At 61.7% G+C, this 225366-nt stretch carries 222 protein-coding genes, 1 other RNA gene and 1 pseudogene (2 of these 224 running past the window's edge); 101 read left to right on the forward strand and 123 right to left on the reverse strand.

The features are described 5' to 3' along the window. Nucleotides 1-519, reverse strand: partial view of a methionyl-tRNA formyltransferase gene (fmt, locus tag HB675_RS09780; protein WP_213878102.1) — the 5' portion only. It extends 414 nt beyond the left edge of the window; 519 of the gene's 933 nt are visible here — the first part of the coding sequence; the start codon lies at nt 517-519; its stop codon lies off the left edge, out of view. Nucleotides 520-591: 72 nt separating this feature from the next. After that, complete coding sequence (def, locus tag HB675_RS09785; protein ID WP_213878103.1) at nt 592-1095, reverse strand: peptide deformylase; 504 nt, start codon at nt 1093-1095, stop codon at nt 592-594. A 141-nt stretch (nt 1096-1236) separates the two neighbouring features. Between def and HB675_RS09790 the strand changes: the two genes are divergently transcribed. The 3 genes from HB675_RS09790 (at nt 1237) to HB675_RS09800 (ending at nt 4058) form a co-directional block, all read left to right on the forward strand. Continuing rightward, nucleotides 1237-2265 (forward strand): LysM peptidoglycan-binding domain-containing protein, encoded by a 1029-nt coding sequence (locus HB675_RS09790; protein ID WP_213878104.1) that lies wholly within the window; start codon nt 1237-1239, stop codon nt 2263-2265. Nucleotides 2266-2356: 91 nt separating this feature from the next. Then, a complete protein-coding gene (gene dprA, locus HB675_RS09795; protein WP_213878105.1) occupies nt 2357-3481 on the forward strand; it encodes a DNA-processing protein DprA in 1125 nt (374 codons plus the stop codon). A 22-nt stretch (nt 3482-3503) separates the two neighbouring features. After that, entirely contained in the window at nt 3504-4058 is a 555-nt protein-coding gene (locus HB675_RS09800; protein ID WP_213878106.1) for a Sua5/YciO/YrdC/YwlC family protein, read from the forward strand. 28 nt (nt 4059-4086) lie between these two features. Here the strand turns inward: HB675_RS09800 and HB675_RS09805 are convergent, their stop codons facing one another. Then, on the reverse strand, nt 4087-5061 hold the full coding sequence (locus tag HB675_RS09805) for an NADPH:quinone reductase (protein ID WP_213878107.1): 975 nt from the start codon (nt 5059-5061) through the stop codon (nt 4087-4089). 169 nt (nt 5062-5230) lie between these two features. Between HB675_RS09805 and hemF the strand changes: the two genes are divergently transcribed. Continuing rightward, a complete protein-coding gene (hemF, locus tag HB675_RS09810) occupies nt 5231-6154 on the forward strand; it encodes an oxygen-dependent coproporphyrinogen oxidase (protein WP_213878108.1) in 924 nt (307 codons plus the stop codon). 35 nt (nt 6155-6189) lie between these two features. Further along, nucleotides 6190-7014 (forward strand): shikimate dehydrogenase, encoded by an 825-nt coding sequence (gene aroE / locus HB675_RS09815; protein WP_213878109.1) that lies wholly within the window; start codon nt 6190-6192, stop codon nt 7012-7014. Here aroE and HB675_RS09820 read toward each other — a convergent pair. From HB675_RS09820 to betC, 3 genes are all read right to left on the reverse strand, one after another. Further along, the gene (locus HB675_RS09820) at nt 7011-8579 is read right to left on the reverse strand and encodes a SulP family inorganic anion transporter (protein ID WP_213878110.1); all 1569 of its coding nucleotides are present in this window, start codon (nt 8577-8579) and stop codon (nt 7011-7013) included. The genes aroE and HB675_RS09820 overlap by 4 nt on opposite strands. Nucleotides 8580-8735: 156 nt before the next feature. Then, on the reverse strand, nt 8736-9605 hold the full coding sequence (choX, locus tag HB675_RS09825) for a choline ABC transporter substrate-binding protein (RefSeq protein ID WP_213878313.1): 870 nt from the start codon (nt 9603-9605) through the stop codon (nt 8736-8738). A gap of 74 nt (nt 9606-9679) precedes the next feature. Continuing rightward, nucleotides 9680-11191: a choline-sulfatase gene (gene betC, locus HB675_RS09830; protein ID WP_213878111.1), complete on the reverse strand. Its 1512-nt coding sequence runs from the start codon at nt 11189-11191 to the stop codon at nt 9680-9682. A gap of 114 nt (nt 11192-11305) precedes the next feature. Here betC and HB675_RS09835 point away from each other — a divergent pair, with 114 nt between their 5' ends. Both HB675_RS09835 and HB675_RS09840 read left to right on the forward strand, forming a co-directional pair. Continuing rightward, nucleotides 11306-12247, forward strand: a complete 942-nt coding sequence (locus tag HB675_RS09835; RefSeq protein ID WP_213878112.1) for a LysR family transcriptional regulator — start codon at nt 11306-11308, stop codon at nt 12245-12247. Between the two features lie 4 nt (nt 12248-12251). After that, a complete protein-coding gene (locus tag HB675_RS09840; protein WP_213878113.1) occupies nt 12252-12581 on the forward strand; it encodes a DOPA 4,5-dioxygenase family protein in 330 nt (109 codons plus the stop codon). Nucleotides 12582-12625: 44 nt separating this feature from the next. Here the strand turns inward: HB675_RS09840 and HB675_RS09845 are convergent, their stop codons facing one another. The 3 genes from HB675_RS09845 to trpB form a co-directional block, all read right to left on the reverse strand. Then, nucleotides 12626-13132, reverse strand: a complete 507-nt coding sequence (locus tag HB675_RS09845; RefSeq protein ID WP_213878114.1) for an anti-virulence regulator CigR family protein — start codon at nt 13130-13132, stop codon at nt 12626-12628. Nucleotides 13133-13250: 118 nt separating this feature from the next. Further along, complete coding sequence (trpA, locus tag HB675_RS09850; protein ID WP_213878115.1) at nt 13251-14069, reverse strand: tryptophan synthase subunit alpha; 819 nt, start codon at nt 14067-14069, stop codon at nt 13251-13253. Continuing rightward, nucleotides 14066-15298, reverse strand: a complete 1233-nt coding sequence (trpB, locus tag HB675_RS09855; protein ID WP_213878116.1) for a tryptophan synthase subunit beta — start codon at nt 15296-15298, stop codon at nt 14066-14068. Before trpB ends, trpA begins: the two co-directional genes overlap by 4 nt. A 134-nt stretch (nt 15299-15432) precedes the next feature. Here trpB and HB675_RS09860 point away from each other — a divergent pair, with 134 nt between their 5' ends. After that, entirely contained in the window at nt 15433-16332 is a 900-nt protein-coding gene (locus HB675_RS09860; RefSeq protein WP_213878117.1) for a LysR family transcriptional regulator, read from the forward strand. Nucleotides 16333-16334: 2 nt separating this feature from the next. On the opposite strand, the gene HB675_RS09865 is transcribed toward HB675_RS09860, so the two are convergent. Then, nucleotides 16335-16658 (reverse strand): DUF883 family protein, encoded by a 324-nt coding sequence (locus HB675_RS09865; protein WP_213878118.1) that lies wholly within the window; start codon nt 16656-16658, stop codon nt 16335-16337. A 143-nt stretch (nt 16659-16801) separates the two neighbouring features. Between HB675_RS09865 and HB675_RS09870 the strand changes: the two genes are divergently transcribed. After that, on the forward strand, nt 16802-17017 hold the full coding sequence (locus tag HB675_RS09870; RefSeq protein WP_213878119.1) for a dodecin: 216 nt from the start codon (nt 16802-16804) through the stop codon (nt 17015-17017). A gap of 123 nt (nt 17018-17140) precedes the next feature. After that, complete coding sequence (locus tag HB675_RS09875) at nt 17141-17365, forward strand: DUF1161 domain-containing protein (protein ID WP_213878120.1); 225 nt, start codon at nt 17141-17143, stop codon at nt 17363-17365. 59 nt (nt 17366-17424) lie between these two features. Here HB675_RS09875 and HB675_RS09880 read toward each other — a convergent pair whose 3' ends face one another. Further along, nucleotides 17425-18438 carry an LLM class flavin-dependent oxidoreductase gene (locus HB675_RS09880; RefSeq protein WP_213878121.1) on the reverse strand — a complete coding sequence of 338 codons (1014 nt, stop codon included), beginning with the start codon at nt 18436-18438 and terminating at the stop codon, nt 17425-17427. A gap of 231 nt (nt 18439-18669) precedes the next feature. Here HB675_RS09880 and HB675_RS09885 point away from each other — a divergent pair, with 231 nt between their 5' ends. Beyond that, a complete protein-coding gene (locus HB675_RS09885) occupies nt 18670-19098 on the forward strand; it encodes an OsmC family protein (protein WP_213878122.1) in 429 nt (142 codons plus the stop codon). A gap of 54 nt (nt 19099-19152) precedes the next feature. Next, the gene (locus tag HB675_RS09890; RefSeq protein WP_213878123.1) at nt 19153-19386 is read left to right on the forward strand and encodes a DUF1161 domain-containing protein; all 234 of its coding nucleotides are present in this window, start codon (nt 19153-19155) and stop codon (nt 19384-19386) included. Here the strand turns inward: HB675_RS09890 and HB675_RS09895 are convergent. Both HB675_RS09895 and HB675_RS09900 read right to left on the reverse strand, forming a co-directional pair. Continuing rightward, complete coding sequence (locus HB675_RS09895) at nt 19383-19808, reverse strand: hypothetical protein (RefSeq protein ID WP_213878124.1); 426 nt, start codon at nt 19806-19808, stop codon at nt 19383-19385. The genes HB675_RS09890 and HB675_RS09895 overlap by 4 nt on opposite strands. Before the next feature lie 46 nt (nt 19809-19854). Beyond that, the gene (locus tag HB675_RS09900) at nt 19855-20286 is read right to left on the reverse strand and encodes a hypothetical protein (RefSeq protein ID WP_256737509.1); all 432 of its coding nucleotides are present in this window, start codon (nt 20284-20286) and stop codon (nt 19855-19857) included. 28 nt (nt 20287-20314) lie between these two features. Here HB675_RS09900 and HB675_RS09905 point away from each other — a divergent pair, with 28 nt between their 5' ends. After that, nucleotides 20315-21394: an aminopeptidase gene (locus HB675_RS09905; RefSeq protein WP_345945761.1), complete on the forward strand. Its 1080-nt coding sequence runs from the start codon at nt 20315-20317 to the stop codon at nt 21392-21394. A gap of 9 nt (nt 21395-21403) precedes the next feature. On the opposite strand, the gene HB675_RS09910 is transcribed toward HB675_RS09905, so the two are convergent. Next, complete coding sequence (locus tag HB675_RS09910) at nt 21404-22057, reverse strand: HAD hydrolase-like protein (protein ID WP_213878126.1); 654 nt, start codon at nt 22055-22057, stop codon at nt 21404-21406. A gap of 3 nt (nt 22058-22060) precedes the next feature. Then, nucleotides 22061-22612, reverse strand: coding sequence for a gamma carbonic anhydrase family protein (locus HB675_RS09915; protein WP_213878127.1), 552 nt, complete (start codon nt 22610-22612; stop codon nt 22061-22063). An 89-nt stretch (nt 22613-22701) separates the two neighbouring features. Here HB675_RS09915 and prlC point away from each other — a divergent pair, with 89 nt between their 5' ends. From prlC to HB675_RS09940, 5 genes are all read left to right on the forward strand, one after another. Further along, the gene (gene prlC / locus HB675_RS09920) at nt 22702-24753 is read left to right on the forward strand and encodes an oligopeptidase A (protein ID WP_213878128.1); all 2052 of its coding nucleotides are present in this window, start codon (nt 22702-22704) and stop codon (nt 24751-24753) included. Then, nucleotides 24750-25016 (forward strand): YheV family putative zinc ribbon protein, encoded by a 267-nt coding sequence (locus HB675_RS09925; RefSeq protein WP_213878129.1) that lies wholly within the window; start codon nt 24750-24752, stop codon nt 25014-25016. Before prlC ends, HB675_RS09925 begins: the two co-directional genes overlap by 4 nt. A gap of 201 nt (nt 25017-25217) precedes the next feature. Further along, nucleotides 25218-26246: an alcohol dehydrogenase AdhP gene (adhP, locus tag HB675_RS09930; RefSeq protein ID WP_213878130.1), complete on the forward strand. Its 1029-nt coding sequence runs from the start codon at nt 25218-25220 to the stop codon at nt 26244-26246. A 67-nt stretch (nt 26247-26313) separates the two neighbouring features. Further along, a complete protein-coding gene (locus HB675_RS09935) occupies nt 26314-27372 on the forward strand; it encodes a PA0069 family radical SAM protein (protein WP_213878131.1) in 1059 nt (352 codons plus the stop codon). Between the two features lie 81 nt (nt 27373-27453). Continuing rightward, nucleotides 27454-28173 carry a carbonic anhydrase gene (locus HB675_RS09940; RefSeq protein ID WP_213878132.1) on the forward strand — a complete coding sequence of 240 codons (720 nt, stop codon included), beginning with the start codon at nt 27454-27456 and terminating at the stop codon, nt 28171-28173. Between the two features lie 98 nt (nt 28174-28271). On the opposite strand, the gene HB675_RS09945 is transcribed toward HB675_RS09940, so the two are convergent. After that, nucleotides 28272-28916, reverse strand: a complete 645-nt coding sequence (locus tag HB675_RS09945) for a hypothetical protein (RefSeq protein WP_213878133.1) — start codon at nt 28914-28916, stop codon at nt 28272-28274. Between the two features lie 258 nt (nt 28917-29174). On the opposite strand from HB675_RS09945, the gene HB675_RS09950 reads away from it, so the two are divergent. Beyond that, the gene (locus tag HB675_RS09950; protein WP_213878134.1) at nt 29175-29807 is read left to right on the forward strand and encodes an SCO family protein; all 633 of its coding nucleotides are present in this window, start codon (nt 29175-29177) and stop codon (nt 29805-29807) included. 71 nt (nt 29808-29878) lie between these two features. Here HB675_RS09950 and HB675_RS09955 read toward each other — a convergent pair whose 3' ends face one another. The 3 genes from HB675_RS09955 to HB675_RS09965 are packed head-to-tail and all read right to left on the reverse strand — an operon-like array spanning nt 29879 to nt 32390. After that, nucleotides 29879-30652, reverse strand: a complete 774-nt coding sequence (locus tag HB675_RS09955; protein ID WP_213878135.1) for a MetQ/NlpA family ABC transporter substrate-binding protein — start codon at nt 30650-30652, stop codon at nt 29879-29881. Between the two features lie 59 nt (nt 30653-30711). Beyond that, nucleotides 30712-31383: a methionine ABC transporter permease gene (locus tag HB675_RS09960; protein WP_213878136.1), complete on the reverse strand. Its 672-nt coding sequence runs from the start codon at nt 31381-31383 to the stop codon at nt 30712-30714. Then, a complete protein-coding gene (locus HB675_RS09965) occupies nt 31383-32390 on the reverse strand; it encodes an ATP-binding cassette domain-containing protein (protein WP_213878137.1) in 1008 nt (335 codons plus the stop codon). The genes HB675_RS09960 and HB675_RS09965 overlap by 1 nt, the downstream gene beginning before the upstream one ends. Nucleotides 32391-32633: 243 nt before the next feature. On the opposite strand from HB675_RS09965, the gene katE reads away from it, so the two are divergent. Further along, nucleotides 32634-34787, forward strand: a complete 2154-nt coding sequence (gene katE, locus HB675_RS09970) for a catalase HPII (protein ID WP_213878138.1) — start codon at nt 32634-32636, stop codon at nt 34785-34787. A 116-nt stretch (nt 34788-34903) separates the two neighbouring features. On the opposite strand, the gene HB675_RS09975 is transcribed toward katE, so the two are convergent. The 4 genes from HB675_RS09975 to HB675_RS09990 all read right to left on the reverse strand — a co-directional run bounded on the left by HB675_RS09975 (nt 34904) and on the right by HB675_RS09990 (nt 37743). Further along, nucleotides 34904-35614, reverse strand: coding sequence for a PA5502 family lipoprotein (locus HB675_RS09975; RefSeq protein ID WP_213878139.1), 711 nt, complete (start codon nt 35612-35614; stop codon nt 34904-34906). Nucleotides 35615-35688: 74 nt separating this feature from the next. Beyond that, nucleotides 35689-36471, reverse strand: a complete 783-nt coding sequence (gene znuB, locus HB675_RS09980) for a zinc ABC transporter permease subunit ZnuB (RefSeq protein WP_213878140.1) — start codon at nt 36469-36471, stop codon at nt 35689-35691. Continuing rightward, nucleotides 36464-37261: a zinc ABC transporter ATP-binding protein ZnuC gene (znuC, locus tag HB675_RS09985; RefSeq protein WP_213878141.1), complete on the reverse strand. Its 798-nt coding sequence runs from the start codon at nt 37259-37261 to the stop codon at nt 36464-36466. The genes znuB and znuC overlap by 8 nt, the downstream gene beginning before the upstream one ends. Continuing rightward, on the reverse strand, nt 37258-37743 hold the full coding sequence (locus tag HB675_RS09990) for a Fur family transcriptional regulator (protein ID WP_213878142.1): 486 nt from the start codon (nt 37741-37743) through the stop codon (nt 37258-37260). The genes znuC and HB675_RS09990 overlap by 4 nt, the downstream gene beginning before the upstream one ends. 67 nt (nt 37744-37810) lie before the next feature. Between HB675_RS09990 and HB675_RS09995 the strand changes: the two genes are divergently transcribed. Next, on the forward strand, nt 37811-38731 hold the full coding sequence (locus HB675_RS09995; RefSeq protein WP_213878143.1) for a zinc ABC transporter substrate-binding protein: 921 nt from the start codon (nt 37811-37813) through the stop codon (nt 38729-38731). Between the two features lie 59 nt (nt 38732-38790). Here the strand turns inward: HB675_RS09995 and HB675_RS10000 are convergent, their stop codons facing one another. Then, nucleotides 38791-39741, reverse strand: a complete 951-nt coding sequence (locus HB675_RS10000) for a homoserine kinase (protein ID WP_213878144.1) — start codon at nt 39739-39741, stop codon at nt 38791-38793. Nucleotides 39742-39973: 232 nt separating this feature from the next. Between HB675_RS10000 and polA the strand changes: the two genes are divergently transcribed. Beyond that, nucleotides 39974-42736: a DNA polymerase I gene (polA, locus tag HB675_RS10005; RefSeq protein ID WP_213878145.1), complete on the forward strand. Its 2763-nt coding sequence runs from the start codon at nt 39974-39976 to the stop codon at nt 42734-42736. Nucleotides 42737-43026: 290 nt separating this feature from the next. Here the strand turns inward: polA and yihA are convergent, their stop codons facing one another. After that, nucleotides 43027-43659: a ribosome biogenesis GTP-binding protein YihA/YsxC gene (gene yihA, locus HB675_RS10010; protein WP_213878146.1), complete on the reverse strand. Its 633-nt coding sequence runs from the start codon at nt 43657-43659 to the stop codon at nt 43027-43029. A 249-nt stretch (nt 43660-43908) separates the two neighbouring features. Here yihA and HB675_RS10015 point away from each other — a divergent pair, with 249 nt between their 5' ends. The 5 genes from HB675_RS10015 to HB675_RS10035 all read left to right on the forward strand — a co-directional run bounded on the left by HB675_RS10015 (nt 43909) and on the right by HB675_RS10035 (nt 50115). Further along, on the forward strand, nt 43909-44565 hold the full coding sequence (locus HB675_RS10015; protein WP_213878147.1) for a thiol:disulfide interchange protein DsbA/DsbL: 657 nt from the start codon (nt 43909-43911) through the stop codon (nt 44563-44565). Between the two features lie 13 nt (nt 44566-44578). Next, the gene (locus tag HB675_RS10020) at nt 44579-45454 is read left to right on the forward strand and encodes an endonuclease/exonuclease/phosphatase family protein (protein WP_213878148.1); all 876 of its coding nucleotides are present in this window, start codon (nt 44579-44581) and stop codon (nt 45452-45454) included. Then, a complete protein-coding gene (locus tag HB675_RS10025) occupies nt 45451-47562 on the forward strand; it encodes a GGDEF domain-containing protein (protein ID WP_213878149.1) in 2112 nt (703 codons plus the stop codon). The genes HB675_RS10020 and HB675_RS10025 overlap by 4 nt, the downstream gene beginning before the upstream one ends. A gap of 70 nt (nt 47563-47632) precedes the next feature. Next, nucleotides 47633-48412, forward strand: a complete 780-nt coding sequence (locus HB675_RS10030) for an N-acetylmuramoyl-L-alanine amidase (RefSeq protein WP_213878150.1) — start codon at nt 47633-47635, stop codon at nt 48410-48412. 83 nt (nt 48413-48495) lie between these two features. Further along, complete coding sequence (locus tag HB675_RS10035) at nt 48496-50115, forward strand: EAL domain-containing protein (RefSeq protein ID WP_213878151.1); 1620 nt, start codon at nt 48496-48498, stop codon at nt 50113-50115. A gap of 4 nt (nt 50116-50119) precedes the next feature. Here the strand turns inward: HB675_RS10035 and HB675_RS10040 are convergent, their stop codons facing one another. Then, entirely contained in the window at nt 50120-51907 is a 1788-nt protein-coding gene (locus HB675_RS10040; protein ID WP_213878152.1) for a KinB sensor domain-containing domain, read from the reverse strand. After that, complete coding sequence (algB, locus tag HB675_RS10045) at nt 51904-53250, reverse strand: sigma-54 dependent transcriptional regulator (RefSeq protein WP_213878153.1); 1347 nt, start codon at nt 53248-53250, stop codon at nt 51904-51906. Before algB ends, HB675_RS10040 begins: the two co-directional genes overlap by 4 nt. A 211-nt stretch (nt 53251-53461) precedes the next feature. On the opposite strand from algB, the gene HB675_RS10050 reads away from it, so the two are divergent. The 5 genes from HB675_RS10050 to HB675_RS10070 all read left to right on the forward strand — a co-directional run bounded on the left by HB675_RS10050 (nt 53462) and on the right by HB675_RS10070 (nt 57170). After that, on the forward strand, nt 53462-54310 hold the full coding sequence (locus HB675_RS10050) for a BON domain-containing protein (RefSeq protein WP_213878154.1): 849 nt from the start codon (nt 53462-53464) through the stop codon (nt 54308-54310). 193 nt (nt 54311-54503) lie between these two features. Next, entirely contained in the window at nt 54504-54788 is a 285-nt protein-coding gene (locus tag HB675_RS10055) for a hypothetical protein (protein WP_213878155.1), read from the forward strand. A 96-nt stretch (nt 54789-54884) separates the two neighbouring features. Beyond that, nucleotides 54885-55049: a DUF1328 domain-containing protein gene (locus HB675_RS10060; protein ID WP_213878156.1), complete on the forward strand. Its 165-nt coding sequence runs from the start codon at nt 54885-54887 to the stop codon at nt 55047-55049. A 1-nt stretch (nt 55050) separates the two neighbouring features. After that, a complete protein-coding gene (locus tag HB675_RS10065; protein ID WP_213878157.1) occupies nt 55051-55533 on the forward strand; it encodes an inhibitor of vertebrate lysozyme family protein in 483 nt (160 codons plus the stop codon). 407 nt (nt 55534-55940) lie between these two features. After that, nucleotides 55941-57170 (forward strand): spore maturation protein, encoded by a 1230-nt coding sequence (locus tag HB675_RS10070; protein WP_213878158.1) that lies wholly within the window; start codon nt 55941-55943, stop codon nt 57168-57170. Here HB675_RS10070 and HB675_RS10075 read toward each other — a convergent pair. From HB675_RS10075 to exbB, 9 genes are all read right to left on the reverse strand, one after another. Continuing rightward, nucleotides 57152-58180, reverse strand: a complete 1029-nt coding sequence (locus tag HB675_RS10075) for a DUF5924 family protein (RefSeq protein WP_213878159.1) — start codon at nt 58178-58180, stop codon at nt 57152-57154. The genes HB675_RS10070 and HB675_RS10075 overlap by 19 nt on opposite strands. A 64-nt stretch (nt 58181-58244) precedes the next feature. Next, nucleotides 58245-59624 carry a pitrilysin family protein gene (locus tag HB675_RS10080; RefSeq protein WP_213878315.1) on the reverse strand — a complete coding sequence of 460 codons (1380 nt, stop codon included), beginning with the start codon at nt 59622-59624 and terminating at the stop codon, nt 58245-58247. A 133-nt stretch (nt 59625-59757) separates the two neighbouring features. Then, a complete protein-coding gene (locus HB675_RS10085) occupies nt 59758-61416 on the reverse strand; it encodes a Na/Pi cotransporter family protein (protein WP_213878160.1) in 1659 nt (552 codons plus the stop codon). Between the two features lie 255 nt (nt 61417-61671). Beyond that, entirely contained in the window at nt 61672-63072 is a 1401-nt protein-coding gene (locus tag HB675_RS10090; RefSeq protein WP_213878161.1) for an aminoacyl-tRNA deacylase and HDOD domain-containing protein, read from the reverse strand. Nucleotides 63073-63149: 77 nt separating this feature from the next. Further along, a complete protein-coding gene (gene recG, locus HB675_RS10095; protein WP_213878162.1) occupies nt 63150-65225 on the reverse strand; it encodes an ATP-dependent DNA helicase RecG in 2076 nt (691 codons plus the stop codon). After that, nucleotides 65222-66157, reverse strand: coding sequence for a hydrogen peroxide-inducible genes activator (locus tag HB675_RS10100; RefSeq protein WP_213878163.1), 936 nt, complete (start codon nt 66155-66157; stop codon nt 65222-65224). Before HB675_RS10100 ends, recG begins: the two co-directional genes overlap by 4 nt. Before the next feature lie 101 nt (nt 66158-66258). Then, nucleotides 66259-67005 carry an energy transducer TonB gene (locus tag HB675_RS10105; RefSeq protein ID WP_213878164.1) on the reverse strand — a complete coding sequence of 249 codons (747 nt, stop codon included), beginning with the start codon at nt 67003-67005 and terminating at the stop codon, nt 66259-66261. After that, nucleotides 67002-67427, reverse strand: a complete 426-nt coding sequence (gene exbD, locus HB675_RS10110; protein ID WP_213878165.1) for a TonB system transport protein ExbD — start codon at nt 67425-67427, stop codon at nt 67002-67004. Before exbD ends, HB675_RS10105 begins: the two co-directional genes overlap by 4 nt. Before the next feature lie 3 nt (nt 67428-67430). Then, the gene (gene exbB / locus HB675_RS10115) at nt 67431-68336 is read right to left on the reverse strand and encodes a tonB-system energizer ExbB (RefSeq protein ID WP_213878166.1); all 906 of its coding nucleotides are present in this window, start codon (nt 68334-68336) and stop codon (nt 67431-67433) included. A 185-nt stretch (nt 68337-68521) separates the two neighbouring features. On the opposite strand from exbB, the gene HB675_RS10120 reads away from it, so the two are divergent. Next, nucleotides 68522-69376: an NAD-dependent epimerase/dehydratase family protein gene (locus HB675_RS10120; RefSeq protein ID WP_213878167.1), complete on the forward strand. Its 855-nt coding sequence runs from the start codon at nt 68522-68524 to the stop codon at nt 69374-69376. A gap of 88 nt (nt 69377-69464) precedes the next feature. Here HB675_RS10120 and HB675_RS10125 read toward each other — a convergent pair whose 3' ends face one another. The 6 genes from HB675_RS10125 to HB675_RS10150 all read right to left on the reverse strand — a co-directional run bounded on the left by HB675_RS10125 (nt 69465) and on the right by HB675_RS10150 (nt 74730). Further along, the gene (locus HB675_RS10125) at nt 69465-70199 is read right to left on the reverse strand and encodes a hypothetical protein (protein ID WP_213878168.1); all 735 of its coding nucleotides are present in this window, start codon (nt 70197-70199) and stop codon (nt 69465-69467) included. A gap of 58 nt (nt 70200-70257) precedes the next feature. After that, nucleotides 70258-70638, reverse strand: coding sequence for a RidA family protein (locus tag HB675_RS10130; protein WP_213878169.1), 381 nt, complete (start codon nt 70636-70638; stop codon nt 70258-70260). A 28-nt stretch (nt 70639-70666) separates the two neighbouring features. Continuing rightward, a complete protein-coding gene (spoT, locus tag HB675_RS10135; protein ID WP_213878170.1) occupies nt 70667-72775 on the reverse strand; it encodes a bifunctional GTP diphosphokinase/guanosine-3',5'-bis pyrophosphate 3'-pyrophosphohydrolase in 2109 nt (702 codons plus the stop codon). 60 nt (nt 72776-72835) lie between these two features. Further along, nucleotides 72836-73099 carry a DNA-directed RNA polymerase subunit omega gene (gene rpoZ, locus HB675_RS10140; RefSeq protein ID WP_010447888.1) on the reverse strand — a complete coding sequence of 88 codons (264 nt, stop codon included), beginning with the start codon at nt 73097-73099 and terminating at the stop codon, nt 72836-72838. Between the two features lie 133 nt (nt 73100-73232). Then, on the reverse strand, nt 73233-73853 hold the full coding sequence (gene gmk, locus HB675_RS10145) for a guanylate kinase (protein WP_213878171.1): 621 nt from the start codon (nt 73851-73853) through the stop codon (nt 73233-73235). A gap of 13 nt (nt 73854-73866) precedes the next feature. Continuing rightward, nucleotides 73867-74730 (reverse strand): YicC/YloC family endoribonuclease, encoded by an 864-nt coding sequence (locus HB675_RS10150; RefSeq protein WP_213878172.1) that lies wholly within the window; start codon nt 74728-74730, stop codon nt 73867-73869. A 191-nt stretch (nt 74731-74921) separates the two neighbouring features. On the opposite strand from HB675_RS10150, the gene rph reads away from it, so the two are divergent. After that, entirely contained in the window at nt 74922-75644 is a 723-nt protein-coding gene (rph, locus tag HB675_RS10155; protein ID WP_213878173.1) for a ribonuclease PH, read from the forward strand. Between the two features lie 61 nt (nt 75645-75705). On the opposite strand, the gene HB675_RS10160 is transcribed toward rph, so the two are convergent. Continuing rightward, the gene (locus HB675_RS10160; RefSeq protein WP_213878174.1) at nt 75706-76485 is read right to left on the reverse strand and encodes an exodeoxyribonuclease III; all 780 of its coding nucleotides are present in this window, start codon (nt 76483-76485) and stop codon (nt 75706-75708) included. An 83-nt stretch (nt 76486-76568) separates the two neighbouring features. Here HB675_RS10160 and pyrE point away from each other — a divergent pair, with 83 nt between their 5' ends. Then, the gene (gene pyrE / locus HB675_RS10165; protein WP_213878175.1) at nt 76569-77210 is read left to right on the forward strand and encodes an orotate phosphoribosyltransferase; all 642 of its coding nucleotides are present in this window, start codon (nt 76569-76571) and stop codon (nt 77208-77210) included. A gap of 15 nt (nt 77211-77225) precedes the next feature. Beyond that, entirely contained in the window at nt 77226-77828 is a 603-nt protein-coding gene (locus HB675_RS10170) for a DUF4124 domain-containing protein (RefSeq protein WP_213878316.1), read from the forward strand. A gap of 40 nt (nt 77829-77868) precedes the next feature. Here HB675_RS10170 and argB read toward each other — a convergent pair whose 3' ends face one another. The 4 genes from argB to coaBC form a co-directional block, all read right to left on the reverse strand. After that, nucleotides 77869-78774, reverse strand: a complete 906-nt coding sequence (gene argB, locus HB675_RS10175) for an acetylglutamate kinase (RefSeq protein ID WP_213878176.1) — start codon at nt 78772-78774, stop codon at nt 77869-77871. A 15-nt stretch (nt 78775-78789) separates the two neighbouring features. Then, complete coding sequence (locus HB675_RS10180) at nt 78790-80157, reverse strand: phosphomannomutase/phosphoglucomutase (RefSeq protein ID WP_345945762.1); 1368 nt, start codon at nt 80155-80157, stop codon at nt 78790-78792. A 1294-nt stretch (nt 80158-81451) separates the two neighbouring features. Then, entirely contained in the window at nt 81452-81907 is a 456-nt protein-coding gene (dut, locus tag HB675_RS10185; RefSeq protein ID WP_213878177.1) for a dUTP diphosphatase, read from the reverse strand. Nucleotides 81908-81915: 8 nt separating this feature from the next. Next, nucleotides 81916-83124 carry a bifunctional phosphopantothenoylcysteine decarboxylase/phosphopantothenate--cysteine ligase CoaBC gene (coaBC, locus tag HB675_RS10190; protein ID WP_213878178.1) on the reverse strand — a complete coding sequence of 403 codons (1209 nt, stop codon included), beginning with the start codon at nt 83122-83124 and terminating at the stop codon, nt 81916-81918. Nucleotides 83125-83258: 134 nt separating this feature from the next. Between coaBC and radC the strand changes: the two genes are divergently transcribed. Further along, the gene (gene radC / locus HB675_RS10195) at nt 83259-83933 is read left to right on the forward strand and encodes a DNA repair protein RadC (RefSeq protein WP_213878179.1); all 675 of its coding nucleotides are present in this window, start codon (nt 83259-83261) and stop codon (nt 83931-83933) included. A gap of 9 nt (nt 83934-83942) precedes the next feature. Here radC and HB675_RS10200 read toward each other — a convergent pair whose 3' ends face one another. Further along, nucleotides 83943-85532 (reverse strand): ABC transporter substrate-binding protein, encoded by a 1590-nt coding sequence (locus HB675_RS10200; protein WP_213878180.1) that lies wholly within the window; start codon nt 85530-85532, stop codon nt 83943-83945. Nucleotides 85533-85905: 373 nt separating this feature from the next. Here HB675_RS10200 and rpmB point away from each other — a divergent pair, with 373 nt between their 5' ends. Together rpmB and rpmG are read left to right on the forward strand one after the other, a co-directional pair. Then, complete coding sequence (gene rpmB, locus HB675_RS10205; RefSeq protein WP_011064219.1) at nt 85906-86142, forward strand: 50S ribosomal protein L28; 237 nt, start codon at nt 85906-85908, stop codon at nt 86140-86142. An 11-nt stretch (nt 86143-86153) separates the two neighbouring features. After that, nucleotides 86154-86309 (forward strand): 50S ribosomal protein L33, encoded by a 156-nt coding sequence (gene rpmG / locus HB675_RS10210; protein ID WP_003177274.1) that lies wholly within the window; start codon nt 86154-86156, stop codon nt 86307-86309. A gap of 61 nt (nt 86310-86370) precedes the next feature. On the opposite strand, the gene HB675_RS10215 is transcribed toward rpmG, so the two are convergent. Together HB675_RS10215 and HB675_RS10220 are read right to left on the reverse strand one after the other, a co-directional pair. Next, nucleotides 86371-86574, reverse strand: a complete 204-nt coding sequence (locus HB675_RS10215; RefSeq protein WP_213878181.1) for an I78 family peptidase inhibitor — start codon at nt 86572-86574, stop codon at nt 86371-86373. An 82-nt stretch (nt 86575-86656) separates the two neighbouring features. After that, nucleotides 86657-87019: a cupin domain-containing protein gene (locus HB675_RS10220; RefSeq protein WP_213878182.1), complete on the reverse strand. Its 363-nt coding sequence runs from the start codon at nt 87017-87019 to the stop codon at nt 86657-86659. Between the two features lie 184 nt (nt 87020-87203). Between HB675_RS10220 and HB675_RS10225 the strand changes: the two genes are divergently transcribed. Continuing rightward, nucleotides 87204-88697, forward strand: a complete 1494-nt coding sequence (locus HB675_RS10225; RefSeq protein WP_213878183.1) for an aldehyde dehydrogenase — start codon at nt 87204-87206, stop codon at nt 88695-88697. 99 nt (nt 88698-88796) lie between these two features. Continuing rightward, complete coding sequence (locus tag HB675_RS10230; protein WP_213878184.1) at nt 88797-89942, forward strand: MFS transporter; 1146 nt, start codon at nt 88797-88799, stop codon at nt 89940-89942. Nucleotides 89943-89965: 23 nt separating this feature from the next. Here the strand turns inward: HB675_RS10230 and HB675_RS10235 are convergent, their stop codons facing one another. Together HB675_RS10235 and HB675_RS10240 are read right to left on the reverse strand one after the other, a co-directional pair. Beyond that, complete coding sequence (locus HB675_RS10235; RefSeq protein WP_256737510.1) at nt 89966-91519, reverse strand: phospholipase D family protein; 1554 nt, start codon at nt 91517-91519, stop codon at nt 89966-89968. Nucleotides 91520-91524: 5 nt separating this feature from the next. Beyond that, the gene (locus HB675_RS10240) at nt 91525-92967 is read right to left on the reverse strand and encodes a PLP-dependent aminotransferase family protein (RefSeq protein WP_213878186.1); all 1443 of its coding nucleotides are present in this window, start codon (nt 92965-92967) and stop codon (nt 91525-91527) included. A 169-nt stretch (nt 92968-93136) separates the two neighbouring features. Here HB675_RS10240 and HB675_RS10245 point away from each other — a divergent pair, with 169 nt between their 5' ends. After that, nucleotides 93137-93373, forward strand: coding sequence for a DUF1127 domain-containing protein (locus HB675_RS10245; RefSeq protein ID WP_213878187.1), 237 nt, complete (start codon nt 93137-93139; stop codon nt 93371-93373). Between the two features lie 11 nt (nt 93374-93384). On the opposite strand, the gene HB675_RS10250 is transcribed toward HB675_RS10245, so the two are convergent. After that, the gene (locus tag HB675_RS10250; RefSeq protein WP_213878188.1) at nt 93385-94695 is read right to left on the reverse strand and encodes an FAD-binding oxidoreductase; all 1311 of its coding nucleotides are present in this window, start codon (nt 94693-94695) and stop codon (nt 93385-93387) included. A 109-nt stretch (nt 94696-94804) separates the two neighbouring features. Between HB675_RS10250 and HB675_RS10255 the strand changes: the two genes are divergently transcribed. Next, nucleotides 94805-95158, forward strand: a complete 354-nt coding sequence (locus tag HB675_RS10255; protein ID WP_213878189.1) for a YkgJ family cysteine cluster protein — start codon at nt 94805-94807, stop codon at nt 95156-95158. Between the two features lie 9 nt (nt 95159-95167). On the opposite strand, the gene dadR is transcribed toward HB675_RS10255, so the two are convergent. Further along, nucleotides 95168-95656 (reverse strand): transcriptional regulator DadR, encoded by a 489-nt coding sequence (gene dadR / locus HB675_RS10260; protein ID WP_008366790.1) that lies wholly within the window; start codon nt 95654-95656, stop codon nt 95168-95170. 154 nt (nt 95657-95810) lie between these two features. On the opposite strand from dadR, the gene dadA reads away from it, so the two are divergent. The 4 genes from dadA to HB675_RS10280 all read left to right on the forward strand — a co-directional run bounded on the left by dadA (nt 95811) and on the right by HB675_RS10280 (nt 100944). After that, complete coding sequence (gene dadA / locus HB675_RS10265; RefSeq protein ID WP_213878190.1) at nt 95811-97109, forward strand: D-amino acid dehydrogenase; 1299 nt, start codon at nt 95811-95813, stop codon at nt 97107-97109. A 53-nt stretch (nt 97110-97162) separates the two neighbouring features. Continuing rightward, nucleotides 97163-98230 carry an alanine racemase gene (gene alr / locus HB675_RS10270; RefSeq protein ID WP_213878191.1) on the forward strand — a complete coding sequence of 356 codons (1068 nt, stop codon included), beginning with the start codon at nt 97163-97165 and terminating at the stop codon, nt 98228-98230. A 120-nt stretch (nt 98231-98350) separates the two neighbouring features. After that, nucleotides 98351-98899, forward strand: coding sequence for a cupin domain-containing protein (locus tag HB675_RS10275; protein WP_213878192.1), 549 nt, complete (start codon nt 98351-98353; stop codon nt 98897-98899). A gap of 119 nt (nt 98900-99018) precedes the next feature. After that, nucleotides 99019-100944: an acetyl-CoA hydrolase/transferase C-terminal domain-containing protein gene (locus HB675_RS10280; protein WP_213878193.1), complete on the forward strand. Its 1926-nt coding sequence runs from the start codon at nt 99019-99021 to the stop codon at nt 100942-100944. A 23-nt stretch (nt 100945-100967) separates the two neighbouring features. Here HB675_RS10280 and HB675_RS10285 read toward each other — a convergent pair whose 3' ends face one another. Further along, nucleotides 100968-101540 (reverse strand): xanthine phosphoribosyltransferase, encoded by a 573-nt coding sequence (locus tag HB675_RS10285; protein ID WP_213878194.1) that lies wholly within the window; start codon nt 101538-101540, stop codon nt 100968-100970. 54 nt (nt 101541-101594) lie between these two features. Next, complete coding sequence (rep, locus tag HB675_RS10290; RefSeq protein WP_213878318.1) at nt 101595-103604, reverse strand: DNA helicase Rep; 2010 nt, start codon at nt 103602-103604, stop codon at nt 101595-101597. Nucleotides 103605-103853: 249 nt separating this feature from the next. On the opposite strand from rep, the gene HB675_RS10295 reads away from it, so the two are divergent. Then, the gene (locus tag HB675_RS10295) at nt 103854-105518 is read left to right on the forward strand and encodes an EAL domain-containing protein (protein ID WP_213878195.1); all 1665 of its coding nucleotides are present in this window, start codon (nt 103854-103856) and stop codon (nt 105516-105518) included. On the opposite strand, the gene HB675_RS10300 is transcribed toward HB675_RS10295, so the two are convergent. Continuing rightward, the gene (locus tag HB675_RS10300; RefSeq protein ID WP_213878196.1) at nt 105442-106878 is read right to left on the reverse strand and encodes a NorM family multidrug efflux MATE transporter; all 1437 of its coding nucleotides are present in this window, start codon (nt 106876-106878) and stop codon (nt 105442-105444) included. The two genes, HB675_RS10295 and HB675_RS10300, sit on opposite strands and share 77 nt — an antisense overlap. A gap of 128 nt (nt 106879-107006) precedes the next feature. On the opposite strand from HB675_RS10300, the gene HB675_RS10305 reads away from it, so the two are divergent. Together HB675_RS10305 and HB675_RS10310 are read left to right on the forward strand one after the other, a co-directional pair. After that, nucleotides 107007-107927, forward strand: coding sequence for a LysR substrate-binding domain-containing protein (locus HB675_RS10305; protein ID WP_213878197.1), 921 nt, complete (start codon nt 107007-107009; stop codon nt 107925-107927). 161 nt (nt 107928-108088) lie between these two features. Further along, nucleotides 108089-110077 carry a methyl-accepting chemotaxis protein gene (locus HB675_RS10310; protein ID WP_213878198.1) on the forward strand — a complete coding sequence of 663 codons (1989 nt, stop codon included), beginning with the start codon at nt 108089-108091 and terminating at the stop codon, nt 110075-110077. A gap of 103 nt (nt 110078-110180) precedes the next feature. Here HB675_RS10310 and HB675_RS10315 read toward each other — a convergent pair whose 3' ends face one another. Both HB675_RS10315 and HB675_RS10320 read right to left on the reverse strand, forming a co-directional pair. After that, nucleotides 110181-111554 carry a VOC family protein gene (locus HB675_RS10315; RefSeq protein WP_213878199.1) on the reverse strand — a complete coding sequence of 458 codons (1374 nt, stop codon included), beginning with the start codon at nt 111552-111554 and terminating at the stop codon, nt 110181-110183. A gap of 106 nt (nt 111555-111660) precedes the next feature. Next, nucleotides 111661-112569 (reverse strand): LysR substrate-binding domain-containing protein, encoded by a 909-nt coding sequence (locus HB675_RS10320; RefSeq protein ID WP_213878200.1) that lies wholly within the window; start codon nt 112567-112569, stop codon nt 111661-111663. Nucleotides 112570-112712: 143 nt separating this feature from the next. Between HB675_RS10320 and HB675_RS10325 the strand changes: the two genes are divergently transcribed. After that, nucleotides 112713-114203, forward strand: coding sequence for an aldehyde dehydrogenase family protein (locus HB675_RS10325; protein WP_213878201.1), 1491 nt, complete (start codon nt 112713-112715; stop codon nt 114201-114203). Between the two features lie 79 nt (nt 114204-114282). Next, nucleotides 114283-115569: an FAD-binding oxidoreductase gene (locus HB675_RS10330; RefSeq protein WP_213878202.1), complete on the forward strand. Its 1287-nt coding sequence runs from the start codon at nt 114283-114285 to the stop codon at nt 115567-115569. On the opposite strand, the gene HB675_RS10335 is transcribed toward HB675_RS10330, so the two are convergent. After that, entirely contained in the window at nt 115570-117000 is a 1431-nt protein-coding gene (locus tag HB675_RS10335) for a mechanosensitive ion channel domain-containing protein (RefSeq protein ID WP_213878203.1), read from the reverse strand. A gap of 154 nt (nt 117001-117154) precedes the next feature. Between HB675_RS10335 and HB675_RS10340 the strand changes: the two genes are divergently transcribed. Beyond that, nucleotides 117155-117373, forward strand: a complete 219-nt coding sequence (locus HB675_RS10340; protein ID WP_213878204.1) for a plasmid stabilization protein — start codon at nt 117155-117157, stop codon at nt 117371-117373. Between the two features lie 121 nt (nt 117374-117494). On the opposite strand, the gene HB675_RS10345 is transcribed toward HB675_RS10340, so the two are convergent. The 3 genes from HB675_RS10345 to HB675_RS10355 form a co-directional block, all read right to left on the reverse strand. Then, on the reverse strand, nt 117495-118988 hold the full coding sequence (locus HB675_RS10345) for a YifB family Mg chelatase-like AAA ATPase (RefSeq protein ID WP_213878205.1): 1494 nt from the start codon (nt 118986-118988) through the stop codon (nt 117495-117497). Nucleotides 118989-119125: 137 nt separating this feature from the next. After that, nucleotides 119126-120049, reverse strand: a complete 924-nt coding sequence (locus HB675_RS10350) for a LysR substrate-binding domain-containing protein (RefSeq protein WP_213878206.1) — start codon at nt 120047-120049, stop codon at nt 119126-119128. A gap of 71 nt (nt 120050-120120) precedes the next feature. After that, nucleotides 120121-120381, reverse strand: a complete 261-nt coding sequence (locus HB675_RS10355) for an accessory factor UbiK family protein (protein ID WP_213878207.1) — start codon at nt 120379-120381, stop codon at nt 120121-120123. A 428-nt stretch (nt 120382-120809) separates the two neighbouring features. Here HB675_RS10355 and glnK point away from each other — a divergent pair, with 428 nt between their 5' ends. The 4 genes from glnK (at nt 120810) to sutA (ending at nt 123549) form a co-directional block, all read left to right on the forward strand. Beyond that, entirely contained in the window at nt 120810-121148 is a 339-nt protein-coding gene (glnK, locus tag HB675_RS10360; protein WP_002555808.1) for a P-II family nitrogen regulator, read from the forward strand. A 40-nt stretch (nt 121149-121188) separates the two neighbouring features. Next, nucleotides 121189-122556 carry an ammonium transporter gene (locus HB675_RS10365; protein ID WP_213878208.1) on the forward strand — a complete coding sequence of 456 codons (1368 nt, stop codon included), beginning with the start codon at nt 121189-121191 and terminating at the stop codon, nt 122554-122556. A gap of 141 nt (nt 122557-122697) precedes the next feature. Beyond that, nucleotides 122698-123123: a secondary thiamine-phosphate synthase enzyme YjbQ gene (locus HB675_RS10370; protein ID WP_213878209.1), complete on the forward strand. Its 426-nt coding sequence runs from the start codon at nt 122698-122700 to the stop codon at nt 123121-123123. Nucleotides 123124-123222: 99 nt separating this feature from the next. Further along, nucleotides 123223-123549: a transcriptional regulator SutA gene (gene sutA / locus HB675_RS10375; protein ID WP_213878210.1), complete on the forward strand. Its 327-nt coding sequence runs from the start codon at nt 123223-123225 to the stop codon at nt 123547-123549. Nucleotides 123550-123605: 56 nt separating this feature from the next. Here sutA and HB675_RS10380 read toward each other — a convergent pair whose 3' ends face one another. The 6 genes from HB675_RS10380 to HB675_RS10405 are packed head-to-tail and all read right to left on the reverse strand — an operon-like array spanning nt 123606 to nt 128198. Then, nucleotides 123606-124310 carry an HAD family hydrolase gene (locus HB675_RS10380; protein ID WP_213878211.1) on the reverse strand — a complete coding sequence of 235 codons (705 nt, stop codon included), beginning with the start codon at nt 124308-124310 and terminating at the stop codon, nt 123606-123608. Beyond that, on the reverse strand, nt 124310-125206 hold the full coding sequence (gene xerC / locus HB675_RS10385; RefSeq protein ID WP_213878212.1) for a tyrosine recombinase XerC: 897 nt from the start codon (nt 125204-125206) through the stop codon (nt 124310-124312). The genes HB675_RS10380 and xerC overlap by 1 nt, the downstream gene beginning before the upstream one ends. Nucleotides 125207-125208: 2 nt before the next feature. Further along, a complete protein-coding gene (locus tag HB675_RS10390; RefSeq protein WP_213878213.1) occupies nt 125209-125946 on the reverse strand; it encodes a DUF484 family protein in 738 nt (245 codons plus the stop codon). A 13-nt stretch (nt 125947-125959) separates the two neighbouring features. After that, nucleotides 125960-126790, reverse strand: a complete 831-nt coding sequence (gene dapF / locus HB675_RS10395) for a diaminopimelate epimerase (protein WP_213878214.1) — start codon at nt 126788-126790, stop codon at nt 125960-125962. A 4-nt stretch (nt 126791-126794) separates the two neighbouring features. Next, on the reverse strand, nt 126795-128042 hold the full coding sequence (lysA, locus tag HB675_RS10400) for a diaminopimelate decarboxylase (protein WP_213878215.1): 1248 nt from the start codon (nt 128040-128042) through the stop codon (nt 126795-126797). A gap of 9 nt (nt 128043-128051) precedes the next feature. Continuing rightward, nucleotides 128052-128198, reverse strand: a complete 147-nt coding sequence (locus HB675_RS10405; protein ID WP_213878216.1) for a lipoprotein — start codon at nt 128196-128198, stop codon at nt 128052-128054. 202 nt (nt 128199-128400) lie between these two features. Between HB675_RS10405 and cyaY the strand changes: the two genes are divergently transcribed. Both cyaY and HB675_RS10415 read left to right on the forward strand, forming a co-directional pair. Continuing rightward, nucleotides 128401-128733, forward strand: coding sequence for an iron donor protein CyaY (gene cyaY, locus HB675_RS10410; RefSeq protein WP_213878217.1), 333 nt, complete (start codon nt 128401-128403; stop codon nt 128731-128733). Further along, the gene (locus HB675_RS10415) at nt 128733-128951 is read left to right on the forward strand and encodes a DUF1289 domain-containing protein (protein WP_213878218.1); all 219 of its coding nucleotides are present in this window, start codon (nt 128733-128735) and stop codon (nt 128949-128951) included. The genes cyaY and HB675_RS10415 overlap by 1 nt, the downstream gene beginning before the upstream one ends. Nucleotides 128952-128974: 23 nt before the next feature. On the opposite strand, the gene HB675_RS10420 is transcribed toward HB675_RS10415, so the two are convergent. The 4 genes from HB675_RS10420 to argH form a co-directional block, all read right to left on the reverse strand. Further along, a complete protein-coding gene (locus HB675_RS10420; RefSeq protein ID WP_213878219.1) occupies nt 128975-131827 on the reverse strand; it encodes a class I adenylate cyclase in 2853 nt (950 codons plus the stop codon). 137 nt (nt 131828-131964) lie between these two features. Then, nucleotides 131965-132210, reverse strand: a complete 246-nt coding sequence (locus tag HB675_RS10425; RefSeq protein WP_213878220.1) for a TIGR02647 family protein — start codon at nt 132208-132210, stop codon at nt 131965-131967. Nucleotides 132211-132311: 101 nt separating this feature from the next. After that, complete coding sequence (locus tag HB675_RS10430; RefSeq protein ID WP_213878221.1) at nt 132312-132605, reverse strand: hypothetical protein; 294 nt, start codon at nt 132603-132605, stop codon at nt 132312-132314. 147 nt (nt 132606-132752) lie between these two features. Next, entirely contained in the window at nt 132753-134147 is a 1395-nt protein-coding gene (argH, locus tag HB675_RS10435) for an argininosuccinate lyase (protein WP_213878222.1), read from the reverse strand. A 137-nt stretch (nt 134148-134284) separates the two neighbouring features. Between argH and HB675_RS10440 the strand changes: the two genes are divergently transcribed. The 8 genes from HB675_RS10440 (at nt 134285) to rsd (ending at nt 141598) form a co-directional block, all read left to right on the forward strand. Further along, nucleotides 134285-135349 carry a sensor histidine kinase gene (locus HB675_RS10440; RefSeq protein WP_213878319.1) on the forward strand — a complete coding sequence of 355 codons (1065 nt, stop codon included), beginning with the start codon at nt 134285-134287 and terminating at the stop codon, nt 135347-135349. Continuing rightward, nucleotides 135346-136092 carry a LytTR family DNA-binding domain-containing protein gene (locus HB675_RS10445; protein ID WP_213878223.1) on the forward strand — a complete coding sequence of 249 codons (747 nt, stop codon included), beginning with the start codon at nt 135346-135348 and terminating at the stop codon, nt 136090-136092. Before HB675_RS10440 ends, HB675_RS10445 begins: the two co-directional genes overlap by 4 nt. Nucleotides 136093-136163: 71 nt before the next feature. Continuing rightward, nucleotides 136164-137114 carry a hydroxymethylbilane synthase gene (hemC, locus tag HB675_RS10450; RefSeq protein ID WP_213878224.1) on the forward strand — a complete coding sequence of 317 codons (951 nt, stop codon included), beginning with the start codon at nt 136164-136166 and terminating at the stop codon, nt 137112-137114. Further along, nucleotides 137111-137881, forward strand: a complete 771-nt coding sequence (locus HB675_RS10455) for a uroporphyrinogen-III synthase (protein ID WP_213878225.1) — start codon at nt 137111-137113, stop codon at nt 137879-137881. Before hemC ends, HB675_RS10455 begins: the two co-directional genes overlap by 4 nt. Before the next feature lie 11 nt (nt 137882-137892). Further along, nucleotides 137893-139020: a uroporphyrinogen-III C-methyltransferase gene (locus tag HB675_RS10460; protein ID WP_213878226.1), complete on the forward strand. Its 1128-nt coding sequence runs from the start codon at nt 137893-137895 to the stop codon at nt 139018-139020. Continuing rightward, a complete protein-coding gene (locus HB675_RS10465) occupies nt 139017-140246 on the forward strand; it encodes a heme biosynthesis HemY N-terminal domain-containing protein (protein WP_213878227.1) in 1230 nt (409 codons plus the stop codon). Before HB675_RS10460 ends, HB675_RS10465 begins: the two co-directional genes overlap by 4 nt. 177 nt (nt 140247-140423) lie before the next feature. After that, on the forward strand, nt 140424-140936 hold the full coding sequence (locus HB675_RS10470) for a disulfide bond formation protein B (RefSeq protein ID WP_213878228.1): 513 nt from the start codon (nt 140424-140426) through the stop codon (nt 140934-140936). Between the two features lie 185 nt (nt 140937-141121). After that, on the forward strand, nt 141122-141598 hold the full coding sequence (gene rsd, locus HB675_RS10475) for a sigma D regulator (protein ID WP_213878229.1): 477 nt from the start codon (nt 141122-141124) through the stop codon (nt 141596-141598). Between the two features lie 27 nt (nt 141599-141625). Here the strand turns inward: rsd and HB675_RS10480 are convergent, their stop codons facing one another. Next, a complete protein-coding gene (locus tag HB675_RS10480; protein ID WP_213878230.1) occupies nt 141626-142291 on the reverse strand; it encodes an FKBP-type peptidyl-prolyl cis-trans isomerase in 666 nt (221 codons plus the stop codon). A 161-nt stretch (nt 142292-142452) separates the two neighbouring features. Between HB675_RS10480 and HB675_RS10485 the strand changes: the two genes are divergently transcribed. Further along, complete coding sequence (locus HB675_RS10485; protein ID WP_213878231.1) at nt 142453-143313, forward strand: AlgP family protein; 861 nt, start codon at nt 142453-142455, stop codon at nt 143311-143313. Here the strand turns inward: HB675_RS10485 and HB675_RS10490 are convergent. Further along, nucleotides 143310-143774, reverse strand: a complete 465-nt coding sequence (locus tag HB675_RS10490) for a TIGR02444 family protein (protein WP_213878232.1) — start codon at nt 143772-143774, stop codon at nt 143310-143312. The two genes, HB675_RS10485 and HB675_RS10490, sit on opposite strands and share 4 nt — an antisense overlap. 62 nt (nt 143775-143836) lie before the next feature. Here HB675_RS10490 and abc-f point away from each other — a divergent pair, with 62 nt between their 5' ends. From abc-f to HB675_RS10510, 4 genes are read left to right on the forward strand one after another with little or no spacing between them, the layout of a single operon-like run. Further along, nucleotides 143837-145753 (forward strand): ribosomal protection-like ABC-F family protein, encoded by a 1917-nt coding sequence (abc-f, locus tag HB675_RS10495; protein WP_213878233.1) that lies wholly within the window; start codon nt 143837-143839, stop codon nt 145751-145753. Then, entirely contained in the window at nt 145753-146313 is a 561-nt protein-coding gene (locus tag HB675_RS10500; protein WP_213878234.1) for a mechanosensitive ion channel family protein, read from the forward strand. Before abc-f ends, HB675_RS10500 begins: the two co-directional genes overlap by 1 nt. 32 nt (nt 146314-146345) lie before the next feature. Further along, entirely contained in the window at nt 146346-146978 is a 633-nt protein-coding gene (locus HB675_RS10505) for a LysE family transporter (RefSeq protein WP_213878235.1), read from the forward strand. Then, complete coding sequence (locus tag HB675_RS10510; RefSeq protein WP_213878236.1) at nt 146978-147433, forward strand: YaiI/YqxD family protein; 456 nt, start codon at nt 146978-146980, stop codon at nt 147431-147433. Before HB675_RS10505 ends, HB675_RS10510 begins: the two co-directional genes overlap by 1 nt. A gap of 136 nt (nt 147434-147569) precedes the next feature. Here the strand turns inward: HB675_RS10510 and HB675_RS10515 are convergent. Further along, nucleotides 147570-148141, reverse strand: a pseudogene (locus tag HB675_RS10515) (DedA family protein); the annotation flags it as partial. 372 nt (nt 148142-148513) lie between these two features. Here HB675_RS10515 and ppk1 point away from each other — a divergent pair. After that, nucleotides 148514-150739, forward strand: a complete 2226-nt coding sequence (ppk1, locus tag HB675_RS10520; protein WP_213878238.1) for a polyphosphate kinase 1 — start codon at nt 148514-148516, stop codon at nt 150737-150739. Between the two features lie 120 nt (nt 150740-150859). On the opposite strand, the gene ppx is transcribed toward ppk1, so the two are convergent. The 4 genes from ppx to HB675_RS10540 all read right to left on the reverse strand — a co-directional run bounded on the left by ppx (nt 150860) and on the right by HB675_RS10540 (nt 154465). Beyond that, on the reverse strand, nt 150860-152362 hold the full coding sequence (gene ppx, locus HB675_RS10525; protein WP_213878239.1) for an exopolyphosphatase: 1503 nt from the start codon (nt 152360-152362) through the stop codon (nt 150860-150862). Between the two features lie 72 nt (nt 152363-152434). Continuing rightward, the gene (locus tag HB675_RS10530) at nt 152435-153166 is read right to left on the reverse strand and encodes an amino acid ABC transporter ATP-binding protein (RefSeq protein ID WP_213878240.1); all 732 of its coding nucleotides are present in this window, start codon (nt 153164-153166) and stop codon (nt 152435-152437) included. Then, nucleotides 153153-153803: an amino acid ABC transporter permease gene (locus HB675_RS10535; RefSeq protein ID WP_213878320.1), complete on the reverse strand. Its 651-nt coding sequence runs from the start codon at nt 153801-153803 to the stop codon at nt 153153-153155. The genes HB675_RS10530 and HB675_RS10535 overlap by 14 nt, the downstream gene beginning before the upstream one ends. Then, nucleotides 153800-154465, reverse strand: coding sequence for an amino acid ABC transporter permease (locus tag HB675_RS10540; RefSeq protein ID WP_213878241.1), 666 nt, complete (start codon nt 154463-154465; stop codon nt 153800-153802). The genes HB675_RS10535 and HB675_RS10540 overlap by 4 nt, the downstream gene beginning before the upstream one ends. 383 nt (nt 154466-154848) lie before the next feature. Here HB675_RS10540 and trxA point away from each other — a divergent pair, with 383 nt between their 5' ends. Beyond that, nucleotides 154849-155178 (forward strand): thioredoxin TrxA, encoded by a 330-nt coding sequence (gene trxA, locus HB675_RS10545; RefSeq protein WP_213878242.1) that lies wholly within the window; start codon nt 154849-154851, stop codon nt 155176-155178. Nucleotides 155179-155412: 234 nt separating this feature from the next. Next, nucleotides 155413-156672: a transcription termination factor Rho gene (gene rho / locus HB675_RS10550; protein ID WP_213878243.1), complete on the forward strand. Its 1260-nt coding sequence runs from the start codon at nt 155413-155415 to the stop codon at nt 156670-156672. A gap of 84 nt (nt 156673-156756) precedes the next feature. On the opposite strand, the gene HB675_RS10555 is transcribed toward rho, so the two are convergent. The 5 genes from HB675_RS10555 to HB675_RS10575 form a co-directional block, all read right to left on the reverse strand. Then, nucleotides 156757-157314: a fimbrial protein gene (locus HB675_RS10555; RefSeq protein WP_213878244.1), complete on the reverse strand. Its 558-nt coding sequence runs from the start codon at nt 157312-157314 to the stop codon at nt 156757-156759. After that, nucleotides 157314-159758: a fimbria/pilus outer membrane usher protein gene (locus HB675_RS10560; RefSeq protein WP_213878245.1), complete on the reverse strand. Its 2445-nt coding sequence runs from the start codon at nt 159756-159758 to the stop codon at nt 157314-157316. The genes HB675_RS10555 and HB675_RS10560 overlap by 1 nt, the downstream gene beginning before the upstream one ends. Before the next feature lie 11 nt (nt 159759-159769). After that, nucleotides 159770-160465 carry a fimbria/pilus chaperone family protein gene (locus tag HB675_RS10565; protein WP_213878246.1) on the reverse strand — a complete coding sequence of 232 codons (696 nt, stop codon included), beginning with the start codon at nt 160463-160465 and terminating at the stop codon, nt 159770-159772. 111 nt (nt 160466-160576) lie between these two features. Next, entirely contained in the window at nt 160577-161284 is a 708-nt protein-coding gene (locus HB675_RS10570) for a DUF1120 domain-containing protein (protein WP_213878247.1), read from the reverse strand. 112 nt (nt 161285-161396) lie between these two features. After that, complete coding sequence (locus HB675_RS10575; RefSeq protein WP_213878248.1) at nt 161397-161726, reverse strand: hypothetical protein; 330 nt, start codon at nt 161724-161726, stop codon at nt 161397-161399. A 108-nt stretch (nt 161727-161834) separates the two neighbouring features. On the opposite strand from HB675_RS10575, the gene ubiD reads away from it, so the two are divergent. Continuing rightward, on the forward strand, nt 161835-163301 hold the full coding sequence (gene ubiD / locus HB675_RS10580; protein WP_213878249.1) for a 4-hydroxy-3-polyprenylbenzoate decarboxylase: 1467 nt from the start codon (nt 161835-161837) through the stop codon (nt 163299-163301). After that, nucleotides 163301-164269, forward strand: a complete 969-nt coding sequence (locus HB675_RS10585; protein ID WP_213878250.1) for a CDP-6-deoxy-delta-3,4-glucoseen reductase — start codon at nt 163301-163303, stop codon at nt 164267-164269. The genes ubiD and HB675_RS10585 overlap by 1 nt, the downstream gene beginning before the upstream one ends. Here the strand turns inward: HB675_RS10585 and HB675_RS10590 are convergent, their stop codons facing one another. Next, complete coding sequence (locus tag HB675_RS10590; protein WP_213878251.1) at nt 164270-164746, reverse strand: sn-glycerol-3-phosphate transporter; 477 nt, start codon at nt 164744-164746, stop codon at nt 164270-164272. Nucleotides 164747-165103: 357 nt separating this feature from the next. On the opposite strand from HB675_RS10590, the gene HB675_RS10595 reads away from it, so the two are divergent. Continuing rightward, nucleotides 165104-165751 carry a gamma-glutamylcyclotransferase gene (locus HB675_RS10595; protein ID WP_213878252.1) on the forward strand — a complete coding sequence of 216 codons (648 nt, stop codon included), beginning with the start codon at nt 165104-165106 and terminating at the stop codon, nt 165749-165751. 172 nt (nt 165752-165923) lie between these two features. Next, a complete protein-coding gene (locus HB675_RS10600) occupies nt 165924-166067 on the forward strand; it encodes a hypothetical protein (protein ID WP_213878253.1) in 144 nt (47 codons plus the stop codon). Nucleotides 166068-166128: 61 nt separating this feature from the next. Here the strand turns inward: HB675_RS10600 and HB675_RS10605 are convergent, their stop codons facing one another. Further along, entirely contained in the window at nt 166129-167109 is a 981-nt protein-coding gene (locus HB675_RS10605; RefSeq protein WP_213878254.1) for an NADPH:quinone oxidoreductase family protein, read from the reverse strand. Between the two features lie 148 nt (nt 167110-167257). On the opposite strand from HB675_RS10605, the gene HB675_RS10610 reads away from it, so the two are divergent. Further along, complete coding sequence (locus tag HB675_RS10610) at nt 167258-167671, forward strand: flagellar basal body-associated FliL family protein (protein WP_213878255.1); 414 nt, start codon at nt 167258-167260, stop codon at nt 167669-167671. Here HB675_RS10610 and HB675_RS10615 read toward each other — a convergent pair. Further along, complete coding sequence (locus HB675_RS10615) at nt 167658-168113, reverse strand: EVE domain-containing protein (protein ID WP_213878256.1); 456 nt, start codon at nt 168111-168113, stop codon at nt 167658-167660. The two genes, HB675_RS10610 and HB675_RS10615, sit on opposite strands and share 14 nt — an antisense overlap. Before the next feature lie 196 nt (nt 168114-168309). On the opposite strand from HB675_RS10615, the gene HB675_RS10620 reads away from it, so the two are divergent. Further along, complete coding sequence (locus HB675_RS10620; RefSeq protein ID WP_213878257.1) at nt 168310-168453, forward strand: hypothetical protein; 144 nt, start codon at nt 168310-168312, stop codon at nt 168451-168453. Between the two features lies 1 nt (nt 168454). Here HB675_RS10620 and HB675_RS10625 read toward each other — a convergent pair whose 3' ends face one another. The 4 genes from HB675_RS10625 to HB675_RS10640 form a co-directional block, all read right to left on the reverse strand. Next, on the reverse strand, nt 168455-169075 hold the full coding sequence (locus HB675_RS10625) for a 5-formyltetrahydrofolate cyclo-ligase (protein WP_213878258.1): 621 nt from the start codon (nt 169073-169075) through the stop codon (nt 168455-168457). A gap of 106 nt (nt 169076-169181) precedes the next feature. Beyond that, a non-coding RNA gene (gene ssrS / locus HB675_RS10630) (6S RNA) lies at nt 169182-169360 on the reverse strand. Between the two features lie 31 nt (nt 169361-169391). Next, nucleotides 169392-169709, reverse strand: coding sequence for a cell division protein ZapA (locus HB675_RS10635; protein WP_213878259.1), 318 nt, complete (start codon nt 169707-169709; stop codon nt 169392-169394). Further along, nucleotides 169706-169915 (reverse strand): TIGR02449 family protein, encoded by a 210-nt coding sequence (locus tag HB675_RS10640; RefSeq protein ID WP_213878260.1) that lies wholly within the window; start codon nt 169913-169915, stop codon nt 169706-169708. Before HB675_RS10640 ends, HB675_RS10635 begins: the two co-directional genes overlap by 4 nt. Nucleotides 169916-170047: 132 nt before the next feature. On the opposite strand from HB675_RS10640, the gene HB675_RS10645 reads away from it, so the two are divergent. From HB675_RS10645 to gcvH, 6 genes are all read left to right on the forward strand, one after another. Further along, the gene (locus HB675_RS10645) at nt 170048-170602 is read left to right on the forward strand and encodes a YecA family protein (protein ID WP_213878261.1); all 555 of its coding nucleotides are present in this window, start codon (nt 170048-170050) and stop codon (nt 170600-170602) included. A gap of 25 nt (nt 170603-170627) precedes the next feature. Then, complete coding sequence (gene pepP / locus HB675_RS10650; RefSeq protein ID WP_213878262.1) at nt 170628-171962, forward strand: Xaa-Pro aminopeptidase; 1335 nt, start codon at nt 170628-170630, stop codon at nt 171960-171962. Then, nucleotides 171959-173146, forward strand: a complete 1188-nt coding sequence (ubiH, locus tag HB675_RS10655) for a 2-octaprenyl-6-methoxyphenyl hydroxylase (RefSeq protein ID WP_213878263.1) — start codon at nt 171959-171961, stop codon at nt 173144-173146. The genes pepP and ubiH overlap by 4 nt, the downstream gene beginning before the upstream one ends. Before the next feature lie 56 nt (nt 173147-173202). After that, nucleotides 173203-174420, forward strand: coding sequence for a 2-octaprenyl-3-methyl-6-methoxy-1,4-benzoquinol hydroxylase (locus HB675_RS10660; protein ID WP_213878264.1), 1218 nt, complete (start codon nt 173203-173205; stop codon nt 174418-174420). A 212-nt stretch (nt 174421-174632) separates the two neighbouring features. Beyond that, on the forward strand, nt 174633-175715 hold the full coding sequence (gcvT, locus tag HB675_RS10665) for a glycine cleavage system aminomethyltransferase GcvT (protein ID WP_213878265.1): 1083 nt from the start codon (nt 174633-174635) through the stop codon (nt 175713-175715). A 62-nt stretch (nt 175716-175777) separates the two neighbouring features. Continuing rightward, nucleotides 175778-176161, forward strand: a complete 384-nt coding sequence (gene gcvH, locus HB675_RS10670) for a glycine cleavage system protein GcvH (protein WP_213878266.1) — start codon at nt 175778-175780, stop codon at nt 176159-176161. A 49-nt stretch (nt 176162-176210) separates the two neighbouring features. Here gcvH and HB675_RS10675 read toward each other — a convergent pair whose 3' ends face one another. The 5 genes from HB675_RS10675 to HB675_RS10695 all read right to left on the reverse strand — a co-directional run bounded on the left by HB675_RS10675 (nt 176211) and on the right by HB675_RS10695 (nt 181425). Next, entirely contained in the window at nt 176211-176528 is a 318-nt protein-coding gene (locus tag HB675_RS10675; RefSeq protein ID WP_213878267.1) for a DUF2388 domain-containing protein, read from the reverse strand. Nucleotides 176529-176592: 64 nt separating this feature from the next. Continuing rightward, complete coding sequence (locus HB675_RS10680) at nt 176593-177054, reverse strand: NfeD family protein (RefSeq protein ID WP_213878268.1); 462 nt, start codon at nt 177052-177054, stop codon at nt 176593-176595. 8 nt (nt 177055-177062) lie between these two features. Next, the gene (locus HB675_RS10685) at nt 177063-177983 is read right to left on the reverse strand and encodes an SPFH domain-containing protein (protein ID WP_213878269.1); all 921 of its coding nucleotides are present in this window, start codon (nt 177981-177983) and stop codon (nt 177063-177065) included. A gap of 67 nt (nt 177984-178050) precedes the next feature. Further along, complete coding sequence (locus HB675_RS10690) at nt 178051-179826, reverse strand: ATPase, T2SS/T4P/T4SS family (RefSeq protein ID WP_213878270.1); 1776 nt, start codon at nt 179824-179826, stop codon at nt 178051-178053. 231 nt (nt 179827-180057) lie between these two features. Further along, the gene (locus tag HB675_RS10695; protein WP_213878271.1) at nt 180058-181425 is read right to left on the reverse strand and encodes a CYTH domain-containing protein; all 1368 of its coding nucleotides are present in this window, start codon (nt 181423-181425) and stop codon (nt 180058-180060) included. Nucleotides 181426-181552: 127 nt separating this feature from the next. Here HB675_RS10695 and argE point away from each other — a divergent pair, with 127 nt between their 5' ends. Further along, nucleotides 181553-182707, forward strand: a complete 1155-nt coding sequence (gene argE, locus HB675_RS10700; protein WP_213878272.1) for an acetylornithine deacetylase — start codon at nt 181553-181555, stop codon at nt 182705-182707. 131 nt (nt 182708-182838) lie between these two features. Beyond that, complete coding sequence (argA, locus tag HB675_RS10705; RefSeq protein WP_213878273.1) at nt 182839-184137, forward strand: amino-acid N-acetyltransferase; 1299 nt, start codon at nt 182839-182841, stop codon at nt 184135-184137. 71 nt (nt 184138-184208) lie between these two features. On the opposite strand, the gene gshA is transcribed toward argA, so the two are convergent. The 3 genes from gshA to HB675_RS10720 form a co-directional block, all read right to left on the reverse strand. Continuing rightward, entirely contained in the window at nt 184209-185792 is a 1584-nt protein-coding gene (gshA, locus tag HB675_RS10710) for a glutamate--cysteine ligase (RefSeq protein ID WP_213878274.1), read from the reverse strand. 181 nt (nt 185793-185973) lie between these two features. Beyond that, on the reverse strand, nt 185974-186360 hold the full coding sequence (locus HB675_RS10715; RefSeq protein WP_213878275.1) for a PaaI family thioesterase: 387 nt from the start codon (nt 186358-186360) through the stop codon (nt 185974-185976). Then, on the reverse strand, nt 186360-188678 hold the full coding sequence (locus HB675_RS10720) for a Tex family protein (RefSeq protein WP_213878276.1): 2319 nt from the start codon (nt 188676-188678) through the stop codon (nt 186360-186362). The genes HB675_RS10715 and HB675_RS10720 overlap by 1 nt, the downstream gene beginning before the upstream one ends. A 236-nt stretch (nt 188679-188914) precedes the next feature. On the opposite strand from HB675_RS10720, the gene ompR reads away from it, so the two are divergent. Together ompR and HB675_RS10730 are read left to right on the forward strand one after the other, a co-directional pair. Then, nucleotides 188915-189655: a two-component system response regulator OmpR gene (ompR, locus tag HB675_RS10725; RefSeq protein WP_213878277.1), complete on the forward strand. Its 741-nt coding sequence runs from the start codon at nt 188915-188917 to the stop codon at nt 189653-189655. A 129-nt stretch (nt 189656-189784) separates the two neighbouring features. After that, entirely contained in the window at nt 189785-191098 is a 1314-nt protein-coding gene (locus HB675_RS10730; protein WP_213878278.1) for an ATP-binding protein, read from the forward strand. A 12-nt stretch (nt 191099-191110) separates the two neighbouring features. Here the strand turns inward: HB675_RS10730 and rimK are convergent, their stop codons facing one another. Together rimK and HB675_RS10740 are read right to left on the reverse strand one after the other, a co-directional pair. After that, entirely contained in the window at nt 191111-192016 is a 906-nt protein-coding gene (gene rimK / locus HB675_RS10735) for a 30S ribosomal protein S6--L-glutamate ligase (protein WP_213878279.1), read from the reverse strand. After that, nucleotides 192013-192495: an ATP-dependent zinc protease gene (locus tag HB675_RS10740; protein WP_213878321.1), complete on the reverse strand. Its 483-nt coding sequence runs from the start codon at nt 192493-192495 to the stop codon at nt 192013-192015. The genes rimK and HB675_RS10740 overlap by 4 nt, the downstream gene beginning before the upstream one ends. Before the next feature lie 138 nt (nt 192496-192633). Here HB675_RS10740 and HB675_RS10745 point away from each other — a divergent pair, with 138 nt between their 5' ends. Beyond that, nucleotides 192634-193041 (forward strand): S4 domain-containing protein, encoded by a 408-nt coding sequence (locus HB675_RS10745; protein ID WP_213878280.1) that lies wholly within the window; start codon nt 192634-192636, stop codon nt 193039-193041. Between the two features lie 13 nt (nt 193042-193054). On the opposite strand, the gene HB675_RS10750 is transcribed toward HB675_RS10745, so the two are convergent. Then, nucleotides 193055-193852, reverse strand: a complete 798-nt coding sequence (locus tag HB675_RS10750; RefSeq protein WP_213878281.1) for a phosphatase PAP2 family protein — start codon at nt 193850-193852, stop codon at nt 193055-193057. Between the two features lie 124 nt (nt 193853-193976). Here HB675_RS10750 and hslO point away from each other — a divergent pair, with 124 nt between their 5' ends. Both hslO and HB675_RS10760 read left to right on the forward strand, forming a co-directional pair. After that, entirely contained in the window at nt 193977-194879 is a 903-nt protein-coding gene (hslO, locus tag HB675_RS10755) for an Hsp33 family molecular chaperone HslO (protein ID WP_213878282.1), read from the forward strand. Between the two features lie 179 nt (nt 194880-195058). Continuing rightward, nucleotides 195059-196603: a phosphoenolpyruvate carboxykinase gene (locus HB675_RS10760; RefSeq protein WP_213878283.1), complete on the forward strand. Its 1545-nt coding sequence runs from the start codon at nt 195059-195061 to the stop codon at nt 196601-196603. A 54-nt stretch (nt 196604-196657) separates the two neighbouring features. Here the strand turns inward: HB675_RS10760 and HB675_RS10765 are convergent, their stop codons facing one another. Beyond that, complete coding sequence (locus HB675_RS10765; protein WP_213878284.1) at nt 196658-197461, reverse strand: hypothetical protein; 804 nt, start codon at nt 197459-197461, stop codon at nt 196658-196660. Nucleotides 197462-197592: 131 nt separating this feature from the next. Between HB675_RS10765 and HB675_RS10770 the strand changes: the two genes are divergently transcribed. Next, nucleotides 197593-198021, forward strand: a complete 429-nt coding sequence (locus tag HB675_RS10770) for a thioesterase family protein (RefSeq protein ID WP_213878285.1) — start codon at nt 197593-197595, stop codon at nt 198019-198021. A gap of 22 nt (nt 198022-198043) precedes the next feature. Here the strand turns inward: HB675_RS10770 and HB675_RS10775 are convergent, their stop codons facing one another. The 4 genes from HB675_RS10775 to yrfG form a co-directional block, all read right to left on the reverse strand. Continuing rightward, nucleotides 198044-200380, reverse strand: a complete 2337-nt coding sequence (locus tag HB675_RS10775; RefSeq protein ID WP_345945759.1) for an FdhF/YdeP family oxidoreductase — start codon at nt 200378-200380, stop codon at nt 198044-198046. Then, nucleotides 200377-201225 carry a formate dehydrogenase accessory sulfurtransferase FdhD gene (gene fdhD / locus HB675_RS10780; protein WP_213878287.1) on the reverse strand — a complete coding sequence of 283 codons (849 nt, stop codon included), beginning with the start codon at nt 201223-201225 and terminating at the stop codon, nt 200377-200379. The genes HB675_RS10775 and fdhD overlap by 4 nt, the downstream gene beginning before the upstream one ends. A 94-nt stretch (nt 201226-201319) precedes the next feature. Continuing rightward, nucleotides 201320-202204, reverse strand: coding sequence for a LysR family transcriptional regulator (locus tag HB675_RS10785; RefSeq protein ID WP_213878288.1), 885 nt, complete (start codon nt 202202-202204; stop codon nt 201320-201322). 27 nt (nt 202205-202231) lie between these two features. Further along, the gene (yrfG, locus tag HB675_RS10790; RefSeq protein ID WP_213878289.1) at nt 202232-202894 is read right to left on the reverse strand and encodes a GMP/IMP nucleotidase; all 663 of its coding nucleotides are present in this window, start codon (nt 202892-202894) and stop codon (nt 202232-202234) included. 90 nt (nt 202895-202984) lie between these two features. Between yrfG and nudE the strand changes: the two genes are divergently transcribed. Continuing rightward, nucleotides 202985-203551: an ADP compounds hydrolase NudE gene (nudE, locus tag HB675_RS10795; RefSeq protein ID WP_213878290.1), complete on the forward strand. Its 567-nt coding sequence runs from the start codon at nt 202985-202987 to the stop codon at nt 203549-203551. Then, nucleotides 203548-204384 (forward strand): 3'(2'),5'-bisphosphate nucleotidase CysQ, encoded by an 837-nt coding sequence (gene cysQ / locus HB675_RS10800; RefSeq protein ID WP_213878291.1) that lies wholly within the window; start codon nt 203548-203550, stop codon nt 204382-204384. The genes nudE and cysQ overlap by 4 nt, the downstream gene beginning before the upstream one ends. 74 nt (nt 204385-204458) lie before the next feature. Here the strand turns inward: cysQ and HB675_RS10805 are convergent, their stop codons facing one another. Genes HB675_RS10805 through rfbB form a run of 7 tightly spaced genes read right to left on the reverse strand, consistent with a single transcriptional unit; the run spans nt 204459 to nt 211503 of the window. Then, complete coding sequence (locus HB675_RS10805; protein ID WP_213878292.1) at nt 204459-204914, reverse strand: YiiD C-terminal domain-containing protein; 456 nt, start codon at nt 204912-204914, stop codon at nt 204459-204461. Then, nucleotides 204907-206280 (reverse strand): sigma-54 dependent transcriptional regulator, encoded by a 1374-nt coding sequence (locus tag HB675_RS10810; protein ID WP_213878293.1) that lies wholly within the window; start codon nt 206278-206280, stop codon nt 204907-204909. Before HB675_RS10810 ends, HB675_RS10805 begins: the two co-directional genes overlap by 8 nt. After that, on the reverse strand, nt 206277-208088 hold the full coding sequence (locus tag HB675_RS10815) for an ATP-binding protein (protein ID WP_213878294.1): 1812 nt from the start codon (nt 208086-208088) through the stop codon (nt 206277-206279). Before HB675_RS10815 ends, HB675_RS10810 begins: the two co-directional genes overlap by 4 nt. Before the next feature lie 37 nt (nt 208089-208125). After that, nucleotides 208126-209010, reverse strand: coding sequence for a dTDP-4-dehydrorhamnose reductase (gene rfbD, locus HB675_RS10820; RefSeq protein ID WP_213878295.1), 885 nt, complete (start codon nt 209008-209010; stop codon nt 208126-208128). Further along, nucleotides 209007-209552, reverse strand: coding sequence for a dTDP-4-dehydrorhamnose 3,5-epimerase (gene rfbC, locus HB675_RS10825; RefSeq protein WP_213878296.1), 546 nt, complete (start codon nt 209550-209552; stop codon nt 209007-209009). Before rfbC ends, rfbD begins: the two co-directional genes overlap by 4 nt. Continuing rightward, nucleotides 209549-210424: a glucose-1-phosphate thymidylyltransferase RfbA gene (rfbA, locus tag HB675_RS10830; protein WP_213878297.1), complete on the reverse strand. Its 876-nt coding sequence runs from the start codon at nt 210422-210424 to the stop codon at nt 209549-209551. Before rfbA ends, rfbC begins: the two co-directional genes overlap by 4 nt. After that, nucleotides 210421-211503 (reverse strand): dTDP-glucose 4,6-dehydratase, encoded by a 1083-nt coding sequence (gene rfbB / locus HB675_RS10835; RefSeq protein ID WP_213878298.1) that lies wholly within the window; start codon nt 211501-211503, stop codon nt 210421-210423. The genes rfbA and rfbB overlap by 4 nt, the downstream gene beginning before the upstream one ends. Nucleotides 211504-211902: 399 nt before the next feature. Here rfbB and aguA point away from each other — a divergent pair, with 399 nt between their 5' ends. The 4 genes from aguA to HB675_RS10855 all read left to right on the forward strand — a co-directional run bounded on the left by aguA (nt 211903) and on the right by HB675_RS10855 (nt 215773). After that, a complete protein-coding gene (gene aguA / locus HB675_RS10840; protein WP_213878299.1) occupies nt 211903-213009 on the forward strand; it encodes an agmatine deiminase in 1107 nt (368 codons plus the stop codon). A gap of 183 nt (nt 213010-213192) precedes the next feature. Next, nucleotides 213193-213387, forward strand: a complete 195-nt coding sequence (locus tag HB675_RS10845; RefSeq protein ID WP_213878300.1) for a hypothetical protein — start codon at nt 213193-213195, stop codon at nt 213385-213387. 183 nt (nt 213388-213570) lie between these two features. Continuing rightward, nucleotides 213571-214209 carry a CatB-related O-acetyltransferase gene (locus HB675_RS10850; protein ID WP_345945763.1) on the forward strand — a complete coding sequence of 213 codons (639 nt, stop codon included), beginning with the start codon at nt 213571-213573 and terminating at the stop codon, nt 214207-214209. A 529-nt stretch (nt 214210-214738) separates the two neighbouring features. Next, on the forward strand, nt 214739-215773 hold the full coding sequence (locus HB675_RS10855; protein ID WP_218626512.1) for a glycoside hydrolase family 5 protein: 1035 nt from the start codon (nt 214739-214741) through the stop codon (nt 215771-215773). A gap of 39 nt (nt 215774-215812) precedes the next feature. Here the strand turns inward: HB675_RS10855 and HB675_RS10860 are convergent, their stop codons facing one another. From HB675_RS10860 to HB675_RS10895, 8 genes are all read right to left on the reverse strand, one after another. Continuing rightward, nucleotides 215813-216577, reverse strand: a complete 765-nt coding sequence (locus HB675_RS10860; protein ID WP_213878301.1) for a glycosyltransferase — start codon at nt 216575-216577, stop codon at nt 215813-215815. Beyond that, on the reverse strand, nt 216540-217820 hold the full coding sequence (locus HB675_RS10865; RefSeq protein ID WP_213878302.1) for a hypothetical protein: 1281 nt from the start codon (nt 217818-217820) through the stop codon (nt 216540-216542). The genes HB675_RS10860 and HB675_RS10865 overlap by 38 nt, the downstream gene beginning before the upstream one ends. A 29-nt stretch (nt 217821-217849) precedes the next feature. Continuing rightward, the gene (locus tag HB675_RS10870; RefSeq protein WP_213878303.1) at nt 217850-218818 is read right to left on the reverse strand and encodes a GDP-L-fucose synthase; all 969 of its coding nucleotides are present in this window, start codon (nt 218816-218818) and stop codon (nt 217850-217852) included. Nucleotides 218819-218820: 2 nt separating this feature from the next. After that, nucleotides 218821-219945 (reverse strand): GDP-mannose 4,6-dehydratase, encoded by a 1125-nt coding sequence (gmd, locus tag HB675_RS10875; RefSeq protein ID WP_213878304.1) that lies wholly within the window; start codon nt 219943-219945, stop codon nt 218821-218823. A 58-nt stretch (nt 219946-220003) separates the two neighbouring features. After that, the gene (locus HB675_RS10880) at nt 220004-221107 is read right to left on the reverse strand and encodes a glycosyltransferase family 1 protein (RefSeq protein ID WP_213878305.1); all 1104 of its coding nucleotides are present in this window, start codon (nt 221105-221107) and stop codon (nt 220004-220006) included. Nucleotides 221108-221868: 761 nt separating this feature from the next. Next, nucleotides 221869-224115, reverse strand: coding sequence for a polysaccharide biosynthesis tyrosine autokinase (locus HB675_RS10885; protein ID WP_213878306.1), 2247 nt, complete (start codon nt 224113-224115; stop codon nt 221869-221871). A gap of 1 nt (nt 224116) precedes the next feature. Beyond that, on the reverse strand, nt 224117-224650 hold the full coding sequence (locus tag HB675_RS10890) for a polysaccharide biosynthesis/export family protein (protein ID WP_213878307.1): 534 nt from the start codon (nt 224648-224650) through the stop codon (nt 224117-224119). 37 nt (nt 224651-224687) lie between these two features. Next, a protein-coding gene (locus tag HB675_RS10895) for an outer membrane beta-barrel protein (protein WP_213878308.1) crosses the window boundary here: on the reverse strand, nt 224688-225366 show its 3' portion. Its footprint extends 488 nt past the window's final position; 679 of the gene's 1167 nt are visible here — the last part of the coding sequence; the start codon falls outside the window, past its right edge; its stop codon occupies nt 224688-224690.

Genomic DNA, 225366 nt, shown 5'->3' on the forward strand with positions numbered 1-225366 from the left:
GGGGCCGAGCTCGGCCAGGCGGTCGTGCAGGCTGCCACCGGTGTCGGTAGCGCTGATGGCCGTAGTGGTCTTGAGCAGCATTGGCCCGGTGTCCAGACCGGCTTCCATGCGCATCACGGTCACGCCGCTTTCGGCATCGCCTGCTTGCACGCTGCGCTGGATCGGCGCGGCGCCGCGCCAGCGCGGCAGCAGCGAGGCATGGCTGTTGATGCAGCCCAACCTTGGGATGTCGAGCACAACCTGCGGCAGAATCAGGCCGTAGGCCACTACCACCATCAGGTCTGGAGCCAGAGCGGCCAGTTCGGCCTGGGCTTCCGCAGCGCGCAGGGTGGGAGGTTGCAGCACCCTGATGCCAGCGTCGAGTGCCAGTTGCTTGACCGGGCTGGGCATCAGTTTCTGGCCACGCCCGGCCGGGCGGTCCGGCTGGGTGTAGACCGCGATCACCTCATGGCGGCTGGCCAACAAGGCCTTGAGGTGTTCGGCAGCAAATTCGGGCGTACCCGCAAAAACGATGCGCATGCAGTGGTCTCGCTTAAATCTGGCTATAAATAAAAAAGGCTTGCCGCAGCAAGCCTTGAACGCTTTGGAGGATCAAGCCTGGCGGTGGAGTTTTTCCAGTTTCTTCTTGATCCGGTCGCGTTTGAGCGTAGACAGGTAATCGACGAAGAGCTTGCCGTTGAGATGATCGCATTCGTGCTGGATGCACACTGCCAGCAGCCCTTCGGCCAGCAATTCGTACGGTTTACCGTCTCGGTCCAGGGCCTTGACCCTGATCTGCACCGGGCGGTCGACGTTTTCGTAGAAGCCCGGCACCGAGAGGCAGCCTTCCTGGTACTGGCCCATCTCGTCGGTGAGCATTTCCAGCTCGGGATTGATGAACACCCGAGGCTCGCTGCGATCTTCCGAAAGGTCCATGACCACGATGCGTTTATGCACATTGACCTGCGTTGCCGCCAGGCCGATACCCGGTGCGTCGTACATGGTTTCAAACATGTCGTCGATCAACTGGCGCACCGCGGCGTCCACCACTGCGACCGGTTTGGCGAGGGTGCGCAGGCGCGGGTCCGGAAATTCGAGGATGTTTAAAATAGCCATATGCCTATCTACTGCACTGTAAGGTAAAGTCAAAGGTAGCGGTCGCCGGACGATTGTCGGCGGTGACTTGCTTGCTCTCCCGGGTCGGGAGGCGCACAAGCGGCGTTACACGTGAGCACACATGATAAAGGGATTCGCAGTATGAGGAAATCACTACTCGCCCTGCTGCTGCTGGCATGCGCCGGCCTGGCACAGGCGCAGGTGCAGCTCAGGGACAGTTCGCCGCAGCGCTACACGGTCGTGCAGGGCGATACCTTGTGGGAGATCGCCGGCAAGTTTCTCGACCAGCCGTGGGAGTGGCCCCACATCTGGCACGCCAACCCACAGGTGGCCAACCCCGACCTTATCTACCCCGGCGACACGCTGGTGCTGGGCTATGGCACCGATGGCCAGCCGCAGATCACCTTGGTGCGTGGCGCATCGCGTGGCACCATCAAACTATCGCCCCGTGTTCGCAGCACGCCGGTGGCCGATGCGATTCCGAGCATTCCGCTGGAGTCGATCAACAGCTTTCTGCTGAGCAACCGCATCGTCGACCGGGCCGAAGACTTCCAGACCGCGCCTTATATCGTGGCGGGCGATGCCGAGCGCGTGCTCAGCGGCATGGGCGATGTGATCTACGCCCGTGGCCATTTCGATCCGCAGACTACCAACTATGGCATCTTCCGCCAGGGCAAGACTTACACCGACCCGATCACCCATGAGTTCCTCGGCATCAACGCCGACAATGAGGGTACCGGCGAGGTGGTTACCACCGAGGGCGACATCGCCACAGTCAACCTCCAGCGGTCCAATGAAGAGGTCCGTCTGGGCGACCGCCTGTTCATCAGCGAACAGCGCGCCGTCAATTCGACGTTTTTCCCCAGTGCCCCGGCGTCTTCAATCGAAGGCACGATCATTGATGTGCCACGAGGTGTGACACAGATCGGCAAGTACGACGTGGTCACGGTCAGCCGCGGAAAACGCGACGGGCTGGTGGAAGGCAACGTTCTGGCGATCTACAAGACCGGTGAAACCGTGCGCGACCGGGTCACCGGCGAACAGGTGAAAATCCCCGATACTCGCTCCGGCCTGCTGATGATCTTTCGCACTTATGAAAAGCTCAGCTATGGTTTAGTGCTCAACGCCAATCGCTCGCTGGCGGTGCTGGACAAAGTGCGGAATCCTTAGCTTGCGAAGCAAGTTATCAGGCAGTTACCAACAGAGTTATCCACAGCTTGTCCTGCCTCACAGTTGAGTGTTTTCGATCAAGGATGATCAAATGCCCCAGCCTCTCAGCCCCACCCTGTGTGCCACCGAGTTGCAAGCGCGGCTGCGTGTGCACCTCTTGCCCGACATCGGTCCACGCCACTACCTGCGGCTCCTGCAGAGCTTCGGCAGCGCCAGCCAGGCTTGCCGTGCTTCCTCCTCTGCCTGGCACGCGCTGGGGCTTTCAGCCGCCAGTGAAGTCGCCCGCCGCTGCCCGCTGATAGAGGCCGAGGTCAAGGCCACAATGGCCTGGCTAGAGCGTTCGGAGCAGCATTTGCTGATGTCGGACCAGCCGGATTATCCCGCGCTTCTGGCAGAAACCGAGGGTGCGCCGCCGCTGTTGTTCGTCGCCGGAAACCCGAGCATTCTCGAGCGGCCTCAGTTGGCCATTATCGGCAGCCGTCGTGCGTCTCGCCCCGGCATGGACACCGCCGCCGCCTTTGCCCGTAGCCTCGCCGCTGCCGGTTTTGTCATCACCAGTGGCTTGGCGCTTGGCATCGACAGCGCCGCCCACCATGCAGCGCTGGCGGTGGGCGGGCAGACCGTGGGCGTGCTTGGGACGGGCCTGAAAAATTTTTATCCACAGCGCAACAAAAGATTGGCCCAGGACATGGTCAAGGCCGGCAGCGCGGTGGTTTCCGAGTTTCCCTTGAGCACCGCCCCCCACCCGTCCAACTTCCCCCGGCGTAACCGTATCATCAGTGGTTTGTCCCTGGGGGTGCTGGTGGTGGAAGCCGGCCTGGCCAGCGGTTCGCTGATCACCGCGCGGCTGGCGGCCGAGCAGGGCCGCGAGGTGTATGCGATTCCTGGCTCTATCCACCACCCGGGCGCAAAGGGCTGCCATCAGTTGATCCGTGACGGTGCGGCGCTGGTAGAGACGGTAGAGCACATCATGACGGCGCTGCAGGGCTGGCAGACGGTACCGGCAGCGATGGCTGAAGTACCGGCCAGCCGGCATCCGCTGCTGGTGTTGCTGCTGGCGGCGCCCCAGACCAGCGAAGCGCTGGCCCAGGCCATTGGCTGGGAGCTGCCACGGGTGCTGGGGGCCTTGACCGAACTGGAATTGCAAAGTCAGGTGGTCAACGAGGCTGGCCGTTGGTTTGCGCGTCCGGCGTCAGTACACTGCGCACTGCCTTGATCAGTCGATGCGGAGTAAAACGATGGAGAACAGTTGGCGAGTGCAGCAAGCGGCCCGCGAAATTCGTGCGGGTGCGGTCATTGCCTACCCAACCGAGGCGGTCTGGGGTCTGGGCTGTGACCCATGGAATGAAGAAGCGGTGGATCGGTTGCTGGCCATCAAATCGCGGCCGGTGCACAAGGGCTTGATTCTGGTTGCCGACAACATTCGCCAGTTCGACTTTCTGTTCGAGGACTTCCCCGAGCTGTGGATCGATCGCATGGCTGCCACCTGGCCGGGCCCCAATACTTGGCTGGTGCCTCATCAGGGCCTGCTGCCTGAATGGGTGACAGGCGAGCATGACACTGTCGCCGTAAGGGTCAGCGATCACCCGCAGGTGCGTGAGTTGTGCGCGCTGGTCGGGCCACTGATTTCGACCTCGGCCAACCCCCAGGGCCGCCCGCCGGCCCGGTCGCGTTTGCGCATCGAGCAGTACTTTCGCGGGCAGCTGGATGTGGTACTGGGCGGGGCGCTGGGTGGGCGCAAGAGCCCGAGCGTGATTCGCGACCTCGTGACCGGGGAAGTCATCCGTCCCTGACCCCTCCCCCGCAGGAGCGCGCGAGTGTTTATGGCAAAAGAATGGTAGACCCCATGGTCCGCCGGGCCGATAGCTCGGTCTGTGCCTTGGCCGCTTCGGCCAGTGGGTAACGCTGGCTGATGTCCACCACCAGCTTGCCGCTGGCGATCAGTTCGAACAGCTCATCCGCCATGGCTTGCAAGGCCGGCCCTACCGCATAGGTGGCCAGGGTCGGCCGGGTGACGTACAGCGAGCCTTTCTGCGAGAGAATGCCCAGGTTGACGCCACTCACGGCCCCGGATGCGTTGCCGAAGCTCACCAGCAAGCCGCGAGGTTCGACGCAGTCGAGGGACGTCTCCCAGGTGTCCTTGCCGACGCCGTCATAGACCACCGGGCATTTCTTGCCGCCCGTCAGTTCCAGCACGCGCTTGGCCACATCTTCATGGCTGTAGTCGATGGTTTCCCACGCCCCGAGTTGCTTGGCTCGGGCGGCTTTCTCGGCCGAACTGACCGTACCGATCAGCCGAACCCCCAAAGCCCGCGCCCATTGGCAGGCAATGGAGCCGACGCCGCCAGCTGCCGCGTGGAACAGCACGATCTCGTCGGGCTGCAGCTCGTAGGTCTGCCGGAACAGGTACTGTACGGTCAAGCCCTTGAGCATTACCGCAGCCGCCTGCTCGAAGCTGACAGAGCCGGGCAGGTGAACCAGCGACGCGGCCGGCAAGACATGCAGTTCGCTGTAGGCGCCCAGCGGTCCGCCGGCATAGGCCACGCGATCACCGACCTTGAAGCCGGTCACTTCGCTGCCGATGGCATCCACCACCCCGGCCGCCTCGGTGCCCAGGCCCGACGGCAGTGCCGGAACCGGGTAAAGGCCACCACGAAAATAGGTATCGATATAGTTCAGGCCAATGGCCTTGTTGCTCACGCGGACTTGTTGCGGTCCGGGCTCGGCCGGCGTGTGGTCAACGTACTCAAGCACCTCCGGGCCACCGTTCTTGCTGAACTGGATACGCTTTGCCATCTGCAATCTCCTAGGGTCGGTTCGTTGAAAGGGTCTATCGGACGCCTTTGCTTGCTCGGCGTCAACTGTAGACCCGCGGGCACGGGTGTTATGCTGTGCGCCGAATTTGCCCCCCAGGCTGTTGACCCGGCCGGGCCGCAACTGTTTCTGCCGTTTCGAAGGTGACCCGATGAGTACCCGCACCGAGGCCGTGAAAGCCTATTTGCTCGACCTGCAAGAACGTATCTGCCTGGCGCTGGAGAACGAAGACGGCAGTGCCCGCTTCGTCGAGGATGCCTGGGAGCGTCCTGCCGGAGGCGGTGGGCGCACGCGGGTGATCGAAAGCGGGCAGTTGATCGAAAAAGGCGGGGTCAACTTTTCCCATGTCTTCGGCAGCGGCCTGCCGCCCTCGGCCAGCGCCCACCGGCCGGAGCTGGCCGGCCGTGGTTTCGAGGCGCTGGGCGTGTCACTGGTCATTCACCCCAACAACCCCCATGTGCCGACGTCGCACGCCAACGTGCGGTTCTTCATTGCCGAGAAGGAAGGCGAAGAAGCGGTCTGGTGGTTTGGCGGTGGCTTCGACCTGACGCCTTATTACGCCAGCGAAGAAGACTGCGTGCACTGGCACCGAGTGGCCGAGCAGGCCTGCGCGCCGTTCGGCGCCGATGTCTACCCGCGCTACAAGGCGTGGTGCGACCGTTACTTTCACCTCAAGCACCGTGGTGAACCTCGCGGCATCGGCGGTCTGTTCTTCGATGACCTCAACGAGTGGGATTTCGACACCAGCTTCGCGTTCATGCGTGCCATCGGTAATGCCTTCATCGACGCTTACCTGCCGATCGTGCAGCGGCGCAAGGCCATGCCATGGACAGCGGCGCAAAGGGAGTTCCAGGCGTTTCGCCGCGGCCGTTACGTGGAGTTCAACCTGGTCTATGACCGTGGCACCCTGTTCGGCCTGCAATCGGGCGGCCGCACCGAGTCGATTCTTATGTCCCTGCCGCCTCATGTACGCTGGGGCTACGACTGGCAGCCGGTGCCCGGTAGCGAAGAAGCGCGCTTGACCGAGTACTATCTGCAGGACCGCGACTGGCTTGGCCTGGCCCGCGAGCAATAACAAGAACCCCTGCCCTCACCCTGGAACCGCCTTGAATGGACAGTTACGTTGTATTCGGTAACCCGATTGGTCACAGCAAATCCCCGGCCATCCACCGCCTGTTTGCCGAGCAGACCGGCGAGCAGCTGACCTACACCTCGTTGCTGGCGCCGCTGGAAGATTTCGACAACTGCGCCCTGGGCTTTTTTACCAGCGGCCTGGGTGCGAACGTGACCCTGCCATTCAAGGAAGACGCCTACCGCCTGGCCGACCGCCTGACCGAGCGAGCCCAGCGCGCCGGGGCGGTCAACCTGTTGAGCAAGCTGGCGGACGGTACCCTGCTGGGCGACAACAGCGACGGCGAAGGCCTGGTGCGCGACCTGACCATCAATTGTGGCGTCACGCTCAAGGGCCAGCGCATCCTGCTGCTCGGCGCGGGTGGTGCGGTGCGCGGTGTACTGGAGCCATTGCTCGAACAGCAACCGGTGTCCCTGGTGATCGCCAACCGCACCGTGGACAAAGCTGAACTGCTGGCTCAGGCCTTCGCCGAACTCGGCCCGGTGGCGGCTGCCGGTTTCGATTGGTTGACCGAGCCGGTGGACGTGATCATCAACGCCACGTCCGCGAGCCTGGCGGGTGATCTGCCACCCATCGCGTCCAGCCTGATTCAGGCGGGTCACACCGTATGCTACGACATGATGTACGGCAAGGAGCCGACACCCTTCATGCAGTGGGCGCTGGAGCATGGCGCTGCCGTAGCCCTGGATGGCTTCGGCATGTTGGTGGAGCAGGCAGCCGTAGCCTTTGAATTCTGGCGCGGCGTGCGACCTGACACCGCGCCGGTGCTGAAAACGCTCCGTGAGCAGATGGCGGCCAGCTAGTCGATAAAGGCGATGGGGCAGTGGTCGGCGCCTTCCAGTTTGCGCAGCTCGTCGACCACTTGAGGCTTGGCCTGGCGCAAGGTCAAGCCGCCGCCCAGCCCCCGCAGACGGCGCGCTTCCTGATGCAGCATTTCAACGCCCGAGTAGTCGATGAAATTGATCTGCTGTGCCTCGATCATGACCTCACTGCCGGTCAGCCGCTGCAAACGTTGCTGCAGGTAATGGCTGGCGCCGAAGAAGATCGAGCCGCCAACGCGCATGACCTCCACCGAGCCATCCCGCCAGGTCTGCACCCGTGGCTGTGATGTGCGTTTGAGGTAGAAGAACAGCGATGCCAGCACCCCTGCGTAAATGGCCGTCTGCAGCTCCAGCAGCAGCGTGGCCAGACACGTCAGCGCCATCACCACGAACTCCGAGCGGCTGACCCGTAACAGTGCGGCAATGCCGCGCCGGTCCACCAGGCCCCAACTGATCACCAGAATGCTGCCGGCCATGACCGGCAGCGGGATCTGCGCAATCAGGCTGGCCCCGCACAGGGCGAACAGGGCCACCCACAGCGCTGAAAAGATCCCGGCCAGGGGTGAGCAGGCGCCGGCCTCATAACTCAGCCCGGAGCGTGTGAAGGACCCCGCCGACAGCGAGCCGGAGAAGAACGCGCCGACGATGTTGGAAACGCCTTGGCCGCGAACTTCCTGATTGGCGTCTAGCATCTGCTGTGAGCGCGCCGACAGAGAACGTGCGATGGACAGACTGGTCACCAGCCCCAGCATGCCTACTGCGACAGCGCTTGGCAGCAGCCGCAGCACCAGGTCCAGGTCCAGTGGCAACGCCGTCACCGGCGGCAGGCGGCCGACAAACGCCTGCACTCTGGGCACCTCGCCGAACAGTGCCGGGCAGCCCCAGGCCACGGCCGAGACCGCCACCAGACTGATCAGCAAGGTTGGCCAGCGCGGTATGACGGCCTTGAGCAACAAGCCCAGCAGCAAGGTCGAGCCACCCAGTATCAGCGAGGGCATATTGCTTTGGCCTAGTTGCCCCAGCAGTACCACCAGGCTTTTCAGTGCGGTGCTTTGCGCCGGCAGGTCGAGCCCCAGCAGATTCGGCAGTTGGCCGATAGCGATGACCACGGCGGCACCGAGGGTGAAGCCCAGCACCACCGAGTGGGAAACGAAATTGACCAGGGCGCCGAAGCGCAGCATGCCCAATAACCACTGGAAGATGCCGCAGAGGAAGGTCAGCAACAGGATGAGGCTGATGTAATCCTGACTGCCTGGCACAGCCAAGGGGCTGATGCTGGCGTATAGAACGATGGAGATGGCCGCCGTAGGGCCACAAATCAGGTGCCAGGAAGAGCCGAACAGACAGGCGACCAGCACCGGCACAATGGCCGCGTACAGGCCGTACTCGGCGGGCAGGCCGGCGATCAGGGCGTAGGCGATGGATTGCGGCAGGGCCAGGATGGCACCGCTCAGGCCGACGATGAGGTCGCGGCCGATGCTGCTGCGGGTTTGCCGGGGTAGCCAGGCGAGGAAGGGAAACAGCTGTTGGCGGGTCAGCCTGGGCATGCGGGGCTCGATGGCGGATATTCAATGAGTCTGGAGTCTGGACCCCAACCGATGGGAGCAGGGCCAGCCCGCGATAGAAACGACGCGGTGCTGCAGGTTATCTGCATGACGGCCATCGCGGGCAAGCCCTGCTCTTGAAAGTCGGCGGAGTGCGCCTTACAACTTTGCCTTCACTGCCCCCAACGCATCCTGGCCATCCAAGGTCTTGACCCCGTCCAGCCACTTGTCCAGCACGACCGGGTTGGCTTTCAACCAGGCCTTGGCCGCCACGGCATTGGTGACCTTCTTGTCGGCCACTTCGGCCATGATGCCGTTCTCCATGTCCTGGGTGAAGCTCAGGTTGGTCACGTTCGGGCAGCTCTGTGCATAGTCCTTGCGGGTCAGTGTGTACACGCTGCCGGTGTCACCAAAGTAGGCCTCGCCACCGGTGAGGTAGTTCATCTTGAACTGTACGTTCATCGGGTGCGGGGTCCAGCCCAGGAACACCACGAAGGCGTTTTTCTTCACTGCTCTGGCCACTTCCGAGAGCATCGCCTGTTCGCTGGACTCCACCAACTTCCATTGCCCCAGGTCAAACTGGTTTTTCTTGATGATGTCGCTGATCGACTGGTTGGCCGGCGCGCCGGCACCAATGCCGTAGATCTTCTTGTCGAACTTGTCGGCGTACTTGTTCAGGTCGGCGAAACTATGCACACCGGCGTCGTAAACGTAGCGCGGGACCGCCAGGGTGAACTCGGTACCGTCGAGGTTCTTCGCCAGCTGCACGACATCGCCGGTGCTGACGAACTTGTCGTGGAAGCCCTGCTGCGCCGGCATCCAGTTGCCGAGGAAGACATCCACCTTGCCATCCTTGAGGCCGCCGTAGGCAATGGGCACGGCCAGAGTGTCGACCTTGGTCTGGTAGCCCATGCCTTCGAGCACGAAGGTGGTCAGCGCATTGGTGGCGGCGATGTCGCTCCAACCGGGATCGGCCATTTTCACCGTGCTGCAACTGGCCTCGTCGGCCATCGCCGTCATGCTGGCCATGGTCCATGTCACTGCAACCAACGTGATGCCTAGCTTAAGTGGAGCCTTCATGTGAACTTCCCCAGTCTTTCAAGTTATTGGCAGGGTTGTGGATAACGTGCCTTGCGCTCCAGATCGTCGAGGTCGATATGGTTGCGCATATATTGCTGACTGGCATCCACCAGTGGCTGGTGGTCCCAGCTCTTCAGCTTGCCGCAGGTCAGGGCGTCGAACACCAAGCGCCGGCGGCGCTGGCTGGCGAGGACCTGATCGCGGATCTGCGCGACGTTCCATTTGGCCCGGGCCTCGTCGAGAAAGGCCGAGAATACCTCGGCATACTCCGACACCTGGCTCAGGTTGCTGCGCTCCAGCGGATCGTCCTGCAGGTTGAACATCAGACAAGGATCATCCTCGCTGTAGATGAATTTCCAGGGACCACGACGAATCATCATCAGCGGCCCCACGGTGCCCTCGGCCATGTACTCGCCAAACACCTCGTCATGGCCGCCGTGGCCCAGCAGATGGCCCACCAGCGAGCGACCGTCGAGGGGCAACTGCGGATCGACCTGACCGCCGGCCAGCTCCACCAGCGTCGGCAACAGGTCGGCTGTGGACACCGAAGCGCTGACCCGCCCCGCGCTGAACTGGCCAGGCGCGCAGACCAGCAGTGGTACCCGCGCGGACATCTCGAACCAATGCATTTTGTACCACAGCCCACGCTCGCCCAGCATGTCGCCGTGGTCGCCGGAGAACACGATGATGGTGTCGTCGGCCAACCCGGTGTCTTCCAGGGTTTGCAGCAGTTTGCCGACGTTGCTGTCGATGTAGCTGCAAGCGCCGAAATAGGCCCGGCGGGCGTCACGGATCTTCGTTTCGGGCAACGGCTTGTCCCACAGGTCGTAGACCTTGAGCAGCCGTTGGGAGTGAGGGTCTTGCTCGGCCTGGGCCGGTACATTCTGCGGCAGCGGGATCTCGTCGTCGTGGTACAAGTCCCAGAACGGCTTGGGAATGGTGTAAGGGTCGTGAGGGTGAGTCATCGAAACCGTCAAGCAGAACGGCTGATCGCCCTCCTCGCGGATATGGTCGAACAGATACTGTTGGGCCTTGAACACCACTTCCTCATCGAAATCCAGCTGGTTAGTGCGCACGCAAGGGCCGGCTTGCAGCACCGATGACATGTTGTGATACCAACTCGGCCGCACGTCCGGCTCGTCCCAATTCACGGCCCAGCCGTAATCGGCCGGGTAAATGTCGCTGGTCAGACGCTCCTCATAGCCGTGCAACTGATCCGGACCGCAGAAGTGCATTTTTCCGGACAGGGCCGTGCGATAGCCCAGCCGCCGCAGGTAATGGGCGTAAGTCGGAACATCCGCAGGAAAGTCCGCAGCGTTGTCGTAAGCGCCAATCTTGCTCGGCAATTGGCCGCTGACCAGGGTGAAACGCGACGGCGCGCACAGCGGGCTGTTGCAATAGGCGGAATCGAACACCACCCCTTCTGCCGCCAGCCGGCTCAAGTTGGGCAGCTTGAGCGGTGACGGAGCATAGAAAGGCAGCATGGGCGCGGCCATCTGATCGGCCATGATGAAGAGAATGTTCTTGCGCTTCATGTAATCGCGGCGTTCCATAGTGAAAATTTATGCGACATTGCTGACGATCAGAATGTAACCCATGGGTATTCTGGTAAAGCCCATGGGCGGCAATGGCTAGGATAAGGTGTGCTTATGTATGAAAGTCTGGGGTCGCTTTCGCTGGATCTGCTGCGGGCTTTCGAGTCGGCCGCGCGCCTGCGCAGCTTCACGGCGGCCGCTAATGAGCAGGGGACCACCCAGCCCGCCATCAGCCAGCAGATCAAACGGCTGGAGGAGCAGTTGGCGACCCGGCTGTTTGATCGTATTTACCGTGGCATCGAGCTTACTGAGGCCGGCGCGGTGCTATTCGACGCAGTCAGTGCAGGCCTGCAAGGCATTGATCAAGGCCTGGCCAGCGTCGCGGCGCAATCCCAGCACGAAGTGATACAGGTCGCCACGGACTTCGCCTTCGCCGCCTATTGGCTGATGCCCAGGCTGCATCGCTTCCACCAGGCTCATCCGCAGGTGGATGTCAGCCTGGTCACCAGCGAGCGCAGCCACGCCATGTTGCGCCCGGATATCGACATCGCGGTGCTGTTTGGCGACGGACGCTTCAAGCAGGGCGAAAGCCATTTTCTTTTCGGCGAGGAAGTCTTCCCGGTGTGCAGCCCGCGCCTGCTGAACCGGACCTGCCCCCTTTCGGCCAGCGCGCTGTTGACCCTGCCGTTGCTGCACCTGCGCGGCGAGAACAGCAGCCATTGGTTCGACTGGACTGCCCTCTTCCGCGCCTTGCACCTGCCCAACGCCCCGGCCCCGGGCCAACTGCGCTTCGATAACTACACCCTGCTGATTCAGGCCGCCATCGCCGGGCAAGGCGTGGCCATCGGCTGGCGGCACCTGGTGGACGAGTTGCTGGAGCAGCAGTTGTTGTGTCGGCCTATTGCCGAATCGGCAGCGTCGGCGATGGGATATTACGTGGTGGTACCGCAGCGTAAACGGCGGGGGGCGATGGTCGAGCGGTTCTTGCGGTGGGTGATGGAGGAGCAATCTGCGGGGTCCGCTCCTACAATAGGCGCAACTTCACTTCTGGACTGATCCAATGACAGCCATCCGCGGCTACCACGCCCATGTCTACTTCAACGCCGACACCCTCGCCCAGGCCCGCAGCCTGTGTGAAGAAGCTGCGCGTCTGTTCCCATTGCAGATGGGCCGTGTGCACGAAAAGACCGTAGGGCCGCATCCGGATTGGAGTTGCCAGTTGGCGTTCGGCTCGGAGCTGATCAGGGAGGTGTTGCCATGGCTGGCGATGAATCGGCGGGGGTTGGTGGTGTTCATGCATCCGTTGACGGGCAACGAATTGGCGGACCACCGGGATCATGCGATCTGGATGGGGGCGGTGCGGCCGTTGAAGTTGTCGATATTCGAATGATGCGTTGCGCCCAACGCGGGCGCAACGCAGTGTTGCGATCAGACTCAGTTCAACACGTTATCCAGAATCTCGTAGACCAGGCCGCTGCCTACGGCCACCAGAACTACATCGGAACCGACACGGCGCCATTGGTATCCGTCATACCGTGGCATGTGCTGCAGAGCACGGGCGTCGAGGGGACGTCCGTAGCCACGTGGCAGTGGGCGGCCACGTTCGAGGCGGATGTTAGGCGGTGGCGGGTTGCCACGGGCGAAACTGTCGCGATTTTGCTGGATCATCTGGCGCACGGGGCCGAAGTCCTGAGGTGGACGCCCACCGCCACGATTGGCTTGATGGCCGCCGCCGTTATTGCCGTTATTGCCGTTATTGCCTTGGCCACGGTTATCGTTGTGGCCTCCGCCGTTCTGGCCACCAGGGCCACCTTGCTGCATGTGCTGGTCACCACCCCGGCCCTGATTTTGATCGTCCGGCCCAGGTGCTGCTTGCAGCAAAGGGGTCACGCCGACCATCAGAATACCGACACCGGCGATCAGCGATTTTGGCAATTTCATCTTCAGTTCCTTGGATGGATACAAAACGAAGCGGAGGATCGACACGCAGTATCGATCCTCCTTGGTCTTGCTGCTTTAGTCACTGAATTCGTTGCTGAATTCCTTTGTATCAGGAACTTTACCCTTGCTTGACACGGGCCTGACGCACGCCTTGAGCCAATTGGCTGCACAAGGTCAAGACATCGTCCACGGCCTGGTCGTGGTGCTGGGCCTTGGCGATTTTGTCCACCAGGGCCGAGCCGACGACTACGCCTTCGGCCAGACGAGCGATGGCAGCAGCCTGTTCCGGGGTGCGGATGCCGAAGCCGACGCTGATGGGCAGATGTGTATGGCGGCGCAAGCGCTCCAGCGCGCTGGTGACGTGCTCGGCGGTGGCCGAGCCGGCACCGGTCACGCCGGCCACGGACACGTAGTACACAAAGCCCGAACTGCGCTCCAGCACCTTGGGCAGGCGTGTGTCGTCGGTGGTCGGCGTGGTCAGGCGAATGAAGTCGATGCCGGCGGCCTGGGCCGGGGTGGCCAGTTCGGCATCGTGCTCGGGTGGCAGGTCGACGATGATCAAGCCGTCCACGCCCGCTTCCTTGGCTTCGGCCACAAAGGCCTCGACGCCGAAACGGTGGATCGGGTTGTAGTAACCCATGAGCACGATGGGCGTGGTGCTATTATCCAAGCGAAATTCGCGGACCATTTTCAGGGTCTTGGCCAGGGTCTGGCCGGCGTGCAAGGCACGCAGGGTAGCCAGTTGAATGGCCACGCCATCGGCCATCGGATCGGTGAAGGGCATGCCCAGTTCGATCACGTCGGCACCGGCCGCAGGCAGGCCCTTGAGGATCGCCAGCGAGGCTTCGTAGCCAGGGTCGCCGGCCGTGACGAACGTCACCAGGGCAGCGCGGCCTTCGGCCTTCAGGTCGGCAAAGCGTTGTTCGAGGCGGCTCATGCCAGCGTCTCCTGGGTAGGTGTGTCGAGGGAGGCCATGTGGCTCATCACGGTTTGCATGTCCTTGTCACCACGACCGGACAGGCATACCACCATCAAGTGATCGCTGGGCAGCGTGGGCGCGCGCTTGATGGCTTCAGCCAGGGCGTGAGCGGTTTCCAGCGCCGGGATAATGCCTTCCAGGCGGCAGGTGCTGTGGAAGGCGGCCAGGGCTTCGTCGTCGGTGATGCTGACATATTCCACCCGCTTCACCTCATGCAACCAGGCGTGTTCCGGCCCGATACCCGGGTAGTCGAGACCGGCGGAGATCGAGTGCGCGTCGGTGATCTGGCCGTCGCTGTCCTGCAACAGGTAGGTGCGATTGCCGTGCAGTACGCCCGGCACCCCACCATTCAGGCTCGCCGCATGCTTGTCGGTGGTGACACCGTGACCGCCCGCCTCGACGCCGATGATCTGCACGCTGGCATCATCGAGGAACGGGTGAAACAGGCCCATGGCATTCGAACCACCGCCGACGCAAGCCACCAGACTGTCCGGCAGGCGGCCTTCCTTCTCCTGCAACTGCTCGCGGGTTTCCTTGCCGATGATCGACTGGAAGTCGCGAACCATCGCCGGGTATGGGTGCGGGCCGGCCACGGTACCGATCAGGTAGAAGGTATCGTCGACGTTGGTGACCCAGTCACGCAGTGCCTCGTTCATGGCATCCTTCAGGGTGCCGGTGCCGGCGGTGACCGGGACTATCTCCGCGCCCAGCAGCTTCATGCGGAACACGTTGGCCTGTTGGCGCTCGATGTCGGTGGCGCCCATGTAGATCACGCACGGCAGGCCGAAACGGGCCGCCACGGTGGCGGTGGCTACGCCATGCATGCCGGCGCCGGTTTCCGCGATCAGGCGCTTCTTGCCCATGCGCTTGGCCAGCAGCACCTGGCCGATGCAGTTGTTCACCTTGTGGGCGCCAGTATGGTTGAGCTCTTCGCGCTTGAAGTAGATCTTGGCGCCGCCGCAGTGCTCGGTCAGGCGCTCGGCGAAGTACAGCGGGTTCGGACGGCCGATGTAGTCGCGCTGGAAATAGGCCAGTAGCTCGAGGAATTCGGGGTCCTGCTTGGCGGCTTCGTATTCGCGCGCCAGGTCCAGAACCAGTGGCATCAGGGTTTCAGCGACGTAGCGTCCACCGAACGCGCCAAATAGGCCATTAGCGTCGGGGCCGCTGCGAAATTGAGTCTGGGTCATGGGTTGCTCCAGTAAAGGGGTTGGGCCAGCACCCGGCACTCGAATGGGGTGGCGATGGGGCTACTGTACTCACGACAAGCCTTGATGAAAACCGATAAGATTGCCTAAACCTGTCAGGAAAACTCACATATACCATGAGCCGCGATCTTCCTCCCCTCAATGCCTTGCGCGCTTTCGAAGCCGCTGCCCGCCTCAACAGCGTCAGTGTCGCTGCGCAAAGCCTGCACGTCACACATGGGGCCGTCAGCCGGCAGCTCAAGGTCCTGGAGGAGCATCTCGGGGTGGCCTTGTTCAGCAAGGATGGACGTGGCCTTAAACTCACAGATGCCGGTACGCGGTTGCGCGACGTCTCCAGCGAGGTCTTCGAGCGTTTGCGTGGTGTGTGCGCCGAGGTCAGCCAGTTGGGAGAGGACGCGCCTTTCGTGCTTGGCTGCTCGGGCAGTCTGCTGGCGCGCTGGCTCATTCCGCGCCTGGGCCGCCTGAATGCCGATTTGCCCGACCTGCGCCTGCACTTGTCCGCAGGAGAAGGCGACCTTGATCCCCGTCGCCCTGGACTGGACGCACTGCTGGTGTTCGCCGAACCGCCCTGGCCCGCTGACATGTGGGTGCACGAGCTGGCCAGTGAACATATCGGCCCTGTGCTCAGCCCCTTGCATGAAGGCTTCGAGCGGCTGCAGGGTCAGCCTGTCGCCGCCCTCGCCCGCGAACCCTTGTTGTATACAAGCTCGCGGCCCCAGGCCTGGCCCAGTTGGGCACAGCACAATGGCCTGTCACCCGACACGTTGAAATACGGCCAGGGTTTCGAGCATTTGTATTATTTGCTGGAGGCCGCCGTGGCGGGCCTGGGCGTGGCAATCGCACCGCAGCCGCTGGTCAGTGATGACCTGCGAGCGGGCCGGCTCGCCGCACCCTGGGGGTTCAGTGAAACCCCGGCGCGCCTGGCGCTGTGGGTGCCGCGGCGCGCCTCGGATGGGCGCGCGGCGCAACTGGCGCGATGGCTCAAGGATGAGCTGTCACGTCAGGTCCCGGCGTGACATCAGTCGCGCTTGGCCAGCAGGTAAGCAGCCAGCAGACCAAGGGCGCCGACAGCGACGCTGGCGGTGGTCCAAGGGTGCTCTTGTGCATAGTCGCGGGTGGCGATGCTGGTTTCGCGGGTCTTGACCTTGACGTCGTCGTACAGATCGCTCAACAGGCTGCGCGAATGCTTCAGTGCACTCTCCGCATTGCCTTTGAGGGCCTTGAGGGTTTTCAAGGACTCATCCGTCGCATCGCCCTTCAAGCTTTCCAGCGAGCGCAACAGGCTCTCGATTTCCGATTCCATACTTTGCAGCGAGGCTTTGCGTAGGGAGTTGCTGGCCATGGGTGTCTCTCCTTCAGGGTGAGTAGCGTGTGTAACTTCCGACTGCACCGCGGGGAGAAAGTGCGGTCGAGGTGAACTTTTGCCCGCTAAAACCCCACAGATGTAAGCAGCCCATGAGCTGCCATCACCTCAAGGAGATCTTTATGTCTGATCATCACACCTACAAGAAAGTCGAGCTGGTGGGTTCTTCATCGACCACTATCGAAGACGCCATCAACAACGCCCTGGGCGAAGCCAGCAAGACCATCAAGCACTTGGAATGGTTCGAAGTGCTCGAGACTCGCGGCCACATCGAAGGTGGCAAAGTTGCGCATTTCCAGGTCACGATCAATGTCGGATTTCGCATCGCGAACAGTTGATGTGTAACTGGCACTGACGGCCACTAGCCGTTTCGCTGCCATTGCGTTACAAACAGTCCAGGCGCATGACCCGACAGCGGAAATGTGCCTTTTTTGTGTTCGATCAACCAAGGAATGTGACCGATGAAAAAAGTTTTGTTGGCGGTGAGCTTGTTGGCGATGGCAGGTTCGGTGATGGCTGCGGGAAAACCCTGCAGTGATCTGAAAAGCGAAATCGATGCGAAAATCAAAGCCAAGGGGGCGTCGGGTTATTCGCTGGAGGTAGTCGACAAGGGCAGCGCAGCCGATGCCAAGGTGGTGGGCACCTGTGAGGCTGGCAGCAAGGACATTGTCTACAAGCGCGGTTGATGCGTGCGTGGGATGAAAAACCGACAGCTCAAAGCGGTCGGTTTTTTTTCGCCTGGGATTTACCGAAGGCCGTTGCCCAAGACACTCTGGGCGAGGATTTCGTAGGAGCGCAGGCGGTCCGCGTGCTCGTACAGGTCGCAGGTAAAAATCAGCTCGTCGGCCTGGGTCTGCTCGACCAGGACTTCCAGCTTGGCCTTGATCTTTTCGCCACTGCCGACCATGGCCAGGCCGAGGAAGCTGGCGACCGCTTCTTTTTCATGGGGCAGCCAGCGCCCCTCCATGGTCTCCACGGGAGGCTGCTGCATCAAGCTTTGCCCGCGCATCAGGTTGAGAATCCGCTGGTACACCGAGGTGGCCAGGTACTCGGCTCGCGCATCGGTGTCAGCGGCAACCAAAGGCACCCCGAGCATGACGTAGGGCGCTTCGAGCACTGTGGATGGGCGGAAATGATTGCGGTAGACGCGCACCGCTTCGTGCATCAAACGCGGTGCGAAGTGTGAAGCGAACGCATACGGCAGACCGCGCATGCCTGCCAGTTGCGCGCTGAACAAACTGGAGCCCAGCAGCCAGATCGGTACGTTGGTGTCGCTGCCGGGCACGGCGATGACTTTCTGTTCCGGGAAGCGTGGGCCGAGGTATTCAGCCAGTTCCTCGACATCGTCCGGGAAGTCGTCCGCACTGCCGGAGCGCTCGCGACGCAAAGCACGGGCTGTCATCTGATCAGAGCCGGGTGCACGGCCCAGGCCCAAATCGATGCGGCCAGGGTACAAGCTGGCCAGGGTGCCGAACTGTTCGGCAATCACCAGCGGCGCATGGTTGGGCAGCATGATACCGCCGGAGCCGACGCGGATGGTCGAGGTGCCCCCGGCCAGATACCCCAGCAACACTGAAGTCGCGGAGCTGGCGATACCGTCCATGTTGTGGTGCTCGGCCACCCAGAAGCGGTTGTAGCCGAGGCGCTCCACGTGTTGTGCCAGGTCCAGCGAGTTTCGCAATGATTGCGCCGGGCCCTTGTCGGCGCGAACAGGGACCAGGTCCAGGGCCGAAATCTTGATGTCTGCCAGTCGTTTCATGAGCTGTGTCCAACCTCCACTTTCGTTGTGCCAGTCACAATACGTCACGACCGACCTTACGCCTCCCCGCGCATTACTGTGAGTATGGGCACATGCGCAAGATTCAATAGCTACGCTGTAATGAGTGCGCGCTTGTCTGAACTTAAGCCGCCTTGTACCCATCAGACTTGATGGTCTCTTGGCAGAGATCCGACTCGCGCGATTCTGCGCCAATACCACAGGAGATATTGTATGAAAAAGACCGCATCTGCCGTCTGGAAAGGCGATCTCAAATCGGGCATCGGCAGCATTTCCACCGAGACCGGCGTGCTCAAGGACGCACCTTACGGCTTCAAGGCCCGTTTTGAAGGCGGCCCGGGGACCAACCCTGAAGAACTGATCGGCGCGGCCCATGCTGGCTGCTTTTCCATGGCGTTCTCGATGATTCTGGGGGGCGCTGGGCTGACGGCCGACGAAATCCGCACCACGGCCGAAGTGACCCTGGACAAAGTAGGCGAAGGCTTCGAAATCACCGCTGTGCACTTGATCCTCGCGGCGAAGATTCCTGGAGCCACCCAGCAGCAGTTCGATGAGCTGTCCAAAGCCGCCAAAGAAGGTTGTCCTGTATCCAAAGTGCTCAAGGGCGCCAACATCACCCTTTCCGCCACCCTGGAAAGCTGATGCACCCGGCCCGCCGCCCCTGCACTGGGGCGCGGGGGTCGTTGCGAGGTTGTCATGAACAGGTTCGTCGTTGCCGTGCTGTGCTGTGCTGCTGCATCTGCCGTCTGGGCTGCACCGAAAAGCTGTGAAGAATTGAAAGGCGAGATCGAGGCAAAGATTCAAGCCCGAGCGGTCACGTCCTATACGCTGGAAATCGTCAAGAACGATGATGTCCATGACCCGAACATGGTCGTGGGCAGTTGCGATTACGGTCGGCAGAAAATCATCTATCAGAAGAATGACCGTTAAGGCATGCAGTGGATTTCGCTGTCTTCGGCCACTTTCTGCCCGTGACTGTCATACAGCCATGCCATTGGCTGTAGCCCCAGACTGCGCGCTTGCAGGCGATAATGCTCGCCCGCCTTGAAGCTGTCATAGCGCACGTTCAAATAGCAGAGACGTTCGTCGTCCCAAAGGTTGAACGGCCCGCCGACGCCCCCGTAGATCTCGAAATCGAAACGCACCATCAGGTCGTGCGCCCCAGGCTTGACCTGGAAGTAGCGGCCATCGGCCCAGTTCACCCCGTCCAGCCGTTCAGCCATGATGACCTTGCCGCTGACCATGGTCAGCTCTATCCAGGCCATCTGTGGATCGGGCGCCGGCATCGGTGACATGCAGCCTTGAAGGCTCAGCCCCACACAGACAACAGACAAGGCAAACAAGCGGCGCATGCAGGGCTCCGATCGGACAAGACAATAGCGCCATCATGCCATCCATTCAGGCCGGTTGGCAGCCCGCCGGTTGTCCCTTGCCTACCAGCTTGCGCTGTTCGTCATACAGCCGGGCCCAAGGCCTGAAGCCAGTGCTGCCCGCCTCCAGCTGATAGCGCTGGCCGGCACCGAAATCCTTGAAGACAAGATTCATTTGGCAATCGCGCCACAGCGGCGCAGCATCCGGGCCGATGTTGCTGGCGGCCACTGGAAACTGGAAGCGTACGGTCAGTTCGTGGCGGCCGGGGGCGACCTCGAAGTAGCGCTGATCCCTCCAGGCGTGCTCATCCACCTCAACGGCGTGCAATGACCTATCCTGACCGACGCGCAGATCGATCCACGCCTGTTTCGGGTCCGGTTTGGGCATGCCGGCGCACCCAGCCAAGGCCAAGGCGCTGGCCAGGCTCATCAAGGCGCCGATCGACTGTCGTCCACGCATGGAAAATTCCTTGAATACGTTGATTCGAATTATTCGGGTATGGCGCGAAAGCCACGGGGCACTCGACCGCGTGAAAGCAATCTTGGTTCCCGTTGTCGCCGGTTTGCTGCTCAACGGTTGCTCCACGGTGAGTTACTACGGCCAGTTGGCGGAGGGGCAACTGAGCCTGCTCCATGCTCGTCGCCCGGTGGCCGAAGTGATTGCGGACCCGGGCCAGCCGGCCGCTCTGCGCGAGCATTTGCGGCAATCGCAAGCGGCCCGGACCTTTGCCACCGAACATCTGCACCTGCCGGATAACCGCAGTTATCGGCTGTATGCCGACATCGGCCGGCCTTATGTGGTGTGGAACGTGTTCGCCACCGGAGAGTTTTCCCTCGATCCGCAGCTGCATTGTTTCCCGATCGCCGGCTGCGTGGCCTATCGCGGGTATTACAGCCAGTCCGGCGCTCGCGGCGCGGCGGCGCTGCAAAAATTGCAAGGCATGGACGTGTACGTCGGCGGAGTCGAGGCTTATTCAACCCTGGGCTGGTTCGACGACCCGATCATCAGCTCGATGCTGCACTGGGGTGACGAGCGCCTGGCCACGCTGATTTTCCATGAGCTGGCCCATCAACGTTTCTACGTGAAGGATGACTCGCAGTTCAACGAGTCCTACGCCAATTTCGTCGAGCAGGAAGGAACGCGCGAGTGGCGTGTGGCCAGAGGGTTATCGCCTGCCGACGCGGGGTTCACGCGCCAGGCCGACCAGTTCACGCGCTTGGTGCTTGCCACCCGGGACCGCCTGCAGAAGCTCTACCGCCAGCCTTTGGCGCCGGAGGCCATGCGCATCGCCAAGCAGGCCGAGTTCGAGCACATGCGCAGAGAGTACCGTGCCCTGCGCGACCAGCAGTGGCACGGCGTGGGCCTCTTCGACAACTGGATGAACTTACCCATGAACAATGCCAAGCTGCTGCCGTTCGGGCTTTATGACCAGTGGGTGCCAGCGTTTGCGGCAGTATTCAAGCAGGTGGGTGGGGACTGGCCGCAGTTTTTCGCAGAAGTCGAGCGACTGGGGCACTTACCGGTGGATGAGCGCCATGCGACGTTGAACCGACTCATGGCACCGTAGGAGCGCCCATCAGAGGGCCAGCAAAAACGCCGACCGGAGCTGCGCTACCGTGTCGAAATGCCAGGTCGGCGTTTCTCCCATCAATTCGTCACGGTCGCCAAACCCGTAGCCCACCGCTACGCAATCCAGCCCATTGAGACGCGCACCGATCAGGTCGTGTTTGCGGTCGCCGATCATCAATGTCTGCGCCGGCTCAAGGCCCTCCTCGTCCAGCAGGTGGCGGATCAGTTCGACCTTGTTGGTGCGAGTACCGTCCATTTCGCTGCCGTAGATCATCTTGAAGTGCCGGGAAAAATCGAAATGCCGGGCAATTTCGCGGGCGAATTCCCAAGGTTTAGAGGTGGCGATGTACAGATGCCGCCCCTGTTGCTGCAACACGTCCAGAAGCTCGATCACGCCCTCGAACACCTCGTTCTCGTAGAGCCCCGTCACCTTGAATCGCTCACGGTAAAAGTTCAGCGCCTGACGCGCCTTGGTCTCGTCGAAGCCATAAGCCTGCATGAAAGCTTCCAGCAGTGGCGGCCCGATGAAATGCTCCAGCTTGGACAAGTCGGGTTCGTGGATGCCCATCTTGCCGAGGGCATACTGGATCGATCGGGTGATGCCCGCGCGCGGATCGGTAAGGGTGCCGTCCAGGTCGAACAGAATATTTTGATGATGCACGGCTCAGTCCTTTCCTTGGTCGAAGCCAGCAGCCTGGTGCTGGTCCTTGAGCTTGACGTAGTTGCCGGCAGTATAGGTAAAAAAGTTGCGTTCCTTGTCGGTCAGTGGTCGCGCCTGTTTCACCGGGCTGCCCACATAAAGAAATCCGCTCGACAAACGTTTGCCGGGAGGCACGAGGCTGCCGGCGCCAATGATCACTTCGTCCTCCACCACGGCCCCGTCCATCACCGTGCTGCCCATGCCCACCAAAATGCGGCTGCCGAGGGTGCAGCCATGGAGCATGACCTTGTGGCCGATGGTCACGTCGTCGCCGATCAGCAAGGGGAAGCCTTCCGGGTGGAATGGCCCGGCATGGGTGATGTGCAGCACGCTGGCATCCTGCACGCTGGTGCGCGCGCCGATCCGGATGCGGTGCATGTCGCCGCGGATCACCGCCATCGGCCAGACCGAACTGTCGGCACCGATTTCCACATCGCCGATGACCACCGCCGAGCGGTCGACGAACGCGCGCTCGGCGAGCAGAGGGGTGTGTTGTTGGAAGCTGCGAATTGCCACAATAGTTTTCCTCATTGGCACTGATAGCTGCGGTCAGAGTCGATTGTAATTAAGATGTCCGAGTGTTTCTTCCAGCCAAGGTGTTAACCGTGAGCGCGAATAACCCGCTTTTGCAGTCCTATGACCTGCCGCCGTTCTCGGCGATCCGTGCCGAGCACGTGCAACCTGCCATTGAACAGATCCTGGCCGACAACCGTGCGGCCATCGCTCGCCTGCTGGAAAGCCAGGGCGCGCAACCGACCTGGGTCGGCCTGGTACTGGCCATGGACGAGCTCAATGACCGTCTCGGCGCTGCCTGGAGCCCGGTCAGCCACCTCAATGCCGTGTGCAACAGCGCCGAGCTGCGCGAAGCCTATGAAGCTTGTCTTCCTGCCCTGAGCGCCTACTCCACTGAAATGGGGCAGAACCGCGCTTTGTTCCAGGCCTTCGAGGCATTGGCCAGCAGCCCCGAAGCCGAGCAATTCGACATCGCCCAGAAAACTATTCTGGAGCATTCGCTGCGGGATTTCCGCCTGTCCGGCATCGACCTGCCTCCTGAGCAGCAAAAGCGCTACGCCGAGGTGCAGAGCAAGCTGTCTGAACTGGGCAGCCGCTTTTCCAACCAATTGCTGGATGCCACCCAGGCCTGGAGCAAGCACGTTACCGATGAGACCTTGCTGATCGGCCTGACCGAATCGGCCAAGGCGCAAATGGCCGTGGCCGCCCAGGCCAAAGGGCTGGACGGCTGGCTGATCAGTCTGGAGTTTCCCAGCTACTACGCGGTGATGACCTACGCCCATGACCGTGCCCTGCGTGAAGAAGTGTACGGGGCCTACTGCACCCGCGCTTCCGACCAGGGGCCGAATGCCGGGCAGAACGACAATGGCCCGGTCATGGACGAGATCCTCGACCTGCGTCAGGAGTTGGCTCAGCTGTTGGGGTTTGCCAATTTTGCCGAGCTGAGCCTGGCGACCAAGATGGCCGAATCCAGCGACCAGGTGCTGACTTTCCTGCGCGACCTGGCTCAGCGCAGCAAGCCGTTCGCCACCCAGGATCTGCAACAGCTGCGCGCCTATGCGGCCGAACAGGGCTGCGCCGACCTGCAGAGCTGGGACAGCGGCTTCTATGGCGAGAAACTTCGTGAACAGCGTTACAGCGTCTCCCAGGAGGCCTTGCGCGCCTATTTTCCGATCGACAAGGTGCTCGGCGGCCTGTTCAACATTGTGCAGCGCCTCTATGGCATCGAGATCGCCGAGCAGAAAGGCTTCGACACCTGGCACCCGGATGTTCGCTTGTTCGAGATCAAGGAAAACGGCCAGCACGTCGGGCGCTTCTTCTTCGACCTGTACGCTCGCGCCAACAAGCGGGGTGGTGCCTGGATGGACGGTGCGCGCGACCGTCGTCGCACCGCCGACGGGGTGCTGCAGAGCCCGGTGGCCAATCTGGTGTGCAACTTCACTCCCGCCGATGCGGGCAAGCCGGCGCTGCTGACCCACGATGAAGTGACCACCCTGTTCCACGAGTTCGGCCACGGTCTGCACCACCTTCTGACGCGCGTCGATCATGCCGGGGTCTCGGGCATCAATGGCGTCGCCTGGGATGCGGTGGAATTGCCGAGCCAGTTCATGGAGAACTGGTGCTGGGAGCCTGAAGGCTTGGCGCTGATCTCGGCGCACTACGAGAACGGTGAGGCGCTGCCGCAGGACCTGCTTGAAAAAATGCTCGCAGCGAAGAACTTCCAATCGGGCCTTATGATGGTTCGGCAGATCGAATTCTCCCTGTTCGACTTCGAGATGCATGCCACCCATGGCGATGGCCGCGATGCCCTGCAAGTGCTCGAAGGCGTCCGCGACGAAGTCTCGGTGATGCGCCCGCCGGCTTACAACCGCTTCCCCAACAGCTTTGCGCATATCTTTGCGGGTGGCTATGCGGCGGGCTATTACAGTTACAAATGGGCCGAAGTGCTATCGGCCGACGCTTTCTCGCGCTTCGAGGAAGAAGGTGTACTCAATGCCGAAACCGGTCGCGCGTTCCGCGAGGCAATCCTGGCCCGAGGTGGCTCACAGGCGCCGATGGTCCTGTTCGTCGACTTCCGCGGTCGCGAGCCGTCCATAGACGCGCTGCTGCGTCATTGCGGCTTGAGCGAGGATGTTGCGGCATGAGCATCACCCCTAAACGCTTCATCGCCGGGGCCGTCTGCCCGGCGTGCAGCGAACCCGACAAATTGAAGATGTGGAGTGTGGACGATGTTCCACACCGCGAGTGCGTGGCCTGTGGGTACAGCGATACCCTCAACGCCCAAGGACAGTCGATACCTTCCGAATTGATCACTCGGGTCAATCACGCTGCACCCAAGGCGGCCAAGCCAAATGTGCAGCCAGTCCAGTTTTTCCCTAACCCCAAGCTGAGGAAACCCAGCGAGTAACAACGGGTTGGATCTGTTCCACGTGGAACATCGGGGTGTGTGCCGTCATTGGCACAGTGTGTCACCCCGCTGTTGCCCAGTGGGTACGCTCCCCGCCCCTGACGGACGGCAAAGCCCTTCTATTTCCGCACTCTGGCCAATATGGCCCCCCTCTTGCTCCATCTTGACCGAGCGCTTCGCTCGACTGTCAGGAAGGAAGTCATGCCTAAAACAATGAAAGCAGCAGTCGTCCATGCCTTCGGCAAACCCCTCGAAATTCGTGAAGTGGCTGTGCCAGTTCCGGGTCCCGGGCAAGTATTGGTCAAGGTTGCAGCGTCCGGTGTCTGCCACACCGACCTGCACGCCGCCGAAGGCGATTGGCCGGTCAAGCCTGACCCGCCGTTCATTCCTGGCCATGAAGGCGTAGGCTACGTCGTTGGCGTGGGTGCCGGGGTCCAGCATGTAAAAGAAGGCGATCGCGTCGGCGTGCCTTGGTTGTACTCCACCTGCGGCCATTGTGAGCACTGCCTGGGCGGTTGGGAAACCCTGTGCGAAACTCAGCAGAACACCGGCTACTCAGTGAACGGCGGCTTTGCCGAATACACCCTCGCCGATGCCAACTATGTTGGCCGCCTGCCGGACAATGTTGGTTTTGTCGAAATCGCGCCGATTTTGTGTGCGGGCGTGACGGTCTACAAAGGCCTGAAGATGACCGACACCAAGCCCGGTCAATGGGTGGTGATTTCCGGTATCGGCGGCTTGGGTCACATGGCCGTGCAGTACGCCAAGGCCATGGGCCTGAATGTGGCTGCCGTCGACATCGATGACGGTAAACTGGAACTGGCCAAGCGTCTGGGCGCCACTGTCACCGTCAACGCCCGGCACCAGGACCCGGCGGCCTACCTCAAGGAAACTATCGGCGGGGCTCACGGTGCGCTGGTCACGGCGGTATCGCCCAAGGCCTTCGAGCAAGCCATCGGCATGACCCGCCGTGGCGGCACCATCGCCTTGAACGGCCTGCCGCCAGGGAATTTCCCGTTGTCGATCTTTGACATGGTCCTGAACGGCACGACTGTGCGGGGCTCGATTGTCGGCACCCGCCTGGACCTTCAGGAAGCGCTGGACTTTGCCGGTGAAGGCAAGGTCAAGGCGACGGTATCTACCGACAAGCTGGAAAACATCAACGCCATCTTCAGCCGCATGCATGAGGGGCAGATCGAGGGCCGTGTGGTCATCGACATGGAAAGCTGACATAAGGCACTAGGCACGGGGCGACGCTCGCTTTACTGTATATAAAAACAGTATTCGGGTTCGCCTCATGTCCATGTCAACGCCTCCCCGCGGTCGCGGCACCGCCCTCAATCCGCGCAACCGTTTTGCCCCAAACCATTCGGTGGTGGAGGATGACGGTTGGTATCAGGAAGTACCCGCCACCCAAGGCACGGTGGTCATGCTGGAAACTGCCCAGACCATCATCTCTCGCAACAAGTCTCCTGACCTCCCCTTCGATCAGTCCATCAACCCCTATCGGGGCTGCGAACACGGCTGCATTTATTGCTACGCCAGGCCCAGCCATGCCTACTGGGACATGTCGCCTGGGCTGGATTTCGAAACCCGGCTCATCGCCAAGACCAATGCCGTGGCGCTGCTGGCACAGCAACTGTCCCGGCGTGGCTACGTGTGCACGCCGATCAACCTGGGCGCCAACACTGATCCCTACCAGCCTATCGAGCGCGAGCATCGGATCACTCGGGGCTTGCTCGAAGTGCTGCTGCGCTTCCGTCATCCGGTGACCATCGTGACCAAGGGGTCGCTGATCTTGCGCGATCTGGACCTGTTGATCGAGTTGGCGCGCCAGCGGCTGGTGAAAGTGATGATCAGCCTGACGACCCTGGACGACGAACTCAAGCGCATCCTCGAACCGCGCGCCGCTGCGCCCAAGGCGCGCCTGAGGGCCATTCGTGTGCTGACCGAGGCCGGCGTCTCGGTAGGCGTACTCTGCGCGCCGATGATTCCCATGATCAACGACAGCGAGCTTGAGCATCTATTGACTGAAGCCAAGGCCGCCGGCGCCGTCAGCGCCAACTACATGATGTTGCGCCTCCCCTTGGAAGTCGCGCCGCTGTTCGAGGAATGGCTACACGCCCATTACCCTCAGCGCGCGGGCCACGTACTGAGCCTGATCCGACAAAGCCGAGGTGGCGAGCTGTATGACAGTCGGTTCGGCGCACGGATGCGTGGTGAGGGAGTGTTCGCCGATTTGCTGGCCCGCCGCTTCGAGCACGCGATGAAACACCTCGGTATGGCGCGGCGCGATTCCTACCGTCTGGATTGCAGCCTGTTTTGCCCGCCAGGGCAGCAAATGAATCTTTTGTGATCTTGCAGAGGGAAGCCTTTCAGCTTGAATTAAGTTAGCTGCATTAGGTTCATAGTTTGCAACCTGACTAGAGGATGAATCATGAGCGACAAGGATCAATCACGCCCAGACCCCGCTGGCGAGCTGCAAGGTGCCGATGCGGCGCTGCAACATATCGTCGATGGCTACCTTCACTTCCGCCACGACGTGTTTCCCCAGCAGGAGGAGCTATTCAAGAAGCTCGCCACGGCACAAAGCCCGCGTGCAATGTTCATCACCTGCGCCGACTCCCGCGTCGCCCCCGAGCTCATCACCCACAGCGCCCCTGGCGACCTGTTCGTGACGCGCAATGTGGGAAACGTAGTGCCGCCCTATGGCCAAATGAATGGCGGGGTGTCCACGGCCATCGAGTACGCGGTGCTGGCATTGGGTGTGCAGCACATCATCATCTGCGGCCACTCTGACTGTGGCGCCATGCGCGCGGTACTTAACCCGCATACATTGAAGAAGATGCCGACGGTATCGGCCTGGTTGAGGCACGCTGAAGTGGCGCGCACCGTGGTGGAAGACAATTGCAACTGCTCGACCGAGGGTGAAAGCATGCAGGTGCTCACCGAAGAAAACGTGATCGCCCAGCTGCATCACCTGCGCACTCATCCTTCAGTGGCCTCGCGCATGGCCAGCGGGCATTTGTTCATCCACGGGTGGGTTTACAGCATCGAGACCAGCGAGATTCGCGCCTACGATTCCGCACAGGATCGATTCCTGCCTCTGGATGGCACGTTCCCGACTCCCAGCGCTACGCCAAAAGGACGTTTTTGAGGCTGTTGCCCTCACAATTTCGTATCGTATTACGTGGTATGTAATTTCATGCCACGTAATGATCTGCGTGGCTTATACAAGGGCTGGAAGAAACTCGATCAGGGACCGGCAGGTGTCGCGATATCAACACCCAATTGTCTCGACAGGCACGGCCAGCGGCTCCAGGCGGCCCCGGTGTCGGGGCTGCTGAGCTGGGCGCGGTAGCTCTCCACCGACTCGAGGGCAAAGCTTTCCTCGTCTAGCATCTGGTCCACCGAGTGGTGTACCGCCTCATCCAGTTGATTGGCGAACTGTTCGCCGATCAGCTGGTGGGCAATGAGATTGGCCATGGTCATGTCGAGGGGGATCAGGGGCTGGCTGAAGTGCTTGATGTACAGGTCATTGACCTCCTCCACCAGGCGATGGGCGAGATACGCCTCGTCCAGCAGGCAGTCCAGACCGGTGTGACTGGCCAGCATGACGGGCGGCTGGATGAAGTACTGCTCGGCGATCCTCAACACCGGGCGTATCTGCGACTCGATCCCGGCCTCGCGGGCGACGGAGTTGGCGGCTTCGAGCAGGTCGGGAACCTGGTCGATGTAGGCGCCCACGAAACGGATGAGCGCCCCCTTGGCGTCTTCCGGCAGGCTGATGCTGGGGTGCAGGCGGGGCAACATGTGCTCAAGCTGTTCTTTGAGTTGGCCGGTGCTGGCCTCGTGCTGATGGGCACGTTGGATCTGCTCGCGCAATGCGGCGGTGTTCATGAAGTCTCCAAGCGATGATGGTTACGTAAGGATGGCGAACGGAAAGAGTACGATAGCTGGCTGGATCAGGGCCCTAAGACGGAATCGCAATAATCAGGGATTGGTTAGGATGGTTTGCTATATCGAATGGCCATCATTCATGAGGGGCAGCATAGACCACATTTCCGGTGCTGGCACATTGCCCCGACGCGCAGCAGCCCGGCCTGGTAGTGGATGGGCGTGATGGCGCGAGAACGCCGGGCGCTGTAGCCTTGTGCCATGAACCGAACTCAAAAAATTGTCTTTGCACTGGCGGCGGCTGTCGTGCTGCTCATGGGCGGATTAAGCTACCGCATGATCACCGGTGCTGGCCCCGGCTCTTCGCCCGCCCTCAGCGACGCCGGGGTGCTCTTGTTACCCCAGGGTCGAGCGGTGCCCGCCGTGAGCATGACCGACCAGAACGGCGTGGCGGTGCAGCTTGATCAATTGAAAGGGCATTGGACGGTGCTGTTCTTCGGCTACACCTTTTGCCCCGACATCTGTCCAACCACCCTCGCCCAGCTGCGGCAGATTCGCAGCCAGCTGCCCGCAGCCAGCCGAGAGCGCCTGCAGGTGATTCTGGTCAGCATTGACCCGCACCGGGACACGCCGGAAAAACTCAAACAGTACCTGGGCTACTTCGACGCGAGCTTTCAGGGGCTGGTGGGCACCCCGCAGAACCTGGAAAAACTGGCGAGCGGCCTGAGCATCCCCTATGTCCCGGCGGACACCAGCCAACCTGATTATGTGGTGCAGCACAGCGCCAACCTGGCGCTGGTGGGGCCGGATGGAAGTGAGCGAGGGTTCATTCGGGCGCCGTTGAACAGCGCGAAGTTGGTGGCACAGTTGCCGGGATTGCTGGCGGGAGAGTAGTGGATGTCGGTCTCGGTCCGTATACCGGCCATCGCGGCCGTGGGCGGGATGGCCGTGGCGTTGTCAAATCATCAGAACGCAGGCACCACCGCGCCCTTGTACTTATCGGTGATGAACTGCTTCAACTCAGGGCTGTGCAAGGCGGCGGCCAGCTTCAGCATGGCCGGCGAGTCCTTGTTGTCCGGACGGGCCACGAGGATGTTCACGTAAGGGGAGTCGCCGCCCTCGATAATCAAGGCATCCTTTGTCGGATCCAGCTTCGCGGCCAGCGCGTAGTTGGTGTTGATCAGCGCCAGATCCACCTGGGTCAGCACGCGCGGCAAGGTCGCCGCTTCCAGTTCGCGGATTTTCAGGTCCTTGGGGTTCTCGGCAATATCTTTGACGGTGGAAAGAATGTTGCCGTTGTCCTTGAGCTTGATCAGCCCGGCCTTTTGTAGCAGCAACAAGGCCCGGCCGCCGTTGGTGGCGTCATTGGGAATGACCACTGTGGCACCGCCCGGCAGTTCGTCGAGCTTCTTGTACTTGGTGGAATAGGCGCCCAAGGGTTCCAGGTGCACGCCAGTCACGGCAACGAGGTCAGTGCCCTTGCCTTTGTTGAACTCGTCGAGGTACGGCTGGTGCTGGAAGAAGTTGGCATCCATGCGCTTCTCGGCGACCTGCACGTTAGGCTGCACATAGTCGCTGAACACTTTGACCTGAAGGTCCACGCCCTCCTTGGCCAGTTGCGGTTTGACGAATTCGAGAATCTCGGCGTGAGGCACGGCGGTGGCTGCGACGGTGAGGGTGTCGTTGGCCTGGGCGCTGAGCGCGACCACTGCGGCCAGGGCGGCGAAAAGACGTTTCATTCGGGGGGCTCCTGATGAGGGCCCTCGGTGTGTAGGGGGCCCTTCGCTGATATGAACGCTTACTTGCGCGAAAAGTGCACGACCAATTTGTCGCCGATTGTTTGCAGCACTTGCACCAGCACCACGAGGATGATCACGGTGACGATCATCACGTTGGTCTGAAAGCGCTGGTAGCCGAAGCGAATGGCCAGATCCCCCAGGCCGCCCGCCCCCACTACACCCGCCATGGCGGTGTAGGACACCAAGGTGATCGAGGTCACGGTGATCGCCGCGATGATGCCTGGCAACGCCTCGGGCAGCAGCGCCCGTACGATGATCTGCCAAGGGGTGGCGCCCATCGACTGGGTGGCTTCGATGATCCCGCGATCCACTTCACGCAGGGCGGTTTCCACCAATCGTGCAAAGAACGGAGTGCAACCGATGACCAGCGGTGGAATGGCACCCGCCACGCCCAGCGAGGTACCGGTGATCAATACGGTAAAGGGGATCAAGACGATCAGCAGGATGATGAAGGGCAGCGAGCGCAGCACGTTGACGCAGAACGCCAGCAGGGCATACAAGCGTTTTTCTTCGAACAGCTGGCGTGGGCCGCAGACGAACAGCAGTACACCCAGCGGCAGACCCAGCAGGATGGTGAAGACCAGCGAGCTGCCGAGCATGACGCCGGTATCGAGGCTGCCCTGCCAGATCTCGCTCCAGTCGACATCGGCAAAATAGTTGAGGAAGTCCATCAGCGCAGTACCTCCATATGAACGTCGGCGGCAGTGAAACGGGCAAAGGCCGCGTCCATGTCGCCCCCGGTGATCGCCAGGGTCAGTTGCCCATAGGGTGTGTCTTTGATCCGGTCGATACGGCCGGCCAGAATGCTGTAGTCCACGCCGGTCTCCCGAGCCACGGTGCCCAATAGCGGCGCGTAGGTAGCTTCGCCCTGGAAGGTCAGGCGCACGATACGGCCCGTGACGTGGGCGAAATCCGTACGTTGTTCGCCTTCATCGACCTCTTCGTCTTCTTGCACGAAGCGACGGGTGGTCGGGTGTTGTGGATGCAGGAACACATCGGCCACTGGCCCCTGCTCAACGATGACCCCGGCGTCCATGACGGCCACCTGGTCACAGACCCGGCGAATCACGTCCATTTCATGAGTGATCAAGACGATGGTCAACTGCAGTTCGCGGTTGATTTCGGCCAGTAGTTGCAGGACCGAGGCGGTAGTCTGCGGGTCGAGGGCGCTGGTGGCTTCGTCACACAGGAGGATTTTCGGCTGGGTGGACAAGGCGCGGGCGATACCGACGCGCTGTTTCTGGCCGCCGGAGAGCTGGGCCGGGTACTTGCGGGCATGATCGGCCAGGCCGACCCGCGCCAGCAACTGGGCAACGCGTTCGTCGATCTCGCGACCGGACAACTCGCCTGCCAGGCGCAAGGGCATGGCGACATTGTCGGCAACGGTCTTGGACGAGAGCAGATTGAAGTGCTGGAAGATCATCCCGACCTGCTGGCGAAAGCGCCGTAGCTCGCCGGCCTTGAACGCCGTGACGTCCTCGCCATCGACGATGATGCGCCCGCCGCTGGAGGTTTCCAGCCGGTTGATCAGGCGCAGCAAGGTACTTTTGCCCGCGCCTGAATGGCCGATGATGCCAAATACCTGACCGTTCTCGATGCTGAGGTTGGTCGGATGCAGGGCTGGGATTTCCCTACCGTTGACGCGGTAGGTCTTGTGGACTTGTTGAAACTCGATCACGTAGCGAACCTTGTGGGGCGCATGGAAAAGGGCTCGGCGGTTGGCCGGGCGCGCATTTTAGCCTGTCGTACAGGAGGTTCTTAGCATTAATTTAGTCACCACCCAAGCTTTTCGATATAGGGCGTCTACCGCGTGCGAAGCAGAAAAAGGGAACGGCCCGCTCGGCCTGCGAGTCACTGAATAAGACCGCAAGCCCCATAGCCCGAGACACGGGCAGCCGCACGATGAGGAGTTTCAGGACCCATGACCACCAAGAAGCCTGCCACTACCCCCACCCCACATGCTCCCAGCGAGATGGCTGGCACCGATACCCCGGACCGCGCCAATCACAATGCCAAGATCGATGGCCTCGAGACTTTTCGCTCGGACGCCACTGGCCAAGCCCTGCGTACCAACCAGGGCGTGAAGATCAGTGATAACCAGAACACCCTCAAGGCCGGTGCGCGCGGGCCGTCCTTGCTGGAAGATTTCATCATGCGTGAAAAGATCACGCACTTTGACCATGAGCGCATCCCCGAGCGCATCGTTCACGCGCGTGGCACGGCGGCCCATGGGTTCTTCGAGACCTACGAGTCCCATGCAGCGCTGACCAAAGCCGGTTTTCTGCAGGATCCGGGCAAGCAAACCCCGGTGTTCGTGCGTTTCTCCACCGTGCAGGGCCCGCGCGGCTCGGGGGATACCGTGCGTGATGTACGCGGTTTCGCCGTGAAGTTCTACACCGATGAAGGCAATTTCGACCTGGTCGGCAACAACATGCCGGTGTTCTTCATTCAGGATGCGATCAAGTTTCCGGACTTCGTCCACGCCGTGAAACCCGAGCCGCACAATGAAATCCCCACCGGCGGCTCGGCCCACGACACCTTCTGGGATTACGTGTCGTTGCAACCGGAGTCGGCGCACATGGTGATGTGGGCGATGTCCGATCGGGCGATTCCGAAGAGCCTGCGCACCATGGAAGGCTTTGGTATCCACACCTTCCGCTTCGTCAATGCCGAGGGCAAAGGGACCTTCGTCAAATTCCACTGGAAACCCAAGCAGGGTGTGTGCTCGCTGTTGTGGGACGAAGCCCAGAAACTGGCGGGCAAGGACACCGATTACCACCGCCGTGACCTGGCCGACGCCATCGAGATGGGCGACTACCCGGAGTGGGAGTTCGGCGTGCAGATCGTCGCTGAAGAGGACGAGCACTCCTTCGAGTTCGACATCCTCGACCCGACCAAGATTATCCCCGAAGAGTTGGTCCCGGTGACGCCGCTGGGGCGCATGGTGCTCAACCGTAACCCGGACAACTACTTCGCGGAAACCGAACAGGTCGCATTTTGCCCAGGTCATATCGTGCCCGGCCTGGATTTTTCCAACGACCCGTTGCTGCAAGGTCGGCTGTTCTCCTACACCGATACCCAGATCAGCCGCCTTGGCGGGCCCAACTTCCATGAACTGCCGATCAACCGCCCGGTCGCGCCCAATCACAACAACCAGCGCGATGCCGCCCACCGCATGACCATCGACAAGGGCCGTGCCTCCTACGAGCCCAACTCGATCGACGGCGGCTGGCCCAAGGAGACCCCGCCAGGCCCGGTAGATGGCGGTTTCGAGAGCTACCCTGAGCGCATTGAGGCGCACAAGATCCGCCAGCGCAGCGAGTCGTTCAACGATCACTTTTCCCAGGCGCGGCTGTTCTTCCACAGCATGAGCACTCCAGAGAAAGAGCACATCATCGCGGCCTACAGCTTCGAACTGGGCAAGGTGGAGCGTGAATACATCCGGGCCCGTGAAGTGAACGAGATCCTCGCCAACATCGATCTGGAGCTGGCCGGCCGTGTCGCCACCAATCTGGGGTTGCCGGTTCCCACGGCGGGCACCGTGGATACGCCATCCATGACGCTCAAAGAGTCACCAGCTTTGAGCCAGCTCAACCTGCTCTCGGGCGATATCAAGTCGCGCAAGATTGCCGTACTGGTAGCGGATGGGGTGGACGGTGCAGGCGTTGAGTCGCTGACCAAGGCCATTCAGGCCCAGGGTGCTCACGTCAAAGTGCTCGGTCCTACTTCGGCGCCGGTGAAGACCGCCGATGGCAAGAGCCTGGCGGTGGACGCCTCGGCTGAAGGCCTGCCATCAGTTGCGTTCGACGCAGTGTGGGTGCCTGGCGGCGCGGCATCGATCAAGGCGCTCGGCAGCAATGGCGTGGCGCTGCATTTCCTGCTGGAGGCGTACAAGCACCTCAAGGCAATCGGGGCCAGCCCTGATGCCAAGACGTTGCTGGACAGTCTGCACCTGGACGTGGATGCCGGATTGATCATCGGCGACGATGCCAAGGCCCATGAGGCGTTCATTGCCGCCATTGCCCAGCATCGAGTGTGGGCGCGGGAGCCAAAGGCCAAGGCTATTCCGGCTTGATACGGTTACGCCCATTGTAGGATCGAGCTTGCTCGGGGATGCGCCATCGCAGCTTTACTGGATGATAGCGTGGCCTGGTTCCAAGCAAGCTCGGCCCTACGGGGTTCAAGCCCCGCTTACAGCGGTCGCGGAATCAACACCATCTGCGTCGCCTGCCCGTGCTCCACACGGCGGCCGATTCGCCACTGCAGGTCAGGGTTCAGTTTGCTGACCCGCGCCTTGAGCAGTTTTTCCAGCCGGCGGTACTCGCCCGGCTGAGCCACCTGCACTATCACGTCGCATTGATAATTCACCACGTCGGTCGCGATGTCGTCCAGCTGCGCGCGCAATTGCGGGCCGCTGGTCATGATGAGCGGGACATAGGAGCTTTGCACCTTGGGGTCGAGGACCTTGGCGGGTGGCCGCGCTTCTGCCCGCTTGAGGGCGGCCTCGGTGCGGTCCAGATCGACCTTGCGCGCCTGGGCGATGGCGCCATTCACGCCGCCGGTCAGCGCTGGCGCTTTGGGCATCAAGGCGCGAGCACGGCTCAGGGCTGTGGCTGCGGCGTTGACATCACCCTTTTGCAGCACAACCTGACTGCGCTCCAGGTAAGCCTCGGCCAGCTGGCGCTGCAATGGCTCCAGGCGCGGGTCATCGGCCGACTGGGCTTGCAGCGCGGTCAGTTGGTCTTCAGCCGTGGCCAGTTCATTGCTGGCGATGTTCTGCTGCAGCTGCTGCCATGCATCAGGCGGCGCTGCGCTCACCGGTGCTGCAGGTTTGCTCTGGCACGCGGCAATCAGCACGGAAAACATGGCAACAAGCAGATAACGGGAGGCGAACGGCTTCATACCTGCAACTCTCTGTTTGCCCAAAAAACGTGCAAGTCTACACCTGCGCGGCGTTCGGGAAAATACGTAACCGCTCAGCGCTTGGGCCAGGCGAAGCTCAACAAAAACAACAGGGCCGCACAGACCACGATGGACGGGCCTGCCGGGGTGTCCTTGAACCATGAAAGCCCCAGCCCGCCACATACGGCGATTACCCCCAGCACGCTGGCACCCAGGGCCATCTGTTCGGGGGAACGGGCATGCCGTTGCGCAGCAGCGGCGGGGATGATCAGCAGCGAGGTGATCAGCAGCACGCCGACGATTTTCATGGCCACCGCGATGACGATGGCGATCAGCAGCATCAGCGCCATGCGCAGCGTCGCCACGGGCAAGCCTTCCACCCGGGCCAGCTCTTCATGCACGGTCACGGCCAGCAGCGGCCGCCACAGGCTCAGCACCACTGCCAGCACTACGGCGCTGCCGCCGAGAATCCAGTACAGGTCACTCGGGCTGATGGCCAGCAGGTCGCCAAACAGGTAAGCCATCAGGTCGATCCGCACATCGTGCATGAAGCTCAGGGCGACCAGCCCGAGGGACAGGGTGCTGGGCGCAAGAATCCCCAGCAGCGTGTCCGACGCCAGCGGCTGGCGGTGCTGCAAGGTGACCAGTATGACCGCCAGCAACAGACAGCCCACCGTCACCGCGAGGGTCGGACTGACGTTCAGCAAAAAGCCCATGGCCACCCCCAGCAGCGCGGCATGGGACAGCGTATCGCCGAAGTAGGCCATGCGCCGCCATACCACGAACGAGCCCAAGGGCCCTGCCACGATGGCCAGCGCCAGCCCGGCCAGCAGGGCATACAGGAGAAAATCAGCCATGGGTGCAGTCGTCCCCATGCACGTGAGGGGTGTAGGGCTTGAAGGCGCCGGGCACTTCGTTGACCACCGCGCCGTGCAGGTCGTGGGCGTGGTCGTGATGATGGTGATAGACCGCCAGGCTGGGCGCATGGCTGCCGAACAGCTCGATGAAGGCCGGGTCACCGCTGACCTGTTCCGGGTGGCCCGAGCAACAGACGTGGCGATTCAGGCAGACCACGTTGTCGGTAGTGCTCATCACCAGGTGCAGGTCGTGCGAGACCATCAGCACGCCGCACCCATGGCGGTCGCGCAGGCGGGTGATCAGCCCGTAAAGCTCTGCCTGCCCGGCCACATCCACGCCCTGGACGGGCTCGTCGAGCACCAGCAGTTCAGGTTCGCGCAACAAGGCGCGGGCCAGCAGCACGCGCTGCATCTCGCCGCCGGAAATGCCTTGGACCGGACTGTCGATCACTTGTTCGGCGCCCACTTCAGCCAGCGCGGCCATGGCCCGAGGCCGATCCACACCGGGCACCAGGCGCAGGAAACGCAGGACCGAGAGCGGCAAGGTCGGGTCGACATGAAGCTTTTGCGGCATGTAGCCCACTCGCAGCTTCGGCTTGCGCCATACGCTGCCGGTGTCCGGGGTCAGCAAGCCGAGCACGCTGCGCACCAGAGTGGTCTTGCCCGCGCCGTTCGGGCCGATCAGGGTGACGATTTCTCCCGGTTGTACGGCCAGGTGAATGTCGCTGAGAATGGTCTGCCCTGCCAGGGTAACGCCTACTCGCTCCAGGCGAATCAGCGCCTCGCTCATGCGCTGCTCCGGCAGTTGGCACACAGACCGACGATTTCCACGGTCTGGGCTTCCACGGTGAAGCCCACGTCCTTGGCGCCTTTGATGATGGCATCGCTGATGCTCTTCTGCTCGAGCTCCACCGCCACATGGCAGTTGCGACAGATCAGGAACTGCCCTTGGTGGGCATGCTCCGGCCGGTTGCAGCCCATGAAGGCGTTCAGTGAAGCAATCCGGTGTACCAGACCGTTTTCCAGCAGGAAGTCCAGCGCCCGGTAAACCGTGGGCGGCGCAGCGCGGCGGCCGTCTTCTTCACTGAGCACGGCGAGGATGTCGTAGGCACCCAGCGGCTTGTGGCTTTGCCAGACCAGCTCAAGCACGCGGCGGCGCAATGTGGTCAGACGCAAGCCCAGGCGGGTGCAGATCACATCGGCTTCGGACAGAGCGCTGTGCACGCAATGGGAGTGATCATGCGGGCGGCTGGCTAACGGCGTGAGAGTCATGAGCGAAGACGGCTTCCTTTGGAGACGTTATTATATTACCTGTTTCCAGCCCATCAGAGTGGTCGCCGTGACTCGTCTTTTTGCCCTATTGGTCGGTTTGTCCGCCTGCCTTGCCGTTGCCCTGCCTGCTCAGGCCGAGGTTCGCGTGTTGACCAGCATCAAGCCGCTGCAGCTGATTGCCGCCGCCGTGGAAGACGGCGTCGGGACCCCGGACGTACTCTTGCCACCGGGCGCATCGCCTCATTCCTACGCGCTGCGGCCCTCTGATGTGCGCAAGGTCGGAGAGGTCGATTTGCTGTACTGGATCGGCCCGGACATGGAAGGCTTCCTGCCTCGGGTGCTGAAAACCCGGACCCGGCCGACCGTGGCCATCCAGGATCTGCCAGGTCTGAAATTGCGTCGGTTTGCCGCGGACAGCCAGTCCCATGTCGACGACGCCACCGAGCACGATCATGACCATCGCCCCGGCTCGCTGGATGCGCACCTGTGGCTGTCGACGGTCAATGCCAGAGTCATTGCCGCGCGCATGGCCGCCGATCTGAGCAGCGCCGACCCGGCCAACGCGGCGCGTTACCAGAGTAACGCCAAGGCCTTCGCCCAGCGTCTGGATGCTCTGGACGCGCGGGTCAAGGCGCGAGTAACCGGCGTGCAGGGCAAGCCGTACTTCGTCTTTCACGAAGCGTTTGACTACTTTGAGGATGCCTACGGCCTGAAACACACCGGGGTCTTCAGCATCGCCGCCGAAGTGCAGCCGGGGGCACAACACGTTGCCGCCATGCGTGCCCGCTTGCAGGAAGTGGGCAAGACCTGTGTGTTCAGCGAGCCACCGATGCGTCCGCGGCTGGCCGAGACCCTCACCGCAGGTTTGCCGGTGAAGCTGGCGGAGCTGGATGCTCTCGGCGGCTTCAATACGGCGACGCCGACAGGCTATGAGCAGTTGTTGGACAAGCTGGCCAACGATCTGGCCGGGTGCCTGGAGTCGCTGTAACGGAGTGCTTGTCAGAGCAGGACCGAGCAAGCTCGGGCCTGCTCCATCGACATCAACGGTTACAGCGCAAACGGCAACGATACCTCGACCTTATGCCGCTGCGCCAGGCGCACTTCGAACTCTGCCGGGTCGTGGATCAAGACATCCATGCCGGCGAACGCCTGGGCCGCAATCAGGCGTGATACCCAGAAACGCACACAGGCCACGCGCAGCATCAGGGGCCAGAGCTCGGCTTCAGCGGCGGTGAACGGTCGGAAACTGGCGTAGGCGCCCAGCAAGGCTCGGGCGCGGGGTGCGTCCAGCTGGCCGGCGGCATCGCTGCACCAGTCGTTGACCGTGATGGCCAGGTCATAGAGCATCGGCCCGGAACAGGCGTTGTAGAAGTCGATCACCCCTGTCAGGTGGGTGCCCTCGAACAACACGTTGTCGCGGAACAGATCGCCGTGAAGGTTGGCACGAGGGAGCGCGAGGAGGCGCGCCTTGTGCTGTTCGATCTCCACCAGCGCCTGATCCAGCAAGGCCTTGGCGCTTGGGCTCAGTTGCGAGCCCAGTTGGCGACCTTCTTCCAGCATCCAGTCCAGACCGCGATCAGTCTTGCGCTCGAGAATCTGGCTGCGGGTGGCGGTATGAATGTGCCCCAGCAGATCGCCCACCTGCGCGCAGTGCTGGTTGTTCGGCTGGCTGATGTGCTTGCCGGCCAGGCGCGGCTGCAGCAGCGCCGGCTTGCCTGCCAGCTCGCGCAAGGCCACACCGTCTGTGGTTGGCAGGGCGTAAGGCACCGGCAAGTCGGCCTGGTGCAGCACTTCCAGCAGCTCGACGAAAAAGGGCAGGTCCTGGACAGGACCGCGTTCCACCAGGGTCAGGACGTACTCGCCATGCTCCAGGCTGATGAAGAAATTACTGTTCTCGGTGCCGGCGGCAATCCCCTGGAAATCACGCAGACGGCCCAGGCCATAGGGGGCGAGAAAGGTTTCGAGCTGCGGCCGGGTCAGAGGAGTAAACACAGACATGTTCAAAGGTTGCCCATACTGGCGCCGCTCGCTGGCGGTGCCCGGTTGAAAAAAGTGTGGGAGTCGTTTCCGGGTAAAAATTTCCCACGGCGGGATCAGCATGTCATCGGGACAGTCATCATAACGCCGGTGAGGAGCAAGCGAATGAAGGCTTGCATGATAACCTTGTCCCTTTGTCGTCAATGATCCGGCCATTCTACCGCCGGGCCCAGCGAAAAGGTTGATTCTGCACATGAGCCAAGCGCCCCTCGTTCTGGTGGACGGTTCGTCCTACCTCTACCGCGCCTTCCACGCCCTGCCCCCGCTGGCCAACTCCAAGGGCATGCCCACGGGCGCGGTCAAGGGCGTGCTCAACATGCTCAAGAGCCTGCGCCGGCAGTACCCGGAGAGCCCCTTTGCGGTGGTGTTCGACGCCAAGGGGGGGACCTTTCGTGACACGCTGTACGCCGACTACAAGGCCAACCGTCCGAGCATGCCCGAAGATCTGCGGGTGCAGGTCGAGCCCCTGCACGCCGCCGTGCGCGCCCTGGGTTTCCCTCTACTGTGCGTGGACAACGTCGAGGCTGACGACGTGATCGGCACCCTGGCGGTCAGCAGTGCCGCCGCTGACCGCCCGGTGGTGATTTCTACCGGCGACAAGGACATGGCACAGCTAGTGGATGGCCATGTCACCCTGGTCAACACCATGACCGGTACCGTGCTGGACGTTGCCGGGGTCAAGGAAAAGTTCGGCGTAGGCCCCGAGCACATCATCGACTACCTGGCGCTGATGGGGGACAAGGTCGACAACATTCCGGGGGTGCCCGGTGTCGGCGAGAAGACCGCTGTGGGCCTGCTGGTAGGCGTCGGCGGTGGGTTGGCCGAGCTGTACGCCAACCTCGACAAGGTCCCGGCACTGCCCATTCGTGGCGCCAAGAACCTGCCCGCCAAGCTCGAAGAGCACCGCGCCGCAGCGTTCATGTCCTACGAGCTGGCGACCATCAAGCTTGACGTGCCGCTGGATGTCGAACTGCATGAGCTGATGTGCGGCGAGCCGGATCACCAGGCCCTGCTGGAGCTGTACACTGAGCTGGAGTTTCGCAGCTGGGTCGATGAGGTTCAGCGTGACGCCAAGCGTGAAGGCGAGGCTATCGTCGAAGTCGAGCCCATCGTTGAAGTCGAATCCAGTTACGAAACCATCCTGGACATGGCGCGCTTTCAAGTCTGGCTGGAGAAACTTCAGCAAGCCGAGCTTTTTGCGTTCGACACCGAAACCACCGGCCTGGATGCTCAACGCGCGCAACTGGTCGGGCTGTCGTTTTCGGTCAAGCCCCATGAAGGCTGCTACATCCCGCTGACCCACTCCTACATGGGCGTTCCCGAGCAGCTGGACCGTGACGCAACCTTGCTGGCCCTCAAGCCGTTGCTTGAAGACCCGCTCAAGGCCAAGGTCGGCCAGCACGCCAAGTACGACATCAATATTCTGGCCAACTGCGCCATTGGCGGCGATCCGGCCAATGGTATTCATGTGCAGGGCGTCAAATTCGATACCATGCTGGAATCCTACGTGCTGGACTCCACGGCCACCCGTCACGACATGGACAGCCTGGCGCACAGGTATCTCAACCACACCAATATCAAGTTCGAGGACATCGCCGGCAAGGGCGCCAAGCAGTTGACCTTTGACCAGATCTCTCTGGAGCAGGCCGGGCCTTACGCCGCCGAAGATGCCGACGTGACCTTGCGGCTGCACGAGCTGTTCCAAGGCAAGCTGTCGGCTATCCCTGCGCTGGATTCGGTGCTGGACAGCATCGAAATGCCCCTGGTGCCAGTGCTGGCGCGGATCGAGCGTCAAGGTGCGTTGGTGGATGCCAGGCTTCTGGGGGTGCAGAGCGTCGAGCTGGGCGAGAAAATGGTCGCGCTTGAGCGCGAGGCATTTGCCATCGCCGGCGAGGAGTTCAACCTGGGCTCTCCCAAGCAGTTGGGGGTGATTCTCTACGAAAAGCTGGGGCTGCCGATCCTCAGCAAGACCGCCAAGGGCCAGGCGTCTACCGCTGAAGCGGTGCTGGCCGAGCTGGCCGAACAGGATTATCCGCTGCCCAAGGTGCTGATGCAGTACCGCTCCATGAGCAAACTCAAAAGCACCTACACTGACCGCTTGCCGGAGCAGATCAACCCGCGCACCGGGCGCATCCACACCTCCTATCATCAAGCGGTCACTGCCACCGGGCGTTTGTCCTCGAGCGATCCGAATCTGCAGAACATTCCGATTCGTACTGCCGAAGGCCGGCGCATTCGCCAGGCGTTCATTGCGCCTCAGGGCTACCGGCTGGTGGCGGCCGACTACTCGCAGATCGAGCTGCGGATCATGGCTCACCTGGCTCAGGACGAAGGATTGCTGCACGCCTTTCGCAACGACCTGGACGTGCACCGGGCCACCGCCGCCGAAGTGTTCGGGGTCGAGCTGGAAGCCGTCACCACCGATCAGCGTCGCAGTGCCAAGGCCATCAATTTCGGCCTGATCTACGGCATGAGCGCATTCGGCCTGGCCAAGCAGATCGGTGTCGACCGCAAGCAATCACAAAATTACATCGACCGTTACTTCGCCCGCTATCCGGGGGTGCTCGACTATATGGAGCGCACCCGCACCCAGGCCGCCGAGCAGGGCTTTGTCGAAACCCTGTTCGGCCGGCGCCTCTATGTACCGGACATCAACGCGAAAAACCCGTCCTTGCGCAAGGGTGCCGAGCGTACCGCGATCAACGCCCCGATGCAGGGCACGGCGGCCGACATCATCAAGCGTGCCATGGTCGAAGTGGACAACTGGCTTGCTACGTCAGGCCTGGATGCCCGCGTCATCCTGCAGGTTCACGATGAACTGGTGCTGGAAGTCCGTGAGGATCTGGTCGAGCAGGTCAGCCGTGAGATTCGCCCACACATGAGCGGTGCGGCGCAGTTGGATGTGCCGTTGCTGGTGGAGGTCGGGGTAGGGCTGAATTGGGATGAGGCGCATTGATGCGCGCCGGGGTTGTCCCCGAAATGCAGGAGCACGCTGGCTCGGGAACGGGTCCACATAAAACCCTGAACCCCACATGAAACGTCCGTTTGGTCCGGAACTAAATCCCGTACGGCCGCTCTGATGTTGCGAATGGCTGAGAAGCCTTCGATGCTCCTATGTTGTGTGTTAAGTGTTGGCAGATATCCGGACGCCGCCCTAGCGGTCCGGAAACTTGAGCCCCAGACTTCCCCTCCCCACATGAAGTCCGGGGCTTTTTTTGTCGGCGAGAAAGCCCCGGTGCGCCGCTTTTACGCTTCGATCTTGTCCGGTAACTCCATCCAGCGCGCCAGCACCGCGTAGGCGTCCTCCAGCCCGAGGCGCTTGGGTGCCGAGAACAGCTGGATACTGACCGCGTCGCCCCAGCCCTTGCGAATATCCGCCTGAACCTTGAGCAACGTATTCTTGGCGGCGCCGTAGGTCAGCTTGTCGGCCTTGGTCAGCAGAATGTGCATCGGCATGTGGCTGGCAATGGACCAGTCGAGCATCAACAGGTCGAAGTCGGTCATGGGATGGCGGATGTCCATCATCAGGATCAACCCTTTGAGGCTCTCGCGGCTGCCCAGGTAGGCTTCCAGGTGGCGCTGCCAGTGCAGCTTGAGCGGGATCGGCACCTTGGCGTAGCCGTAACCGGGCAGGTCCACCAGGCGGCGTTGCTCGTCCAGCTCGAAGAAGTTGAGCAACTGGGTGCGCCCGGGAGTCTTCGAGGTGCGGGCCAGGCTGGCGTGGGTCAGGGTATTCAGCGCGCTCGACTTGCCGGCGTTGGAACGCCCGGCGAAGGCGACTTCAAAGCCGTCGTCATCCGGGCATTGTTCGACCTTGGCGGCGCTGAGCGAAAAGGTAGCCTGCTGGCACAGACCGAGAATCGGGTTTTTGACTTGCATGGGATATCCGGTAGGGGCGCGACTGCGTTGCGTCGGAAAAACCCCAGTATATGATGCCCTGCCACTCGTGTGTGGCTGGAGCGGCGGCTGACACGTTTGGCAATGTGAAATTTGCCCGGCACGGATCAATTGATCAGGGCGGCCGCGCTTTTTTATTTCCACTGCCGTTACACTAGCGAACTCAACCCTGGCCGGCCGGTCCCACCACTAGCCGAGTCAAGGCGACCCTCATTTGCTCAGGAGTAAAGCATGCGTAATCTGATTCTCGGCGCCGCGCTGGTGGCTGCCAGTGTGTTCGGGATGACCGCCGCCCAGGCGGCCGATGTCCCCATGGAAGCCGGCAAGACTTATGTCGAGCTGACCCCTGCGGTGCCGGTTTCGGAGCCGGGCAAGATCGAAGTGGTCGAAATGTTCTGGTATGGCTGCCCGCACTGCTACGCATTCGAACCGGTCATCAACCCGTGGATCGCCAAACTGCCGGCTGACGTAAACTTCAAACGCATCCCGGCCATGTTCGGCGGGATCTGGGACGTGCACGGGCAGATGTTCGTGACTCTGGACCTGATGGGCGTGGAGAAAAAAGTGCACACCGCCGTGTTCGACGCTATCCATAAAGAACACATGATGTTCAAGACCCCGGAAGAGATGGCTGACTTCGTCGCCACCCAGGGCGTGGACAAGGCCAAGTTCCTTGAGACCTACAACTCCTTTGCCGTCGCCGGCGAAGTGGCCAAGGACAAGAAGCTGGCCCAGGCCTACGGGATTCAGGGCGTCCCGACCATGATCGTCAATGGCAAGTATCGTTTTGATGTCGGCTCGGCTGGCGGTGAGGAGCAAGCGCTCAACGTGGCCGATCAATTGATCGCCAAGGAGCGCGCCGCCATGAAAGGGGGCGCGACGCAGTAAGCGGAGTATGGTCATGCAGCGCTGGAGAACGCCACGAGTCGTCGGCCTGCATGCCCCGCGGGTCAATGAAGATTGCCCGGCAGGCGGGCTGGCGCAGGATGGCCGGTTGCGCCTGCTCAGTTTCAATATCCAGGTCGGCAACAGCACCGAGAGCTACCGCCATTACCTGACCCGCAGCTGGCAGCATCTGCTGCCGCACACCGGGCGCGCCGGCAACCTGCAGAAGATCGCCAGGCTACTGACCGACTTCGACCTGGTGGCCTTGCAGGAGGCCGATGGCGGCAGCCATCGCTCCGGCTATGTGAACCAGGTCGAGCACCTGGCCCGTCTGGCTGGTTTTCCCTTCTGGTACCAGCAACTCAATCGCAACCTTGGCCGTCTGGCCCAGCACAGCAATGGCGTGCTCAGCCGTTTGCGGCCGACCTCGATCGAAGACCATCCGCTGCCGGGCCCCCCCGGGCGCGGGGCGATCCTGGCGCGTTTCGGCGAGGGCGAAAATGCCCTGGCCGTGGTCATGATGCACCTTGCCCTGGGCACCAAGACCCGTACGCTACAGCTGGCCTACATTCGCGAGCTCATTGGCGGGTACCGCCACCAGGTGTTGATGGGCGACATGAATACCCACGCCAACGACCTGCTGCTGCATTCGCCGCTGCGTGATCTTGGCCTGCTGGCGCCTCAGGTCGAGGCGACCTTTCCCAGCTGGCGTCCCCAACGCTGTCTTGATCATATTTTGCTCAGCCCCAGCTTGACCCTTGAACGGGTACAGGTGCTGGCCCAGCCGATCTCCGATCACCTGCCCGTGGCGGTGGAGATCCGCTTGCCTGACTGTCTCGTGACCGACAACTTGCCTGTATTGAGCCCGCAACCGGGTGAGCCTGTGGCATGAGCGAAGACGCCGAACGCTGGAAAGAGAAATACCTTAAAAGCCTTGAGCAGCAGGAAAAACTGGAGCGTCGCTGGAATGCTCGGGTCGACTTGTTGCGTCGTGGTCTGGTGCGCAGCACCCTGGCCGCCGAGGGCAACGACAGCGCGGTCGACCAGTGCATGAAGGAAATGCGCGAAGTGGTGCGCACGGACGAAATGGACGCCAAGCTCATGACCCTGCTGCCGCGCCTGGAAAAGGCGGTACTGGACTCCGAGCAGCGCCGCGAGACTCGGGTCAGCCAGATCGGCACCGCCCTCAATGCGCTAGTGGTTCAGCTGCAAGGTTTGCCGCTGCCACGTGAGGTGCGTGGGCCCTTGAAGAAGTTTGCCAAGCACGTCGAAGAGCGCTCCGCCCAAGTGCGCGAAATCCCCCTGTTGCTGACCGAGTTGAGTGCTCTGCAGAGCAAGGCGCTGAGCGTGGCCGAAAAGCCGCAGCAGGGCGCCCGTCCGGGCTTGCTGCAGCGTCTGTTCGGCACCTCGGACGAGCCTGTTGCAGGTCAGTCGGGACAGGGCGAAGTCGGCCAGCCGACGCCTTTGGCAGCCGATTCGGCAGGGCGTTACGACAGCCCGGAAGATGAGGCCGAGGCCGAGCCAGCTGTGCCGGCAGCTGCCGATAAAACGGTCGAACCGGCCGGCCCGGTCGTCGACGAGGCCCCAGTGGTCAAGGAGGTTGTTCACGCCCCCGTCGAAGCCGATGTCCCGGTGCGGGAAGCGGCGACGCCAGCACAGACTGACGTAGAAGTTGCCAGCCCGGCCGGCCCGGCAGGACCTCTGGAGACCGCCAAGGCGCCAGACTCCGGGCCAGCCCCCGCTGCCGTCGAGCCCGAGCCTGTCGCCGAGGCGGATGCCGAACTCTCGCCCGCCGTCACCGTAATCGCCCCCGTCCTGCGGCCCGGCTCACCGGCCAGGGTTTTCCTCGACAGCCTCCCGCTGCCTGCTGTCATGGCAGAAGCTATCGCCGCCATCGACCCCGAAGAGCCCGAGCAGGACGTGCTCTATGCCCTGCCCGAATCCCCGGAGCCGTCCTACAGTTCGGTGGCCAGCCACATCGAAGAAACGTTGCTGGGGCTTCTGGACAACCTCAGTCTGCCGGAGCGCCATCAGCCCCAGGCCGACTCCATGCGTCTGCGTCTCGAACATGGGCTGAATTGGTACGAATTATTGCCGATCCTTGATGATCTGGCGGTATTGACCCTGGCGATCAACGACAGCGGCCAGCATGAGTTCGAAACGTACCTGCAACAACTCAACGAACGGCTGGATTCCTTCCAGGGTAACCTTCAGGCGGCCAGTGAGGGGCATGCCGACAATCGCAGCGCGGCCCGTGAACTCGACACCCAATTGCGCGAACAGGTGGGCGGGCTGCAAAGCAGTATGGAAGGTGCCACTGACGTCGACAGCCTGAAGAAGGTGCTGGAAAACCGCCTCGAAGACCTGCTCGGCACCATGGACAAGCACCAGCAGCAACGTGACCAGCGCGAGCAGGAAATCGCGGCCCAGCTCCATGGCCTTTCCGAGCGTGTCATCAGCATGGAGCGCGAAGCCCAGGATTACCGCGAACATCTCGAAGAGCAGCGCCAGAAGGCGCTCATCGACCCACTGACCGGCCTGCCCAACCGAGCGGCCTGGTCTGAGCGTCTCGAAGCTGAAATAGCCAGCCAGGAGGCCCACGACAAAGGCCTGTTGGTCGGCATCCTCGACCTGGACCATTTCAAGACCATCAACGACAGCTATGGTCACCTGGCCGGCGACAAAGTCTTGAAGATCATCGCCACCCAGCTGCGCAAGCGGCTACGTCCTGAAGACTTTATCGCCCGGTTCGGCGGCGAAGAATTCGTCTTGCTGATGCCGGCCACCCAATTGGCGGAAGGTGCAGCGTGGCTGGAGGGGCTGAGGGCGACCGTGGCGGCCTGTCCGTTTCACTTCAAGGGCCAGCGGGTCAGCATCACCGCGTCCATGGGCGTCACGGCGTTCAAGGTCGGCGAGAACAGCGACATGGTGCTCAAGCGCGCTGACCAGGCGCTCTATCGCGCCAAGGACAACGGGCGCAACCGGATCGAGGCGGGCTGAGGCCCGCGCTCCACACGCCTATCTGCGTTATGATATTGCATTACAGTCTACCTGCCGCGTTGCCCCCTTTATGAGACTTATCGCTTCCCTGCTGTTTGCTGCCCTTCTGGCGGGCTGTTCCACGGGCCTTCAGATCAACCACGATCACCCTTCGGTTAACTACGACAGCCGCGCCCAATACATCATTCTGCACTACACCTCGGCGCCGCAGGCTCGGTCCCTTGCGTTGCTGACCCACGGCGAGGTCAGTGCCCATTACCTGATCGGCGATGATGCACCGGCCACCGTGTTCCAGTTGGTCGATGAGAACCAGCGTGCCTGGCATGCCGGCGAAAGCGAGTGGCAAGGCCGCACCTGGCTCAACTCGGACTCCATCGGCATCGAGATCGTCAACCCTGGTTACCTTGATACCCCGACCGGGCGTGTGTGGTACCCCTACAGCGAAGCGCAGATCGAGCATGTCATCGCCCTGGTACGGGACATCGCTGCGCGTCATCGCATTCCGGCCCGCAACATCATTGGTCACAGTGACATTGCCCCGCTGCGCAAGCAGGATCCCGGCCCTCTATTTCCGTGGAAGCGTCTTGCGGATGCAGGCCTGGGCATCTGGCCTTCGCCCGCTGCGGTGGCCCAGCAAAAAGCCCGCTTCGATGTCAACCTGCCGAATATCGCCTGGTTTCAGCATCAGTTGGCTCGCGTCGGCTATGCAGTACCACAGAGCGGCGTGCTGGATATCACCACCATCCATGTGCTCGCTGCCTTTCAGATGCACTTCCGGCCCCAGCGTTATGATGGTCAGCCCGACGCGCAAAGCGCCGCAATCCTGCAAGTCCTCGCCAATATGCCCTGACCTGCGGGCGTAAACTTTGGGCAAAATATTTCACCGTTGCTATACCTTGGATACAAATAGGTAGTTCGGACAAGGCAGGGTCGATGACTTGCACACTGTTGCAGTTTCGCCGTTTGGCGCATCGCCCTTGGGTACTGGCTCTGCTCGCAGCGTTGCTCAGTGCTGCGCTGCTGACGGCAGCCAGTGTCGCATTGATCATTCACCAGAATCGGGCAGCCGAAAGCGCGCAGATGAACGCCAGTGGCGAGCGTTTCCTGCTGCGCCTGGAGCAGGTTTTCGGCCAGTTGCGCCTAGGCATGCGCGAGTTGGAGTCGCAGCCCATTCGCGATTGCAGCGCGGCAATGCTGGCCTTGCTGCAACGCGTGGGTGTCGACCATCGATTTATCTTCGAGACCTCGTTCAACGATGGTGTCCAGGGTTGCTCCAATCGTCCCGGGCATCCCCTGCCCGACTTCAAACGCCCGCCAGATCTGAGCGGCACCACTTACGGCTATTGGCTGAACACCTCCAGCGAACCCGATGACAACCTCGCGGCGCTTTTGATGGGGCGTGGCCCGTTCCGGGTCTCGACGTCCCGCGGGCATCTGGCCGACGTCGCCGATCTGCCCAAGGGGGCCAGCTTGCTGGTGATCGTCGACAATGGCCGTCGGGCGGTGCCCGTGCTCGGCCCGGCCCAGCCTTGGCCACCCACGCCCGACTGGCCGGTCGCGCCCGGCAACGCGCTGACTACCCAGGGCGACCGGTTGATTTATCGCATGGACACCCACGTCCCTGATTATCAACTGGTGATGATCACCCCACGACCCGCCCCATTCCTGAAGAACGACACCACGCTGTGGTTGTTGTTGCCCATCAGCCTGGTGCTGGCGCTGATGATCGGCTGGATGACCTTGATGCAGGTGCGTCGCCGGCGTTCTCTCGAGGGCGAACTACAGGGCGCTCTGCGGCGCAACGAGCTGCTGGTCCTTTACCAGCCCATCATCAACTTGCACAGCCGGGTCTGCGTGGGGGCAGAAGCACTGGTGCGCTGGCGGCGCTCGGATGGCAGCCTGACCAGCCCCGATCTGTTCATCCCACTGGCCGAAAGCAGCGGACAGATTGAACAAATCACCGATTTTGTTCTGGCGCGGCTGCTGGATCAATTGGGACCTTTGTTGCGGGCCAATCCGAAGCTCTATGTGTCGGTGAACCTGGCTGCCTGCGACGTGACCCGGCCACGGATCGGCGCGGTGGTGGCGCGCCTGCTGCTGCAGCACCGCGTGGCCGCCAGCCAGATTGCTTTCGAAGTCACCGAGCGCGGGCTGGTGGACGTCGCTGTGGCGCGGGAAACCCTGCAAGCCTTGCGCAAGGTGGGCCACCGCATCCTGATCGACGATTTCGGCACGGGCTACTCAAGCCTCGCCTACTTGCAGACCTTGCCGGTGGATTGCCTGAAGATCGACAAAGCGTTCATCGATGCGCTGGGCCATGATGCCGCCAGCAGTGGCGTCGCCCCGCATATCATTCGCATGGCTCACGCGCTGCACTTGCGGGTAATCGCCGAGGGGGTGGAACTGGAAACCCAGGCTGACCTGTTGACCAGCGAAGGCGTGGCGTTTGGCCAAGGCTGGTTGTTTGCCCGGGCGGTGGATGCCCTGCATTTCAGCGAGATGGTCACAGGCGGCCGGCGGATCATGGCCCGCCGCGGCGCCGATCAGCCGTGAGGGCTCAGACCGGCAACGTCATGTAGAACTGCGTCCCCTGCCCCGGCCGCGAGTACACGCCCATGCGCCCGCCGTGTAATTGCACGATCTCTTTGCACAGCGCCAGGCCCAGGCCCGCACCGCCCTTTTTGCGCCCGACCTGGACAAAGGGCTCGAAGATCCGTCCCTGCTGTCCGTAGGCGATTCCTTCGCCATTGTCTTCGACGCTGATGATCAGTCGGTCGGCATGGCGCCGTGCCTGCAAGCGGATATGTCCGCCTGCCGGGGTGTGACGCATGGCGTTGTCGAGGAGGTTGTCCAGCACTCTGTCCAACTGAGTCGGGTCGGCGTGCAAACGTGGCAATTGCTCTTGCAAGTCCAAGGACATCTCGATTTCTCGGGCCTGCGCCTGTTCGGCGAAGCGTGACGCGGCGCGGGCCAGCAGATCGTCCGGAGTGCAGTGGCTGAGGGTCAGTTTCTGCAGGCCGTTCTGGTAGCGGGAAAAATTCAGCAAGTCGTTGATCAGCTGCATCAGCCGCTGCATCTCTTCGTTGACCGTACTCAACAGGTCTGCTTCTCGGGATTGCGGGTCGAAATGCACCCGTTCCTGGAACAGCCCGAACGCCATGTGCATGCCAGTGACGGGAGTTCGCAACTCATGGGATGCGCGCAGGACAAACTCACTGCGCACGCGCTCGAAAGCACGCTGCTCGGTGACGTCATGCAACACCATCACCGCGCCGAGGATGTGCCCCTCTGTGTGGCTCACCGGCGTCAGGCTATAAGACAGCAGCCGTGCTTCGCCCTCGATGTCGAAACTCAAGTCTTCCAGCGCCCGATCCAGACTGCCCCCTCGCAGGATCAGGCTCAGCTGCTCATCCAGTTCGGGCTGCTGAAGGGCTTCGCCCAAGCCAATACCCAAGCGATCGTCTTCCCACCCCAGCTGACGTTGTGCAACGGGGTTAAGGTGTTCCAGGCGGCCTTGGCGGTCGATCATCAGCAGGCCGTCATCGATGCTGTCGAGGACCGCCTGCAAGCGCTGCTGGCCCGCCAGCAATTCATCTACGTTGGTGGCTTGGTGGCGTTGCAACGCCTGGGCCATGGTGCCGAAGCGGGCAGACAGCTGATTGAGCTCGGCAGCTGGCGATTCCGGCAGGCTCACCGCGAACTCACCGCGGATGATGCTATCGGCGGCCTTGGCCAGGGCTTCGATGGGCTCGCCAAAGCGCCGGGCAATGCCATGGGCCGTGACAAAGCCGATGAACAGCACCGCCAGCCCCACCAGGCCCAACAGACTGGACACCGTGACCGCATGTTCGTGGGCATGCTCTTCGCTGGCGGTGATGCTGTCCAGGGCTTGCTTGTAGGCCTCCAGCAGGCCGTTGCGCAGGGTGTTGAAAGCGTCGCTCAACGCGTCGTTATCGCTCAGGGTCAGGTGCTGGGGCAGCGTCTGCCGGTACACCTTGAGGTAGTTCTGGTAATCGCTGTTGGTGTGCTCGAAGCCGTAGTGCGCCTGATGACTCTGTTCATGGCGTATGCCTTGATCAACCAGAGCCTCGAACGCGGTCTGCGCCGCCTGCATTTGCTGCTGATCGGTATTGGCATCCAGCAGCATCACCAGCTGATTGCCAAGGTTCTGGCGTAATTTGAGGCCGATGTCCAGGGTGGTGAAATTGTCCCGGACTAATGCTTCCTGAGTCCCGGCCATCTGCATAACGCTGACCAGGCCCAGCAACAAGCCGAGCAACGCCACGGTTATCAGCGCCGAGATACTCAGGAACAACCTTGTTCGCAGCTTCATGGGCAGGTTCACAGGTTGTACTGTTTGCGCTTGCGATACAGCGTCGAGGCGTCGATACCCAAGGTCTTGGCCGCCTGGTCGAGGGTCTCGCTAGTGGCCAGCACGGCGCCGATGTGGGCCTTTTCCAGTTCGTCGAGGCTCAGTGCCGCGCCAATACGCGGTGCATTGTTGATCGGTTGTTCGGCCATGCCCAAGTGGCTGACTTCGACCCTTTCCTGGGCGCAGATGATGCTGGCGCGCTCGACCACGTTACGCAGCTCGCGAATGTTCCCCGGCCAGCGATAATTGAGCAGCGCGGCGCGGGCCTCTTCGCTGAAGCCTCGGGCCGGGCGAGCATATTCCTTGACGAAGCGAGCCAGGAAGCGATCAGCCAGGGTCATGATGTCCTCACTGCGCTCGCGCAGCGGTGGCAAGTGCAGGGTGATCACGTTGAGGCGGTACAGCAGGTCTTCGCGAAAGCGCCCATCGCGCACCATGTCCTCGAGGTTAAGGTTGGTGGCCGCGAGGATGCGCACATCGGCCCGGCGGGTGACAGGGTCACCCACACGCTCGTACTCCTTGTCCTGAATGAACCGCAACAACTTGGGTTGCAAGGTCAAGGGGAAGTCGCCGATCTCGTCGAGAAACAGCGTGCCGCCATCGGCCTGGTTGACGCGTCCGAGGGTGCTTTCGCTGGCACCGGTGAAAGCGCCACGGCTGTGACCGAACAGCTCGCTTTCCATCAGCTCGGCGGTGAGCGACGGGCAATTGATGGTGACGCAGGCTTTCTTCGCACGCTTGCTCCAGCCATGGATGGCACGGGCCAGCTCGCCCTTGCCCGTGCCGGACTCACCGAGAATGAGGATGTTGGCATCGGTGGTCGCTACCTGGCGGGCGGTTTCCAGCACCACCATCATAGCCGGGCTGTGGGAATCGAGACCGTCCTTGGGTTTGCGCACTTCGCCTTCAAGCGCCTCCAGGCGGGCCGACAGTTGCCGCACTTCCAGTTGCTTGGCGGTGGCCAGGCGCAATTGGTCGGGGCTGCAGGGCTTGACCAGGTAATCGGCGGCACCAGCCTGAATGGCGTCCACGGCGGTGTCGACGGCCGAGTGGGCGGTGACAATCACCACGCGCATCCACGGCGCCTGAATGCGCATTTGCGCCAGCACGTCCAGACCGTTGTCTTCGCCCAGGCGCAAGTCCAGGAAGCACAGATCGAATACCTGGCGTTGCAGCAGGGCATCGGCCTGGGCCGCGCTGCTGGCGGTGGCTACACTGTAGCCCTCGTCTTCCAGGCAATAGCGGAAGGTGCGAAGGATGGCGGATTCATCATCCACCAAGAGAATTCGGCCTTGGTGATCCGTGGCAGATTCCATGTTTCCTGCGCTCCTGAGTGAAATGTCTTGGTTAGTCCCGGAAAAATCGGGCAAGTTGCATGGTCGATTCTGATTGATTCGGCGTGTTGCATGGTAACTATCTGTGTCGGGCATAGCTAAGCCTTTGAATAGCCTTGCTTTCATCTCTGGGTGGCGATTGGCATAGGCTTTGCGAATTCCTTGGGTTGTTCGTCATTCAAGGAGAGACACCATGCCCCACGTGCGCAATCTGGCTTTGGCCACCACCGTCGCCATGCTGCTCGGTTTGACTCCATTGGCCAGCGAAGCGGCCCAGGGCGATATCGGCAGCCAGCTCGCCGCTGCTCGTCAGGAAGGCTCGATCTGGACGTCCTTTGCCCTCAACAAGCACCTGAGCCCCTTCAAGCTGTCGGTGAAAGTCAACGATGGCACGGCGGTGCTGGAGGGGCAGGTGGAAAACCAAGTGGATCGCGAACTGGCTGAACAGATCGCTCTCGACACATCTGGTATTAATAAAGTCGACAACCGCCTCACGCTCGACGGCGCCCTCGCCGAGCAGTCCGGGCAGCGCCAGCCCATCGCGCAGAAGCTCGAAGACGCGACCCTGACCGCCACGGTCAAATCCAAATTGCTCTGGAACAGTCTCACTCAGGGCCTGGATATATCGGTTGATACGGTCGGCGGGGTGGTCACCCTCAAGGGTTACGCTCAGACCGCCGACGCCAAGCAATTGGCGGGGCAACTTGCCCACGACACGGATGGTGTCTACGAGGTCAACAACTTGATCAGCCTCAGCGCCCCCGACTCCAGTACCACCAAGGCCGAGGTCGACAGTCGCAGGACCGAGGTGGCGATTAGCGACGGCTGGATCAGCAGCAAGGTCAGGGCCAGCCTTTTGTTCGATCGCAACCTTGACGGCCTGGCCATCGACGTCAGCACCAAGGGCGGCATCGTCAGCCTTGGTGGCGTCGTGGCCAGCCCCGAGGAAAAAAACATGGCAGTCGAACTGGCCCGCAACATCCGAGGCGTCAGGGGTGTGGATGCCGACTTGCTGAAGGTCGCCAGCCAGACCACCAGTTGATCGTGCAAATAGCCCGAGGCCGCATGGGGTATCGTGCAGGATGCGCGCCGACATGTCTGGACAAGGCATGTAACATGCTGATTTATAAGATATTAAATATTATTTAAAAACTGGCACGAGCGCTGCAATAAATCTTGTATCGAGGCGCAGCGACCAGGCGACCATCATCCAACACAGCACTGAGGGTTGCAGAATGAATCGCCAAGGCCTGGTCCATGCGGCACAAGCGGCTGTTACCCCTCAGCAAGTTCAGCAAGGTCTGTTCCTGATGCTGGCGATGGTCGTCACCTTGCTCATGTGCCAACAGTATTCGCGTTGGGTCGAGGCCCACGCACCCGAGCCGGTGGCGATTCATTCGATGCATTCCACCCACATCAGCCCGGTACTGGCCAAGGTCGATCAGGCCCCCGCTTTTCAACAAGTGGAACGAGTGGCAGAAGCTGGCGATCAACCACAGCAACCGCGCTGGGTTTTCTGACCGGTCAAGGAATTTCAAGGATTTCGCGGTCCGCCTCTATGGGCAGCGATTTGCAGTACTGCAGCACACATTAAATAAACGGTAAGGAGAATCACCATGCTTAGTTGGGCAGTCACATTCCTGATCATCGCCGTCATCGCCGCGGTTCTGGGCTTTGGTGGTATCGCAGGCACCGCAGCAGGTATCGCGAAGATTCTCTTCATTGTCTTCCTGGTGCTGTTCGTCGTGTCGTTCTTCATGGGCCGTCGTGGTCGACCCTGACATGCACGCCTTTGGCTTGAAAAGCGAAGGAAAGAAGGCATCGGCCTTCAGGGCGCTGGTGGTTGCCGGGCTTTTCGCCGGCAGCGGCCTGGCGCTGGGTGCCAACGACGGCCAGACGCAGGTCAACGGGTTGCTCAGTTCGGACCCGATGTATTTGTCGACATGGAAGACGTTGGTACACCACGAAGACAGGTTGCCGGATTGGGTCATCAACCTCAGTGGCACATCGACGCTGCAAATGACGGCCGTTGAAGATCATGGCTCCAAATACTTGGTCGGACCGTTGTGTGAGACCCCGCAAGGATGTGATCACGAACGGTTGGTCGTGGCATTCAGTTGGGACAAGGAGACTGCCTATGCGCTGCTGGCCAATGTGCCCGCGAAGCTGCCGGCCGACACCTCGCCCAGCAAGACTGAATACCGTTGGCTCGGCAAACCAAGCCCGGCGATGCAACAATTGCTGACTGAACAGCTTGGCAAATAGCCACTGTGCAGCGACGCGAGATTTTCTTGGAAGTTGAACCTTTTCAAGGATTTAGCTTCTATTCCCTGCGCGACCCGAGGAGGGTTGGCGCATGACCAAGGGGCCGGGACGCTTTGATCGCTGTTTGATCGAAGGGACCTAGGGGCACAGGGAGTGCCTCCGTTGAGGGCCAGGTCAGGAAGCGCTGCCATGTCTCCCGACAGGCCGCGTGTTTACAGGCTCGCTGGCATTTTCGCGAGCAAACTTTGTTCCCGCAGAGCCGTGCTCGATATCGGTTCCATTTGGGGGAGTAAAATTTGCTTGTGCCGAGGCCAGCAACGCCACTGCACATCTGACGCCAAACCCCGCCCCACATCCCCTCTCAAACCTCGGTATCATCTCCCGCATCGAATCGAGGGGAATCATCCATGCTCAACGGCCTGTGGCTCGGCTTTTTTCTGGTGGCGGCCGTTTCGGCACTGGGCCAATGGCTGGTGGGTGGCAATGCCGGGATCTTCGCTGCCATGGTCGAGAGCCTGTTTGCGATGGCCAAGTTGTCAGTGGATGTCATGGTACTGCTGTTCGGCACCCTGACCTTATGGCTGGGCTTTCTCAAGATCGCGGAGAAAGCCGGCATCGTCGATTGGTTGGCGAAAATCCTCGGACCGCTGTTCAGCCGCCTTATGCCTGAGGTACCCGCCGGGCACCCTGCGCTCGGGCTGATCACCCTGAACCTGGCCGCCAACGGTCTGGGCCTGGATAACGCCGCAACGCCCATCGGCCTCAAGGCCATGCGTGCCTTGCAGGAGCTCAACCCCAGCAGCACCACGGCCAGCAATGCGCAGATTCTCTTTCTGGTGCTGAACGCCTCTTCGCTGACCTTGCTGCCGGTATCCATCTTCATGTACCGCGCGCAACAGGGCGCGCCCGACCCTTCCATGGTTTTCTTGCCGATCTTGCTGGCGACCTGCGCTTCCAGCCTGGTGGGTCTGCTGTCGGTGGCGGTGATGCAGCGCCTGCGTTTGTGGGACCCGGTGGTTCTGGCCTACCTGATTCCGGGCGCTCTGATCCTGGCCGGTTTCATTGCGTTTCTGCACACCCTGACCGCCGTTGCGTTGGCCAGTCTGTCGTCGATCCTCGGCAACCTGACGTTGTTCGGCTTGATCGTACTGTTTTTGGTGATTGGCCACCTGCGCAAGGTGAAGGTCTATGAAACGTTTGTCGAAGGAGCGAAGGAAGGCTTTGATGTGGCCAAGAGCCTGCTGCCCTATCTGGTGGCCATGCTCTGCGCGGTCGGCGTACTGCGCGCCTCCGGCGCCCTCGAACTGGGCCTGAACGGGATTCGCCATCTGGTACTTTGGCTCGGACTGGACACGCGCTTCGTCGATGCCCTGCCCACGGCGCTGGTCAAGCCATTCTCCGGCAGCGCCGCGCGGGCGATGTTGATCGAGACCATGCAGAGCCACGGGGTCGACAGCTTCCCGGCGCTGGTGGCGGCGACCATCCAGGGCAGTACCGAAACCACTTTCTACGTGCTGGCTGTCTATTTCGGATCGGTCGGTATTCAGCGCGCACGCCACGCCGTAGGCTGCGCGCTGCTGGCGGACCTGGCCGGCGTGGTGGCGGCTATCTTCGTCTGCTACTGGTTCTTTGCCTGATCCGGCACAGGGTCGGCAGTCACTTCAAAGCGCAGCACGCCGACGATCTGGCCGTCTTCTGTCATGACCTTGACCTGCCAGTCGCCGACCGGGTTGGTGGGGAAGTTCTGCTTGTGAGTCCAGGCTTTGTAGCCGTCGTCGCCCCCGCCCTGGATATCCAGGGCGATGCGGTCGACTTCCTTGCCGTTGAATTGCCACACATGGTAGATCCGCTCATTCAGCCCGCGCGGTGCATTGATCGCGGTGTACGCGTACAGGCCCTTGCGTAGCAGGTCGCGGGCACTGACCTGCTCCAGGGTGTCCTCGGGGTTGTGCTTGTTCAGCTCGGTGGTCACCGCCACATGGGTCAGCCACAGCGTCGCTGGCGGCACCCAGGAGCGCAGCAGCCAGCCGGCGCCGCCAATGGCCAGTGTCAGGACCAGCAACGCCGCACCGCGCCGCCAGTTGGTAATGGGAAAGGTCGTGGCCAGGCTGGGGAATGACAGCAGCATGGCCACGCCCAGCGCCAGCTTGAAGCTTTCGGCCGTGGTCAGGTGCAAGATGATCGGCAGCGCGGTCAACAGCGCGGCGAACAGGGTCAGGGTATGCATGGCGAGGAACAGCCAGCGCCGCGGCGCTACCCATTTGTAGTACAGAGGGTCGACGATCGACACCAGGCCCACCACTCCCAGCAGCCCGGTAAAGATCGCCTGACCGCTGTTCCAGGTGGTGGTGATGTAGAAAAATGGCAACACGAAGAACAGGCTTTCCTGGTGGATCATCTGCGTGGCATAGCGTAGCAGCGGCACCGGGATTTCCCGTTTGAAGGTCCGCTGGAACAGCTGAGTCAGGCTGTTTTCCAGCATCAGCCAGATCCAGCTGACCAGCATGATGATCGCCACCCAACTGGCCAGCCGGGCGCCCCGATTGACCAAAATGAAGCTGCAGACGCCCGAGATGAAACCACCCAGCGCGATAATGCCCGGGTAGCGTTTGATCAGTTCGAGAATGCGCTGGATCGTGTGCTGCATTTTGCGACGTCAGCCTTCGTTGTCATGCACGTGGAGAGGCGCGGAGGATACCGATTCGAGCGCGCTATTGCGCGGGCGTCCGTCGGCGTCGCCAGCCTCGGACCAGCGTAAGGATCATCCCGACCAGCAGCAGCCCGATCAAGGCCGCCAGCATGTAGACCTGGTCATAACTGAGCAGCGGCTGTTCGATACGCACGTAGGGCGGCTGCTTCAACACCTCACGCAGCGCCCGGTTGGCTTCGTCGAGGCTGACCTGGCTGATGGCCCGGGAAGGGTCGTCGAAACGGCCGCTGTCGTAGTCGCCCAGATTATTCCAGTAATAGTCTGCCAGTTCGCTGTTGCCCTGCACGGCCCAGGCCTGGCGGGCCAATACCTGCTGTTTGATGCGCTCGAACGTCTGCGGGTCGAGGCCGTGTTCGCGCAGATTGTCCATCATTTGACCCAGCACCCTTTCCGCCCGGGGCAGGTCATCGCGGTCCACGTCGGCATTCAGACTCAGGATGCCGGTGTCACCGAAGGCATCGCGCTGGCTCCAGGGGCCGTAGGACAAACCGTGTTTGAGGCGTAATTCGGTGTACAGCGCCCAGTCGAGGTACTCCTGGACCAGGTCCAGCGCCTGCGGATGCTCGCCGGCAATGGCCGGCTCCAGGTAGAACCAGTGCAGCTTGCTGCCCTCGCCCAGCCAGCCCTGAGGCAAGGTCCGGCGCATTTGGGCGGCATGGCTGATGCTCAGAAGGGTCGCGTCACTGTCGTCGAGATCGGCCGAGCGCAGGTCACTGTAGACTCGCTCCAGGTAGGCCGGCAGCAGGCGATCGAGGTCGCCGACGACAATCAGGGTCATGTTGTTGGCGACGTACCATTTGTCCCGCACGGCCTGGACCTGGGCCAGGTTCAGGTCTGCCACATTGGAGCGTTCAGGGCACTTGAGGCCCAGTTCGGTGGCCAGTTGATCGCTGGCGCCGTGGCCGATGTCCTGGCGGTCGAGCAGGCGTTCGAGGTGGGAGTAATGGCCACCATCTTCGTGTTCGACGATCTGCCGCGACAATTCCAGCGCCTTGGCGTCGATACGGGTCTGGGTAATGATCGCTCGCAACAGATCCAGCGCCTTGCGCTGGTTGCGTGCGGGCGCCTCGATCACGAAGGTGGTGTCGCTGTTGCTGGTAAAGGCGTTCCACTCGCCGCCCAGAGCCTGCATGCGTTCTTCCAGGCCACCTTCGCCGCTTTCGTCGAGGCCACTGAACAGCAGATGCTCCAGCAGATGGGGCAATTCCTGGGTGGCGCAGGGGAAGTCGTCGAAGCCCACGCCCACCACCAGGCGGATCGCGACATGGCCACGGTCACCGGGTTTGAGCAGAATCTGCAAGCCATTGGCCAGTTGATAGCCTTCCACCTGAAAGCGATCCACCGCCAGCGCCCGTCCGGCGCTGGTCACAGCCAATATCATCAGTGAGGCCAACAACAGCGCTACCTTGTTCAGCCACAGCCAGGTGGGCGCTTTCAACAGATCAGCCATCAGTCAATCGTGTCCATTCAAGTCCGCCAGGTCCGAGCAACAGACTGCCGACCTGCCTGGATGTTCAAGCCGGCGGCGTATCTTGCTCCGCAGTGTCGCTCAGGGCGCCGGTTTCGGTATTTTCCAGCACAACATAGGCGCTGCCGCAGAATAGCGAATTCAGGCGCTTCATGTCGGCAATCAGCTCCAGATGCAGCGAACTGGTTTCCAGGCTCTGCACCACCTTGCGTTGCAGACGGCTGACGTGGGCATGGGCCAGGCGCCGTTCCTGGGCGCGAAACTTGCGTTTCTCCTTGAGCAATTGGCGTGCGCTTTCCGGATCACCGCTGAGGAACACCGACAGGCCCAGGCGCAGGTTGGCCATCAATTGCGTCTGCAACCCGGCCAGCTCTTCCAGGCCGACCTCGGAGAACGAGCGGCGCTGGGCAGTCTTTTGCTGCTGAACCTTGCGCAGCATGCGCTCGATCAGATCGCTGGCCAGGTTCAGGTTGATGGCCAGTTCGATGATTTCGGCCCAGCGGCGGCTGTCCTGCTCGCCGAGGTCTTCGCGGGGCATCTGTGCCAGATAGAGTTTGATGGCGTTGTACAGCGCTTCGATCTCGTCGTTCTGGGTGCGGACTTCCTGGGTCACGGTGGTCTGCTGGCCCCGCAGCACGTTGAGCATGGCATTGAGCAGGCTGTCCACCAGGTCGCCGATGCGCAAGGTTTCACGCACGGCATTGGACAGCGCCAGGCTGGGTGTGGACAGCGCGGTCAGGTCCAGATGGCGCGGGCCGCCGGTGCCGTTGGCCTGGGGCTTTTGCGGCAGCAGCCAGGCGCAGAGCCTGGCCATGTAGCCGGTGCTGGGCAGTAGGATCAGGCAGCGCAGGCTGTTGTAGGCCACATGAAAACCGATGACCAGACCCTGCACATTGCTGTATTGCAGGCTGTCCATCCAGCGCGCCAGGGGTTCGAGCACCGGCACGATGAGCAGCAGGCCGATCAGCTTGTAGAGCAGGCTGCCCAACGCGACTTGGCGCCCGGCGGTGTTTTGCATGCTGGTGGAAAGAAACGCCAGCAGGCCGCTGCCGATGTTGGCGCCGATCACCAGGCCGATGGCCACCGGCAGGCTGATCACCCCGGATTCGGCCAGGGTAGCGGTGAGCAGCACGGCCGCGAGGCTTGAATAGGAGACCATGGCGAAGATCGCGCCGATCAGCGCGTCCAGCAGGATATCGCCGGTGAGGGACGCGAACAGAACCTTCACCCCTTGCGCGTGGGTGATCGGTGTCGCCGCCTCGACGATCAGCTGCAGCGCCAGCACGATCAGGCCCAGGCCGATGCCCACGCGGCCCAACTGCCCCAGACGGGTCTGTTTGCGCGAGAGGAAAAAGATCACACCGAGGAATATCAGCAGCGGCGACAGCCATGACAGGTCGAAGGTCAGCACCCGCGACATCAAGGCCGTACCCACGTCGGCGCCGAGCATGATAGCCAGCGCAGGCATCAGCCCCATCAGCCCTTGACCGACAAACGAGGTGGTAAGCATGGCGGTGGCGTTGCTGCTCTGCACCACGGCGGTCACGAGAATACCGGCGAGGAACGCCAGCGGGCGTTTCGACATGTTCTGGCTGAGCAGCTGCCGTAGCTGGCTGCCGTAGACCCGGAGTATCCCGGTGCGAACGATGTGAGTGCCCCAGATCAGCAGGGCGACGGCAGACAAGAGATTCAGCAGGGTAAGCATGACACGGCCCCCTGTAAGCGTCCGGTCTTGGACGCTGGCGTATGTCTTTGTTACTTAAGCTGTAGTTGTCCTAAGCACGAAACGCCAGCATCGCACAGGCAATCGTTTTTTTGAAACAAAACTGTCATGAAAGTGTATTGACGGTCAGACCCCTGCCCGTTGGGTACAGTAGGGTTTGAAACGTGTGCGCAGGAAGACGTAGCCCGCGACCGGCAGCACACCGGTCATCCGGGTAAGCCGATCGCAGGTCGGGCATTACTCCTGGTTGAACTGCGCCGCCAACTCCCGCAGCAGGGCCTCGGCATCGAGCACCTTGGTCACCACGTCCTCGGCTTTTTCCCGGGTCAGACCCAGGCGCTCCAACAGTTCGTCCGGAATCGGCTCTTCGGCCCCGGCGCCGACACCGCGGCTGCGCAACAGGCGCACCGCCAGGCAAACCAGGTTCGGATATTGCGAGTATTCGCCGGCATAGTGCGGGTCGTGTTGGAACCGCAGCGCGGTGGCCAGCTCTTCGGGCATGTCCCAGTAGCGCATCAACCAAGAACCCATCTGCTCGCGGGTAATGCCCAGCAGGTGCTGTTCGACGTAGCCGTGGTTCAGGTGGGGGTTGACCTCCAGATGACGGCAGATCAGCGAGAAGTGCGGTGGAAAAACGTGTGCCAGCAGCAGATAGCCAAAATTGTGCAGCAGACCGGCCAGATAGGTCAGCCCCGCTTCCGGGCGTTCCGCACGAGGAATGGCGCGGGTCAGGCCCTCGATGACGGCAGCCGTGTAGATGGACTGGTGCCAGTACGGCGTAGCCTGTTGCGGGTGATCCTTGGGCAGGCTAAGGGTCTTGCCCAGGGCCAGCCCCAGCGCCAGGTTGATGACCAGATCGAAGCCGAGAATGCGCACGATGGCATCTTCCACCGAACGGATCTTGCCAGGCGACGCGTAGTACGGTGAGGCAGCCCAGCTGACCACTTGCGCAGCCAGGGCTGGGTCCGTCTCGACCACGCCGGTGATGTCATCGATGGTGGCGTTGGGATCGACCCGCAGCTTGATGATCTTCTGCGCGGTTTCCGCCAGTGGCGGGATCTCGATGGTGGCCTCAAGGCGTTGCTGGATGCGCCGTGCGGTGAACGCCTGGACGGCCTGGGTGATTTCCTTGCGGTCATCATCCGGGCGGGTCAGGTTGGGTTCGATCAAGGTCAGCGGCGAGCCGAAATTGCCGGCGCTGGCCTTGAGCAGCATCTTCTTGAAGTCTTCGCTGGTCAGTTCCAGCAGCAGGCCCGGTTGACCTGAGGCGACCAGCAGCAGCGGTTCGTTCAGCAGGCGCTCGTCGTAGAGGCATGGCGAGCTGCTCAGGACCGGCAGGCCGGGCAGCGAGGTCAGGTCATGCTTGGCCAGCAGTTTGCCCAGCCTGTCCAACGGAACGGCGGTCAGCTTGCGGCCAGTCAATTCCGCGAGGCGGTTGAGGTCCAGCAGCTGACTTTGTGCAAACAACACCATCAGGGTGCCGACGGCATCGCCCAGCAGGACGGTCTGGACCTTTTGCGACGCAACCGTGGCCTGATGTTCAGGGACCTCGCGGTAGCGAATGCCCAGCTTGGCAAGCAGCAGCTGGATGGCAGACGGGGCGTGCAGAGCAGCAGTGTCCAGAGCAACTTCAGTCATGATCCGTGTCCAATTTCCTACAATCGAAACAGTATACCCAGCTTGCATTCAGCCAGATCCAGTAGATCAAAGTCTATTCAAACTTGGCCATATTGCTGGCCATGTCGCAACCAACGTTCCAGCAGTGGCGTCACATGCTGTGGCCAGCGGGCCAGCAGTGCTTGGGCAGCGTCGCGGACCGCCGGCAGCAGGTCGGCGTCGCGCATCAGGTCTGCGACCTTGAACTGTAGCAAACCTGTCTGGCGCGTACCCAGCATCTCACCGGGACCGCGAAGTTGCAGGTCTTTTTCGGCGATAACGAAGCCGTCGTTGGTTTCCCGCATGATACCCAGCCGCTCGCGGCCGATCTGTGACAGGGGCGGGTGATAAAGCAGCACGCAGTGGCTGGCCGCGCTGCCTCGGCCGACCCGGCCGCGCAGCTGATGCAACTGGGCCAGGCCCAGGCGTTCGGGGTTTTCGATGATCATCAGGCTGGAGTTTGGCACGTCCACGCCGACCTCGATCACCGTGGTTGCCACCAGCAGTTGCAGGTTGCCCTGCTTGAACTCGGCCATCACTGCGGCCTTCTCCGCGGACTTCATACGGCCATGGATCAAACCCACCCGCAATTCGCCCAAGGCGCTGCTCAAGTCTTCATAGGTGCTTTGCGCCGCCTGGCAGGTCAGCTCCTCGGACTCTTCGATCAGTGTGCACACCCAGTAGGCCTGGCGACCTTCGGCGCAGGCCGCGCGCACCCGTTCGATGACCTCGATACGCCGGCTGTCGACCACCAGCACGGTATTGACCGGCGTTCGGCCAGGGGGCAGTTCGTCGAGGATGGACGTGTCGAGGTCGGCGTAGGCGCTCATGGCCAGAGTGCGCGGGATAGGCGTGGCGGTCATGATCAACTGATGCGGGCACTGGGTGCCGCCGACGCCTTTCTGGCGCAGTGCCAGCCGCTGTTGCACGCCGAATCGATGCTGTTCGTCGATGATCACCAGCGCCAGGCGCTTGTACTGTACTTCGGGCTGAAAGAGCGCATGGGTACCGACCACCATGGGCGCGCCGTTGGCAATCTGCTCCAGCGCCGTGACCCGCGCCTTGCCTTTGAGCTTGCCGGCCAGCCAGGCGGTCTCGATACCCAAGGGCTCGAGCCAGCGCTGGAACGTGATGAAATGCTGCTCGGCGAGAATTTCGGTCGGTGCCATCAAGGCCACTTGATAGCCCGCCTCCAGTGCCTGCAGGGCCGCCAGGGCGGCCACCACGGTCTTGCCGGCACCGACGTCGCCTTGCACCAGCCGCAGCATGGGCTCGGGCTGCGCCAGATCATAGGCAATTTCGTTACCGACTCGCTGTTGCGCACCCGTGGGGGCGAACTCGAGATTTTTCAGGTACTGCCCCGGCAGCACGCTGGCCTTGGGCAGGGCCGGCGCCCGCTGGCTGCGCAGGCTCTCGCGCAGGCGTTGCTGCGAAAGCTGGTGAGTGAGCAGCTCTTCAAAAGCCAGCCGATGCTGGGCCCAGTGATGGCCCACGGCGAGCTCTTCGAGATCAGCATCCGGTGGCGGGTTGTGCAGGTAACGGATGGCCTGGTCCAGCGGCGCCAGTTGGTAGTCGCGCGCCAACTCTTCAGGCAGCCAGTCGGGGAGGCTGCGCGGCCCCAGCAGGCTCAGGGCCTGCTGCGACAGCTGGCGCAGGCGTTGCTGGGTGAGGCCTTCGGTGGTGGGGTAGATCGGCGTCAGGTTCTGCTCCACCGGCACATCTTCATCGCCGGTCAGGGCGCGGTATTCCGGGTGGTAGATCTCCAGGCCCGAGGCCCCTGGCCGGGCTTCGCCATAGCAGCGTAGGTGGGTGCCGCGCTTGAGGGCTTCTTTCTGGGCGTTGCTGAAGTGATAGAAGCGCAGGCTCAAGGTGCCGGTGCCATCTCCCAGGCGCACCAGCAGGCTGCGGCGTTTGCCCATGGACACGTCGGCACCGCTGACTACGCCTTCGATGACCGCATCCTGGCCTGGGCGCAACTGACCGATGGGGACCACGCGGGTGCGATCCTGGTAGCGCAACGGCAAATGAAAGAGCACGTCCTGGAGGTTCTCCAGGCCCACCTTATGCAGCTTCTCGGCCATGGCCTCGCCCACGCCCTTGAGTGCGGTGACCGAGACTTGGGACAGTTCGGTCATGTCGCGACTTTGCTGGCCGCCGCTGCCGGCTTGGCCACCGAGCACAGGCGCACGGAGTCGGCGAGGATCTCGATCGCCTTGGGCCGTGGAAAGCTGGCGCGCCAGGCAATGGCCACGGTGCGAAACGGCGCCGGCGGGGTCAGCGGACGAACTTCGATAATGCCGGGAGCGTAGTGATGGCTGTCTACAGCCGAAAGCGGCAGGATCGACACCCCGAGGCCGGACGCCACCATGTGCCGGATGGTTTCCAGCGAACTGGACTCAACAGTGGTGTGGCGTGCGCCTTCGGTGCCCTTGACCAGCGTCGGGCAGGCTTCCAGGACCTGGTCGCGGAAGCAGTGACCTTCACCCAGCAGCAACAGGCTCTTGTCGTTGAGCAGGCCGGCGTCGATGGTATCTTTTTTCGTCCATGGATGGTCGGACGGCATCAGCACATAGAAGGGCTCGTCGTAGAGCGGCAGGGTCAACACGTCGGCTTCATTGAACGGCAGAGCAATGATCACGGCATCCAGCTCGCCGTTGCGCAGTTTGTCGCGCAGCACGTGAGTGAAGTTTTCTTCGATGTAGAGCGGCATCTGCGGAGCCACCCGGTGTAGCTGTGGAATCAGGTGCGGGAACAGGTAGGGACCGACGGTATAGATGGCTCCCAGCTTCAAGGGTGCGGTGAGCTGGTTCTTGCCGGCCTGGGCCAATTCGCGGATGCCCTGGGCTTGTTCCAGGACCTTTTGCGCCTGGGCGACGATGCCTTCGCCCACCGGCGTCAGACGCACCGCACTCTTGCTGCGCTCGAAGATCAGCACGCCCAGCTCGTCCTCGAGTTTCTTGACGCCAACCGACAGCGTGGGCTGGCTGACGTGACAGCGTTCAGCGGCATGGCCGAAGTGTTGCTCCTGGGCCAGGGTGACGATGTAGCGTAGTTCGGTGAGGGTCATAACGTGCGTCCATGGAATTGCCGCCCCAGCATAGCCGGTGCTATCGATAGACGCACGTTATCAACCTCCGGGTTTTTTGTCAGATTTCTGTCTGCTTGGCTTTATCGACCTTTGTTCAACGAGAACACGAACGGCGCGGTCAGCTGAATCGGCCCGTTCGCCACCAATTCCTTGGGCGGCGGCGGCAGCGGTTGAGCCCTGCGAATCATTTCCAGGGTCGCACGGTCCAGCGATGCGCTGCCGGATTCGCCGACGATTTCGAACGACAGGACATTGCCCTGCCCGTCGACGACGAATTTCAGCTTGACCGTACCTTCCAGACCGCGGCGCTTGGCGTCGTCCGGATAACGTTTGTACTGGGCCAAGTGACGCAGCAAGTCTGCTTCCCAGGACGGTTTGGCATCTGGATTGGAGGCGATGCTCGGCGCCGGAGCGGCCGATTTCACTGCGGGTGCTGGTGGAGCCGGCGGGGTATCCACGGGCTTCTCGGCCACTGGCTTGTCCTGCACCGGCTCCGGTTTTTTGTCGGGCTTGGGGGGCTGTGGTTTGGGCGGTTTGGGCTTGGGCTTGGGCAGGGCGATCGTCGGCTTCGGCGCCTCTGCCACTTTGGGCAGCGGCGGCTCTTCTACCGGAGCGGGCGGCGTCGGTGTCTGCACCACCTTGGGCGGAGGCGGGGGCGCGATTTCGGGCATGGGGGGCATTTCCACGATCATCGCTGCCGGGGGCAACTCCACCACCTGCGGTGCGCTGGTCCAGTGCAGGGCGATGGCGATGGCCACCCCGTGCACCGCCAGAACCACGGCCAGGCTGCTACCGTATCGCGTCAGTTTTTGGCGCGTGGTGGTCATTTTTTCCCAGCCGTCTCAAGTCCGACGAGGCCTACTTTGAGGTAACCGCTGGCGCGCAGCGCGTTCATCACATCCATGAGGTCGCCATAGTCCACGCCCTTGTCGGCCTGGAAGAAAATAGTCGTATCCTTATTGCCTTTGGTCTTGGCATCAAGCATCGGACCCAACTGGGCACGGTCGATCTTGTCGTCGCCCAGGTACAGGTCGAGGTCCGATTTGACGCTCAGGAACACCGGCTTTTCCGGTCGCGGCACCGGTTTGGCGGTGGAGGCCGGGAGGTCGACCTTGATGTCCACGGTGGCCAGCGGTGCGGCGATCATGAACACGATCAACAGCACCAGCATCACGTCGATAAACGGCGTGACGTTGATTTCGTGGTTCTCGACGAGGTCGTCACCACCTTCATTCAGATGCAGGCCCATGACTTAACCCACCTTCACCATTTGCGGTTGGCCGCTGCGCTCGGCGGGCTGGTGGTCCAGGTCGCGGCTGACCAGCAACAGCACTTGCGCCGAGGCATCCGAGACTTGTGCCTTGTAGCCGGCGATGGAGCGGGCGAAGACGTTGTAGATGACCACGGCGGGGATAGCCGCCACCAGACCCAGTGCGGTGGCCAGCAGGGCTTCGGCGATACCGGGGGCGACGACGGCGAGGTTGGTGGTCTGGGTCTTGGCGATGCCGATGAAGCTGTTCATGATGCCCCATACGGTACCGAACAGGCCTACGAAGGGCGCGGTAGAGCCGATGGTTGCCAGTACGCCAGTGCCGTTGCTCATGTTGCGACCGCACGCGGCCACCAGACGCTCCAAACGAAAGCTCACCCGCTCTTTGATGCCTTCACGTTCCCGGCTGTTGGCCGACAGGTGCATCTCTTCCAGGGCGTCGTGCACCAGCAGGTTGGCCAAGGTACCTTGGCGGCTGGCCGTTTCGGCGGCAGCCTTGAGGGTGGCGGCCTTTTTCAGCGCGGCGATTTCACCTTTGAGGCGACGCTTGGCCCCCAGCAGTTCGAAGCCTTTGGCGATCCAGATGGTCCAAGTGATAATCGAGGCAATCGCCAGACCGATCATCACCACCTTGACGACGATGTCGGCATGTTGGTACATGCCCCACGGCGACAGATCGTGACTCATGCTGGCCACTGGCTCGGCGGTCTCTACAGGGGCAGCAACGGGCGTCATGGCCGGAGCCTGTTCGACGGCGGCGGGCGCTGTGTTGGTGGCGGTCTCGTCGGCAAAGACAGCCGGCGCGATAGCCATGCTGAACAGCAAAACGGCCATGGCGCCCAAGGCGCGAGACCACAGAGACGATGCGTGAACGGAAGAGCGAATCATGCTGGCCGACCTGAACGTTAGAAGGGAAAATGTTCGCAGACCACCCGGTCAGGTGGAGAACTGATACCCGATATTATTGCAACTAATTCTTGTTAACAAAAGCAATAGCGTTCAGTTTTTTCGTTAATGACGAAATTTGTTCGTTTTTCAGTCTATTTCCGAATGCTAGTGAAAGGGGAAATTTCATGGCTCCGCGCATTGTAATTGTCGGCTGTGGTGATGTGGGCGGCCGTCTGGGCCAGTTGCTGCAGGCACAGGATTGGGCCGTCTGGGGTCTGCGCCGATCGGTGGCAAAATTGCCGGCAGGTTTCCATGCCATTGCCGCCGACCTTGGCCACGCTGCCTGCCCGCCGCAGTGGCCCACCGGGCCGGTGGATTATCTGGTGTATTGCGTGGCGGCGTCGCAGCACGACGAAGCGGGCTACCAGGCGGCTTATGTGCAGGGCTTGCAACATACCCTGGGCTGGTTGGAGGCCAATGCCCAGGCACCGCGGCGAATTCTGTTCGTCTCCAGTAGCAGCGTTTACGGCCAGGTCGAAGGCGAGTGGGTCGATGAAACCTCGGATGCCCAAGCGAGCGGTTTCTCCGGGCGATTGATGCTGGAGGCCGAGCGTCATCTGTTAAGCAGTGGTTTTGCCGCCAGTGTCGTGCGCCTGACCGGCATCTATGGTCCGGGGCGCGGGCGCTTTGTCGAGCAGGTTCGTCAGGGCTACCGGGTGGCCGAGCAGCCTCCGGTCTATGGCAACCGCATTCATGTGGACGATGCGGCGGGGTTGCTGGCGTTTCTGTTGCTGGCCGAGCGGGCGGGCGCGCCGCTGGAGGAATGCTACCTCGGTGTGGATGACGCCCCGGCACCGTTGTTCGAGGTGGTGGCCTGGTTGCGCGAGTATCTGGGCGTGACAGGATGGTCGGACACCGAAAGCGTGCGGCGTACCGGCAGTAAGCGGTGCAGCAATGCACGGGCACGGGCTTTGGGCTGGGTGCCGCAGTACCCAAGCTACCGCGAAGGCTACGCCGCTATGCTGAAAGCCACTTCGTAGGAGTGCGAAGCCCGCCATGAGCCTGCACAGAATAGGCGTCAGGCCCTATCGCGAGCTTCGCGTATTCCGGCAACCGGTGGGTAGTGGGTTACTTCTTGAGCAACCACCGCCGGGCGCCTGGATGCAGATCCGGCATCTCATCGGGCTTGGCCTGATTGACGGCTTCCAGGATATCCAGACTGTCCCCATCGCGCCGGAATATGTAGGCGTTGCCCTGCTGGTCCTTTTCCATCCACATACTGTCGAACTCACCGCTCATCGCCGCGCAATCCCCGGCCAGGCACAGCGCGTAGCGGTCCAGTCCATCGATGCCTTCCAGACGACCGTCAGGAGTGAAATGCACGACACCACCTTGGCCCGGGCCTTCGACGATCTTCCAGTTGCCGGCCAGATAGGCACCATAGAGTGCCTCCTCGAACGAAGTGCCCGGCGGCGCGTCGGCCGGTACGGCTTTCTTCGGTTTGACGAAGCTCTGCTGCGGTGTACTGTCGCTAGGGCTTTGCAGCAGCTGCCCACCCTTGGTTTCCAGGGCCTCGCTGTGGCTGCCATAGAAGTCCACGGTCCAGAAGCCCGGCTTGCTGGCAATCAGTTTACCTTCGCCTTGCTCAAAACCATTGCTGTAGCTGGCCTGGCCGGTTTTGGTGTCCAAGTGCCACTCGAGGTTGGGGCCGTTGGCCAAGAGGGCCTGACGCAAGCTGCCACCTTTGGCGGCGGCGTCGATGGCGTTCTGGTTGATCCAGATACCGCTGGGGTCGACGTTGTCATGGCTGGCGCATCCGCCGAGCAGTGCGGCAACCAGAGTAAAGGCGAGCGCGTGACGCATACGGGAGATCCTTGCGGGGCAGGGAGGGCGAGGCGCCAAGCGCCTCGCCGCAAGGGGATTACTCGATGACCAGGACGCCGTCGATTTCAACCTGGGCGCCGCGAGGCAGAGCGGCGACGCCGATGGCGGCACGGGCAGGGTAAGGCTGGTCGAAGTAACGGCCCATCACCTCGTTGACCTTGGCGAAGTGGCTCAGGTCGGTGAGAAAGATGTTCACCTTGACGAAGTCCTTGAACGAGCCGCCTGCCGCTTCGACCACGGCCTTGAGGTTCTCGAACACCTGGACTGTCTGGGCTTCGAAGCCCTCCACCAGATCCATGGTCTTGGGGTCCAGCGGAATCTGGCCGGACAGATAGACCGTGTTGCCGGCCTTGATCGCCTGCGAATAGGTACCGATGGCGGCAGGGGCCTTGTCGCTGGTGATTACGGTCTTGGTCATGAACAACTCCTGGAAAATTGATGGCCCGTCAGGCGCGCATGCGCGTGATGCGGATGACGCCAGTCAGGGCTCGCAGTTTCTTGATCACTCGGGCCAGGTGCACGCGGTCGTGCACGCTGACCACCAACTGGACGACGCTGATACGTCCATCGCGCTCGTCCATGCTGATTTTTTCAATGTTGCCATCGGCCGCGTTGACGCTGCTGGCCAGCAGGGCAATCAGCCCGCGCTGGTGTTCCAGCTCGACACGCAACTCGACATTGAATTCCCCGGTGACGTCCTTGGCCCAGGCCAATTGAATACACTTCTCCGGGTTGTGGCGAATTTCGCTGATGTTGCGGCAGTTCTCCAAGTGCACGACCATGCCTTTGCCGGCGGACAGATGGCCGACGATGGGGTCGCCAGGGATCGGCGTGCAGCATTTGGCATAGCTGAGCACGAGGCCTTCGGTACCGCGTATGGCCAGCGGACCCTCCGGGCCGGGCAACTGCTCGCCTTCACTGGCCAGCAAGCGGCGTGCCACCACATAGGCCATGCGGTTGCCCAGGCCGATGTCTTCGAGCAGGTCTTCGATCAATTCCAGGCGGTACTCTGCCAGCATGGCCTGCACGCGTTCGGCCGGTACTTTGTCCAGCGCGCTGTCGAAGCCATTGAGCACCTTGTTGAGCAGGCGTTCGCCCAGGCTGATGGATTCGGAACGGCGTTGCAGCTTCAGGGCGTGGCGGATGTGCGTGCGCGCCTTGCCGGTGACCACGAAGTTGAGCCACGCGGGGTTGGGTCGAGCACCCGGCGCACTGACGATTTCCACCGTAGAGCCACTCTGCAATGGCTCGGACAGGGGCGCCAGGCGTCGGTTGATGCGGCAGGCGATGCAGCTATTGCCCACATCGGTGTGCACCGCATAGGCAAAGTCCACGGCGGTGGAGCCTTTGGGCAGCTCCATGATCCGTCCTTTGGGCGTGAACACGTAGACCTCGTCCGGAAACAGGTCGATCTTCACGCTTTCGATGAATTCCAGCGAGTTGCCCGCGCGCTGCTGCATCTCCAGCACGCCCTTGACCCACTGCCTGGCGCGAGCGTGAGTGCCCTTGGGCTGGCTGTCGTCGGACGACTTGTAAAGCCAGTGCGCGGCAATACCGTTGTTGGCCATCTCTTCCATCTCGCGGGTGCGAATCTGGATCTCGATGGGCACGCCGTGCATGCCGAACAAAGTGGTGTGGAGCGACTGATAGCCGTTGGCCTTGGGTATCGCGATGTAATCCTTGAAGCGGCCGGGCAGGGGCTTGTACAAATTATGTACAGCGCCGAGCACGCGGTAGCAGGTGTCGACCTTGTCGACGACGATGCGAAAGGCGTAAACGTCCATGATCTCGTTGAAGGCACGACGCTTGCCGCGCATCTTCTTGTAGATGCCATAGATATGCTTTTGCCGGCCGCTGACATCGCCTTCGATACCGTCGATGGCCAGGCAATGGGCCAGCGATTGTTCGATCTTGTTGACGATTTCCTTGCGGTTGCCCCGGGCGCGTTTGACCGCCTGGTAGATGCGCGCCGAACGCATCGGGTACATGGCCTTGAACCCCAGGTCTTCGAATTCCACGCGCACGTTGTGCATGCCCAAGCGATTGGCGATGGGGGCGTAGATTTCCAGGGTTTCCTTGGCAATGCGTCGGCGCTTTTCGCCTGACAGTACTTCCAGGGTGCGCATGTTGTGCAGACGATCGGCGAGCTTGACCAGGATCACGCGAATGTCGCGAGCCATGGCCATGGCCATTTTCTGGAAGTTCTCGGCCTGGGCCTCGGCCTTGGTCTCGAAGTTCATCTGGGTCAGTTTGCTGACCCCGTCGACCAGCTCGGCCACGGTTTCACCGAACTGCGCGCTGAGCGCTTCCTTGGCGATGCCGGTGTCTTCGATCACATCATGGAGCATCGCGGCCATCAGGCTTTGATGGTCCATGTGCATGTCGGCAAGAATGCTTGCCACCGCCAGTGGATGGGTGACATAGGCTTCGCCGCTGCGCCGGCGTTGGCCGTCGTGGGCTTGCTCGGCGTAGAAATACGCTCGGCGTACCAGGTTGACCTGGTCAGCGCCGAGGTAGGTCGATAAGCGATCGGCGAGGGCGTCTATGCTTGGCATGGGGTTCCCCCCGGCCAAAGCCTTTTACCCTGCGCCGTGCCACGTCGACCAGGCATAGGCTCAAACGGCCTCGTTGGACTCGTCCTCGAACGCCGCAAACAAAGGTTCGTCTTCGACGATCTCTTCGTTGGCGATCATTTCGTAGCTCACCAGGCCCTCGGCGATTTCACGCAGAGCAACCACGGTAGGCTTGTCGTTTTCCCACGCCACTTTCGGCTCTTTACCGCCGGTCGCCAGCTGGCGAGCACGTTTGGTGGAGAGCATGACCAGCTCGAAACGGTTATCCACGTGTTCAAGGCAGTCTTCAACGGTTACGCGGGCCATGGTATTCCTCGTAGCAAATGCGGTATGCGCGCAGCCCGGATGGGCGAGCGGACTCGATAGTTTAAAAAATCACCAGCGAATAGGGAAGCTTTAGTTTTGCAGCAGGGCTTGGTCGCGATGCCGGCAACGCGATTCAAGCCAAGAGACTTGCCAGCAAGCTGCTGTGCCGCTCCTGCTGCTGCTTCTGCTGCAACCGATTGGCACGGAAAATCGCCTTCAAGTCTTCCAGCGCCGTGGCGAAATCGTCGTTGATCACCAGAAAATCGTATTCCACATAGTGGCTCATTTCGCTGACGGCCTCTTTCATGCGCCCGTCGATGATCTCGTCGCTGTCCTGGCCGCGATTATTCAGGCGGTGGCGCAGGGACTGCTGGCTGGGTGGCAGGATGTAGATCGAGCGGGCCGAAGGGATCAGCTTGCGCACTTGCTGCGCGCCTTGCCAGTCGATTTCGAGGATAAGGTCGTGGCCGTCATCCAGGGTTTGTTGCAAGGTGCTTTGCGAGGTGCCGTACAGGTTGCCGAAGACTTCGGCCTGCTCGAGAAAATCACCGTGCTCGATCATGCGCAGGAACTCGGCGCGGTCGACGAAGTGATAGTTCACGCCATCGACTTCGCCCGGACGCATGGCGCGAGTGGTGTGTGACACCGAAACGCGGATGCTGGGCTGGGCGTCGATCAGGGCCTTGACCAGGCTGGTCTTGCCGGCGCCGGAGGGCGCTGCGACGATATAAAGGGTGCCAGTGCTGTGGTTCATTGTCGGGGATGCCTTACTCAATATTCTGCACTTGTTCACGCATCTGCTCGATCAACACCTTGAGGTTGACCGCAGCCTGGGTGCTGCGCGGGTCGAAGGCTTTGGAGCCCAATGTGTTGGCTTCGCGGTTGAGTTCCTGCATGAGGAAATCCAGGCGGCGGCCGGCGGCGCCACCGGTCTTGAGCACTCGGCGCACCTCATTGATGTGGGTGGCCAGGCGGTCCAGTTCTTCCGCCACGTCGCTCTTTTGCGCCAGGAGCACCATTTCTTGCTCCAGCCGCTGCGGATCGAGTTCGGCGCGCATGTCGGCGAAGCGGTCCAGCACTTTCTGGCGCTGGGTAGCCAGCATCTGCGGCACCAAGGCGCGCAAGGTCACTACTTCGGCACTCATGGCGTCCAGGCGTTCGTCAATCAGTCGCCCCAGTTCAGCACCTTCGCGGTCGCGGCCCTTCTTCAGCTCCTTGAGCGCTTCGGCGAACAGGCCCGTGGCTTCATTGTTCAGCGCCTGTGGATCGCTGGCATCGCCGGTCAGCACGCCTGGCCAGGCCAGCACTTCCAGCGGATTGAGGGCGGCAGGCTGTTGAATCAGGCCGGCGACGAGTTCCGCCGCAGCCACCAGTTGCGCTGCACGCTCGCGGTCGACCTGCAGGGGTTTGCCCGAGCTTTCCTCGGTGAAGCGCAGCGTGCATTCGATCTTTCCGCGCGAGACCGCTTGGCGCAGAGCCTCGCGCACCGCGCCTTCCAGGTCACGAAAAGCCTCGGGCAAACGCAGGTGTGGCTCCAGGTAACGATGGTTGACCGAGCGCAGCTCCCAGCTCAGAGTGCCCTGTGCCACGGCCCGTTCGGCACGGGCGAAGGCGGTCATGCTGTGCACCATGGGGGAGTACCTCGCGCAAGGAATAAATGCCGGATGGCAGGGCGCAAGATTGTAGCGCACCGCGAGCGTGGCTCCCAATCGGCTGTTGAGTCCGGTCTGGCGCGGGCCGACCAGTGACCACGCAAACCGGGCAATAACTAGCTGCACGCCTTATAATGGTCGGCAGTTTTCCGCTCAGTACAGGTATTCAGATGAAACGTCCAAGTGGTCGCGCTGCCGATCAGCTCCGCTCGATCCGCATCACTCGCAACTACACCAAACATGCCGAAGGTTCGGTATTGGTGGAGTTCGGCGACACCAAAGTCATTTGTACAGTCAGCGTCGAAAACGGCGTACCGCGTTTTCTCAAGGGCCAGGGCCAAGGCTGGCTGACGGCCGAATATGGCATGTTGCCGCGTGCCACCGGCGAGCGTAACCAGCGCGAAGCCAGCCGCGGCAAGCAGGGCGGGCGTACCCTGGAAATCCAACGCCTGATCGGGCGTTCGCTGCGCGCCGCGCTGGACATGAGCAAGCTGGGTGATGTAACCCTCTACATCGATTGTGATGTGATTCAGGCCGACGGTGGCACTCGCACGGCGTCGATTACCGGTGCCATGGTAGCGCTGGTCGATGCACTGAAAGTGATCAAGAAGCGCGGCGGCCTGAAGTCTGGTGATCCGCTCAAGCAGATGATTGCCGCGGTGTCGGTGGGCATGTATCAGGGCGAACCGGTGCTGGACCTCGACTACCTGGAAGACTCCGCCGCCGAGACTGACCTGAACGTGGTCATGACCAGCGAAGGCGGTTTCATCGAAGTGCAGGGTACGGCCGAAGGCGCGCCATTCCAGCCTGCCGAGCTCAACGCCATGCTGGCATTGGCGCAGAAAGGCATGACCGAGTTGTTCGAGCTTCAGAAGGCCGCCCTGGCGGACTGATGTTCGTCCAGGCATAAAAAAACCGACCCCTGAGGTCGGTTTTTTTATGCTGGCAGAAACGTCAGATGGTCAGCGACCAATCGTAGTCGACGATCAACGGCGCATGCTGCGAAAAACGCGGCTGGCGCGGCAGGCGGGCGCTGCGGACAAAGCGGCGCAGGCCGGGCGTCAGCAGCTGATAATCGAACCGCCAGCCGAGATTGAGCATCTCGGCCTGTTCGTTATCTGGCCACCAGCTGTATTGATCGCCTTCGCGGCTGACTTCGCGCAAGGCATCCACGTAGCCCATGTTGCCGACTATCTCGTCCATCCAGGCCCGTTCCGGCGCCAGGAAGCCAGGCAACTGCTGGCTGTCACGCCAGTTCTTGATGTCGAGCTTCTGCTGCGCCACATAAAGCGAGCCGCAATAAATGTATTCACGGCGTTTGCGCCGCTGCTTGTCCAGGTACTTGGCGAAGTCGTCCATCAACTTGAATTTCTGATTCAAGTCTTCGTCGCCGTTCTGCCCGGAAGGCAACAGCAAGGTGGCAATACTGACTTTGTCGAAATCGGCTTGCAGGTAACGCCCGTAGCGGTCGGCTGTCTCGAAGCCCAGACCGCTGATAACCGCCTTGGGTTGCAACCGCGAGTAAAGTGCCACGCCGCCTTGGGCGGGAACTTCGGCATCGCAGGCGTAGAGGAAGTAACCGTCCAGTTGGAAGGCTGCATCGTCCAGTTCAAAGGCGGAGGCGCGAGTATCCTGCAGGCAGATGACGTCTGCATTCTGGGCTTGCAGCCAACTGAGCAACCCGCGCTCGACTGCAGCCTGAATGCCATTAACGTTCACACTGATGATCCGCATACATGGCCCCAAAAATCTCGTGCGTGTATGATACCCGAGCTCTACCTAATTAGCTAAATCCGTGGTATTCGAGACTTTTTTTCATGCAGGATTATCAGCGCGACTTCATTCGTTTCGCCATCGAACGCGGTGTACTGCGTTTTGGCGAGTTCACCCTGAAATCCGGGCGTACGAGTCCTTATTTCTTCAATGCCGGGCTCTTCAACAGCGGCACGGCACTGGCTCGACTGGGGCGGTATTATGCCGCAGCCATCGTTGACAGCGGCATGGCCTTCGACGTGTTGTTTGGTCCCGCCTACAAGGGTATTCCCCTGGCAGCGGCCACCGCTGTGCAGTTGGCCGAGCAGCATCAACTCGACGTGCCCTGGTGTTTCAACCGCAAGGAAGCCAAGGATCATGGCGAAGGCGGCAGCCTGGTCGGTTCGCCGCTGACTGGCAACGTGCTGATCATCGACGATGTGATCACTGCGGGCACGGCCATTCGCGAGGTGATGCAGATCATCAAGGCGCAGCAGGCCACGGCGGCGGGCGTGTTGATTGCATTGAATCGCCAGGAGCGCGGCAAGGGCGAGTTGTCGGCCATCCAGGAAGTGGAGCGCGACTTCAAGATTCCGGTGGTCAGTATCGTGTCCCTTGACCAGGTGCTGGAATACCTGGCCGATGACGACCAGCTCAAGCCGCACCTGCCAGCCGTTGAAGCCTACCGCGCTCAATACGGTATCTGACCCATGGCCCGCCGAATGCTCGCCACTGGCCTGTGCACGGCCCTGTTGCTGGCCGGTCTCTCGATCGGCGACGCGCAGGCGGGCGCGAAGGCCCCGGGCATGGTGTTGTATCGCTATGTCGACAGCCGCGGCGTCAAGGTACTGGACAGTCAGGGCGTCCCGGCCGAATACGCCGGCAAGGGCTATGAAGTGCTCAATCAGCAAGGCCGGGTGATCCAAGTGGTGGCGCCGGCCCTCACCCCCGAGCAGCTTCAGCAGAAGCGCGACGATCAGGCCAAGGCCGACGCTGATGCGCTGCTGGTCAAAAAATACCCAAACCTGACGGAAGTCGACCGGGCGCGCGAGCGCAAGATGGCCGAGCTGGATGCCAATATTTTGGTCGCAGGCAACAGCCAGCAGGCGCTGCTCTTGCAGCAGCAGACCCTGCAGAGCCAGGCGGCGGATCTGGAACGGTCCGGCAAACCGGTGCCTCAAGGCATGCTGGACGAGCTCAAGAGGATTCATGAGCAGCGCGATGGGCTGGAGCAGAAAGTCCGGGACTATCAGGCCCAGCGCGCCCAGGCGGACAAGGACTTTACGGCGTTGAAGGCTCGGCTGGCGCCTTTATTGGCGCCTTGATCGAGCGTCGCGATGACGCCATGAGCCTCACCCCAAACGTTCAATGCCGCTTGCGATTGGTGATCATGGTGCCCATGCCGATATCGGTAAAGATCTCCAGCAGCACCGCATTCGGTACCCGCCCGTCGATGATGTGCGAGCTGTTGACCCCGCCCTGTACCGCTTCCAGCGCGCAGCGGATCTTTGGCAGCATGCCGCCGTAGATGGTGCCGTCGGCGATCAGACCGTCGACCTGCTCGGTGGTCAGGCCGGTCAATACCGCGCCTTCCTTGTCCATCAACCCAGCGATGTTGGTCAGCAGGATCAGCTTCTCGGCTTTCAGTGCCTCGGCCACCTTGCCGGCCACCAGGTCGGCATTGATGTTGTAGGACTCGCCGTCAGGACCCACGCCAATAGGCGCGATGACCGGGATGAAGTCGCCTTTCACCAGCATGTTCAGCAGGTCGATATTGACCCCGGTCACTTCGCCGACCTGGCCGATGTCGATGATTTCCGGCTGCTTCATTTCCGGGGTTTGGCGCGTGGCGTGTAGTTTGCGTGCGCGAATCAGCTCCGCGTCCTTGCCGGTCAGGCCGATGGCGCTGCCGCCATGGCGGTTGATCAGGTTGACGATGTCTTTGTTGACCTGACCGCCGAGGACCATTTCCACCACGTCCATGGTCTGGGCATCGGTCACGCGCATGCCATCGATGAAATGGCTTTCGATGTTCAGGCGTTTGAGCAGGTCGCCGATCTGCGGGCCGCCGCCATGCACGACGACCGGGTTGATGCCCACCGCCTTCATCAGTACGACGTCACGGGCGAAGCCGGTCTTGAGCTCTTCACTCTCCATGGCATTGCCGCCGTATTTGATCACCAGCGTCTTGCCGACGAATCGGCGGATATAGGGCAACGCTTCAGACAGAACCTTGGCTACATTGGTGGCGGCATCGCGTTCGAGGGTCATGCGGGGCTCCGGAGGTCAAAACGGTAATTGGAGGTCGGGGGCGACAGCGTTCAGTTGCACCCGGAAAATCTGCTGGATGCGCTGCAGTTCTGCCTGGCTGTCCGCTTCGAAACGCAGCACCAGTACCGGCGTGGTGTTGGAGGCACGGACCAGGCCCCAGCCCGTTGGATAATCTATACGCAAGCCATCAATCGTTGCCAATTGTGCATCGCCCCAGTGGGCGTAACGTTCAAGGGCATTGATGATGGTGAATTTACGCTCTTCGGTCACCTGAATATTGATCTCGGGCGTCGAAATATCGTTCGGGAAGGTGGCAAACAGCTCGTCGCTGCTCAGTTTCTGCTGGCTGAGGATTTCCAGCAGTCGAGCAGCAGCATAGATGCCGTCGTCGAAACCAAACCAGCGCTCCTTGAAAAAGATGTGTCCGCTCATCTCGCCGCCCAGCAGCGCGCCGGTGGCTTTCATGTGTTTCTTGATCAGCGAGTGCCCGGTTTTCCACATCACCGGCCGGCCGCCATAGCTGTTGATCAGCGGCGTCAGGCAGCGGGTGCATTTGACGTCGAACACCACATCGGTGCCCGGGTTGCGTGACAGGGTGTCCTTGGCAAACAGCATCAGCAGGCGGTCGGCATAGATGATCGTGCCGGTGTTGGTCACGACGCCGACGCGGTCGCCATCACCGTCGAAGGCGACGCCCAGGTCCGCCCCGGTGGCCTTGACCTTGGCGATCAGGTCAGCAAGGTTTTCCGGTTTGCCAGGGTCGGGATGGTGATTGGGGAAGTGGCCATCCACGTCGCAGAACAACGGGATGACTTCGCAATCGAGGGCTTCGATCAGCCGCGGGGCAATGACGCCGGCCGCTCCGTTGCCACAATCCACTACCACTTTGAGGCGGCGGGCAAGGATGACGTCGCGGGTGATCTCCTGGTAATAGCGCTCCAGGATGTCCACCTGAGTAATGCTGCCAGCGGCGTGGGTCAGGTCGTTGTTCAGCAGGCGTTGGTGAAGGGCCAAGATCTGTTCGTTGGCCAAGGTGTCGCCGGCGATCATGATCTTGAAGCCGTTGTAGTCAGGCGGATTGTGACTGCCGGTCAGCATCACCCCGCTCTTGCCTGCCAGTACGTTGGCGGCGTAGTACAGCGCCGGCGTCGGTACCAGGCCGATGTCGGTGACATGGCAGCCGGCATCGGCCAGCCCTTGAATCAGTTGGCCCATCAGCGCCGGGCCAGACAATCGCCCGTCGCGGCCGACGGCAACGTTGGGCTCATGCTGCGCCAGGCTTTGGGCACCGACTGCACGGCCGATCCAGTACGCCGTCTCGGGCAGCAGGGTGGTGCCGACCACGCCACGGATGTCGTAGGCGCGGAAGATGCTCGCCGGGATCGCTGGCGGTGTCCGGGCCGCCTGCAGTGCAGGGGCGGGGTCGTCGAGATCGTCGAGGTCGAGGATGTCGTTGGTTTGAAACAGCGGGTCCGACAGCTCTTCATGTGCCAGGTTGAAGCGCGCCGGCCCGCTGCCAGGCTTGGCCTTGGGCATGCTGGCTACGCTGTCGGCAGCCGTCGGAATCCCGCGCAGGGAGAACCGCGCCAGGCTTACGGCCAACCCGTTCAGTGGCGCCAGGCTCAAGCTGAAGGCCTTGACCGCCTTGCCGCCCGACAGCTCCTGTATCAATTGTTCCAATTGCCGCGCGTCGGCACTGATCTGCTGGTTGAGGCGGTTGGCGGTCAGCTGCATCGCGGCCCACGCTGCAGCCAGTACGGCCAGTGCCGCCAGCACCATCATGGCGATGGACACCCACGGCATGCTCAATTGATAGGCTGCGCCTGGCGTGAAAGCCAAGGTCCAGTTGGCGTTGCCGGTTTCCAGGGGCAGGGCTGGCAGTGCGGCGGGCGTGCCGGCCTGGTACAGCACCTGGGCCGGCCCTTTGGCGAACTGTTGTTGCAGGGTCAGTTGCCCGGCCTCGGCCGGCATGGCGGCAAATGCATGCAGCAGGCGTTGCAGGTCGAAGGCCAGCAGCACGGTGCCGACGACAGTCTGATCCACCGGGTTGTGCACGCTCGCGACGCTGTACACCAGCCACCGCTGGCCGACCTGCACGGCCTCGGCTGGCGGATTTTCCCCGGCTTCGGCGCGACGCACCTGTTCAAGGGCGGAGAACGTCATGGGCGCGGTCAGCGCGCTGTTCTGCTCGGCTCGGCCGCGCAGGTTAAGGTGAGCATCGACCAGGCCGTCCCATACGTGCAGGGAGTCCTGAGCGGCTTGCAGCTGAGACGGGTCCTGGCTTTGCAAGGCCTTGACGACCTGCGGCGCACGGGCGGCCGCCTGGGTGTCGGCACTTAGTTGGCCAACGGCCTGGCGAAAACTGCTGCCTTGCCCGCTGGCCAGGTACTGCGCCAGTTGCCCGCGGTATTCCTTCTGGGACGGTGGCGGCAACCCGAGCCAGACCAGCGCGGCAGCGACCACCAGGCCTGCGAGGAGCACCAGCAGGCCGGAGCTGGCGACAGAGGACCCGGCGCTTGGCCCGGCAGGTTTGGCGGTCGAGGCTTCCTGCCCCGGTGTGCTTTTGCGAGTGAAACCTTTCACGTAACTTCTCCGTGTGGGTCCGCATGGGTCTGGTGCGAAAAGCTGACATCCTGAAGACGCTGGCGGGCGTCGACCGCCGTATTGGCCGGGCCGATCAGTGGCTGCCGGAGTGCCCGAACCCGCCTGTGCCGCGCTGGCTTTCGTCGAACTGCTCCACCAGCTCGAAGTGCGCCTGCACCACCGGCACGAGGACCAGTTGGGCAATGCGCTCGCCCACGGCCAGCTTGAACGCCGTTTGCCCGCGGTTCCAGCACGAGACCATCAGCTCGCCCTGGTAATCGGAGTCGATCAGGCCCACCAGATTGCCCAGCACGATGCCGTGTTTGTGGCCCAGGCCTGAGCGCGGCAAGATCAACGCCGCCAGCCCAGGGTCACCGATGTACACCGACAGGCCTGTAGGAATCAGCAGTGTCTGGCCGGGTTCCAGCACCGTGTCCTGTTGCAGCATCGCGCGCAGGTCAAGGCCAGCGGAGCCAGGAGTGGCGTAGGTTGGCAGGGGAAATTCGCTGCCGATGCGAGGATCGAGAATCTTGGCTTGTAAAGCGTGCATGAATAATTTCAGACCTGATTGAGGCGTTCTGCAATGAATGTGATCAGCTGGCGGGCAATCTTGCCCTTGCTGGTCTGGGCGAAGATCGTGGCATGCAGCTGTCGGTCGATGACGCTGCAGGCGTTGTCTTCGCTGTTGAAGCCGATACTGGGGTTGGCCACATCGTTGGCCACAATCAGATCGAGATTCTTGCCCTTCAGCTTGCGGGCCGCGTAATCGAGCAAATGCTCGGTTTCCGCAGCGAAGCCGACGCTGAAAGGACGATCCGAACGGGTGGCAATGGTCGCGAGAATATCTGGATTGCGGACCATTTGCAGCAAAAGGCCATCACCGCTCGACGGGTCTTTCTTGAGCTTTTGCGGGGCCACCACCTCAGGGCGGTAGTCGGCCACGGCCGCTGACGCGATGAATATGTCGCAGGGCATTGCTGCTTCGCACGCCCCCAGCATGTCGCGGGCGCTGACCACGTCGATTCGGGTGACCCGATCCGGCGTGGGCAAATGCACGGGGCCGGTGATCAAGGTGACCTTCGCGCCCGCTTCCACGGCCGCCTCGGCCAAGGCAAAACCCATCTTGCCGGAGCTGTGGTTGGTGATGTAACGCACAGGGTCAATGTTTTCCTGAGTCGGGCCGGCGGTGATCACCACGTGTTTGCCGGTAAGGGCCAGGTGCTGGAAGCACTCGGCGGCCATCAGGGCCAGTTCGGTGGGCTCGAGCATCCGCCCCAGGCCGATGTCGCCGCAGGCCTGGCTGCCGGCACCGGGGCCGAAGATCTTGAGGTCGCGCTGCTGCAGCAGTTCCAGGTTGGCCTGGGTGGCCGGGTCGCGCCACATCGCCTGATTCATGGCGGGGGCCAGGGCGACCGTGGCATCGGTGGCCAGTACCAGAGTGGTCAGCAGGTCGTTGGCCAGCCCCTGTGCCAGGCGGGCGATCAGGTCGGCGGTGGCGGGGGCGATCAGCACCAGATCGGCCCAGCGGGCCAGTTCGATGTGGCCCATGGCGGCCTCTGCTGCCGGGTCGAGCAGATCAAGGTGCACCGGGTGCCCGGACAGGGCCTGCATGGTCAGCGGCGTGATGAACTCGCTGCCACCACGGGTCATGACCACGCGCACTTCGGCGCCCTGTTCGAGGAGTCGGCGCACCAGCTCGGCACTCTTGTACGCCGCGATACCGCCGCCGACGCCAAGGACGATGCGTTTTCGATACAGCCGCTGCATAGGCCTGCCTTTTTATTCAGTTGGAGCGCGACGGCGAGGACGCCTCCCCAGGCCGGATCGCCGCGCAAAAAGATGGGCTAAGATAGCACCAGCGACCGTTAGGGAACAGCGGCGCCCACTCACATGGAGGTGCTATGAGTATTCGAGACTGGCCTGTGGCCGAACGTCCCCGCGAGAGGCTTTTGCAGTTGGGCGCCGGGGCGCTTTCCGATGCCGAATTGCTGGCGATCTTTCTGCGAACCGGAGTCAGTGGCCACAGTGCGGTGGATCTGGCGCGCCAACTGCTGAGCAGTTTTGGCTCGTTACGCGGTTTGCTGGAGGCCGATATCAAGGCCTTTAGTCAGCAGCCCGGGCTCGGTCCGGCCAAATATGCACAACTTCAGGCGGTACTCGAAATGAGTCGCCGTCACCTTGCCGAAGGCATGCGCCGCGGCAGTGCGCTGGAAAGCCCCGGCCAGGTCCGCAGCTACCTCAAGTCGATGCTGCGGCACGAACCGCATGAGGTGTTTAGTTGCCTGTTCCTTGACAGCAAGCACCGGGTGTTGTGCTACGAGGCGTTGTTCAGCGGCTCCATCGACAGTGCCGTCGTGTACACGCGCCAGGTGGTCAAGCGTGCCCTGGCCAATAACGCGGCGGCGCTGATCCTGTGCCATAACCATCCTTCCGGCGTGGCCGAGCCCAGCCAGGCCGATCGGCAGCTGACACACAGGCTGACCGAGGCGCTGGCGGTGATCGATGTGCGGGTGCTGGACCACATTATCGTGGGCGACGGGGAGCCGGTGTCGATGAAAGAGTATGGGTGGGTATGAGGCTCTGCGTCACTTCCCGACGGTCACATGAGAAAAATCCTGCCGCCCGAACGGGCTGACCTCATACCCCTGCACATTCTTGCGCGCCAGCACCGCCGCCGTCGGATGCGCCAATGGCAGCCACAAGGCCTGCTGCTCGATCAGCGTCTGGGCCTGGTGGTACAGCTTGCTGCGCGCAGCCTGGGTGGTGCCGGCCTTGCCATCGGTAATCAGCTTGTCCAGTGCCGGGTCGCAGTAGCGAGCGAAGTTGGTGCCGGACTTCACCGCCGCGCAGGAAAACTGCGGCGTGAGGAAGTTGTCGGGGTCGCCGTTGTCGCCGGCCCAGCCCATGAACAGCAGGTCATGCTCTCCCGCCTTGGCCCGGCGGATCAGCTCGCCCCACTCGATCACGCGAATCTCGGCCTTGATCCCCACCTTGGCCAGGTCGGCCTGGAGCATCTGTGCCCCCAGGCTCGGGTTGGGGTTAAGCAGGCTGCCCGAGGGGCGGGTCCAGATCGTGGTGCTGAAGCCGTCCTTCAGCCCGACCTTGGCCAACAGCGCCCTGGCTTTATCCGGGTCGTAGGCGTACCCCGGCAGATCCTTGGCAAAACTCCAGGTATTCGGTGGATACACACCCTTGGCAGGCTCGGCGGTACCCTCGAAGACGGATTTGAGGTAACTGGCCTTGTCGAACGCCAGATTGATGGCCTGGCGTACTTCGGGTTTGTCCAGCGGCGGGTGTTGGGTGTTGATGGCCACGAACGCCGTCATGAACGCGGGCGTCTTGATCGCCTTGATGTTGGCGTCATCCGCTGCCGCGGCGATGTCCAGAGGCTTGGGTGACAAGGCGATCTGGCACTCGTTGGTGCGCAGTTTTTGCAGGCGCACCGTGGGGTCGGTGGTGATCGCAAAGAGCAGCGGGTCGACAGTGGGCTTGCCGGCGAAATAATCCGGGTTGGCCTTGTAGCGCACCACGGCATCTTTCTGAAAGCGCACGAACACGAAGGGGCCGGTGCCGATGGGCTCGGCGTTCATTTTCTCGGGTGTGCCGGCCTTGAGCAGTTGGTCGGCGTATTCGGCCGAATAGATCGAGGCAAAGCCCATCGTCAGCGTGGCCAGGAATGTCGAGTCGGCATGGTCGAGGGTGAACCGCACCGTCAGCGGATCGGGGGTATCGATCTTCTTGATCAGGCTCGGCAGCCGCATGGACTGCGCATGGGGGAAGCCGCTCTGGGCGACCTTGTGCCATGGGTTGGTTGGGTCGAGCATGCGTTCGAAGGTGAACACTACGTCGCTGGCATCCAGAGTGCGGCTGGGGTGGAAATATTCGGTGGTGTGGAACTTGACATCCGGGTGGAGCTTGAACTCGTAGGTCAGCCCGTCGGCCGAGACGGTCCACTTGTCGGCCAGGCTGGGGACGACTTTGCCCTGGGCCACATTGAATTCCACCAAACGATTCATCAGCACATCGGCCGACGCGTTGGTGGTGGTCAGGGAGTTGTACTGCACCACGTCGAAGCCTTCCGGGCTAGCCTCGGTGCAGACCGTCAACGGCGCGGCGCTGGCCAGCGCACTGAGGAAAAGCGGGGCGAGCAAAAACGGCAAAGTAGCAAGACGCATAGGGAGGTTCCTTGGCTGTTCGAGGCCCATCTGCCGGCGCAGTCTGGTAACAATTCCTAACCCTAGAGCGCATTGAGGCAAATGACTATCCCCTTTTTCACAATTCGCACGACGAGTGGCGCAGCGGCCTGCTGCCCGGCCTGTCTGGGGCTGGTACACTGCTCGGCTAATCGCTGGGGGTTGAAAATACTCTGGCTGTTGTTGTGTGACGGTCTTTCTGGTATAAAGCAGCGCTCTTTTCTAGGGCCCGGTCTCTTCGCCTACGGGTGAAGCCGGTAAGACCCTGAAGAAACGCGGCGCCTTGCGCCAAATGACTGAGAGATAAGCGGCCAACCCATGCCGGGTTGGGCATGTGGTTTTAGAGGGCTGAGGCATGTCGAGAGTCTGTCAAGTTACCGGTAAGGGTCCGGTAACCGGGAATAACATTTCCCACGCAAACAACAAAACCCGTCGTCGTTTCCTGCCGAACCTGCAGCATCACCGCTTCTGGGTCGAGTCCGAGAAGCGTTTCGTACGCCTGCGCGTTTCCGCCAAGGGCATGCGTATCATCGACAAGCGCGGCATTGATGTCGTGCTGGCCGAAATCCGTCGCGATGGCGGCAAGGTTTAAGGAGCTAAGTCATGCGTGAATTGATTCGTTTGATCTCGAGCGCCGGTACTGGTCACTTCTACACTACCGACAAGAACAAGCGTACTACCCCGGACAAAATCGAGATCAAGAAATATGATCCGGTTGTTCGCAAGCACGTGATCTACAAGGAAGGCAAAATCAAGTAATTGATTTTGTTGGCCGAAAAAAACCCGTCTCTTTCGAGACGGGTTTTTTTTTGCGGTTTTTTTAACCCATTTTGAAGCCGTTGACCCTGTCGTTCTCATTGGTTTCAACGGTGATCCGTTCGGGATCATAATCTTTCGTCTTTGGCTCCCCTGGTCCGACTACAACCTTGGCACCGGTCCTCTCGCGGATGTAAGCCGCCAGGCTTTTGGCGTAGATGACTCCGTACAACGGTGCCAATTTTTCGTTGATTTCCTGGGTATTCATAGCGGGCTCTCCTTGAGCGTCATATGTCCGTAATGGACCCTGCCATCATTGGGCTCGTCCGCTCGCATCGGGGCGTAAATAGTTATGATTTCTGCTCGAACGTCACGTAAATCTTGCGGGTTGGCTCCAGCACCTCCCAAGTGCCGCGAAAGCCTGCCGGAATGACGAAACGGTCGCCCGCACGCAAGGTCTTGGCGCCCCCGTCCTCATCGCGCAGCACTGACACGCCCTGGACGATTTCGCAGTATTCATGCTCGGTGAAGGTGACGGTCCATTGCCCGATCTCGGCCTCCCAGACCCCGGCATTCATTTGTCCGCACGGGCTCTCGTAATGGTTGTAGGCCGTCTGGTCAGGCGAACCCTTGATAATTTTCTCCGGTGCGGGGCTATAGCGCTGGGCATCGACCTGGTTCAGGGCGAAATCCACAATCTGTTCGATACTCATACTCCAGACTCCCATTGGCTGTTTAATAAAACATACAGATAACGGCTTTATGCCAATTTCTGTCAAATATATTGATAATCGACACGCGGCTGGTTTAGGGTAATCGGCCTGTATTGGCTTCACGCTTCGCGCCGCGCTGCCCCTCAGGCAGCGCCCAACCAAATGAACGAACGGAGGATTCGCGATGAGTAACCTGACTCGTGCCGATTGGGACCAGCGTGCCCAGCAACTGAAGGTTGAAGGCCGCGCCTTTATCGACGGTGAGTATACCCACGCGGCATCCGGTGCCACGTTCGAATGTATCAGCCCGGTTGACGGCCGCCACCTGGCCAATGTCGCCAGCTGCGAGGCCGAAGATGCCCAGCGTGCGGTAATCAGTGCCCGTGCCGCGTTTGACGGAGGTGCCTGGTCGCGCCTGGCGCCGGCCAAGCGCAAGGCTGTAATGATTCGTTTCGCCGCCCTGCTCAATGAGCATGCCGAGGAACTGGCCTTGCTGGAAACCCTCGACATGGGCAAGCCCATCAGCGATTCGCTACAGGTCGACGTGCCCGGCGCGGCCCGAGCGCTGAGCTGGAGCGGTGAGGCCATCGACAAGATCTATGACGAGGTCGCCGCCACGCCCCATGACCAGTTGGGCCTGGTGACTCGCGAGCCGGTGGGCGTGGTCGCGGCTATCGTGCCGTGGAACTTCCCGCTGATGATGGCCTGTTGGAAGCTTGGCCCGGCGTTGTCCACCGGCAACAGCGTGGTCCTCAAACCCTCCGAGAAATCGCCGCTGACCGCCATTCGTGTCGCTCAACTGGCCATCGAGGCCGGCATTCCCAAAGGCGTGCTCAATGTCCTGCCGGGCTACGGCCACACCGTCGGTAAAGCGCTGGCCCTGCACATGGATGTGGACACCGTGGTGTTCACCGGCTCCAGCAAGATCGCCAAGCAACTGATGATCTACGCGGGCGAGTCAAACATGAAGCGCGTGTGGCTGGAGGCCGGTGGCAAAAGCCCGAATATCGTCTTCGCCGACGCGCCCGACCTGCAAGCGGCGGCCGAGTCGGCGGCCAGCGCCATTGCCTTCAACCAGGGCGAAGTCTGCACCGCCGGCTCGCGCCTGCTGGTGGAGCGCTCGATCAAGGACCGCTTCCTGCCGCTGGTGGTCGAGGCCCTCAAGGCCTGGAAGCCCGGCAACCCGCTGGACCCGGACACCACGGTGGGCGCCCTCGTCGATACCCAGCAGATGAACACCGTACTGTCCTACATCCAGGCCGGCCATGACGGTGGCGCCAAGCTGGTGGCAGGCGGCAAGCGCATCCTCCAGGAAACCGGCGGCACCTACGTGGAACCGACGATTTTCGACGGCGTGGACAACGCTATGCGCATCGCCCAGGAAGAGATCTTCGGCCCTGTACTGTCGGTGATCACCTTTGACACCCCCGAAGAGGCTGTGCGCATCGCCAACGACACGCCTTACGGTCTGGCAGCGGCGGTCTGGACCTCGAACATCTCCAAGGCGCACCTGACCGCCCGCGCCTTGCGGGCTGGCAGCGTCTGGGTCAACCAGTACGACGGCGGCGACATGACTGCACCTTTCGGCGGCTTCAAGCAGTCGGGGAATGGCCGCGACAAGTCATTGCACGCCTTCGACAAATACACCGAACTGAAGTCGACCTGGATCAAGCTGTAATAGTCGTCACACTTCCTGCGCAGCCGGGCTTTCTTGCCAGAGAGCCCGGCTGTGTTGTTTCAGCGCGGTCGGATGGTGAATGCGCAAGGAGCGTAGTCAATGCGTTGGGGGACTTATTTCGCTGTGCTGAGCGCCGTGTTGAGCGTCGGCCTGGCGCTGGGCGTGAGCATGCCGCTGGTGTCGCTGCGGCTTGAGGGCTGGGGCTACGGCGCCTTTGCAATCGGGGTCATGGCCGCTATGCCAGCCATTGGCGTGCTGTTCGGTGCCGGGCTGTCCAGCCGTCTCGCGGCGTGGCGAGGTACTGCGGCGTTGATGCGCCTGTGTCTATGGGCAGGGGCATTGTCGGTGGGGTTGCTGGCCTTGTTGCCCAGCTACCCGGTGTGGCTGGTGCTGCGCCTGCTGATTGGCAGCGTGCTGACCATCGTCTTCATCCTCGGCGAAAGCTGGATCAATCAGCTGGTGGTGGAGCGTTGGCGCGGACGTCTGGTGGCGTTGTACGGCAGCAGCTACGCCCTGAGCCAGTTGGCCGGACCCTTGCTGCTGGGGGCTCTGGGCACCGCCAACGATTACGGCTTCTGGACTGGTGCGGGGCTGCTGTTGCTGTCGCCCTTGCTGATGCTGGGCCGCCAGGGCGCACCCCGGACCCAGGCCGCTCATGTGTCCCTGGCCGACCTGGCCGGGTTCTGCCGTGGACTGCCGGTGATCGCCTGGGCCATTGCGCTGTTCGCCGCCTTCGAGGCGCTGATCCTCACCCTGTTGCCAGTGTATTGCGTGAGCCAGGGCTACAGCACGTCGGTGGCCTTGTACATGGTCAGCGTCGTGGTGGTGGGCGACGCGGTGTTGCAGCTGCCCATTGGTGCGCTGGCCGATCGCATGTCGCGGCGCACGCTGTTCGGCGCCTGTGCGGGGATGTTGCTGATCTCCAGCCTGGGGGTACCGCTGCTGATTTCGACGCCGCTGATCTGGCCACTGTGGGTGTTGTTCGGCGCCAGTGCCGGGGGGCTGTTTACCCTGTCATTGGTGATGATCGGCGAACGCTACCGCGATGATGCGCTGGTGCGGGCCAACGCCCATGTGGCGCAACTGTGGGGCGTGGGCTGCCTGATCGGGCCGTTGGCGGCCGGGGCGGGCAGCCAGTGGGTCAGCGGGCATGCGCTGCCGCTGTTCATGGCGGCGGGGGCGCTGGGGCTGGTGGTGCTGGCACGGCGGCGTGATCCGTTGGAGGTCCAGCACAGTCCTCTCTGAGCCGGGTTGTCAAAGCCACGAAGCTACAACATCTTTTCCAGCCCGATGGTCTTGCTCAACCAGGCATTCAATCGGCGCCACCAATCCCCCGGTTCACGGGTCAAGGTGTGCAACTGGCCGTTGTCCTCGGTTACCCAAACCAACTGGCCATGCTTGAGTTCGGCCTGGTAACTCAGTGTCGGCGACATCCCTTGCCGCGCGAGCTCGCGCAAGTGTCCGGCCAGCTCCGGGCTGTCCACGAGCACGCCGACTTCGGTGTTCCACAACACCGAGCGCGGGTCGAAGTTGAACGAGCCGATGAAGCTGCGTTGTCGGTCGAAAATCATCGCCTTGCTGTGCAGGCTGGATTCCGAGCCGCCGCGAAAATGATGGGCTGCGTGGGGGTCGTCACCCGGCTGGCTGCGCAATTCATAAAGTTTTACGCCATGCTCCAGCAAGGCCCGACGATAGGGCGCATAACCCCCATGCACCACAGGCACATCGGTGGCTTCCAGCGAGTTGGTCAGCAGGCTTACCGAGACGCCTTCATCGGCCAGCCCGGTCAGGTACAGCAAGCCCTCGTTGCGCGGCACGAAGTAGGCCGAAATCAGCATCAACTCCTGATGCACATTGAGCAATTGCGGCGCCAGCTGGGTGGTCAGCAACAAGTGCGGGTCTGGTTCGCCATTGGACAGGATCTTGCTCGGTGCATCCCACAGTGCCTGCCCCCAGGCCCAGATCAGCTCGTTGCGCCACTGGTTCATGTGCGGCTCGGTCTGGTAGCTCATCAAGCGGTCGTACAGTTCCGGGTGTTCTGTGCGCGATTGTGCCAATGAACGCTCCAGCTTGCGTCGGGTCCTGGCCAGGTCCCTGGCGGTACGCTGCAGGATCAGAAACTCGCTGATCGGCCGGCTCACGGGGCTGTTCCAGTATTGGTCGAAGCTGTACCCCAGCTGCGTGGCCACAGGGCCGAAACTCATCAGATCGATATCGGTAAAGTTCAGGTTGGGCTCGGCGTTGAAGTATTCATCGCCCAGGTTGCGCCCGCCGACAATAGCCACGCTGTCGTCCGCCACCCACAGCTTGTTGTGCATGCGCCGGTGCTGCTGCGCCAGGTTGAACAGCCGACCGAGGTCGCGGGTCACGCCGGTGCTGCGACCCAGGTGCAAGGGGTTGAACAGGCGGATCTGGATATTGGGGTGGGCGCCCAGGGTCTTGATGATGTTTTCCAGGCCATCACTGGTGAGGTCGTCCAGCAACAGGCGCACCCGTACGCCACGATCAGCGGCCTTGAGCAGTTCATCGACCAGGGCCCGCGTGCTGAAACCGTCATGGACAATGTAGTACTGCAGGTCGAGGCTCTTCTGCGCGTTGCGGATCAGCTCGGCGCGGGCTCGGAAGGCTTCGGGACTGTTGGGCAGCAAGCGAAAGCCTGACTGGCCGGGATGGGCTGCGGCCTGCGCCATGATCGAACGGCCGAAGCTGGAGTTGTCCGGCGCCGTGGCAACACTGCCCTGGCGGGGGCCATTGACGCTGGCACAGCCGGCCAGCGCGGCAAACAGATACAACAGCAGTGGCCGCAGCCAAGGGGTAACCAAGAACCTCATCCTTCTTCTTCAGTGCTCATTTGCATGTCGGCGAGCTGGCTCCGGGCCGCCGCGCCCACACGTTGTACCGCCTGTTCGATGACGGCGTCAGGTTTGCTGGCGAAATTCATCCGCAGGCAATTGCGGTACTTGCCCGACGCCGAGAAGATGCTGCCCACCGCCACCTGTACCTGCTGATCCAGCAAGGCGCGATTGAGGCGCAGGGTATCAAAGCCTGCCGGCAGCTCGATCCACAGCATGAAACCGCCCTGGGGCCGACTGGCGCGGGTGCCGGGAGGGAAGTAGCGCATGACCCAGTCGGTCATCTGATCGCGGCTGCGCTGGTACTGCGCGCGCATGCGTCGCACGTGAGGCTCGTAATGTCCGTCGCGGATGAAGTCGGCGATGCCCAGCTGCGGCTGGGTCGCCGTACAGCCAGTGCTGATGTATTTCATGTGCAGCACTCGGTCCAGATAGCGCCCCGGCGCCACCCAGCCGATGCGCAGGCCGGGCGCCAGGGTCTTGGAGAACGAGCTGCACAAGAGCACGCGGCCGTCCTCATCGAAGGATTTCAGGGTGCGCGGGCGCGGGTAGCTGAAGGCCAGGTCGCCGTAGACATCGTCCTCGATAATGGCCACATCGAAACGTTGGGCCAGGGTCAGCAGGTCACGCTTGCGTGACTCGGGCATCACATAGCCCAGCGGGTTGTTGCAGCTGGGCGTCAGCTGAATCGCTTTGATCGGCCACTGCTCCAGGGCCAGTTCCAGCGCTTCCAGGCTGATACCGGTGATCGGGTCGGTCGGGATCTCCAGCGCCTTCATGCCCAGGCCCTTGAGGGTCTGCATGGCGCCGAAGAAACTGGGCGAGTCCACGGCAACGATATCGCCCGGCTCGCACACCGCACGGATGCTGCTGGACAAGGCTTCGTGGCAGCCGGTGGTCACCACCAGATCGCTGGGTGCCAAATGGCAGCCGGAGTCCAACAGCAGCCGCGCGATCTGCTCGCGCAGGGCCAGGGTGCCCTGCACCGTGTCGTAATACAGGCCGGGCATGTCTTCATGCCGGCTCAAGCGCGCCATGCTGCGCAGCAGCGGTTTCAAGGTTGGGGCTTGGATGTCCGGCATGCCGCGTCCCAGCTGTACCACGTCCTTGCGCGGCACACTGCGGATCAGCTCGACCACCAGGTCCCACTGAGAAATCTCCACCGGCCGCTGGGCGGCGCGGCTGATGGCAGGTAGCGCCGGCAGTTGCCGCGCTTCGGACACGTAGTAGCCGGATTTGGGCCGAGGCGCTGCCAGGCCGTTGTCTTCCAGCACGCGATACGCCTGCTGCACGGTGCTCAGGCTGACGCCGTGCTCCACACTCAGTGCGCGCACCGACGGCAGGCGATCGCCGGGGCGGTACAGCCCCTGCTCGATGCGCGAGCCGAGCAATTCAGCGAGATTGACATACAGGGTCATGGCGTACGCTCCCGCGCTGGACTGAAAGCAATACAGATACGGTCAAAAATCGCCATTCAGGCCATTGAGGACAGACTCTGTATGGAATAAATATCGGAGGTGTGAATCTGTATCGGGATGTGACTAAAGCACATCATTTCCTCAGGCACAATCCAGTGAGGAAATGAAAATGAACGGCTTGAGTGATGTACGTGTGGCGCTGCGCAGTTCCGAACTCGACGCAGCCGCCATCGCGCCGGTGGTGAGCAAGGTCCGCTCGGCGTCTGGCTTGAGTCGTTGGCAGTTGCTGTGGATGCGCTATACCACCCGGCGTCAGCTGCTGACGCTGGACGCCGATCAGTTGAAGGACATCGGGATCACACGGGTGGATGCGCGGGCGGAGGGGATGAAGCCCTTCTGGCGGTGATGATTCGAGACCTAAACCAATTCCTTGAACCGATGCCACAACATCCCCAGCGCCAACAACGGCGAGCGCAGGTTTTCCCCGCCCGGAAAGGTCCTATGGGGCACCTTTGAAAACAGTTCGAAGCCCCGGCTCGCTTGCCCGCTGATGGCTTCCCCCAGCAGCTTGCCGGCCAGGTGTGTAGCATTCAGACCGTGGCCGGAATAAGCCTGGGCGTAAAACACGTTCGGGTGTGCGGCCAGCCGGCCGATCTGCGGCAGGCGGTTGGCGCCAATGCCGATCATGCCGCCCCACTGGTAATCAATCCGCACATTCTCCAACTGAGGGAAAACCTTGAGCATCTTTGGCCGCATATAGGCGCCGATGTCGGCAGGATCGCGACCGGAGTAATGGCACGCCCCTCCAAACAGCAGGCGGCGGTCGGCTGACAGGCGAAAATAATCCAAGGCCACGCGCTGATCACAGACAGCCATGTTCTGCGGCAAGAGTTCATTGACCATCGCTTTGCTCAGCGGCTCGGTGGCGATCACATAGCTACCGGCCGGCAGTACTTTACCGCCCAGGTCAGGGTTGAGGTTGTTGAGGTACGCGTTGCAGCCCAGTACCAGAAAATTGGCTTTCACGCTGCCCTGGGCCGTATGTACACGCACCTGCGGGCCGTACTCGATGCGGGTCACCGCCGATTGTTCGTGCAGGCGCACGCCCAGCGAGGCGGCCACCTTGGCTTCGCCCAAGGCCAGGTTCAGCGGGTGCAGATGGCCCGAGCCCATGTCGATCAGGCCGCCGGCATAGCGATCCGAGCCCACCACACTGCGCATCAGCACCGGCTGCACCAGCCGCAATTCGTGCTTGTAGCCCAGCTTGCGCAGGCCCTCGGCTTCGCGCTTGAAGCCTTCGAAATCGGCCGGTTTATTGGCCAGGTCGCAATAACCCCAGCGCAGATCGCAGTCGATACCGTGGCGCTCGATGCGCTGGCGGACGATGTCCACCGCTTCGAAGCCCATCAGCTTGAGCTCGCGCACGCCTTCCTTGCCGATATGGCGGGCGAACTGGTCGACGTCGTGGCCGACGCCTCGAATCAATTGGCCACCGTTGCGCCCGCTGGCGCCCCAGCCGATGCTGTGCGCTTCAAGCAGGACCACGCTCATGCCGCGTTCGGCCAGTTCGATGGCGGTGTTCAGCCCCGAGAAACCGCCGCCCACGACACAGACGTCCGCTGTGGTTTCATCCAGCAATGGCAGGTGCGGGGTGTGAACGACGCAACTGGCGGCATAGTAAGACGCCGCGCCAGTGCTCTCCGGTACTGCCTGTGCCCGAGCATTCATGGTGTCTGCCTGACCTGTGATATCTGGTAAAAATTTACGGAGCATCGGTCAGGCTTCCTTCGAAGGGTTGCCGGCGCCAGAATGCACCCTTGTTATGCAGGTAACCCCGATGAGTTGCAACCCACACAAAATTTACTTTCTGCGCGAACAGATTCCGTCTTTCGAGTGCGTTCCCGGCTGCCACGACTGCTGTGGCCCGGTAACCACCTCCAGTGAGGAGATGGCCCGCCTGCCGCGCAAGACGCCGGCCGAGCAGGAAGCGGCGCTGGCCAGACTCGACTGCGTGCACCTGGGGCCTCAAGGCTGCACGGTCTATGACGAACGCCCGCTGATCTGCCGTCTGTTCGGTACCACGCCGCGTCTGCCTTGCCCCAACGGGCGCGGGCCGGCACAGATGATCGATCCACAGGTCGAAACACAGATTCATAAGCTGATAGCCAGCACTCGTCAGGTATTGGTTTAGGGTCTTTATTCAGTCAGGTATCGGCAGGTTAAGGCTTTCCTTGACCTCTTCCATCACGATGTAGCTCTTGGATTCACGCACGTGGGGCAGTTTGAGCAGAATGTCGCCGAGCAATTTGCGGTAAGACGCCATTTCTGAAATGCGTGCCTTGACCAGGTAATCGAAATCACCTGAAACCAGATGACACTCCAGCACGTGGGGTAGTTTCAGCACCGCTCGGCGGAATTCCTCGAAAGTGTCACCGGATTTGTAATCCAGGCTGATCTCGACAAATACCAGCAGGCTACCCTTCAGATGCTGCGGATTCAGGCGAGCGTTGTAGCCCATGATGATGCCTTCACGCTCCAGGCGCCGGACCCGTTCAGTGCACGGGGTTGTCGACAGGCCGACCTTCTCGCCCAGCTCGGTGAACGAGATACGCCCATCGGCCTGGAGGATGCGCAGGATGTTGCGATCGATCTTGTCGAGCTCACGCTTGCTTTGATGCTGGGTCCGCACAGTTAATACCCCTCCGTAAAAAGCGATTTTGCCGGGAGTTATCGCCAAATATAGCTGTGTATATAGTGAATTGCACTGCCTCGACTTTTTTAAACTGCGCACATTCAGTGTTTAAACACTTCAAGTCAGCGGATATCCGCGTCGAGGATGAATCATGCGAGTACTGGTGCTGGGCAGCGGAGTGATCGGGACCGCCACCGCCTACTATCTGGCGCGTCAGGGCTGTGAAGTGGTGGTGGTCGATCGCCAGCCGGCGGTGGCCATGGAAACCAGTTTTGCCAATGCCGGCCAGGTCTCGCCGGGTTATGCATCGCCTTGGGCGGCGCCGGGCGTGCCGCTCAAGGCGGTCAAATGGCTGCTGGAGCGTCATGCGCCCCTGGCAATCAAGGCCACCGGTGATATCGACCAGTACGTTTGGATGGCGCAGATGCTGCGCAACTGCACCGCCAGCCGCTATGCAGTGAACAAGGAGCGTATGGTGCGTCTGTCCGAGTACAGCCGCGACTGCCTCGATGAACTGCGGGCCGAAACCGGCATTGCCTACGAAGGCCGCACCCTGGGCACGACTCAGCTGTTCCGCACCCAGGCCCAGCTCGACAACGCCGCCAAGGACATCGCTGTGCTGCAGCAGTCGGGCGTTCCGTTCGAGCTGCTCGACCGCGCCGGCATCGCCCGGGTCGAGCCGGCGTTGGCATCGGTCACCGACATCCTGGCCGGCGCCTTGCGGCTGCCCAACGACCAGACCGGCGATTGCCAGATGTTCACCTCGCGCCTGGCCGAAATGGCGGTCGAGCTGGGTGTTGAATTCCGCTTTGGCCAAGCCATCGAACGCCTGGATTTCGCCGGTGATCACATCAACGGTGTGTGGATCGACGGCCAGCTCGAAACCGCCGACCGTTACGTGCTGGCGCTGGGCAGTTATTCGCCGCAGATGCTCAAGCCACTGGGTATCAAGGCGCCGGTTTACCCACTCAAGGGCTACTCCCTGACGGTACCCATCACCAACCCGGCCATGGCTCCGACCTCGACCATCCTCGACGAAAGCTACAAGGTGGCGATCACCCGTTTCGACAACCGTATCCGCGTCGGCGGCATGGCGGAAATTGCCGGTTTCGACCTGAGCCTCAACCCCCGTCGTCGTGAAACCCTGGAAATGATCGTCGGTGATCTCTATCCCCAAGGTGGCGACCTCAGCCAGGCCAGCTTCTGGACCGGGCTGCGCCCGACCACCCCGGACGGCACACCCATCGTTGGCGCCACGCGCTTCGGCAATCTGTTTCTCAACACCGGCCACGGCACCCTGGGCTGGACCATGGCCTGCGGCTCGGGCCGCTTGCTTGCCGACCTGATGGCGCGTAAAAAGCCGCAGATCAGCGCGGCCGGCCTGGACATTTCCCGTTACGGCGATGCCGGGGAAAGCACCCGACAGGTCCACCCCGCGCCGGCCCATTGATCTGCCTGCGTTGCCTCATCCGACCCTGAAACACACGATTGGAACATGCCGTCATGCGTCCTGCCCGCGCCCTGATCGACCTGCAAGCCCTGCGTCACAACTACCGTCTGGCCCGTGAGCTGACTGGGGCGCGCGCCCTCGCCGTGCTCAAGGCTGACGCCTATGGCCACGGCGCCGTGCGTTGCGCCCAGGCACTGGAAGCCGAAGCCGACGGTTTTGCCGTGGCGTGCATCGAAGAAGCCCTGCAACTGCGGGCGGCAGGCATCGTGGCGCCGATCTTGCTGCTTGAGGGTTTTTTCGAGGCCAGCGAGTTGGCGCTGATTGCCGAGCATGATTTCTGGTGCGCGGTGCATTCCTTGTGGCAAGTCGAGGCCATCGAGCGCACGCCACTGGGCCAGCCGCTGAATCTCTGGCTCAAGCTGGATTCGGGCATGCACCGCGTGGGCCTGCAACCGCGGGACTACCGCTCGGCCCACGAGCGGCTGCTCGCCAGCGGCAAGGTTGGCAAAATTGTCTTGATGAGCCACTTTGCCCGCGCCGATGAGCTGGACTGCGCCAGCACAACCGATCAGGTTGCCGTGTTCGAAGCCGCGCGCCAAGGCCTGGCCGGTGAGGTCAGTCTGCGCAACTCCCCTGCAGTGCTCGGTTGGCCTGACGTGCCGGGTGAATGGGTACGGCCCGGCATCATGCTCTATGGCGCCACCCCCTTCGAAGTGCCCCAGGCCCAGGCGGCGAAATTGCAGCCGGTCATGACCCTGGAGTCCAAGGTGATCTGCGTTCAGGAACTGGCCACCGGTGAGCCGGTGGGCTACGGCGCCCGCTTCGTCACCGGGCAGCCATCGCGGGTCGGCGTGGTCGCCATGGGTTATGCCGATGGCTACCCGCGCCTGGCCCCGACCGGCACACCCGTATGGGTCGCCGGCAAACTCAGCCGGATTGTCGGCCGGGTGTCCATGGACATGCTGTCCGTCGACCTGACCGACGTGCCCGAGGCGGGCGTCGGCAGCCCGGTAGAGCTGTGGGGCAAGCGCGTTCCGGCCAGTGACGTTGCCCAGGCGGCAGGCACCATTCCCTACCAGATCTTCTGCAACCTGCGCCGTGTGCCCTTGAGCTACACCTGATGCACAGCGGGGAGCCACCCTGCGGCATCCTGCCGAATTCGAAGTGTTGTAAATATTGAACGCTGTTGCCATGATAAACGTTCGATACGAATTCATATGAATGCCAAGAGGACTCCATCAGTGGACGTCGGTGAACGACTGCAAGCCATCCGCAAACTGAAGGGTTTGTCTCAGCGCGAGCTCGCCAAGCGTGCGGGTGTCACCAACAGCACGATTTCCATGATCGAGAAAAACAGTGTCAGTCCCTCGATCAGCTCGCTGCGCAAGGTCTTGGGCGGTATTCCGATGTCGATGGTGGAGTTCTTTTCCGAAGAGCTCGCTCCGGAAAACCCGACACAGATCGTCTACAAGGCCCACGAGCTGATCGACATTTCCGACGGTGCCGTGACCATGAAGCTGGTGGGCAAGGCGCACCCGAGCCGCGCCATTGCCTTCCTCAACGAGATCTACCCGCCAGGTGCCGACACCGGCGAAGAAATGCTGACCCATGAAGGCGAAGAGACCGGGATTCTGGTAGAAGGCCGCCTGGAACTGGTGGTCGGCCTGGAAACCTTCGTGCTGGAAGTGGGCGACAGCTATTACTTCGAAAGCTCCAAGCCCCACCGCTTCCGTAACCCCTACGAAGTCCCGGCCCGCCTGATCAGCGCCGCCACCCCGGCCAATTTCTGAGACGCGACCGCCCATCATCGGCGGGTTGGGAAACTTGCTGAAATAATCCTTTGGGCAGGGAGTGGAGTCATCGCTTGTACGGTCCTACGCTCACTGGACAGTTTTCAGGATGATTCCCGATGCCCCACACCTGCTCGATCGAACGTGCCGTCGATGAAGTGCTGGCGCGCCTGCCTGCCCATATCCATCTGGGCATGCCGCTGGGGCTGGGCAAGCCCAACCGTTTCGCCAATGCCTTGTACGCGAGGATCAAAGAGCTGCCCGAGCGCCAGCTGACGATCTACACCGCTTTGAGTCTGGGCCGGCCGGCCTTGGGTGACGGTTTGCAGAAGCGCTTTCTCGAACCCTTTGTGGAGCGGGTGTACGGCGACTATCTGGAGCTTGATTACCTGGCCGACCTGCGGGCCGACCGCCTCCCGGCGAATATCCGCGTGGAGCAATTCTTCATGCAGCCCGGCAACTTGCTGAGCAGTCACACGGCCCAGCAAAACTATGTCAGCAGCAACTACAGCCACGCCGCCCGGGACATCAACGCCAAGGGTCTGAACCTGGTGGCACAGCTGGTGGCCGAGGATGCCTCGCGGCCTGGCCTGTTGAGCCTGAGCTGCAACCCGGACATCACCCTGGACCTGCTACCGTTGCTGGCCGCGCGCCGTGCCTTGGGCGAGTCCATCCTCATGCTTGGCCAGGTTCACGGACAAATGCCGTACATGCCCGGCGACGCCGAGCTGGAGTGCGAGCAGTTCGACCTGCTGATCGACGAGCCCGAGCAGACCCGGCTGTTCTCCACGCCGAACATGCCGGTCAGCGTCCAGGATCACTTCATCGGCTTGCACGCCAGCACCCTGATCCGCGATGGCGGCACGCTGCAGATCGGCATTGGCTCCATGGGCGATGCCCTCAGTGCTGCGCTGCTGGCCCGCCAGGCCGATAACCAGGGCTATCAGGCGCTGCTGGACGAAATGGACCTGTTGCCCTGGCGCGAACTGATTGACAAGGAAGGCGGGACCCAGGCGTTCGCCACCGGTTTGTATGGCTGCAGCGAAATGCTCGTCAACGGCTTGTTAGTGCTGGCCGAAGCGGGGGTGATCCGGCGCAGGGTCTACGCCGACCTGGCCCTTCAGGTCCAAGCCAATGCGGGCCTGCTGGACGAGGCGGCGCGGGTCGATGGCGTATGCATTCACGGAGGCTTCTTTGTCGGCCCGCAAAGCTTCTACGACCGCCTCAACGAGCTGCCACTGGCCTCGCGCCAACCCTACAGCATGAGCGCCATCAGCTTCATCAACGAACTGTACGGTCAGGAGTCGCTCAAGCGCCTGCAACGGCGCGACGCACGTTTCGTCAACACGGTATTCAGCGTCACACTGCTGGGCGCGGCGGCGTCCGATCAACTGGAAGACGGCCGTGTGGTCAGTGGTGTCGGCGGTCAATACAATTTTGTCGTGCAAGGTCATGAATTGCAGGGCGCCCGCTCGCTGCTGATCCTGCGCAGCTGGCGCGAGGCGGCGGGCGCAGTGACGTCCAATATCCTCTGGGACTATGGCCATTGCACCATCCCCCGGCACCTGCGGGATATCGTGGTGACCGAATACGGAATCGCCGACCTGCGCGGCAAGACCGACGCCGAGGTGATCGAGGCCATGATCAATATCAGTGACTCACGCTTCCAGCACAGTCTGATCGCCGAGGCGCAACAGGCAGGCAAGTTGCCCAGGAATTTCCAGCTCGACCCGCGCTACGCCGACAACACCCCGCAGGTGCTCCAGGCCATTGCCCAGCGTCATCCCAAGCTGTTTCCTGAGTACCCGCTGGGCTGCGATTTCAGCAGCGAAGAGCGGGACTTGCTGCGGGCACTGAACTGGCTCAAGAGCAAATTCAAGCTCACCGAGCTGGTCGACCTCGGCAAGGCTGCCCTGGATGCGCCGCCGGCCGATCATTTCCCGGCGCATCTGCAGCGCATGGAACTGGGGCAGCCCAATGGGTTAAGGGAAGAGTTGTATCAGCGCTTGCTGCTGGCGGCGTTGCAGGCCACTCGCCCGGCTTGAGACCGCGCGGTCTGTATCGCGGCTTAGTCGACGAAGGTCACCTGCCCACCCACCAGCGACTTGACCCGCGCCAGCGACTCGACGTGATAACCCTGGGCATCCAGCTCGGCCCGGCCGCCCTGGAAGGATTTTTCGATGACGATGCCGATCCCGGCCACTGTCGCCCCGGCCTGCTTGATGATGGAGATCAGCGCCTGGGATGCTTTGCCGTTGGCCAGAAAATCATCAATGATCAACACCCGGTCGCTGCTGTTCAGATGCCGTGGCGAAACCGATACCGTGGTTTCGGTCTGCTTGGTGAAGGAATACACGCTGGCGGACAACAGGTTTTCCGTCAGCGTCAGCGATTGATGCTTGCGCGCGAAGATCACCGGGACGCCCAGCCGGAGCCCGGCCATCACCGCCGGGGCGATGCCGGAGGCTTCGATGGTGACGATCTTGGACACGCCGGAGTCGGCAAATAGCCGGGCGAATTCGTCGCCGATCTGCTGCATCAGCACCGGGTCGATCTGGTGGTTGAGAAAGGCATCGACCTTCAGTACCTGATCGGAAAGCACGATGCCTTCTTCGCGAATTTTCTTGTGCAGTGCTTCCACAACGGTTCCTCGGTCTGCCTGCAGGCAGAGCATTTTATTGATGTTGAATGTCAGTCAGCGCTTGAGCATGGCCCGAATGTCCGCCAGTGCGGTATTGCCACGCACGGCCTTGACCTCGACCGGTGTGTCGTCATTGCCCTCCCAGGCCAGGTCGTCCGGCGGCAGTTCGTCGAGAAAGCGGCTGGGTGAACAGTCGATGATCTCGCCGTACTGCTTGCGCTTGGCCGCGAAAGTGAACGCCAGCGTCTGCCGCGCGCGGGTAATGCCCACGTAGGCCAGCCGGCGTTCCTCTTCGATGGTATCGGCCTCGATGCTGGAGCGGTGGGGGAGAATCTCTTCCTCCATGCCCATGATGAACACGTAGGGAAACTCCAGTCCCTTGGACGCATGCAAGGTCATCATCTGCACGCCCTCGGCGCCGTCTTCCTCTTCCTGCTGGCGCTCAAGCATGTCCCGGAGCACCAGTTTACCGATGGCCTCCTCGATGGTCATGTTGCCCTCTTCATCTTTTTCGAGGGTGTTCTTCAGCGCATCGATCAGGAAGTTGACGTTGCCGATGCGGTAATCGGCGGCCTTGTCGCTGGAGCTGTTGGTGCGAATCCAATTGTCATAGTCAATGTCGGTGACCATCTCGCGCAGCGACATGATCGGGTCGTCGCCGGCGACCTTCTCTCGCACCTTGTCCATCCAGCGCTTGAAGCGCTGCAGACGTTCGGTGAAGCGGCTGTCCAGATGCTCGCCCAGCCCGATTTCGTCAGTGGCGGCATACATCGAGACCTTGCGTTCGGTCGCGTAGTTGCCGAGTTTTTCCAACGTGGTCGAGCCGATTTCCCGGCGCGGTACGTTGATCACCCGCAAGAAGGCGTTGTCGTCGTCGGGGTTCACCAGCAGGCGGAAGTACGCCATCAGGTCCTTCACTTCCTGGCGCCCGAAAAAGCTGTTGCCGCCGGACAGGCGATAAGGCACCTGGTGGTGCTGCAATTTCAGTTCGATCAGCTTGGCCTGGTAGTTGCCCCGGTAGAGGATGGCGAAATCGCTGTACGGTCGGTCGGTACGCAGGTGCAGGGTGAGGATCTCGATGGCCACGCGCTCTGCCTCGGCGTCCTCGTTCTTGCAGCGGATCACGCGGATCTCGTCGCCGTGGCCCATCTCGCTCCACAGCTGCTTTTCGAAGGCGTGGGGATTGTGGGAGATGAGCACATTGGCGCAGCGCAGGATGCGGCTGGTGGAGCGGTAGTTCTGCTCCAGCATCACCACTTTGAGGGACGGGTAGTCGTCCTTGAGCAGCATCAGGTTTTCCGGCCGCGCACCACGCCAGGCATAGATCGACTGGTCGTCGTCGCCCACCACGGTGAACTGGTTGCGGGTTCCGATCAGCAGCTTGACCAGCAGATACTGGCTGGCGTTGGTGTCCTGATACTCGTCCACCAGCAGGTAACGCACACGATTCTGCCATTTCTCCAGAATGTCGGGATGTTCCTGGAACAACTTCACCGGTTGCAGAATCAAATCGTCAAAGTCCACCGCGTTATACGCCTTGAGCGTCCGCTGGTAGTGGGTGTAAACAATGGCCGCCGTCTGTTCCTTGGGGTTGCGCGCATTCTCCAGCGCCTCCGGGGGGAGCACCAGGTCGTTCTTCCAGGCGCCGATCATGTTCTTGATCTCGTCCACGCCGTCGTCGCCGGAGTACTCCTTTTGCATGATGTCGGCCATCAGCGCTTTCACGTCGGTCTCGTCGAAGATCGAGAAACCGGGCTTGTAGCCCAGGCGCGTGTGCTCCTTGCGGATGATGTTCAGGCCCAGGTTGTGGAAGGTCGACACGGTCAGGCCGCGCCCTTCGCCAGCGCGCAACAGGGTGCCGACGCGTTCTTTCATCTCCCGCGCCGCCTTGTTGGTGAAGGTCATGGCTACGATGTATTGAGCGCGGATGCCGCAATTCTGGATCAGGTGCGCGATCTTGCGGGTGATCACGCTGGTCTTGCCGGAGCCGGCACCGGCGAGCACCAAAAGAGGGCCGCCGACGTAGTTCACGGCTTCTTGCTGCCGGGGGTTGAGTCGGGACATGGGGAGAACGGATTCGCTGGCGAAAAGGTCGCGCATTTTAACAGGGTCCACAGGTTCTGCCGCGACCGTCTGCCTATCGGAGTTTTGTCTGTAGCTTTATTGCCGCATTTGATACTTTTGCGCAGGATGTACCACTCGTTTGCGTGGTCTGATGGGATCCTGTTTCGATGCAATTGAATACTTCAGGTGGGCGCGCGCCGGTTGCCCGCGACCCTGCGGTGTAACGTGACGCTGTACCCAGGAGTTCTCGTGACCAAGCCTCCCGAGCCCATGCGCTTGCTATTGCTGGCCCCCCAGCCACACTGGGCAGCGGCGTTACAGCTGTGCGTGGCGGCTTTGGGCGGCCACCTCACGCTGGTCACCGAAACCACCTGGGAGGCCCTCAGCCAGCATGTGGACGATTCGCGCACCTGCCTGCTGCTGACCACCTTGGCCCTGCGTCCGAGCGCTTCGGTCTGTGCCCTGCCGGTGGTGTTGCTGCTGGATCAGGAACCGGCCCAGCTGCCCATCGATGTGAGTGATTGGCTGGTCAAGGAGGCGTTGACCACCGATACATTGCGGCGCTGCCTGCGCCACGTCCGCGAGCGCGCGGTCCTGGAAAACACTTTGTCGCGCCTTGCCGAGCAGGACCCGTTGACCGGCATCGCCAATCGCCAGGGTTTCCAGACGTTGCTCGCCGCTCGCCTGGATGAGCACGATGGCCTGGGAGTGGCGCTGGGCCACCTGGACCTTGACAACTTTCGCTACGCCAATGACGCCCTCGGCCATCAGGCCGGCGACCGACTTATCCTGCAGGTGGTGGGCCGCCTCAAGAGCCAGCTCGACAGCGGCGACAAGCTCGCTCGCCTGGGCAGCGATGAGTTCGCCCTGTTGATTGATACACGCAGTGATCCGGGTCGGGCCCTCGCGCTGGCCGAAGAGATCATCGAAGTCATGGCCGAGCCTTACTGGATCGACGGTGAAAGCCTGCTGATCGGCTGTAGCCTCGGCATTGCCCACGCCCGTTTGCGGGCAGGGGCCGACCCTTTGATGTGGCATGCCCATATCGCCATGCAGCAGGCCAAGAGCATCCAGGGCTGCACCTTTCACGTGTTCGACGAGCACCTCAACCGCGACGCTCGCAGCATGGCGGACCTGGAAGGTGAGCTGCGCCGGGCACTGCGCCGTGACGAGCTGGAACTGCATTACCAGCCGCGGCTGGACCTGCACAGCGGGCGCATTGTCGGTCTCGAGGCGCTGGTGCGTTGGCGCCACGCCGAGCGCGGCCTGCTGCCGCCCAGCGACTTCGTGCCGCTGGCCGAGCAGAGTGGGCTGATCGTGCCCTTGGGCTACTGGGTCATCTCCCGTGCCCTGCGAGACATGCAGGCCTTGCGCGAGCAGGGTATCGAGCCACTGCACATGGCGATCAACCTTTCATTCCGACAGTTTCATGACAGCCAGCTGCTGGCGACCCTGAGCCGTCTGATCATTGAGCGGGGCGTGGACGCGCGCTGGCTGGAGTTCGAGCTGACCGAAACGGCGGTCATGCGCCGCAATGAACTGGTCAAGCAGACCATGGATGCCCTCGGCCACCTGGGCGTACGTTTCTCCCTGGATGACTTCGGCACCGGTTTTTCTTCGTTCGTGCACCTGAACAACCTCCCGATCGCCTTGCTGAAGATCGACAAGAGCTTCGTCGGCGGCATGGAAACCCGTGAAGAAAACCGAAAGCTGGTGCACGCGATGGTCAACCTGGCGCACAACCTCAACCTGGAGGTGGTCGCCGAAGGTGTAGAGACCACCGCCCAGTTGGGCTTTCTGCGGGATTTTGGTTGCGATCAGATCCAGGGTTACCTGATCAGCAAACCTCTGCCTTTGGTCGAGCTGGTCGAGCACCTGCAGGCAGCACCGGGGCTTCAGGCGTTGCAGGCTTGAGTGCCTGCGCGACCAGCCGCTGGCGCATGCGCCATTCGAAGGCCAGCGTCAGGCTGACGGCCGCACAGGCCAGGCCCAGTGCCAACCCCCACCAGACGCCCACCGCACCGTAGCCGAACTCGAACGCCAGCAGCCAGGCCACGGGTGCGCCGATCAGCCAGTAGTTGACCAGCCCCATCAGAAAGGTGGTGCGTGCATCTTTCAGGCCGCGGATCGCCCCCATGGCGATGGTCTGCACACCATCGAACAGTTCGAACCAGGCAGCAATCGCCAGCAGGCTGACCGCCAGTTGGATGACCGGTGCGAATGCCGGGTCATTGGGGTCGAGAAACAAAGTGACCAGACGCTTGGCGCCGAGCCAGAACAGGACGGCAAAGCCACACATCGCCAGTGCCCCGAAGCCGATCCCCACCCGCCCGGTCAGCCGTGCGGCCTCCAGGCGGCCGGCGCCATAATGCTGGCCGATGCGCATGGTCACCGCATAGGACAGGCCGGCCGGCACCATGAAGGCCACCGAGACGATCTGCAGGGCAATCTGGTGGGCGGCCAACTGCGTGCTGCCCATGGTGCCCATGCACAACGCCGCGAAGGCGAACAGCCCGACCTCCACCGCATAGGTGCCGCCGATGGGCAGCCCAAGGCGCCACAACTCGCGCAAGGCCGGCAACGACAAATGCAGCACCCCACGACGGATCGAGTAACGAGCGTAGGCGGGGTGACGCCCGATGTGCCAGGCCAGCGCCAGCGCCATGGCATTGGCCACTACGGCAGTGACCAGGCCGATGCCCACCAGGCCCATCTTCGGTACGCCGAACAGCCCCTCGATGAAGATGTGGTTGAGGCCATAGTTCAGCGCGGTGCCCAGCAGGCTGATCACCATGATCGGGCTGCTGCGGCCGATGGCGCTGCTGAACCCGCGCAGGGCAAAGAAACTCAAGTAGCCGGGCAGGGCCAGCGGCAGCAGGGTGAGGAACTGGCTGGCGAATTCGACGTTCTCGGCCCGCTGGCCGAACAGCAGCAGGATCGGCGAGAGATTCCACAGCAGCAGGGCAGCCGCCAAGGCCATGATCCACGCCAGCCACAGCCCGGCCTGGGTCAGGCGTGTGGCGCCCAGCGTGTCGCCGGCGCCCTGGCGGATAGACACCAAGGTGCCCACGGCAGCCATCACACCGAGGCAGAAAATCGACACGAACGAGTAGCTGGCCGCGCCCAGCCCGCCCCCGGCCAGCGCTTGCGGGCTCAGCCGGGCCATCATCAGGGTGTCAGTCAACACCATCAGCATGTGCGCCAATTGCGAGGCAATCAGCGGCCCGGCCAACCGCAGCAGGGCGCGAAGTTCGATACGGGCAGGGGCGTGCATGGCGAAGGGCTCGATTCAAGAAGAACAGGAGCGGCGATTGTCGGGCTTGCGCGGCCCCGGCACAAAAGGATAAAACCGATGCCTCACATGAGTTTTAATCATGCTGGTGCGTCGCTCAGGAGAGCCCCATGCCTCGTCGTCTTCCGCCGCTATATGCCCTTCGCGCCTTCGAGGCGGCGGCCAGGCACAGTTCGTTCACCCGCGCCGCCGAAGAGCTCTCCATTACTCAAAGTGCGGTCAGCCGACACATCCGCACGTTGGAAGCGTATTTCGGATGCCGCCTGTTTCAGCGCAACGGTCGCAACCTGCAACTCACCGAGTCGGCGCGGACTTTGCTGCCGGGTGTGCGGGATGGCTTCAGCGCTCTGGAGCGGGCTTGTGACACCTTGGGCAGTGAAGATCACATCCTGCGCATGAAGGCGCCCTCCACCCTGACCATGCGCTGGCTGCTGGCCCGGCTCAGTCGCTTTCGGCATTTGCAGGAGGGTAATGAGGTGCAATTGACCAGCGCCTGGATGGAGATCGATCACGTCGACTTCAACCATGAGCCTTTTGACTGCGCGGTGCTCCTGGGCACCGGCAACTTTCCCCCGGACTGGCAAGTGATCGCCTTGTTCCCGGAATGGCTGGTGCCAGTGGGGTCGCCGCAACTGCTGACCGATGCGCCCTGGACCGTCGAGCAGCTGGCCGCCGCCGAACTCTTGCACCCGACCCCAGACCGCCGCGACTGGCGCACCTGGCTGACCCGCATGCAACTGGACGAACAGGTGTCGCTCAAGGGTGGGCAGGCGTTCGACACCCTCGAATTGGGGATGATTGCTGCCGCCCGGGGCTACGGCGTGGCCATCGGTGACTTGCTGATGGTGGCCGAAGACGTCGCCCAGGCGCGGCTCAGCCTTCCCTGGCCGACGGCCGTGGCCAGTGGCGAGGTATATTACCTGGTGTGGCCCAAGACCCGACCCGGTGGCGAACGTTTGCGACGGCTGGGGGAATTTCTTCAGGCCGAGGTGGCTGCCATGATATTGCCATCTGTTACCCTGTTGTCCTGAGTTCAGTTCGTCCGCAGGTTCCCTCGCTAAAGATCTGCTTTGCCCCGCCGACTTGTTAGGCACGGGGGCATCCTTGTACTCGCGTATTCCCCACCCGTTTTTCAATTGATCACAAAGCGTGTCCGGCGTGCCTGCGTCCCGCGTTTTGTCAGGAGACACCCATGCCTCAACCTCGCGCCCGGATTGCGACGCAACTCGGTATTGCCCTTGCCGTGATTCTCGCGCTGGTCATCAGCCTCAGCACAGCGTTCGCCCTGCGCTCGCTGGACACTGCCAGCCTGACCATCCGTGAAGAGCACATGCACAGCGAGGCTCGGTTGCTGGCCGAGCAACTCACCACCTTTCACAGCAGCCTGCGTGACAGCACTCAGCGACTCAGTGGCCTGTTCGAACGGCGGTTCTCTGCCGGCTTGAGCATGACCGCCGACAAGCCGATCACCGTCGGCAGCCTGCAGACGCCGACCTTGCAGTTGGGCGACGAGGTGCTGAACAACAACTTCGCCGAAGTCGATGACTTCCATAACCTCACCGCCGGCGTAGCGACCCTGTTCGTGCGCAGCGGCAATGACTTCGTGCGGGTCAGCACCTCGCTGACCAAGCAAGACGGCAGCCGCGCCATCGGCACCCTGCTCGATCATCAGCACCCGGCCTATCAGCGCCTGCTGGCCGGGCAAAACTATGTGGGCCGCGCGGTGCTGTTCGATCGTTCGTACATGACCCAGTACACCCCTGTCACCGACAAGAGTGGCCAGGTCATTGCGGTGCTGTTCGTCGGCTTCGACTATACCGATGCCCAGAACGCGCAGTTCGACAACCTGCGGCGCTTTCGCATCGGCCAGACCGGTTCGCTCGCCCTGCTCGATGAGCAAGGCAAGTGGCTGGTCGCGCCGGCTGGCGTGAAGAACGTCGAGAAAGCCGCCGGCCTGATCGCCGACCTGGCCAAAAAGCCCGGCAAAGGTGCGTTCTGGAGCGACACCGACGAAGACTTCTACAGTGTACCGATGCCCTTTGCCGGCGGCCCCTGGACCGTGGTAGCGAGCATGCCCAAGGCTGAAGTGCGCGCCGTCACATGGAGTGTGGGCACCCAGCTGACCATCGGCAGCCTGATCGCCATGCTGTTGGCCGTCGGCGCCGCGATCTGGCTGCTGCGCAGCAAACTGCGCCCGTTGGCCGACCTGGTGCGCCAGGCTGAAGCCTTGGGTGCCGGGGATCTGGATGCCCGCCTGCAGGTCTCCAGCAACGATGAGATTGGTCAGCTGGCCAGCAGCTTCAACCACATGGGCGAAGCCCTGGCCACCATGGTCTTGCACATCCGCTCGGCCGCGCAGCAGGTCAGCTCGCGCTCCGAAGAGCTGTCGACCCTGTCTGCCGGCGCCTATACCGGCATGGAAGCGCAGTCCGGGGAAATCACCAGTATGGCCGGTGCGGTCGAAGAGTTCAGCGCCACTTCGTTGAACATTGCCGACAACATGGGCGACACCCAGCGCATGGCCCAGGACAACGTCCAGCAGACCCGCATCGGCCGTAGTGCCATGACCGAGGCGTCCGACTCCCTCGAGCTGATCGCCGGCGCCCTGGGCAGCACCGCGACTGTGGTCAATACCCTGGGCCAGCGCTCCCAGGAGATCGGCGGGATTATCAGCGTGATCACCTCCATTGCCGACCAGACCAACCTGCTGGCGCTGAACGCGGCCATTGAAGCGGCCCGGGCCGGCGAACAGGGCCGGGGCTTTGCGGTGGTGGCCGATGAAGTGCGCAGCCTGGCGTCACGCACCCGCAGCGCCACTGACGAGATCTCGGTGATGATCAGCAGTATTCAGCAGGAAACCAGCAATGCCATTGCCACCATGGAGCAAGGCAATGCCCTGATGAAAGAAGGCCTGGCGCGCAATGCCAAAGTCGCGGCGGCGCTGGAACAGATCGACGAGCAAAGCCGCTCGGCGGGCCAGCAGTTCTCGGCCATCAATACCGCCACCCAGGAGCAGAGCAGCACCGCTACCTTGCTCAGCAGCAACCTGCAGAGCATTGCCATGGCCAACAGCGAACAGCGCGAGGTGGTGTCCCACCTGGCCGTTACCGCCCGGGAAATGGAAGGCCTGGCGGCCGAGCTGCGTGAAGAAGTGGACCGGTTTCGGGTGCGTAACGGCTGATAGACCGGGTCGCCTCCATCGAGGCCCAAGCTTGCTGCCAGTCTCGGCGTGTGAGGTTCACACTGTGGGAGCAGGGCTTGCCCGCGATGGGTGCGACCCGGTCTCAGGCCAACACCGCCAGCCCCAACCGCACCGCACACTGCTCCAACGAGCGCCGCTCGGTCTCGGCATACAGCGCCAAATCATCCAGCACCTGGGCCCCCAGCGCCGCTTCGAAATCCACGCGGTTTGACTGCCCTTCATAGCCGATCTGGGTGCTGTCCCCCAGGTTGGACTGGAAGATCCCCGCCGCGCTCACCGGCAAGAAATCCTCATACACCAACGGTTCGCAGCGTACATGCCCGGCCCCGAGCAGCTCGGCTAATGAGCCTTGCACAGAAGCCGGCGCATCGTCGCTGACGAAATAGCGAAAGTACGCCAGCCCTTGCTCGCGCATCTGGGCCAGATCGTCAGGAAACGCACTGAAGTGCGCGCTCAGCAATTGCATGTACTGCTCGGCATTGCCCTCGGCCGGTACCCCCGACAAGGCCTCGCGAGAAGTGTCCAGCAGCCGGTCATAGAGCGCCCGGCCCTTGGGCGTCAGCGCCGCGCCACGCTGCTCTATTTCACCAAAGCGCGCCGTGTGGCGGCCCTGGCCGTCGGTGAAGGCGACGTTTTCCTGCAAGGCCTTGAAGCTGGTCTGGCGCAGCAGGATTGGCTGCCGACGCGGTGGTGGGCCCTCGATCACTGCCTTGGGAGTAATGCCCTTGGCGGGCATGAGCGCCTGCACCTGATCTATGTCCAAGGTCCGTGGTGTCAGGTGATTGATGTGCGGGCCCTTGAATGCCACTACGTCGGCGATCAGTCGATGCTGGTCATGTAGCTGTTGGTATTGCTCGGCGCTGACAGTGGCGTGGTGATGCCAGCGGAAGGTTTCCAGGGCCTGCTGGATAAAGTCCTCGGCGTCGTCGTCGCTCAACCCGCCCTGGCTTTCGAAGCGCTCGATCAGCATTCGAGCCTGAGGTGTGAAGATGTCGCGCCGGCTCAGCAGCGAGGCGGCCAGCTCGCGCAGCGCCACATCTTCGATCAGCTCCAGGCGCAGCAGCGAAGTGAATACCCGAAACGGGCTGACCTGCAGCGAGGTTTCGTGCACCGCCCGAAACGCCGTGGAATGCACCGGCACCCCGGCGGTGGTCAGGTCGTAATAGCCCACCGGCTGCATGCCCATGACCGCGAACAGCCGGCGCAGGGTGGCCAGCTCTTCGGCAGTGCCCACCCGAATGGCGCCATGACGTTCCTGATCGAGCCGCTGGATTTCACCGGTGCGACGCAGGGATTCGGCCAGGGCCGGCGAGGCGTTCATCACCACTTGGTTGACCTCCTCCACCAGAGCCAGCAAGGCGCCATACAACGGCACCTCCTGTTTGTACATGGCGGACATGGCGCCAGAGAACCGGGCGCGGATCAAGTCGGGGCTGGTGAAGGTCGGCGTGGGCATTGAGGGCTCCATGGGAGAAGACTGCGCAAGCCCATCGCGGGCTGCGCGCGCTCTTGCATGAAACGGTTGGTGGCCCTTGTGGCGCAAGCGAAAAAAAGTCGAAGTATCATTCCGTTTTTTCCTGCACAGGCGGCAATTGCTCGCGAATCCAGCTCACCAGATGCCGAATCTTCGGCACTTCGGCGGCGTGTTCGGCGTGGGCCATGTAGTGCGAGCCCTTGCTGGCCATGGCGTGGGGCCAGGCCACCACCAGGCTGCCCCGGGCCAGCTCCGGCTCGGCCAGATAGCGCGGGACCAGGGCCACCCCGCAGCCGGAAGCCGCTGCGCTCAGGCACATGAAAAAGCTGTCGAAGCGCGGGCCCTGGTAGCTATTGGGCGATTGCAGCTGCTGTTCGAGAAACCACTCGTGCCAGGCTTCCGGCCGCGACGTGCTTTGTACCAACACTTGATCCCCGAGTTGCCCGGCGCTCTGCAAGCCGCCCGCAGGCAGCAGGTCGGGGGCGCAGACCGGCACCAGTTCTTCGCCGAACAGCTCGATGCAGGTCGCGCCCGGCCAGGTGCCCTGGCCAAAGAAAAACACCACGTCCGCCTTGGCCTGTAACAGCGCGTACGGTTCCAGTTCGTTGCGAATATCGAGCTGGATGTTCGGGTGGCGTTTGCCGAAGCCCTTGAGGTGATGGATCAGCCAACTCACCCCGAAGCTGGGCTGGGTGGCTACAGTCAACACTTGGGTTTCTTCACCGTAGGTCAGAATGTACCGGCTGGACATGTCGACCTGGGTCAGGATCTTGTTGACCTCGGCCAGGTACAGCGCCCCCGCCGGAGTCAGCTGCAAGCGCCGGCGGATGCGCAGGAACAGGTGGTGGCGCAGCATGTCTTCCAGTTGGGCCACCTGCTTGCTGACCGCACTCTGGGTCAAGTGCAGCTCTTCGGCGGCGCGGGTAAAGCTCAGGTGGCGCGCCGCCGCTTCGAAGCACTGCAGCGCGGCCATGGAAGGAACCAGACGTTTGGACATGAAGGACAAGGCTCTGAAGATACAAAACATCATGCCTGACCGGAATGATGTGCGGAATTTTGCTCGTTTGCCGGGCGGTGCCCGTCGGATTAATACTGATCCCATCCCGAAATTCAATCACTCATCAGATGCAGGAGACGAAAATGGTCGATGGATTGCTGCAAAGCCTCGGTGTCCCGGCTAGCGCCTACACCCAAGGTACCCATCCCGTTCACACCCCCATCGATGGCAGCCAGATTGCCAAGGTAGCCCTGGAGAGCAAGGCTCAGGTCACCGCCAAGATCGATACCGCCGCCAAGGCCTTCCACAGCTGGCGCGATGTACCGGCCCCGCGTCGCGGCGAGCTGGTGCGCCTGTTCGGCGAAGTGCTGCGTGCGCACAAGGCGCAGCTAGGCGAACTGGTCTCGGTGGAAGCCGGCAAGATCACCCAGGAAGGCCTCGGCGAAGTGCAGGAAATGATCGACATCTGCGACTTCGCGGTGGGTCTTTCCCGTCAGCTGTACGGCTTGACCATCGCCTCCGAACGCCCGGGCCACCACATGCGCGAAACCTGGCAGCCCTTGGGCGTGGTCGGGGTGATCAGTGCCTTCAACTTCCCGGTGGCGGTCTGGTCATGGAACACCGCGCTGGCGCTGGTCTGTGGCAACGCGGTGGTATGGAAACCGTCGGAAAAGACCCCGCTCACGGCCTTGGCCTGCCAGGCCCTGTTCGAAAAAGCGCTGAAAGCCTTCGGCCAGGCGCCGGAGGGCCTATGCCAACTGGTGATCGGTGATCGTGAAGCCGGCGAGGCGCTGGTGGACGACAGCCGTGTGGCACTGGTCAGCGCCACCGGCAGCACCCGCATGGGCCGCGAAGTCGGCCCGCGTGTGGCCGCCCGTTTTGGCCGGACCATTCTCGAACTGGGGGGCAACAACGCCATGATCCTGGCCCCCAGCGCCGACCTGAACCTGGCCATCCGCGGCATTCTGTTCAGCGCCGTCGGCACCGCGGGTCAGCGCTGCACCACCCTGCGCCGGGTCATCGTCCACAGCTCGGTCAAGGAAGAAGTACTGACACGCCTCAAGACCGCCTACAGCAAGGTACGCATCGGCGACCCACGCAAGGACAACCTGGTCGGCCCGTTGATCGACAAGGCTTCCTTCGACGCCATGCAAGGCGCCCTGGCCAAGGCCCGTGACGAGGGCGGCAGCGTCTTTGGCGGCGAGCGCCAACTGCAGGATCAGTACCCCGACGCCTATTACGTGGCCCCGGCCATCGTCGAAATGCCCGGCCAGACAGAAGTCGTGCGCCACGAAACCTTCGCGCCGATCCTCTACGTGCTGAGCTACGACGAGTTCGAAGACGCGCTGCGCCTGAACAATGAAGTGCCACAGGGTCTGTCCTCGTGCATCTTCACCACCGACCTGCGCGAAGCCGAACGTTTCCAGAGTGCCTCGGGTAGCGACTGCGGCATCGCCAACGTCAACATCGGCACCAGCGGCGCGGAAATCGGCGGCGCGTTCGGTGGCGAGAAAGAAACCGGTGGCGGTCGCGAGTCGGGCTCCGATGCCTGGAAAGCCTACATGCGCCGCCAGACCAACACCGTCAACTACTCCCGTGAGTTGCCGTTGGCACAGGGCATCGTGTTCGACTGAACCCGTCCCCTGTGGGAGCGTGCGCAGCCCGCGATGGGTAGCGCACGCCGAGCAGTATCACCCCGATCGAGGATGTGCAATGGCCCAATTGCGTCAAGAGTGCCTGTGGGAACACCTGTCACCGCAGCCGGCCGAGGCCGGTGCCCTGGCCAGCGCGATCAAGGCCGATGTATGCGTCATCGGTGGCGGAATCACCGGGCTGTGCGCGGCGATTCATCTGCTGGAGCAGGGCAAGAGTGTGGTCTTGCTCGAAGCCCATCGCATCGGCCATGGCGGCTCCGGGCGCAACGTCGGCCTGGTGAATGCTGGCACCTGGATTCGTCCCGACGATGTCGAAGCCACCCTGGGCACGGCGGTGGGCAGCCGCCTGAACGCCGTGCTGGGCGGCGCTCCGGCTGAAGTCTTTGCCATGATCGAACGCCACGGCATTCACTGCCAGGCTCGCAACGACGGCACCTTGCACATGGCCCACAACGCTGCGGGCGGGGCCGACTTGCAGGCCCGGTTCGAGCAGTGGAAGCGCCGTGGCGCGGATGTCGAGTTGCTGCACGACGCGCGCTGTGAAGAGTATTGCGGCACCTCGCAGATTTCCTCGGCCTTGCTCGACCGGCGCGCCGGCACCCTTGATCCCATGGCCTATAGCTTGGGCCTGGCCGCCGCAGTCAAGCGCCTGGGTGGGCAGATCTTCCAGCACTCGGCGGTGCAGCGCCTGGAACGTTCGGGCGATGGCTGGCAGGTACACAGTGCCAACGGCGCGGTACAGGCCGAGAAGGTGGTTATTTCCACCGGTGCCTACACCGAAGGCGAATGGACCGATCTGCAGCGTCATTTTTTCCGCGGTTACTACCTGCAAGTGGCATCGGTGCCGTTACAGGGCGCGGCTGCGGACAGCGTACTGCCCCATGGCCAAGGTTCGTGGGACACGCGCACGGTGCTCAGCAGCATTCGCCGCGACGCGGATGGGCGGCTGTTGCTGGGCAGCATGGGCCGCTTTGACAACAAGCCGGACTGGTTCATCCGCAGCTGGGCCGACCGTATCCAGAGCCACTACTTCCCGCAGTTGGGCAAGGTGCAGTGGCAAATGCACTGGACCGGTTGCATCGATTTCACCCCGGATCACCTGATGCGTCTGTTCGAGCCCGCCCCCGGCCTGGTCTCTGTCGCCGGTTACAACGGCCGTGGCAATACCACCGGCACTGTGGTCGGGCGGGCACTGGCCGAGTACCTGATCAAGGACGACCCTGCTTGCCTGCCATTGCCGTTCTCGCCGATGAAAGCGGTGGCGGCGGCCGGCCTGCGCAGCGGCCTGTTCGAGACCGGCTTTGCCCTGTACCACGCCGGGCAGTGCCTGCGCGTCGTGCTCTGATCAGCGCTTGTGCAACCAGTGCAGGAATCCGGCTTTCTTCACGGCTGCCGGCTTCTGCATCAGCAAGGACTGGCTGGCGCGTTGGCGGTAATGCTGCAACTTGGTCAGCGCGACCTTGAGGTCATTGCGCTGGCTGAGGTAGGTGCGCAGCGTGTCCTTGTCGATCTGGAACATCAGGCAGCTCGACAGACTGCGAAACTCCGCCTCCGAGCGCCCCTCGGAGAGGATGCCTTCCTCGCCCATGATCTCGCCGGGACCCATGCGCCCGACCTCGAACATACTCTCGCCCTTGCGCACCGACACCGAAATTACCCCGGCGCTGATCACCAGCAGGAACGCCGAGGCGCCATCCAGCGGCAGGATCACCTGGTCCGGCGCGTACTCCACGGGGGTCATGTTCTGGGCCAGGTTGTCCTTGTCCTCCTCGCTCAGCGAACGGAAGATCCGCACCTCTTCCAGCAAGGTACGCTGGCGGGTCCACGGCCGGTTGGCGGCCTCGCTGGACCACACCACCCCCGACGATTCCAGATGGCGGTGGGCAAGGTCGAACAGCAGATTGCGCACCTCGGCTTTCTGGTCCATCGACAGGATGAACCCACTGGCCTCGTATTCGACGTATTCCAGGGTCGAGGTTTTCACGGCAATCCGCGGCTTGGGCGTGGCCAGCAAGGCTCGGGTGCCCTGCAGGGCCTTTTCCAGCGCATCGAGGACTCGCCGCGGACGCACGGATGAAGGCACCGCGATGGTGATCGAGACCCCATGCACGTTGTTCGGCCGACTGAAGTTGAGAACCTTGCCCTTGGCCGCCACCGAGTTGGGGATCACCGCCATGCTGCCCTGGGCGGTCATCAGGTGGGTTGCCCGCCAGTCGATGTCCACCACCTTGCCTTCGATGCCGTCGATGGAAATCCAGTCATCCAGCTGATACGGCTTGGTGGTGTTGAGGACGATTCCGGAAAACACATCGCTCAGGGTGCTTTGCAGCGCCAGGCCCACGATGATCGCCACCGCCCCCGAGGTCGCCAGCAAGCCTTTGACCGGCAGCTGCAATACGTAGGCGGCCGCCGCGACAATGGCGATCAGGAAGATCGCCGCGCCCATTACGTCCTGCAACAGCCGCCCGGTGTGGCCGGTGCGCGGCATCAACACGAAGCTGATGATCACCGACAGCGTACGCGAGGCGAACAGCCACCAGGCGATAGCAATCAGCGTGCCCATCAGGTTCAGGGTGGTGTCGTCCGGCCAGGGCGCGGGCTGCAGCGGGCTGATGCCGGCGTTGATGATCACCCAGCTGAACAGCACGAAGGCCAACACCCGCGCGCCGATGCGCAGCTTGACGCGGGTCGGCTCGAGCAGTTGCCAGCACATCAGGTCGGCCAGCATCAGCACGCCGCCGATGATCAACGGATGGTTCGAGATGAGCAGGAACATGGAGGGCCCTGAGGCGGCAAATATCAGGGAGGAGATTCTAGGGAAACCGCGGCGACGGCAAGTGCTCAATTGCGTGTCGACAGCAGGCGGGTGTCAGATGCCCGTCATTGCGTAAAATGAGCGCGTTGAAATCAATGATTGCACGGAGGTTCTGATGGCGAGTATCACTATTCGAAACCTTGATGACGCGTTGAAGGCCCGTCTAAGAGTCGAGGCAGCCAACAACAATTGCTCCATGGAAGAGCAAGCGAGAGTCATACTGCGTGCCGCGCTCAACGGCGTTGGCGCCCGTACGGGGCTAGGCACCTCTATCCGCGAGCGCTTTTCCCGCCATCATGTCGAGTTGGAATTGCCGCCACGTACTGAAAAATAGCTTTGCGGACGCCCAGATAGCCGCCATGTGTATCGCCCATCGCCTGCCGTTGGCCACGCGCAATATCAAAGATTTCGAACTGGATCTGGTGCTGATCAACCCGTGGGGAGCTGAGTAAGGCTCACGGGTTCGCCGGTCGATATTGCAATGCCTCCGCCAAGTGCCCTCGCCCAATGTGCTCGACCTGTTCCAGATCCGCGAGTGTCCTTGCGACTTTCAGTAACCGATGGGCGGCCCGCAGTGAAAGTGTCAGGCGCTCGCACGCGGTCTCCAGCCACTGCTCGTCCTCGCTCGACAGCTTGCAATGCCGGCGCAGCCCCGGCAGGTCAAGGAACGCGTTGGCGCAGCCGTGCCGTTGCTGTTGCAGTTCCCGGGCCGCGGCCACCCGTGCGGCGGCGGTCTGGGTGTCGTCGCCAATTTGCGCCACTGGGTTGAGGGCGGTGGTTTCGCGGGCGACAGTCAGGTGCAGGTCGATGCGGTCCAGCAGCGGCCCGGACAACTTGTTGCGGTAGCGCTGTACCTGTTCGGTACTGCATCGGCAGCGGCCGCTGGGTTCGCCCAGATAGCCGCAGGGGCAGGGATTCATGGCTGCCACCAACTGGAAGCGTGCGGGGAAGCGAATCTTGTCGCGAGCGCGGGCGATGACGATTTCGCCACTTTCCAGAGGCTCGCGCAGCACCTCCAGCACCTTGCGGTCGAATTCGGGCAGCTCGTCCAGAAAAAGCACCCCATGGTGGGCCAAGGTGATCTCGCCTGGTTGCGGCCGGCTTCCACCGCCCACCAGTGCCGCGCCTGAAGCCGAATGGTGAGGATGACGAAATGGCCGCTGCGGCCAGTTTTTCAATGGTATGAAACTGGCCACCGACTGAATGGCCGCCACCTCCAGTGCTTCGCTTTCGTTGAGCGGCGGCAGCAAGCCGGGCAGGCGGCTGGCCAGCAAGGTCTTGCCGGTGCCTGGCGGCCCACTGAACAACAGATTGTGCGCCCCGGCCGCCGCCACCAGCAGGGCGCGCTTGGCAGCCATCTGCCCCTGCACCTCGCTAAGGTCCGGGTAGGGTTTGCTCACCAGCAGCAAGCCATCCGCCTTGTACGGACTCATCGGCGTATGGGCGGTGAAGTGGGCGACCAACTCCAGCAAGTGATCCGCCGCAAACACTGTCAGCCCGAAAGCCAGTGACGCTTCCTCGGCATTCTCCCGTGGCACCACCAGCGCCCGCCCGGCCTCCCGTGCGGCCAGCGCGGCGGGCAGCACGCCCTGCACCGGCCGCACCGCCCCGGACAGCGCCAACTCCCCCAGGCATTCGACCTCCAGCAATGACGCCGCTGGAAGCTGACCACTGCCCGCCAGAATGCCCAAGGCGATGGCCAGATCGAAACGTCCGCCGTCCTTGGGCAGGTCAGCGGGGGCCAGGCTGAGGGTGATCCGCCGGGCCGGAAATTCCAACCCTGAATTGAGGATGGCGCTGCGCACGCGGTCCTTGCTTTCTTTTACCGACGCTTCCGGCAACCCGACCATGGTCAAGGCCGGCAAGCCATTGGCCAGATGCGCCTCCACCGTGACGGCCGGCGCACCGACGCCGACCTGGGCACGGCTGTGAACGATGGCGAGGGACATGGGCACTCCTTGGCAATAGGCATCGCTTCCTGCGACAGAGCCAAGGGTAGTGGAGGGGGGCGGATGTGCCGGAGGAGTGTGATTCGGGATGTGTACTTGCGATTGTTCATTCAAGAAGCGATCGGGTCATGGGGGCGTTACAACGAAACCGGCACCTGCCGATCCCCCATGAACGCCTCCAACCGCGACCGCAACCAGCGCTCAGCCGGGTCGGTGTCCATGATGCTCAGCCACACCATCGACAAATCCAGCGGCGGGGTATCGAACGGCAGCGGCTCGTCGAACAGCAATCCCGAAGCGGCCATGGCCGACGCCGCATAGTCCGGCAAGCCGGCCAGCATGTCGGTGCCGGCCAGCAGCGCCGGCAGCGAGCTGAACTGAGGCACCGAGAGCACGACCTGGCGTTTGCGGCCGATTTCCTGCAGCCACTCATCGGCGATGCCTGCGGTGTTGGCGGTGGGCGAGACCAGCACATGGGGCCGCGAACAGTATTCGTCGAGGGTCAGCGGGGTGTCGGACTTGTCGGCGCGCAGCACGCGGGCGTGCATGCGGCGCAGCAGTTTGCGTTTGGCGTTGGCGGGCAGGCCGCGGGTCTGACTGATGCCGACGGTGATTTCGCCGGAGGCGAGCAGGTCGGGGATGCGCCAGTAGTCCACGTGCTGCACCACGAACACCACGCTAGGGGCTTCCTGGCGCAGGGCACGGAGCAGGGGCGGCAGCAGGCCGAACTCGACGTCGTCGGACAGGCCGATGCGGAAGCTCATGGTGCTGCTGGCAGGGTCGAACTCGTGGGTCAGGCTGAGCGCCACGGACATGGCGTCGAGGGCCGGCGACAGGTGCTTGATCAGCTCTTCGGCCCGCGCGGTGGGTTCCATGCGGTGGCCGATGCGGATGAACAGCGGGTCGTTGAACATCGCGCGCAGGCGGTTGAGTGCGGAGCTGATGGTGGGTTGGCCGAGGAACAGCTTCTCGGCGGCGCGCGTGACGTTGCGCTCCTGCATCAGCGTTTCGAACACCACCATCAGGTTGATGTCAGCCTTGCGCAATTCGTTGCGATTCATGCCCGCCCAACCCTGTACCGGATTTAATACCGGCGAGTGTAGGGAGGGCTCTGTACTGCCGTCCAGCAGGATTATTCAGCAGTTGGCGCCAGGCGTGCTTCCAGCTCGGCCACTTTCGCTTCCAGGCTCTCCAGGCGCGCACGGGTGCGGGCAAGGACGATCATCTGGCTGTCGAATTCTTCGCGGCTGATCAGCTCCAGTTTGCTGAAGCCACTTTGCAGCAGTGCCTTGAACTGATTTTCGAATTCACTGCGCGACGGCGCGGTGTCCGCGTTGAACAAGCGCGAGGCTTGATCGCTGAGGGCGTCGAGAAAGGCTTTGGGCGCGAGCATGGGAAAAATTCCGGAAAAATGTTGCCTGGAGTGTATCACGCACTGTCTATAGTTCTGAGGTGACGCCGGGCGCACGGTTTTCGCGCATTCGGATGGACCGGGGCGCACCGATATAGTGCTCTGCTGTTTTGTACCGGCCGGCGCGATGGCGGCCTGACCCGGCAAAACCGCCTGAATGGGCGACTTTCGCTGACATGGCAAGCTTTCTGCTTAGTGCCAATTGACCCATGCACTGATGCAGTCGCCGAGACGATGCGGTCCTTGCGGCACGGTGCCCAGGCTTTGCGGGAAATGTTTCGTCAGGAGTAGTTTCTGGTGTCGGTCAGGGGATGCAAGACCGACGACGCGTTACAAAGCCAGAAGCTGCGCTTAGACTTGAGTCGGGTTTGTTTTCCTGGGGCAAGTCCACCAATTCGGGAGAGAGTTTCATGAAGCTAGTCACTGCCATCATCAAGCCGTTCAAACTGGACGACGTTCGCGAGTCGTTGTCGGAAATCGGCGTGCAGGGCATCACTGTAACCGAGGTGAAAGGCTTCGGTCGTCAGAAGGGCCACACCGAGCTGTACCGTGGCGCTGAATACGTAGTCGACTTCTTGCCCAAGGTGAAGATCGATGTCGCCATCGACGACAAGGATCTTGATCGGGTCATCGAGGCGATCACCAAGGCCGCCAACACCGGCAAGATCGGTGACGGCAAGATTTTCGTGGTCAATCTGGAACAGGCGATTCGCATCCGTACCGGCGAAACCGATACCGACGCAATCTAAAAAAAGCCGAACCAAACCCAACGCCCCAGGAGTAAACAATATGACTCTGCGTCAATTCGCAGGGCTAGGAGCCCTGTTGTCCCTCGTAATGCCTGGCCTCGCCATGGCGGACGATGCGGCGACCGCTGCAGCCCCCGCCGTAGCAGCCCCCGCTGCGCTCGTGCTCAACTCTGGCGACACCGCCTGGATGTTGACCTCGACTGCCTTGGTGCTGTTGATGACCATCCCTGGCCTGGCGCTGTTTTACGGCGGCATGGTGCGCTCCAAGAACATTCTGTCGGTGATGATGCAGTGCTTCGCCATCACCGGTCTGATCACCATCCTGTGGATGATCTATGGTTACAGTCTGGCGTTCGATACCACCGGTATGGAAGCCAACGTCGTCAACTACAACTCCTTCGCTGGCAGCATGGCCAAGGCATTCCTTGCGGGTATCACCCCGGCCAGCATCACCGGCCCGGCGGCACTGATTCCTGAAGCCGTATTCGTCACCTTCCAGATGACCTTTGCCATCATCACCCCGGCGCTGATCGTCGGTGCCTTCGCCGAGCGCATGAAGTTCTCCGCGATGCTGGTGTTCATGGGCATCTGGTTCACCCTGGTCTATGCGCCGATCGCGCACATGGTCTGGTCCGGTCCGGGCTCGCTGCTGGGCGACTGGGGCGTGCTGGACTTCGCAGGCGGCACCGTGGTTCACATCAACGCCGGTATCGCCGGTCTGGTGTGCTGCCTGGTGCTGGGCAAGCGCAAAGGCTACCCGACCACTCCGATGGCCCCGCACAATCTGGGCTACACCCTGGTCGGTGCGGCCATGCTGTGGGTCGGCTGGTTCGGCTTCAACGCCGGTTCCGCCACCGCAGCCAACGGCACTGCCGGCATGGCCATGCTCGTGACTCAGATCGCCACCGGTGCTGCGGCACTGGGCTGGATGTTTGCCGAGTGGCTGACCCACGGCAAGCCTAGCGCTCTGGGTATCGCTTCGGGTGTGGTTGCTGGTCTGGTTGCCATCACCCCAGCTGCCGGCACCGTAGGCCCGATGGGCGGCCTGGTGATCGGTCTGGCGGCCGGTGTGGTGTGCTTCTTCTGTGCCACCACCCTGAAACGCAAACTGGGCTACGACGACTCCCTGGACGCCTTCGGCGTGCACGGTATCGGCGGTATCCTTGGCGCCATCCTCACCGGTGCATTCGCTGCGCCTTCCCTGGGCGGCTTCGGCACCGTGACTGATATCGCCGCTCAGCTGTGGATTCAGTGCAAAGGCGTGGCTTTCACCATCGTCTACACCGCGGTGGTGACCTACGTCATTCTCAAGGTACTGGACATGGTCATGGGTCTGCGTGTGAACGAAGAAGAAGAGTCGGTCGGTCTCGACCTGGCGCAACACAACGAGCGTGGTTACAACCTGTAACTTGCGTTGCAAAAAAATGCCCGGTTCGCCGGGCATTTTTTCGTCTGCAGTTTGTCACTTGCTTCGGGCAACAATTCCAGCACAACGGCCCCTTTGTTTTTTTCCAGAGCGCGCTAGAATGCGCCCCCAACGGAGGACGGTATGTGGCAGCAGACACTGATTACCTTACGGGCCAGGCCCCGCGGGTTTCATCTTGTTACAGATGAACTGATCGCGGCGCTGCCACAGTTGCGTCAATGCCAGGCCGGTTTGCTGCACCTGTGGCTGCAGCACACCTCGGCGTCGTTGACCATCAACGAAAACGCCGACCCGGCCGTGCGCCGCGACTTCGAACGGTTCTTCAGCCGGCTGGTGCCCGAAGGAACGGCAGGTTTCGAGCACAACGACGAAGGTGACGATGACCTGCCGGCGCACTTCAAGGCCAGCCTGCTGGGCTGTCAGATCAGCCTGCCGGTCAGCCAAGGGCGCTTGGCGGTGGGGGTCTGGCAAGGGATCTATCTAGGTGAGCACCGCAACCACGGGGGTGCCCGCCGGGTTCTCGCCACGCTGCACGGCGAGGGCGCCTGACCAATGGTTGCCAGGGGATATGAATTTTTTCTGGCGGCCTTAGACAGAAGAAAAAGCTGGGCTATAAATAATCTGCTTGCGAAAGTCACGAGGTAGAACATGAGCGACGATGATCTGGAAAACGACGAACTCGAAGTAGGTGACGAGGACGATACCGAGGAGGGCCTTGAGGCCAGTGCCGAGGGTCCTGCCGAGGACGATGACGGCAGCGATGTGCCTGCCCCCACCGCCAAAGGCAAGGCCAAGGCTTCCGTCTCTGTGGACGAGCTGCCCAGTATCGAAGCCAAGAACAAAGAGCGCGATGCGCTCGCACGGGCGATGGAAGAATTTCTGTCGCGCGGTGGGAAGGTGCAGGAAGTCGAGCCAAATGTGGTGGCAGACCCACCCAAGAAGCCCGACAACAAGTACGGTAGCCGCCCTATCTGATTGACTGCCTTGCATGAAAAAGCCTGCCGTCGCTGCGGGCTTTTTCATGTCTGGGGTCAGGTGCGGGCCTGAAAGTTGCGCAACACTTCAGGCAACTCCGACAAACTCCCTATCTCCGCATCCGGCTGATGGCTGGCATCCCAGGCCTTGCCCTGCGGGTTGTACCAGATCGCCCTCAGGCCGGCCTGCTGGGCGCCTGCGATGTCATCTCCGGGATGGTCACCCACATGCACCGCCGCGCCGCCCAAGGCATTACCCAGGCGCAGGGCTTCGTGGAAGGGGCGCGGGTCGGGCTTGCCGATGCCCAGGTCTTCCGCGCACAAGGCAAAGGCGAAGAAGTCCATCAGGCCCAGGCGGCGCACGTCGGCGTTGCCATTGGTCACCACACCCAAGGTGTAATGCTGGCTCAAGGCTTCCAGGGTCGGCATGACCTCGGGAAACAATTCGACCTGATGGCGGGCTTCGAGAAAAACCTCGAAACTGTCGGCTGCCAGGGTTTCGGCCTCGGCCTGTGGATAACCTGCATCGTACAGCGCATGGAACAACACGCGTCGGCGCAATGCACTGATGCGGTGCTTGAGGCTGGGGTCGGCGTCCACCAGTCGCTGACGAATGGCGAACAACTGCTCCACAGGAAAGCCGCCCAGTTTCGGTGCGTGGCGTGCCAGCCATTCGCGCAGCACGGCTTCGGCGCTGACGATCACCGGCGCGGTATCCCACAATGTATCGTCAAGGTCGAAGGTAATCAGCTTGATGGTCATCAATCGTTGCCCTTGCTGCGTTTGGCCCGAGGGTGGGCGCTGTCGTAGACGCTGGCCAGGTGCTGGAAGTCCAGGTGAGTGTAGATCTGCGTGGTGGCGATGTCGGCATGGCCGAGCATTTCCTGGACGGCACGCAGGTCCTGGGACGACTCCAGCAGATGGCTGGCAAAAGAGTGCCGCAACATGTGCGGGTGCAGGTTCTGGCCCAGCTCCCGGGCGCCAGCGGCCTTGACCCGCAGTTGTATTGCCCTTGGCCCGAGGCGCCGGCCTTGCTGGCTGACGAACACCGCGTCGTCCGGCGGATTGCTCAAGGCGCGCAGGGGCAGCCAGGCGTTCAGGGCTTCCCGTGCCTTGCGCCCGACCGGCAGGACGCGGGTCTTGCTGCCCTTGCCGTGCACCTGCACCAGGCCGTCGCTCAGGTCCAGTTGTTCGAGGTCAAGCCCGGTCAATTCCGAAAGACGCAGGCCCGACGAGTAAAACAGTTCGAGAATGGCCTGGTCGCGCACGGCGAGAAATTCGTCTTCCACCGCGCCTTCAAGCAATTGCAGGGCGCGGTCGGTGTCCAGCGTCTTCGGCAGACGCCGTTCGCCCTTGGGTGGGCTCAGGCCATTGGCCGGGTCATGGCTGCACAGGCCTTCGCGATTGAGGTAGCGGTACAACCCGCGCACGGCCGACAGCAGCCGCGCCAGGCTGCTCGAAGACTGTCCTTGTTGATGCAGGCGCGCGATCAGGCGGCGCAGATGTTGGATATCCAGCGCCGACCAGCGGGCCAACTGCTCTTTTTGGCAGAATGCGAGGACCTTGCCCAAGTCCTGGCGATAGGCCTGCAAGGTGTGAGGCGAAACCTGACGCTCGTTGCGCAAGTACGCGCAATAAGCCTCCAGCTGGGCCTCCACCTTTAGCGTACCGAGCGCAGCGAGTGGGTAAAGCGTGGCAACACGCGGCTGAGGACCTCGGCGATGTGGCCAAGGAACAGCGTGCCCACCGTACTCTTGTAGTGCTGCGGGTCGCGGCTGGCGATGGCCAGCACACCGTGCAGGCCCTGGTGGTTCAGCGGGGTAAGGGCGGTGGAGCCGATCTGCCGGCGCTGTTCCTCGCCGAACAGGAAGTCCAGCTCGTGCTCGCGCAGGTTGCCACTGATGGCCTTGCCCTCATTGAGCAGGCCGCCAATGGCCTGATGCGCCTCGGCACTGCCGACCCAGCGCCCGACCGGAGTCGGGATCTCGCTGATCAGCACGACGCTGACGAAAGGCACCTGGAAGTCGTTACGCAGGCTGTCTTCGACGCCGATAATCAGCTCTTCCAGGCTGCCGGCATCCAACAGGGTGAGAATCAGGCGGCGAGTCTTGTCGAACAGGCGGTCGTTGTCACGGGCCACGTCCATCAGTTGCGACAGGCGATGGCGCAGCTCGATATTGCGCTCGCGCAGCAGCTTCATCTGCCGCTCCACCAGCGACACGGTGTCTCCGCGTTGGTGGGGCAGGCGCAGCCCCATGAGCAGCTCTTCGTGCTCGACGAAAAAGCCGGGATGGGCCTGGAGAAACCGGGCCACGGCCGCCGCCTCGAGCGCTGGCGGCACGTTATCCGAGGCCAGTGGGTCGGGCGTGGTCGCGTTGGCTTGAGGCGTATCGGTCATGACGTCAGCTCACTCATAGTCGTACCTGTCCTTCGTATACCCGGACGGCCGGGCCTGTCATCAGCACGGGCTGCCCCGGGCCACCCCATTCGATGCAAAGCCGGCCGCCGGGCAGGTCGATCGATACCGGCGAATCCATCCAGCCCTGGCTGATGGCCGCGACAGCGGCGGCGCAGGCCCCGGTCCCGCAGGCCTGGGTTTCCCCGGCGCCGCGTTCCCAGACCCGTAGCTGCGCGCGGCTGCGGTCGATCACCTGAAGGAAGCCGACATTGACCCGTAGAGGAAAGCGCGGGTGCTGTTCGATCTTCGGCCCAAGCTCATGCACCGGTGCGCTGTCGATGTCGTCGACCCGCAGCACCGCATGGGGGTTGCCCATGGACACGGCGGCGACCTCGACGCTCTGCGCCTCGACCTGCAGCGGATAGCTGAGGGCCTGGGCATCGGCCTGGAACGGGATGTCCGCCGGTACCAGGCGCGGCGCGCCCATGTTCACGCAGATCTGGCCGTCGTTGCGTACATCCAGTTCGATGATGCCGCTCCTGGTTTCGACCCGGATCAGCTTTTTCGCGGTCAGGCGCTTGTCCAGCACGAAGCGGGCAAAGCAGCGTGCGCCGTTGCCACATTGCTCCACTTCCGAACCGTCGGAGTTGAAGATGCGATAGCGAAAATCCACTTCCGGGTTGCTCGGCGCTTCCACCAGCAACAGCTGGTCAAAGCCTATGCCCGTGTTGCGGTTGCCCCATTGCTTGGCATGCTTGGGTTGAATGTGAGCGTGTTGACTGACCAGATCCAGCACCATGAAGTCATTGCCCAGCCCGTGCATCTTGGTAAAACGCAGCAGCATGGGGTTACTCCGGCAGCAGGCTTTCGCCGGCGAACAGCTCGGCCACCGTCTCGCGGCGACGTACTTCAAAGGCCTGGTCGCCATCGACCAGAATTTCCGCGCAACGGCCACGGGTGTTGTAGTTCGAGCTCATGACGAAACCGTAGGCGCCGGCCGAATGCACGGTCAGCAGATCGCCTTCCTGCAGTGCCAGCGAGCGGTCTTTGGCGAGGAAGTCGCCGGTTTCGCAGATCGGCCCGACCACGTCGTACGCACGCTGAGCGCCTTCGCGGGGCTGCACGGCCTTGACGTCCATCCAGGCCTGGTAGAGCGCCGGACGGATCAGGTCGTTCATCGCCGCGTCAACGATGGCAAAGTCCTTGTGTTCGGTGTGCTTGAGGTACTCGACACGGGTCAGCAGCACCCCGGCGTTGGCGACGATGAAGCGCCCCGGCTCGAACACCAGGCCCAACTCGCGGCCTTCAAGGCGCTGGCGCACGGCCTGGATATAGTCGGCTGCCGCCGGCGGCTGCTCGTCGCGATAACGCACGCCGAGGCCGCCACCCAGGTCCAGGTGACGCAGATGAATACCGCAGTCACCGAGGCGGTCGACCAGGCTCAGCAGGCGGTCGAGCGCATCGAGGAAGGGCGGCAGGCTGGTCAGCTGGGAACCGATGTGGCAATCGACGCCGATGATTTCCAGGTTCGGCAGCTGCGCGGCACGGATGTACACATCCTCGGCGGCGGCGATGTCGATCCCGAACTTGTTTTCTTTCAAACCGGTGGAAATGTAAGGGTGAGTGCCGGCGTCCACGTCCGGGTTGACCCGCAACGAGACCGGTGCGCGCACGCCCAGCTCGGCGGCCACGACCTGCAGACGCTCCAGCTCGTCGGTGGATTCGACGTTGAAGCAATGCACACCGACTTTCAGCGCGCGACGCATGTCTTCACGGGTCTTGCCCACGCCCGAAAACACCACGCGATCGGCCTTGCCCCCAGCGGCCAGCACCCGTTCCAGCTCACCGCCGGAAACGATATCGAAGCCCGCGCCCAGGCGCGCCAGCACGTTCAACACGCCGAGGTTGGAGTTGGCCTTGACCGCGAAGCAGACCAGGTGCGGCATGCCTTGCAAGGCATCGGCATAAGCCCGGTACTGCGCTTCGATGTGTGCGCGGGAGTAAACGTAGGTGGGGGTGCCGAAACGTTCGGCAACGGCAGTCAAAGCCACCCCTTCCGCGAAGAGTTGGCCGTCGCGGTAGTCAAAAGCGTCCATGGGGTGCCCTTACATGCTGTGTTTGTGCGAGATGCCCGACATACCGACGGGGTGCTGGCTGCCATCGGGCAGGACCAGTGGCCCTTTCTGGCCACAGGCCGAAAGCAGGCAGGCAACCGCGACGAGCGCAGCAAGGGAAGAGATCAGGCGCTGCATGGCGAAATCCTTGTAATAAGCATCAATTGCGGCCGAGTATACCGGCCACCCGCAGGCTTTGCCTATGTGGGGGCGGGTATCCCGACGGCGAGCGCGCCGGGCATTGGCGAGAACGGCTGGTGGTCGTTATCCTTTGCAATCGTGCTCGCGCCCTCGTATCTTCCCGCGCTGACACTGAACTGCCCACCCCGAGGATCCAGCAATGAGTTTGAGCGAAGCCCGTTTTCACGACCTCGTCGATGCGACCCAGCAGGCGCTGGAAGACATCTTTGACGAGAGTGGCCTTGACGTGGACCTGGAAAACTCTGCGGGTGTGCTGACCGTCAAGTTCGAGAACGGCAGCCAGCTGATCTTCAGCCGCCAGGAGCCCTTGCGTCAGCTGTGGCTGGCGGCCCGTTCCGGGGGCTTTCATTTCGACTATGACGAAGACAGCAACGCCTGGATGTGCGACACCAGCGACGAACTGCTCAGCGAAATGCTCACCCGCGTCACCCAGGAACAGGCGGGTGTCGAGCTGGACTTCGAAGAGATTTGATGATGTCCGCCCCGCGCCCGCCCAAGCCGTTGTATTCCAATATCAGCCCGGCGGTGGAATCACCGTGCGTGAGCCTTTGCCGGCTGGATGAAGAGCGCGTGTGCCTGGGCTGCTTCCGGCATGTGGAAGACATTCGCGAGTGGCGCTCGGCGGATGATCAGCGCCGACGCGAAATTCGCGCCCAGGCGGAGTTGCGCAAGGCAGCGCGGCAGGCTTGAGGTCCGCGTAACGGCCATCCGCCTCACATCTCATCCATCGCCCGGTTCAACGACCGCTCCAACTCCGTCTTGTAACGCAGATGCAGGTTGGTCGAGCCTACCGTCTTGCCCAGCAACCCATTCAGATCGACATCGGTGATGTAGCACGGATAGCGCTCGTCCCCGCTGCGCTGGCCAAGAATCTCGCGCGCTACCCGGGCGAACAGCTGATCACCGTACTCCAGCTGGGAAAATTCCTGTTCGTTACAGTAGAGCGTGACCTGTACCTGGCCGGCTGCGGCGCCTTTGCCAATGATCGCCTGCACATCGTAAAAGCCTTTGCTCAGCGGTATCAGCGGCGCGGCGCGAGGTTCCAGGCGGCCAGTGCGCGACGCGACCTGAGCTTCGATGCGATAGAACAACACCTCATGAATGGCCGTGTGCCGAGGATCATCGCTCTCCACGGTAGCCTGACGACGCATCAGCGTCGCTTCGAAAAACCGTTGCAGGTGGATCAACAGGTTGTTTTCGTCGTGCAGGTGGGCGCGGTTGTGCCACAGGGCATTGTGCTCGTCGATCACGTAGACCTCGGCCACCGCGCCCCGCATGCGGTAGAACACCTGGATGCACTCGGGCTGGGCCTGAGGCAGGATCAACGACAGGTCACTTTCTTCCAGCGCCCTTGGGTCCAGGTAGAGCGGGCTGTAGCGGGGCAGTTCGCGGCCCAGGTATTCCAGCAGCTCGGTGACCGAAGCCAGCGCCGTGTGGGTGACGTTGCCCGGCACCAGATTGAGCACGTGGTACTGCTTCTCCACTTGAAACAGATAGCGATAGTTCAGCCGGGTGCGTAACAGCTTCTGGGCGGTCGCCAGCAGTCGTTCTACCCGCTGGGCAATGGCCGGCGCGCGGTTGTGGCAGAAGCAGCGCACCCGTACCACGGTGGGCGCCAGGTTTTCAGGCAGGGCATTGAGGTAGTCGCGCAGGCATTCGAGCAAGGCGTGGGGGCCGTCGTGGCGGCGGGTTTGCAGCTCGTTCCAGCTGTTGAGCACGACCTGGTCCAGGGTCAGCACCAGGTTTTCCCGGGCGCCGGCATAGCTCAGCGAGTCAGTACGCTCGGTGGTCATGAGGATGTTCAGGTCGCGGTGATGCTTGAGCGGGTCGACGCCGATATTCACCAACAGCAGCACCTGCATGGGTACGGCCGGGCGCAGCAGCTGCTCGTCCGGGACGCTGCTCAAGGGCAGCGGGACACTCTGTTGCAGGCTGCCGATCAGGTTGAACAGCTCGAATTCGGTCAAGTCGCTGGTGCCCGGCTGCAGGGCGATGCGCGTGGTGCTGTCGATAATGCCGTTGCGGTGACTCCAGGCGAGCAGTTCCAACAGGCTGCGGCAGCGCTTGAAGGGCGCAAAATGCTCCCATTCGAAGGTCCCGAGGTTGCCGTTATACAGGCTCCAATGGGTCTGGCCGGGTTCGCGTTTGTTGGGTGCCTGCACCAGCGTCAGGGTGTCTTCCGACAGGTCGGGAGCAATGCCGGGGTTGATCACCTCGACCTTGTTGGCTTTGCGCTCGAAGGCGGCATACAGCCGCCGCCCCAGCACATTGAAGTCGCGCTTGTTGATCACGCTGGCGCCCTGCTGATTGCGCGCGAACTGGGTCAGGAAGCGGTAGCTATAATTGAGCTCACGCACCAGCATGCTGCGCTCGGCTACCACCTGGCGGACTTTCCATTGGCTACGGCTGTCCAGCGACTCCAACTGGCGCTCGTCCCAACCCCAGTCCTCGGCCAGCCGCGTGACCAGCTCGCGCTGCCAACTGTGCACGCGCTGACGGGGCTGTCCGGTCAGGCGCTTGTTGATCTTCAGGTAGAAACTGCGTCGCACCAGTTCCAGGCGCTCGGGCTCGTTGCGGGCCAGCAGGTATTCTTCAATGCGACGGTAGACCACCATGTAGGGGTCCAGCTCATCCAGATCCAGGCGGTTGGCGAAAACCTGCTGCTTGAAGCGCAGGCTCAGGCACTGCACGTTCGGGTGCTCGCTGGCGTAGACCTCGGTCAGCAGCAGTTTGAGAACGGATTTGTACGGCGACTCCAGGCCCTTGTACAGCTGCCACAGGCCAGCGCCGACGAATTCGCCGGCAGGAATGTGCGCCATGTGGCCGAGGTCGAGCATTTCGTCTTCGCGGATGAAGCGCTTGGAAATCAGCGTGTGCACGTACTGGGGATAGCGCGCCTCGTCGTACACCGGCACCAGCCACCATAGTGGCGTGCGCCCGGCGACCCAGATGGCTGTGCGGTAGAACTCGTCCAGCAGCAGGTAGTGCTGGGTGGAACCGCAGTTTTCGGTGCTCAGCTCGTCGTCGCGCTCACCTTTGGCGAAGCTCTGGGTGTCGATCAGAAAGTAGTGCACCTCGGCGCCTTGCGTTTCCGCCCAGGCTTCCAGCAGGCTGCATTTCTTGCGCAGCTCATCGAGGGCGAGGTCGCCCAAGTCGGGGTCATGGCAGACCCAGACGTCCAGGTCGCTGTGTTCGTCCTGGGCCAAGGTACCGAGGCTGCCCATCAGGAACAGGCCCTGGATCGGCCGCGGGGCACTGGCGGGGCGAGCACGGTAGGAGAAGGATCGGGTCAGGCGTTGCAGCTCGGCCAGTTCCTCCGCCTCCGGTTCGTAGCGGGAAATACCGGCGGGCGTGGCACCCGAGACATAGCCGGGCAGCAGGGGATGGTTGACGTGGAACAGCAAGGGCATCAGCTTGAGCACCAATTGCTGGCGCGTCGACAGGCCTTCCACAGCCCGAGCCATGCGCCCGTCGTTGAGTTTCATGAAACGCGCACGCAGCTTGGCCAGGACCTCTCGGTCGACCCCTTCATCCAGGTTTGGACGGATTTCGTGTTCGCGCGTCATCGAAGATTCAAGGCGACAGAGCTCGCAGACAGTCAAGAAATACAGTTGTGAACTGTTATCGGCGGCTCTGGCGAAAATCTGAAGGGCGCTATGCAGCTTTTGTCAGCCTGCGACCAGGCTGACAAAAGCGCAGGGGGTCACGCCGCTTCGGCGATGTTGAGAATGGTGAGCAGCGACTGCGCGTGTTCGGCGGCGTCCAGGCCCAGGCTGGTCAGGTAACCGCCATCGGGTTGGGTAGTCAGTTCTTTGTCATAAAGGCGTTGCGCGGCTGAAATCGCCTGGGGCGCGGCGGTGTGGTGGATTTTCAGCCCTTCGCGGGTATTGCTCAGGTTGAACAGTGCAAGAATTTCCAGTTCGGCAACCAACTCGGGGGTATACGACATAGGGACTCCGGACTTTTCTTGGAATAGGGCCTGCGCAGCGCGGGCGAGCAACGCCGCTGCAGGACTTTTCCCAGTGTAGTCAGGGTCTGGCATTTGTGCCGTTATTCGTCGTCGCTGCTCAACAGTTGCTCGGGCAGGGTCGGCAGGGCCCGCAGCGCGGTTTCGTACCAGACCGAGTCGAAGGGGCGGTCGGCTTCGAGCATGGCGTCGATTTCCACTGCCAGGACCTGGGCCATGACGTCGAGAATATCGTCGCGCTCCCAACCGATCAGCGTCAGCTTGTTGAACGTGGCCTTGGTGGCGGGTGGGGTTTCGCTGTCGATCTGGTTCTGGATGGCTTCGATCAGCGTGTTGTCGACGAAATGCTGATCTTCTTCTGTGTTGATGTCGGTCATGGTGAAGCTCCGGGGAAATGGGGGCTCTTGCCTGTGGGAGCGGCCCTTGGGCGCGATGCAGACGGCGCCGTCTATCGGGCCTGCGCGGCGATGGTATCGCGGGCAAGCCCTGCTCCCACACAAGCAGCGTATGTCAAGCCGTCGGTGTCAGCGGCTGGCCAACAACGCCTGGCCACGGGCCACGGCCGCGCGCACTTGCGCCGGCGCGGTGCCGCCGATGTGATTACGGGCGTTGACCGAGCCTTCCAGAGTCAATACGGCGAACACGTCTTGCTCGATCTGGTCGCTGAACTGACGCAGCTCTTCCAGGCTCATTTCCGCCAGGTCCTTGCCGCTCTCCACGCCGTACCTCACCGCATGCCCGACAATTTCGTGGCAATCGCGAAACGGCAGGCCGCGGCGCACCAGGTAGTCGGCGAGGTCCGTAGCCGTGGAGAAACCGCGCAGGGCGGCCTCGCGCATGACGGCATGGCGCGGCTTGATGGCCGGGATCATGTCGGCGAAGGCTCGCAGCGAGTCGCGCAGAGTGTCGGCCGCGTCGAACAGCGGTTCCTTGTCTTCCTGATTGTCCTTGTTGTAGGCCAATGGCTGGCCTTTCATCAGGGTCAGCAGGCCCATGAGCGCACCGAATACACGGCCGCTCTTGCCGCGGACCAGCTCGGGCACGTCGGGGTTTTTCTTTTGCGGCATGATCGAGCTGCCGGTGCAAAAGCGGTCAGGCAGGTCGATGAACTGGAATTGGGCACTGGTCCACAGCACCAGCTCTTCGGAGAAGCGCGACAAGTGCATCATCGCCAGGCTTGCCGCGGCGCAGAATTCGATGGCGAAGTCGCGGTCCGAGACGCCGTCCAGCGAGTTGCCGGCCACGGCTTCGAAGCCCAGCAGCTGGCAGGTCAGCTCACGGTCGATCGGGTAGGTGGTGCCGGCCAGCGCGGCGCTGCCCAGGGGCATGCGGTTGGTGCGCTTGCGGCAGTCCACCAGGCGCTCGTAGTCGCGGCTGAGCATCTCGAACCAGGCCAGCAAGTGGTGGCCGAAAGTGACCGGCTGCGCGGTCTGCAGGTGGGTGAAGCCGGGCATGATGGTCTCGGCCTCACGCTCGGCCTGTTCCAGCAGACCCTGCTGCAGGCGGGTGATCTCACCCAGAATCAGGTCGATTTCATCACGCAGCCACAGGCGGATATCGGTGGCGACCTGATCATTTCGGCTGCGGCCGGTGTGAAGTTTTTTGCCGGTGATGCCGATACGGTCTGTAAGACGCGCTTCGATGTTCATGTGCACGTCTTCCAGGTCCACGCGCCATTCGAAGTGACCCGCTTCGATTTCGCCCTGAAGGGTGTTCAGGCCGGTCACGATGGTGTCGCGCTCGGCATCCGTGAGCACGCCGACCTTGGCAAGCATGGTGGCGTGAGCGATGGAGCCCATGATGTCGTGGCGATAAAGACGCTGGTCAAAGTTGACGGAGGCGGTGAAGCGGGCGACAAAGGCGTCGACGGGTTCACTGAAGCGGCCGCCCCAGGACTGATTGGTCTTGTCAGTGCTCATGAATGTGCTCGTGGAAGGCGTGTACGGGAAATTACCGCCAATAATAACAGGGTTGCAGGCCTGCTGTAGGCACCAGTCTGTCGCCCCTCTGTGCCATCCACCATCTTGTCGGGAAACCTGGTTTGAGTGATTCGGCCATGAAACAAGCGGGCAAAAAGGACGTTTCCGAGTTTTTTCTGCCCGAGCTCTGTGCACCGCCCGCTTTGCTCATGCTGATTCTTCTGGCCGAGTTGCTGGTGTTGGTACTGGTGCTGTCGGAGCCCATGACACACGGATTCAATTGGGTACGGTTGGGCCTGACGTCACTGTTCGTGCAGTGGATCGTGCTGCTGTCCGCGGCGTTGTTGTGCGCTCTGCGGCCATGGCTGGCGCGGCTGAGAGCCGGTCTGGCGGGTGCTTTGTGCTGCGCGCAGGTGGTGGGCCTGACCCTGCTGGGCACGGCGGTGACCGACTATTTCCAGCTGGGAGGCACGCCTGCCGCCGATGTCGAGGTCAATCGCTACCTGCGCCATGCCCTGATCGGCCTGATCATGTCGGGCCTGCTGTTGCGTTATTTCTACCTGCAAAGCCAGTGGCGGCGGCAACAGCAGGCCGAGTTGCGAGCGCGGCTCGAAGCACTGCAAGCTCGCATAAAACCACATTTTCTGTTCAACAGCCTGAACAGTATTGCCAGCCTGGTGGTGATCGATCCGCTCAAGGCCGAGCAGGCGGTTCTCGATCTTTCCGACCTGTTTCGCGCGAGCTTGAGCCGTCCCGGCAACCTGGTCAGCTGGCGGGATGAGGTGGAGTTGGCAAAACGATATTTATCAATTGAGCAATATCGTCTCGGCGAGCGTCTACAGTTGGACTGGGGGATCGAATCTGTACCCGATGATTTGCCGATCCCTCAACTGACTTTGCAGCCGTTGCTGGAGAACGCTCTGATTCACGGCATTGCACCGCTCGTAGAAGGCGGTGTGGTCAGCGTCCAGGCCAGCTATACAGGGGGGGAATTCATATTGTGTATCAGCAATCCCTATGACGAAGCCTTGTCCACGAGGGCTTCGGGCGGAACCCAGCAGGCACTGGCGAACATCGGTGCCCGTCTTGCGGCACTTTTTGGCCCGCGCGCGACTCTTAGCGTGGATCGCCGTGACGGTCGTCACTTCACCTGTCTACGCTATCCATGTGCGAGACTCACGCAGGAATCCAGCGCTATATGAATGTCCTGATCGTTGATGACGAACCCCTTGCCCGCGAGCGTTTGAGCCGCATGGTCGGTGACCTCGAGGGTTATACCGTAATGGAACCCAGCGCGAGCAATGGCGAAGAGGCGTTGAGCCTGATCGAAAGCCTCAAGCCCGACGTGGTGCTGCTGGACATCCGCATGCCCGGCCTCGACGGCCTGCAAGTGGCCGCGCGGCTGTGCGAACGCGACACACCGCCGGCGGTGGTGTTTTGCACCGCTCACGACGAGTTCGCACTGGACGCCTTCCAGGTCAGTGCAGTGGGCTACTTGGTCAAGCCTGTGCGTTCCGAGCATCTGCTGGAAGCCCTGCAGAAAGCCGAGCGCCCGAATCGTGTACAGCTGGCGGCCCTGACGCGCCCGGCCGCCGAGACCGGCAGCGGCCCGCGTACCCACATCAGCGCGCGCACCCGCAAAGGCATAGAGCTGATACCGCTGGATCAGGTCATCTACTTCATTGCGGACCACAAGTACGTGACCCTTCGTCACGAGGGTGGCGAAGTGCTGCTCGATGAGCCGCTCAAGGCTCTTGAGGACGAGTTTGGTGACCGCTTCGTGCGCATCCATCGCAACGCACTGGTGGCTCGAGAACGCATCGAGCGGTTGCAGCGCACGCCGCTGGGCCACTTTCAGCTGTTCCTGAAAGGGCTCAATGGCGATGCCTTGATCGTCAGCCGGCGCCACGTGGCCGGTGTGCGCAAGATGATGCAGCAACTGTAGAGCGTCGGGCGGCTTTCCGCCCCGGCGCCTCGGCGGGTATGATTCGGTCTCAATTCAGCTCGGATCGACCCATGTCCACTCGTGAAATTCGCATCGCCACGCGCAAGAGCGCGCTGGCCCTCTGGCAGGCAGAGTACGTCAAGGCGCGACTGGAGCAGGCTCATCCCGGTGTGCATGTCAGCCTTGTGCCGATGGTCAGCCGCGGCGACAAGCTGTTGGACTCGCCGCTGTCGAAAATCGGCGGCAAGGGTTTGTTTGTCAAAGAGCTGGAGTGCGCCCTGCTCGACGGGGAAGCGGATATCGCTGTGCACTCCCTGAAAGATGTGCCTATGGACTTTCCCGACGGTCTGGGCCTGTTCTGCATCTGCGAGCGGGAAGACCCGCGCGATGCCTTCGTCTCCAATACGTTTGCCAGCCTCGACGCCCTGCCACCGGGCAGCGTGGTCGGCACCTCGAGCCTGCGCCGTCAGGCTCAGTTGCTCAGCCGCCGCCCGGACCTGCAGATACGCTTCCTGCGCGGCAACGTCAACACCCGCCTGGCCAAGCTGGATGCCGGCGAATACGATGCCATCATCCTCGCGGCGGCCGGTCTGATCCGCCTCGGCTTCGAGTCGCGTATCACCGACAATATCAGCGTCGAAGACAGCCTGCCTGCTGGTGGACAAGGCGCGGTAGGGATCGAATGCCGCAGCGCCGACAGTGATATACAGGCCTTGCTCGCCCCGCTGCACCACGCCGAGACCGACGCGCGCGTACGCGCCGAACGCGCCATGAACAAGCATTTGAACGGTGGCTGTCAGGTGCCGATCGCCTGCTACGCACTGCTTGAAGGTGAGCAGCTGTGGCTGCGCGGCCTGGTGGGCCAGCCCAGCGGTGGCCTGCTGCTGAGCGCGCAGGCGCGTGGGCCGCGCAGCGCACCGGAAACGCTAGGGGTTCAGGTGGCCGAACAACTGTTGGCCCAGGGCGCCGGCGCGATCCTGGCCCAGGTCTACGGCGAGGCCGGTGCGGCGGGCAACGAATGAATGCCTGGCGGCCACTGCTGACGCGGCCAGCCGAGGATTCGGCAGCGCTGGCCGCCGAACTCGCCCAGGCGGGATTTTTTTCCAGCACTCTGCCGTTGCTGGAAATCCAGCCGTTGCCCCTCGATGCCTTGCAGCTGTCCACGATCCAGAACCTTGCCCATTATGCTGCAGTCATTGCGGTCAGCAAGCCGGCCGCGCGCCTGGGTGCCCGGCAGGTTCATGCGCTGGGGGCAATGCCGATCACGCAGCCGTGGTTCGCGGTGGGCGCGGGCACGGCGGCCATCCTTCATGCGCATGGGCTGTCGGCGGCGTGTCCGACTCAAGGGGACGATAGCGAAACGCTGTTGGCGCTGCCCGCCTTGCAAACGGCAGTCGAACCTCCGGGGGCGCGGGTTCTGATCCTGCGTGGCGAGGGCGGGCGCGAAGCCTTGGCCGAGGGCTTGCGCGGCCAGGGTGTGCACGTCGACTATCTGCAACTGTACCGCCGCCATTTGCCTGCGTATGCTCGGGGCACGCTGCTGGCCCGGGTGCAAGTGGAACGCTTGAACGCACTGGTGGTCAGCAGTGGGCAGGGTTTCGAGCACCTGCTGCTGCTGGCGGCCGAGGATTGGTTACAGCTGGCGAAGTTGACGATATTTGCGCCGAGCCGGCGCGTGGCCGATCAGGTCCGCGCCGCCGGTGCGCAGAACGTAGTGGATTGTCGTGGCGCGAACGCTGCGGCATTGTTGATGGCATTGCGCGATAACCCGCTGCCCGCCCCCATGTAAAGGATGGATACGTGAGCGAAACTGTCTTGCCCAAAGAGCCGAAAGAAAGCATCAAGCCGGCACCCGAGGTCCGCACTGAAGTACCCCGTACCGCGCCTGTGCGTAATGGTCGTGGCCTGGCGGTTGTGGCCCTGTTGCTGGCTGCGGCTGGCGTGGCAGCGGCAGGCTGGGGTGTCTGGCAAGTGCGCAGTCTGATGGTCGGCCACGAGGTGCAGGCCGGGCAATTGCAGGAGCTGCGTCAGCAGACCCGCAGCCTGGGCTTGAGTGAAGAGCAGCTCAATGCGCGCCTGTCACAATTGCCGGCGGCCGATGAACTGGAAGAGCGCCGACGGCTGGTGGCCCAGTTGCAAGGTGATCAGCAGCGGCTCAGCCAGCGTCTGGAATCGGTGCTTGGTTCCAGTCGCAAGGACTGGCGCCTGGCCGAAGCCGAGCACTTGTTGCGCTTGGGCAGCTTGCGTCTGTCGGCGTTGCAGGATGTCAGCAGCGCCACTTCGCTGGTGCAAGGGGCCGATGAGATTCTTCGCGATCAGGACGACCCCGGCGCTTTCGCCGCCCGTGAACAATTGGCCAAGAGCCTGGCAGCACTGCACAGCATTCAGCAGCCCGACCGAACCGGGCTCTACTTGCAGCTGGCGGCACTGCGTGATCAGGCCGTTCAACTGACGGCGCTTGCACCCGAATTCCAGGTCCAGGGCGACGCCGAGCGGCTGCGCATCGAGAGTCAGGAAAGCCAGTGGATGCAGTGGTGGGACAAAATCTCCAGCTACTTCCGCGTCGACTTCCGGCCAGATGACAACCTGCGTCCGTTGCTGGCCGGCCAAGGCTTGAGTCAGGTCCGCCTGGCGCTGAGCCTGTCGCTGGAACAAGCACAATGGGCGGCGCTCAATGGTGAGGGCAAGGTCTATATCCAGTCGCTGGACGAAGCCCGCAGCATCCTGAAAAACAGCTTCAATCAGGGCAACACCCAGAGTCAGGCGATGCTCGGCAGCATCGATGACCTCAAGGCGCGTCCGGTCACGGTGGTAACGCCGGATCTGAGCACCAGCCTGGGGGCGGTACAGGCGTATCTGGAGCAACGTCACCCAGCGGCCGAGCAGGCAGCACCGGCGGCCAAGAGCGGCGAGGCGCCCGCGCCATGAAAAAAACCTATGCATTGGTGTTCGTGGCGGTTGCCGTGGCCTTGGGCCTGGGGCTTGCGATTTCCCGGCATCCCGGTTATGTACTGATCGATTATCCCCATGTGTTTCGCTACGAGTCGGGGTTGTGGTCGACCCTGATAGCCCTGGTGGCGATCGTCGTGGTGCTGGTGCTCGCCTGGTTGCTGCTTGGCCTGGTGCTGACTTCCACGGGCATCGTCAATCCTTGGTCACGGCGCAACCGCAGCCGTCGGGTGCAGAACGCCATCGAGCAAGGGCAGCTGGACCTGGCCGAAGGGCGTTGGGCCAGTGCCCAGCGTCATCTCGAGCGGGCTGCCGACGCGGAACGCTTGCCACTGCTGTATTACCTCGGGGCGGCGCGCGCGGCCAATGAGCTGGGGCGTCACGAGGCGTGCGACAACTTGCTCGAGCGCGCCTTGCAGCGCCAGCCTACGGCCGAACTTGCCATTGCCTTGAGCCATGCACAGCTGCAAGTGGACCGTGGCGATGAAGAGGGTGCCTTGCAGACCCTGCAAGTGATGCACGGCCGCTATCCCCACAACGTTCAGCTGCTTCGCCAGCTTCAACGTCTGTATCAACAGCGCGGCGACTGGTCTGCCGTGGTTCGTCTGTTGCCGGAGCTGCGCAAGGACAAGGTGCTGCCGCCGGCCGAACTGGCGGAACTGGAGCGTCGGGCCTGGGGCGAGAACCTGACTGTGGCGGCCCATCGCGAGCATATCGGAGAGCCGGGCCGTGCCGCTTTGGAGCAGGCCTGGCAAGACCTCAGTTCGGGTCAGCGCCAAGAGCTGCCGCTGGTACTGGCCTATGCCGAGCAATTGCGCCAGCTGGGGGCACAGGCCGAGGCTGAAGAAGTACTGCGCATTGCCATGAAACGCCAGTACGACAGTCACCTGGCGCGCCTTTACGGTCTGGTCTCGGGCAGCGACCCGGCCCGACAACTGCAAGCCGCCGAAGGCTGGCTCAAAGCCCATCCCAAGGATCCGGGGCTGCTCCTGACCTTGGGTCGTCTTTGCCTGCAGAACCGTCTGTGGGGCAAGGCGCGGGATTACCTGGAGGCGAGTCTGGCCCTTCAGCGCAATCCTGAGGCCTGCGCGGAGCTGGCGAGATTACTGGCGCAGTTGGGTGAAACCGAGCGCAGCAATCAGCTGTTCCAGGAAGGGCTCGGCTTGTTGGACGAGCGGTTGCTGGCCCTGCCTTTGCCGGCTTGAATGCCGGTCTGATCGGGTCGCGGCCTTGACGCAGAGCGTCCGAAGGCCGCATCCGATCACCCATCAATACCAGACATTTCCTACAGACTTTGCAGACCTGTCCGCCTAGCATCTCCTTGAAAGCCCGAGAGGCTTTCCACTAACGTTGCAGCTTGTATCTACCGTCCTGGATTAACCATGGCTCTGGCCCGCACGCGTTTACTGTATTTCGTGGCATTCGTCGCCTCCAGCCTGATCCTGAGCGTTGCGGTCTATCTGCAGTTTTCCGTGGGCCTGTACCCATGCTCGCTGTATCAGGTTCAGCAGTTTTTTCTCGGCGCCTTTGCGTTGGTCTGCCTGCTGGCCGCGTTGCATGGGCCAGGCCGGCAGGGCTCGCGAGTCTATGGCGCAATGGCGTTGGGGATGGCGTTGTCAGGGGCCTTGGCCGCCGTTCGGCAGCTCTGGCTGCAAGGACGGGTCAGCGCACCGGAGAGCCTATGCCATGCCGACCTGCGGTGTCTCTGGAACACCGAGCCCGTAGGCCAGACCATCCGTTCGCTGCTATTGGGCAGTGCCGAGTGCGCACGGGTCAACTGGAGCCTGCTGGACATGAGCTGGCCCGAGTGGAGCTTGCTGGCTTTCGTGGCGATGCTGGTGTTCAGTTTCCTGCAATTGTTCCAGCATGGCCGGGCTGAAGCCGCTGCGCTGTAACCCGGCAGTGGTGGATTAAACACTTGTATGAACATTATCTCCTGCGTACCTTGAAGGCATGGGCGTGCGGGCATAATCTCCCAGCACGGATTAGAGCAATCAGGCCACTCGATGACGCCTGAACAGTCTTTGCTTCTCGGTACCTCCGGGCCAGCATCGACATGACCCACTAGGATGAAATCACCATGCTGGAAAGTTGTCAGAATGCCCAGGAACGCTGGGGCGGGGTGCACCTGCTGATCGATCGCTGGTTGCAGGAACGCAACGAGTTGATCCGTGCCTTCGATGTCTTGGGCGACACCCCGGAGCAGCTGTTGGCGGATCGCCCGACACTGCAGAAATTCTGCGAAATCCTGGTCGATTACGTTTCTGCCGGGCATTTCGAAGTCTACGAACAGCTCACCAGCGAAGCCAAGGCATTTGGCGATGAGCGTGGGCTGGAACTGGCCGAAAAGATCTACCCACGCCTTGATGCAATTACCAAGCTGTCACTGGCTTTCAATGATCACTGTGACAAGGGTGACTGCTCCGACGCCAACCTGATTGCCACCCGACTCAAAGAGCTGGGCGGCCTGCTGCACGAGCGTTTCGAGCTCGAAGACTGCCTGATCGAAGTGCTGCACACCTCGCACAAGACCCTGGCCGAAGCCGCCGAGGCTTGAGCTTGTCGCCCTGTGGTTGTCAGCGTTTCAGCTGGCAATCGCCAGCAACTCGATCTCAAAGACCAAGGGTGTATTAGGGGCGATCAGATCGCCTGCGCCTTCGGTGCCGTAGGCCAACTGCGATGGAATGACCACGCGCCACTTGGCCCCTGTAGGCATCTGCTGCAATGCTATACGCCAGCCAGTGATCACGCTGCCTAGGCTGAACCACTGCGGCTGCTGATTTTCGTCGAACACCGTGCCATCCGGCAGCCGTCCCACGTAACGCACCTGCACCTTGCTGTCGGCCTTGGGCTTTGCCCCCGAGCCCGGGCTCAGCTCTGTCACCAGCACGCCTTGATCCAGAACCTCCACCCCGGGTTTGGCACGCTCATCGACCATGAATTTTTGCTCGGCTGCCAGCGCGATATCCACCTTGGACTGCACTTGGTTCTGCGTCATCAGCGCATCGTGTTCGTTGAGAATCTGCTCGATTCGCTCGTTACTCAACGTCAGCGGTTTACCTTCATAGGCTTGCTGTAGCCCTTCGATCAAGGCTTGCAGCTCCAGGTCAGGGACCTCCTGATGCAAGCGCTCACCGAGGCTGGCACCGACGCTGTATGCCAGGTCGTGCGGGCTGGTTACCGGGGCGGGGTCATCTGCGAACGCCAGCGGAGCGATCCACAACAGGGGCAGCAGTAACGTGCGTAACATGAACACCTCTGAAGGTTCGTCAGGCCGCTATTGTGCGGCATCGTGTCGATGGCGTGCGAATCCGTGCAACCGGGGCTCCGAGTGGCTGTCAAAACGCCCTAGCGGCACCGTGGGCAGAGGTCTAGTATGGGCCGCTACAAACGTCAGCCAGGAGGTAACATATGTCGGCTACCAAAAAGCCAGTCAATACCCCGTTGCACTTGCTCCAACAGCTTTCGGGCAGCCTGCTCGAACATCTGGAAAATGCCTGCACTCAGGCATTGGCTGATGCCGAGAAATTGCTCGCGAAGCTGGAAAAGCAGCGCGGCAAAGCCCAGGAAAAGCTGCACAAGTCGCGTACCAAATTGCAGGATGCCGCCACTGCCGGCAAGGCCAAGGCGCAAACCAAGGCCAAAGACAGCGTCACCGAGCTCGAAATGTTGCTGGACGCATTGAAAGATCGTCAGTCCCAGACCCGCAGCTACATCGTTGAACTCAAGCGCGACGCGCAGGAAAGTCTCAAGCTCGCGCAAGGCGTCGGCAAGGTCCAGGCGGCGGTGGGCAAGGCGCTTGAAAGCCGCGCTGCCAAAGCCAAGCCGGCGACCCCGAAAGCGCCTGCGACACCCAGGGCGGCTGCCAGCAAGGTTGCGGCCACGCGTAAAGCACCGGCTGCCAAGGCTGCTTCGACTTCCCCGGCTGCCAAGGCCGCAGCACCGGCCAAACCTGTGGCTGCTTCGCGTGCCAAGCCGGCGGCAAAGGCCGTTGCACCCAAGCCTGCTGCCGTGAAAGCCGCCGCCAAGCCGGCTACTGCCAAAGCCGCCGGCAAACCTGCAGCAGCCAAACCTGCAGCAGCCAAAGCGGCCACTAAAACCGCTGCAGCCAAGCCCACTGCGGCCAAAGCGGCCGCCAAGCCAATCGCTGCAAAAGCCCCGGCCAAAGCCAAGGCCACTGCGCCGGCCGCCAGCAGCCCGGCCGCGAGCCCGGCGCCTGCTGCCGCGCCTGTACCGGCACCGGCCGTCAGCAACGCCCCTTCGGCGTCCTAAGCGGATGTGATCACGGCGCGCAGCACCTGCAGCGCGCCGTGATTGGTTCTGGCCTTGGCCGGCACTGCATGCTCCAGCCACAGATTCAGATCCCGCGCGGCCTCTCGTGGCCAGCCAGCCGCCAGACCTTCCAGCCGTGCCAGTAGCTGTCGCTCAGACTCCAGTTCCAGCGCCTTGACCTGCGCCCGCAAATTGGCCAGCTCATCATTGGTCTGCGAAGCCTTGCGCCACTGTTGACGCAATTGGCGCAACGGAGCAACGACCTCGGCCTGCCAAGGCGCCGCCAGCGATTGCAAGCGCGACAGATATTCCGGGCGCCAAGGCACGCCGCGCTCACCCAGCCAGACAGCGCACAGCAGCACACAGATATCGGCGCCTGTCTCCTGAAGCTCAAGGCTGGCAGCTTCGACGCCGGGGCGCGCGTAAAGCTCGATAGCGTAGCTCCACAGGTCGTTCGGCATGGTGCATTTCCCTCCAGTGGGCATCCCAGTCGGGCGCGAAGCTGGTAGACTCCGGCGCCATTATGATCCGACTTCAGAACCTGACTTTACAGCGTGGCCCGCAGCGTCTGCTAGAAGACGCCGAGCTGACCCTGCACGCCGGCCAGAAAGCCGGTTTGATCGGTGCCAACGGCGCCGGCAAATCCACCTTGTTCGCTTTGCTGCTGGGGCAGATGGTGCCGGACTCCGGCGACTGTCTGCTGCCCGCCGACTGGCGGATTGCCCACATGCGTCAGGAGATCGAGACCCTTGATCGCATTGCCGTGGACTATGTCCTGGACGGCGATGTGCGCCTGCGCCAGATCCAGCGCGACCTGATCGCCGCCGAGACCGCTCATGACGGCACCGCGCTGGCGCGGCTGCACGCCGAGTTGGACAGCGCCGACGGTTATACCTCCGACGCCCGTGCACGCAAACTTCTGGCCGGCCTGGGCTTCAGCAACGAGCAGATGGACCGTCAGGTCGGCGACTTCTCCGGTGGCTGGCGCATGCGCCTGAACCTGGCGCAGGCGCTGATGTGCCCCTCCGACCTGTTGTTGCTCGACGAACCGACCAACCACCTGGACCTGGACGCTATCCTCTGGCTGGAGGACTGGCTCAAGGGTTACGCTGGCACCATGCTGCTGATCTCCCACGACCGCGATTTCCTTGATGCCGTGGTGGATCACATTGCCCACATCGAGCAGTGCAAGCTGACGCTCTATCGCGGCGGCTACAGCGCCTTCGAGCGGGCCCGTGCCGAGCGTCTGGCGCAGCAGCAGCAAGCCTACGAGAAGCAACAGGTGCAGCGCGCGCACATGGAAAAGTACATCGCCCGGTTCAAGGCCCAGGCGACCAAGGCGCGTCAGGCCCAAAGCCGCATCAAGGCGCTGGAACGCATGGAAGAGCTGTCGGCGGCCCATGTCGATTCGCCGTTCGACTTCGTCTTTCGCGAGTCGCAGAAGATTTCCAGCCCGCTGCTGGATCTGTCCGAAGCCCGTCTGGGTTATGGTGATACGGTCATTCTCGACAAGGTCAAACTGCAGCTGACGCCGGGCGCTCGCATCGGTTTGCTCGGCCCCAACGGCGCGGGCAAGTCGACGCTGATCAAGAACCTCGCCGGTGAGCTGTCGCCCTTGTCGGGTCGCCTGGTGCGTGGCGAGAACCTCACGGTCGGCTATTTCGCCCAGCATCAGCTCGACTCCCTGGACAGCAAGGCCAGCCCGTTGCTGCACATGCAGCGTCTGGCCCCCACCGAGCGGGAGCAGACCCTGCGCGACTTCCTCGGCGGTTTCGACTTCCGCGGCCCTCGGACGGACGAGCCGGTACTGAACTTCTCCGGCGGCGAAAAAGCCCGTCTGGCACTGGCGTTGATTGCCTGGGAACGACCGAACCTGTTGCTGCTCGACGAACCCACTAACCACCTGGATCTGGAAATGCGCCTGGCCCTGACCATGGCGCTCCAGGAATTCAGTGGTGCAGTATTGGTGGTGTCTCACGATCGGCATCTGCTCAAAAGCACTACCGACGACTTCCTGCTGGTAGCCGATGGCAAGATCGAGGCTTTCGACGGTGACCTGGATGACTATGCTCGCTGGCTAGTGGAGTACCGCCAGCGGCAGGCTCAGGCTCAGGCGGGCGGCCTGCCGGTCAACCCTGACAAGACCGACAAAAAGGCCCAGCGCCAGCAAGCCGCTGCCTTGCGTCAGCAGCTGGCGCCCCACAAGCGCGAAGCCGACAAACTTGAGGTCGAGCTGGGCAAGCTGCATGAGCAGTTGGCCAAAGTCGAAGCGAGTCTCGCCGACAGCGATATCTACGAAGCCGCCCGCAAAGACCAGCTGCGCGATGCTCTCGCCCAGCAGGCCAGGCTCAAGGCTCGCGAGAGCGAGCTGGAAGAGGCCTGGATGGTCGCGCTGGAAACCCTTGAGACCATGCAGGCGCAGCTGGAAGCGTTGTCCTGATGGACGCGTTGCAACTGCCTTTGCCGGTGCAATGGATCGAGCCCCTGTGGCTGGGCCTGCAAATCGTGGTGATCCTGGCGCTGGGCTATGTTCTGCAACGCCTGCTGACGCGCTTCATCAATGGTCTTGGCGAGCGCTACCCGTTGCCTCCGCAGTTGCTGCTGCCCGTACGTGGCTGCCTGCGCTGGCTGATCATGGGCAGTGCGGTGATCATTGTGCTGGGTCGCCTGGGCGTCTCGGCAACCATCCTCTGGACCGCGCTGTCGGGCTTCGTGGCGGTGGCGGCCGTGGCGTTCTTCGCCATGTGGAGCGTGCTGTCCAACCTCCTGTGCGCGGTGCTGATCTACACGGTGGGGCCGTTTCGCATCGGTGACATCGTCGAACTGGTGGACACCACGGACAAACCCGGCATCAAAGGCCGGGTGCTGGCGATCAACCTGCTGTTCACGACACTGATCGAGCCGGCCGAAGCCGGTGGCGCGTTGGTGCAGGTGCCCAACAGCCAGTTTTTTCAGAAATCGGTGCGCCGCTGGCGTGGCAGCGAAACGCATCCGTACTGACTTCGCCCTCACTGCAAGCAAGGAGCTTGAGCATGGCACTGCACACCTGGTTAGCCTTTTTTGCCGCCTGTTGGGTGATCAGCCTTTCGCCGGGCGCCGGGGCCATTGCCTCAATGTCCTGCGGGCTGCAATACGGTTTCTGGCGCGGCTACTGGAATGCCCTGGGCCTGCAATTGGGTCTGGTCCTGCAGATCATCGTGATTGCTGCTGGTCTTGGGGCGATTCTCGCAGCCTCGGCCAGCGCCTTCATCGTCATCAAATGGTTCGGCGTGCTGTACCTGGTTTATCTGGCCATCCGGCAATGGCGTGCGGCGCCCATGGCGCTGCAGGATGGTGGGGCGATACGTCCCTTGGGCAAGCCGCTGAACCTGATCTTTCGCGGCTTTCTGGTCAACATCAGCAACCCTAAGGCGCTGGTCTTCATGCTCGCGGTGCTGCCGCAATTCATCGATCCCCATGCACCTTTGCTGCTGCAGTACAGCACCATCGGCGTGACCATGGTGTGCGTCGATCTGCTCGTCATGGCTGGCTACACCGGACTGGCTTCGCGGGTCCTTCGCTTGTTGCGTACGCCACGTCAGCAGCAGCGCATGAACCGTACTTTTGCGGGGTTGTTCATGGCGGCGGCAACCTTGCTGGCCATGCTGCGCCCGGCTACGGCCTGATGCGCGTCTGGATCGATGCCGACGCCTGCCCGCGTCTGGCGCGGGACCAGGTGGTCAAGTTCGCCCTCAAACGTCAGTTCGAGGTGTGGATGGTGGCTGGCCAGCCGGTAGCCAGGCCGTCCTACGGCTTCGTCAAGCTCATTGTGGTACCCAGCGGGCCCGATGCGGCGGACGATTACCTGGTTGAGCACGCCGAGCCAGGCGACTTGGTGATCTGCAGTGACGTGCCCTTGGCTGACCGGCTGGTTAAAAAGGCCGTAGCCGCTCTCGACCCTCGAGGCCGAGAGTTCGACGAAAAAAACATGGGTGAGCGTCTGGCCGTGCGCAATCTGTTTACCGACTTGCGCGAGCAGGGCCAAGTGGGGGGCGGTCAAGGGGCGTATGGCGACAAGGACAAACAGGCCTTTGCCAACAGCCTGGACCGGATTCTGACGCGGTTGCGGCGTGAGGGCTGAAGCCCAGGCGCTGCGGGAGATTCTGTAGTTGCCAGCACGTATTTTGGCTGGCATTGCAGGCCTCATCGCGGGCGAGCCCTGCTCCCACAGAATGACGTCTGGCCTGTCTACTCAAACTGGCGGTTCTTTGCCTTTCGTTGCCGCCAGCTGTTTCTCCAGCCGCGCGCTGCGGATTCGCCGCCACAGCCACAGGCTCACGCCCACCAGCAACAACCCGCCCAGTACCCACAGCTCATACTTCTTGACGTTGCCCAGCAGGCCTTCGAGCACCGAACCGAACCGGTATGCGGCCCAGCCCAGGGCCGCAGCCCATACGGCGGCGCCCAGCCCGTTGAGCAGCAGGTAACGCCCTGGCGGATAGCCGGACAGGCCAATGGCCACGGGCATCACCGTGCGCAGGCCGTACACGAAGCGAAAGCTCAGCACCCAGATGTCCGGGTGCTTGCGGATGTGCTCCAGCGCCCGGTCGCCCATCAATTGCCATCGCGGTTTGCGGGCCAGCAACTTGCGACCGTGCTTGCGTCCCAGGAAATACCACAGCTGGTCGCCGGCATAACTGCCGAAAAAGGCCACGACCACGACGAGATTGATATCCATGTAGCCTCGGAACGCCAGAAAGCCGGCGAGGACCAGAATGGTCTCACCTTCAAAGAACGTACCGAGAAACAAGGCCAGGTAGCCAAATTCTTGCAGAAATTGTTGGAGCATTTTATGGATGCTGGCGAAATGAACGCGCAGCCTAACCCGTCGTGATCATTCGGGAAAGTGTCCAAATGTGTCTCGACGTTAACATTTGTTGCGCCGACAATGTCTGTGGCGTGCTGAAGCCACGGACACGAGGCTGTCATCAAACAGTCATGATGGCCGCTTATAACTCCCGGATTCGCCCGCCAGACGGGCTTGGCAGCCTCTCGTGACCGCCATGCGCAGTGAGGCGTCATTAACCTGTGGCGCTGAACCCGGACCGGTCCAACAGGGTCCTATCGGGTTGACGGGATTCTGATGTATTTCGCCATCGCGCCGTACCATCGATCGCCGCACTATCAACGAGAGGGTGCCAAGGCCCTCCAGGAACGCCAGATGAACAACGAAGGACTCACCGAAAGTGCAGTGAAGGACGCTCAGCCCGTGCTGGAGCAGGTCATCGAGACGCCACCCGACGCCGCGCCGGTGCCTGAACCCTTGGTCGAGAGCGCCGTTGCCACGCCTGCCCCGGCCCCCACGGTGCCCGGCCTGGATGATACGAGCCTGTATATCCATCGCGAGCTGTCGCAGCTGCAGTTCAATATCCGCGTCCTGGAACAGGCGCTGGACGAGTCTTATCCGTTGCTGGAACGTCTCAAGTTTCTGCTGATCTTCTCCAGCAACCTGGACGAGTTCTTCGAGATCCGTGTCGCCGGCCTGAAGAAGCAGATCACCTTTGCCCGTGAACAAGCCGGTGCCGATGGCCTGCAGCCTCACCAGGCGCTGGCGCGGATCAGCGAGCTGGTGCATGGCCATGTCGATCGCCAATACGCCATCCTCAACGACATCCTGTTGCCGGAGCTGGAAAAGCATCAGGTCCGGTTCATCCGCCGCCGCAACTGGACGGTCAAGCTCAAGACGTGGGTGCGCCGTTATTTTCGCGACGAAATCGCGCCGATCATCACCCCTATCGGCCTGGACCCGACCCACCCCTTCCCCTTGCTGGTGAACAAAAGCCTCAACTTCATCGTCGAGCTCGAAGGTGTGGATGCGTTCGGTCGCGATTCGGGGCTGGCCATCATCCCGGCCCCGCGCCTGCTGCCGCGAGTGATCAAGGTACCGGAGGAGGTCGGCGGCACAGGCGACAACTACGTGTTCCTGTCATCCATGATCCATGCCCACGCCGATGACCTGTTCCAGGGCATGAAGGTCAAGGGCTGCTACCAGTTCCGCCTGACCCGCAACGCCGACCTGGCAGTGGACACCGAGGACGTCGAAGACTTGGCCCGCGCCCTGCGCGGTGAGCTGTTTTCCCGTCGTTACGGCGACGCGGTGCGCCTGGAAGTCGCCGATACCTGCCCCAAGCACTTGTCCGACTACCTGCTCAAGCAATTCAGTCTGGCCGAAAGCGAGCTGTATCAGGTCAATGGCCCGGTCAACCTTACGCGCCTGTTCAGCATCACCGGGCTGGAAAGCCAGCAGGCCCTGCAATACCGGCCGTTCACGCCGCAGATTCCCAAGCTGCTGCAGAACAGCGAGAACATTTTCAGCGTGATCAGCAAGCAGGACATTCTCCTTCTGCACCCTTTCGAGTCTTTCACCCCCGTGGTCGACCTGCTGCGGCAGGCGGCGAAAGATCCCCACGTATTGGCGGTGCGCCAGACCCTGTACCGCAGCGGCGCCAACTCCGAGATTGTCGACGCGTTGGTGGATGCCGCGCGTAACGGCAAGGAGGTCACGGCGGTGATCGAATTGCGTGCGCGCTTCGACGAAGAATCCAACCTGCAGATGGCCAGCCGTTTGCAAGCAGCCGGTGCGGTGGTGATCTACGGCGTGGTCGGTTTCAAGACCCACGCCAAGATGATGCTTATCCTGCGCCGCGAAGCCGGCGAGATCGTGCGTTACGCGCACTTGGGCACCGGCAACTACCACGCGGCCAACGCCAAGCTCTACACCGACTATAGCCTGCTGACGTCCGACGATGCGCTCTGTGAAGACGTGGGCAAGTTGTTCAGCCAGCTGATCGGCATGGGCAAGACGTTGCGCATGAAAAAACTGCTGCATGCGCCATTCACGCTGAAGAAAGGCATGCTGGACATGATCGCCCGCGAAACGCAGTTCGCGATCGAGGGCAAGCCGGCGCATATCATCGCCAAGTTCAACTCGCTGACCGACCCGAAAATCATCCGGGCCCTGTACAAGGCGAGTCAGTCAGGGGTGCGGATCGACCTGGTGGTGCGCGGCATGTGCTGCCTGAGGCCAGGTATCGCCGGGGTGTCCCACAACATCCATGTGCGCTCGATCATCGGGCGTTTCCTGGAACACACCCGGGTGTTCTACTTCCTCAATGGCGGCGAAGAGCAGTTATACCTGTCCAGTGCCGACTGGATGGAGCGCAACCTCGACAAGCGCGTCGAGACCTGCTTCCCGGTGGAAGGCAAGAAGCTGATCATGCGGGTGAAGAAGGAACTGGAAGGGTACCTGACCGACAATACCCATTCGTGGATTCTGCAGTCGGATGGGCGCTACATCCGCAGCACGCCAACCGGTAACCAGAACCCGCGCAGCGCGCAGGACACTTTGCTGGAGCGGTTGAGCAATCCGATTCTGCCGGTTCGATAGGTTTCCGGCTCAAGGCGCTCATCGCGGGCAAGCCCTGCTCCCACAGAGTCGTTCTCGATATCGGGAGCGACATTGCAGGAGCAGGGCTTGCCCGCGATAGCCGTTACATGAAATTGAACCCTACCTGACACTCAAACTGAACCCCACCCGCACCAGCCATTCAGCTTCCTGGGCGAAGTCCGCCTGGGTCAGTTGATTCTCCTCCAGCCAGCCCGCAGGGAATTCCACGTCCAGGCTGTTTTCCTGTGCGTGCAAAGTCACTTCCGGCATCTGTTGAGTGCCACGGATGTGGTGGAACAGAATCGCAAAGCGCAGCAGTACGCACAGGCGGATCAGCTTGATGCCTTCGTCGCCGAACTCGGCAAATCTGTCCTTGGGGATATTGCGCCGATGGCCCCGTACCAGCAGGCCCAGCATCTGCTGGTCTTCACGGGAGAAGCCAGCCAGGTCGGAGTGCTCCACCAGGTAGGCGCCGTGCTTGTGGTAGTGGTAGTGGGCGATGTCCAAACCGATTTCATGAACTTTTGCGGCCCAGCCTAGCAACTCGCGCCATACCCCATCATCCAGGTCCCAGGCCTGAGCCACCTGATCGAAGGCATGCAGGGCTTTGCGCTCGACCCGGGCTGCCTGGTCCATATCGACGTGATAACGCTCCATGAGCGAGCTCAGGGTGCGTTCGCGGACATCTTCGTGGTGATGGCGGCCCAACAGGTCGAATAGCACACCTTCACGCAGGGCGCCCTCACAGTGGTCCATGCGCTGCAGGTCTAGGGCGTCGAAGATCGCTTCGAGAATGGCCAGGCCAGCCGGAAAGATCGAGCGACGGTCAGGCTTGATGCCTTCGAAGTCGATTTTCTCGGCATCGCCGAGCTTGAACAGCTTGCGCTTGAGCCAGGCCAAGCCTTCGGCGTTGACCTCGCCCGTGCCCTGGCCGTTGGCCTTGAGGGCGAGGCCGATGGCGCGGATGGTCCCGGACGAGCCGATCGGCTGGTCCCAACCCAGGCGGTGCAAAGCGTTCTCTATGCTCATGATTTCCAGGCGCGCGGCGGTGTAGGCCTGGGCGTAGCGCGCCGGGGTGATCTTGCCGTCGCGGAAATAGCGCTGGGTGTAGCTGACGCAGCCCATTTGCAGGCTTTCACGCAGCATCGGCTCGAAACGCTGACCGATGATGAACTCCGTGCTGCCGCCGCCGATGTCGGCCACCAGGCGCCTGCCGGGATTGTCGGGCAGGGTGTGGGACACGCCCAGGTAGATGAGACGGGCCTCTTCGCGGCCGGAAATGACCTCTACCGGGTGGCCAAGGATGGCTTCGGCACGGCGGATGAATTCGCCTCGGTTGCGGGCTTCGCGCAGCGCATTGGTGCCAACGATACGCACGGCGCCCAAAGGCAGGCCGTTGATCAGTTGGGCAAAGCGCTTGAGGCAGTCGAGCCCGCGTTGCATGGATTCTTCGCTGAGGCGCCGCTCTTCGTCGATGCCGGCAGCCAGCTGGACCTTCTCGCCCTGGCGCTCGAGTATGCGTATTTCGCCGACGTGGGCCTTGGCAACCACCATGTGGAAGCTGTTCGAACCCAGATCGATGGCGGCGATCAGGGACAGGTTCTTGGCTTTGGAGTCGGACATGGTCGGGGGATCTCGGTCGATAACCGCAACATCGTGCCACGATCCCGCCGCGCCGCCAACGCGCGCTCTGTATTAGGCCGGTTGCATGCCGATAAAGTTGGCCAGCTCCGCCGTCTGGGGCTGGGCGAACAGCAGCCTGGGGTCTCCGGTTTCATGGACCTTGCCCTTGTGCATGAAGACCAGTTTGTCGCCGACCTCCCGGGCAAAACGCATTTCATGGGTGACCATGATCAGGGTCATGCCTTCCTCGGCCAGTTGGCGCACCACGGCCAGCACCTCGTTGACCAGTTCCGGGTCCAGGGCCGAGGTGATTTCGTCGCACAGCAGTACCCGGGGCTCCATGGCCAGCGCCCGGGCGATCGCCACCCGCTGTTGCTGGCCACCCGAAAGCTTGTCCGGGAACGCGTCGAATTTCTCGCTCAGACCGACTTTGGCCAGCATCTGCCGGGCCAGTTCGGTGGCGCGCTCGCGGGGCAGCTTCTTCACCACCTGGGGCGCGAGCGTGACGTTTTCCCCTACCGTCAGGTGCGGGAACAGGTTGAATTGCTGAAACACCATGCCGACCTTCTGCCGCAGGCTGCGCAGGTCGGCGCGGGTGGAGTCCAGGTACTCGCCGTCGACTTCGATCACGCCGTCGTTGATCGATTCCAGCCCGTTGAGGGTGCGCAGCAGCGTGCTCTTGCCCGAGCCGCTGCGGCCGATGATCGCCACCACCTGGCCCTCCTCGATGCTCAGGTCGATGCCTTGCAGTACATGGTGGTCGCCGTAGTATTTGTGTAACGCGGAAATTCTAAGCAGAGGCATGCAGTTTCCTTTCCAGATAACGAGCGCCAAGCGACAGCGGGAAGCACAGCGCGAAGTAGCCCAGCGCCACTAGGCCGTAGACCATGAAGGGCTCAAAGGTGGCGTTGGCCAGCATCCCGCCAGTCTTGGTCAGTTCGGTGAAGCCGATGATCGAGGTCACGGCGGTGCCCTTGACCACCTGCACCGAGAAGCCGACCGTGGGCGCCACGCCGATACGCAGGGCCTGGGGCAGAATCACGTAGCGCAGTTGCTCGTAAGGCGTCATGGCCAGGCTGGCAGAGGCTTCCCACTGGCCCAGGGCAATGGACTCGACGCAGCCGCGCCAAATCTCGGCCAGGTAGGCGCTGGTGAAGAGGGTCAGGGCCAGGGCAGCGGCGGCCCAGGGCGAGATGTCGCCGCCCAGCAAGGACACGCCGAAGAACACCAGGAACAACTGCATCAGCAGCGGCGTGCCCTGGAACAGATCGATGTAGGTGCGCGCCAGATTTCGCGGCAGGGCTTTTTCGGAAATGCGCATGACCATCACCAGCAGGCCGATGACACTGCCGCCGACAAACGCTACCAGGGATAACAGCGCGGTCCATTGCAGGCCGGTCAGCAGGTTGCGCACGATGTCCCACAGGGTGAAATCCATCAGCGACTCCTTATCACAAAGCGGCGGCCGACCCAGTTGAGCAGGACACGGATGGCGATGGCCATCAGCAAATAGATCACCGTGGTCAGCAGGTAGGTTTCGAACGAGCGGAAATTTCGCGACTGAATGAAGTTGGCATAGAAGCTCAGCTCCTGCGTGGCAATCTGCGAGCACACTGCCGAACCCAGCATCACGATGATGATCTGGCTGGTGAGGGCCGGCCAGACTTTGCCCAGCGCCGGCAGCAGGACCACATGGCGAAAGGCCTCGAAGCGACTCATGGCCAGCGCCGCCGCAGCCTCCAGCTGGCCTCGGGGGACAGCCTGGATACCGGCACGGATGATTTCAGTGGAGTAAGCGCCGAGGTTGATGACCATGGCCAGCACGGCGGCGCTCCATTCGCTGATCTGGATGCCCAGCGAGGGCAGGCCGAAAAAGATGAAGAACAACTGCACGAGGAAGGGCGTATTGCGGATGAGTTCCACATAGACCCCGAACATCGTCGAAAACGGCTGGATTTTCCAGGCCCGCACTACCGCGCCGACGATGCCCAGCGCCACGCCCAGCACCGTGCCGATGGCAGTCAGCTCCAGGGTGAACAATGCGCCGCGCAGCAGCAGGTCGCTGTTTTGCAGGACGGGTGCGAAATCGAAGTGATAGGCCATAAAGGGGTCCGCAGGGTCAACTGGCAGTGGCTGCTGGAGCCAGGTCGGGTCTTTGGCGACCTCGATGCGATCGACACTGCACGGGCCATGCCACGCCGCAGGTCGGGTTGAAACATGGGCGTAGCGGTTCAAACAGGCGCATCGGAGCGCGCCTTGTTTGGGCGTGCGCGCTTTATTGGTGCGTCGCGCGCCTGGACGAGCGGCCTGCCGGGGTGACACAGCTGCGACGGGATGGTGCGGAACAAGCGATTGTTCGCATAAATTGGAACATTGGTAAAATCACCGACGTCTATAGTGACAGTCAATCACGGTTGGCTTCCTGTACAGGGCGCAGGCGGCTATGATGTGTCCAGTAAATTCCAGATTCCAAACGGAGACCCTCCATGAGCAACGATCTTATCAAGCACGTTAGCGACGCTAGCTTCGAGCAGGATGTCCTGAAGGCTGGCGGCCCTGTGCTCGTTGACTACTGGGCTGAGTGGTGTGGCCCCTGCAAGATGATTGCCCCGGTATTGGACGATTTGGCGACCCATTACGATGGCAAGCTGACCATCGCCAAGCTGAACATCGACGAGAACCAGGAAACCCCGGCCAAGCACGGCGTGCGTGGTATCCCCACCCTGATGCTGTTCAAGGGTGGTGAAGTGGCGGCCACCAAGGTCGGCGCGCTGTCGAAGTCTCAGCTGCAAGCCTTCCTCGACGCGAACATCTGACACGTTGTTACAAGACCCCGCACCTTGCGGGGTTTTTTCTGGGCGCATCACTAGACGTCCAGAAATCGAGGTGGTACATTCGGCCTCGCGCTGGTTTCTCCAGTGCCCCCTGCAAGCCGTCGCCGACGCACTCCTACTCGAACAAAGACGCGATCCTGTCGCCTTCTCTGCGGCGCGGCCTCATTAAGCCCAAAGCTTAATTCTTCCCTCCATACATGATTACGTCATTCCCCTATGAATCTGACTGAACTCAAGCAAAAGCCGATTACCGATCTGCTCGAAATGGCCGAACAGATGGGCATAGAAAATATGGCCCGTTCGCGCAAGCAAGATGTGATTTTCTCCCTGTTGAAAAAGCACGCCAAAAGTGGCGAGGAAATCTCCGGTGATGGCGTGCTGGAGATTCTCCAGGACGGCTTCGGCTTCCTGCGTTCGGCTGATGCCTCGTACCTTGCCGGCCCGGACGATATCTATGTCTCGCCGAGCCAGATCCGCCGCTTCAACCTGCGCACCGGTGACACCATCGTCGGCAAGATCCGCCCGCCGAAAGAAGGCGAGCGTTACTTCGCACTGTTGAAGGTCGACACGATCAACTTCGACCGTCCGGAAAACGCGAAGAACAAGATCCTGTTCGAGAACCTGACGCCGCTGTTCCCGACCGTGCGCATGAAGATGGAAGCCGGCAATGGCTCCACCGAAGACCTGACCGGTCGGGTCATCGACCTCTGCGCACCGATCGGCAAGGGCCAGCGTGGCCTGATCGTGGCACCGCCGAAAGCGGGCAAGACGATCATGCTGCAGAACATCGCTGCAAACATCACCCGTAACAACCCCGAGTGCCACCTGATCGTCCTGCTGATCGACGAGCGCCCGGAAGAAGTGACCGAGATGCAGCGCACCGTGCGCGGCGAAGTGGTTGCGTCGACCTTCGACGAGCCGCCGACCCGTCACGTGCAAGTGGCCGAAATGGTCATCGAGAAAGCCAAACGCCTGGTCGAGCACAAGAAGGATGTGGTCATCCTGCTGGATTCCATCACCCGTCTGGCCCGCGCTTACAATACCGTGATCCCGAGCTCCGGCAAGGTCCTGACCGGTGGTGTCGACGCCCACGCCCTCGAGAAGCCGAAGCGTTTCTTCGGCGCGGCGCGCAACATCGAAGAAGGCGGCTCGCTGACCATCATCGCCACCGCGCTGGTTGAAACCGGCTCGAAGATGGACGAAGTGATCTACGAAGAGTTCAAGGGTACCGGCAACATGGAACTGCCCCTTGACCGCAAGATCGCCGAGAAGCGCGTCTTCCCGGCCATCAACATCAACCGCTCGGGCACCCGCCGTGAAGAGCTGCTGACCGCTGATGACGAGTTGCAGCGCATGTGGATCCTGCGCAAGCTGCTGCACCCGATGGACGAAGTCGCTGCTATCGAGTTCCTGATCGATAAGCTGAAGCAGACCAAGACCAACGACGAGTTCTTCTTGTCGATGAAACGCAAGTAAACCGGGGTTTCTCGGTTTGAAACAATGGCGCCTTCGGGCGCCATTGTTGTTTGAAGTGTGGCCAGTGCCGGCTTCACACGTTGATCATTCCTTCAACTCAATCCTGAAGCGGGACTCGCTGCTTCGCAGCGAACCGACACGGGCCTCGGTCTCAGGCAATATCGGCTCGATCTCGATACGCGCGGTAAGGGCCTTGCCGTCGATGCCCGGAGCAAATACCTGGCCCGGCTGTAGCCACAGCGAATCATGTGTCGAACCTTCCACGACGCCATCGGGTCGGCTGCTCACCAACTGAACGTTCTTGCCATCCAACTGAGCGTCCGATAACCGCAGGATCAGCCTGCCACGGTCGCCATAGCGCAAATCCCCGCTGGCATTGCGCTCACCATACAGCCTCAAACGGATCGTCTGGCTATAGGGGCATATCACACTGAGCATCAGCGTGCGTTTGCCAAACGTCACCTCATGGGGGCCTGTTTGTGCGTCCTGCAGTTGCCAGCGCGACACCGTTCCGTAATCGACCTGGTCATTGCCAAAGGACACGGTGCAGCGTACGTCCACCGGCAGCGTCATGGTTGCCGCCCGGGCAGCGCTTTCGAGGGTCAGCCCGAGGAGTAGCAAGCTCACTACATATCTGTTCATCAGACACTCCTTTCACATTGCGCATCGGCGGTTTCATAGAGCGCATTGGTATCGGCTTTTGTCGGCAATGCGAGTCTGAATGTGCACAGAGTTTGTCCTGAGCTTTGCACCGTGATCTCATCGTCATGATTGGCGTCAGGCAAAAACACCCTGCCATTCTCGCCTACCACGGTGATGAAGTTATCGCCACGGTCGAACAATGCAGCACCGTGTGGCAGGGGTTTGCCATGATTGTCCTTCACGTTCAGTAGAACGCGCCGTGTGCGGACCACAGCAAAATCGACGGTGCTCACCGAGCCGCGTGCGGCTTCTGTTTCCTGAAAAGCGTTGGCGATGTCGATATTTTTCGCCAGGCTGCGCGTATCCACTTGTACGGACGAGCGCTTGTAACTGCCAAGCGTCGGCAATACGGCGTATCCCCGGCTGTCAGTCCAGGCCGGGCCGGACGGCGTATCGAGCTTCACGCCGCGTTCCCCGCCGATTCTGGCGATGCCAAAGGTGTCGCTTACCCGGTGGGGCGAGAAGGTCAAGCCATCGCCATGTGCCACCGCTGAACCGCTCGCGCGTGCCGTCCAGGTCCTGTTGTTATCGGAGTCCTGGCTCGCACTGGCGCTGAGCTGGCTGGTTCGGGTGATGCTGTCCATGGACGCGCGGGTCGAGTGACGCTGGTTGTGGAAGTCCTGCTCGTTGGCCAGGCTCCAGCCACCTTCGCGGCTGGATCGCTCCTGATAACGCACGCCGAAGCGACCACTATTGCGGGATGTGTTGAGGTAACTGCTGGTGCTGCCTCGGCCCAAGGGGATATTGAGCGTCAGGTAAAAGCGACTGTCGGCATTGGTTGTTGAACTGCCAGGATCATGTTCCAGACTGGCACCGACTGAAACCTGGCGGAACTGTTTGCTCCAGCCGCCGCGGACGTAGTGGGTGGCATCGCCATTGAAATCCGTGCTGCGCGCCACGGCCAGCGACAAGCTGCCCCAGGATCGCGTTGCCCAGCTCAGGCCGCCGCCCAGCTGTTTGAGACTGCGTTGCGCCGGTGTATCGAAATCGCTGTCCTGAATGGCGTCGCTCAGATCGCGATATCCAGCCGTTTGCTGGCTGACATTGATGTTGGCGCTCAGGCGCTCGCTGAGGCGGTGGCCTAACGAGGCGGTGAGCGAAGCACCCCTTGAGCCATGGAGGACGTCTTGGGAAGCCGTCCCTTGAAAAGATAGCAGGGTGGCGTCAAACAGCTGTGTGTCCAAGCCCACGGCTCCTGCGCGGTAGAGACTGGAGCCGAGCAGGCCAGTATTGAGCGTGGTCCGTGGGTTCAGCACCCAGCCGGTCGCAGCCGTGGCGACCCAAGAAGATTCGCCGCGCTGCTGATCCATCTGGCCGATACCAAAGGACAAGCCAGGTGCAACCCTGTTGCCGCTGAGTAAAAAACTGGAGGCCGGCACGGTAAAGCTGCGTTTCTCGCCATCGCTGCCGGTCAGGGTGACTTGCAGGTCTGAGCGGGTATTGAGCAGTTGGAAATCCTGAACCCGAAACGGACCGCTGGGGATCGTGGTGGTGTGAACCAGCACGCCGGATTGGCGTATCTCCAGTACTGATTGGCTGTCGGTTATCCCTTCGACCAAGGCTGGGCCACTAAGATTGTTCTGTAAGGCGGCCTCGGGAACTAGCTGAAAGCCCAGCACCTGGCCCGTGCCGAACAGCGAGTTTGACAGGCTGATCTGGCCGGCCTGCAGCACGGCTTTCGCGCGACTGAACGTGCGTTGCCCGTAGGCCGATTGATGCTGCAGTCGGTCTTCACCGTCAAAGCGTGAAAAGGTCTGGCGGCTGCGGACAATCCAGTCATCGAAATTGAGGCCGGCTTCCGTTCCCAGGTGCATGAATTGCACCCCTCCCGTGGCGCCGCTGGAGGTCATGTATTGAGCTTCATAGTTGAACAGACCTGCGGCGCCGCCGTGATGCCAGGTGCTATTATTTGCACTCTGACTGGTGACGGCTTGAGAAGGAAGTACGAGATCAACATGTCCCAGTCCCGGATCAAGCGTCAGCTCTGTCTGCGGCCATGCAGTTTTCAGGTCGAAACAGGTCTTCTCCTGGTCAAACCCGGGCGGCGAAACCAATCCAGCCTGTTTCTGGAAACTAACGTCCGCGCACAACTTTCCATCGGTGTCGAACCGGGCCAGGACTTTTCCACGGCCGCTGCCGTTTACCGTCAGCGTGACAGCGGTCTCGCCGGGCAGGAATCGCGGGGCATGTCGAAACAATGTACCGAGGGAAGGATCTATGCCACTGGCCCTGATCGCCTCAGCGTCAAATTCGATCATGAGCGGACCAGCAGGCTCAAGTGTCGCCCGCGCTACCGGCACCTCCAAAACGATTAAAAGCAGTGCCAATGAAAGCATTGCGCGAGAAAGAAGCGGTGGGCGGTTATGGCCGAGCGACTGCAACAACGTTGTCTCCTTTACTGACTGACCGCGGCGTCATAAAGATCCACGCTATAGCCCCAAGTGGTAGCGGGAGCGATGCGTACCTGCTCGACTGTCCCTGGGGTTTGATCGCCGTTGGCTTTCACCGTCAGGCGTTGTCCCGGCAGCACATAGGCGTTGGGTAGGGTCCAGGGGGTATTGTCTGGAAGTGTTTGTATGTCGTGGGCCAGGCGTACGACATAGGGTGATGGGTTGCTGACGGTCAATTGATCACCGCTCAAGGACCAGGCCAGATGCTTCCACGGGGCTAAGTCTTTTTCCAAGCCTGCCGGACGGATGATGACCGGCAGGTTTTGACGAATGGTGGTAAGCACCTGGCTTTTACCTTTTTCCTGTGGAGGCACACCATCAAAGGTCACACGCTTGAGGCGCTCGGTCTTCAAGGGTTCGAGATGGGTCAGGATGAAGCGCACTCGCTGGGTCTTGTCAGGCTCCAGGCGGGCGGCTGGTGGAGTTACGATCAGCAATTCTTCCGGGTCATCTGCGGTGTTGATCAGCGTAGTGATCAACAACACCGGAAAATCATCGGTATTCCTGACGTTGATAGCACCCTCGCCGTCTCCCTGATCGATAATGACAACGGAGGTTTCCGGCACCACGCCGGTTGCATGCGCGGGGACAGACGTCAGCCATAGCGCTGCCGCCCCGGCTGTCAATACAGAGGATTTCATGGTTGACCATCTCATGTAGCTTTGCCCGTTATCGTCGAAGGTTGACCCGGGCAAGGCAGGCGGGTGATGAGTGAGATGGCCGAGCCCAGAGGCCCGGCCAAGAGAGAGGGATCAGAAATAAACCAGCTCGAGGGTGGTTTTACCATCCAGAACAACAGGCTTGGTGAGATCCAGTTCGCTAGCTTTGTTCAAATAAGCCTGCACGCTGATTTCGCCAGCCAATGTGTCAAAAGCAACGGGAATCAACGTTCCCGTGGTACCCCACGAGACAATTCGTTTTTGGCTGATGCCGTAAAGATCCCCGTCCGCAGAAGCGTCTTTGACCCAACGGGACGTGTCGGCCGGATGAGCTATCAGGTTGTCAACGTTTTCGGAATCGGCCTGAGGGGTGCCCGGTTTGATTCGAATGGCATAACCACCGATCTTTTCGGTACCATCCAGGCCCAAACCGGCAACACCTGTCCTGGCCTTTCCAAATAGTCTGACGGGCGCTTCACCATCGCTTTGCCCGCTGCCGCCACCCGCTAGGGTTACAGCGGTCCCAAGCCTGCCATTGACGGCGTTGAAAGCCACTCTTGTGGGAGCATCGCATACGATGGAAAACCCCATGGTTTTTTCATCCAGTACCGTATAGTCGCCGACTTTCAGGTCTTGGGCGCGGATCGTGCCGTAATCTATGGCACCGCCACCAGCCAGTGTTGCTGAGCAGGCGCCTGGCGCAATACTTCCGATAACGCTGACTTCGGCGGCCATGACGGTGAGGGAAGTGCTGGCGAGCGCCAACAAGGTGCCAGCGGTAAGTAGTGTCAGTTTGTTCATAAATAGCGTCCTTTATTGAGGTATGGCAAGAGTCACTTCCATATGAATCCGGATTGGCGTTCAGAATGAGTAATCAACATCGTGATTTATAGGCAGGCCTGGCCTGCCTTCATCAAGATTGCCGCTTTCCCATCAATGACTCGCCGGTCGAGATATTCTGCTGTTCGGTCAAACGTAGGCCGATATATAAATATTTTTTCGGGCGGTGCGGTAACAAGTTATGTGCTTCTTCGCCCACTGCGCAGCTCAGCTGACCACGCTGTTCGCGCTGTCGAATCTGTGAATGGGTGGAAACAGCTGATGAGTAGGGGTAAGTTGCGCTTTTGACGCTAGAGGGCCGGCGAAAACGCCTTTCTTGCACGAGGCATCGTTCGATTTTCAGCGAATAATGCAGTTTGCCATGTTCTTCGGACCGCTGGAGTAACCTGTTGTATTTAGCCAAGTCAACAACGCCTTGCAGCTGAAGCCGCCCCGCGAAATCACCTCCCGCTTGGGCCGTCCACCCCGCATCAGGTACGATACCCCCCTATTTCCTTCAGTGACGTGGTCGATGAAATTCAAGGATCTTCGGGATTTCGTGCAGCAGCTTGAGCAGCGCGGAGAGTTGAAACGCATCCAGGTACCCATTTCCCCGGTACTGGAAATGACCGAGATCTGCGACCGCACCCTGCGGGCCAAAGGCCCGGCGTTGTTGTTCGAGAACCCAAAAGGCTTCGATATCCCGGTATTGGGCAACCTGTTCGGCACCCCCGGCCGAGTAGCCTTGGGCATGGGCGCCGAGGATGTCTCGGAGTTGCGCGAAATCGGCAAGCTGCTGGCTTTTCTCAAGGAACCCGAGCCACCCAAGGGCCTAAAGGACGCCTGGTCCAAGCTGCCGATCTTCAAGAAGATCATTTCCATGGCGCCCAAGGTGGTCAAGGATGCAGCCTGCCAGGAGATCGTTCTGGAGGGCGATGATGTGGATCTGGGCATGCTCCCCGTGCAGCATTGCTGGCCGGGGGATGTGGCGCCCCTGATCACTTGGGGCCTGACGGTCACCAAAGGGCCGAACAAGGAGCGGCAGAACCTCGGCATCTATCGCCAGCAAGTCCTGGGGCGCAACAAGGTCATCATGCGCTGGCTCAGCCATCGCGGCGGGGCGCTGGACTATCGCGAGTGGTGCGAGAAGCACCCCGGCGTACCATTTCCCGTGGCAGTGGCCCTGGGCGCCGACCCGGCGACCATTCTCGGCGCGGTGACGCCGGTGCCGGACAGCCTTTCCGAATATGCTTTCGCCGGACTGCTGCGCGGCAACCGCACCGAACTGGTCAAATGCCGTGGCAACGACCTGCAAGTGCCGGCCACGGCGGAGATCATCCTCGAAGGCGTGATTCACCCCGGCGAGATGGCGCCTGAAGGTCCTTACGGCGATCACACCGGCTACTACAACGAGGTCGACAGCTTCCCGGTCTTCACCGTTGAACGCATCACCCATCGCATCAAGCCGATCTACCACAGCACCTACACTGGTCGTCCGCCCGACGAGCCTGCGATCCTCGGTGTGGCATTGAACGAAGTGTTCGTGCCGATCCTCCAAAAGCAGTTCCCGGAAATCACCGATTTCTACCTGCCGCCCGAAGGGTGCTCCTACCGCATGGCGGTGGTGACCATGAAGAAGCAGTACCCGGGCCATGCCAAGCGCGTGATGTTGGGTGTGTGGTCGTTTCTGCGACAGTTCATGTACACCAAGTTCGTTATTGTCACCGATGACGACATCAATGCCCGGGACTGGAACGACGTGATCTGGGCTATCACTACGCGCATGGACCCCAAGCGTGACACGGTGATGATCGACAACACGCCGATCGACTATCTGGACTTCGCCTCGCCGGTGTCCGGCCTGGGTTCGAAGATGGGCCTGGATGCCACGAACAAGTGGCCCGGCGAGACGTCCCGTGAATGGGGCCGGGTGATCGTCAAGGACGAAGCGGTTACCAAGCGTATCGACGAGTTGTGGAACCAGTTGGGAATAGACTGATGCGCGTAACCTTGCAGCCTTCGGGCGCGGTACTTGAAACCTTGCCCGGCGAGCGCATTCTTGCGGCCGCGCAGCGCACCGGGCATGACTGCCCGCAGAGCTGTCGCAACGGTAATTGCCACGTGTGTGCGGCAATGTTGGTCAGTGGCAGCGTACGTCAGGATGGCGAAGTGCTCACTCATGGTGAAATCCACACCTGCGTCGCCGAGCCGCTGGAAGACTGCGAATTGCTGTGGGACGGCGTGTTGCTCCCGGGCGAGTTGCCGGTACGGCACCTGGCCTGCCAAGTCAGCGACCTGGTCGAAGTGGGGGGCGATGTCTGGCGCGTGCGGCTGCGTGCGCCGGCGGGCAAGCCGCCTCGCTATCATGCGGGTCAATACCTGTTGCTGGAACGGGACAATGGCGAGAAATCGGCCTTTTCCCTGGCCAGCGCGCCGCATTCGGGCCGCGAGCTCGAACTGCATGTGCTGGCGCGTGAAACGGGGTCTAAACAGTTGATCGAACAGCTGCAGCGCGAGGGGATGGCCCACATCGATCTGCCTTTCGGTGATACCCACCTGGCCGAGTTGCCCGAGGGGCCCTTGGTGCTGATCGCGGCGGGCACCGGCATGGCGCAGATGCACGCCTTGATCGAGCACTGCCGGGCCACGGGGTTCGAATACCCGGTGCACCTGTACTGGGGCGCGCGCCGCCCCGAAGACTTCTATCAGCTGGACCACTGGGACGCCTGGCAGCAGGTACCCAATCTGTTTGTGCATCAGGTGGTCAGCGACCTGTGTGGTTGGGAAGGTCGGTGCGGCATGCTGCACGAAGCGGTGTGCGAAGACATGGCCGATCTGTCGGCAGTCCATGTTTATGCCAGTGGTTCTCCGGCCATGGTTTACGGCACTCTGGATGCGTTGGTCGAGGCCGGCATGGACGCGCATCAGATGCGCGCCGACGTGTTTGCGTACGCGCCCCGTGCCTGATCAAAACTTCACGCCGACATTGACCATGGTCGCTGCCATGCCCAGCAGCACCCATTCGATGCCAATCGGCCCCAGGTTGGCGCCGACGGCCGGAATGATCACCGGTGCCACCCCAAAACGGTTCAACGGGAGCTTGTCGCGGTAGTCGCCGCGATAACCGTGCACCAATCCGCCGCTGACCTTGGCGTAGATCGGCAGCGTGTCGGCATCGAAGCGCTTGCCGGCATAGGCATAGTGCGAGCGCTGGGAAAACGAATTACGAAAGGTTGCCGCCCCGAAAATGATGCGGTCGGACCGGTTGCGCTCAAGACCGATGAGATCCTGCCGATTGTTGTAACGAGCGTTGTTGCTGAAATGCTGTGTGGCGGCGCTGGTCTGCAAGTACCAATGGCCTGTGTCGGCCTGGGCTGTAGACAGTACGGCGAGAGACAGGGCAAGAACTCCGACAAGGGTGCAGAGCGGACGATGTGGATGCATTGAAGGTATGCCAGGAGATACGGGGCGGTCTTTTTACGCATCCAGACAAGGTTGTGGTATCAGTGGTTTCGCCGTTTTATGTAGGCGTTTTCAGCGGTATCAATAGGCGTCCGGGTGGATGCACTTTCAGTGCATGAGCTTGCCAGCCGAATTGATTTGGTGCGTGGCAAGCCAGGTGCAGCTCCAGGGCGGTGCGTTATAACTCGCACTGCGTAAAATCGGTATAAGCCGACGTCCGCCGATCGTCGCAAAGGCTTGTTTTTTGTAGGCTATTTGCCGTAGTTTCAAAGTGTGTGGGGTTTATTGGATAAGTAGTGCGTGGCATCAGGTCATTCACGGGGAAGCCAGGCGACTACTATGTCGGTGCTCGAAATAGCTGATATCAATGTGGTGTATCCGCCCTCGCTGGACCTCGGTCCCCAGTTGACCGATGAACAGCTGGCGCACTCGATCGAAAGCACCATGCGTCGTCATCACGGCGGGCCAGTCTGGCTTTTTGCCTACGGTTCGTTGATCTGGCGACCCGAGTGCTCGGCGGTCGAGCGTCGGCGGGCGCGGGTGCACGGCTATCATCGCGGGCTGTACCTGTGGTCCCAGGAGCACCGTGGCACACCGGAATTTCCGGGCCTGGTCTTCGGCCTGGACCGTGGCGGCTCGTGCAGCGGCTTTGCCTATCGGTTGCCGGAAGACCAGCTGGAATGCTCGCTGGTGGCGCTTTGGAAGCGCGAAATGCCCTATCCCTCCTATCGCCCGCACTGGCTCAATTGCCGGCTTGAAGACGGGACCAAGGTTCAGGCTTTGGGCTTTGTGCTGGAGCGGCATTTGCCCAGTTACGCGGGGAATCTCCCCGACAACCTGTTGAGCCTTGTCCTGGCCAGCGCGAGTGGGCGTTCGGGCACCACTCGCGACTATGTCGAGCAGACCATTGCGGCGTTGCGCAGCCATGCCATGCCGGATCGCAATCTCGAGGCGCGGATCAAGCGGTGTCATTCGACGTTGATTTGATCCAGCCCAGTCCTGAGCACACCTGAATTTTTTCGGAAATGTCCTACGCGGCTTTAGGAAGCTCCTATCTTCTTGGTCTGCTTGCCGCTGAGCACAATAACGCCTTTCGACAAGCTCGAGCACAACCTGTTTTCCAGGTGGAAAGCAGGCGGCTGCCGAAAGGGGGTATCCAATGAAATGGTTGATCACACTGATTGTCGCGGTTTTTCTGAGCCTGGATTCCGCTGCTGCGGCGTTTTTCCTGACACCCAGGAGCACGGAGCCTATGACCCTGGTCGAGGAACTCGATATGGCCTGGCCTCAGGTGTTGGCATAGTGCGAAAAGCAGCTTGACCGATCACTCGCTGATTGGCTTCCCTCGCCCTCCATTGCGGGTTTCAGCGACGCACCTCTACCAGCAGTTTCCCGATAGCCCGGCGCTGGCGGAGATCATTGATCGCAGCACCGGCCTCCTCCAGCGGGTAAACCCTGGACACCAACGGCTTCAACTTCTCCTCGGCATACCAGCCAAACAAGGTCTGAAAATTGGCCGCGTTGTCGGCAGGCTGGCGTTGGGCAAACGAACCCCAAAACACCCCCAGCACTGCCGCGCCCTTGAGCAGCACCAGGTTGGCGGCCAGTTGCGGGATCTCGCCGCTGGCAAAGCCGACCACCAGCAAGCGCCCGTTCCAGGCCAGCGAGCGCACGGCCGGTTCAAATAGCTCGCCACCGACCGGGTCGTAGATCACGTCCACACCGTTGCCTTGGGTCAGCCGCTTGAGTTCGTCCTTGAGGTTGCATTCGGTGTAGTTGATCAGCTCATCGGCACCGGCTTCGCGGGCCGCAGCAAGCTTTTGCGCGGTGCTGGCAGCGGCGATCACCCGAGCGCCCATGGCCTTGCCGATTTCCACGGCAGCGCGGCCCACGCCCCCCGAGGCACCCAGCACCAGCAGGGTCTCCCCCGGCTGCAACCGAGCTCGCTGGCGCAATGCATGCATCGAGGTGCCGTAGGTCATGCTGAAAGCGGCCGCTGTATTGAAATCCATCCCGGCCGGGATCGGCAGCACGTTGCAAGCTGGCACGGCGACCTGCTCGGCAAAGCTGCCCCAGCCCGTCAGCGCCATGACTCGATCCCCGACCTTGAGTTGGCCGACCTTCTCGCCAACAGCACGGATGACCCCGGCCGCCTCCCCACCCGGAGAGAACGGCAAGGGCGGCTTGAACTGGTACTTGCCTTCGATGATCAGCGTGTCGGGGAAATTGACGCCGGCCGCATGCACGTCCAGCAGCACTTCATTGGCTTTCGCGACCGGGCCGGGCGTCTCTTCCAGCCGCAGATTCTCGGCAGGACCGAAGGCTTTGCACAACACTGCTTTCATCGGGCTATTCCTTTGCGGGCATTGGCCGATAAGTGTAGGTGTGCAAGAAGGCGGGTCAACGAGCATGCCCCGGCTGGATAGGCCGCCATAAACGCTGGCGTCTCTGTCAGGCTTGAGTATGCTGCCGAGATTGAATGAGGAGTGAATTGTGAAAGCGTGGATCGTGACGATGCTGGCCCTGTCGATGCCCTTGGTGGCATTGGCCGAAGAAGCAAAAGAAGGCGAGGGCGCCGCCCCTACCGTGGCCTATGTGTCGCTGAGCCCACCCTTCGTGGGTAACTATGCCTTGGACGGTAGCGCCAAGCTGCATGTGTACAAGGCTGACGTGGCACTGCAGGTGACCGGTGCCGAAGCCGTGGCAGCGGTGAAACACCAGGACCCTCTGATCCGCAACCAGTTGGTGGCGCTGTTCGCGCAGCAGACCGTGGACTCGATGAGTAACGTCGAATCCAAGGAAAAGCTGCGTCAGGAAGCGCTCAAGCAGGTACGTCAGGTGATGAATGACGAAGAGGGCAAGCCCATCGTCGAGGACTTGCTGTTCAACAACCTTATCGTTCAGTAAGAGCGAACACGGCGGCCCATTGCTCGGCAGTGACCGGCATCACTGAAAGGCGACTGCCCTTTTGTACCAGGGCCAGTTCGCCCAGTGCTGCCTGTTGCTTGAGAAAGCCCAGGCTCAGCACCTGGCGAAAGGTACGGACATGTTCGACATCCACCGCGCTCCAGGGGTTTTTCTCGTGGCTGGCCTTGGCGTCGAAGTAGTGGCTTTCTGGGTCCAGCGCCGTCGGGTCCGGGTACGCGGCTGTGGCGATGCGCGCGATTCCGGCTATGCCGGGTTCTGGACAGCTGGAGTGGTAAAAGAAAAATTCGTCACCTTCATTCATCTCGCGAATGAAATTGCGCGCCTGGTAGTTGCGCACGCCATCCCAGCGCGCCGTGCCTTGGGTGCCCAGTCCGGTGATCGACAATTCGTCCGGCTCGGACTTCATTAACCAAAATGCCATTATTCAGTCCCTGGGTGGCGCTCGTCAGCATCCACTTGTCTGTGCGCGACAACCCGACAGCCGGTTGACGTCAACGTTTGCGTGTGGCGACAGGTTGCCGCAGAATGCGCGCATTTTAAGCTAGACGTAGCTGATCGGCCTATCGGTAAACCCGTTGTCGACACCGTTTCAAGCTGTAACCTTTGGGGGGTTATCGATGCGCCGTAAACCTGATCTGTTGTGGGTATTGGTCTTTCTGCTGGGCCTGGGTGTAGTCACCACCGGTTATGCCCAGAGTCTCTGGAGCCATAAAACCGATGATGTACCGCAGGTGCCGGTTCCAGTAATGAGCAAACGCTGATTCACGGCTGAGCCAGGTACCAGCCCTGATCGGACACGGTGCCTTGCATCGCGATGTCCCATCTGGCCTGATCGAGGCGCTCGACCTTCTGGCATTCATGAGCCAGTCCCAGCAACACCGGCTTCTGCCATTTCGCTCGGCGTGATCGATACGCCAGGCTGCGATCGTAGAAGCCGCCGCCCATTCCCAGGCGTCCGCCATTTTCATCGAAGCCCACCAACGGCATCAAGACCAGATCCAGCGCCCAGATCACTCGTTGTCGAGCAGGACGCACAAAAGGTTCGGCGATGCTAAAGCGATTGGGTCGCAGTTTTTCCCCCGGCTTTACCCGCTGAAAGACCATCTTCGTACGCGGCCATGCGCTGAGCACTGGTAGATAAGTGCGCTTGCCGCGACGTTGCGCCTCGCGCAGCAGCAGACGTGGATCGATTTCACCATCCACGGGCAAATACAGCGAGATGTGTCGGGCGCGACGAAACAGCGGATGCTGCGCCAACTGACGATACAAGCCGCGGGCTGCTGCTTGCTGTTGTGCAGTCGTGAGATTTCGGCGGGCCTTGCGAAGTGTGCGGCGCAGGTGGTTGCGTTGCTGGTTGCGATCAGGCGAGGCGGGCGTGGTCATCTAGCGGCAGGGCTCCAGGAGGAGAATGGGCCCTGACCAGGCCATGCGCCGAAGATTCGGGCGGGTGTCGTTCCTGATCAGATAGCTGACAGGACCAACCAAAACAGGACTCCCCGACGAACCGCTGTCGGTGTAGCCCTTGAACCCGAAAGTTCAAGGTGGAGATTGCAGGAGGCTTTCAGGCTTTCCGTCTAGCGGACATGCACACCAGCCCCAACGTGCAACCCCCGTGGTTGTGCGTATCGGCTCAGGGACATGACCGACTGGCAAGCACTCCAGGGAGTCCGGAAATTATACCCGAAACTCCCAGGGAAAATCAGCCTTTGCTGCCATCCTGATCAGTGGCCAGCACCAGATCCACGCGTTCGAGCAGGTCGCGGACCTGTTCGCGGGTCGAACCATTGACCGAAATCTCCGGGGTATCCTGGCGATGCAGCAGGTCGTGAGTGATGTTCAACGCGGCCATCACGGCGATGCGATCGGCACCGATGACTTTGCCGCCGCTGCGGATTTCACGCATCTTGCCATCCAGATAACGCGCAGCGCTGACCAGATTGCTGCGTTCCTCGGGTGGGCAGATGATCGAGTATTCCTTGTCGAGGATCTGCACGGTAACGCTATTGCTTGAACTCATGAGTCTTGCTCCAGGGCCTTGAGGCGCGAAATCATCGATTCCACCTTACGCCGCGCGATTTCGTTTTTTTCGATAAGGTGGGCGCGCTCCTCGCGCCAGGTTTTTTCCTGCGCTAATAGGAGTCCGTTTTGCCGTTTAAGTTGCTCGACCCGGTCAATCAGGAGTTCGAGCTTGCCCATCAGCGCTTGCAGTTCAGTTGTTTGCATGGGTTCCAATTACGGTCTGATAGGGTGAGGGCGATCAAGGAGTTGGCGGCGTCGATAGTCTTGGCGCGCCTGCCGGTGCTAGGATACAAGGCCTCCATTCTAGACATTGCGCCGCTTGGCGCCTAGTTACCCATGCCTATACAGAACTCCCCGTACCACGCATTCGCGACCCTGCTCAACAGCAGCGGCCATCCGGTTTCCCCCGCCGAGCTGCACGGCCTTCTGCTGGGGCGCAGTTGCGCCGGCGCAGGCTTCGAGATCGAGCCTTGGCTGATCGACGCCGCCGAGCTGCTGGGGGCCGCGCCTGCGGACAACGTGCGCCAGGCGCTGATCGGCCTGCAGGAAATGGTCAAGGGCGAGCTTACCAGCGATGACATGACCGTGGTGCTGTTGCTGCCCTCCGACGACGCGCCGCTGGGTGAGCGCGCCATCGCCTTGGGCGAGTGGTGTCAGGGCTTTCTCGCCGGTTTCGGCCTGACCGCGCGCGACACCGCCCTCAGTACCGAAGCCATGGAGGTGCTGCAGGATTTGGCGGCCATCGCCCAGGTGCAGGACGCGCTGGAGGAGTCCGACGACGGCGAGAACGACTACATGGAAGTCATGGAATACCTGCGCGTTGCGCCGCTGTTGCTGTTCACGGAATCGGCCAAGGGCAGCGAGCCCGTGGTCAAGCCGTCCATCCACTGATCGTCACCGGAGGGCTCTGCTACCTATGACCCATATCCCGAAAGCGGAATACGCGCGGCGCCGCAAGGCACTCATGGCGCAAATGGAGCCCAACAGCATCGCCATCCTGCCGGCGGCTGCCGTGGCGATCCGTAACCGCGACGTCGAGCACGTCTATCGTCAGGACAGCGACTTCCAATACCTCAGCGGCTTCGGCGAGCCAGAGGCCGTGATCGCCTTGATCCCTGGCCGCGAACATGGCGAGTACGTCCTGTTCTGTCGTGAGCGCAACCCCGAGCGCGAGCGGTGGGATGGCCTGCGGGCAGGTCAGGACGGCGCCATCAGCGAGTACGGTGCCGACGACGCCTTCCCCATCTCCGATATCGACGACATCCTGCCCGGCTTGATCGAGGGCCGTGACCGCGTGTACTCGGCCATGGGCAGCAACGCCGAATTCGATCGTCACCTGATGGACTGGATCAACGTGATCCGTTCCAAGGCGCGCCTGGGTGCCCTGCCACCCAAGGAATTCGTCGCGCTCGACCACCTGCTGCATGACATGCGCCTGTACAAGTCTGCCGCCGAAATCAAGACCATGCGCCACGCCGCCGCGATCTCCGTCAAAGCCCACATTCGTGCCATGCAGGCCTCCCGCGCCGGCCTGCGCGAGTTCAGCCTGGAAGCCGAGTTGGACTACGAGTTTCGCAAGGGCGGGGCGAAGATGCCGGCCTACGGCTCCATCGTCGCGGCGGGACGCAACGGCTGCATCCTGCACTATCAGGAGAACGATGCGGCCCTCAAGGATGGCGATCTGGTGCTGATCGACGCAGGCTGCGAGATAGATTGCTACGCCAGCGACATCACGCGTACCTTCCCGGTCAGCGGCACCTTTTCACCCGAACAGAAGGCGCTGTATGACGTGGTCCTCAAATCCCAGGAAGCCGCTTTCGCCGCTATCGGCCCGAATCGGCACTGGAACGAAGCCCACGAAGCAACCGTTCAGGTGATCACCCAGGGTCTGGTGGACCTGGGCCTGTTGCAAGGGAATGTCGACGAATTGATCGCCAGCGAAGCCCATCGCGAGTTTTACATGCACCGTGCCGGCCACTGGCTGGGAATGGATGTGCACGACGTGGGCGAGTACAAGGTCGGCGGTGAGTGGCGAGTGCTCGAGCCTGGCATGACGCTGACCGTCGAGCCTGGCATCTATGTGGCCGCCGACAACACGCGAGTGGCCAAGAAATGGCGTGGAATCGGCATCCGCATCGAAGACGATGTGGTGGTGACCCGCAAGGGTTGCGAGATCCTCACGGACGGCCTGCCGCGTACCACGGCTGAAATCGAGTCTGTGATGGCCGCCGCACGGGTCGAAGCGGCATGACCCAAGTGAATATTGCCATTGTCGGCGGCGGCCTGGTGGGTGCGAGCCTGGCGGTGGCCTTGCAGGCCGGCGCGAAGGCGCGGGGCTGGAAGATCCTGCTGATCGAGCCCTTTGCCCCGGGCAACAGTTATCAGCCCAGCTACGATGCCCGCTCCTCGGCGTTGTCCTTCGGCACCCGGCAAATCTACGACCGCCTCGGCCTCTGGGCAGCCATCAGCCACCGTGCCGAACCGATCCGTCAGATCCATGTGTCTGACCGTGGCCGTTTCGGCAGCACCCGCCTGGTAGCCATCGAAGAGGGCGTGCCTGCCTTGGGCTATGTGACTGAAAACGCCTGGCTGGGGCAGTGCCTGTGGCAGGCGTTGGACTCTGATGTGGTCAGTTGGCGCTGCCCTGCCGAAGTGCTGCACATGCAGCCCGTCGACAGTGGCTACCGGTTGACGCTCAACGATGACACGCAGGTTGACTGTGCGCTGGCCGTTCTCGCCGACGGTGGTCGTTCGGGCTTGCGCGAGCAGTTGGGCATTCACGTTCGGCAACGACCTTACGATCAGAGCGCGTTGATCGCCAACATCACCCCCGGTGAGGCCCACCTTGGCCAGGCCTTCGAGCGTTTTACCGAAGACGGCCCCATGGCCTTGCTGCCGCTGCCGGAAAATCGCTGCGCGCTGGTCTGGACCCGCAAGGGGATGGACGCCCAGCGTCTGGTGGATCTGGACGAGCGCAGTTTCCTGGCCCAGTTGCAGGAGGTCTTCGGCTATCGCCTGGGTCCACTGCGGCAAGTAGGTGCGCGGCATCTGTACCCTTTGTCGCTGATGGAAGCGCAGGAGCAGGTGCGGCCCCATCTGGTGGTGTTGGGCAACGCCGCACACGCCTTGCACCCCATCGCCGGTCAAGGCTTCAACCTTTCGCTGCGGGACGTTCAGGCCCTCACCGAAGCCCTGTTGGGCAGCGAAGCCCCTCTGGGCGACTTCGCAACCTTGCGCAATTATCAACAGCGCCAGCAGCCTGATCAGGTGCTGACAGTAGGTTTTTCCGACCAGGTCACGCGTCTGTTCGGGACCCGTCGACCGGTCCTGGCGGTCGGGCGCAATCTCGGCCTGCTGGGGCTTGATCTGTTGCCACCGGCTAAACGCTGGTTCGCCCGTCAGGCCATGGGACTGGGCACGCGCCCAGACCTTTGATGACATCTTTCGACTGGCGGCTGCGGCTGCCCAAGGCATGGTTTTAAAGCATGGAAATGCGCGCGGATCTTTTGATTGTCGGGGCAGGCATGGTGGGCAGCGCGCTGGCGCTGGCACTGCGCGACAGTGGCTTGGAAGTTGTCCTGCTGGATGGCGGACCGCTGAGCGTCAAACCCTTTGCCCCGTCATCCCCATTCGATCCTCGAGTCAGCGCCTTGTCCATGGCCAGCCAGCGCATGCTGGAGCGGCTGGGTGTCTGGGCTGGCATCGTCGCTCGGCGCGCCAGTCCATACGCGCAGATGAAAGTCTGGGACGGCAGCGGCACGGGTCATATCCAGTTTGCAGCGGGCAGTGTGCATGCCGAGACCTTGGGCCATATCGTCGAAAATCGGGTGGTCCAGGATGCTTTGCTGGAGCGGCTTCACGAAAGCTCCATCGGTTTGCTGGCCAATGCGCGTCTGGAACAGATGCGTCGCTCCGGCGATGATTGGCTGCTGAGTCTGTCCGATGGCCGCAGCCTGCGGGCACCAGTGGTCGTTGCTGCCGATGGCGCCAATTCGGCGGTTCGCCGCTTGACCGGCACCGCGACTCGCGAGTGGAACTACTTGCACCATGCCATCGTCGCCAGCGTGCGTTGCAGTGCGCCTAACCAGGGGACTGCGTGGCAGCGCTTTACCGATGACGGCCCCCTGGCCTTTCTACCGCTGCTGCGCGATGGTGATCAGCAATGGTGCTCGATTGTCTGGTCGACTACCCCGGCCCAGGCCGAGCGCCTGATGAAACTCGATGATCCAAGCTTTTGCTCGGCCCTCGGACAGGCTTTCGAAGGACGCCTGGGCGAAGTTTTGCACAGCGATCCGCGGGTTTGCGTGCCGCTGCGTCAGCGCCATGCCAAGCGCTATGTTGCCGAAGGCCTGGCCTTGATCGGCGATGCGGCACACACGATCCACCCCCTGGCGGGGCAAGGCGTCAATCTGGGTTTGCTCGATGCGGCGGTGTTGGCCGAAGAGCTGGCCGCTGCCCATCAGCGCGGCGAACGGCTGGCCGATGTTCGGGTGCTAAGCCGTTACGAGCGTCGCCGCATGCCTCACAATCTGGCGCTGATGGCTGCCATGCAGGGTTTTGAAAGATTGTTTCAGGATGACCGCCTGCCTGTGCGATGGCTGCGCAACAGCGGTCTGAAATGGGTGGAGCAGATGCCTGAAGCCAAGGCGTTGTTCGTTCGCCAGGCGCTGGGCTTGAGTGGCGATCTGCCGTACATCGCCAGGCCCTGAACACGTGCGCGGAGCCTTCGTAACATTCGCAAACAGCTTGGGCAAACAGGCTGTTCGCCGGGGCTTGTGCCGGGTTCGCCAGCCCGGCGGTAGCCTCGAACCTCACCCATGGGGTGCCAGCCCTGAACCTTGCGGCTACAATGCGCGGCATTCGGCGCCATACGTACAAGATGTTGCGTATGCGTCTTCGCCACGCCCGGAAGGAGACACCCATGGGACAGCGCACGCCTCTGTATGACCTGCATTTGGCGCTGGGCGCCAAGCTGGTCGATTTTGGCGGTTGGGATATGCCGTTGCACTACGGTTCGCAAGTCGAGGAGCACCATCAGGTCCGCCGTGACTGTGGTGTTTTCGATGTGTCGCACATGGCAATCATCGATGTCACAGGCCGCGAGGCTTTCGCGTTTCTGCAGTACGTGCTGGCCAATGACGTTGGACGTCTTGCCGCCGTGGGATGCGCGCTTTATAGCGTGATGCTCAACGACCAGGCGGGCGTGGTCGATGACCTGATCGCCTACCGCCTGGACGATGGCTACCGCCTGGTACTCAATGCAGCGACCCGCAGCAAGGATCTAGCCTGGTTGAGTCGGCAGGCCGAGGGGCGCGACGTGCACCTGCAAGAGCGCAGCGAGCTGGCGCTGCTCGCGGTGCAAGGGCCTCAGGCCCGCGTGCGTGTGGCGCAACTGGTCAATCAGCAGCGCGCCGAGCTGATTCAGCACTTGAAGCCATTCGAAGGCCGCAGCGATGCCGACTGGTTCTTTGCACGCACGGGTTATACCGGCGAAGACGGCCTGGAGATTGCGCTGCCCGCTGATCAGGCCGTGAGCTTTTTCAACGACCTGGTCGGTGCGGGCATTATGCCGATCGGTCTGGGTGCCCGCGACACCTTGCGACTTGAGGCCGGCTTGAACCTTTACGGCCAGGATCTGGACGAAGTTCATTCACCGCTGGCCTCGAACATGGCCTGGAGTGTGGCCTGGGAGCCGGCCGAGCGCAGGTTCATAGGTCGCGAGGCACTGGAGCATGAGCTGCGCAGTGGCGCCAGTTCCAGGTTGGTCGGTCTGGTGCTGGAGGAGCGTGGTGTATTACGCGCCCACCAGGTAGTGCGCATCACACAAATTGGCGAAGGGGAGATCACCAGTGGTAGTTTCTCTCCTACGCTTGGCAAGTCCATCGCGCTGGCGCGTGTACCTGCCGCCACCGCAGATCGCGCCGAAGTCGAGATTCGCGGCAAGTGGTACCCGGTCCGGGTGGTCAAGCCGACTTTTGTACGTCACGGCAAGACGCTGGTCTGAACGACCCACTTACCCCTACATAAATTTTGCGGTCAAGCCGCTGACCTGTTGAGGAGCAACCCATGAGTAACATCCCTGCTGAGCTGCGTTTTGCCGAAAGCCACGAATGGGCTCGCCTGGAGGCCGATGGTACGGTGACCGTGGGTATTTCCGATCATGCCCAGGAGGCATTGGGCGACGTGGTCTTCGTCGAGCTCCCGGAAATCGGCAAGGTCTTCGCTCAAGCGGACGCTGCGGGTGTCGTGGAGTCCGTCAAAGCGGCTTCGGATATCTATTCGCCCGTGGGCGGTGAAGTGATCGAGGTCAATGAGGGCCTGGGCGATGCCCCGGAATCGTTGAACAGCGAGCCTTACTCGGCCTGGATCTTCAAGCTCAAGCCAAGCAATGTGGCGGATCTGGACCGGTTGCTGGATGCGGCGAGTTACAAGGCTGCCATCGGCGAGTAAAAGCTGTACCCGGTGCCGTTCGGCAATGACGGCACCGGGGTCATGCTGATCAGTCTTCGGCGACGGTGTTCTTTGCCAGAATAGCGTTCGCCAGGTCCATGTCGCTTGCCTTGAGCGCTGGATTGTCTTCACGCACTTTCAGCATCGCTGCTTCCAGATACGGGCCGCGAATCTGGCCGTTGCTGGCAACGAAACTGCTGGCGTCATCCTGTGCGGCCACGATCAACTTATGGTGACGAGAAGTCAGATAGGTCGAGCCGGTTGTGGCGCCCGACGACAGCACGTCATGCAAGAAACCGTCAGCCATGGCGGACCCGACTGGCAGAGCAAACAGGGCGAGCGAAAGTGCGACAGCTGTGACGCGCATGGCAGTGACTCCTGAGTAGGTATTGTGAAGCGTTGGATAGCTTTGCTTGAGCCAAGTTCCAGGTTCAGACGTCGGGTGCCTGTGTGGTTCGTTCCACCAGCAGATGGACATCCTGCTGGCCGATGACCCTCACCTGGCTGCCTGCGGCGGCGTTTTCGCCGCGAACCAGCCACAGCCCGTCGCCAACCTTGATCTTGCCCCGCCCATCAACAATTGCTTCTTGTACGACGAACACGCGACCGATCAGCTCCTGGCCCCGTTGGTTGAGCAGTGGCTGGTCTGTGGGTCGGGCATGGCGTTGCCGAGACCACCAGAGCGTGGCGCTGACCACGCACAGCACGGCAAACAGCAGGCACTGCGCAACCCAACTCATCCCGGGCAACAGAAAAACCAGCGCACTCACCGCTGTTGCGGCAATACCTGTCCATAAAAGGTAGCCGCCGGCACCGAATATCTCGAGGATAATCAGGGCGACGCCCAAGGCCAGCCAATCCAGAAAAGACAGGTGCAACAAAAAATTGCCCATAGATGACCTCAGGTTTTCTTGTTGTCGAAGGTCACCTTGATGATTTCCCCGATACCGCTGACCGAACCGATCAGCTGGCTCGCTTCCAGCGGCATCAGGATCACTTTGCTGTTGTCGGCGCTGGCCAGCTTGCCCAACGCTTCAATGTATTTCTGCGCCACGAAATAGTTGATGGCCTGCACATCGCCGGCAGCGATGGCCTGGGACACCACTTGAGTGGCACGTGCTTCGGCTTCGGCCTGGCGCTCCCTGGCTTCGGCTTCCAGAAAAGCGGCCTGGCGCTCACCTTCAGCTTCGAGAATCTGGCCCTGCTTCTTGCCTTCGGCGGTCAAAATAGCGGCTGCCCTGAGACCCTCGGCTTCGAGGATCTGTGCGCGCTTGACCCGTTCGGCTTTCATCTGCCCGCTCATCGCCGCCATCAGGTCGGCGGGGGGGCTGATGTCCTTGATTTCGATGCGAGTGATCTTGATGCCCCACGGCGCGGTGGCGTCATCCACGGTACGTAGCAGGCGCTCGTTGATATTGTCCCGCTGGCTGAGCATGGCGTCGAGCTCCATCGAGCCCAGAACGGTGCGTATGTTGGTCTGCAGGAGGTTGCGCACGGCATGCTCCAGGTTGTTGACCTCATAGGCGGCCTGGGCGGTGTTGACGACCTGGTAAAAGCAGACGGCGTCGATCTGCACCGTGGCATTGTCGGCGGTGATGACTTCCTGCGGCGGGATATCCAGCACACTTTCCATCATGTTGATCTTGCGGCCGATGCGGTCCATGACCGGCACGATCAGGTTGAGCCCGGGCTTGAGGGTGTTGGTGTAGCGGCCGAAGCGTTCGACGGTCCACTGATATCCCTGAGGTACGACCTTGAACCCCATGAAGACAATGGTCACCGCAAGGACGACCAGAAGAAGCACTACGCTACCGATTTGCATGACGAATCCCTGTGCTCAAAAATTGATTGTCTGCCTTGGCGGGCGCCACGGCCAGTGCCCGATCATTTCAGCCGGTTTCCTGCCCAAAGCCTTCGTGGCGCGGCGTGACACGCAGGACTTCCTCCAGAGTCGTCATCCCGGCGGCGATTTTCCGCGCGCCTGCCAGACGCAGGGTACGCATGCCCTCCTTGAGGGCCTGATGGCGCAGGCGCGCCAGGTCGGTCGAGGCACTGATGCCGCTCTTCAGGCTTTCGCTCAGCACCAGTATCTCGTACAGCGCGGCCCTTCCGCGGTAACCGGTGTCGCGACATTCCACGCAGCCGACGGCGTGCTGCACCTGTGCAGGCAATGGGCTGCGCCACGGACGGGTGATGGCTTGCCAGTCGTCTGCGGCCACGGTGCCAGGCGCCTTGCAGTGGGGGCATAGCAGGCGAATCAGACGTTGCGCCATGACGCCCAGCAGGGTGGCCTTGATCAGGTAGTGGGCGACGCCCAGCTCCAGCAGACGAGTGATGGCACTCGTCGCGTCGTTGGTGTGCAGGGTCGAGAGCACCAGATGCCCGGTCAGTGCTGCCTGGATGGCCATCTGGGCGGTCTCGAGGTCGCGTATTTCGCCGACCATGATCACGTCCGGATCCTGGCGCATCAGGGCGCGCAGGCCGTTGGCAAACGTCAGGTCAATATTGTGCTGCACCTGCATCTGGTTGAAGGAAGGCTCGACCATCTCGATCGGGTCTTCGATGGTGCACAGGTTGATTTCGGGACGAGCCAACTCCTTGAGCGTGGTGTACAGCGTGGTGGTCTTGCCCGAGCCGGTGGGGCCAGTGACAAGGATGATCCCGGTGGGCTGGCGCAGCAGAGCTCTCCAGCGCAGCAGATCCTCGGGGGTAAAGCCCAGGCGCGTAAAGTCCTTGAGCAGCACCTGTGGGTCGAATAGCCGCAACACAAGTTTCTCGCCGAAGGTGGTGGGCAGTGTAGAAAGACGCAACTCGATGTCGCCGCCATTGGGCAAGCGCATCTGCATGCGTCCATCCTGAGGGCGACGCTTTTCGGCGATGTTCATCCGCCCCAGGGTTTTCAGGCGGCTGACGATGGCCGTGGTGACCTGTGGCTGAAACCGGTAGATATCCTGAAGTTGCCCGTCGATGCGCAGGCGAACGGTCCCCTGATCGCGTCTTGGCTCGATGTGGATATCACTGGCGCGCTGGTCGAGCGCATGCTGCAGGAGCCAGTCGACGATGTTGACGATAGGGGTGTCATCGATATCGGGTATCACCTCTGCACCCGTCTCGGCCAAGGCCCCGGCAGGCGGGTTGACCGGACCGGCGCTGGCATCGTTGACCGAGCGCGCCAGCTTGTAGAGCTGCTCGATACTGCGCTGGATCTCCAGCGGGTTGGCCACGGCACGCTTGATGGGGCGTTTCAGTGCCTGGCTCAAGGCAGGCACCCAGCTCCCGATGAAGGGCTGTGCGCTGGCCACGATCAGGCTGGCGGCGGCTTCGCCGACGATCAGGATACCGTGGCGTTGCGCGAAGGCTCGCGGCAGCAAGGCGGTGAGTGCGTTGAGGTCGATGGCCAGCGCATCGATGCGCCAGTAGGCCTGGCCTGCATGCAGCGCCAGCCAGAGCGTCAGGGATTCCAATACCAGGCGCTGGCCCGGTCGGCTGAGGTCGTCGTACTGCTGCTCGGCCAGCGTGACCAGTGGGTGCCGGCGACAGGCACCGGGGTCAAGGTTCAGGGCACTCTCGCCATCGTTTTGACTCAGCAGGCCCTGATTGACCAGTGCATGGACGACTTCGGGCAGTTCGAGTGGGCGATCAAAAGTTTCTGTGCCGAGGGCCACGGTAGCGTTTCCTTGTGTCGAATTCTGGGCGCGTCCTGCGCCCGTCACAAGGTTAGCTGGCGTACCAAGGTTCGTCGGGGGTAATCGTTTCCGGGGGTTGCGACACCGGCAGGGTGAGCACCGTTCAGGTCGCGCCTCTTGTGGCCTATGAAGGTGTCGGGTATTCAAGAGGTCAACCCGACGGTGGCCTTGTCGGCGATCAAGTCCACCATGAGTCTGCCTGGTTGAAGATCAGCGGCGCAGGATATGCTTCCAGGCGCGGCTCTGGAACACCACCAGCGCCTGCTGCACACGGGCTTCCAGCACTTCGTCGCTGATGTCCAGCAGGGCCAGGGCGTGCAGTTTGTTCAGTTCGCCGAACAGTCGATCCAGCTCCGGCAGCTCCAGGGCGCCGCGAGCGTGGTGCAGCCAGGCGAGGATGCGTTCGATGCGTGGCAGTTGCTCGGCGAGGTCTTCGGGCTGCTGCTGGTAGCGGGACAATTGCAACGAGGCGGCTTCTTCGGCGAAGAAGTGGCCCAACCAGTTGGACAGTTGTGCAGCACCTTGGCGGTTGCCGCGAGTGTTGCGTTCGATGGTCCAGCTGCGGGCCATCAACCAGCGTGCGAGCCCTAGTGAAAACTGGCCCCAGCGCACGTCCAGCAGCTCCTCGGCAAACTGCTCGGGCGCCGCCTTGCGCACGTCTTCGTCGTCCTGACCGAATTGCACCAACGGCCGCCAGTCTTCCAGCAAGGCGTCCAGGGCCAGGCGCAGATCATGGCTGGTGGCGCGCGGAGCGGCTTGGCCCAGGCTGCCCAGCAGGGCACGCAACTCACTCAACTGCTCGACCCATTCCAGCAGCAACCGCCAGTGGCCGTTGAAGCGGTATTGTTCGGCCAGCCGTTGGCTGCTGGCCAGCAAGTGCCAGGCCAATGCGGTGAAGGCGTCGTCCAGCGGCATATCGGCCACCAGCGCCGGTACCGGCAGGCTCAGGGCGTAGCTGCCCGGGTCGTTCAGGCGATAGCCGCGCTCGGCCTTGCTGATGTCACATGGCATCAGCGCCAGCTTTTCCGCCAGCTCCGCAGCCAACTCCAGCAGGGCGGCAGGCTCGCCTTCGCGCAGTTCCAGCTCCAGTTCGCAGATCTCCTCGGACTGCTTGCCGACGATGACCTTGCCCAAGTCCAGCGCTGCTTCTATGACCACTTTGGCTTTGCCGCGGCCCCAGGCGATTTCGGCGCGTTCGCGGACGAAATCGGTGGTGAACACCGGTTTGATGGTTTTCTTGTCCAACCCGGCCAGTTGCTCCGGCCAGCATTCGCCGTCGAGTTTTTTCAGGTCGAGCTTGGCTTTTGCCAGCTGCCAATCGTATTCGTTGCGCTCGGACAACCCGGCGATGCTCTGGCCCTTGGTCTTGAGGGTCTGAATCACCTCTTCGCCATCACGGCGCACCCGCAGCGCGACCTTGGCGGCTGCCAGTTCATGGTCGGGTGTGTCGAAGTATTGATTGAACAACTCGCGGCGCTCCCAGCCACTTTTGTTGCGCTTTTTCAACAGAGGATGATCGCGCAGGGCCGCGAGGGTTTCGCGGCTGACGCGCAATTTGATTTCGGTTTCTTTCTGCATGGCTGGGGATCCAGGCGTGATCACAATAGGAGGGCAGGTAACTGCTGAGGCCGTGCAGTGTACAGCATGGCGGTTTATTCCTGCGGTCCAATGGCTCTATGATGGGATTCGCTCAAGGAGAATCGTCATGCCGCTGCCGACCTTGCAAGACCAGTTCGCTGCCCTGATTGCCGCGCCCTCGGTCAGCTGTACTCAGGCCGACCTGGACCAATCCAATGAGGGCGTCATCGAACTGCTCGCCACCTGGCTGGGTGATTTGGGGTTCGTCTGTGATATCCAGACCGTCAAGCCAGGCAAGTACAACCTGCTTGCCACCTATGGCAGCGGCCCCGGCGGGCTGGTGCTGGCAGGGCATAGCGATACTGTGCCGTTCGACGGCAAGCTGTGGAATACCGATCCGTTGAAACTCACTGAGGTGGACGGTCGCTGGGTGGGCCTGGGCAGTTGTGACATGAAGGGTTTTTTTGCGCTGGTCATCGAAGCCGTGCGCGAGTTGGTCGGCCAGCCGTTCAGGCAACCGTTGTTGATTCTGGCCACCTGTGACGAAGAAAGCTCAATGTCCGGGGCCAAGGCGCTGGCAGCGGCAGGGCGGCCGTTGGGTCGCGCGGCGGTGATCGGCGAGCCGACCCAGCTCAAGCCGATCCGCCTGCACAAGGGCGTGATGATGGAGCGCATCGACATCCTCGGGCGCAGTGGCCATTCCTCGGACCCACGTCTGGGCCACAGCGCGCTGGAAGCCATGCATGGCGCCATCGGCGAGTTGATGGGCCTGCGCAAACAGTGGCAGCGCGAGTACAACAATCCGCAGTTCAGTGTGCCCCAGCCCACCTTGAACTTCGGCTGTATCCATGGGGGCGACAACCCTAACCGTATCTGCGGTCAGTGCTCCATGGAATTCGACCTGCGACCCCTGCCCGGTATGGACCCGAAAGTGCTGCGCGCGGCTATCCGCGCCAAACTGGAGCCACTGGCCGAGCTGCATCAGGTCAAGATCGATTACGCACCGTTGTTCAGCGAGGTGCCGCCGTTCGAGCAGGCTGCCGATGCCGAGTTGGTACGGGTGGCCGAGCGCTTGACCGGGCATCGCGCCGAGGCAGTGGCCTTTGGTACCGAGGCGCCCTACTTCCAACGCCTGGGCTGCGAAACACTGGTCCTCGGCCCGGGGGACATCGCCTGTGCCCACCAGCCTGGGGAATATCTTGAAATGTCACGTTTGCAGCCTACAGTGCGTCTATTACGGCAGCTGATCGAACATTACTGTCTCACGCCAGTCAGTGCCTGAGCGGCTTTCATTTTTTCTGATTCAAAGGAGCGTGCGCGTGTCGCCAGGCCTGTTACGACGATAACCCCAACGCTGGGTATCCATGTTGTGTCCATCTTCTTTCAGGCTTTCTTCTACAGGCTTTTGCGTTCATGCCCGAATACGTCAATTGGCTTCGCCACGCGTCCCCTTACATCAATGCCCACCGCGATTGCACCTTCGTTGTCATGCTGCCTGGGGAAGGGGTGGCGCACCCCAACTTCGGCAACATCGTTCACGACCTGGTCTTGCTGCACAGCCTCGGCGTGCGACTGGTACTGGTACACGGTTCGCGCCCGCAGATCGAAAGCCGCCTGGCCGCTCGCGATCTGACGCCGCACTACCATCATGGACTGCGCATTACCGATGCACCGACGCTGGAATGCGTCATCGATGCGGTCGGGGCCCTGCGGATTGCCATCGAGGCGCGCCTGTCCATGGACCTCGCATCGTCGCCGATGCAGGGCTCGCGCCTGCGCATCACCAGCGGCAACCTGGTCACGGCGCGGCCGATCGGCGTGCTCGAAGGGGTTGATTACCACCATACCGGTGAGGTTCGCCGGGTCGATCGCAAGGGTATCAACCGCCTGCTGGACGAGCGTTCCATCGTGTTGCTGTCCCCTTTGGGCTATTCGCCGACCGGCGAAATATTCAACCTGGCCTGTGAAGACGTTGCGACGCGGGCGGCCATTGATCTCGGTGCCGACAAGCTCCTCCTGTTCGGTGCGGAACCAGGCTTGATCGACGAAAACGGCCACCTGGTACGCGAGCTTCGCCCACAACAGGTGCCTGCCCATCTGACGCGCTTGGGCAGTGACTACCAGGGCGAGCTGCTGGACGCAGCTGCCCAGGCTTGCCGTGGTGGGGTCAGCCGCAGCCATATCGTCAGTTATGCAGAAAACGGCGCCTTGCTCACCGAGCTGTTCACGCGCAATGGCGGCGGCACGTTGGTGGCTCAAGAGCAATTCGAACAAGTGCGTGAAGCGAACATCGACGATGTCGGCGGCTTGCTGGACCTGATCAGCCCGCTGGAAGAACAGGGCATCCTGGTACGCCGTTCACGGGAAGTGCTGGAGCGGGAGATCACCCAGTTCAGCGTGGTCGAGCGTGAAGGCATGATCATCGCGTGCGCAGCGCTTTACCCGATTGCCGACTCTCAGGCGGGCGAATTGGCCTGCCTGGCGGTGAACCCGGAGTATCGCCATGGTGGACGCGGGGATGAATTGCTGGAGCGGATCGAAGAGCGTGCCAAGGCGTTGGGGCTCAACACCTTGTTTGTCCTGACGACGCGTACGGCGCACTGGTTTCGCGAGCGAGGGTTCATTCCCAGTGGCGTAGAGCAACTGCCAGCGGCACGGGCCTCGATGTACAACTACCAGCGAAATTCCAAGATTTTCGAGAAGGCGATCTAGGCGCCTTGGCCGGATATTCGACCTGTAGAACCGAGCAAAGCTCGGTCCTATAGGGTGTTCAGCGCCGCACTCTAATTACTGATGGCCAGAATGCTCGCCTGATAAGCCCCGACAAACACGTCGAAATCCCCTACTTCGGTCTGTTCCAGCTCCGATTGCGCGGCCAGCGAGGCGCGGGCCAATTGCTCGAACCGGGTCTGGTCTTCCACGCTCAATGCCTGGCTGCGGAAAAATTCTGCGTGCTTCTCGCTCTGGCGCAAGGAAAACTGCGCGAAGCTTTCCTTGTGCAGGGCCATGCTCGCCAGCACTTGCGCCGAGGGCGTCAGTGACGTGTCGTCGACCTTGGCCAGCTGCGTTGCCAAGGCCTGGACGTGCTCCTCGACACCTTGGCTGCGATCCAGCAAGTCAGCCAGTGGCGCAATCCGTTGCAGCAATTCGGCGGCCCATTGCTTGAGCTCGACAGGTTGGCCATCACGGCTGAGCTCAAGGCCAGGGCGACGACCTTCCTTGACCACGGTAAGGAAGTTATTGGCGCTGTTGCTGCATTCGCTCACGGCCAGAGAAGGGCTCTCTTCCAGGGCGCAGAACAGGATGAATGCATCCATGAAGCGGGCTTCGGTCAGGTCGATGCCCACCGGCAGAAACGGATTGATGTCCAGGCAGCGAACTTCGACGTACTGCACGCCGCGGGCCATCAACGCCTGGATCGGCCGCTCGCCGGAGTAGGTCACGCGTTTTGGGCGGATATTCGAGTAGTACTCGTTTTCGATCTGCAGGATGTTGGTGTTCAGCTGCACCCATTCGCCATCCTTGTGCGTGCCGACTTCCACATAGGGCGCATAGGGGGTCGCCACCGCCTTGCGCAGGCTGTCGGTATAGCTGTCGAGGTCGTCGTAGCAGGGTGTCAGGCCTGCCTGAGCGTTGCTCTGGTAGCCCAGGTCGCTCATGCGCAGGCTGGTGGCATAAGGCAGGTACAGCGTGTCCGGGTCCAGCTGTTCGAGCTGATGGGCGCTCCCACGCAGGAAGCCGGCGTCCAGCGCCGGCGAGGCTCCGAAGAGATACATCAACAGCCAGCTGTAGCGGCGGAAATTGCGAATCAGTGCGATGTAGGCCGACGACTGATAGTCGCGGCTGTCAGGCTGGCTGCCTTCGGCGGCCTTGAGCAGGGGCCAGACCTTTTCCGGCAACGAAAAGTTGTAGTGGATGCCGGCAATGCACTGCATGGTGCGTCCATAGCGCAGGGCCAGGCCTTGGCGATACACATATTTCAGGCGACCGATATTCGAGGTGCCGTAGTAGGCGATCGGAATATCTTCCTCGGCCGGCAATGGGCACGGCATCGAGGGGCTCCACAGGTATTCGCTGCCCAGCTTGGTGTAGGCGAACCGATGGATCTGCTCCAGGTTGGCCAAGGTCTCGGCAGGATCGGTCAGGGCAGGGGTGATGAATTCCAGCAGCGACTCGGAATAGTCGGTGGTGATCAATTCATGAGTCAGCGCCGACCCCAGGGCTTCCGGGTGCGGAGTCTGGGCGAGCCGGCCTTCACCGGTGACGCGCAGGCATTCGCGCTCTATACCATGCAGGCACTGAGCGAGCAGGGAGAGGTTGGCAGGCTCGCCGAGCAAGGCCAGGCGGCGTTTGAGAAGTTCGCTCAAGTTGGATTCCTTCACGCATCAGTCGCCCCGATATGGGGGTGGACATGACGGTCTGCAAGGGTGAAGACAAAAGGAACCGGCGTGGTCGCCTGGTTTCGAGCAAGTAGCCGGTCTGATCATCAGGCAACTTTCCAGGCCAGAGATTCCGGCACCGCATACACGATGCCGAAATTACCTGAGACTAGAGCACCGCGAAAGTGCCTTGAGCCTTGGCGATCAACTTGTCGTCCTGCAGCACTTCGGCTTCGACCACCAAGGTGCGCCGACCGGCGTGCAATACGCGGGCGATGCACAGGGCATCACCCTCGCTGATCGAACGCACGTAGTTGATCTTGCATTCAATCGTGACACTTTGCTGGTCAAAGCCATGGGAGGCTGAACAGGCCAGTCCCATGGCGGTGTCCACCAGACTGAACACCGCACCGCCATGCATCTTGCCCAGACGATTACGCAGGTGCGGCTCAAGCGAGAGACCCACATGCGCCACACCCGCCTTGTCCAGGCGCAACACCTTGCAACCCAAAGTGCGACTGAACGCACTCAGTGTCTGCTCGTCGGAAAAATCCATCAGCGCTTCTTCAATTGTTTGGCGTTGGCGAACAGCGAGGCCATGGCATTATTGGCCGGCGCTGGCGTTTCTTTCGGCTTGGCGGCAGCGCTCGGCTGTCGGGACGAGGCGCCAGGGCGCGAGCCGCGTGCACCGTCGACCTTCTCGCCAGGCGTATCGCTCATACGCATGGACAGGCCGACACGCTTGCGAGGGATATCCACTTCCATGACCTTGACCTTGACCACGTCGCCGGCCTTGACCGCCTCGCGCGGGTCCTTGATGAACTTCTCGGACAGCGCCGATATGTGAACCAGGCCGTCCTGGTGAACGCCAATGTCGACGAAGGCACCGAAGTTGGTCACGTTGGTGACGACACCCTCAAGGATCATTCCCGGCTGCAGGTCCTTGAGGTCTTCGACGCCTTCCTGGAATTCGGCAGTCTTGAATTCCGGGCGTGGGTCGCGGCCGGGCTTGTCCAGTTCCTGGAGAATGTCGGTGACCGTCGGCAGGCCGAAGGTTTCATCGGTGTATTTCTTCGGGTCCAGACGCTTGAGAAAGCCACTGTCGCCGATCAGCGAGCGGATGTCACGATCGGTCTGTTTCGCGATCGACTGCACCAGCGGGTAGGCCTCGGGATGCACAGCGGAAGCATCGAGCGGGTTGTCGCCATTCATGACGCGCAGGAAGCCTGCGGCCTGCTCGAAGGTCTTTTCGCCCAGGCGGGGTACCTTCTTCAACGCGGCGCGGGTCTTGAAGGCACCGTGCTCGTCACGATGGGCAACAATATTTTGCGCCAGGGTGCTGTTCAATCCGGAGATGCGCGCAAGCAAGGCCACCGAAGCCGTGTTGACGTCGACGCCCACGGCATTCACGCAGTCTTCCACCACTGCGTCCAGGCCGCGCGCAAGCTTGAGTTGCGAGACGTCGTGCTGATACTGGCCTACGCCGATGGATTTCGGATCGATCTTGACCAGTTCGGCCAGCGGATCCTGCAGGCGACGGGCGATGGACACTGCGCCGCGGATCGAAACATCCAGGTCGGGAAACTCCTTGGCGGCCAATTCGGAGGCCGAGTACACCGAGGCACCGGCCTCGGAAACCATGACCTTGGTCATTTTCAGGCCTGGGTATTTCTTGATCAGTTCGGCCGCCAGCTTGTCGGTTTCCCGGCTGGCGGTGCCGTTGCCGATGGCGATCAGGTCAACAGCATGTTTGGCACAGAGGGCGGCCAGCACGGCGATGGTCTGATCCCACTGGTTTTTCGGCACATGGGGGTAGACCGTGGCGTAGTCCAGCAGCTTGCCGGTGCTGTCCACTACCGCGACCTTGCAACCTGTGCGCAGGCCCGGGTCCAGGCCCAGTGTGGCCCGTGGCCCAGCAGGCGCAGCCAACAGCAGGTCATGCAGGTTGTGGGCGAAGACGTTGATCGCTTCGGTTTCGGCGCCGTCCCGAAGCTCGCTGAGCAGGTCGGTCTCCAGGTGGGTATAGAGCTTGACCTTCCAGGTCCAGCGCACCACTTCGCCGAGCCATTTATCCCCGGCACGGTTCTGGTTCTTAACGCCGAAATGCTCGCCGATCATCATCTCGCACGGGTGCAGCGTGCCTGGCAGCTCTTCGCCGACCTTGAGCGCCGAACCCAGGATACCTTCGTTGCGGCCGCGAAAAATCGCCAGCGCACGGTGCGAGGGCATGCTTTTGAGGGGCTCGTCGTGCTCGAAGTAATCGCGGAACTTGGCGCCCTCTTCCTCTTTGCCGGGCACGACCCGGGCGCTCAGGACGCTTTCCTGATGCAAGAAGCCGCGCAACTTGCTAAGCAAGGCAGCGTCTTCGGCAAAGCGTTCCATGAGGATGTATTTGGCGCCTTCGAGGGCAACCTTGACGTCGGCCACGCCTTTTTCGCCATCGACGAACCGCGCGGCCTCGATTTCCGGGCTCAGGCTCGGGTCGTTGAACAGCCCGTCGGCGAGTTCGCCAAGGCCGGCTTCCAAGGCAATCTGGCCCTTGGTCCGACGTTTCTGCTTGTAGGGGAGGTACAAGTCTTCTAGACGAGTCTTGGTGTCGGCCAGCTTGATCTCGCGGGCGAGTTCAGGGGTCAGCTTGCCTTGTTCCTCGATGCTGGCAAGGATGCTCGCACGACGTTCATCCAACTCGCGCAGGTAGCGCAGGCGCTCTTCCAGATGGCGCAGCTGGGTGTCGTCGAGGCTGCCGGTGACTTCTTTCCGGTACCGGGCGATGAACGGCACGGTAGAGCCTTCATCCAATAGCGCGACGGCCGCTTCGACCTGTTGTGGGCGGACGCCGAGTTCCTCGGCGATGCGGCTGTTGATGCTTTCCATAAAACCACCTGAGCAGAAGTGAATGCAGGGCTGCCGGCCGTGGCTGACCGGTAACCCCTGGAAGTTGCCTGACGCAAGGGCGGCGCATTATAACCGGCGATCCGGCAAAGCGGGGCAGCAGGGTACTCACTGAATTTTTGCTTTCATGGCGTTCAAGGAAAAATCTGCTAACAATGCTGTCGATACGGCAGTCGATGGCTAAGTCATAATGCGCACCGAGCTTAAAGGAGCGACCCATGAGCAGCACTGCACAACCCGCCGAAGGGGAAAAGATCCTTATCGTTGACGACGACCCTGGCATCGCCAAATTACTGGAACGTTTTTTTGCGATCCATGGCTACCGCACACGGTCGGTACCCAACGCCGAGCAAATGGATCGTCTGCTTGCCCGTGAAGTGTTCAACCTGATTGTTCTCGACGTCATGTTGCCTGGTGAAAGTGGTCTTTCTGCCTGCGCACGCCTGCGTGCCGCGAAAAATCAGGTGCCGATCATCATGCTGACTGCCCGGGGAGATGAAATGGCCCGTATCGAAGGGCTGGGGCTTGGCGCCGATGATTACCTGCCCAAACCGTTCAACCCGGAAGAGCTCGTGCTGAGGGTCAGAGCGGTATTGCGTCGTCAGGCACCCGCAGTGCCCGGCGCGCCGGGTGCGGATGACGAAGTGGTCACCTTTGGCGACTATGAGCTGTCCCTGGGCACTCGTGAGCTCAAGCGTGGTGACAAGATCCATATGTTGACCACCGGTGAGTTCGCGGTGCTCAAGGCTCTGGTCATGCACGCACGGGAACCCCTGACCCGTGACAAGCTGATGAACCTTGCGCGTGGTCGCGAGTGGGACGCGTTGGAGCGGTCGATCGACGTGCAGATTTCTCGATTGCGTCGCATGATCGAACCCGATCCATCCAAACCTCGTTACATCCAGACTGTCTGGGGTGTGGGCTATGTCTTCGTGCCGGATGGTAATGCCGGTAAGTGATGGCCCCCTTGCAGGTGTACGCCCAGGGAGTCCCAGGTTTCATGATGAAACCACCGGGACGCCCTGCAGTGCGTGTTACGCAATGAGTGCGAGCAAGCTTGGTCCCTGCATTTCCCCTGGCCGTCATCTATGAAAACCCCCGTCTGGTTTCCGCAAAGCTTTTTCTCTCGCACCCTATGGTTGGTGCTCATTGTCGTGCTGTTCTCGAAGGCCCTTACCCTGGTCTATCTGTTGATGAACGAGGATGTGCTTGTCGATCGCCAATACAGCCATGGGGTCGCCTTGACCCTGCGCGCTTATTGGGCAGCGGATGAAGAAAATCGCGACAAGATCGCCGAGGCCGCCGGGCTGATACGCGTGGTGGGTGGCGGTGTTCCCGAGGGTGAACAGCACTGGCCCTACAGCGAGATCTATCAACGCCAGATGCAGGCCGAGCTGGGGGATGACACCGAAGTGCGTCTGCGGGTGCACGCCCCGCCAGCGCTCTGGGTGCAGGCGCCGAGCCTGGGGCCCGGCTGGTTGAAAGTGCCACTGTACCCCCACCCGTTGCGTGGCCAGAAGATCTGGAGTGTCCTGGGTTGGTTCCTGGCGATCGGCCTGTTGTCCACCGCGTCGGCCTGGATATTCGTGCGCCAGCTCAATCAACCGCTCAAGCGTCTGGTGTTTGCCGCGCGGCAACTGGGTCAGGGACGGAGCGTGCGCTTGCCTGTGTCGGACACGCCGAGCGAAATGACAGAGGTGTACAAGGCATTCAACCAGATGGCTGAAGATGTCGAGCAGGCCGGGCGCGAGCGAGAGCTGATGCTGGCAGGCGTCTCCCATGACCTGCGCACGCCGCTGACTCGTCTGCGGCTGGCATTGGAATTGATGCCCAGCGACAACGAGTTCGCCGATGACATGGTCCGTGATATCGAGGACATGGATGCCATTCTTGACCAGTTTCTGGCGTTTATCCGGGACGGCCGGGACGAGGCCATCACTGAAGCCGATTTCAGCGACCTGGTGCGCGAAACCGTGCTGCCGTTCAATCAGCCCGAAGAACGGGTACGCTTGTGCCTCGAGCCGATTCCGCCGTTTCCGTTACGACGCATTTCACTCAAGCGCCTGCTGAACAACCTGATCGGCAATGCGCTTCATCACGCCGGAAACGGTGTGGAAGTCGCGGCCTACGTCTCGGGTGACGCCAATGCTCCCTACGTGGTGCTGAGCGTTCTGGACCGTGGCGCCGGCATTGATCCTTCGGAGCTGGCGGGGATCTTCGATCCGTTCATTCGCGGGGATCGTGCGCGGACCGGCAAAGGTACGGGGCTGGGGTTGGCAATCGTCAAGCGCATCGCCGCCATGCACGGCGGCAATGTGGAGTTGCGCAATCGATCAGGCGGTGGGCTTGAAGCCCGAGTCCGCCTGCCATTGGGACTGATGTTGCCCCGCGACGCCGTTTGAGCCCAGGGGGCATCACCCCTTGCCCTTGGTTCTCGCCAGGTTCGGGCCGCCATTCTTTTCCAGATACTCGATAATCATCCCGGCCACGTCCTTGCCAGTGGTGGTCTCGATGCCTTCGAGTCCCGGCGAGGAGTTGACTTCCATCACCAGCGGCCCATGGTTGGATCGCAGGATGTCCACGCCCGCCACGCTGAGGCCCATGACCTTGGCGGCACGAATGGCCGTCATGCGTTCCTCGGGCGTAATCTTGATCAGGCTTGCACTGCCGCCGCGGTGCAGGTTCGAACGGAATTCACCCGGTTTGGCCTGACGTTTCATGGAAGCAATGACCTTGTCGCCGACAACGAAGCAACGAATGTCGGCGCCGCCGGCTTCCTGGATGTACTCCTGGACCATGATGTCCTGCTTGAGCCCCATGAACGCTTCGATTACCGACTCGGCGGCCTTGGTGGTCTCGCACAGCACCACCCCGATGCCTTGTGTGCCTTCCAGCACCTTGATCACCAAGGGCGCGCCGTTGACCATCTGGATCAGGTCCGGGATATCGTCGGGCGAGTGGGCAAAGCCGGTCACGGGCAAGCCGATACCTCGGCGCGAGAGCAGTTGCAGCGAGCGCAGCTTGTCCCGCGAGCGGGCGATGGCCACCGATTCGTTCAACGGAAACACGCCCATCATTTCGAACTGGCGCAGGACGGCGCAGCCATAGAAGGTCACCGAAGCGCCGATTCGAGGAATCACTGCATCGAAGGGCCCCAGCGGTTTGCCCCGGTAGTGAATCTGCGGTTTGTGGCTGGCAATGTTCATGTAGGCGCGCAGGGTGTCGATCACCACAATTTCATGACCGCGCTCGATCCCTGCTTCAACCAGACGACGAGTGGAATACAGACGCGGGTTTCGCGACAGCACAGCGATTCTCATGCAACACCTGTGGTGGAGGAAGTAGAGACCGGATAGACCGGCTTGTCCTGAACGTATTTGAGGCCAGGGTTGACCACCAGATGGCCATCAACGAGGGCCTTGGAGCCCAGCAGCAGGCGATAACGCATGGCCTTGCGCGAGGCCAGGGTGAACTGCACCTTCCAGCTCAGATCACCCAGCGCCAGGGTCGTGCTGATCACGTAGCGGATTTCCGAATGGCCGTTGGAGCTCTTGATGGTTTTCATGGCCACCAGCATGGCCTCGCACCGTCGATGGCGCAGCTGCACCACTGTGCCCAGATGGGCGGTAAAGCGTACCCATTCCTGGCCATCGCGCTCGAACAACTCGATATCGGTGGCGTGCAGGCTGGAGGTACTGGCGCCGGTGTCGATCTTGGCCCGCAGGCCGGCGACCCCCAACTCCGGCAGCGCTACCCACTCGCGCAGGCCGATTACAGTCAAATGGTCGAAAGTCTTCAAATGGATCAGCCAGCGGTAGTGGAAGGGCGGTTGGGTGTGCACGTAGTCGCTCAACGCACTCTAGCCGGAACCAGCGGTGGTTGCATCCGGTGGCTACGGTAGTAGAGTTTCATTATATTTTTTGGTCGGAGCATCACGTTGGCGCAAAAAGAATTGGAAGACGACAAGGTCAGGCTCGATAAATGGTTATGGGCGGCGAGGTTCTACAAGACCCGTGCGCTGGCCAAGGCGGCCATAGAAAGCGGCAAGGTGCACTGTCGCGGCGAGCGCTGCAAACCCAGCAAGGAGCCGCGGATAGGGGATGAATTGCAGATTCGTGCCGGTTTCGAGGAGCGCACCGTCGTGGTTCAGGCGCTTTCCATCGTTCGCCGTGGCGCTCCTGAAGCACAGACGCTGTACGCCGAAACCGCGCAGAGCATCGACCGCCGCGAGCAGGCGGCGGCCCAGCGCAAGGCAGGCGCACTGGGCGTAACAACTGATGGCAAACCCACCAAGAAGCAACGCCGTCAGTTGGTCGACTTTCGCGGCAACGTGCGCGACGTATGATGGTCAGTGGCTATCAGGCGCTGACCACACTGAGGCAGCGCACCAGCGGGATGTGCTTGCCCACTCGGAACAATGGCGCGGTCAAGCGCAGCAGCCACTCACTGGTCGCGGCGGCGAACGGGGTGAAAAAGCCCCAGCCCAGCGCCATGACCGCCAGCAGTACGCCGCCGATGTAGTCGTCCTGGCCCCAGTGGGCGCCGGCCACCAAGCGCGGCATGCTGAACAGCACGACCAATGCCCAGACGATGAAGCCCTGGGCCTTGTTGCGCAAAAATTGCGTCATGAACAGGCCCCAGATCAGCAGCACCGAGGCATGGTCACCCGGAAAACTCTGATTGGAGGAGTCCTTGATCTGCAGCTTCTTGTCGATGTGCGGGTAGAAGTCGCTCAGGTGCACGGCATCGGGCATGACCATGGAGATGCTGTCGTGCTGCAGGTTCGACGAATCTATCCATTTTGAAAACAGGGTACGAATTACCACCATCAGCAGCAGAATCGCCACGAAGCCGAGAATCGCCTGGCGTACTTGAACGGCCTTGAACACCCAATCGCCCTTGATCAACAGGCTCAGCAGGATCACACCAACTACCAGGTCGAAAGGGCGTACGCTACCCACCGCCCAGATAATCCGCCACGCAGGGCTGGTGGCCAGAGGCTGGTTGAGGATGCGATAGAACCACTCGTCGAATGATGCACACAAAGCATGGCCGACCGGCCATATCCAGAAACACAAAAGCGCAATCGAGATTAAATTACAGGTTACCAAAGCGCGAATGTTCCACCTGGCTTGGAACAGTGCGGGTTTGTTCATAAGATACCCCTTGACCCATGACTGACTGCAACCCTGACTGGGTGCGTGACGCGCTTTATAGGCGCTTGCCGCGTTTTTGTCATCATTGGAAACCTTATTGTCATTTAGATCAGATACGAGACCTATGCACGATTTGCCGGACACCGACTTCACCCAGCGCTTCATTTTCGACAACAGTGACGTTCGCGGCGAGCTGGTAGCGCTTGAGCAGAGCTATGCCGAAGTATTGGCCAAGCACGCCTACCCCGAGCCGGTCGCTCAGTTGCTGGGGGAGTTCATGGCTGCCGCTGCATTGCTGGTGGGGACCCTTAAGTTCGACGGCCTGCTGATACTGCAGGCGCGCTCCGAGGGACCGGTCCCGCTGTTGATGATCGAGTGCTCCAGCGAGCGCGATATCCGCGGCCTGGCGCGCTATGACGCTGCGCGCATCGAGCCCAGCGACGGTCTGCCCCAGTTGATGCCTGAAGGCACCTTGGCCATGACCATCGACCCGACCAATGGCCAGCGTTATCAAGGCATCGTGGCGCTGGACGGCAATGATTTGTCCGAGTGTTTTTCCAATTACTTCGCCCTGTCCGAGCAGCTCGGCACACGTTTCTGGTTGCGCGCCGATGGCACCCGTGCCCGTGGTTTGCTGTTGCAGCAGTTGCCGCGCGAGATGCAAAAGGATGATGAAGACCGTGAAGCCAGCTGGCAGCACATCACTGCGCTGGCGCAGACCCTCAAGACCGAGGAACTGCTGAGTCTGGACAACGAAACCGTGCTGCACCGCCTTTATCATGAAGACCCGGTGCGCCTGTTCGACGTTCAGCCACTACGCTTCAAGTGCAGCTGTTCGCGGGAGCGTTCGGCCCGTGCGCTGATCAGCCTCGGACATGAAGACGCACGGCTATTATTGACTGAGCACGGTGGATCGGTGGAGATTGATTGCCAGTTCTGTAATCAGCGCTACCTCTTCGACAGTGCCGACGTAGAGCAGTTGTTCGCCGGAGCGGGCGTAGATTCGCCGTCAGATACCCGTCACTGAAACATTTCAGCACTGCCAGGTGAACAAAGGTGCGCCGGTTTAACGCCGTTTCGACAGGAGGCCCCTTCTCGAAAGGCCTATTCCTAGGCATAATCCGGCCACTTTTACTGCTGTAGTAGGTTTTCGCTTTCTACTACAAAACGTTTGGAGCACTCGGCCACTGGCCTACGGGGAACCTCATGACGCAAGCCAACAACGCCGTGTACATTGACATCAGCACCGCTCAACTGGTGGAAGAAGCCATTCGACGTGGTGAGGGCGAGCTCGCCGCCAATGGCTCGCTGGTCGTGAAAACAGGTCACCGCACCGGCCGTTCGCCGGTCGATCGCTTTATCGTCGAAGATGCCGTAACCCGCGACACCGTGTCCTGGGGACCCATCAACCGCAAGTTCCCGTCGGACAAGTTCGACGCGTTGTGGGATCGCGTGCAGGCCTACGTGGACGAGCGTGAGCACTTCGTTTCTCACGTTCATGTCGGTTCCGACGAAGCGCACTACCTGCCGGTCAAAATGACCACTGAAACCGCTTGGCACAATCTGTTCGGCCGTTGTCTGTTCATCAACCCGGCACAGTACAACCCGTCGGCCAAGCAGGAGTGGCAAGTGCTCAACGCCCCTTGGTTCGTGTGCGAGCCCGAGCGCGATGGCACCAATTCCGATGGCACCGTGATCATCAATTTCGCCGAAAAGAAAGTGCTGATCGCAGGCATGCGTTACGCCGGTGAAATGAAGAAGGCCATGTTCTCGGTGCAGAACTTCCTGCTTCCGGCCGTCGACGTCCTGCCGATGCACTGCGCGGCCAACATGGGCGAGGAGGGTGATGTCACTTTGTTCTTCGGCCTGTCTGGCACCGGCAAGACCACCCTGTCTGCCGATGAAAGCCGTTACCTGATCGGTGACGACGAGCACGGCTGGGGCGTAGGCGTGGTGTTCAATATCGAAGGGGGGTGCTACGCCAAATGCATCGACCTGACCGAGAAGAACGAGCCGGTCATCTGGAAAGCCATTCAGTTCGGCGCTGTGCTGGAGAACGTCGTTCTGCACCCTGAGACCCGCCTGCCGGACTATACCGACGACAGCCTGACCCAGAACAGCCGTGCGGCCTACCCGCGCGAGCTGATCGACAAGCGCGCGCCGTTGAACCTGGGCGGCGAGCCCAATGCCGTGATCTTCCTGACCTGCGACCTGACTGGCGTGTTGCCGCCGGTGTCGATCCTCAGCGAGGAGCAGGCCGCCTATCACTTCCTGTCGGGTTACACCGCGCTGGTGGGCTCCACCGAGATGGGTTCGGGCAGCGGCATCAAGTCGACCTTCTCCACCTGCTTCGGTGCGCCGTTCTTCCCGCGTCCCGCAGGCGAGTACGCCGAACTGCTGATCAAGCGCATTCGCGGCTTCGGCTCGAAGGTCTACCTGGTCAATACCGGCTGGACCGGTGGGGGCTACGGTGTCGGCAAACGCTTCAACATCCCGACCACCCGGGGCGTCATTGCTGCCATCCAGAGCGGCGCGCTGATGGGTGCTGAAACCGAGCACCTGGCCACCATCAACCTCGACGTACCGAAGCAGGTGCCGGGTGTCGATACCGGCCTGCTCAATCCCCGCAACACCTGGGCTGACAAGGCTGCCTACGACGAAGCAGCCAAAGGCCTGGCCTCGCTGTTCATCGAGAACTTCAAGAAGTTCGACGTGAGCGATGCCATCAAGGCCGCCGGCCCTCAGCTGTAAGCCGCCGCCAGCCATGAAAAAACCGCCCTCGGGCGGTTTTTTCATGGCTGGCGTTCAACCGTCGGAAGGGTCGAAGGTTTTCGTTGCCGTGCAATAGCGAGTCTGGGCCACCTTGCCGGCCTCGTCCCCGTTGTTTTCCACTCGACTACCCCACTCCTTGCACTGCTCCTTGAAGTAGACCTGCGCGGATCGCCGGCACTCACGCCGCTCGATCGAACCGCCGCTGAAGTTTGCGCAGACGCTGTTGTTGTCGATCACGTTATCGCTGATACGCCACATGGCCCGGTATGCATTGCGCCCGTCCCATTCGCGCAGGGTCACAATCGCGACCTGGAAGGGTTTGTGGCGCTTGACGGCAGGTCGGTCCTGGCTGGACTTGTAACCGGCCATGTACTGCGCCGACACCATGCTGCTCGCGGTATTCGCCGTATCAGGCTGGCCGCCTGGACCAAAGCGGCAGTCGGCAACGCTCTGGTCGATGACATTGCCTTGTTTCAGGCACTTGTCCAACGGCTGAGGCGCCGCGGTAGCGAGCTGTGGTGTGGTGGTGACGGGCAGTGAAATGTCGATGTGCTGAACCACCGGCTGCGGGTCTGGCTCCGGGGCCGAGGGCTCGGGGCCTTGCGTTTGTGCGACGGCCGGCGCTGTGACCATGGAGACGCTGGCCTGAGGCCTGGCGCCGAACAGTTGCGAGCTGAGCAACCAGCCGGCAACCGCGAACAACAGCAGGTACACCACCAGGCGGGCGCTGGATCTGCCGGTTTTGGGCGGCGTGGGACGGCTGCCCAGCACCACATCGAATTCGCCTGGGCGTGGCCGTTGAATATGGGTGACACCCTCGTCCCTGGGTTCCAGCATGGCTCCATCCTCCGCGATGGTACTCTGGTTGCGATGGCGAGGTTAAACCGACGGCGAAGGCTTGCCTAGTGGGTTTGTGCTAGTGGCGGGGCAATGCCAACATGGCGTCTGTGCCCACCCGAGAACCGACCATGACCGACCCTGCCGCGCAACGCAGTCATTTTTCCCATTTTCAGCCCATTACCACTCGCTGGCACGACAATGACCTCTATGGCCATATCAACAACGTGACCTATTACAGCTTTTTCGACACGGCGGTGAACACCTACTTGATCGAGCAAGGCGGCCTGGACATTCATGATGGAGCGGTTGTCGGGCTGGTGGTCAGCTCGGCCTGCGACTACTTTGCGTCGGTGGCGTTTCCCGAGCGTGTCGAGGTGGGTTTGCGCGTCGGCAAGCTGGGTACCAGCTCTGTGCAGTACGAGCTGGCAGTATTCAAGCTTGGGGAGGATGAGCCCTGCGCGGCAGGGCGCTTTGTCCATGTTTTCGTGGAGAGGGTATCGAATCGGCCGGTGGCGATTCCTGAGGCGCTGCGAGCGGCCTTGGCAGGAATCGCCTGAACACTACAGGGGACAGGCTTGATCAAACAATCCGATTGGACACGGCCGAGCGCTCCAGGCGAATCGCCACGAACTTGGACGTTGGCGTATGGCTCCCCGTGCCCACGCTTTCCAGCGGCACCAATGGGTTGACCTCTGGATAGTAAGCCGCCGCCTGACCTGCCGGAATATCAAAGGCCAGCAAGGTGAAGCCATTGACCCGGCGCTCCCGGCCATCGTCCCAGATGGCGATCAGATCCGCTTTCTGTCCCGGCTGAAATCCCAGGCGAATAATGTCGGCCTCGTTGGCAAACAGCACCTCGCGCTGGCCACGAACCCCGCGATAGCGGTCGTCCAGGCCGTAAATCGTGGTGTTGTACTGATCGTGGGAGCGCAACGACTGCATGATCAGGTCCGGCACCTGTCCGGTGGCCCGCACATTCTCATGAATCAGGTCCATGGGCAGCGTGTTGGCTTTGAAGTTGGCGCGGGTGCTGGCGGTGTTCCAGCGGCGTTCGGCAGCGCTGTTGCCTAGGTAGAAGCCGCCCGGATTTTCCAGGCGCAGGTTGAAGTCCTTGAAGCCCGGAAGGGTGTCGGCGATCAGGTCGCGGATCCGCCGGTAATCGGCAATCAGCCAGTTCCAGTCCACCGGGTGAGTGCCCAGGGTCGCGGCGGCGATACCGGCAATGATCGCCGGCTCCGAGCGCATTTCCCGGGACAGTGGCTGCAATTGGCCGTTGGAAGCGTGCACCATGCTGAACGAGTCTTCCACCGTGACCGCTTGCGGCCCTTCGGCTTGCAGGTCGATGTCGGTACGCCCCAGGCAGGGCAGAATCAGCGCGTCCTTGCCGTGCATCAGGTGGCTGCGGTTGAGTTTGGTGCTGATCTGCACGGTCAACTCGCAATTGCGCAGGGCCTCGGCGGTGCGCGGGCTGTCCGGCGTGGCCTGGGCAAAATTGCCGCCCAGCCCGATGAACACCTTGGCGCGCCCGTCGAGCATGGCGTGGATGGCTTCGACCACGTTGTGGCCATTGCTGCGCGGCACCTTGAACTGGAAGCGCTTTTCCAGGGCGTCGAGGAGGAAGGCCGGCGGCCGCTCGTTGATACCCATGGTACGGTCGCCCTGCACGTTGCTGTGGCCGCGGACTGGGCACAGCCCCGCGCCCGGACGGCCGATATTGCCGCGCAACAGCATCAGGTTGGCGATTTCCTGAATGGTCGCCACCGAATGCCGGTGTTGGGTGATGCCCATGGCCCAGCACATGATCACGTTCTCGGCCTTGAGGTACATCCGCGCCGCCAGCTCGATCTCGGCCAGTGGCAGGCCGGACTGCTCGACGATTTGCTCCCAAGGCGTGTCATCCACCGCCGCCAGATAGTCCAGCACGCCACCTGTGTGTTCATTGAGGAAGTCATGGTCGAACACCGCAGGTGCCTGGCTGGTCTGAGCGTCGCGCTCCCACTGCAAGAGGAACTTGGCCATGCCGCGCATCATCGCCATGTCGCCGCCCAGCCCTGGACGGAAATACGCGGTGTTGGTCGGCCGATCGCCGTTGGTCAGCATCTCGATGGGGTGCTGCGGGTGTTGGAAGCGTTCCAGCCCACGCTCTTTGAGCGGGTTGATGCACACCACCTGAGCGCCGCGCTGCACGGCTTCGCGCAGGGGTTCAAGCATACGTGGGTGGTTGGTGCCGGGGTTCTGGCCCCAGACAAAGATGGCGTCGGCGTGTTCGAAGTCGTCGAAGGTCACCGTGCCCTTGCCGACCCCGACGCTTTGCGACAGCGCCACGCCACTCGCTTCGTGGCACATGTTCGAGCAATCAGGGAAGTTGTTGGTGCCGTAGGCGCGGACGAACAGTTGATAGAGGTATGCCGCTTCGTTGCTGGCCCGGCCGGACGTGTAGAACTCGGCCTGATCAGGGGTGGTCAGCCCGGTCAGGTGGCGCCCGACCAGCTTGAACGCATTGTCCCAGCTGATCGGCTGGTAATGGTCGGTGGTGGCGTCGTATACCATCGGCTCTGTCAGCCGACCCTGATATTCCAGCCAATAGTCACTTTGCTCCAGCAGCGAGGTCACGCTGTGCTTGGCAAAGAAGGCAGCATCGACGCGACGCTTGGTGGCTTCCCAGTTCACCGCCTTGGCGCCGTTTTCGCAGAACTTGACCATGCCGCTTTCCGGCGAGTCGCCCCAGGCGCAGCCAGGGCAGTCGAAGCCGCCGTTCTGGTTGGTCTTGAGCATGGTGCGGATGTTCTTCAACGCGTTGTCGCTGGTCAGCCACGCCTGAGTCACACTGATGAGCGCGCCCCAGCCGCCGGCCGCGCCTTTGTAAGGCTTGTAACGGGGCGTCGGGGTCTTGTCGGCTTGATTATGGTTGCTCACGCTTGGTTCTCCATCGCGGGGCTGTAGACACGTGGCGCGCTGTGCTGCGGCAGGTGAATGAGATTCAGGTTGTGATGGCGAGCCCATTGCAGGGCCAGGCCAGTGGGCGAGGACAGGCTGACCAGGGTCTGGATGCCGGCTCGCAGGACTTTCTGGATGAGTTCGAGGCTGCAGCGGCTGGTGACGATGGCCAGCCCGCCAGCCGTGGCAATGTCCTGGCGGATCAGCGCGCCGATCAATTTATCCAGGGCGTTATGCCGACCGATGTCTTCGCGGCCCATCAGCAACTCGCCTTGAGCGTTCATGAACAGCGCCGCATGCACCGCGCCGCAATGACGGCCCAGCGGCTGGAATGCACCGATGCGCTGGCGCAGCCCTTCCAGCCAGACCGCAGGCGGAAGGGGGGCTCCGGCCAGCACGGTCAGTTCGGGCAAGGCCTGCTCCACCGCTTCGACGCCACACAGTCCGCAGCCGCTGGTACCGGCCAGCTGTCGACGCTGGGTCTTGAGGTTCCAGAACGCCCGGCTGGCGATCGCCACCTCCGCTTGTTGCGCCGAACCGCAGCCGCTGAGCTTCAGGTCATAGATTTCGTCGGCGCTGGCAATGATGCCGCTGCCGATGCTGAAGCCGACGATAAAGTCTTCCAGGTCCGTGGGGCTGACCAGCATCACCGCCTGGCTGATGCCGTTGTAGGCAATCGCCAGCGCCACTTCCTCGGCCAGCGCGGTGCTGTCCGTCGTATCGCTGGCAAGGTGGGTGTAGCTGTAAGTCTGACTGGCGGCAGGCGCGATGGGCGCTGAAGGGAGCACTGCGCCTGCCGGTTGCTGCATGAGCTTGGCGTTCATGACGCGTTACCGGCAGTTTTTAGTGCCTTAAGCCTAGGCCTGCCGGTAGATGGCGTCTAATCGCTTGTTCCGATGTGGTGATAGATCGCGTCGATCACATACCCTGGAGCTGCAGCTGCAGGGCAAAGCAGGCTTCGGCCAAGGCCGATCGCGGCGCCTGGCGGCGCATGATCAGACCTAGGGGGGCCAGAGTATGAGCGTGCTCTATAGGTTGCAGGCGCAGATGTTCGGTCAGTGCATCGAGGCTGCCGTCCAGCGGCATGATCGCGCAGCACAGGCCGCCATGAACCGCTTGCAACAGCTGATGCACAGCGTCGGTCTGCAACAGCGGTTTTGGCATCAGGCTGCGGCTGTGGAAGTTATGGTCGATGGACTGACGAAAATGCATGCCCACGGTCAGCATTCCCAGCGGCAGTTCGACCATGGCTTCCCAGCTCAGAGGCTGCTCGCCGAAATCGAAGAACCGCTGGTCGAAGAGCAAGCCCATGCGAGTCTCGTTCAGGGTCAGGGAGTCGAAACGTTCGTTATCCAGACGCTCGAGAAAGGACACGCCCAGGTCAATGCGATTGCTCGCCAGCTGTTCGAGGATCTGCTCGGAGCTCAGTGAGCTGAGTTCGAAGCTCAGGTTGGGGTGCAGTTCATGCAGTTTGCGCAACAGTGGCAGCGGATCGAAGCTTGACAGCGGCACCACGCCCAGGCGCAACGTGCCGACCAGATGGCCGCGACAGGCCGCCGCTTCCGCTTGCAGGCCATCGTACGCCGCCAGCACCGTACGGGCCCAGGCCAGCACCCGCTCGCCGGGCGCGGTGAAACCCTCGAAACGCTGGCCCCGATTGACCAGCGGCAACTGCAATTCTTCTTCAAGGTTGCGCAGGCGCATCGACAGGGTCGGCTGGGTGATGTTGCAGCGTGCCGCCGCCTGGCCAAAATGCCGGGTCTCGTCGAGGGCGATGAGAAATTTCAGCTGCTTGATGTCCATGACGGCTCCAGGTAACGGGGACAGCGATCAAAGACCTTCGATCAGCTGGCGATAATCCACTACGGCCTCGAATTCCTCGGTGTTCTTCGGGCCTTTGCGGCTGTCCGGCTCGTGCACGGCCAGCAGGTGGCAGATGCCGTAGCGGCGCGCGCTGCGCAGGATCGGCAAGGTGTCGTCAATGAACAGGCTGCGGGCCGGATCGAAGCCGGTGTCCTCACGCAAGGCATCCCAGAATTGCGGGTGCTCCTTGGGGTAGCCGTAGTCATGGGAACTGATCATGCGCTCGAAATACGGCGCCAGCTCGATGCGCTCAAGCTTGAGCGACAGGGCATCCGGATGAGCATTGGTGATCATGATCACCCGTTTGCCAGCGCGCTGGATGGCGGCCAGGAAGGTATCGGCATCCGGGCGCAGGGCAATCAGATGAGCGGTTTCACGTTTGATCTCGCGCACCGACAGCTTCAGTTCGCGGCTCCAGAAGTCCAGACAGTACCAGTTCAGCGTCCCGGCGTTGTCGCGAAACAGCGGCTGCAGCTCCATCTCGGCCATGGCCAGGCTGGTGCCATGCACCTCGGCGTAGCGCTGGGGCAGATGTTCCATCCAGAAGTGGTTGTCGTAGTGCAGGTCGAGCAACGTGCCGTCCATGTCCAGCAGGACAGTGTCGATATCGCTCCAGGGTATAAGAGGCATACGAAAGATTCTCAAGAAGTGATCAGACGACGGTGGCATCCAACGGCGCCAGCCAAGGTATAGTAACCCGTTCACGCCAAGGAGCTGCCCATGCGCCAGAAACCCACTGTTCTCGCCCGCGAGATCGTCGCCAATAGCCGTCTGTTCCGGGTCGAGGAGGTGCAACTGCGTTTCTCCAATGGCGTGGAACGTACCTATGAACGTCTGGTCGGCCGCGGCAATGGCTACGGCGCAGTGATGATCGTGGCGATGATCGACGCCGATCATGCTGTGCTGATCGAAGAGTACTGCGGCGGCACTGACGAGTACGAGCTGTCGCTACCCAAAGGCTTGATAGAGCCCGGGGAGGACGTGCTGGCGGCAGCCAACCGCGAACTCAAGGAGGAAGCCGGCTTTGGCGCGCGCCAGCTTGAGCACCTGACTGAGCTCTCGTTGTCTCCGGGCTACATGAGCCAGAAAATCCAGGTGGTGCTGGCCAGCGATCTTTACGAGGAGCGCCTGGAGGGCGACGAGCCTGAGCCCATGCGAGTGGACCGTGTGAGCCTGCGCGAGCTGTCGAGCCTGGTCCAGCATCCACAGTTTTCCGAGGGGCGCGCGCTGGCGGCGTTGTACCTGGTCCGGGACCTGCTGACCCAACGGGGAGTTTTTCTGCCATGAGAGAGATTTATGCGGCGCATCCGTTACTCGCCGGCGTGGTCGAGCTGGCCCACCGTGCCGGTGCGGCCATCTTGCCGTTCTGGCGGGCCAACGTCCAGGTCGACACCAAGGCCGACGCTTCCCCCGTCACGGCCGCCGATCTGGCTGCGCACCATGTGATCGTGGCTGGCCTCACGGCGTTGGACCCCAGTATTCCGATTCTGTCGGAAGAAGACTGCAACATCGACCTGGCCACCCGCGCAGCCTGGCAGCGTTGGTGGCTGGTCGACCCGTTGGACGGCACCAAGGAATTCATCTCGGGCAGCGAGGAGTTCACCGTCAACATTGCTCTGGTGGAGCAGGGGCGGGTGGTATTCGGCGTGGTGTCGATGCCGACCAACGGCCGCTGCTATGCCGGCGGTGCCGGACTGGGTGCCTGGCGGACGGATGCGGATCAGCCACCACAACCGATCAGCGTGCGTCAGGCGCCCCCAGCCGACTCGGCTTTTACCGTGGTCGCCAGTCGTCGTCATTCCAGCCCGGAGCAGGAACGTCTGCTGGCCGGGTTGAGTGCGGTAGTGGGTGAACTGGAGTTGGCCAATATCGGCAGCTCGCTGAAATTCTGCCTGCTGGCGGAGGGGGCCGCTGACTGCTACCCGCGTCTGGCGCCGACGTCCCAGTGGGACACGGCGGCTGCGCAGGGCGTGCTGGAAGGCGCGGGTGGGGTGGTGTTGAAAGTGGATGGCGCAGTGTTCGATTACCCGCCCCGCGAATCGCTGCTCAATCCGTATTTCCTGGCATTGCCCGAGGGGGTGACGTGGCGCGAGACGTTGCTGGTGCTGGCCAATGGCTGAATGCACTTCCCATCGAGGTCAAATCGGTGGGAGCAGGCCTTGCCCGTGATGAGGCCGCTGTTCTCGCCCGATTATCACCTGTGCAGTACATACTGCCCGGAGAACCTCACCGCCGGCTCATCGCTGCCCACATTCATCACTTGGGTGGCCAACGCCAACCGTGCCCGTCCGCGCCGCTGGTACATCGCCAGAAACCGCTCCCAGTCCCTCGCCGCCGGCGGCTCGCACACCACCACCGCATCCCCGGTCACCGGCAGCGGATAGTGGATTTGTCCTTCCTGAATCACAATATGCCCGTCATCCACCCCGGCATCACGCAGGCGCAGGTAAAGCCAGCCCCAGCCTGCCAGCACGGCACCGCAGTACAGACTGCCACCGAACAGGGTGTGCTTGTGGTTGACGTTGGGCAGCAGCGGCAGATGCAGGCGCAGGGCTTGCTGTTCCCAGCGGGAAACCCTCAGGCCCATCTCTCGGGTCAGTGGAATATCACGATGCAGCACGGCCTGCAGGTGTACAACCGCTTCATTCATGATCATCTCCAGCGGCAAAGCTGAGCCCGTGTTTGCGCAGCTTGTCGTGCAAGGTCTTGCGGGGCAGGCCGAGGGCCTCGGCCAGGCTGCGCAGCGAACTGTGGGGAAGGGCCATCTCGGCAGCGATCAGCGAACGTTCGAAATGCTCGACCTGCTCGCTCAGATTCCCGCCCGCTGGCAGGGCCTGCTCTTCGCCCGGCGGTGCTTCCAGCTCGAGTTCGAGGCCCAGGGCGAAGCGTTCGGCCGCGTTTTGCAGCTCACGAACATTGCCAGGCCAGTCGTGGCGCAGCAGCAGCGCGCGCTGGGTGGGTTGCAGAGGGGGTGGCGTCAGGCTGTGGCGTTGGCTGGCAGCATCGGCGAAATGCTGGAACAGCAGCAGCGTGTCTTCGCCGCGTTCGCGCAGCGCCGGAATGCGCAGCGAGGCCACGTTCAGGCGGTAATACAAGTCCGCCCGAAAGCGCCCTTGATCCGCTGCCTGACGCAGGTCTTCCTTGGTGGCAGCTACCACGCGGATGTCCAGGGCGATCTGCTGATTGCCGCCCAGGCGCTCCACCACCCGCTCTTGCAACAGGCGCAGCAGCTTGACCTGAACGTCCAGGCTCATGCTTTCGATTTCGTCGAGAAACAGCGTGCCTCCGTTGGCGAATTCGAACTTGCCGATACGGCGTTTCTGCGCCCCGGTGAAAGCCCCCGGCTCGTGGCCGAACAATTCGCTTTCCACCACTGATTCGGCCAAAGCCCCGGCGTTGATGGCCACGAACGGACCACTGCGGCGGCTCGACAGGTCATGCAGGGCACGGGCGACCACCTCTTTGCCGGCGCCGGTTTCCCCCAGGATCAGTACGTCGGCGCGGGTGGCTGCCAAGGCACCGATCTGCTCGCGAAGCCGCACGATCGACGGCGACTGCCCCAGCAATCGACCGCTCAGTTGCTGGCGGTCGCTGAGGGCCATGCGCAAGCTACGGTTTTCCAGCACCAGGCGCCGCAGGTCGAGGGCGCGGCGCACGCTGTCGAGCAAGGCATCGCTGGCAAAGGGTTTTTCCAGAAAATCGTAGGCGCCGGCGCGCATTGCTTGCACAGCCAGCGGCACGTCGCCGTGGCCGGTGATCAACAACACCGGCAGTTCGCTGTCTCGCGCACGCAGTTGTTCCAACAACTGCAGGCCGTCGATGCCTTGCATGCGAATGTCGCTGACCACCACGCCGGGCCAGTCGCGCTCAATGCGTTCGGCCACGCCGCTGGCGTCGCCCAGTGACAGCAGGCGCAGGCCGGCCAGGTCCAGGGTCTGGCTCAGGGCCTGGCGCAAATGAGGGTCATCGTCGATCAGCAGCACTTGGATGTTGCTGTCGATGGGGGCGATGGTCATGCGGAGGGATCCTCTGGCGGTTGCAGGTTGACGCCCGGGGTGCCGGCACGCAGGCGCATGGTCACTAGCGCGCCGCCTCGGGCATGGTTGGCCAGCAGCAGCTCTCCCCCCAGCGCGCGCATCAAGGTATCGCAGATCGCCAGCCCGAGGCCAAGGCCCTGGGTGCGGGTCTTGGTGGTGAAGAACGGCTCGCGGGCGCGCAGCAGGGCTTGAGTGGTGAAGCCCGGGCCGTTGTCGCGAATGCTCAATTCGACGCCATCGGCCGTCTGCTTGGCACTTATCCACAGGCAGCGCGGGTTGGCTTTTTCGGTCAAGGCGTCAAGGGCATTGGCCAGCAGGTTGCTCAGCACTTGGCGCAGGCGAGTTTCGCCGGCTTGCACCCACAGTGGCGCATCCGGCAGGTCGCGAATGAGCTCCACGGCCATGGCCCGGCGCCGCTTGGTCAACAGTGCGAGGGCGTCGTCCAGGGCCGGTTGCAGGGCCACGCTCTCCAGCGCGTGACGGTCACGGCGAGCAAACGCGCGCAGGTGCGCGATGATCGAGGCCATCCGTTCGGTCAATTCGCTGATCAACTTGAGGTTGCCACGGGCGTCATCGGTGCGTTGATGGTCCAGCAGCACCCCGGCGTTCTCGGCGTAACTGCGGATTGCCGCCAAGGGCTGATTGAGTTCGTGGCTGATGCTGGCCGACATGGTACCGAGTGCCGACAGCTTGCCCGCCTGGACCAGTTCATCCTGGGCCTGGACGAGCTCCTGTTGTGCCTGTTCGCGCTCCAGGACCTCCTGCCTGAGTCGACGGTTGAGGCCCTCCAGGTCGCTGGTTCGCTCGATCACGCGATTTTCCAGGTCATGCCGGGCGCGGGCTTCGAACGCGATGCGGTCCAGATAATTGCGCCGGCTCTGCATCGTCAGTCCCAACAGCAGCATCAGTACCAACAGGGTCGCGCCGCCCACGGCCACCACCGTGCGCACCGGCCGGTCGATCAGCGAGCGTGGCGCGAGGATGCTCACCTGCCAGCCGGTCTCCTTGATCTCGCGGGTCTGTGTCAGCCAGGCGTTAGGTGCCAGATTCAGCGGCTGCGGGTCCTGCGTGGGGTAGGGCTGCACGGCGCTGATGGCCTGGTGGTCTGCCTCGGTCAAAGGCCGGGTGGCGCGGAATCGCCATTCGGGGCGCGAGGTCAAGATCACCACGCCGTTGTGGTCGGTCAGCAGCAGTTGCTCGGGCGTCTTGCCCCACAGGGTCTCGGTGTGGTCCAGGTCGATCTTGATCACCAGCACACCCTTGACGGCTGCACCTTCGCGCACACCGGCAGCAAAGAAGTAGCCCCGCTTGCCCGAAGTAGTGCCGAGCCCGAAGAAGCGTCCCAGTCCACCGGCGATGGCGTCGCTGTAATAAGGCCGAAAAGCAAAGTTGCGGCCGACGAAGCTGTCCTTGTTTTCCCAGTTGGACGCGGCCAGGGTGTTGCCGTGGTCATCCATCAGGTACATCACCTCGGCGCCAGTCTGATGGGCTATCTCGTTGAGCAGGTGATTGGCGTAGGTTTGAGCGGCAGGGTCGTCCGGGGCCGCGAGGGCGGCGCGCAGTGCTGGCAGGTCGGCGAGGATCTGCGGCAAGGTTTCGAAGCGGTGCAGGGTGCCGAGCAGGTTGGCGACGTAGAGGTCCAGGGTCTGGCGATTCTGGCTGATCAGTTCGCTGCGGTAGTAGCGCTCGGCCAGGCGTTGCAGGGGCCACAGCAAAGGCGCCAGGCACAGGGCCAGCAAGGCAAGATTGCGCCAGCGAGGGCGGCGAGTCAGGGTCGAGGTGAGCATGGATGCAATGCGCCGGAGAAGTCCGGCGCATTATCACCTATCGCTGGGTGGCCAGGCACTGCGTCAATGCCGCCTGCCAGTGGGGCAGCTGAATATCCCAGCGGGCTTGCAGGCGACTGCAGTCCAGGCGGGAGTTCAGCGGGCGCTCGGCCGGGGTCGGGTATTCAGCCGAGGCGATCGGCGTGAGCGTGGCGCACGCCTTGCCTTCGAGTTGCAGGTGGCGGCCGATCTCCTCGGCAAAACCGAACCAGGAGGTTTCGCCCAGGCCGCTGAGGTGGTAGGTACCCCACGGGCCGGGTTGGCCATCGCGCCAGTGTTGCATCAGCGTCGCCGTGGCCTGGGCAATAGTGCCCGCCCAGGTCGGTGCGCCGATCTGGTCGGCAACGATGCGCAGCTCCGACTTTTCCTGCAGCAGGCGCTGCATGGTCAGCAGGAAGTTGCGCCCGTGCAGCGAATAGACCCAGCTGGTGCGCAGAATAAGATGCTGGCCACCGAGGGCGCGGATGGCCAGTTCGCCCGCCAGTTTGGTACGCCCATAGACGCTCAATGGGTTGGCGACATCCTTTTCGATGTAGGGGCTGTTCTTGCTGCCGTCAAACACATAGTCGGTCGAGTAATGCACGAAGGGCACGCCCAGGCGCACGGCTTCCTCTGCCATCACCGCAGGGGCGGTCGCATTGAGGGCCAAGGACAACGCCTCTTCGTTTTCTGCCAGGTCCACGCCCGTATGAGCCGCTGCGTTGATGATCAGATCCGGGCGCAGCGCCTGGATGTACTCACGCATCTGCTCTGGCCGTGCGAGATCAAATTGATCCCGGCCCGGCAAGTGCAGGTTGCCCATGCTGGCGAAGCTGGTTTGAAGCTCGCGGCCGACCTGTCCATTGCGACCAATGATAAGGATTTCGAGCAAGGGTGCAGTCATGGGAACAGATCGGCCTCTGCCAGCGTTTTACCCGATGCATCCTTGCTCGATAACTTCGGTTCACCCTTGAACTGCCAGTCGATCCCCAACGCCGGATCGTCCCAGCGAATGGAGCGCTCGGCCGACGGGTTGTAGTAATCAGTCGTCTTGTACAGAAACTCGGCGTTCTCGCTCAGCACGATGAAGCCGTGGGCGAAGCCGGGTGGAATCCACAGTTGCCGGCTGTTCTCGGCCGACAGGCGCACCGCCACGTGCTGGCCGAAAGTCGGCGAACGGCGGCGGATGTCGACGGCCACGTCGAGCACTTCACCGGCGATGACCCGCACCAGTTTGCCCTGAGGGTTTTCGATCTGGTAGTGCAGACCACGCAGCACGCCCTGCTGGGAGCGCGAGTGGTTGTCCTGCACGAACGACAGCGTCACGCCGGTGCCTTCAGCGAAGGCCTTGGCATTGAAGCTCTCGTAGAAGAAGCCGCGCTCGTCGCCGAAAACTCGCGGCTCGATAATGAGCACATCGGGCACTTCAGTGGCGATCACTTTCATTTTGCTTCCCCGGCCAAGGTGTAGAGGTACTGACCGTAACCGGTTTTGCCGAAGTACTTGGCGCGCACCAGCAGCTCGTCATGGCTGATCCAGCCATGCTGGTAGGCAATCTCTTCCAGGCAAGCGACCTTCAGGCCCTGACGGTGCTCGATGGTCTGCACGTATTGCGAGGCCTCCAGCAAGCTGTCGTGGGTACCGGTGTCCAGCCAGGCAAAGCCACGGCCGAAGCGTTCGACATGCAGGTCGCCACGTTTGAGGTAAGCGTTGTTGACGTCGGTGATCTCAAGCTCGCCACGGGGCGACGGCTTGATTTCCTTGGCGATGCGGACCACTTCGTTATCGTAGAAATACAGGCCGGTCACGGCATAGCTCGAGCGCGGCTTGGTCGGTTTCTCTTCGATGGACAGGGCGCGGCCCTCGGCATCGAAGTCGATCACGCCGAAACGCTCCGGGTCCTTGACCCAGTAACCGAATACGGTGGCGCCAGTCGGGCGGTTGGCAGCACGGATCAACTGCTCGCTGAAATGCTGGCCGTGGAAGATGTTGTCGCCGAGTACCAGGCACACGGCGTCATCGCCGATGAACTCCTCGCCGATCAGGAAGGCCTGGGCCAGGCCGTCCGGAGACGGCTGTTCGGCATAACTGATGTTGACGCCGAACTGGCTGCCATCGCCCATCAACTGGCGATATTGCGGCAGATCGTGTGGCGTGGAGATCAGCAGGATGTCGCGGATGCCGGCCAGCATCAGTACCGAGATCGGGTAGTAGATCATCGGTTTGTCATAGATAGGCAACAGCTGCTTGGATACACCCAGCGTGATGGGGTGCAGGCGCGTGCCCGAACCACCGGCCAGTACAATGCCCTTTGTCATGCGATCAGATCCTTAGGTTGAGTAAAGCCCAGACGCTCGCCCTGGTAGCTGCCATCTTGCACGCGGCGGCACCACTCGAGGTTGTCGAGGTACCACTGCACGGTCTTGCGCAGGCCGGTCTGGAAAGTTTCTTCTGGTACCCAGCCCAGTTCCCGCTCGATCTTGCTGGCATCGATTGCGTAGCGCTGGTCATGGCCAGGACGATCGCTGACGAACGTGATCAGGTCGGCATAATTGGCCACCCCGGCCGGACGTTGAGGGGCCAGTTCTTCCAGCAATGCGCAGATGCCGCGCACCACATCGATGTTTTTCTGTTCGTTGTGGCCGCCGATGTTGTAGGTCTCGCCGACCACGCCTTCGGTCACCACCTTGAACAGGGCGCGGGCGTGATCTTCGACGAAGAGCCAGTCACGCACTTGCAGGCCGTTGCCATACACCGGCAGGGGCTTGCCCGCGAGGGCATTGAGGATCACCAGCGGAATCAGCTTCTCGGGAAAGTGGAACGGCCCATAGTTGTTCGAGCAGTTGGTGATCAGCACCGGCAGCCCGTAGGTGCGCTGCCAGGCGCGGACCAGGTGATCCGAGGCGGCCTTGCTGGCCGAGTAGGGCGAGCTGGGCGCGTAGGGCGTGGTTTCGGTGAACAGGTCGTCGATACCGTGCAGGTCGCCATACACCTCATCTGTCGAGATGTGGTGGAACCGGAACGCGGCGCGCTCGTCGGCGGGCAGGGTCAGCCAGTAGGCGCGTGTGGCCTCCAGCAGGCTATAGGTGCCGACGATGTTGGTCTGGATGAAATCCGACGGGCCATCGATGGAGCGGTCCACGTGGGACTCGGCTGCCAGGTGCATGATGGCGTGTGGCTTGAAGCGCGTCAGCACGGCGCTGACGGCGGCCTGATCGACGATGTCGGCCTGGACGAATTCATAGCGGGTATTGGTTGCCACGCTGGCCAATGATTCGAGGTTGCCGGCGTAGGTCAGTTTGTCGAGATTGAGCACATCGTGCTCGGTGTTCGCGATCAAATGGCGAACCAATGCCGAACCGATGAAACCGGCGCCGCCGGTGATGAGAATTCGCATATAAAGGAGACCTTCTTCCATAACTGACAAGCTACCGTTCGGCGCATAGCTTGTAAGTTAAAACGGGGGCGCGCAAGCACGATTCGTCATGAAAATACGCTTATTGGCAAAGTAATTCACGGACTTCACAAAACCGTTCAACGACCTGCCTGATATCGACGTCGATCCTGAGACAAAGGTGCAACTCCCGGCAGTATGAGAGGTCGATATGACCGTTTTTCAGCGCGTTGAGCGAATTTTTTCAGCCCGGCGGTCTGTCAATACGAAATATCCGATATTTATCGATAAACAGGGGGTGAGGCCAGCGTTTTTGTTGGTCAATTTTGCTTCTGAAGCCCTTCCAGTTCCGATATCTATCGGTTATAACCCTGATATTCGATTGAGAACCCGAGGTCTTCGATGACAACCCTGAACAGCACCCCCCGCGCCGATGGCTTTCATATGCCTGCCGAATGGGCCAGACAAAGCCAGGTCTGGATGATCTGGCCCGAGCGGCCGGATAACTGGCGGCTGGGTGGCAAGCCGGTGCAGGCGGCTCACGTGGTGCTGGCCAAGGCGATCGCCCGTTTCGAACCGGTCACCGTCGGGGTGTCCGCCGGTCAGTACGACAATGCTCGGGCGCGCCTGGACCTGCCCGACATCCGTGTGGTCGAGCTCAGCAGCGACGACGCCTGGGTGCGTGACACCGGTCCGACCTTTGTGATCAACGACACAGGTGAAGTGCGCGGGGTCAATTGGGGGTTCAATGCCTGGGGTGGTTTTGACGGCGGCTTGTATTCACCGTGGAACCGTGACGAGCAGGTCGGCGGCAAGATCCTCGAAATCGAACACTGTGAGCGCTACGCCCCGGAAGACTTCATTCTGGAAGGCGGTTCCATCCACGTGGACGGTGAGGGCACGCTGATCACCACCGAGGAGTGCCTGCTCAACCGCAATCGCAACCCGCACCTGTTTCGCAAGGAAATAGAAGAGGTGCTCAGCGAGCAGCTGGCGGTGGACACCATCATCTGGCTGCCCCACGGCCTGTTCAATGACGAGACCGACGGTCACGTCGACAACTTCTGCTGTTACGTACGCCCCGGCGAAGTGTTACTGGCTTGGACCGATGATCCGCAAGACCCCAACTACGCGCGCTGCCATGATGCGCTGAGCGTATTGGAAAACACACAAGATGCCAAAGGTCGCACGCTGACGGTGCACAAAATGCCGATCCCCGGGCCTTTGTTCGCCACCCAGGAAGAATGCGATGGGGTCGACCCAGTCGCGGGAACCCAGGAACGCCACCCTTCCGTACGCCTGGCCGGGTCCTATGTGAACTTCCTGATCGTCAACGGCGGGATCATTGCACCGAGCTTCGACGACCCCAAGGATGCCGAGGCAAAGGCCATTCTGGAGCGTATTTTCCCGGAACATGAAGTGGTTATGGTGCCTGGACGCGAGCTTTTGCTGGGCGGCGGAAATATCCACTGCCTGACGCAGCAACAGCCGGCGGGTGTGCGCCGCTGAGCTGGCTTTCGCATTCAGTGAGAAAAAAGCCCGTTCATGTAACGGGCTTTTTGTATCGGCGCAGAAATCTCCAAGTGAGTGGCACAGGATTTGTATCGTTTGTCGAACGGTGGCTTACAAAGCAGCGATTTTGTAACGCGCATACCGTAGATTTTGCCGCTCATGAGTTCGGGGAGAATCCAAATGAGAGCAGTCACCGAGTCGGGATCACACATCCTCAATGGCGAGAAGCTGCAGGCCTTGGCGGTCTGGTGGAAAAACAACGGTGCTATCCGTTATCGCCAGGAAGATGCCCGTGTGGCCATGGTCCAGCGTTATCCAGCCGGATTGCTCAGCGACGATGAGCTGGAAGCCTTGACCGGTTTTTTCATCCGCTGAACCCACCCTCAGGATCAGGGTTGTCAGGGGCATGATGCCCTCCCTCCAATGCGCTTGAATCCCTCCTTGCCCCCCCTCGAAAGTAAGTTATTTCAGAATATTCCGAAATGTCACATCATGTACCATCGATGCCGGGACGGATCGTTTTGGTATCCGACGGATGACTACACTGGAATCGGTTTTGTGAAGTTCTGGGACAAAATTCGCGAAAGAAAGCTGCGCAAGCATTTGCGTCAATTCGACAAGCTGGAACGTGGCACAGAGAAAATCCGCCTGCGCTACCCGCACTTTACGGTGGGCGTGGGTACGTATGGCATCCCGCAGGTCACCCAGTTCGGTGATGACGCCACCACTCTGAGAATCGGCTCGTACACCTCCATTGCTTCGGATGTGCGAATCCTGCTGGGCGGCGGTCATCGTATGGACTGGGTCAGCTGCTATCCCTTTCCAGAGATGTTTGACGAGCTCGCTGATATCGAAGGCATGCGCCCGACCAAGGGCGATGTGGTGATCGGCAGTGACTGCTGGATCTGCACCGGCGTGACCATCCTGTCCGGTGTGACGATTGGCCATGGCGCCGTGGTGGCTGCCGGTGCCATGGTCACCCGGGATGTCCCGCCCTATGCGGTGGTGGGCGGCAACCCATGCAAATTCATTCGCTGGCGCTTTGACGAGCCGGTGCGCGAGCGCCTGCTGGCCTGTGCCTGGTGGGATTGGCCGGTGGCGCACGTGAAGGCGGCGTCGCGGTTGTTGTGCAGTGCTGATATGGAGAGTTTTCTGCATTACGCGGAAAACTGTGACGGCGTTAACAAAACAAGTTGAAATTTATCAGTCTGCCAGTATTTGTATCTGTTCCCCTACAAATACTGGCAACTTTCAGGCTGTCAACTTGTGCACTTCCCATGGATTGAAACTGCATTGTCATCTTCCATTTCGTATCTGACAAACAACGGCACAATTGCACGAAAAATTGGCGCCTGAGCGTTGACGTACGTCAAAAATGGCTCGATTTTGCTCGAAAATCTCAAGAGAACGCACTTCAGAGAACCGATTCAGCTACCCGCCGAACGGTCGTGAGCCCTTTAGAACAAGGGTTTACGGCACGTTGAGCCACTTGGGTGAAAAACACTTCACCTACCGGGCACGGTTCCTGCTTTGACCCCGGCAAGGACCTTTCTTCTGTCGCCAGGCAGGCTAGCGAGCACGGTATGAACTGTGTCGCCACTGTGCAGATTGGAAATAGCTTTACAGTCACCTGATCAGGAAATGATCTGTTTCGCCCTCAGAAGCAGGACTACCGTTATTTAACGCTTTGGTGGAAGTACGCCGCAGCATATCTGGAGAATGAAAGATGAAACGTTTCATCTGGGCAGTTACTTTGGCGTTTGCTTGGCTCTCTGCGCCCTCAGCGAATGCGCTTCAACCCCTGACCGATGGCGGCGGTGCTCCGCTGGTTCACCTTAACGTGGCCGCGGCCGGTTGGGGTGGTTCCGTGGTGCCTGGCACCGAAGGCACCAACTATGTATTCCCGACCGCTTCGTATTTGAACAAGTGGCAGAAAGGCGGCATCCGCGTCATTCGTTTCTCGATCCTGTGGGAGCGACTGCAGCCGGTCATGAATGGTCCGTTTGCGTCGGTTTATGCCAAGCGCATCGACACCTTCCTGGCGCAAGCGGCTGAACGCAACATGGGCGTCATCATCGACATCCACAACTATGGTCGGTATTACAACCAGATCATCGGCACCAGCGCTGTACCCACTGCGGCCTACAAAAACCTGATGAAGCGTGTTGCGCTGCGTTGGGGTGCCAACCCGGGTACTCACGGCTATGACTTGATGAACGAGCCCTACGGCGACGCCGATACCTACTGGAAAACCAACGCCCAGGCCGGTATCGAGGGTGTGCGTATGTATGACAAGGTCCACCCGATCTATGTCGATGGTCGTTCGTGGTCGAACACCACCATGTACCCGGATTTGAACGGCGACCTGTTGTTGCTCAAGGACCCGAACAACAACCTGGTCTACTCGGCCCACCTGTATCTGGATGACGGCAGCAGCGGTGCATACGCCAACCCTATCACCGGTACATTTGATCCAATGATCGGTGTCAACCGAGCCAAGCCTTTCGTGGAATGGCTCAAGCGCAACAAGCTGCGCGGCCAACTGGGTGAGTTCGGCGTACCGGATAACGATGCCCGCTGGCTGACCGCGATGGACAACCTGCTGTCGTACCTGCACGACAACTGCGTGCCGCTGGCCTACTGGGCTGCCGGTCCATGGTGGGGCAATGACCCGCTGGCCATCGAACCCATCAACGGCGTAACCCGTCCGCAATGGCCGACGCTGGCCAAGTGGATCGCCAAATCCAACACCTGCCCTTGATCCACCTGGGCTGAGCGACACTTCGAATGGGCAGCGCGGTCAGCTGCCCATTTGTCCACGTAGCAACTTGCTGTGTGTATGCAGGTAATGCAGCACATACAAGCCGGTGGCATGAAGGCTCGAGAGATTCATGTACCGTTTGCGTATCAGCAAGTCTTCCTTCAGCGCATCGAACCTGCGCACTTGCGAAACCCCGGTGGTGTCGAAATCGCAGAGAATCTGCGGAATCTTCAACACACCTGTGTCGGGGTTTACCGCCGAAACAAACTCCACAATCATGCAATAGTCAGCCGACAATGGAAAATCTTCGCGAAAACGGATCTGGTTCAACCGGTCGTTCTCGAAGTACATCGCCTGGTGGCTGCTGATCATGCCCAGCTTCAAGCGTTCAAACGGCTTGGCCTTGACTTCGCGCAACTGGCCCTTGCTGTTGGACAGGCAGTAGTCGCCATAGACGTATTCCGGCTTGCCCGGCGCGGCGGCGATCGCTTCTGCGACCTTCTCCAGCACCGTGGCGTCGTGGAAGGTGTCGCCGCTGTTCAGGAACAAGGTGTACCCCGGTTCGGCGGCGGCCTTGACCAGGCCCTTGTTCATGGCGTCGTACAAGCTGCGGTCGCGCTCCGACTTCCAATCGGTGTAGTCGTTATCCAGGCCGCTCAGCCACTCCACGGCGCCGTCCGTGGAATTGCCATCAACCACCAGCCAGCGAAAGTTGCGATAGGTCTGGGCCTGCACACTGACGTGGGTCTTGATCAGGCCCGCCAGGTTATTGCGGTTTATAGTGACGATATGAAATCGGGTCATGGCGTGGGTTCTCTATTCTGGATTCGGAGGTGGCACGCGCCTTGGACGCATAAAGGAATGCGGCGGCAGCAAGGCCAGAAATCTCACCCCCATACATGATCGAGTTGGCAAGCACCATGTTGAACAGGCTAAACCAGAAATCCAGCTGGAACGCGGCCAGCATGTCGTTCTTGTTTTTGCAGTTGCGCATGATGCGGATAAACCCCAGGTAATAGGTCAGGGCAATCAGCGGCGTGAAGAAGCCAAAGCGGTAATACACACCGACGATGCCGACATCCGAAAGGTAGAACCAGTCGTTATAGAGCGCAGAAAAGCCTCCTTGCCATTGCAGTGATAACGCACCCAAGCCGACAAAATGGTTCCTTGCCACGTCCCGAAGCGTCAGGGCGATGGTGGTGTCCCGTACACTGGATCCGTCAGTAGCCTCGCCCAGCAGGGCATTGAATTTGTCGTATTGGTCAGTGATCGCGGACGGCATGATCACAAACACCAGGGCCAGTGCTACCACGATCAACCCCGCCATCTGGAACAACGGACGAGGCTTGCTGCGGAACACCCAGCAGGCTGCCAGTGCCCAGATGATCATGGTAGTTCGGGTTTGCAGAACCAGCCACAGGTACAGGGCAAACAGACCCAGGATGCCGACCTTGACCACGGTCAGGTGGCGCTTGATGCTGTACATCAGCATAAACGCGCAGATCTGCACGTAGTTGGCACCAATCCGATAACGGTCCGGCCGCAGCAGGTTGTCGTCGGGGCTCATGGTCTTTTCATCCACGGTGAAACCGACGTTGGCCGTCTGTGGAATGATCTTGAAGTAATACAGAAAGCCGACGAACACGCAGGCCAGGCCAGAGACCAGCATGAAACGCTCGATCTGGTCCTGGGTCGGCTTGGTCTTGACCATCAGGAAGTAGGCCGGGAAGAACAGCAGGTAGGTAAAGCTGCGCCGCTCCTCCAACAGCCCGTACAGCAAGGGCTGGCCATAATTCAGGTTAGCGAGGATGGCCGACATGACCGGGAGTACCACGCCGAACAGCACAATCCATGCAGCCGTTTTCGATTGATGAGCTTGTTTCCACAACATCAGCAGTATGAGTGCCGATAGGACAATGCCCGCCAGGAAGGCTTCGCGAAAAAGCGGGATCCCGGCAATCTTGTCATCGGTGAGAAAAAAGCACTGCGAGTCGAGCAGCATAATCACAAATAACAGATTTCGATGGGCGAGCAGGGTTTTGATCACGTTGCGGTACCTTATGTCCGGTCACTACTTCATCCGCGTGCCTGGCTCTGGTTCTCGATAAACCAGCCGTAGGCGTCTTTTAACCCTTCTTCCAGCTCGATACGGGCTTTCCAGCCCAGCTCTTGCAAACGCGAAACATCCATCAGCTTGCGCGGCGCACCGTCAGGCTTGCTGGTGTCGTACGTCAGCTTGCCCGGGTAGCCGATCACCTTGGCCAGCGTGTGCGCCAACTCGGCAATGCTGCAATCGACGCCGCTGCCGACGTTGATATGAGACAGCATGGGCTGGGTAAATTCCTGGTAAGTGGCCGAGTCCAGTTCCATCACGTGGACACTGGCATGGGCCATGTCATCGACATGCAGGAATTCGCGTTTCGGCGTGCCACTGCCCCAGATAACCACTTCGGGCAGATGCTGCTCGGTGGCCTCATGAAGGCGGCGTAAAAGGGCCGGAATAACATGGCTGTTTTCCGGGTGGTAATTGTCGCACGGCCCATAGAGGTTTGTCGGCATCACACTGCGATAGTCACGACCGTATTGGCGGTTATAACTCTCGCAGAGTTTGATCCCGGCGATTTTGGCGATCGCGTAGGGTTCGTTGGTCGGCTCCAGAACGCCGGTCAGCAATGCCTGTTCCTGCATCGGCTGGGGGGCCTGGCGCGGATAAATGCACGATGAGCCCAGAAACAGCAACTTCTGCACGTCGTGCAGGTGGGCGCTGTTGATGATGTTGGCTTCGATCATCAGGTTTTCGTAGATGAACTCGGCCGGGAAGGTGTTGTTGGCATGAATGCCGCCCACCTTGGCCGAGGCCAGGTACACCTGGTCGATGCGTTCCTTGGCAAAGAAAGCCTGCACGGCCGCCTGATTGGTCAGGTCCAGTTCCTGGCGGGTGCGCACGATCAGTTCCACATCGTCTCGACGACCGAGCAGGCGCACCAGCGCCGACCCGACCATCCCGCGATGCCCAGCCACAAAAATGCGTTGGGTCTGCGCCATTATCAGTTCTCCAGCGAGACTGGCAGGTCAAGGCCATGGCTACGCAACAAAGCGTGGCGCTGGGCGATCTTGAAGTCTTCGCGAATCATTTCCGCGCACATGTCCTGCACGGTGATCTCCGGTACCCAGCCCAGGTTCGCCTTGGCCTTGGACGGATCGCCCAGCAAGGTTTCCACTTCGGCGGGGCGGAAGTAACGTGGGTCGATGCGCACGATGGTATCGCCGACTTTCAGGGCCGGGGCCTTGTCGCCAGTGATGGTCTCGACAATGGCCTGCTCGTCCACGCCGGTGCCTTCAAAGCGCAGGGTGATGCCCAATTCCTGTGCCGCCCAGGTGATGAACTGACGGACCGAGTATTGAACGCCAGTAGCGATCACGTAATCCTGGGCCACGTCCTGTTGCAACATCATCCACTGCATGCGGACGTAGTCCTTGGCATGGCCCCAGTCGCGCAGGGAATCGATGTTGCCCATGTACAAGCAAGGCTCCAGGCCCTGGGCGATGTTGGCCAGGCCGCGAGTGATCTTGCGGGTCACGAAAGTCTCGCCGCGACGCGGCGATTCGTGGTTGAACAGCACACCGTTGCAGGCGTACATGCCATAGGCTTCACGGTAGTTGACGGTGATCCAGTAGGCATAGAGCTTGGCCACGGCATACGGCGAGCGTGGATAGAACGGTGTGGTTTCGCGCTGAGGAATTTCCTGCACCAGGCCGTACAGCTCGGAGGTCGACGCCTGATAGAAGCGAGTGGTCTTTTCCAGGCCCAGCAGGCGAATGGCTTCCAGCAAGCGCAAGGTGCCCATGCCGTCGACATCAGCGGTGTATTCAGGCGACTCGAAGCTCACGGCTACGTGGGACTGTGCACCCAGGTTGTACACCTCGTGAGGCTGCACTTCCTTGACCAGACGCGTCAGGTTCGACGAATCGCTCAGGTCCCCGTAGTGCAGAAACAGGTTCGGCGAGGTGACATGCGGGTCCTGGTAGATATGGTCGACACGCTGGGTGTTGAACGAGGAAGCGCGGCGTTTGATACCGTGTACTTCATACCCTTTTTCCAGCAACAACTCGGCCAGATATGAACCGTCCTGGCCGGTGATGCCCGTGATGAGCGCGCGTTTCTGTTCCATGTCTATTACCTTCGAAAAGTCCGAGAGAAGCAGTGTTGTCGGGGCAAATAGCGCCGAATCAGCCTGCTGCCTTGTGGTAGGCAGTCAGGGTTTCCTTGGCGCACTTATCCCATGAGAAGTGTTTCAGGCGTTCGACGCCCTTGTTCACCAAGTCCTGCAAGCGTGTGTCGCTGTAAAGTTCCGTTTCGAGTACATCACGGATATTGTCGATATTGTTCGGGTCGAAAAATGCCGCCGCATCGCTGATCACTTCCGGCATCGAGCTGCTGTTGCTGCTCATGACCGGGCAACGGTGCGCCATGGCCTCCAGCGGCGGCAGGCCAAAGCCTTCATAGACCGAGGGATAGACGAAGGCCTTGGCTTCGTCATACAGACGGCCGAGGTTTTCATCGCTGCCGCCGACCTGACGAATCTGGCCTTCCTTGAACTTGAGTTCGGTGAACATCTGCTGCTCTTCCTGGGTAAAGCCACCCCCGCCGAAGGCGACGATGTCGAAATCCCTGAGCAGGCGTTCGGACGAGGCCACGGCCTTGACCAGGCCGGAGAAATTCTTGTAGCCGCCACGGTGGCCTACATACAGCAGGAACGGGCGGGTGCCGGGGGCGCTGTCGATATGCACCGGGGCTTTTTTCATCTGATCGAAGCCGTGGTAGATCACCGAGATCTTTTCCTCAGGCGTACCGAACAGCTCCATCAGATCACGCTTGGTGTTCTGCGAGATGCAAATGATGTGGTCGGCGCGGGCCAGGCTGGCGCGCTTGAGGTCCGACGAGTGATCGAACCGGGAAAAGGACTGCGGAAAGCGCTCGTGGATCATGTCGTGGATGGTGACTACGCGCGGCAGGTGCTCGTCGCCCGAGGGCTTGGCCGCGTAATAGGTCTCGTGCACCACATCGGGCGCCCAGCGGTCGATGGAGCCTTTGGAAACCATGCGGTTCCACATGGAAAACAAGCGCGCAGTGCGCGGGGGAAACTTGTCCAGCTGGGTGCCCTGCAGGAGCCCCTTCGGCAACTCGTCGACATGCCGGTTTCGATGGAAAGGCGCAAAGATGCGCACTTGCTGCTGATCGGCTGATAGCTGCTCGGCCAGGCGCACGTAATACCTGGAAATGCCGCCATACGTCTGTTGGGTGAACGTCTGGTAATCGTATGCGATTCTCATCTGTCACTTACCTGTGGTTGAGTTGGCCCAAATCAATGGGCTGGGCCGCGGCCGATAACCTGCGGTCTACCGGATGAAATATCTAACTGCATTGCGTGCACAGAGCGTTGCCCATCCGACGGCCTGCTGGAAGGGGGTGTACCGAGTCTGAAGACTCAGGACGTTATCGACAGCTGTACGTTTGATCGTTGAAGCAAGCTGTTCGTCAGAAAACCGGCGCCTTAGGTGGCTTTTTGCCGCTGGAGAACAGTGCTGGCGAACAGTACGATCAAAAATTGGCTCATCAGTTCCAGAGTCACTGCACATGCTCGCAACGATGTGCCAGAAATCACGCAAGTTTCACCAAAGCCGGGCAACAGAACCAGGCGAATGAAGCCGACCCGATACTGCATGACCGACCGCTTTACGGCGGTTAGCGCTACCCCGCAGACAAGACTAGCTGGGGATTGGCGGGCGGACAGTTTGAGGAGCAACGCAGCGCAATTTTTTATTGTGGGCAGCGACGGCCGGCAGCCGGCCAAGACGGCTGCCGGGCAGCCAGGTTTTGCGAGACAGCGTGGAGACGACCGCAAGAGCGAGTGCCCGACAGGCTGTTCGAATTCAGAATGGTCCTGGACTCGGGTGTTGTCTACCGAGCAGGGGACGTGAGGTGGGCAAGGCAACTATACGAATGACGCCGTGCACAGGCACGGCGTATCCGGACAACACAGTTGGTTGCACGCTGCCTTGCGCCCGAAGTGGGCGAAGGCAGCGGCCGGGCATCACTGAATCTGCAATGCGCCGTAGTGCTCGTAGGCGCCGAGGTGGTTCTGGTTCGGGTTCTGCAGCAGATCGACCTGGTTGAGCACCACACCACGCATCGGCGCGCCGCTCTGGACCAGCTGATTGATGCCTTTCTGCGCCAGGGCCACCGAAGTGCTCTGCGATTTGATCACGTAGATCACGCTGTCTGCCAAGGTGCAGATCAACGCCGCGTCACTGACTGCCTGGCTCGCCGGGGTGTCGATGATGATGCGATCGTAGTTGCCCTTGACCCACTCCAGGAACTGCCCGAAGCGAGGCGAGGCCAGCAGCTCCAGCGGGTTCTCCGGCAGGGTGCCGACGGTCAGCATGTCGATGCGGCCGAACGACTGGATGCACTCCTCAGGCTTGGCGTGGCCAGCGATCAGGTCAGCCAGGCCCAGCGAAGTACCGGTCAGCCCCAGGTTGCGCGCCAGGGTCGGGCGACGCAAGTCAGCCTCGATGAGCAGCACGCGTTCCAGTTTGCCCAGCGCGAACGCCAGGTTCACCGCGATGGCCGATTTACCTTCACCCGGAATGGACGAGGTCATGACCACCACTTTGTTCGACGCGTAGCTGTCGTTCAGCATGACGTTGGTACGCAAGGTACGAATCGCTTCGCAGAACGGACCGTCTTCGTTGAGCTCGTATTGCTGGCCGATCGTCTGGTTGCGACGTTTGCGCAGCATCGGCACCACGCCCCAGATCGGCAGGTTGATCTGTTTGCGGATGTCATCACTGGTACGGAAGGTATTCTTGATCGCATCGCGAGCCAGCGCCCAGCCTACACCGATCAGCAAGGCCACAACGGCGGCAATGAAGATGATCAGCGGCTTGTTCGGCGAGTAAGGCAGGAACGGTGCGATAGCCGGGTCGACCACCTTGATGTTCTGCGCCTGGATGTCGCCTGTGGCTGCCGTTTCACGCATGTGCGACTGGAACGAGTCATACAGCTGACGGTTGCTGTCAACGTCGCGCTGCAGATCACGCAGTTGGAATTCCTTGCGGGAAATGTCCTGGATCTGATTCTTGCTGGTGTTGACCGAGGAGCGCAGCGACGCTTCGTTGGCCACAGCCAATTGGTAGTTGCGCTGAATGCCACCGACCACTTGCTGTACTTGCGAGTTCAGGCTGGCCTTGGCGGCGTTCAGGTCCGAGCGAGCGGAGATCATGGCCGGGTATTTATCCCCGTAACGCTTGCTCATCTCGTCGACCGTGGCCTGGGCCTTGGCCACTTCGGCACGGAACTGCTGCACGACCGGGTCCTGCATCACCGCCGGCTCGCTGGCCAGGCGTTCCAGGCCTGCGCCCTTCATGCCCTGGATCTGGCGCCATTGGCTTTCGGCTTCGGCACGCTGACGCGTGGCGTCAATCATGCGGTCGCTGGTGGCGGCCAATTCGTTGGAGGTGATGGTGGACACGCCACCGGTGGCGCCGCCAACATCGACCAGGCCTTGGGCATCACGGTATTTCTGCAGCTTGTCTTCAGACGCCTTGAGGGCCGCCTTCAGTTCCACCATGCGGCCATCCATCCACTCGGTGGTTTCCTTGGCGCCGCCGACGCGGGTTTCCTGCTGACGGGCAATGTAGGCATTGGCCAGGCCGTTGGCCGCATCGGCAGCCAGCTCAGGGTTGGTCATGGCGACGGTGATGCCGACCAGTTGGCTTTTGCCGACTGCAGCGATCTTGGTCTGGTCCATGAACTTCTTGGTGGCCGCGTTGAACGCTTCGGTGTCGGTCAGCGGATGATCGTCCGACGGTGCCAGGGCCGGGATCAGGTGACCGACCCAGTTATGCACCTTGCCCAGCAGGGAAGTCTGCTGACGCGGATCGAATTCCGGGGTCTTGTCCAGACCCAGCTGAGTGACCACACGCTCTGCCAACACACGGCTCTGAATCAGGGCCATCTGCGTCATCACGTAGTCGCTGACCGTGATGGTGGTGTTGTTGTCAGCCACGCGCTCTTTTTGCAGCAAAGAAGGATCATCGGGCTGGATGACCAGCACCGACTGGGCCGCGTACACCGGGGTCAGTTTGTGGGCCACGACGCTGGCCACGACCACTGAGGCAACTACCAGGGCGAGGATCGGGTAGCGGCGAGTCCAGATCGAGTTCCAGATCTTGCCCGGCTCGATGTGATCGGGGTCGACCGGCGTCGTCACCGTGGGCGCTTCGCGCCATTGCACAGGTGCTTGCTGGTTCTGGTTCCTGACTCTCAAGTTACTCATATCAGAAGAACCCCTGCTGAACATTGATGGTGTCACCTGGCGCTACCGGATCATCCAGCTTGGCTTTCTCTTCCTTGTGGGTAGGATCGGAAGCGCGGATGACGGTAATGCGGCTGTCGGAGCCACGCTCGGTCAGGCCTTCACCCAACGAGATCGCACCGCTGACGCGCAGGCCTGGCTGATACGGGTAGCCGCCGGGCTTTTTCACTTCGCCATTGATGAAGAAGGGACGGTACGTCACGACACTCACAGAAACCTGCGGATCGTTGAGGTAACCGTTTTTCAGTCGTTTCACCATTTCATCGGTGACTTCGGCAGTGGTGTGGCCCTTGGCCTGGACATTGCCGATCATGGGGAAAGACAGGACGCCCGCGTCATTGACGGGGATTTCCTTGAAAGTCAGACCCTCTTCACCGTACACATTGATGCTCAACACATCACCCGAGCCCAGTCGGTAGCCATCATCCACGGTGGCCGCAAACACGCTCCCCGACACCAGAAACAGCAAAGCGAATACTACATTTTTTACAGTCATGGCAAAGGCATCCTAATAAGCGCTGACAAGTCGTCCCTTAGAGGCTGAACGTAAGGCCCAGGAGGTAGATGTTGCGTTGGTAGGTGTATTCACTCGAGGTCGAATCATCGTTGTAATGCTTGTAGCTGACGTTAGCCGCCACCCAACGACGCACTTGCCAGGTCACACCGCCACCGAAACCATTGAGCTTGTCCTTGCGCGCCTCGCCACCCTCGTAATCACGGTCCTCGTGAAGAACGTTGAGGTTGGTCTTGATGCGCGCGGACCACTCGTGATCCCAGTCCAGGCTGGTGCTGGTCAAGTGCACGCTATAGGCACTGTCGTCGCCTTCATCGAACGATTTTCGCGACTTGAGTGTGACCGTGGAATAGCTGCGAGGTTTCCACGACGCCCCCAATTCCCACGTGACAGCCTTGTCATCGTTGGACGAACCTTGATCAAAGTCCTTTTTCTCTTCACCGATCTTGAACAGGCCGCTGGTATTGGCCGTGGCGTTCCACTTGGCACCAATAAGGGCCGCGCTGTCGGTGTTGCTGCGGGGGTTATCACTGGTCAGGTAGTCATACTTGGTATGGCGCACTTCAACCAGGGCACGGGTCTTCTCGCTTAACGCGTGATAGAAGGTACCGCGCAGCAGCGTGGTATTGCGTTCCTGCTCGTCGTTGATACCGTCGGAGTTCTGGAAGCGCAGCTCCTGGTAGTTCGCACCCACGTCG

It is taken from the genome of Pseudomonas sp. dw_358 (genome assembly GCF_018449655.1).
In the GTDB taxonomy this organism is placed as follows: domain Bacteria; phylum Pseudomonadota; class Gammaproteobacteria; order Pseudomonadales; family Pseudomonadaceae; genus Aquipseudomonas.

Bases quoted from the DNA above. Each gene is read 5' to 3' on its own strand.
- rph (WP_213878173.1), top strand. From the start codon at position 74,922: ATGAAACGTCCAAGTGGTCGCGCTGCCGATCAGCTCCGCTCGATCCGC.
- sutA (WP_213878210.1), top strand. From the start codon at position 123,223: ATGAGCGACGATGATCTGGAAAACGACGAACTCGAAGTAGGTGACGAG.
- HB675_RS09900 (WP_256737509.1), bottom strand. From the start codon at position 20,286: ATGCGTGGACGACAGTCGATCGGCGCCTTGATGAGCCTGGCCAGCGCC.
- HB675_RS10300 (WP_213878196.1), bottom strand. From the start codon at position 106,878: ATGCACGCCCCTGCCCGTATCGAACTTCGCGCCCTGCTGCGGTTGGCC.
- HB675_RS10760 (WP_213878283.1), top strand. From the start codon at position 195,059: ATGACGCAAGCCAACAACGCCGTGTACATTGACATCAGCACCGCTCAA.
- HB675_RS10555 (WP_213878244.1), bottom strand. From the start codon at position 157,314: ATGAACAGATATGTAGTGAGCTTGCTACTCCTCGGGCTGACCCTCGAA.
- HB675_RS10620 (WP_213878257.1), top strand. From the start codon at position 168,310: ATGCGCCGTAAACCTGATCTGTTGTGGGTATTGGTCTTTCTGCTGGGC.
- HB675_RS10350 (WP_213878206.1), bottom strand. From the start codon at position 120,049: ATGAATCGCAACGAATTGCGCAAGGCTGACATCAACCTGATGGTGGTG.
- def (WP_213878103.1), bottom strand. From the start codon at position 1,095: ATGGCTATTTTAAACATCCTCGAATTTCCGGACCCGCGCCTGCGCACC.
- HB675_RS09875 (WP_213878120.1), top strand. From the start codon at position 17,141: ATGAAAAAAGTTTTGTTGGCGGTGAGCTTGTTGGCGATGGCAGGTTCG.
- HB675_RS10220 (WP_213878182.1), bottom strand. From the start codon at position 87,019: ATGAGTATCGAACAGATTGTGGATTTCGCCCTGAACCAGGTCGATGCC.
- HB675_RS10215 (WP_213878181.1), bottom strand. From the start codon at position 86,574: ATGAATACCCAGGAAATCAACGAAAAATTGGCACCGTTGTACGGAGTC.
- HB675_RS10645 (WP_213878261.1), top strand. From the start codon at position 170,048: ATGCCTATACAGAACTCCCCGTACCACGCATTCGCGACCCTGCTCAAC.
- rho (WP_213878243.1), top strand. From the start codon at position 155,413: ATGAATCTGACTGAACTCAAGCAAAAGCCGATTACCGATCTGCTCGAA.
- HB675_RS10335 (WP_213878203.1), bottom strand. From the start codon at position 117,000: ATGTTCCTGCTCATCTCGAACCATCCGTTGATCATCGGCGGCGTGCTG.
- HB675_RS10430 (WP_213878221.1), bottom strand. From the start codon at position 132,605: ATGACCGACATCAACACAGAAGAAGATCAGCATTTCGTCGACAACACG.
- trpA (WP_213878115.1), bottom strand. From the start codon at position 14,069: ATGAGCCGCCTCGAACAACGCTTTGCCGACCTGAAGGCCGAAGGCCGC.
- HB675_RS10055 (WP_213878155.1), top strand. From the start codon at position 54,504: ATGAATCGCCAAGGCCTGGTCCATGCGGCACAAGCGGCTGTTACCCCT.
- HB675_RS10805 (WP_213878292.1), bottom strand. From the start codon at position 204,914: ATGAATGAAGCGGTTGTACACCTGCAGGCCGTGCTGCATCGTGATATT.
- HB675_RS10585 (WP_213878250.1), top strand. From the start codon at position 163,301: ATGCGCGTAACCTTGCAGCCTTCGGGCGCGGTACTTGAAACCTTGCCC.
- HB675_RS10080 (WP_213878315.1), bottom strand. From the start codon at position 59,624: ATGATATTGGCTGTGACCAGCGCCGGACGGGCGCTGGCGGTGGATCGC.
- HB675_RS10255 (WP_213878189.1), top strand. From the start codon at position 94,805: ATGAGTTGCAACCCACACAAAATTTACTTTCTGCGCGAACAGATTCCG.
- HB675_RS10885 (WP_213878306.1), bottom strand. From the start codon at position 224,115: ATGAGTAACTTGAGAGTCAGGAACCAGAACCAGCAAGCACCTGTGCAA.
- HB675_RS09975 (WP_213878139.1), bottom strand. From the start codon at position 35,614: ATGAAGCCGTTCGCCTCCCGTTATCTGCTTGTTGCCATGTTTTCCGTG.
- katE (WP_213878138.1), top strand. From the start codon at position 32,634: ATGACCACCAAGAAGCCTGCCACTACCCCCACCCCACATGCTCCCAGC.
- HB675_RS10870 (WP_213878303.1), bottom strand. From the start codon at position 218,818: ATGGCGCAGACCCAACGCATTTTTGTGGCTGGGCATCGCGGGATGGTC.
- HB675_RS09805 (WP_213878107.1), bottom strand. From the start codon at position 5,061: ATGGCAAAGCGTATCCAGTTCAGCAAGAACGGTGGCCCGGAGGTGCTT.
- HB675_RS10070 (WP_213878158.1), top strand. From the start codon at position 55,941: ATGCTCAACGGCCTGTGGCTCGGCTTTTTTCTGGTGGCGGCCGTTTCG.
- HB675_RS09835 (WP_213878112.1), top strand. From the start codon at position 11,306: ATGTATGAAAGTCTGGGGTCGCTTTCGCTGGATCTGCTGCGGGCTTTC.
- HB675_RS09865 (WP_213878118.1), bottom strand. From the start codon at position 16,658: ATGGCCAGCAACTCCCTACGCAAAGCCTCGCTGCAAAGTATGGAATCG.
- rpmG (WP_003177274.1), top strand. From the start codon at position 86,154: ATGCGTGAATTGATTCGTTTGATCTCGAGCGCCGGTACTGGTCACTTC.
- HB675_RS10640 (WP_213878260.1), bottom strand. From the start codon at position 169,915: ATGCAAACAACTGAACTGCAAGCGCTGATGGGCAAGCTCGAACTCCTG.
- HB675_RS09935 (WP_213878131.1), top strand. From the start codon at position 26,314: ATGTCCATGTCAACGCCTCCCCGCGGTCGCGGCACCGCCCTCAATCCG.
- argA (WP_213878273.1), top strand. From the start codon at position 182,839: ATGCCCGAATACGTCAATTGGCTTCGCCACGCGTCCCCTTACATCAAT.
- hslO (WP_213878282.1), top strand. From the start codon at position 193,977: ATGCACGATTTGCCGGACACCGACTTCACCCAGCGCTTCATTTTCGAC.
- HB675_RS09890 (WP_213878123.1), top strand. From the start codon at position 19,153: ATGAACAGGTTCGTCGTTGCCGTGCTGTGCTGTGCTGCTGCATCTGCC.
- HB675_RS10750 (WP_213878281.1), bottom strand. From the start codon at position 193,852: ATGAACAAACCCGCACTGTTCCAAGCCAGGTGGAACATTCGCGCTTTG.
- HB675_RS10225 (WP_213878183.1), top strand. From the start codon at position 87,204: ATGAGTAACCTGACTCGTGCCGATTGGGACCAGCGTGCCCAGCAACTG.
- HB675_RS09870 (WP_213878119.1), top strand. From the start codon at position 16,802: ATGTCTGATCATCACACCTACAAGAAAGTCGAGCTGGTGGGTTCTTCA.
- HB675_RS10565 (WP_213878246.1), bottom strand. From the start codon at position 160,465: ATGAAATCCTCTGTATTGACAGCCGGGGCGGCAGCGCTATGGCTGACG.
- HB675_RS10625 (WP_213878258.1), bottom strand. From the start codon at position 169,075: ATGACCACGCCCGCCTCGCCTGATCGCAACCAGCAACGCAACCACCTG.
- HB675_RS09925 (WP_213878129.1), top strand. From the start codon at position 24,750: ATGAGCATCACCCCTAAACGCTTCATCGCCGGGGCCGTCTGCCCGGCG.
- HB675_RS10330 (WP_213878202.1), top strand. From the start codon at position 114,283: ATGGCCCAATTGCGTCAAGAGTGCCTGTGGGAACACCTGTCACCGCAG.
- gmk (WP_213878171.1), bottom strand. From the start codon at position 73,853: ATGAACCACAGCACTGGCACCCTTTATATCGTCGCAGCGCCCTCCGGC.
- exbD (WP_213878165.1), bottom strand. From the start codon at position 67,427: ATGGGCCTGCATCTGAATGAAGGTGGTGACGACCTCGTCGAGAACCAC.
- HB675_RS10325 (WP_213878201.1), top strand. From the start codon at position 112,713: ATGGTCGATGGATTGCTGCAAAGCCTCGGTGTCCCGGCTAGCGCCTAC.
- pepP (WP_213878262.1), top strand. From the start codon at position 170,628: ATGACCCATATCCCGAAAGCGGAATACGCGCGGCGCCGCAAGGCACTC.
- HB675_RS10025 (WP_213878149.1), top strand. From the start codon at position 45,451: ATGAGCGAAGACGCCGAACGCTGGAAAGAGAAATACCTTAAAAGCCTT.
- HB675_RS10415 (WP_213878218.1), top strand. From the start codon at position 128,733: ATGATGTCCGCCCCGCGCCCGCCCAAGCCGTTGTATTCCAATATCAGC.
- HB675_RS10615 (WP_213878256.1), bottom strand. From the start codon at position 168,113: ATGGCATTTTGGTTAATGAAGTCCGAGCCGGACGAATTGTCGATCACC.
- HB675_RS09895 (WP_213878124.1), bottom strand. From the start codon at position 19,808: ATGCGCCGCTTGTTTGCCTTGTCTGTTGTCTGTGTGGGGCTGAGCCTT.
- HB675_RS10485 (WP_213878231.1), top strand. From the start codon at position 142,453: ATGTCGGCTACCAAAAAGCCAGTCAATACCCCGTTGCACTTGCTCCAA.
- HB675_RS10160 (WP_213878174.1), bottom strand. From the start codon at position 76,485: ATGCGGATCATCAGTGTGAACGTTAATGGCATTCAGGCTGCAGTCGAG.
- HB675_RS10245 (WP_213878187.1), top strand. From the start codon at position 93,137: ATGAACGGCTTGAGTGATGTACGTGTGGCGCTGCGCAGTTCCGAACTC.
- ppk1 (WP_213878238.1), top strand. From the start codon at position 148,514: ATGAACAACGAAGGACTCACCGAAAGTGCAGTGAAGGACGCTCAGCCC.
- HB675_RS10170 (WP_213878316.1), top strand. From the start codon at position 77,226: ATGCTCGCCACTGGCCTGTGCACGGCCCTGTTGCTGGCCGGTCTCTCG.
- rfbA (WP_213878297.1), bottom strand. From the start codon at position 210,424: ATGACAAAGGGCATTGTACTGGCCGGTGGTTCGGGCACGCGCCTGCAC.
- dprA (WP_213878105.1), top strand. From the start codon at position 2,357: ATGCCCCAGCCTCTCAGCCCCACCCTGTGTGCCACCGAGTTGCAAGCG.
- HB675_RS10250 (WP_213878188.1), bottom strand. From the start codon at position 94,695: ATGAATGCTCGGGCACAGGCAGTACCGGAGAGCACTGGCGCGGCGTCT.
- cysQ (WP_213878291.1), top strand. From the start codon at position 203,548: ATGAGAGAGATTTATGCGGCGCATCCGTTACTCGCCGGCGTGGTCGAG.
- HB675_RS10100 (WP_213878163.1), bottom strand. From the start codon at position 66,157: ATGACCCTCACCGAACTACGCTACATCGTCACCCTGGCCCAGGAGCAA.
- HB675_RS10380 (WP_213878211.1), bottom strand. From the start codon at position 124,310: ATGACCATCAAGCTGATTACCTTCGACCTTGACGATACATTGTGGGAT.
- recG (WP_213878162.1), bottom strand. From the start codon at position 65,225: ATGACCGAACTGTCCCAAGTCTCGGTCACCGCACTCAAGGGCGTGGGC.
- HB675_RS10310 (WP_213878198.1), top strand. From the start codon at position 108,089: ATGCCTCAACCTCGCGCCCGGATTGCGACGCAACTCGGTATTGCCCTT.
- HB675_RS10730 (WP_213878278.1), top strand. From the start codon at position 189,785: ATGAAAACCCCCGTCTGGTTTCCGCAAAGCTTTTTCTCTCGCACCCTA.
- HB675_RS09800 (WP_213878106.1), top strand. From the start codon at position 3,504: ATGGAGAACAGTTGGCGAGTGCAGCAAGCGGCCCGCGAAATTCGTGCG.
- polA (WP_213878145.1), top strand. From the start codon at position 39,974: ATGAGCCAAGCGCCCCTCGTTCTGGTGGACGGTTCGTCCTACCTCTAC.
- HB675_RS10020 (WP_213878148.1), top strand. From the start codon at position 44,579: ATGCAGCGCTGGAGAACGCCACGAGTCGTCGGCCTGCATGCCCCGCGG.
- HB675_RS10035 (WP_213878151.1), top strand. From the start codon at position 48,496: ATGACTTGCACACTGTTGCAGTTTCGCCGTTTGGCGCATCGCCCTTGG.
- gmd (WP_213878304.1), bottom strand. From the start codon at position 219,945: ATGGAACAGAAACGCGCGCTCATCACGGGCATCACCGGCCAGGACGGT.
- HB675_RS10060 (WP_213878156.1), top strand. From the start codon at position 54,885: ATGCTTAGTTGGGCAGTCACATTCCTGATCATCGCCGTCATCGCCGCG.
- ubiD (WP_213878249.1), top strand. From the start codon at position 161,835: ATGAAATTCAAGGATCTTCGGGATTTCGTGCAGCAGCTTGAGCAGCGC.
- hemC (WP_213878224.1), top strand. From the start codon at position 136,164: ATGTCCACTCGTGAAATTCGCATCGCCACGCGCAAGAGCGCGCTGGCC.
- yrfG (WP_213878289.1), bottom strand. From the start codon at position 202,894: ATGCCTCTTATACCCTGGAGCGATATCGACACTGTCCTGCTGGACATG.
- HB675_RS10570 (WP_213878247.1), bottom strand. From the start codon at position 161,284: ATGAACAAACTGACACTACTTACCGCTGGCACCTTGTTGGCGCTCGCC.
- HB675_RS09845 (WP_213878114.1), bottom strand. From the start codon at position 13,132: ATGAAATTGCCAAAATCGCTGATCGCCGGTGTCGGTATTCTGATGGTC.
- HB675_RS10890 (WP_213878307.1), bottom strand. From the start codon at position 224,650: ATGACTGTAAAAAATGTAGTATTCGCTTTGCTGTTTCTGGTGTCGGGG.
- hemF (WP_213878108.1), top strand. From the start codon at position 5,231: ATGAGTACCCGCACCGAGGCCGTGAAAGCCTATTTGCTCGACCTGCAA.
- pyrE (WP_213878175.1), top strand. From the start codon at position 76,569: ATGCAGGATTATCAGCGCGACTTCATTCGTTTCGCCATCGAACGCGGT.
- HB675_RS10030 (WP_213878150.1), top strand. From the start codon at position 47,633: ATGAGACTTATCGCTTCCCTGCTGTTTGCTGCCCTTCTGGCGGGCTGT.
- HB675_RS09945 (WP_213878133.1), bottom strand. From the start codon at position 28,916: ATGAACACCGCCGCATTGCGCGAGCAGATCCAACGTGCCCATCAGCAC.
- argE (WP_213878272.1), top strand. From the start codon at position 181,553: ATGCCGCTGCCGACCTTGCAAGACCAGTTCGCTGCCCTGATTGCCGCG.
- HB675_RS10075 (WP_213878159.1), bottom strand. From the start codon at position 58,180: ATGCAGCACACGATCCAGCGCATTCTCGAACTGATCAAACGCTACCCG.
- rsd (WP_213878229.1), top strand. From the start codon at position 141,122: ATGCTGGAAAGTTGTCAGAATGCCCAGGAACGCTGGGGCGGGGTGCAC.
- glnK (WP_002555808.1), top strand. From the start codon at position 120,810: ATGAAGCTAGTCACTGCCATCATCAAGCCGTTCAAACTGGACGACGTT.
- HB675_RS10000 (WP_213878144.1), bottom strand. From the start codon at position 39,741: ATGTCTGTGTTTACTCCTCTGACCCGGCCGCAGCTCGAAACCTTTCTC.
- lysA (WP_213878215.1), bottom strand. From the start codon at position 128,042: ATGGACGCTTTTGACTACCGCGACGGCCAACTCTTCGCGGAAGGGGTG.
- HB675_RS10540 (WP_213878241.1), bottom strand. From the start codon at position 154,465: ATGGCCTATCACTTCGATTTCGCACCCGTCCTGCAAAACAGCGACCTG.
- HB675_RS10125 (WP_213878168.1), bottom strand. From the start codon at position 70,199: ATGCGTCACGCGCTCGCCTTTACTCTGGTTGCCGCACTGCTCGGCGGA.
- ubiH (WP_213878263.1), top strand. From the start codon at position 171,959: ATGACCCAAGTGAATATTGCCATTGTCGGCGGCGGCCTGGTGGGTGCG.
- HB675_RS09885 (WP_213878122.1), top strand. From the start codon at position 18,670: ATGAAAAAGACCGCATCTGCCGTCTGGAAAGGCGATCTCAAATCGGGC.
- cyaY (WP_213878217.1), top strand. From the start codon at position 128,401: ATGAGTTTGAGCGAAGCCCGTTTTCACGACCTCGTCGATGCGACCCAG.
- HB675_RS10770 (WP_213878285.1), top strand. From the start codon at position 197,593: ATGACCGACCCTGCCGCGCAACGCAGTCATTTTTCCCATTTTCAGCCC.
- dut (WP_213878177.1), bottom strand. From the start codon at position 81,907: ATGCACGCTTTACAAGCCAAGATTCTCGATCCTCGCATCGGCAGCGAA.
- HB675_RS10150 (WP_213878172.1), bottom strand. From the start codon at position 74,730: ATGGTGCACAGCATGACCGCCTTCGCCCGTGCCGAACGGGCCGTGGCA.
- HB675_RS09790 (WP_213878104.1), top strand. From the start codon at position 1,237: ATGAGGAAATCACTACTCGCCCTGCTGCTGCTGGCATGCGCCGGCCTG.
- HB675_RS10510 (WP_213878236.1), top strand. From the start codon at position 146,978: ATGCGCGTCTGGATCGATGCCGACGCCTGCCCGCGTCTGGCGCGGGAC.
- yihA (WP_213878146.1), bottom strand. From the start codon at position 43,659: ATGCAAGTCAAAAACCCGATTCTCGGTCTGTGCCAGCAGGCTACCTTT.
- HB675_RS10855 (WP_218626512.1), top strand. From the start codon at position 214,739: ATGAAACGTTTCATCTGGGCAGTTACTTTGGCGTTTGCTTGGCTCTCT.
- aroE (WP_213878109.1), top strand. From the start codon at position 6,190: ATGGACAGTTACGTTGTATTCGGTAACCCGATTGGTCACAGCAAATCC.
- rpoZ (WP_010447888.1), bottom strand. From the start codon at position 73,099: ATGGCCCGCGTAACCGTTGAAGACTGCCTTGAACACGTGGATAACCGT.
- HB675_RS10785 (WP_213878288.1), bottom strand. From the start codon at position 202,204: ATGGACATCAAGCAGCTGAAATTTCTCATCGCCCTCGACGAGACCCGG.
- HB675_RS10680 (WP_213878268.1), bottom strand. From the start codon at position 177,054: ATGGGCAATTTTTTGTTGCACCTGTCTTTTCTGGATTGGCTGGCCTTG.
- HB675_RS10390 (WP_213878213.1), bottom strand. From the start codon at position 125,946: ATGACCGATACGCCTCAAGCCAACGCGACCACGCCCGACCCACTGGCC.
- HB675_RS09840 (WP_213878113.1), top strand. From the start codon at position 12,252: ATGACAGCCATCCGCGGCTACCACGCCCATGTCTACTTCAACGCCGAC.
- HB675_RS10130 (WP_213878169.1), bottom strand. From the start codon at position 70,638: ATGACCAAGACCGTAATCACCAGCGACAAGGCCCCTGCCGCCATCGGT.
- dadA (WP_213878190.1), top strand. From the start codon at position 95,811: ATGCGAGTACTGGTGCTGGGCAGCGGAGTGATCGGGACCGCCACCGCC.
- HB675_RS10815 (WP_213878294.1), bottom strand. From the start codon at position 208,088: ATGCTCACCTCGACCCTGACTCGCCGCCCTCGCTGGCGCAATCTTGCC.
- HB675_RS10445 (WP_213878223.1), top strand. From the start codon at position 135,346: ATGAATGTCCTGATCGTTGATGACGAACCCCTTGCCCGCGAGCGTTTG.
- HB675_RS10420 (WP_213878219.1), bottom strand. From the start codon at position 131,827: ATGACGCGCGAACACGAAATCCGTCCAAACCTGGATGAAGGGGTCGAC.
- HB675_RS10200 (WP_213878180.1), bottom strand. From the start codon at position 85,532: ATGCGTCTTGCTACTTTGCCGTTTTTGCTCGCCCCGCTTTTCCTCAGT.
- HB675_RS10605 (WP_213878254.1), bottom strand. From the start codon at position 167,109: ATGAAAGCAGTGTTGTGCAAAGCCTTCGGTCCTGCCGAGAATCTGCGG.
- argB (WP_213878176.1), bottom strand. From the start codon at position 78,774: ATGACCCTCGAACGCGATGCCGCCACCAATGTAGCCAAGGTTCTGTCT.
- HB675_RS10465 (WP_213878227.1), top strand. From the start codon at position 139,017: ATGAAAAAAACCTATGCATTGGTGTTCGTGGCGGTTGCCGTGGCCTTG.
- HB675_RS10490 (WP_213878232.1), bottom strand. From the start codon at position 143,774: ATGCCGAACGACCTGTGGAGCTACGCTATCGAGCTTTACGCGCGCCCC.
- adhP (WP_213878130.1), top strand. From the start codon at position 25,218: ATGCCTAAAACAATGAAAGCAGCAGTCGTCCATGCCTTCGGCAAACCC.
- HB675_RS10455 (WP_213878225.1), top strand. From the start codon at position 137,111: ATGAATGCCTGGCGGCCACTGCTGACGCGGCCAGCCGAGGATTCGGCA.
- znuB (WP_213878140.1), bottom strand. From the start codon at position 36,471: ATGGCTGATTTTCTCCTGTATGCCCTGCTGGCCGGGCTGGCGCTGGCC.
- HB675_RS10480 (WP_213878230.1), bottom strand. From the start codon at position 142,291: ATGTTACGCACGTTACTGCTGCCCCTGTTGTGGATCGCTCCGCTGGCG.
- dapF (WP_213878214.1), bottom strand. From the start codon at position 126,790: ATGCTGCTGCGTTTTACCAAGATGCACGGGCTGGGCAATGACTTCATG.
- HB675_RS09880 (WP_213878121.1), bottom strand. From the start codon at position 18,438: ATGAAACGACTGGCAGACATCAAGATTTCGGCCCTGGACCTGGTCCCT.
- rimK (WP_213878279.1), bottom strand. From the start codon at position 192,016: ATGAGAATCGCTGTGCTGTCGCGAAACCCGCGTCTGTATTCCACTCGT.
- HB675_RS10090 (WP_213878161.1), bottom strand. From the start codon at position 63,072: ATGACTGAAGTTGCTCTGGACACTGCTGCTCTGCACGCCCCGTCTGCC.
- HB675_RS10765 (WP_213878284.1), bottom strand. From the start codon at position 197,461: ATGCTGGAACCCAGGGACGAGGGTGTCACCCATATTCAACGGCCACGC.
- rfbB (WP_213878298.1), bottom strand. From the start codon at position 211,503: ATGCGAATTCTCATCACCGGCGGCGCCGGTTTCATCGGTTCGGCATTG.
- rpmB (WP_011064219.1), top strand. From the start codon at position 85,906: ATGTCGAGAGTCTGTCAAGTTACCGGTAAGGGTCCGGTAACCGGGAAT.
- HB675_RS10695 (WP_213878271.1), bottom strand. From the start codon at position 181,425: ATGCAGAAAGAAACCGAAATCAAATTGCGCGTCAGCCGCGAAACCCTC.
- HB675_RS10635 (WP_213878259.1), bottom strand. From the start codon at position 169,709: ATGAGTTCAAGCAATAGCGTTACCGTGCAGATCCTCGACAAGGAATAC.
- alr (WP_213878191.1), top strand. From the start codon at position 97,163: ATGCGTCCTGCCCGCGCCCTGATCGACCTGCAAGCCCTGCGTCACAAC.
- argH (WP_213878222.1), bottom strand. From the start codon at position 134,147: ATGAGCACTGACAAGACCAATCAGTCCTGGGGCGGCCGCTTCAGTGAA.
- znuC (WP_213878141.1), bottom strand. From the start codon at position 37,261: ATGAGCGAGGCGCTGATTCGCCTGGAGCGAGTAGGCGTTACCCTGGCA.
- ppx (WP_213878239.1), bottom strand. From the start codon at position 152,362: ATGTCCGACTCCAAAGCCAAGAACCTGTCCCTGATCGCCGCCATCGAT.
- HB675_RS10120 (WP_213878167.1), top strand. From the start codon at position 68,522: ATGGCTCCGCGCATTGTAATTGTCGGCTGTGGTGATGTGGGCGGCCGT.
- gcvT (WP_213878265.1), top strand. From the start codon at position 174,633: ATGGGACAGCGCACGCCTCTGTATGACCTGCATTTGGCGCTGGGCGCC.
- HB675_RS10230 (WP_213878184.1), top strand. From the start codon at position 88,797: ATGCGTTGGGGGACTTATTTCGCTGTGCTGAGCGCCGTGTTGAGCGTC.
- algB (WP_213878153.1), bottom strand. From the start codon at position 53,250: ATGGAATCTGCCACGGATCACCAAGGCCGAATTCTCTTGGTGGATGAT.
- HB675_RS09950 (WP_213878134.1), top strand. From the start codon at position 29,175: ATGAACCGAACTCAAAAAATTGTCTTTGCACTGGCGGCGGCTGTCGTG.
- ompR (WP_213878277.1), top strand. From the start codon at position 188,915: ATGAGCAGCACTGCACAACCCGCCGAAGGGGAAAAGATCCTTATCGTT.
- HB675_RS10315 (WP_213878199.1), bottom strand. From the start codon at position 111,554: ATGCCCACGCCGACCTTCACCAGCCCCGACTTGATCCGCGCCCGGTTC.
- rfbC (WP_213878296.1), bottom strand. From the start codon at position 209,552: ATGAAAGTGATCGCCACTGAAGTGCCCGATGTGCTCATTATCGAGCCG.
- HB675_RS10340 (WP_213878204.1), top strand. From the start codon at position 117,155: ATGGCGAGTATCACTATTCGAAACCTTGATGACGCGTTGAAGGCCCGT.
- HB675_RS10365 (WP_213878208.1), top strand. From the start codon at position 121,189: ATGACTCTGCGTCAATTCGCAGGGCTAGGAGCCCTGTTGTCCCTCGTA.
- trpB (WP_213878116.1), bottom strand. From the start codon at position 15,298: ATGACCCAGACTCAATTTCGCAGCGGCCCCGACGCTAATGGCCTATTT.
- HB675_RS10240 (WP_213878186.1), bottom strand. From the start codon at position 92,967: ATGACCCTGTATGTCAATCTCGCTGAATTGCTCGGCTCGCGCATCGAG.
- HB675_RS10880 (WP_213878305.1), bottom strand. From the start codon at position 221,107: ATGAGAATCGCATACGATTACCAGACGTTCACCCAACAGACGTATGGC.
- HB675_RS10715 (WP_213878275.1), bottom strand. From the start codon at position 186,360: ATGGATTTTTCCGACGAGCAGACACTGAGTGCGTTCAGTCGCACTTTG.
- HB675_RS10660 (WP_213878264.1), top strand. From the start codon at position 173,203: ATGCGCGCGGATCTTTTGATTGTCGGGGCAGGCATGGTGGGCAGCGCG.
- HB675_RS10320 (WP_213878200.1), bottom strand. From the start codon at position 112,569: ATGTCCAAACGTCTGGTTCCTTCCATGGCCGCGCTGCAGTGCTTCGAA.
- spoT (WP_213878170.1), bottom strand. From the start codon at position 72,775: ATGCCAAGCATAGACGCCCTCGCCGATCGCTTATCGACCTACCTCGGC.
- HB675_RS10810 (WP_213878293.1), bottom strand. From the start codon at position 206,280: ATGACCATCGCCCCCATCGACAGCAACATCCAAGTGCTGCTGATCGAC.
- HB675_RS10065 (WP_213878157.1), top strand. From the start codon at position 55,051: ATGCACGCCTTTGGCTTGAAAAGCGAAGGAAAGAAGGCATCGGCCTTC.
- exbB (WP_213878166.1), bottom strand. From the start codon at position 68,336: ATGATTCGCTCTTCCGTTCACGCATCGTCTCTGTGGTCTCGCGCCTTG.
- HB675_RS09820 (WP_213878110.1), bottom strand. From the start codon at position 8,579: ATGCCCAGGCTGACCCGCCAACAGCTGTTTCCCTTCCTCGCCTGGCTA.
- HB675_RS10500 (WP_213878234.1), top strand. From the start codon at position 145,753: ATGGACGCGTTGCAACTGCCTTTGCCGGTGCAATGGATCGAGCCCCTG.
- HB675_RS10720 (WP_213878276.1), bottom strand. From the start codon at position 188,678: ATGGAAAGCATCAACAGCCGCATCGCCGAGGAACTCGGCGTCCGCCCA.
- HB675_RS10085 (WP_213878160.1), bottom strand. From the start codon at position 61,416: ATGCTTACCCTGCTGAATCTCTTGTCTGCCGTCGCCCTGCTGATCTGG.
- rfbD (WP_213878295.1), bottom strand. From the start codon at position 209,010: ATGACTGCACCCTTGCTCGAAATCCTTATCATTGGTCGCAATGGACAG.
- HB675_RS10505 (WP_213878235.1), top strand. From the start codon at position 146,346: ATGGCACTGCACACCTGGTTAGCCTTTTTTGCCGCCTGTTGGGTGATC.
- HB675_RS10845 (WP_213878300.1), top strand. From the start codon at position 213,193: ATGAGAGCAGTCACCGAGTCGGGATCACACATCCTCAATGGCGAGAAG.
- abc-f (WP_213878233.1), top strand. From the start codon at position 143,837: ATGATCCGACTTCAGAACCTGACTTTACAGCGTGGCCCGCAGCGTCTG.
- HB675_RS10470 (WP_213878228.1), top strand. From the start codon at position 140,424: ATGGCTCTGGCCCGCACGCGTTTACTGTATTTCGTGGCATTCGTCGCC.
- coaBC (WP_213878178.1), bottom strand. From the start codon at position 83,124: ATGCAGCGGCTGTATCGAAAACGCATCGTCCTTGGCGTCGGCGGCGGT.
- HB675_RS10280 (WP_213878193.1), top strand. From the start codon at position 99,019: ATGCCCCACACCTGCTCGATCGAACGTGCCGTCGATGAAGTGCTGGCG.
- HB675_RS10050 (WP_213878154.1), top strand. From the start codon at position 53,462: ATGCCCCACGTGCGCAATCTGGCTTTGGCCACCACCGTCGCCATGCTG.
- aguA (WP_213878299.1), top strand. From the start codon at position 211,903: ATGACAACCCTGAACAGCACCCCCCGCGCCGATGGCTTTCATATGCCT.
- HB675_RS09940 (WP_213878132.1), top strand. From the start codon at position 27,454: ATGAGCGACAAGGATCAATCACGCCCAGACCCCGCTGGCGAGCTGCAA.
- HB675_RS10015 (WP_213878147.1), top strand. From the start codon at position 43,909: ATGCGTAATCTGATTCTCGGCGCCGCGCTGGTGGCTGCCAGTGTGTTC.
- HB675_RS09990 (WP_213878142.1), bottom strand. From the start codon at position 37,743: ATGACTCTCACGCCGTTAGCCAGCCGCCCGCATGATCACTCCCATTGC.
- choX (WP_213878313.1), bottom strand. From the start codon at position 9,605: ATGGCCAGCATGACGGCGATGGCCGACGAGGCCAGTTGCAGCACGGTG.
- trxA (WP_213878242.1), top strand. From the start codon at position 154,849: ATGAGCAACGATCTTATCAAGCACGTTAGCGACGCTAGCTTCGAGCAG.
- HB675_RS09860 (WP_213878117.1), top strand. From the start codon at position 15,433: ATGAGCCGCGATCTTCCTCCCCTCAATGCCTTGCGCGCTTTCGAAGCC.
- gcvH (WP_213878266.1), top strand. From the start codon at position 175,778: ATGAGTAACATCCCTGCTGAGCTGCGTTTTGCCGAAAGCCACGAATGG.
- HB675_RS10355 (WP_213878207.1), bottom strand. From the start codon at position 120,381: ATGCTCGCGCCCAAAGCCTTTCTCGACGCCCTCAGCGATCAAGCCTCG.
- HB675_RS09960 (WP_213878136.1), bottom strand. From the start codon at position 31,383: ATGGACTTCCTCAACTATTTTGCCGATGTCGACTGGAGCGAGATCTGG.
- HB675_RS10530 (WP_213878240.1), bottom strand. From the start codon at position 153,166: ATGCCTCTGCTTAGAATTTCCGCGTTACACAAATACTACGGCGACCAC.
- HB675_RS10860 (WP_213878301.1), bottom strand. From the start codon at position 216,577: ATGACCCGATTTCATATCGTCACTATAAACCGCAATAACCTGGCGGGC.
- HB675_RS10440 (WP_213878319.1), top strand. From the start codon at position 134,285: ATGAAACAAGCGGGCAAAAAGGACGTTTCCGAGTTTTTTCTGCCCGAG.
- HB675_RS10675 (WP_213878267.1), bottom strand. From the start codon at position 176,528: ATGCGCGTCACAGCTGTCGCACTTTCGCTCGCCCTGTTTGCTCTGCCA.
- rep (WP_213878318.1), bottom strand. From the start codon at position 103,604: ATGTCCCGACTCAACCCCCGGCAGCAAGAAGCCGTGAACTACGTCGGC.
- HB675_RS10425 (WP_213878220.1), bottom strand. From the start codon at position 132,210: ATGTCGTATACCCCCGAGTTGGTTGCCGAACTGGAAATTCTTGCACTG.
- nudE (WP_213878290.1), top strand. From the start codon at position 202,985: ATGCGCCAGAAACCCACTGTTCTCGCCCGCGAGATCGTCGCCAATAGC.
- betC (WP_213878111.1), bottom strand. From the start codon at position 11,191: ATGAAGCGCAAGAACATTCTCTTCATCATGGCCGATCAGATGGCCGCG.
- HB675_RS10370 (WP_213878209.1), top strand. From the start codon at position 122,698: ATGTGGCAGCAGACACTGATTACCTTACGGGCCAGGCCCCGCGGGTTT.
- fdhD (WP_213878287.1), bottom strand. From the start codon at position 201,225: ATGAACGCCAAGCTCATGCAGCAACCGGCAGGCGCAGTGCTCCCTTCA.
- HB675_RS09955 (WP_213878135.1), bottom strand. From the start codon at position 30,652: ATGAAACGTCTTTTCGCCGCCCTGGCCGCAGTGGTCGCGCTCAGCGCC.
- HB675_RS10405 (WP_213878216.1), bottom strand. From the start codon at position 128,198: ATGCAGCGCCTGATCTCTTCCCTTGCTGCGCTCGTCGCGGTTGCCTGC.
- HB675_RS10595 (WP_213878252.1), top strand. From the start codon at position 165,104: ATGTCGGTGCTCGAAATAGCTGATATCAATGTGGTGTATCCGCCCTCG.
- HB675_RS10345 (WP_213878205.1), bottom strand. From the start codon at position 118,988: ATGTCCCTCGCCATCGTTCACAGCCGTGCCCAGGTCGGCGTCGGTGCG.
- HB675_RS10600 (WP_213878253.1), top strand. From the start codon at position 165,924: ATGAAATGGTTGATCACACTGATTGTCGCGGTTTTTCTGAGCCTGGAT.
- HB675_RS10305 (WP_213878197.1), top strand. From the start codon at position 107,007: ATGCCTCGTCGTCTTCCGCCGCTATATGCCCTTCGCGCCTTCGAGGCG.
- HB675_RS10105 (WP_213878164.1), bottom strand. From the start codon at position 67,005: ATGACCACCACGCGCCAAAAACTGACGCGATACGGTAGCAGCCTGGCC.
- radC (WP_213878179.1), top strand. From the start codon at position 83,259: ATGAGTATTCGAGACTGGCCTGTGGCCGAACGTCCCCGCGAGAGGCTT.
- HB675_RS10685 (WP_213878269.1), bottom strand. From the start codon at position 177,983: ATGCAAATCGGTAGCGTAGTGCTTCTTCTGGTCGTCCTTGCGGTGACC.
- HB675_RS10590 (WP_213878251.1), bottom strand. From the start codon at position 164,746: ATGCATCCACATCGTCCGCTCTGCACCCTTGTCGGAGTTCTTGCCCTG.